Here is a 169,466-nt window from a genome sequence, read left to right as displayed (position 1 = left end):
GATGAATTTCGCCAGCTGTCCCGTCAGTTCTCACTCGGTGGCCCGTACCGGCATCTTATCGAAAAAATGATCAACCATATGCAGTACGGCAAGGGGAAAGCGTTCCGGGATATGTCACTGGACAGGGCACTGAAGGAGCAAATTCTGCAAGACAGCTCTGAGGAAAACAGTACGCGTTTACTTCTGAGAAAATCCCTGAGCATAAATATTGACTGGGAAAAGCAATGCCTTGCAGCCGATAAAAAAGATGTATTGAGAGCAGCTATTCTCAGAGGGAAACTCCCTAAATTCGACAGATATGGAGATACTTTTAACGGTATGGGTATCACCGTTCATGATACCTGGGCCACCCATATCACTATGAAATCACTACATATTGATAATAAACGTTACCGTGCAGTAGTGCATTACAAAGTACAGGATCATTTTGGTCTGGATGATGAAGATATTTTTAATAAGATATTCAGAAATTTTAACTTCTTTCGCATCTGGTTTGTACTGCAACGATATAATCAGTTCAATTTCAGGCCATTTATGACGAATATTGAAGCAACAGTAGAAATCACCGGAGGATGCGATGATGATTAAATACAGGGCTTCTCTTTTTTTTCTGTTCATTCTTGGAGGTGTGATTCTTTTTTTCTCTCTCTGGATGGCATTTCGCCCGGTAAAAATTGTGGCAGTTCATGTGGACCATCATTGCAGTGATATTCTGGTAAGGAACTTCCCTTTTATCGACCAGGGAAAAATAAAATGGTGGCTGGAAAATAAAAGTATTCTCAAAGAAAAATATAATATTCCCAGGCCAGATTCGAATGGTACATTTATGGTGGTTTTCTGGCTTTTTGGTGATGGGTATATAGAGTCTGATGGATACGATAGCTTATGTTTTAACGACATGAATGTGCCAAAAAATTGCATTGAAAAAAGGAGGGTTTTTTCTGTAGAAACAGGCAGGAACGGCAATATATTATTTACTTCAGGTGATGCGGTATATCGAATGGATAAAAAAAGAAATATAGTAAAAAGGAAAAATTAGCCTGGCAAATTCTTATTTATTTAAAAATCTCTCAGGATTTTTCTGTCATAGGGTGGCAGATAAATCCTGAGAGATTTTCCGAAGGAAAAGGGTAGTTCTTTGATAGTGGCCTCAACCTTTTATCAGAACGCAAGTGAACTGGAAGCATTTTTGGCACCTTCTTCCTGTAACACTAAAATTGCGGACATTTGATCGTGCTGAATTGTTATTTTCGGCGCTCAGCGAGTAATATTTTATGTGCTGATCACAACGAACGATAACACAAGGAGTGTATCACCATGAGCGCATTACCCTTTCCCTGTACCATTTTTAAAACGCAAAACCGGATGGACGATGACAATGCGAAAGATATGCGTTGCGGGGATTTATCTGCATCACAGTTAAAAACGCACTACGGACTGAATTATCTCTCTGATCGGGTTGATCCCTGGACGCTGACGCGCCGCTCGGCGCTGGACAGCCGCCGTAGCCGATACTGTTGTAATATGCGCCCGACCGGCGAGAAGGTAGCCCTGGAGCAATGTGCCGCAATACTGTTTGATGAATTTCGCCAGCTGTCCCGTCAGTTCTCACTCGGTGGCCGTACCGGCATCTTATCGAAAAAATGATCAACCATATGCAGTACGGCAAGGGTAAAGCGTTCCGGGATATGTCACTGGACAGGGCACTGAAGGAGCAAATTCTGAATGATCGTTCTAAAAAAAATAGCACCCGTCTTTTACTGGAAAAAACATTCAAAGACAAAATAGATTGGGAAAATAAGTTTTACCCTCTGAATAAAAAAGATGAGCTACTTAAAGCCATTTTTGAAGGGAAATTGCCTGAATTTGACCGGTTTCAGGATAAATTTAACGGTATGGGTATCACCGTTCACGATACCTGGGCGACCCATATTACTATAAAATCGCTCCAGATTGATAATGACCGTTACCGTGCAGTAGTCCATTACAAAGTACAGGATCATTTTGGTCTGGATGATGAAGATATTTTTAATAATGTATTCAGAAATTTTAACTTTTTCCGTATCTGGTTTGTGCTTCAACGATACAATAAATTCGGCTTTAAGCCATTTATGACCAATATGGAGGCCAGTGTGGAAATTACCGGAAGCCGCAATGAAATTTAAAAAGAAAAAAGTCACGACGATGTTTTTAAGTCTAATGTGTCTACTGGTTGCTATTGCTGCTTGGTTATCGTTACGAACGGTAGATATTATAGCTATTCACAAAGATGGTAGTCACAGTTATGTTCTGGTAAAAAAATTTCCTTTTACCGAGAAAGGGAGAATAAAGTGGTGGTTGAAAAATAAGGATATTTTGGAAGATAAGTATAAAATACCCTCTCGCGATTTTGATGGCTCCTTTGTCGTTACTTTTTGGAATTTCGGTGAAGGTTATAAGGAAACCGATGGTTATGACAGGCTCTGTTTTGTGGATATGCCGCCGCCACTTAATTGTATCGATAAAGACGCTGTTCTTATGGTGCGAAACAGTAAAAATACCGGGCTTTATTTTATTCTGGATGAGGGAATCTATCGGGTAAAAGAAGGGAAAATAGTGGAAATTAAATCTGATTAACTCTGCCTGCTTCGATCTGAAAATCTTTCTCCTGCCGCCTTTTGGTGATGCGGCAATTGCCCCGGTAATTAAACTTCATTGAGAGATGAAGTTAACCAGCAATCTGCTGTCAGTGATGACTATGGTCTGGCGCGACACCAAAGTTAATACTCTCGTGATGCAGACAATGATACCGACCGTCACGTCAGATGCTGCCAGTATCAGCTGTGGGTTGATCGCAGTCCAGGTTGATAGCCTGGCCCATCAGGGCTGGTTTACTTGTCATTCTGAACCTGAGTAGTGCCCGAAATCCTCACGTACTCGGTGTACGCGCCGGTTTCTGCGCGCTGTTGGTGTGCAGACTGGCTGCGACAATAACGCCTGGTAGGCCAGGCTGTGAGTGGCTGATATCGCCATGCCCGCCAGCGGCTACGCGGAGCTGGTATATCCGCCTCTCCATTTTTTTGGCATAATGCGCGCTGGTTCACATTCCCCTGTCAAAAAAGTAAGGCAATCCTGTGCTAGTTTCCAGCAACGTCACCATGCAGTTTGGCAGTAAGCCGCTGTTTGAAAACATCTCTGTCAAGTTTGGCGGAGGCAACCGCTATGGCCTGATCGGTGCCAACGGCAGCGGCAAGTCTACCTTTATGAAAATTCTGGGTGGCGATCTGATGCCCAGCGCCGGAAATGTCTCAACAGACCCGAATGAGCGTATCGGTAAACTGCGCCAGGATCAGTTCGCTTTTGAGCAGTTCAGCGTGCTGGATACGGTGGTTATGGGCCATGCTGAGCTGTGGCAGGTGAAGGAAGAGCGCGATCGCATCTACGCGCTGCCGGAAATGAGTGAAGAAGACGGTTACCGGGTGGCCGATCTGGAAGTGACATACGGTGAAATGGATGGCTACACCGCCGAAGCCCGCGCCGGAGAACTGTTGCTGGGCGTGGGTATCCCGCAGGAACAGCATTATGGCCCGATGAGCGAAGTGGCTCCGGGCTGGAAGTTGCGTGTGTTGCTGGCGCAGGCGCTGTTCTCTAATCCGGAAATCCTGCTGCTGGATGAACCGACCAACAACCTCGACATCGACACGATTCGCTGGCTGGAGCAGGTGCTGAATGAACGTAACAGCACCATGATCATTATTTCCCACGACCGTCACTTCCTGAACATGGTCTGTACTCATATGGCCGATCTGGATTATGGCGAACTGCGCGTTTATCCCGGCAACTATGATGAATATATGACCGCCGCGACCCAGGCGCGTGAACGTCTGCTGGCCGATAACGCGAAGAAAAAGGCGCAAATCAACGAGTTGCAATCCTTTGTCAGCCGCTTCAGCGCTAACGCCTCCAAATCGCGTCAGGCTACGTCCCGTGCGAAGCAAATCGATAAAATCAAACTGGAGGAGGTGAAAGCCTCCAGCCGCCAGAATCCGTTTATCCGCTTTGAACAGGATAAAAAACTGTTCCGCAACGCGCTGGAACTGGAAGCCCTGACCAAAGGCTTCGATCAGGGGCCGCTGTTCAAAAACCTCAACCTGCTGCTGGAAGTTGGTGAAAAGCTGGCGATCCTCGGGCCAAATGGTATCGGTAAAACCACGCTGTTGAAAACGCTGGTGGCTGACCTGCAACCTGATAACGGCGCGGTAAAATGGTCGGAGAATGCGCGAATTGGCTACTATGCGCAGGATCACGCCCACGACTTTGCCAACGACCTGACGGTTTTTGACTGGATGAGTCAGTGGAAGCAGGAAGGCGATGACGAGCAGGCGGTGCGCAGTATTCTCGGGCGTCTGCTGTTCAGCCAGGATGACATTAAAAAACCGGCTAAGGTGCTGTCGGGTGGTGAGAAAGGGCGGATGCTGTTCGGTAAGCTGATGATGCAAAAGCCGAATGTACTGATTATGGATGAACCCACCAACCACCTGGATATGGAATCGATCGAGGCGCTGAATATGGCGCTGGAAATGTACGAAGGTACGTTGATTTTCGTCTCCCACGACCGCGAGTTTGTCAGCTCGCTGGCTACCCGGGTGATTGAAATGACCCCGACAAAACTGCATGACTTCACCGGTAATTACGAAGATTATCTGCGCAGTCAGGGTATTGTCTGACGACAGCGCTTTTCCGCCGATGGAGTAATAACAGGGGACCGCAGTGTCCCCTTTTTACTGCGCCAGAGACGGCCACCATGTCACTGCCCACAGACCTCGCAGGACGGATCTTTCGCGACTCGCATTTCGCGGAACTGTAAGGTCAGCGCATCGTACAGCAACAGTTTTCCTGTCACATCCTCACCGTAACCGGCCAGCAGACGTATCGCTTCCATCGCCTGAAGTGAGCCGATCACCCCCACCAGCGGAGCCATAACCCCTGCCTCCACGCAGCTTAGTGTGGTATCGCCAAACAGCCTGCTGATACAGCGGTAACAGGGGGCATCCTTTTGCCAGCGAAAAACGCTGATTTGGCCTTCCATGCGAATGGCTGCCCCGGATATCAGCGCCGTTTTACTGGCAAAGCACAGGCGATTAAGTTGCTCACGGGTGGCGACATTATCACAGCAGTCGACCACCACATCCTGAGTGCTTATCAGTTCTGCCAGCGCCATATCACTGAGCTGAGCATTCACCGTTTGCACGCTGATATGCGGATTGATGGCCTGTAACTGTTGGCAGGCAGAGACGACTTTCGGCTGACCAATCAGCGCATCGCGATGCAGGATCTGCCGTTGCAGGTTAGAGAGCGAAACGGTGTCAAAATCCAGCAGCGTCAGTTGGCCCACGCCGGCGGAGGCCAGATAAGCACTGGCTGCGCAGCCCAGCCCGCCAAGTCCGACAATCAACACCTTCGCCGCTTTGAGCTTTTCCTGCCCGTCAAAGTCAAAACCCCGCAGCACAATCTGGCGATTGTAGCGTAGCGCTTCGTCGTTACTCAGTTCGGGATGCATCTTATCCAACCAGCAGCGCATTAAACGGTTCAACATCCACCCACTCACCCGCGGCGACATGACCGCGATCCCGCTCCAGCACAATAAAACAGTTGGCCTGGGCGAATGAGCTGAACACATGGGATCCCTGTGGACCGGTGCTACGAACTTCCAGTTCCCCTGACGGATTACGCAGCAGCACACCGCGCTGGAAATCCACCCGTCCCGGCGTTTTTTTCAGGGCATCGGCGGCTCTGACCCGCTGGCGTGGGGGCAGGGCCGCCGCCTGCTGTCCGGACAGTTTCACCAGCAGCGGTTGCACCAGCTGATAGAAGGTCAGTGCCGCTGATACCGGATTACCGGGCAGGCCACAGAACCAGCTGCGATCTAAACGGCCAAAGGCAAAGGGTTTACCCGGTTTGATGGCCAGTTTCCAGAAGGCGATCTCACCCAGCTCCTCCAGCATCGCTTTGGTGTAGTCTGCTTCTCCCACCGAAACGCCGCCGCTGCTGATTACCACATCAGCCTGACTGTCTGCCCGGATAAAGGCGTTGCGCAGCGCCTGCTGATGGTCAGCAATGATGCCGAGATCGATAACCTCGCACCCCAGTTTATTCAGCATCAGCTGCACCGCAAAGCGATTGGTATCGTAAATCTGACCGGCGGCCAGCGGCTGACCGACCGGTTGCAACTCATCGCCGGTGGAGAAAATCGCCACCCGCACTTTGCGCATCACCTTAACCTCTGCAATGCCCAGAGAAGCCAGCAATGGCAGTTCAGCCGCGCCGAGACGTACGCCGGGTTGCAGCACGCTGGCACCCTGCACGATATCATCACCGGCCAGACGGATATTCTGACGCGGAAGGACCTCTGCGATAATTTCCACCGCATCACCGAGCTGGCGCGTTTCCTCCTGCATCACCACGGCCTCTGTGCCTTCGGGCACCGGGGCCCCGGTCATGATGCGGATACAACTGCCGGCGGGCCACTGGCCCTGCCAGGGGGCCCCGGCAAAGGCTTTCCCGGCAACAGGTAATGGCTGGCCGGTTTGCAGATCTGCCATGCGCACGGCATAGCCGTCCATTGCTGAGTTATCGAATGGCGGCACGCAGACAGGTGAGGTAACTGACTCCGCCGTAACGCGTCCGGCAGCGGCGGCGAGCGGCAGGGTTTCTGTTTCAGTGAGCGGGTGGATGCGTGTCAACATGGCAGACAGAGCATCATCAAGCGAGATAAGTCCCGCAGTAAAAGCTTCCATAAAATCTCCGGCGCGCCTGAATAATCGGGCGGTCATACTGTCAATAGCGGGCATTATGGCGTGATTTGCAGACAGGGTCACGAAAACCCGCAGGCTCTGGCTACGGGCAGGGTGACAGGGCTGTGCGCGTGTAAGGGATTTATCATCAGTCGTTCGTTTCGTTTATTGCGTTTTTTCGTTTATTTCGTATAAATTCGTTGATGGTATATCTTAATCGGGCTTGCGTTGTTGGCTTCAGAAAAGAGTACTACTGATCTACGAACATACGAACTTGATAAACCGGAAAACACTTATGACAAACTCAATTCTTGATAACGTGAGCCTGCCTGCTCCAGGAGAAATTGAGGCCGCTGTACGTGGTCAGAGAGAACTTGCAGCTTACCTGTCCACAAAACTGGAAACACAAAAGATATCGATTCAGGATGCTGACGACAATACGCATCAGATTGAATTACCTACCTCTTCACTCACTCTGTTGATGACAATTTTGGGTGAGCTGGCAATGGGTAATGCGGTTCAGGTTGTCCCTGTACATGCTGAATTAACCACGCAGGAAGCGGCCAATATTCTGAATGTTTCACGCCCTCATATGGTGAAACTTCTGGAAGAGGGTAAGCTTCCTTTTCATAAAACGGGTCGCCACCGCCGAGTGCTGTTTGCCGATTTGATGGCTTATAAAAATCATCGGGATAATGAAAGCAACAACGCGATGCAGGAACTGGCAGACCTCAGTCAGGATCTCCGGCTTTACTTATGATTCATTCACCTTATCCCGTGGTTCTGGATGCCTGTGTTATTTATCCGTCATTACTACGGGATGTATTAATTTACTCAGGATTAAAGGGCTTATATCAACCTAAATGGACGGCCATCATTCAGGATGAATGGCAACGTAATCTAAAACCTGGGGTATCCGTCGAAGAATATCTTGAGGCACTGAAAAAGCAGGGTTTAAACCTGACGGTGAAAGAACTGAAAATGTACCACTCGATAATATAATGCCTGATGGATGCGTTCTGGTTCTGCGGGTTGTTGCGCCAGCATTTGTGGGTCTCAGGCGCCTGTTGCATCAGGGCTGATCAAATAACCGATCATAAATCACAGGCCTTTGTGCTATTCGAAATCATAATTAGCCAGCTCATTTAATAACTCAGGGTCATTCCTGTATTTAACGCTCAGCTCCTGCTTTTTCTTTTTAGCCTCAGTGCAATATTTATCAGCCTGCCTTTCTGTTTCAGGCTGGCGCGCTTTGACGAGATTACTGTCCCACTCACCCGAGAAAAATTCACAGTTGTCAGCGCTCTCTTTGAATGATTTCATATCAAGCGCTTTTGTCTGGCTTGTTGCTGAAGATGCAGATCCGATAAAAGTAAGCAGTATCGAAACAGGTAATATTTTCATTTATCTTCCATTTGTTGACCAGAAAAGCGCATCCTGATAACTGCGGTAACAGTTAAAGACTAACTTTTTTCGCCACGTTTGTGGTTGAGCGTTTATCACTGAACGAGGAAATTTTGATTGCAAATGCTTCTTAAGCACTGATGATGTTCAACGTATTTCCCATGATCTATCCATACCAATCGCCTTACCGCCCGATAACAGCAAAATGCTGTTTCAGGCCACTCATTGGTGCAGGTTAATTTCAGCACTCTGAGGCAGAAATGATTCACTCTGGCGAACAAACCCCGCCAGCTATGAGATAGAACATTTTGTTATTACCGGCCACTGAACATTCTGCTTTACATCACTTTACAGCCTGCCTATAGTCGAAAACCAGTTCATTTCCAGAAAAATCATTCTAACCTGGTGTTTTTCATGCTGATTTACCACGCAGGGTAACCGGATTATGGTCAGAGCAGTGATTGCCATTCACGGTGGTGCGGGCGCGATTGCCCGCGCCAGCATGAGTGCAGAAAAAGAGCAGCACTATATTCAGGCGCTTTCAGCGATTGTTGCCAGCGGACAGGATATTCTGCAAGCTGGCGGTAGCGCGCTGGATGCGGTCACCGAAGCGGTTCGGCTGCTGGAGGAGTGCCCGCTGTTCAACGCCGGTAAAGGTGCCGTCTTCACCCATGAGGGTACGCACGAACTGGATGCCAGCATTATGGATGGACGCATGCTGGAAGCCGGTGCGGTGGCCGGGATAAAACGGGTACGTAATCCTGTACTGGCGGCGCGTGCCGTGCTGGAACACAGCCCGTATGTGCTGTTGATCGGTGAGGGTGCCGAAGCGTTTGCCTTCAGACAGGGACTGGAAGAGGTAGCAACCGATTTCTTTTCCACCCCTTTCCGTCATGAACAGTTACAGCGGGCGTTGTCTGCGGACACCCTGGCGCTCGATCACGATGTTGCGGTAGACAGTGATGGCGCACCGCTGGATGCCGACCGCAAATTTGGCACCGTCGGCGCGGTGGCACTGGACAGGCATGGCAATCTGGCGGCGGCGACCTCCACCGGGGGAATGACCAATAAGCAGGTGGGCCGGGTCGGGGATTCGCCGTTAATCGGTGCGGGCTGCTATGCCAGCAATGCCAACGTGGCCGTCTCCTGTACCGGCACTGGCGAGGTCTTTATGCGCACGCTGGCCGCCTATGACATTGCGGCGCTGATGGAATACGCGGGCCTGTCACTGAAAGAAGCCAGCGAGCGGGTGGTGATGGAAAAAATCAAGGTGCTGGGCGGCAGTGGCGGCATTATTGCCGTCGATCGCGAAGGCAATGTGGCGCTGCCCTTTAACAGTGAGGGGATGTACCGTGGCTATGGCTATGCCGGGGATGCGCCAAACGTCAGTATCTATCGTGAAGACCAGGGGGCGGGATGACAGGGAACCGCGAAGCCGCGTTGTCGGCCGGACAGGTATTAGCCATCAACAACCTGAGCGTCAGCTTCAGCCAGCAGGGCGAAGTGGTGCGGGCGGTGAACAATCTGTCGCTGGAGGTTAATCGTGGCGAAACGCTGGCGATTGTCGGTGAATCCGGCTCAGGAAAATCGGTCACCTCACTGGCGTTAATGCGGCTGGTAGAGCAGGGGGGAGGCAGTATTGACAGCGGCCAGATGCTGCTGCGACGGCGCAACAGTCAGGTGATTGACCTGGCTACCGCCCGGCAATCAGCGTTGCGCACCATTCGCGGTGCCGACATGGCGATGATCTTTCAGGAGCCGATGACCTCGCTGAACCCGGTATTCACCATTGGCGAGCAGATTGCGGAATCCATCCGCCTGCATCAGGGAAAAAGCCATCGGGACGCGTTGCAGGAGGCGTTACGTATGCTGGATCTGGTGCGCATTCCGGTGGCAAAAGATGTGCTGACTCGCTTTCCCCACCAGCTGTCGGGCGGTATGCGCCAGCGGGTGATGATTGCCATGGCGCTCTCCTGCCGACCAGCCCTGCTGATTGCCGATGAACCCACCACCGCGCTTGATGTCACCATTCAGGCGCAGATCCTGCAACTGATCCGCGTATTGCAAAAAGAGATGCAGATGGGGGTGATTTTCATTACCCATGACATGGGCGTGGTCGCCGAAATGGCTGACCGTGTGCAGGTGATGTACCGCGGTGATGTGGTGGAAACCGGTTCGACAGAAAGTATCTTCCGTCATCCACAGCGGGACTATACCAAAGCGCTGCTGGCCGCCGTGCCCCGACTGGGTGAAATGACCGACCGGGCCTTCCCGATGCATTTCCCGGTGTTTAACCCTGAGGGGAACCAACTGGACGGCTCTTTGCAGGACACGGTGATTACCGACAAGGGACCGGTTTTACAGGTGCGCGATCTGGTTGCGCGTTTTGATATCCGCAGCGGCATTTTCAACCGCGTGACCCGGCGGGTTCACGCGGTTGAAAAGGTCAGCTTCGATTTGTGGCCGGGTGAAACTCTGGCGCTGGTGGGGGAATCCGGCTGCGGCAAATCCACTACCGGACGGGCGCTGCTGCGGCTGGTGGAAAGCCAGGGCGGCACCATTACTTTCAACGGCCAGCGTATCGATCAACTGAGCGGCCCGGCGCTTTCTCATTTGCGACGGGATATTCAGTTTATCTTTCAGGACCCTTACGCCTCGCTCGATCCGCGACTGACCGTCGGGTTCTCGATCATGGAACCGTTGTTGGTTCATGGCATTGCTAAGGGCAAAGAGGCTGAAGAGCGCGTCGCCTGGCTGTTGGAAAAAGTGGGCCTGCTGCCGGAATACGCCAGACGCTATCCCCATGAGTTTTCTGGTGGTCAGCGCCAGCGCATCTGCATTGCCAGGGCGCTGGCCCTCAATCCCAAAGTGGTGATTGCCGATGAGTCGGTTTCCGCGCTGGACGTGTCAATCCGTGCGCAGATTGTCAATCTGATGCTGGATTTACAGCGCGAATTTGGCATCGCCTTTCTGTTTATCTCGCATGATATGGCAGTGGTGGAGCGGATCAGCCACCGGGTGGCGGTGATGTATCTCGGGCAAATCGTCGAAATTGGCCCGCGACAGTCGGTTTTTGAGCACCCGCAACACTCTTACACCCGCAAACTGTTGTCTGCCGTCCCGGTGGCCGATCCCGATCATCCCCGGCGGGAGAGAGCGCTACTGGCGGATGAGATCCCAAGCCCCATTCGCGCCCTGGATGATTACCCGGAAGTCGCACCGCTGGTGGAAGTCAGCGCAGGACATTACGTTGCCCGCCATACTATTGGCGGCGTCTGAATTGGCTGTAAAACAACAAGGAACGACAGGAGAAACACGCAACATGATAATTTCTAAACGCACACTGTTAGCGGCGGGCTTACTGAGCAGTTTTGCTGCGCTGCCTGCTTACGCAACAAAAGATGTGGTGATTGCTGTTGGTTCTAATTTCACCACCCTCGATCCTTACGATGCCAACGATACGCTGTCACAGGCGGTGGCTAAATCCTTCTATCAGGGGCTGTTCGGCTTTGATAAGGATATGAAAGTCACTAACGTGCTGGCCGAAGGCTACGACGTCAGTAAAGATGGCCTGACCTGGACCATCAAACTGAAAAGCGGCGTGAAATTCCAGGATGGCAGCGACTTCAATGCTGAAGCGGTGAAAGTGAACCTGGATCGTGCCAGCAACCCTGACAATCATCTCAAGCGTTACAACCTGTTTAAATCAATCGCCACCACTGAGGTGGTCGATCCTTCCACGGTGAAAATCACCCTGAAGCAGCCCTTCTCCGCCTTTATCAACACCCTTGCCAGCCCGGCGGCGGTGATGATTTCTCCTACCGCGCTGAAGAAATACGGTAAGGAAATCGGCTTCCATCCGGTGGGCACCGGCCCGTATGTGCTGGACACCTGGAATCAGACCGATTTTGTTAAAGTAAAAAAATTCGACGGCTACTGGAAGAAGGGCTACCCAAAACTGGATACCCTTACCTGGCGTCCGGTGGTTGATAACAACACCCGTGCGGCGATGTTGCAGACGGGCGAAGCCAACCTGGCTTTCCCGGTTCCTTATGAGCAGGCTGGCCTGCTGGCAAAAAACAGTAAGCTGGCGCTGGATGTTTCGCCATCCATTATGCAGCGCTATCTCAGCATTAACGTCACGCAGAAGCCGTTTGATAATGTCAAAGTTCGTGAGGCGCTCAACTATGCCATCAACCGCCAGGCGCTGGTGAAAGTGGCCTTTGCCGGTTACGCCACGCCAGCAACGGGGGTGGTGCCACAGGCCATTCAGTATTCACAAAGCTACCCGGCAGCCGAATACAATCCGGCGAAAGCGCGCCAGCTGTTGAAAGAGGCCGGTTTCCCGAATGGCTTCACCACTACCCTGTGGTCGTCTCACAACCACAGCACCGCGCAGAAAGTGTTGCAGTTCACTCAACAGCAGCTGGCGCAGGTGGGGATCAAAGCCACGGTCACCGCAATGGATGCCGGACAGCGCTCGGCTGAGGTGGAAGGAAAAGGGCAGAAGGAGAGCGGCGTGCGTCTGTTCTACACCGGCTGGTCTGCTTCTACCGGTGAAGCTAACTGGGCGTTGACGCCGCTGTTTGCCACTCAGTCCTGGCCGCCAACCATTTTCAATACGGCGTTTTACAGCAACCCTCAGGTGGATAACGATCTGGCCGACGCGCTGAAAACTACCGACAGCGCGAAAAAAGCGGCGCTCTACAAGGATGCTCAGGATAAAATCTGGCAGGACAAACCCTGGGTGCCTCTGGTGGTGGAAAAGCTGGTTTCCGCCAGAACCAAAAGCCTCAGTGGTTTCTATGTGATGCCTGACACCTCGTTCAATTTTGATGATGCCGATTTGCAGTAACCCCCGCTGAAAACCCGCCGCGCAGCATCAGGGCGCGGCTGTCTCCGGCGCAGGAAAACCTATGTTCAACTATTTTATTAAACGCTTACTGGGACTGATCCCCACGCTGCTGATTGTGGCGGTGCTGGTGTTCCTGTTTGTTCATATGCTGCCGGGCGATCCGGCCAGGCTGGTCGCCGGTCCGGAAGCGGACGCCACCGTGGTAGCGATGGTGCGTCAGCAGCTTGGGCTGGACCAACCCATCTGGGTGCAGTTCTGGCATTTTATCAGTCAGGCTGTGCAGGGTGACTTTGGTCAGTCGATGGTGTCAAAACGGCCCGTTTCATCCGAAATTGCACAACGCTTTTTTCCCACCCTGTGGCTGACGCTCAGCAGTATGGGATGGTCGGTGATATTTGGTATGGCGCTGGGCATTGTCTCGGCGGTATGGCGCAACCGCTGGCCGGACCGTATCGGCATGACGCTGGCGGTATCGGGCATCTCTTTTCCCGCCTTTGCGCTGGGAATGTTGTTGATGCAGGTATTCTCCGTCGAGCTGGGCTGGCTACCGACGGTTGGCGCTGACAGCTGGCAGCACTACATTTTGCCCTCCATCACCCTGGGCGCGGCCGTCGCCGCCGTGATGGCTCGCTTCACCCGCGCCTCTTTTGTGGAGGTGATGCAGGAAGATTACATGCGCACCGCGCGGGCGAAAGGCGTACGTGAGACGGTGGTGATCATCAAACATGGTCTGCGTAACGCGATGATCCCGGTAGTGACCATGATGGGCCTGCAATTTGGTTTCCTGCTGGGCGGCTCGATTGTGGTGGAGGTGGTTTTCAACTGGCCGGGGCTGGGTCGTCTGCTGGTGGACTCGGTGGCGATGCGCGATTACCCGGTGGTTCAGGCGGAAGTGCTGCTGTTCTCGCTGGAGTTTATCTTGATCAATTTGATTGTTGATATGTTGTATGCCGCGATCAATCCGGCGATACGCTACAAATAAGGATCGGTGATGAAAAACTGGCGACGTGATGCGGCCCTGTCCGCGATGCCAACCCTGACTCAGCATCGAGTGCGTACCCCGTGGCGGGAATTCTGGCGACGGTTTCAGCGCCAGCCGGTTGCGCTGGTATCAGCAGCCTTCGTGGTACTGCTGATTTTGCTGGCGGTGCTCGCGCCCTGGCTTGCGCCGTTTGATGCGGAAAATTACTTTGACTACGACAGGTTGACCGAAGGGCCGTCGATGATGCACTGGTTCGGCGTTGATTCGCTGGGGCGTGATATTTTCAGTCGCGTGCTGGTGGGTACCCGGCTGTCACTGGTTTCGGGCTTTTTTTCGGTGGCTCTTGGCGCGGCAATCGGCACCTTTCTGGGCCTGCTGGCTGGCTATTATGAAGGCTGGTGGGACCGGATTATTATGCGTATCAGCGACGTGCTGTTTGCTTTTCCCGGCATCCTGCTGGCGATAGCGGTGGTGGCGATCATGGGCAGCGGCATGTCAAATGTGGTTATTGCGGTGGCCATTTTCAGCATCCCGGCGTTCGCCAGGCTGGTTCGCGGCAACACGCTGGTGCTGAAGCATCTGACCTATATCGAGTCAGCCCGCAGTATTGGTGCATCTGACCTGACCATTATTCTGCGTCATATCCTGCCGGGAACCCTCTCGTCCATCGTGGTCTATTTCACCATGCGAATTGGCACCTCGATTATCAGCGCAGCCAGTCTGTCGTTTCTCGGATTAGGCGCGCAGCCACCCACGCCGGAATGGGGGGCGATGCTGAATGAGGCGCGCGCAGATATGGTGATGGCTCCGCATGTTGCTGTTTTCCCCAGCCTGGCGATTTTTCTTACCGTGCTGGCATTTAACCTGCTGGGCGACGGCCTGCGTGATGCGCTCGATCCACGCCTGAAGACCTGATGTGATGAAACCCTTCGATTATCAGCAGGATTTCGAAAATACCGACTTCCGCCAGCATCCTGAACGTTATCAGGTGGGGCGGGGTGAGCAGGGCGTGCTGAAGGTGGAGCCCTATAAAAGTGAGATCCTGCCGCACTGGCGCTTTAAAACGCCGGCGCTGGCGCAGGCATCCGCAGACAAAATCATGCAGCTTTTCGAAGCGTATCGCGCAGCCGATGATTTTGTTGGTATGGACATGGCGAGAAAATTTATTCAGATGGGTTATACCCGCGCGCGGCGTTACGCTAATCATCAGGGCGGTAAAAAATATGCTGCTGACGGTGAGCTGTTGCCGCGGACGCTTAATGCTGAAAAAGCCGCAGCCGCGGCGATTTTTAAAGCCTGCTGGGACGGCATCCGCGCTGATGACGATTATCTGCAACGACGCAAACAGCATCAGGCACGCTATGGCTGACCGGCCAAAGCGGATATTTAAAACGGGCAGGGCGTGTCCGGGCCAGTAAAATGAAACCAGCGTCAGAGGAGCAACGGCAGTGAGGCATGGCCCGCTGGCAGAGCGCAAGCGGGCTGGTCAGGGCGTTAAAGCCGGGTGGCCCAGAGATCGTATTCGTCGGCGTTATCGACACGTACACGGATCACATCGCCGGGCTTGACGTTTTTCTCACCGTTGAGATAAACCGCGCCGTCAATTTCCGGCGCATCAGCCATACTGCGACCAATAGCCCCTTCCTCATCCACTTCATCAACGATCACCAGAATCTCGCTGCCCACTTTTTCCTGAAGACGGCTGGCAGAAATAGCCTGTTGCAGTTGCATAAAGCGGTCATAGCGCTCTTCTTTCACCTCTTCCGCCACCGGATCTGGCAGCTGGTTGGCGGTCGCCCCTTCCACCGGGCTGTATTTAAAGCAGCCCACTCTGTCCAGTCTGGCTTCTTTAATAAAGTCGAGCAGCATCTGGAAATCTTCTTCCGTCTCGCCGGGGAAGCCAACAATGAAAGTGGAGCGCAGCGTCAGCTGTGGACAGATTTCACGCCAGCGTTTGATCCGCTCCAGCGTGCGCTCAACCGCGCCAGGACGTTTCATCAGCTTGAGGATGCGTGGGCTGGCGTGTTGCAGCGGAATATCCAGGTACGGCAGGATCTTCCCTTCAGCCATCAGTGGGATCACCTCATCCACATGCGGATAAGGGTAAACGTAGTGCAGGCGCACCCACACGCCGAGTTTAGCCAGCTGTTCGCACAGGCTGACCATGCTGGTCTTAACCGGGGAGCCGTTCCAGAAACCGGTGCGGTGTTTAACATCCACCCCGTAGGCGGAAGTATCCTGGGAGATAACCAGCAGTTCTTTCACCCCGGATTCCACCAGACGTTTCGCCTCATCCAGCACGGAGCCAATCGCCCGGCTGTCCAGGTCGCCGCGCATCGACGGAATAATGCAGAAGGTACAACGGTGGTTACAGCCTTCGGAAATTTTCAGGTATGCATAGTGGCGTGGCGTCAGTTTTACGCCCTGCTCAGGCACCAGGCTGAGAAACGGATTGTGCTGTGGCTTCGGCACATACTGATGGACATGTGAAAGCACCTGTTCATAGCTGTGCGGCCCGGTGATTTCCAGCACGCGGGGATGGACCTCGCGGATCTGGTTCTCTTTTGCGCCCAGGCAGCCGGTGACAATCACTTTGCCATTTTCATTCAGTGCTTCGCCAATCGCTTCCAGCGACTCCTGCACCGCGCTGTCGATAAAGCCGCAGGTGTTGACGATGACAATCTCGGCGTCATCGTAACGCGGGACCACTTCGTAGCCCTCAGTACGCAGTTCGGTGAGGATCCGTTCAGAATCGACAAGATTTTTTGGGCAGCCTAAAGAGATAAATCCCACTTTAGGAGACGCGTTTTTAGGTTGTATCACGATATTGTCAGGTGTTTCGTTGCAGGACATTGCTTGTTTCCGGTTCTGAGCAGGAATGGCGCGAGATTCTACAGAGGGAGCAGGCAAAATCCTACTTCTTTGTACCCGGAACAGCAGGAAAAAGCTGCTCTGAGCGTGGGTAAGAACTGGATAACCTGCTGAAACAGCAGCCAACGGGTGGCTAAAAAAAAAGCACCCGTCAGGGTGCCGCAAACTGGCAGTAAAACAGCCCGGCAGGCTGCTTAACGCTGCCACTGGCAGACCTGCCAGCCGCGCTCATCAGCTAACTGCTTTAAAGGCTCAGCCGGATTGATGACATGCGGATGATCGGCATGTTCCAGCATGGGCAGATCGTTCATTGAGTCGCTGTACGCCCAGATATTATCGAACGCCAGGCCCTGCTGTGCTAACCACTCATTCAGCCGCGTCACTTTGCCTGCTTTATAGGTCATGGTGCCGTATATCTGACCGCTGTAACGTTCATCGACAATCTCCACCCCAATCGCCAGTGCGCCATTGGCATCCAGCTGTTCAGCAATGGGTGCCACCAGATGTTCACCGCTGGCGGAGATCACCAGAATCTGGTCGCCGCGCTGCTTATGCCAGGCCAGTTTTTCCCGCGCAGCAGGATAAACCCTTGGCATGATATCGCGATGAATAAAGCGCCTGATCCAGCCTGCCACGGTGAGTGTGCTCATGCCCGTCAGCGGCGAAAGGATGGTATGCATATACTCTTCAATAGCCAGCGTTCCCTGATAATACTGGGTCATTAACGCGCGTTCATGTTCAAGAAGCGCAGCCGGGGCATAGCCCTGAGAGACCAGCCAGCGTAACCACAGGCCGGTACTGTCTTCACAGATCAGTGTTTCATCAAGATCGAACAGGGCTAAATCCATTGTCATTACTCCTCTGAAAACTTTACACAGGGTAGCGGAATTTTGTGACCAACTTAACTGTTCTGCGAAAAATCGGAATTACACCTGGAGCCTGTCGCCATAAATCGTCAGAAGCTGCCATATAGTGCGTTATCTCCAGGATTTATCTAATAAAGTCTAAGAAACTTTACGGTAATGCTGTTCATTTTGCCTGGCAGACAGGATAGCGTAACTCACCGCTCGGTCTGAAGGCTGAAAATATTTATCTTTCAAATGGATATCCGGATTTTGTCATGAAGAGAACAGGTTTGCCCTTCCCCAAAGTGTCGCTAACTTTTTCCTGGTCGCTGCTGTTGGTTCTGAGTTTTGCTACCCGTGCTGAACAGGCTCCGGCTCCCCCGCAGATTGATGCCAGAGCCTGGATACTGATGGATTACCACAGTGGAAAAGTGCTGACAGAGTCACATGCCGATGACCGCCTCGATCCCGCCAGCCTGACTAAAATTATGGCCAGCTATGTTATTGGCCAGGCCATTAAAGCCGGAAAAATCACCAGTGACGACATGGTCACCGTCGGGAAAGACGCCTGGGCGACCGGCAATCCGCTGTTGCAGGGATCGTCACTGATGTTCCTTAAGCCCGGCGACCGCATTCCGGTGTCGGAGTTAAACAAAGGTATCGTTATTCAGTCAGGCAATGATGCCAGCATTGCGCTGGCAGATTATGTCGCCGGCAGTCAGGATTCCTTTGTCAGCCTGATGAACAACTATGCCCGTGCGCTTGAACTGAAAAATACCCATTTTAAAACGGTACACGGGCTGGATTCAGAGGGGCAGTACAGCACCGCTCGCGATATGGCGTTGTTAAGTCAGGCGCTGATCCGCGATGTACCGGAGGAATATGCGCTGCACAAGGAAAAGGAATTTACCTTTAACAACATCAAACAATACAACCGCAATCGCCTGCTGTGGAGCAGTAATCTGCATGTTGATGGTATCAAAACCGGCTACACCAGCGGGGCAGGCAACAGCCTGGTGGCATCGGCCACTGAGGGCAATCAACGGCTTATTTCTGTGGTGCTCGGTGCTGCCACCGATGCGGTACGTTTTCGTGAAAGCGAAAAACTGCTCACCTGGGGATTTCGTTTTTATGAAACGGTGACCCCGGTTAAAGCAGACAAACCCTTTACCACCCATCGCGTCTGGTATGGCGACAGGAAAGCGATCCTGCTTGGTGTCGCCGGTGATGCTTCAGTGACGCTGCCCAGAGGGCAGATGAAAAATCTCAGGGCCAGCTTCACGTTGTCACAGCCGGAACTGCTGGCACCGCTGAAAAAAAATCAGGTAGTGGGAACCATTGATTTTCAACTGGATGGCAAAATCATTGAGCAACGGCCACTGGTGGTCATGGAAGAGGTAAAAGAGGGGGGATGGTTCAGCAGAGTGATGGATTTTGTCATGCTGAAGCTTAACGGCTGGTTTGGTAAGTGGTTCCATTAAAGGTACTGGCCGTTTGCGCCAGCGCACCTCGTCAATTAAACAATGCGTTCACCCGGTAAAGTTAACGGCATCCGCCACTGGCCTCGCAGTGACGGATAAGCCGTGGCCGTTCAGTTGCGTACCCAGCCTTTACGAATAGGAATGGCAAACAGCAGCCGGTAAAGCGATGACGTGTTCTGTAACAGACGTCTGCCGCAAAAGTGCCAGGCGACCTGAGCAAACAGGCAGGAGAGCATGCCGACCAGCAATCCACCGAGCATATCCATCGGCCAGTGGACACCCAGATAGATCCGTGACCAGGCAATGGCTGAGGCCACCACCATCAGCACGGCACCCGACCAGATACGGTGCCAGCAGAGAAACGCGATAGCAAAAGTAAAGATGGCGGTGCCGTGATCGCTGGGATAAGAGTCATCCGCCGCATGCGGTAAAAACTGGTGGCCCAGACCGATAACAAAGGGGCGCGGGTGTGGCAGTAAATTGCCGGTGCACCAGGAGATGGTCAGTGCGTAGACCAGCGCAATAGCGGTCTTCAGCACCAGTTGCCGTTGCGACGCGACCTGGCTTCTGGGCCCCCATAACCACAGTGCAACAATCAGCAGCGGTACGATGGCAATCAGGTCCCTGGCGATAAAGGTTGCCGTGGTAATCATCCAGTGGGGCGATTCCGGCGTGGCGTTGATCCAGAGAAATAAAATCCGGTTCAACTCTTCCATCATACTTATCTCCTCGTCTTGTTCAGCAGAAACAAAAGGTGTCCGCAGGTAAAATCCGACTCAGCCATGGCTGCTCCGGTAATGTGGGGGCAAAGCATAGAAGCAACAACAGAGAAGATAAACAGGTATGTTCCTGATTACATGCGTGGTTGTACTTTCGTTAAGAATTGCCGGGGTTTTAATCTTTTATGAAATAAATAAGAATAATCGCCGACAGAATATCGCCGCAGAAGTTGGGGGGATACGGAAAATAAAAAACCCGCTAAGTATATTCTTAGCGGGCTCCACAATTTGAGGATTTCAAAGAAAAGCAGTGGCACTTATTATGACCAGCGGCAGATACAAAAGTTCTCAACTCTTTTGAAATTAATTTCAATTACCAAACATTGGCCAGACTATCACGATTAACGTTCCTGCCAGGGTCAGCAGAACGTTAGCAATCGCATAGGTTCCGGCATAACCCAGCGCGGGGATATTACTGCGTGCAGTATCGCTGATGATCTCCATCGCCGGAGCACAGGTGCGTGCGCCCATAATGGCCCCAAACAATAAGGCGCGATTCATTTTCAGCACATAAGCGCCAAACAGAAAGCAGAGTACGACCGGCAGCAGACTGACGGCCAGTCCGGCCGCCAGCATCAGGATGCCGGTATCCCCCAGCCCGTGCGACAGACCCGTTCCGGCGCTCAGACCAACCCCGACCATAAAAATCATCAGACCGAACTCTTTTAACATGGTCAGAGCCCCCTGCGGAATGTAGCCGAAAGTTGGGTGATTGGCGCGCAGAAAGCCGAGCATAATGCCGGAAAACAATAAGCCTGCCGCATTGCCGATGCTGAAATTAAAGTTGCTGAATTGCAGGGTGATCATCCCGGTCATCAGTCCGATAATAAAGAAGGCACAAAAAGCGAGAAGGTCGGTAAGCTGACTGTGAATTGAGATAAATCCGATGCGATCGGCAACCGATTTAACGCGACGCGCCTCGCCACTGATTTGCAGAACATCACCTTTATTAAGAATGATGCTGTCGTCTATGGGCATTTCAATCTGACTGCGGATAACCCGGTTGAGAAAACAGCCGTGGTCGGTCAGTTTAAGATGACTGAGACGTTTATTTACCGCATTGTTATTTTTAACCACGATCTCTTCATTAATGATCCGCATATCCAGTAAATCGCGATCGAACACTTCTTTTCCGTTACGAAAGCTGGGATCGAGACGTGAATGGGCATCCGGATAGCCGACCAGCGAAATCTCATCACCCTGTTGCAGCACCGCATCGCCATCCGGACTGGCGAGAATGCCGTTGCGCCGAATGCGCTCAATGTAACAGCCGGTCTGACGATAGATCCCCAGCTCGCGCAGGTTTTTGCCATCGGTCCAGGCAACCAGCTCCGGACCCACGCGATAGGCACGGATAACCGGCAGATAAACCTTACGCTGGCTGTCGGGATCCAGCCCCCGTTCCCGGGCGATGGTCAGCGCGCTGGTGGAGAGGTCCTGGCGCTGCAATTTTGGCAGATACCGCGCACCAAAAATCAGGCTGACCAGGCCGATCAGATAGGTCAACGCATAGCCCAGGCTGAGATTAGACTGGGCGGTGCTCAGTGCATTTCCTGTCGGCCAGGTTTGTCGCAGGGTGTCTCCGGCACCCACCAGAACGGGGGTTGAGGTCATCGAACCTGCCAACATGCCCGCGGTCAGGCCAATATCCCAGTTGAACAGCTTGCCCAGAATCAATGCAATGACCATGGCGCTGACCACCATTACCGCAGCGAGCATCAGATAATTCTTGCCATCACGAAAGAAAATAGAAAAAAAGTTAGGTCCGGCTTCAACACCAACGCAAAAAATAAATAACATAAAGCCCAGATTCAGCGCGTCGGGATTAATACCAAAATGCTGCTGACCAAGTAACAGCGAGACGACTAAAACACCAATAGAATTACCCAGTTGTACCGAGCCAAGGCGTAATTTACCCAGACATAATCCCAGCGCGAGCACGACAAATAATAACAGAATGTCATTTCTACTTAACAAATCTGCGACGTTTATATTCACGGTTTAACTTCTTGTTTACGAGTAACGCATTGAAATAATGGGTGTTTTGCGCTAAATTTTTCGCACAGCCAACAGAGCAGTGGCAATATTTAACCTCTGTCTCACCCGACATAACAGTTGCAGGCCGTCTTAATACGGACAACAGATGCAGCCCGGGGAATGTCAAATAGTGTCGGTGACAGAGTGAAAAATAAAACAGCCTGATGGAGCAGGCTCAGAGGGTTTTAGCAAATACAGCCCAGGCCAGTTAAAAACGGCGGCCATTTTAAACGTTTCATTCTTTTTCAGCCAGTAAAAGCCGTGTGCATTTGTAACGGTTTTTTGCTTTTCGCCAGCAGGAAAAAGGGTACGGAGTGTCTCTGGCCCGGTGACTGGATCAATTACCGAGAGAAAAGCTTATGATGTTAAGGGGTGTGTCGTGGACCGCTGGAATAATCAGTTTTGTCCTGTACTGCATCGTTTTTCTGGTGGTGCGCTATGACATGTTCATCGAAGGTGCGGCGGTCATGCAGGCGCGTCCTGGCTTGTTGATGTTGGTTGTACCCGGCGCGGTAGCGGCGATGACATCAAAAGAGGCACCGCTCACGGTGTCACTCCTGTCTGCATTATTCGGAACCTTTCTGTCGGTCGTCATTCTGAATTTTTACGCTGTCCTCTGTTACGACCCCATGCAGGAACTGGCCTTTGATGCCAGCGCCATATTCTGGTGTGGCTCGGGGGCGCTGTTAGTCATGCTGATCAGAACCGTATTCTGGCCTTCACACGGTTAATCAGGATACCAGGGCGCTACCTTAGCGCAGTGAAATGCAATCAGGGTTAAACAGATAGCAAAGAGAGGAGACGGGTGATTGTCGCGGGTTAACCAGTGCGCCATCAGCAGGCGGAAAAAAATTGGTGAATCTGTGAATTGTCGGCACAGTATTGCGCCGCTCAGCCCTGTTATTCGCGGCTAAAGGGGCTGAGCCGGTTATCAGTTGTAATGCAGGTCGCTCAGAAACTTCTGTGCTCTGGCGTGTTGCGGGCGGGCAAAGAAGTTCTCCGGTGTGGATTGCTCCAGAATCTTCCCCTGGTCCATAAACCAGATGGTATCCGCCACTTCCCGGGCAAAATTCATCTCATGGGTGACGCACATCATGGTCATACCTTCGCGGGCCAGGCCGCGCATCACGTTTAAGACTTCGCCTACCATTTCCGGATCCAGCGCCGACGTCGGTTCATCGAACAGCATGACCGGCGGTTTCATCGCTAACGCCCGGGCAATAGCCACCCGCTGCTGCTGACCACCGGAAAGCTGTGCCGGATAGGCGTTGGCTTTGTGCGATAACCCGACGCGCTCCAGCAGTTCACCCGCCTGCTGGCGGGCCTCATGACGCTTCACCCCGAGGACTTTCACTGGCGACATCATGATGTTCTCCAGCACCGAAACGTGTGGGAACAGGTTAAAGTTCTGGAACACAAAACCTATCCGGGTGCGCAACTGATTCAGGCGCGTGCTGGTGCCGTGAATGTCGATACCATCAAACAGAATCTGACCTTCTTCAATTGGCTCCAGCCGGTTAACGGTGCGGATTAACGTTGATTTCCCTGAGCCGGACGGGCCGCAGACCACCACCACTTCGCCAGGTTTGATTTCAGCACTCAGATCGGTCAGCGCCTGGTATTCGCCATACCACTTATTGACCTGATTAAATAAGATCATTGGTCGCATCGTCGCTCCTTATTGTGATTGAGTCCGGGAGAGCAGCAGGGCTTGCGCCATGCTGTCGGCTTCCGGCATCCGGTTTTGCCTTTTACGCGTGATACGCGCTTCCAGCCTGTTGGCCAGCCAGGTCAGGCTGAAACAGATGAGGTAATAGCCCGCCGCAACAATCGCGAAGACCTGAAAAGGTTTAGTCAACAGCTGGTTATTGACCTGGTTGGCGGCGAAGGTCAGCTCCGGCACGTTGATCACGTAGCCCAGCGTGCTGTCTTTGATAATGGAAACCAGCTGGCTGACCAGACTGGGCAGCGAGTTATATAACGCCTGCGGCAGAATAATCAGGCGCAGCGTCTTGCAATAACTCATCCCCAGCGCTCTGGCCGCTTCATACTGGCCGCCCGGCAGCGCCTGAATGCCGCCGCGCACGATCTCAGCAATGTAGGCACTTTCATAAATCACCAGCGTGCACAGCATGGTACTGAATCCGCTGATGTTGTGACCAATCAGCAGCGGGACGCAAAAGTAAGTCCAGAACACCACCATCAGCAGCGGAATGCCCCGCAAACAGTAAACCCAGCAGGCGGCGGGCCAGCTCAGCCAGCGAAAAGGCGACAATCGCGCCAGTCCGAGCAGCGTGCCCACCGGTAATGCCAACAGGATCGCCAGCACCGAAATCAGCAGCGTGCAGAGTATGCCGCCAAGGGGCCCCTGCGGGTATTGTCCCATCAGGAACAGCATCCCGTTGTCATGCAAAATCGTAAATATGTCGGGCATGGGATTACCTCGCATAAACCCGCTGGAAACGGCGGGCCAGCAGCGCACCAGCCCCCATCAGCAGCAGAGAGAAGAACAGATAACCGGCAGAAGCCACCAGATACGATTCGAAAGTACGGAATGTCTGGTTCTCAATATCACGGGTGACATAAGTCAGTTCGGTCACCCCAATCACCATCGCCAGGCTGGTGTTTTTAAACAGTAAAACGGTGTGATTGAGCAGCGACGGCAGCGCGTTACGGATACCCTGCGGCAAAATGACCGAACGCAGCGAGCGGGTATAGCTCATGCCCAGGGCGCGGGACGCCTCAGTTTGTCCTTCCGGGATGGCACGCAATCCGCTGCGGATATCTTCAGAAAAATACGCCGCCTGACACAATCCCAGCGCCAGCATCGAAAACAGAAACTCGGCGTTTAAATCGTTAATCCACATCTGCACAGATTCCGGCAGCAGGGTCGGAATAGCGAAATACCACATCATTAACTGAATAAGCGTCGGCACGTTGCGATGATACGAGACGTAAATGCGGACAAAATATTCAGCGAAGCGCTGGTGCGTTAAGCGAATCACCACCAGCAGCAGGGCAATCAACATTGCCAGCAGCCAGGCCCCCAGCGCCAGCTCGAGGGTGACAGCCATACCATCGACGATCATCTGGCCAAACTGACCGGTCAGGATCCTGCTGAAATCGAGCGTCATCGTCTTTTCACCCTCCTGTTTTTAACGCTTTGTGGATCACACGCCTTCACCGGGACGCATGGTGGAAAGTCCCCCCGGCACCTGCAACGTCGGGGTGATTTCGATATTGCCGATATTGACGGCAATCGGCGCTGAAACGGCGAAGGCCACGCAGTCGGCGATATCTCTGGCGGTGGGCAGCTCAAAACCATCAATGAAACGGCGGCGGGCCTCTTCATGGTCGCCGGACACATTGCCGAAAATATCGGTCGCCACCCGACCCGGACAGATCTCGGTAACCCGCACGCGTTTGCCGTAGCAGTCAACGCGCAGCTGGCGCGAAAGGGCATGAACGCCCGCTTTGGTGGCGTGATAAATCGAGTTGCCGCCGAAGTTATAAATCGCCGCAATCGAGGTGATGTTGATGATGTGCCCACGATCGCGCGCCATCATTCCCGGCACCAGCAGGCGGCAGAGATGCAAAACGGCGCGCAGATTGACATCCACCTGGGTATCAATTGATTCTTCATCGGCGCTGAGGATCGAGCCGGGGCGGGAAACACCGGCATTGTTGACCAGGATGTCCACGCTGATTTCGCTGCACAGGCGCGTTACCGCCGCAAGATCGCTGACATCCAGCGCATGAGGAATACAGCCGGTGCGGGCGGCGAGGGCTTCCAGCTCACTGGCGCGGCGTGCCACGGCATGAACCGTCAGCCCTTCCTGGCAAAGGCGTTCGACAATGGCTTCACCCATTCCGGCGGATGCGCCGGTGACCAGCGCAGTTTTGTAATCTGAAAATGGCATCTGACTCTCCTGTTAAACCCCCGGTGACATCGTCTTCTGCCGGTGGCGTGTTTTCTGACTCTATCCAGTAATGCTCTGAGGGGATAAGACATAAACCCTGTGAGGCGATAAGCGCGACTTATAACCGCGCTTTTTCCTCTGTCAGCTGGCGCTGTTGCTGGCCTGGCGGCATCAGCACGATGCCCATTTCGGCAATAATTTCCCGCAGGGTATGCACCATGCCGAGAGATTCCGGCGTATCACCGTGGACCAGGATCGAGGTGGCATTGACCGGCAGGGTGATGCCGTCGATGCTTTCTACCGTGCCTTCCCGCAGCAACTGGCGCACGCGCGTGCGCACCTGCTCTTTATCATGAATTACCGCACCCGGTTTCGACCGGCTGACCAGCAGGCCGTTGCTCTCATAAGCCCGGTCGGCGAGAAAGGTGCAGACCACCGGCAGGTTCAGCGCCCGCGCCGCAGACTCGACGGCGTTACCGGGCAGGGTGCTGACGATCATTTTTGCATCGAAGTTGCTGACGGCCTGCAACAGCACCTGTGCCAGTGCGGCGTCTTCCGAAACCATATTGCCCAGCGCGCCGTGAAAACTCATATGCGTCAGCGGATAATCGGCCGCTCTGGCAAACGCAGAAAGAGCACCCAGCTGATAGGTGACGTAATGGGCCATCACCTCCGGTTCGATATGCATCCGGCGACGGCCAAATCCGGCCAGATCGGGAAAACCAACGTGCGCGCCGAGATCCACCTGGTACTTTTTCGCCAGCGCGACGGTATTCGCCATAATGACCGCGTCTCCGGCGTGGAAACCGCAGGCAACATTGGCAGAGGTAATCAGCGGCATCAGTGCGGCGTCATCAGCTATGGTGTAATCGCCAAAGCCTTCACCAATATCGGCGTTGAGATCGATAAATTTCATGCGGCCAGCGCCTCCTGACGTAAGGTAAAAATTTCTGCGCCATACTCCACGCCGTCACCGTTTTGCACCGTCATAGATTCAACCGTACCCCGCACCGGACTGCGCAGCGGCAGATAAATCCCCCCCACTTTCAACAATCCGAGCAGGGTATTTTTTTCGACTTTTGCACCTGGCTGAGTAAATGGCAGGTTGTTCAGGGGATGCTGTAGCAGCACGATGCCGGGAAACGGCGCACAAAGCTTTTCCGCTGCGGGAAGGTCAGGCACCGTTTCCGGCAGCGAGGGTAAGGAGACGACGGGGCAACCGGGTGCACATTTCATGCTGATGCGAAAGCCGCTGCCGGTGAGTGCAATCTCGCTCAGACCGGACTGACGCATCTTGCGGGCAATATCGCGTAGTGCTCTGAATTCTGGTGCTTTTTTTTCCATGTCTCTCCCGTCAGACAGCGAGTGTTCCCGAGGCTGGCGACGAAAAAACGGCCCGCCGTACGGGCAGAAAACGCACTCTAACGTGGCACGCCGACCGTCAGGAAAGAGGATTTCGCTTTACGGCAATAAGACAGGCTTATTACCCGACCAGCGTCAGGGGGCGGTTATCCACCGTGCGGTTAGCCATCAGGGAGAGCAGAATTGCCTTCACCGCTTCTGCGGGCTGGGAAAGAGGCAGATGGTCGGACATACAAAATGAGAGCGCGACCTGAATATCAGGATTATCAATTTTCGCCATCCACGAACCGGCGGCGCTGAGCATGGCACGGGCAGCGGACTCCGGCATGATGGTACAGCCGGAACCTGCCGCCAGCGCGGCATTGAGGGTGGTTTGCGATTCGATTTCGCATTTCACCCGGTAAGTCAGTCCCTGATGAACAAAGGCATCATCAATGGCTTTGCGCATGATGTTGTAGATGCGTGGCAGGAACAGATCGTAGTTTGCCACCTGCGCCAGACTGACTGATTTCAGCGGCTTGCTCAGGGTGTGCGGGCAGACAAAGTACAACTCTTCTTTCATCAGCGGCATAAAACGCAAACCATGAATTTCGCGGTTACCGTAAATCACCGCCATATCCATCCGGCCATTCATAATCAGTTCGCTGAGGGTGGTGCCGAAATTTTCATTAAAATACAAAACGATGCCGGGATACTGCCGGTGAACTTCCTCCATCAGCGGCAACGCCAGCTGCTGGGCTGCGGTGCCGGGCGCCAGACCAACGGAGACGCTGCCGGACAGGGCCAGCGCCGAGCGGTCGATGGCGCTCTGCGCCTGATCGCACTGGCGTAAAATGGTCTGGGCGTGGATATACAAAATCTTGCCTGCCTCGGTTGGCGTAACGCCACGTTTGGTGCGGATCAGCAACTGCTGATTCACTTCGCCTTCCAGCGTTGCCAGCTGCTGGCTGAGCGCAGGCTGTGCAATGTGCAGGATATCTGCGGCCTGAGTGAGGCTCCCGACATCGACAATCTTGATAAAATATTTCAGGCGGCGGAGATTCACGATGGCGTCCTCATGGCAGAAACAGGCGTTGATAGCAGTTATCAGGACACAGCAAGATGAGTGCCAACACGTCCTCAGCAGCCAATTTATTCCCCGCCTGCTGCTGGTTCTGCTGATTTCACCTCCATGCCTCTCCGGCACTGCCGTGCATTATCAGCGGCTGGCGGAAAAGAAATCAGCTCTCCCTGCACTGCGCTGGTGCAAAATCCTATTTTCCTGCGTTCAGCCATTGCTTTGTGTTATGTCACCACACTAAAGCGCTATTGGTCCGGGGGGACGCTTCCTTATTACTCTTTTTCGGGTAATGCCTTATCACTGTCCGTCTTTCACCTTCGATAAAAAATTGGAACCCCAGCCCCATGCCTGATATCGCCGATCGCTTAAAAAATGTCTCTGTTTCTGCCTCTGTCGCCATGACGCAAAAGGCCCGCGATCTCGCGGCGGCAGGCGTGAACGTTATCGCACTTTCCACCGGAGAACCCGATTTTCCGACGCCGTCCCATGCCACCGAAGCGGCCCACGCCGCAGCGTTGGCTGGCGACACCCGTTATCCTCCTGTCGATGGCACCCCGGCGCTGCGTGCGGCCATCGCCGCTAAATTTCAGCGTGATAACCACCTGAATTTTAAGCCGAGCCAGATCCTGACCGCTGGCGGGGCGAAGCAGATTATCTTCAATGCGATGCTCGCCACCATCAATCCGGGTGACGAAGTGGTGATCCCGACGCCGTCGTGGATCAGCTACGCAGACATCGTTAAATTCGCGGGCGGCATTCCGGTGCCGGTGGCCTGTCCGGAAGAGAATAATTTCAAGCCGTATCCGCAGGATATTGCCGCAGCGATAACCCCCGCAACCAAATGGCTGCTGCTGAACTACCCGAGCAACCCGACCGGCTCTGTGGCAACGCAGCAGGAGTTGCAGGCGATTGGCGAGGTGATGCTGCGCTATCCGCAGATATGGATCCTGAGCGATGATATTTATGAACATCTGATTTATGACGGCGTGACTTTTCACACGCTGGCATAAGTTGAGCCACCTTTGCAGGACCGCGTGCTGACGGTCAACGGCGTGTCGAAAGCCTGGGCCATGACCGGCTGGCGCTTAGGTTTTTGCGGCGGCCCGCAGGATTTGATCAACGCCATGAGCAACGTCAATACGCAAAACAGCGGCGGCGTCACCACGCTGACCCAGGCGGCGGCCGTTGCCGTGCTGAATGGCCCGCAGGGGTTGTTGAAAGAACGCGCCGCCATCTATTGTCAGCGGCGGGATTACGTGCTGGAGCGTCTGTCTGCCGTCCCGACGCTACGCTGCCACAAACCGCAGGGGGCATTTTATTTGTTCGTCAATATCGCCGGCTGCATCGGTAAAACCACCGCAGGCGGGCGTTATATCAGTAACGATGCGGATTTTGTCATGGCGCTGATCGAAGAACAACACGTGGTCACCGTGCAGGGCGCAGCCTATGGCATGAGTCCGTACTTCCGCCTTTCCTACGCCACCAGCATGGCAATGCTGGAAGAGGGCTGTGACAGGATTACGGAATTTTGTGCGGCCCTGAAATAACCCCCCCCGGCCCGACGAGGAAAACTGCCCGCCAGCATGATTAATGTTGGCGGGCAGTGCTTTTTTTGGCGGTTAAGCGCGGATATCAATATCCCATCACTTTTTTCACCGGCATAAAGCTGTCGCGCAGGCGGGTCAGCCAGTGGTTGGTCTGCTCAGCAACATGGACAGCTTCGCGGGCATCGCTTTTAATCAGCTGGATGCGCTGACCGGGCTGCACCTGTGCCAGACGCCACAAATCCTCTTCAATGATACCGGCAATTTTCGGATAGCCGCCGGCGGTATTGGCATCGGCCAGCTGAATAATCGGCTCACCCGCCGGGGGCACCTGAACGATGCCGGGTATCAGTCCGTAGGAGCGCATTTCGACAACTTTCGAGGGGATGAGCGGCGTCCCCGACAGACGATAACCGGTACGATTGCTGTGCATGGAGACCGTCCACGGCTGCGACCAGAAGCGGGGCAGACAGGCTTCAAACAGGGCATACTCCCCGGCGGGGATCGCCCGCAGTTGCACCACACCTTCAGGGCTGGTGGGCAACAGCGTTGCCAGCGCGATATCTGGGGGTTCGATACCCATCCCTTCCGCGGGCAGCGGCGAGGTTGATGTTTTACCGGCGCTGAGGCGATCGTTTTGCGCCAGCGGTCGCCCGTCGAAACCACCAAAGCCGCCGCGCAGTGCGGTACTGCGTGACCCCATCACCAGTGGAACATCAATGCCGCCGGCGAGGCACAGATAGCTGCGCGCCCCGCTGCGCGGAAACTGCATTTCCAGCACCTGTCCGGCGTGGACAGAACATGCCCACCACGGGGGCAGCGGCGTGCCGTCCAGCATTGTGCGGCAGTCCGCGCCGGTGACCGCAATGTTGGCGTCTTTGAGAAAGCGCACCTTAAACGGAAACATCTGTACCTCGATACAGGCGGCGTTTTCGTCATTGCCCAGCATGATATTGCCTGCCCGGAACGCCAGCGGATCCATCACACCGCTGACGGACACGCCGATATCGCGGAAACCTGTGCGTCCGGCGTCCTGCACGGTATTCAATGGGCCGGTTTTTATAATTTCAATCACCGCTTCACTCACCATTCAGTCCTCTCTGGCAGAAACCGTACGCGGTCACCCGGTGCCATCAGCGCCGGAGGATCGGCGTAAGGATCAAACAGTGTCAATCCGGCATAGCCAATGGCGTTCCAGCCGTTTGGCCCGGTCAGCGCGGAAACCCCGGTCTGTGCGCCGCCGATAGTCACGGTGCCTTTAGGCATACTCAACGAGGGGACTTTTTTGCGCGGCGTGGCGAGAGTGGGGTCCAGCCCGTGCAGATAGCCAAAACCGGGCGCGCTACCCAGTGAAAATACCGTGTAGCAGCCCTGGGAATGGCGCTGAATAACCTGACGCGGCGACAGTCCGGTATGGCGGCAAACCGCATCCAGATCGCTGGCCTGTTCGCCACCGTAAATCACCGGAATTTCGATCACTTTTCCCTGTGGATGGATGGCCTGCGCTCGTTCCCACGCGGTGCTCAGCAGGGTGAAAGCCGCATCGTAATCCTCCGGCGTCTGGCGAAACAGCACCAGCAAATTGGTGACGCCTGGGATCAGGGATTCGACCTCTTCGTGCCTGCGCAGCGTGGCCGCCAGCGACCAGATACGGCGCTGGGCGGGGAGATCGAAATCTCCCGGTGCTTCAATCAGCCATGCGCGGCTGCCAATGGTGGAGATTTTGATTTTTTCGCCCTGTCCCGCCAGCATAAAACCGCCGGGGGAGGGCGCATGGTGTGACACCGTGCTCATTGGCTATTCCAGAGGTTCAAATTTCAGGCTGGAGAGCGGTTGAACTTTGTCTTCGCGCACCATTTTGTATTCGGTATTGGGGCCAAGCCAGCTGTCCCAGATTTTGCCGAGGGTGCCATCGTCCTCCATGGCTTTCAGGCTGCCGTTCACTTTTGCCAGCAGCGCCGGTTCATCCTTTTTCATGCCAACGCCAATCGGTTCCAGCGCCATGGGATCTTTGATCATGCCCAGTTCGATGCCATCTTTACCGGCCTGCGAAATCATCTTCACCGCCGTCATGGTGTTGGTCACAAAACCGACCACTTTGTTCTGCTCCAGTGCCAGAAAGGCCGATGCGGCATCCTGGAAGGTCACGGCTTTTGCCCCGGCCAGATGAATGGACTGTTCAGAGGTGGTGCCTTTGGTGGCGCTGATGCGCTTGCCTTTAAAATCCGCGCGGGTTTTATCAACGTTCGGTTTTTTCACCACCAGCATCTCTTTCGCCACGTAGTAAGGGTCGCTGAACTGAATCTGCCGGGCGCGGGTTTTGGTGTAGGCCAGATTGGCAATCAGCACGTCAGCGCGCCCGGTGGCGATCACCGCGATACGTGCTTCAATCGACGTGGGCACCAGATTGAGTTTTACCCCCATCTGTCTGGCTAACGCCGAGCATAAATCCACGTCCATCCCCGCCAGCTGGCGCGTTTTCGCATCCGGCGACGAGAACGGCGGCACATCGGAATAGACCGCACAGTTGAGTGCGCCACGAGCCTGAATATCGGCCAGTCCGTCGGCTCTGGCAGGGGAAAGGGCCGCCATCAGCGGGAGTGCCAGCAGGGAACAGGACAGGAATTTCAGCTTCATCATTCATTCTCCGGGGTCTTTTAATGCGCTTTCTGTGACGACAATGTTGCCAGAACCGGCGGCAGTTTTTCGTTACGACAGCCCGACTATATAAGCGCCGTCTGGCGTTGTATAAGAAGTAAACCCTGTATGGCAATACGCTTTTTATATGACCGATGAAAAGGCGGCTCTGACAGAATAGTGTTCACTTTCAGAGCACTACTTACCGATAACGAAGGTCAATGATGAACGCCAGAATGGGTGTTTCGCTGAAAATATTGTCAGCCCTGTGTGCCACTTTAATGCTGGCCTGCGTGAAAGGGTTGGGCGGAAATATTCCTACCGGAGAAGTGATATTTTTTCGCTCTTTTGTTGCTCTGTTGCCCTTGCTGATCTGGTTAAAAATGCAGGGCAGGATATATCCCCAGATCAAAACCAGGAATATCTTTGGCCACTTAATTCGCGGATTTTCCGGGACGGGCGGCATGTATTTCAACTATCTGGCGCTGGTCTATATCTCGCTGGCGGACGCCACTGCAATCAGTTATGCCGCGCCGCTTTTTACGGTGATCATGGCCGCTGTTCTGTTGCGTGAACATGTGCATGCTGCCCGCTGGCTGGGGGTGGTAGTGGGGTTCAGCGGGATTATTGTGATGCTGTGGGCGCATCTGAGCGACAGCGGTTCACTGCTTTCAGGCGGTGTTGCTCAGGCCTCGGCGGGAGCGGGTGTCCTGCTGGCGCTGCTGGCGGCTCTTTGTACGGCGGTATCATCGGTGCAGATCCGCTTTCTTAACGGTATCGAAAGACCGGGGGCAATTGTTTTTTACTTCTCACTGATGACCATGCTGATTGGCCTGGCAACCCTCTTGCTGGGCTGGAAAATTCCCGATACCCGGCAGCTTTTACTGCTGACGGGCTGTGGTTTTTTTGGCGGCATGGCGCAAATCCTGATTACCATGAGCCTGCGTTATGCCGATGCCTCGCTGCTGGCCCCGTTCGACTACACCTCGCTGGTGTGGTCGATGATCATTGGGTTTGTTTTTCTTAACAGTCTGCCGACGGCCTCAACGCTAACTGGCGCATCAATTATTGCCGCAGCCGGGATACTGGTGGTGTTAACGGAAAGGCATCGCGGAAAGGTGCGGCTGGCAGAGGCTGTAAAGGTAAAACAGTCATAAGCAAAGGATGATGCGGGCCGGGGCTGACTGAAAAGGAGATTAGCCACTGGCGCTGACACGGAATGGCGCAGGCCGGACGGCATTGGTTGCTGCGTGGTTGTTGAGTCAGGACGGATTGCTTGCTTGAACCGGATGCCTGGCGGCTGCTTAACCGGCGGCCCATAAGAGATAGCTGACAGAGACTAAAAAGCGTGCTGTTTAATAACCAACAGCACGCTTAATCACTGGACCAGACTCAGCCAGCAACACAGGACTCCCGACTGTTACTGGCCCGTAAAGCCCCGGTGTTCGGCCATTGACTACTGAAACAGCCCCAGGTTTTCTTTGGCGTAGGCTTCAAAATCGGTGCAGCCGCCAATATGGTTTTGATCAAGGAAAATCTGTGGCACGGTTTCAACCGGTTTACCAACGGTTTTCTCCAGATCGGCCTTGGTGATGCCTTCTGCGTGAATATCAACATAACGGAAGTTGAAATCGTCACGATCTTCGGCCAGCTTTTCAGCCAGCTCTTTGGCGCGAACACAGTAAGGACAACCCGGGCGTCCGAAAATGACTGCAAACATACGTTTCCCCTTAATGGTCAAAATATGTGATTCGAATCACAAAAAAGTGCTACTGGCGCTCATCATGCCCGCTTCACCGGGTGATGGGAAGAAGGATTTACCTGTTGATACGATTTGTTCATGCTATACCTTATCGCCGCAGCCGAATTATTGTGCCACATGCCACATGCCACATGCCACATGCCACATGGCACGGGCCACGGGCTGGGCTTCAGAGAACAGGTGAGAGAGCGGTATTAAGCAGCATGCCCTGCACAGGCCGCCCCCGGCGCTATTGTGAAACTTTCTTACCGCCTGCTGCACCAGATGCTACCCTTGCCAACGACATTTCCGGCACAGCGCTGATGACCCTGATGCTTTTTACTGCGGCCCTGATGCTGCCCGCAGTAAGTGGCAGATAGCGTCACTGATGCCGCCGGATTTTTTTGCCTGCGGCGACAAATTTTTTTCGGGAGATAAGCATGACCCCAACCATCGATTTACTTTGCTCACACCGTTCGATTCGCGCCTTTACCGACCAGCCGATCAGCGATGCCCAACGACAGGCGATCCTTGCCGCCGCGCAGTCCGCCTCCAGTTCCAGCTTTTTGCAATGCTCTTCGGTGATCCGTATTACTGACCGGGCGCTGCGCGATAAGCTGGCTGAACTGAGCGGTGGCCAGCACTATGTTGCTCAGGCGGCGGAATTCTGGGTGTTCTGTGCCGACTTTAATCGTCATCTGCACATTTGCCCACAGGCTCAGCTGGGGCTGGCAGAACAACTGCTGCTGGGCTGTGTTGATACCGCACTGATGGGCCAGAACGCCATGATCGCCGCCGAGTCCCTGGGGCTTGGCGGCGTATTTATTGGTGGTATCCGCAACGGTATCGCCGGGGTGACAGAACTGCTGGCATTGCCAAAATTTGTCCTGCCGCTGTTTGGCCTTTGTCTGGGCTGGCCCGCGCAGTCACCGCAACAAAAACCCCGTATGCCTGCGGCCATGATGATGCATGAAAATCGCTATCAGCCAGTTAATCAGCAGGTGCTGGACGATTACGACCGCCAGCAGGAAGAGTATTATCTGACGCGTGACAGCAACCCGCGTCGCGAAAGCTGGAGTGAGCACATCCGGAAAACCATTATCAAAGAGAGTCGGCCCTTCATGCTCGACTATCTGCATAAGCAGGGATGGGCAACGCGCTAAAGCCTCTTACCTGAGCGGCGATTCACCATCGGGCAACGCGGTCGTCTGACTGATATTGACGCCAGACGACCCGCTCTGACGAGGTTCAGACCCGCTCTCAGGCTGAAGCGGGTCGATACCGCCCTCAGTGCTGAATCAGCCGTTGTTGCCGGGACTCTGTCTGAAAAGGTCTGGTTGATGTCATATTTATGTCGCAGTCATGGTGTTTCGCAGCGTTTTTCCGTAAGCTAAGGCGCAATTTTAAGGCAGTATGAGAACATCACATGGATTCACTCGTCATCCCGGACATCGACCTGATTCGACGCTGGCTGGATCTGCAAAGTGTCACCTGGTTTGAGTGTGACACCTGTCAGGCACTCCACCTGCCACACATGCAAAACTTCGATGGCGTATTCGATGCCAAACTCGATCTGGTAGACAACGTTATTCTGTTCTCCGCACTGGCAGAAGTTAAACCTACCGCACTGATCCCTCTGGTGGGTGACCTGTCGCAAATCAACGCCAGCTCTCTGACGGTTAAAGCCTTTGTCGATATTCAGGATGATAATCTGCCGAAACTGATCGTCATGCAGTCACTGAGTGTGGCGGCAGGCGTGACTTATGGGCAGTTCGTTCATTTTCTTAAGCAGAGCGAAGAGCAGGTTTCGATGGTGGTGATGGAAGCCTTCGCCAACCACCTGTTGATGATGGGTGAAGATGACGAACGTAATGACTACGCTTTCCCTCATTCCATGCTGCACTAATTTTTTCTGCTGAAGCCTCCGGGTTGGCCTGCTGCCGACCTGGTTTATCCCGCAACGCGCGACACTCCCTTGCTGTTACCCTGAAGATTGTCTTTTTCCCCGCATTTTATGGTGTCATCACCCGTTTTTCTGCTGCTGTTAAGCGCTTTTTGCCGGATTTTCAGCGGCATTTACCTTATCTGAGGCGTATCACCCAGAGGCAAAGTGCATTAAAAATCGATAAAAGGCGTTTTTTACGGTCAAGGCTGGCCTGAGGTTAAGAGTGCGGCTATGCTTGCGTGGCTGCATTTTGCGTGCAACGTCGCCGTGGGTATAGGTTTTTTCTATTAACAGCATGATGAATAATCATTCATTGTTATAGCCATAACAGGGCCAGTGTGGAAAAAACCGGAGCCTGTGGATGCTGTGTATATCTCTTTTCGCGAGGATGGAAAACATGTTCAACCAACGTAAAAAATGGTTGTCAGCTGTGGTGGCTGGGGTGCTGATGGCGGTTTCCGCTGGTTCAACGGCTGCTGATAAGACGCTGCACGTTTATAACTGGTCTGATTATATTTCGCCGGACACGGTGCCGAATTTCGAAAAACAGTCGGGTATCAAGGTCGTTTATGACGTCTTTGATTCGAACGAAGTGCTGGAAGGCAAGCTGATGGCAGGGAGCACCGGTTATGATGTGGTGGTGCCGTCCTCCAGCTTTCTTGCCCGTCAGTTGCAGTCCGGTGTCTTCCAGCCGCTGGATAAAAGCAAGCTGCCTAACTACAAAAACCTCGATCCTGACCTGCTGAAAAAGCTGGAACAGCACGATCCGGGCAACAAATATGCCATCCCTTACCTGTGGGCGACCACCGGCATTGGCTACAACGTCGATAAAGTCAAAGCGGCACTGGGTAAAGATGCGCCGGTTAACAGCTGGGATCTGGTGCTGAAACCAGAAAACCTCGAAAAACTGAAAAGCTGCGGTGTTTCCTTCCTTGATGCGCCAGAAGAGATTTTTGCCACCGTGCTCAATTATCTCGGCAAAGATCCTAACAGCAGTGACGCAAAAGATTACTCTGGCGCGGCCACCGACCTGCTGTTGAAACTGCGTCCTTCTATTCGTTACTTCCATTCATCGCAGTACATTAACGATCTGGCTAACGGTAACACCTGCGTGGCGATTGGCTGGGCGGGAGATGTATTGCAGGCGAAGAACCGTGCATTACAGGCTAAAAATGGCGTGAACATTGCCTACAGCATCCCGAAAGAGGGGGCCCTGGCGTTCTTTGATATGCTGGCGATCCCGAAAGATGCCAAAAATGTCGATGAAGCCTATCAGTTCCTCAACTATCTGATGGAGCCGAAGGTGATTGCTGACGTTTCCAACAAAATGTTCTATGCCAACGGTAACAAGGCTTCCGTGCCTTTGATTAACGCTGACATTCGCAACAATCCGGCTATTTTCCCGACGCCAGATACCATGGCAAAACTGTTTGTGCTGAAAGTCCAGGATCCAAAACTGGATCGTGTGCGTACCCGTGCATGGACTAAAGTTAAAAGTGGCAAATAGCTGAACGGATCTTCTCCTGAGCGCAAGAAAACAGAGGCCGCCAGGCCTCTGTTTTCTTGCCTGCTGAACACCCTGTCCGGTGGCGACGGTTTCGGGAGAGGGCCGGCCTGATATGTGACAGAGTGGGCAATGATTCATTCTGCCAGCCTCTCACCGGGCGGCGAAGAGAGTCAGCGCCGCGTTCTGTGAAGCTGGATTTTTACTTTTTACGGCAAAGCCTGCTGTTACGTGCCGGAGAATTATGGACGTGAAAGATGCAATCCCCCGCCCTCAGACAAAAGTGGGCAAGGCATTAACGCCGCTGTTGGAAATCCGTAATCTGACCCGATCGTTTGACGGGCAGCACGCGGTTGATGACGTCAATCTGACTATCTATAAAGGTGAAATTTTTGCGCTGCTGGGGGCTTCGGGCTGCGGCAAATCGACACTGCTGCGGATGCTGGCCGGCTTTGAAACGCCAACCTCAGGACAGATTATGCTGGATGGTCAGGATCTTTCCAACGTGCCACCCTATCAGCGCCCCATCAATATGATGTTCCAGTCCTATGCCCTGTTCCCACACATGACGGTGGAGCAGAATATCGCCTTTGGACTGAAGCAGGACCGACTGCCAAAAGACGAAATCGCCAGTCGCGTGGCAGAAATGTTGACGCTGGTCTATATGCAGGAATACGCCAGACGCAAGCCGCACCAGCTTTCCGGCGGTCAGCGTCAGCGGGTAGCGCTGGCCCGCAGCCTGGCCAAGCGGCCCAAGCTGCTGTTGCTGGATGAGCCGATGGGCGCGCTGGATAAAAAGTTGCGCGACCGGATGCAGCTTGAAGTGGTCGATATTCTGGAGCGCGTTGGCGCGACCTGTGTGATGGTCACCCATGACCAGGAGGAAGCGATGACCATGGCAGGACGCATCGCCATTATGAATCGCGGCAAGTTTGTGCAGATTGGCGAGCCGGAAGAGATTTACGAACATCCGACCACGCGCTACAGCGCAGAATTTATCGGCTCGGTGAATCTTTTCGAAGGGTTACTGCGCGAACGTCAGTCGGATGGCCTGATTGTGGACAGTCCGGGACTTGTTCACCCGCTGAAAGTGGATTCCGATGCCTCGGTGACGGAGGGCGTTCCGGTTCACGTGGCGCTGCGCCCGGAAAAAGTGATGCTGTGTGAAGAGATCCCGGCTGACGGGTGTAATTTTGCCGTCGGGGAAGTCGCGCACATTGCCTACCTCGGCGATCTGTCGATTTATCATGTGCGGCTGCACAGCGGGCAGATGATCAGCGCGCAGTTACAAAATGGTCATCGCTTTCGCAATGGGACGCCCACCTGGGGAGACGAAGTGCGTCTCTGCTGGGATGCGGACAGCTGTGTGGTATTGACGGTGTAGTGGGGGAGTTATGAGCCAGCATTCTTTAAAGACCCGCAAACCACCCGGCGCGACGGCCGGTGTGTTGCAGGCCTGCATCCGGCGACTGCAAATGAAGTCGGGCCGCAAAATGGTGATTGCCTTACCTTATCTGTGGCTGGTACTGCTGTTCCTGCTGCCCTTTTTGATCGTGCTGAAAATCAGCCTGGCGGATATTGCCCGCGCGATCCCACCGTACACCGATTTGCTCAGCTGGGCCGATGGGCAACTGACGATGGTGGTTAATCTCGGCAACTATCTGACGCTCACCGACGATCCGTTGTATATCGATGCCTATCTGCACTCATTGCAGGTGGCGGCCATTTCCACGGTGATTTGCCTGCTGATTGGTTATCCGCTGGCGTGGGCGGTGGCGCACAGTTCCCCCTCTACCCGCAACATTCTGCTTTTGCTGGTAATACTTCCTTCCTGGACCTCCTTTCTGGTGCGGGTTTACGCCTGGATGGGGATCCTGAACGATAACGGTATCCTAAACCGTTTTCTGTTATGGACCGGCGTTGTCGATCATCCGTTGACCATCCTCTATACCAACGTGGCGGTCTATATCGGCATTGTGTACTGCTATCTGCCTTTTATGGTGCTGCCAATCTACACCGCGCTGACCCGCATTGACTATTCGCTGGTGGAAGCCTCGCTGGACCTGGGCGCGCGGCCATTAAAAACCTTCTTCAGCGTGATCGTGCCGCTGACCAAAGGCGGCATTATTGCCGGTTCCATGCTGGTGTTTATCCCGGCGGTTGGCGAGTATGTTATCCCGGAGCTGCTCGGTGGCCCCGACAGCATCATGATTGGCCGCGTGCTGTGGCAGGAATTCTTTAACAACCGTGACTGGCCGGTGGCCTCGGCGCTGGCGGTGATTATTTTGTTGATCCTGATCCTGCCGATCATCTGGTTTCATAAACATCAGAATAAAGAAATGGGGGAGAAGGAATGACCTCGTTACCCGTTGTGCGTTCGCCGTGGCGCATCGCCATCCTGGTGGTCTGCTTTTTCTTTCTGTACGCGCCGATGGCGTTGCTGGTGGTGTACTCCTTTAACTCATCACAGCTGGCCGCGTGGGAGAGTTTCTCCCTGCACTGGTACAGGGTGTTGTTCCATGATGGGGCGATGATCGGGGCGGTCACCCTCAGCCTGAGTATTGCCGCGCTGGCGGCAACGGCGGCCGTGGTGCTGGGCACCATTGCGGCGGTGGTAATCGTGCGATTTGGTCGTTTTAAAGGCTCGACCGGCTTCGCTTTTATGCTCACCGCGCCGCTGGTCATGCCGGATGTGATCACCGGCCTGTCGCTGCTGTTGCTGTTTGTGGCGATGGGCAATGCCTTTGGCTGGCCTGCCGATCGTGGCATGTTAACCATCTGGCTGGCCCATGTGACCTTTTGTACCGCTTATGTGGCGGTGGTGATCAATGCAAGACTGAGGGAGCTGGACCGCTCAATTGAAGAAGCGGCGATGGACCTGGGGGCGACCCCGCTGAAAGTGTTCTTTGTTATTACCGTGCCGATGATTGCCCCGGCGATTGTCACCGGTTGGCTGCTGGCCTTTACCCTGTCGCTGGATGACCTGGTGATTGCCAGCTTTGTCACCGGACCGGGCGCCACCACGCTGCCGATGCAGATTTTTGCTACCGTGCGGCGTGGCGTCAATCCGGAGATTAACGCGCTGGCGTCACTGATTCTGTTCGTGGTCGGTATCGTCGGGTTTATCGCCTGGCGGTTGATGGCGCATGAAGAGAAGCAGCGTCTGAAAGATATACAGAAGGCGCGGGGCGGACACTGAGGGATGAGCGGGGATATCCCGGGCGGTCAACTATCTGAAGCGGGGGCTGATTTGCTCGGGTGATAAAACAAATCAGACCCGCCCGCCAGGGCGGCTGCAACCACGCATGGCGTTGCCAGCCTCCCGGTTTACCCAGGCTGAGGCTTCAGCCCAGTACTTTCATCACGCAGCTTTTAAAAATACGCACCGCGACCGGCAGCGAGTTGAGATCAAAATGCATATCAGGGTGATGCAGGCCCGGTAGCAGGCCGGTACCCAAGCCCCAGAAACCGGCTTTGATTGTCGGACGTTGCACCACGTAGTGAAAAAAATCTTCACTACCCGGCGTGGTTCGCACTGGCATCACCGCATCTTCTCCCTGTACCTCTTTGATCGCCTCGCTAATCAGTGTGGTCATCTCATCACTGATTTCGGCGGCGGGCATCGCTTTCAGCTGGCTGATATCCGCCGTTGCGCCATAAGCCGCCACGCTATTGAGGATGGCGCGCTCGACTTTTTGCTGTAACACCAGCATATCTTCGTTTTCCGCCGCGCGAAGATCGAAGACCACCCGTGCTTCATCCGGCACCGAATTAGTTACTCCGGCATCACACAGAAAGCGGGTGGCTTTCGCACTCCAGCTTTTTCCGGGGGCCATGTGTATCGCATTGACCGCCTGGACGGCGCTGGCGGCGGCATCCAGCGCATTGATCCCAAGATGGGGACGGGCAGCGTGCGCGGTCTGTCCCCGTACCGTTGCTTCAAGGGTGACGCAGGCTGAATAGTAAACGGCAGGAATGGCGGTGCCGACCGCGCACTCTTCTGCCGGGCGCAGGTGGAAGCCAAGCAGCATATCAACGTCGTCAATTGCCCCACCGGCAGTCATTGCCAGCGCGCCAGTACCTAACTCTTCAGCGGGCTGAAAAATCAGCTTCAGGCATCCTTTCTTTACCGCACCTTCAGCAATCAACTCTTCGGCTGCCGTCAGCACTACCGAAGAGTGCGCATCGTGGCCGCACGTGTGACGTGCGCAGGCTTCACCATTAATCACATGGCCCAGCGCATCCATATCTGCACGCAATGCCAGCGTCGGTCCCGGAACGCCACTGTCCAGTATGGCAACCATTCCGGTGGTGTCATTTACCCCCTCCTGCACCTGATAACCGGCGGCGAGAAGCTGCTGGCTGATGTATGCCGAGGTCTTGAATTCCTGAAAACCCAGTTCCGGTATCTGATGCAGATAAGCGTAATGTTGCAAAACTTTTGACACGTTAAATTCTCCCTTCCACTCTTATCAGGCAATAAAGCGCATCACCAGCATGGCGATGATCGCGTTAAAAATGCTGGTCAGCATCAGCAGCGGCCAGTATTTTTTGGGCACGTCTGCCACGCCTAGCAGTCGCCCCATGTACTGTAACTGGGAACCCATCAGAAAGATCGCCGGGGCGAGTATGGTAATGTATTCACCGTTCAGAACACCTTTTGCCAGTAGACTGACCGCGACGCCAGTACCCGCCGAGGCTGACAGCCATGAGGTGAGTAGCACGGTGATGGCCTCGCCCGGCAGACCGAACAGACCCATAACCGGGGCGAAAATTTTGCCGATAAAAGCCATCACGCCAAGCAAATTCAACATCTCTGCAATGACATAAGCCATCAGCACATTAGGCATCAGGTTATAAATCGCAATGTGGAAACCTTTACGGGCACCAGTAACAAAAATATCGAAAGGATTGCGGGACAGCACCGCCTGCGATTTATTCTGCATCACGGAAATCTCCTTTATAAACGGTATTCAGTATCAGGCGGACCAGCGCTGCGCCGACAAATTTAAGTACAAACATCAGCAGTAATGGCACCAGCACCGGCAGCGAAAGGGAAACAAACAGCGCAGAGCCGATGGAAAAATAGTTATTGATTAGCCCTGCGCCGGAATATTGCCAGGCGGCCATAATAATCACATCTTTTTTGCTGACCTGTTTTTCATCGTACAGCTCTTTAGTTAATGCCGCGCCTGCGTCAGTACTTTGCAAATCGGTTATTAATGCCAGACCGGTACGCCCCGGAATGCCTAATAAAGGTCTGAGTAATGGCGTCAGTAATTTATGTGCTGCACGAATGGCACCGTAATGGGTGAAAATTTCCAGTACGCCCAGTGCCAGCATCACCGTTGGTACCAGCGACAGGGCAAATAAAAATCCGGCTTTTGCCCCGACGCCACCCGCACCGACAAAGGTACTGCTGGCGGCATCTTTCATGCTGCCAAATTTTCCGGCAAGAGTGGTAAAGTCAAAAGCCCCCAGCCATGAAAGACCGCCAGGGTTATAAAACAGGCCGGAAAAAAACAGGACAGCCATTATCAGTGCAATATAAGCTCCCGGTCCGGTGGCGTGATGTCCGGCATCCGCCGCGCGCTCTTTTTCAATCATATAAAACTCCCTGAATAATGCCGAAAGGTAATATTGTTGAGGAAAGGTTTCCATAAAGTGGAAATATTTCCCGAATTGCGCTAAAAATAGCATGCTGCTATTCCGTGGTGAGATTAGCAGATATCATGCCAGGGAAGAAAAATTAAGCGAACGTGCTGTGGAAAAAAGCAAAAAACCACCATCTGCTGTTTCAGTAATGAAATAAAAAATATCATTTCAACTCAGTGATAATTAACTATCCTGTTTTTTTTCCGCTGTGGCGGAAAATGGACAAGACAACCACAGGCTGGCGCAGTTGCACCATGCCGGAGCAAAAGCAGGTCAGGCAGGAGTAAACCATGTCAGAGGTGTTGAGAGAAGGTAAAGCGGTTCTGTCATCAACCTTATCTGTTCCGGTGCCGGTGCTGGTGGCAGGCGTCAGCATCATTGCTATCCGCTGCGTGGGCGTTGCGCTTCAGGTGCACGAGCTGGGCATCAATGAGCTGTTGCGCTTTGTGCATCGCAGCGCTCAGGCCTGGGATTCCACGCTGATTTTTATCGCCAGCCAGCTGCTGTTTTTCATTCAGTTACGCTGTGCGCTGGCGGTAATGCATGGCCGCAACTGGGCGCGCTGGGGTTATGCGCTGGCACAGCTGGTGGTGATGTTTTACCTCTCTGTCGCTTCAATGGGTTGGATCTATCCGGAACTGTTCAATATCAGCGGTAGCGGTCAGGGGATGCTTCTTCCCCGGCTGATTTCCGCTATGCTGCCCGATTTACTGGTGCTGTGTCTGCTGTTTATTCCTGCCAGCAGTCGGGAATTTTTTCGCCATCGCTGAAGACACAATGGTACAATCCTGGCCCGCTGTACCAACCACGGACCTCCACATGCATTGCTCCCTTTACGAAACTGACCGCTGTCGCTCCTGCCAGTGGCTGGCTGTGCCTTATCCCCGGCAGCTTGATGAGAAGCAGCATACGTTGCGCCAGCTGCTGGCCGGGCATCCGGCTGCGCAGTGGCTGCCACCGGTGACCTCTGCACAACAGCAGTTCCGCTATAAAGCAAAGATGGTGGTCAGCGGTAGCGTTGAACGGCCTGTTCTCGGCCTGATGCACCGTGACGGGCAACCGGTCGATCTCTGTGACTGCCCACTCTATCCGGAAAGTTTTGCCCACGTGTTTGCCCAACTTAAGCCGTTTATCGCCAGGGCCGGACTGACGCCGTATAACGTGGCGCGCAGACGCGGCGAGCTGAAGTTTATTCTGCTGACTGAAAGCAGCCACAGCGGTGAGCTGATGCTGCGTTTCGTTTTGCGCTCAAAAGAAAAACTGGCGCAGTTGACCCGTGCGCTGCCGGGTCTGCAACAGCAGCTGCCCCGTATCACTGTGGTTTCCGCCAATATCCAGCCGGTCCATATGGCCATTCTTGAAGGCGAAGAGGAGATTCCGCTGACGGAGAATCAGGCACTGGCCGAACAGTTGAACGATGTGCCGCTGTGGATACGTCCACGAAGTTTTTTTCAAACCAATCCACAGGTTGCGGCCTCACTTTATGCCACTGCCCGCCAGTGGGTGAGGGCGCTGGATGTCAGCAGTATGTGGGATCTCTTCTGCGGTGTCGGGGGTTTTGGCCTGCATTGCGCCAGTCAGGAAGTGCGCCTGACCGGTATTGAAATCAGCGCTGAAGCCATTGCCTGTGCGCAGCGTTCAGCGGCGGCGATGGGCAGGGAGCAGATGCGTTTTGCCGCGCTGGATTCCACCGCGTTTGCCACCTCTGAACAGGCCGCTCCCGAGCTGGTGCTGGTGAATCCGCCGCGTCGTGGAATTGGCGCGGAGCTTTGCCGCTGGCTGAGCACGATGTCGCCACAGTGGATCCTCTATTCCAGCTGCAACGCGCAAAGTCTGGCCTGTGATATTGCCTTGCTGAATGATTACCGGCTGGAAAAAGTGCAGCTGTTTGATATGTTTCCGCACACGGCGCACAGCGAAGTGCTGACCCTGTTGGTACGTCGCTGAGGGTCAGTTCGCCACACCCAGCCAGTGCTGGGTGAGCTGGCGCAGCGTGCCGTCATCTTTCAGGCTCTGCAATGCGCTGTTCAGCTGTTCCAGTAGCTGAGCGTCGCCTTTGCGGACCGCAATGCCCAGCCCCGAGCCAAAATAACGTTCGTCGGTAACTGGCTTACCCACCGAGGCAAGCTGCGAATTGGCTTTCAGCATTTGCTGTACCGCAGGGGTGTCACCAAAAATGGCATCCAGTCTGTTACTGCGCATATCCAGTAGCGCATTCTGGTAGTCGTCATACACCACCGGAATAATTTCCGGCCACGCCGATTGCAGATAGGCCTGCTGCGTGGTGTCCCCTCCCACACCCACACGTTTACCTTTTAGTTGGGTAAGATCGCTGTAGCGGTTTTTCATCGCGATAATGGTGCCGGAGTTAGCCAGGTAGGGGCGGGTAAAGTCCACCTGTTTCAGGCGTTCATCGGTAATATCCATACCGGCAATCACCGCATCGTAGCGACGAAATCTGAGGGATGGCAGCAGCAGATCAAAAGCGGTGTTGGTGAAAATACATTCGACCTGCATACGCTTACACAATCCTTTTGCCACATCTATATCAAATCCCACCATCTGGTTATCGTTGTTGAGGTATTCGAAGGGGGGATTGGCGGCGGTGGTGGCAAAGCGTAATGAACCGTTCGCCAGCGCGCTCATACTGAGAATGGCGAGTAACAGGGCCAGGAAAAGCTTGTGCATTACTTACCGTCCTTGCGGTTAACAGACAGGCTATTATGCCGGTCGGCAGCAGTGAGCTATCCGTTGATTAACCGCCAAAGAAGGGCTGTTTCCGAAAGATACCGGTAATGACAGGCACTACCGGTGTCGATCAGTGACGACGTTCGAACGCCAGAGCGCGGTGCTCAATCAGACGCATCAACAGCGTCAGCAGGCCGTTAACACAGAGATATATCAGCCCTGCGGCGGCAAACACCGTGACATCATAGGTTCTGCCATACAGCAGCTGACTGTTGCCCATCACCTCCATCAGGGTAATGGTGTAGGCCAGCGAGGTGCCTTTGAACACCAACACTACCTCATTGGACCAGGAGGAGAGCGCGCGTCTCAGGGCGTAGGGAAGCAGGATGCGCAGCGTGTCTTTGCGGTTCATCCCCAGTGCTGCGCAGGATTGCCACTGCCCGGACGGAATTGCCCGTACCGCACCATGAAAAAGCAGGGTGGTATAGGCCGCGCTGTTCAGTGACAGCGCCAGCAGTGCGCACAGCCAGGGCTGGGAAAGCAGATTCCACAGCCACGGCACTGACTGAATGGCGGGAAACTGCCCGGGGCCATAATAAATTAAAAAGATCTGCACCAGCAGCGGTGTGCCGGTGAACAGCGTGATATAACCGCGCACCAGCAGGCTGAGCACCGGCAGCTTCAGGGAGAGGATCACCGTGAGCAGCAGTGATAACAGCAAGGCCAGAACCAGCGCGGCGGCGGTCAGCGTCAGGCTGGTGTGAAGCCCTTTTAACAGATCGGGTAAATAAGCCAGCATCAGTCGCTTCCCCGCTCAAATCGTGTGGCTCTGGCATCAATCCGTTGCAGAATTTGCTGGCTCAGCAGCGTAATCAGCAAATAGATGGCGGCGGCAATCATGTACCAGGTGAAGGGTTCCTGAGTGCGCGTGGCAATGCTTTTAGTCTGAAGCATAATGTCATTGACGCTAATCAGAGAGACCAGTGCCGTATCTTTCAGCAGCACCAGCCACTGGTTGCCCAGTCCCGGTAAGGCATGACGCCACATTTGCGGCATGATCAGGCGAAAGAAAATCGTGCTCTTCTTCATGCCCAGCGCCTGGCCTGACTCCCACTGACCACCAGGCACCGCTTTCAGTGCGCCACGCAGCGTCTGTGAGGCGTAGGAAGCGTAGAGAATTGACAGGGCAATCACGCCGCAGAGAAACGGACTGACGTCAAAGTTCTGAATAGCCAGCTGTACCGGAATTTTCACCACGGCCAGATTGATAGTGAAACCATCTGAGAGCGTCAGCAGCAGCTGCGAGGCACCAAAATAGACAAACAGCACCACCAGAATTTCCGGCAGACCACGAAACAGAGTTACCAGGCCGGTGGCTATCCAGGCCAGCGGTCGCCAGCGCGCCGATTCCCAGGCAGCAAAAATCATCGCCAGCACCAGTCCGACCGTAAGGGCAGAAATGGCAAGGCCGACGGTCATCCCGGCGGCGCTTGCAAGAGGATAAAGTTCGTTCATTCAGAGATTACTGCTGGAACCATTTGTCATAGATTTTCTTCCAGGTGCCATCGGCTTTGACTTTATCCAGCGCGGTGTTGAACTGGTTTTGCAGCTCGCTGTTGCCCTGGCGAACGGCAATGCCCAGGCCGGTGCCGAAATAGGCTTTATCTGTCACTTTTTCGCCTACCGCTGCCAGATTTGCGTTCTGTTTCAGCCACTCATTCACCACGGCGGTGTCACCAAATACCGCATCAATACGGCCATTTTTCAGATCGAGGATGGCATTCTGATAGCTGTCGTAGGGCACGGTTTTAATGCCGGTCATTTTCTCGGTCAGGTATTTCTGGTGAGTGGTGCCGTTTTGCACGCCCACGCTTTTGCCTTTCAGCGCGTCTGTTGAGGTAATTTTACCTTTCTGCGCGATAAACAGGGCGGAGTTGTCGTAATAGGCTTTGCTGAACAGCACCTGCTTTTCCCGCTCAGGGGTGATGTCCATACCGGCCATTACCGCATCAAAGCGACGAAATTTCAGGCTGGGGATCAGGCTGTCAAAGGCCTGGTTGGTGAAAGTGCAGGTTGCATTCATTTCACGGCACAGCGCGTTAGCCAGATCCACATCAAAGCCCTGAATCTTGTTGTTTGCGTCAACAAATTCAAACGGAGGGTAGGAGGCTTCGGTGGCAAAACGAAGGGTCTGTGCAGCAGTTGCGCTCAGGCTTAAACCGGCCAGCAGTACGGCTAATACAACTTTTTTCATCATGATGTCCTGCATCAATGTGACAGATAATGGGCAAACGCATCGGTTTGCGGCTGTGTAAAGCAGCTGGCATCACCCTGTTCGACGATATACCCGTTTTCCATATACACCACGCGACTGGCGGTTTTACGCGCGACTTCGACCTCGTGGGTGACAATAACCTGGGTAATGCGCGTGTGGGCAAGCTCCTGAATAATTGCAACGATTTGAGCGGTGATCTCGGGGTCCAGCGCGGCGGTCGGTTCATCAAACAGCAGGACCGCCGGTTCCATCATCAGCGCCCTGGCGATGGCGACGCGCTGTTGCTGACCACCAGAAAGGTGAAGCGGGAAGCGATCGGCAAATTTGCTCAGGCGCAGGCGATCGAGCAGTTTGTCAGCCCTTGCATGGGCCTGTTCTTTGTCTAATCCAAGCACGCGACAGGGTGCTTCGATCAGGTTTTGCTTCACGGTCAGATGTGGCCAGAGATGATATTGCTGAAAGACCATGCCAACATTCTGCCGCAGCTCACGGATGGTGGCGTCAGAGGGGGGCTTACTAAAATCAAAATGGTGACCGGCAATCGCCAGCGTGCCGGAACGCGGCATCTCCAGCAGGTTAAGCACGCGCAGCAGTGAACTTTTTCCGGCACCGCTTGGGCCAAGCAGAACCAGCGTCTCCCCTTCGGGACACGCCAGCTGGATATCGAACAGCGCCTGATGGGCACCATAAAAGCAGTTGACAGCGTTAAGTTGAATACTCATGCGCAAAAGGTGAATAGCAATTGATGCTGCGAATCTTATCGTTGACGGCATGGTTATGCAATCATCGTCTCAAAAATTAGCAATTGCATGGCTGAAAAGCAAAATATCAGCACAAAATCGTAAGGATTGACGCTGGAAACAGCAGGGAGAAGCGGCTGAGGCCCGTGTGGCAGGCATCAGCCGGTGAATTATTTCAGCAGACGCTGGCTGAGCGAGCCGCCATCAAGATGGGGATTCGGGCTGAGGTAGCGCACATCGTCTACTGCCCAGCAGGTGCCTTCACGAACCATCAGCACTTCATCCTGCCATTCCTGCTTATTGTTGCCGTCACGGCTCAGAGTGACGCGCAGCGGGATATTGCGCGCATCGTGGTTGGGAATACTGGAAGCATCCGCGACGCTGGCCGAGGTTGGGCCTGCTGCCACGCTGGAAAACAGGTCACCCTGAGACAGGGCGGCTTCTTTTTTCGGTTCGCTTCCGGCTTTAAGCAGCGTTTGATACAGCCTGTCACTCAGATAAGGGCGGTATTTCGCCAGTTGTTGTGCGTCTGGCAGACCGGCCGTGGGTTGCTCTGTGCGCAAATCATAGAACTGCTGCGCGACAGAATCCGGACCGCCATCAGCGCAGGGACCCATTCGGGTACCGATATCCTTATAAGCGGGTTGAACCGTGGTACAGGCGCTCAGCAGCAGCGCCAGCGGAGTCAGGGCGACGATGGCCTGGAATTTCATCTTGATTTCCTTATTGTTTCTGGAAGGCATTTTTTAGCATAGAGTATAGCCGTTCTGCTTGACCGTAAGGGCGGGTTTCATCTGCACGATATTGAGGAGAAAGCGTAATGCAATTTTCAACCACTCCGGGCCTCGAAGGCCAGCCGATTATTGAATATTGTGGCGTGGTCACTGGCGAGGCGATTCTGGGAGCCAATATTTTTCGCGATTTTTTTGCCGGTATACGCGACATCGTTGGCGGGCGTTCTGGCGCATACGAGAAAGAGCTGCGCAAGGCGCGGCTGATTGCCTTTGCCGAACTGGAAGCGCAGGCCAGCGCGCTGGGGGCTGATGCGGTCGTGGGCATTGATATTGATTATGAAACGGTCGGCAAGGACAGCAGCATGCTGATGGTCAGCGTCAGCGGCACCGCCGTGAAAACCCGTCGCTGATGCGCCTGCTGCTTGCCGTGCTGTCAGTGCTTCTGCTAAGTGCCTGCGCCACTTCCGGCGTTGAGAAACATGATGGCTATCTGGTTGATACCCGCCATCCGGCATATGGTGCTAGGCCCCGGATTAGCATGCTGGTTTTGCACTATACCGCCGAAGATTTTCCCTCTGCGCTGGCGACACTGACTGACCGCGAGGTCAGCGCTCATTATCTTATCCCGGCGCGACCGGCGGAGAAGGCACGTCAGCCGGTGGTGTTCGGTCTGGTGCCGGAATCGCAGCTGGCGTGGCATGCTGGCAGCAGCTTCTGGCGTGGGGCAACCCGACTGAATGATACGTCTGTTGGCATTGAGCTGGAAAATCAGGGATATCAGCGTACCCGGCATGGGGTTGTCTGGTTTCCGTTCCCCGCCGGTCAGATGGCTGCGCTGCTGCCGCTGGCTCGTGATATCGTCAACCGCTATCACATCCCGCCGCAGAATGTGGTGGCACACAGTGACATTGCGCCGCAACGCAAGCAGGATCCCGGCCCGTTGTTTCCCTGGCAGTGGCTGGCAGAGCAGGGGATTGGGGCCTGGCCTGATGCGCCGCGCGTTCACTTTTTTCTCGCAGGCAGAGCGCCGCAACAGCTGACCGACAGCAATCTGTTAGTGGATTTGCTGGCCCGTTATGGTTACCAGGTGTCGTCAGAGATGGCCCCTGCACAGCAACAAAAAGTGATTGCCGCATTCCAGATGCATTTCCGACCGGCAGATTACCGGGGGCTGGCGGATGCAGAAACCGAGGCCATCGCCAGGGCGCTGCTGGAGAAATACGGCGGCGTAACACCTGCTGTCTGACGATCAAAAACCCGGCAACGGCCGGGTAATCTGGCAGCCCGGAATTGTTATGGCTGTGTGGCGAGGAAAGCCTGCCATTCGGCTACTAAGGTTTCCAGAGCCGGGCGAGGGACATCCAGATGGGTGACCAGCCGCGTCACCGCCCCGGTGCTGAGCCGAATCCCCTTCGCCTGCATCCAGTTTTTCAGCGGTGTCACCTGGTTTTCGGGCAGGCGAACGAACACCATATTGGTGTCCTGACGTGAAACATCCACCCCGCTGGCCTTTAGCTGCTGTGCCAGCCAGGCAGCGTTATCGTGATCCTCCTGCAAGCGGGCCACATTATTCTCCAGAGCATAAAGCCCGGCAGCGGCCAGGATGCCGGACTGACGCATTGCGCCACCGGTCATTTTGCGCCAGCGGCGGGCGCGCTGAATATAGTCGTGGCTGCCGCACAACAGTGAACCTACCGGCGTACCGAGGCCTTTTGACAGACAGATGGTCAGGGTATCGCAGTAGCGCGCCAGCGCCTCCAGACTGACACCCAGCGCCACGGCGGCATTGAAAATACGCGCACCGTCGACATGCAGCGCCAGTTTGTGCTCACGGGTGAACGCCCACGCCTGTTGCAGATAGTTCAGCGGCAACACTTTGCCGTTATGTGTATTTTCCAGGCTCAGCAGCCGGGTGATGGCAAAGTGAAAATCATCAGGCTTGATAAACTGCGCCACCACATCCAGCGGCAGCGTGCCGTCAGCGGCAGCCAGAATCGGCTGCGGCTGAATACTTCCCAGTACCGCCGCGCCACCCGCTTCATATTTATAGTTATGCGCCAGCTGGCCAACGATATATTCTTCGCCCCGTTGGCAGTGACAGAGCAGAGCAACCAGGTTAGCCTGGGTGCCGGTAGGTAAAAACAGGGCGGCTTCTTTACCACTGAGGCTGGCGGCTTTCGCCTCCAGTGCGTTTACCGTGGGATCATCACCGTAGACATCATCGCCGGTTTCTGCCGCCATCATTGCAGAGCGCATAGCCGCTCCGGGTTGGGTCACTGTGTCACTACGTAAATCGATCACTGCGGCGCTCCTGTGATGAAAACGGACGCCGAAGCGCCCTGAAGTAAGACCTCTGACCGTTTTACCGTAGCCAGTTTGTTTTTGCCAGCTCGACCACCTCGTCGCCTCGTCCATTGATAATGGCGCGCAGCATATAGAGGCTGAACCCTTTGGCCTGTTCCATTTTAATCTGTGGCGGCATCACCAGTTCTTCACTGGCGGTGACCACATCAATCAGCGCCGGGCCGTCATAATCCAGCGCCTGGCGGATGACATCGTCAAGCTCTGACGCTTTCTCCACGCGGAATCCTCTGACGCCACAGGCGGTGGCTATTTCAGCAAAGTTCGGATTTTCCAGCGCGGTGCCGTCGGTAAGATAGCCCCCTGCTTTCATCTCCATCGCCACAAAGCCCAGCACGCTGTTGTTGAATACCACCAGTTTTACCGGCAGTTTCAGCTGCGCGACAGAGAGGAAGTCGCCCATCAGCATAGTGAAGCCGCCGTCACCACACATCGCAATCACCTGACGCGCGCGGTCAGTTGACTGAGCGCCTAACGCCTGTGGCATGGCATTTGCCATCGACCCGTGGTTAAACGAACCCAGCAGGCGTCGTTTGCCGTTCATTTTCAGATAACGCGCGGCCCACACCGTTGGCGTACCAACATCGCAGGTGAAAATCGCGTCGGCGTCAGCGTGGTGACTGAGTTGCTGAGCCAGATATTGCGGATGAATCGCCTGCCTGTCGTTAGCGGTAGCCAGTTCATCCAGACCTTTGCGCGCATCAACATAATTTTCCAGCGCTTTATCGAGAAAATCCCGGTCTTGTTTGACCTCCAGCAGAGGCAACAGCGCCGTCAGCGTGGCCCGGATGTCACCCGTCAGCGCCATATCCACATGGCAATGTGCACCGAAGCTGCCGGGATCGAGATCGATCTGAATAATTCTGGCGTCGGCCGGATAAAACGCCCGGTAAGGAAAGCGCGTACCCAGCAGCACCAACGTGCTGGCATTCATCATGGCGTGGTAACCCGATGAGAAGCCAATCAGCCCGGTCATGCCCACGTCGTAAGGGTTGTCGTATTCGATATGCTCTTTGCCGCGCAGGGCATGAACCACAGGGGCTTTCAACGTTTGCGCCAGTTGCACCACTTCATCATGGGCACCGGCACAGCCGCTGCCGCACATCAGGGTGATCTTCTGCGATTCATTCAACAGCGAGGCCAGTTTTGCCAGCTCTCCGGAAGAGGGTTGGACCACCGGCAATTGCGGTGTATACCACGCAGCGGAAGCACCTTCCGGCGCGGCTTGCAGTGCCACATCACCGGGGAGTACCACTACCGATACCCCGCGATTGAGAATCGCTTTGCGCATGGCAATGCCGAGAACCTGAGGTAACTGTTCCGGATTGGACACCATTTCACAATAGTGGCTGCACTCCCTGAACAGCTCCTGCGGATGCGTCTCCTGGAAATAACCGCTGCCGATCTCGGCTGAGGGAATATGGGCGGCAATCGCCAGCACCGGCACATTGTTGCGGTGACAGTCAAACAGGCCGTTGATCAGGTGAAGGTTGCCCGGCCCGCAGGAACCGGCACATACCGCCAGTTTACCGCTGATTTGTGCCTCTGCTCCGGCGGCAAATGCGGCGACTTCCTCATGGCGGGTTGGCATCCATTCAATGGTGCCCATGCGGTTCAGGCTGTCGCTGAGACCATTAAGTGAGTCTCCGGTGACTCCCCAGATGCGCTCAACCCCGGCATTTTCTAACGTTTTTGCCACCAGCGCGGCTACGGTTTGTTTCATGTCTGCTCCTGATCTGCTTCAGTCCCGTTTTAAAACGGCAGGAAAAAGCATAGTCGAGGCAAACGGAATGTGAGAGCAAAGCAGCTGATGGCGGGTTTCATTGCCCGAGAAACGCCTTCAGGTCCTCCCCGGGGGTGGCGATCGATTGCAGGCCAAATTTGTTGTGCAGCAATGCCAGCAGGTTGTCACTGAGAAAGGCCGGGGGCGTCGGGCCGGTGCGGATATTTTTCACCCCCAGCGCCAGCAGGGTCAGCAACACCGCAATGGCTTTTTGCTCAAACCACGACAGCACCAGGGTAAGCGGCAGATCGTTGACCTGACAGTCCAGTTTTTCCGCCAGCGAGACAGCCAGCACGATGGCGGCGTAGCTGTCGTTACACTGGCCAATATCCAGCAGGCGAGGCAGGCTGCACAGTGTGCCAAAATCGAACTGATTAAAACGATATTTACCGCAGCCCAGCGTCAGGATCAGGCAATCCTGCGGAATGCTTATTGCCAGCTCGGTAAAATAGCTGCGCTGGCTGCGGCTGCCATCACAACCGCCAATCAGAAACAGATGGCGCAGTTTATTTTGCGCCAGCAGTTCAGTCAGGGTATCGACGGTACGTAATAATTGCTGACGGCCAAAGCCCACCGTAATTTCTTCAGGCGGTTGGCTGTCGGGAAAACCGGGCAGGGAGAGTGCCTGCTCGATGACGGCGGAAAAATCGTCCCCGGTAAGATGGCTGACACCCGGCCAGCCAACCACATTTCGGGTCCAGAGTCGCTGTTGATAGTGCCGGGCGAAAGGATCAATAAGGCAGTTGGAGGTCATAATTATTGGTCCCGGAAAGTGGGCAAATTCCTGCTGTTGATCCTGCCAGCCACCGCCGTAGTTTCCTGCCAGATGCGGATACTTTTTCAGACCGGGATAACCATGTGCGGGCAGCATTTCACCGTGGGTGTAAATATGAATACCCCTGCCAGCCGTCTGATCCAGCAGCCGTTGCAGATCTTTTAAATCGTGGCCGGAAATTAAAATGGCTTTTCCGCTCAGGGGACGGGTATTGACCCTGACCGGCTGGGGATGGCCCCACGCGCTGGTTTGCGCTTCATCCAGCATTGCCATAATCGCGTAGTTCATTTTACCCACTTCCAGTGCGGCCTGGAGAAGTTCATCCATGCTGTCAGGTAAGGTTCCCAGCCACGGCAGCATCTGATGAAATTGCTGGTAAATTTTTTCCTGGTAGTAACCGTGCGTGTGGGCGTGTTCCATATACGCGGCCGCGCCTTTCAGGCCATACAAACACAGCAGGCGAAGTCCGTGAATATCTTCGCTGGCATCCCGCCGGGTTAATGCCCGGTCTGCTGCCTGCTGTTGCAGCTGCAATGGGTCTTCGCTGTTGAGTATGATCTCTGCCGCCGGATGGTGAGGATGAGAGGTTACACAGGCCAGCTGCGTTTTTAGCTGCTGGCGGTAGTGAACCGCCTGATGGGCGTAACTGATAATTCGTGCAGAATCAAAATTGACATTGGTCAGGGTGGCGAAAAATGCCCGTGGCACAAAGCTGTCAATGGCGTGGTCAGTAATGCCTTGTTGCCGGGCCGCCACTGCCCAGGCAGAGAGTCCCTGTAATACGGCGATCAGTAAATCCTGTAAATCTGAAGTTTCTGCCGTTTTGCCACATACTCCTCTGGCGTAAGCGCAGCCGGCACCGGCCCGGGAACGCAAAGTTTGCTCACACTGAATGCAGAACATCGCTGACTCCTTAGTTGCATTTAAAATGCAACTTTAAGTCGCGATTCAGGCCGGTGTCTTTGCTAAGCGCAGATGGATTGATTTGGCGCAATAAGATCAATCAGGAAGAGAACAGGGCAATAAGAACCGGTGCCGCCAGGCTGAGGATAAAGCCATGCACGATGGCTGCGGGAACCAGCTCTGTCCCGCCGCTGCGTTGTAATACCGGCAGGGTAAAATCCATCGACGTGGCACCGCACAGACCCAAAGCGGTCGAGCGATGGCGGGCGATTAGCGCCGGAATCAACGTTATTGCCAGCAGTTCACGCAACAGATCGTTAAAAAAGGCTGCGCTGCCAATTACCGGGCCGAAAGATTCCGTCATAAGAATGCCGGAAAGTGAGTACCAGCCGAATCCTGATGCCAGAGCAAGGCCGGTGCGCAGGGAAAGCCCAAGCAGTATCGCGGCTATCATCCCACCCGCTAATGCACTGATAAACACCACTGATGCCACCAGCAGCCCACGGCGGTTCAGCATGATTTGCCTGAGCGTCATCCCGCTGCCGCGAAGTTGCAGGCCGACGAGTAACAGGAGAAACAGCAGGGCATACTCACTGGCTGCGGAGGCATTTTTTAACACCGCCCAGTGAGTGAGTCCGACAAGAAATCCTCCTGCCACCACGCCGCAGAGAGAAAGAGAGTCAAGCATCATGTGCAGCCGTGAGGCCAGGGGGCCTCTGTGATGGCGGTGCTGCCACGGATGATGCCACTCCAGCAGGCGCAATGCCAGCAGATTGCAAAGCAGGATACAAACCGCGCTCACCAGGGAGTAGTGAAACACCGTCAGCAGGTTATTACTCAGATTATCGAGAAAGGCCAGGCTGACGCCCATCATAAACAGGATGATATACACCATCCAGCCCAGCAGCTTATTGACCAGTTTTTGCAGGGAAATACTTTTGAATGGCAACAGGTAGCCGATAACCAGCGGCAACAGAATGATCAACAAACCGGAATACATGAAAAAATTCATCCCTGACAGAATTAAAACACTATCCTGACGAAGTTTTCATGCTGAGTAAAGCTGAGCGACTGGCGTCACCCGCAGGCCCTTTATCTGATTACCCGCACCGGATAAAGGGCATTTACCGCACAGCGTTCGACTTGCAGGCGGTTATTATCAGATTTACCAGCGGATGGGGTATTTCAACGACAGCGGGCTTGAAAATCAGTGGGACGGCCTGATATTGAAATACAGCGGTAAAAAATGCCAGCTGGGGTGGCTGGCATTTTACACAAGGGTTGGTCAGAATGAGTAAGGACAGGGTCATGCACTGACTGCCATCACTGATTCCACTGGAACGATGAGGCTGGCATGATTGCCCTTTGGTCCCTGATGCACATCAAACTGGACCTGCTGCCCGGCCTTCAGCGTTCTGTAGCCATCCATCTGGATAGTGGAGTAGTGGGCGAAGATGTCATCGCCACCGCCGACCGGACAGATAAAGCCAAAACCCTTGGCATTATTGAACCATTTAACAGTACCCGTCTCCATACTTCTGGATCCCTCGCAAGAAGTTCAATTGTATGAGGTGAAGAGGCTGCCGCCTCTGGGCTGGTTAAAACACACTCAGCTTAAGGCTGTACTGTAGAGAAATAGAACAAAGCGTCAAGCAATTGGAACTTCAGGACTGGGAAAAAATCATCAAAATTTGAAGCAGTTAACGCTATTGCAAATTTTGTGATGAAGGTCGCGAAGTGAAAGCGCGTGGCAGAAAAATCATCGGCGCTGACCCGCTTGCAGTGTGTGTTAAACTTACCACTGAACGAAATGAGTCTGGCGTAACCAGATAACGATCTTATTGTGGATACGTATGGGGAATACTAACGACTGGCTTAACTTTGAACATCTTGCAGATGACAAACTTCGCGAGGGACTCAAGCCGCCTTCGATGTATAAAGTTATTCTCAATAATGACGATTATACACCTATGGAATTTGTTATTGACGTACTGCAAAAGTTCTTTTCTTATGATGTTGAACGTGCAACGCAACTGATGCTTGCGGTCCACTACCAGGGAAAGGCGATTTGTGGTGTTTTCACTGCCGAAGTGGCAGAAACCAAAGTCGCTCATGTAAATAAGTACGCCAGGGAGAATGAGCATCCGTTGCTGTGTACGCTGGAAAAAGCCTGAATAAGGCGATCTATTGGGGGAGGTGCCTATGCTCAATCAAGAACTGGAACTCAGTTTAAACATGGCTTTCGCCAGAGCGCGCGAGCACCGTCATGAGTTTATGACCGTCGAGCATCTGTTACTGGCTCTGCTTAGTAACCCGTCGGCCAGAGAGGCACTGGAAGCCTGTACCGTTGATATCGTGGCTCTGCGACAGGAGCTTGAAGCCTTCATCGAACAAACCACCCCGGTCTTGCCGGTCAGTACAGAAGAGCGTGACACTCAGCCAACGCTCAGTTTCCAACGTGTACTACAACGCGCTGTCTTCCACGTGCAATCATCCGGACGCAGTGAAGTGGCCGGGGCCAACGTGCTGGTCGCTATTTTTAGTGAGCAGGAATCCCAGGCCGCTTATCTGCTGCGCAAACATGAAATCAGCCGCCTTGATGTGGTGAATTTTATTTCTCATGGCACGCGGAAGGACGACGCTGGTCCCTCTTCCGGTGCGGAAAATCCAGTTAACGAAGAGCAGGCAGGCGGGGAGGAACGTATGGAAAACTTCACCACCAATTTGAACCAGCTTGCTCGTGTAGGCGGCATTGACCCGCTGATTGGCCGTGATAAAGAGCTTGAGCGGGCAATTCAGGTCCTCTGCCGTCGTCGTAAAAATAATCCCCTGTTGGTGGGTGAGTCCGGCGTGGGTAAAACCGCTATTGCTGAAGGCCTGGCCTGGCGTATCGTGCAGGGTGATGTGCCGGAAGTGATGAAAGATGCCACCATCTATTCACTGGATATCGGCTCTTTACTCGCCGGAACCAAGTACCGTGGTGATTTTGAAAAACGTTTCAAAGCGTTGTTAAAACAGCTTGAACAGGATAGCAGCAGTATTCTGTTTATCGATGAAATTCATACGATTATTGGTGCGGGTGCAGCTTCTGGTGGCCAGGTTGACGCAGCCAATCTGATTAAGCCACTTCTCTCTGGCGGAAAAATCCGCGTAATGGGCTCCACCACTTATCAGGAGTTCAGTAACATTTTTGAGAAAGATCGTGCGCTGGCCCGTCGTTTCCAGAAAATCGATATCACCGAACCTTCCGTTGAGGAAACGGTGCAGATCCTCAATGGTCTGAAACCCAAGTACGAGGCGCATCACGACGTACGTTATACCGCGAAAGCGGTCCGGGCAGCGGTAGAGCTGGCGGTGAAATATATCAACGACCGTCATCTGCCTGACAAAGCGATTGATGTGATTGACGAAGCAGGCGCTCGCGCCCGCCTGATGCCGGCAAGCAAGCGTAAAAAAACGGTTAACGTATCGGATATTGAATCTGTCGTAGCCCGTATCGCCCGCATTCCAGAAAAAAGCGTTTCTGCAACCGACCGCGATACGCTCAAAACGCTGGGCGATCGCCTCAAAATGCTGGTATTTGGACAGGACAACGCAATTGAGGCGTTGACCGAGGCGATTAAGATGAGCCGTGCGGGCCTCGGACAGGATCGCAAACCTGTCGGTTCATTCCTGTTTGCTGGTCCTACCGGCGTCGGAAAAACGGAGGTCACTGTCCAGCTGGCGAAAGCATTGGGCATTGAACTGCTGCGTTTCGACATGTCTGAATACATGGAACGACACACCGTCAGCCGTTTGATCGGTGCGCCTCCGGGCTATGTCGGCTTTGATCAGGGGGGACTGCTGACAGATGCAGTGATTAAACATCCCCACGCCGTGGTGCTGCTTGATGAGATTGAGAAAGCCCATCCCGACGTATTCAATCTGCTGTTGCAGGTGATGGATAACGGTATGTTAACGGATAATAACGGCCGTAAAGCCGACTTCCGAAACGTGGTCGTGGTGATGACCACCAATGCCGGTGTGCGGGAAACTGAGCGCAAATCTATTGGCCTGATTCAGCAGGACAACAGTACCGACGCTATGGAAGAGATCAAAAAAATCTTTACGCCAGAGTTCCGCAACCGCCTCGATAACATTATCTGGTTTAAACACCTGGATACTGAAGTTATTCATCAGGTGGTGGATAAGTTTATCGTTGAGTTGCAGGCGCAGCTGGATGCGAAAGGGGTGTCGCTGGAGGTCAGCGATGAAGCCCGGGACTGGCTTGCCGAGAAAGGGTATGACAAGGCGATGGGTGCCCGTCCAATGGCGCGTACCGTGCAGGAAAGCCTGAAAAAACCGCTGGCAAATGAACTGCTGTTTGGTTCGCTGGTGGACGGCGGCTCAGTGTCAGTTGCGCTGGATAAAGCAAAAAATGAGCTGACTTACCATTTCCTCAGTTCAGAGAAGCGTAAAGCTGAAGGAACCGTTCACTAATCCTGATGAATAACGCCTGAGATCAAGGCCGCACAATGTGCGGCCTTTTTACTTTTCAGCGCGGGTTAGCGGCAGAGAGAGCGGTTAGCGACTACGGAAGACAATGCGGCCTTTGCTCAGGTCGTACGGGGTCAGCTCAACAGTGACTTTGTCGCCCGTCAGGATGCGGATATAGTTTTTGCGCATTTTACCGGAGATATGAGCGGTAACCACGTGTCCGTTTTCTAATTCAACGCGGAACATGGTGTTAGGTAACGTATCCAGTACGGTACCCTGCATTTCAATATTGTCTTCTTTGGCCATCGAATCCTCTGAGGGTTACAACCTTCGTTTTTTAACCGGCAAGATAATGCCGAATTTCAGGTATTATGTAAAGAATTGTTGGTGATTTCACCAGCATCAGCCCCTCTGCAAAGGGTCAGGCAGAGAAGCGTACAAATAAAAAACTGAGAGAGTGATGACGTCAGCGCGGAGAATTGCGGGCTAAGAGTGGGTCTGCATTCGCTTCTGCGCGTAATGAAAACCGTAAGACGAGATGCGTTAATATTCCCAGCCAGGCCAGACCCGGCTCGCTACATACAGGAAGCGAAGGGCGGACGACATATCAAACGCGCGCAGTATATCATTGTTATCCAGTCTTGCGTGGAAAACATCGCGGCTTCACATCAAAAAAGAGTTTGCTGCTGCCAGCAGTTTTCCGCCAGCGGCTGGTGAGCCAGGGTATGCACCTGTTGCAGATAGTCTGCTCTGGCAATCTCCTGTGCGCCCAGTGAAGCGGTATGAGGATTCAGCACCTGACAATCAATCAGTTTTCCTCCCTGCTGTATAAAATACTGACTGAATACCAGCAGGGCTGTTTTTGAGGCATTTTCTCTGTAACTGAACATGGATTCACCACAGAAAATTTTTCCAAGCGAGAGCCCGTACATACCGCCAACCAGCTCATTATCAAGCCATACTTCAACCGATTGTGCATGACCGGCTTCCGACAGTTTCAACCAGGCACGTTTAACTTCGTTAGTAATCCAGGTGCCTTCTGCACGATCGCTGGCGCATCCTTCGAGCACACCATAAAAGTTTTGATTAATGGTTACGCGATAGGGGGAGCGCTGGTGAAACCGCTTCATGCTTCTGCTGAGATGAAATTTTTCAGGATAGAGCACGGCGCGGGGATCGGGTGACCACCACAGAATGGGGTCACCAACGGAGAACCAGGGGAAGATTCCACGGTGATAAGCATGAAGCAGACGCGCTGGGCTGAGATCACCTCCCATTGCCAGCAAACCGTTAGGCTCCCGCAGCGCCATCTCTGGCGGAGGAAAATTGATTGATTCCCTGGAAAGTTGGATCAGACGCATGGTGATAATCTCTGTCGAACGAGAGCCTGTGACTATAGCGTATATCGCTGATGAAAATACCAGTAACGGCCGCGTTTTGCGATTAATTCGCGATGCTCACCCTGCTCAATCAGACTGCCATTTTCCATAACGCAAATTCTGTCGAAATGCATCAGGCCCTGCAATCTGTGAGTCACCATCACCATCGTCCTGTTACGTGCTACCTGGCGTAGCAGCATAAGAATCTGCTGCTCGGTTTCAGCATCCAATCCTTCAGTTGGCTCATCCAGCAGCAGCAACGTACCGCCATGCAAAAGTGCGCGGGCCAGCCCCAGCCTGCGCAGCTCACCACCGGAAAGCTGGCGTCCGCCTTCTCCCAGCCAGCCGTTCAGCCCCTGACTGTCGTGTAATAATCCTTGCAGTCCAACCTGATGCAGCACCGCAGTTAACTGTTGATCATTGCTGTCGGGTGAAGCCACCAGCAGGTTTTCCCGCAATGTCCCGTTAAACAGATGAACGCGCTGCGTAACCACGCTGGTCATCCCACGCAGTGTGGCCTCGTCCCAATTCTTCAGCGGCAATCCGTTTAACAGAATTTCACCGCTGTCCGCGTCCCACGCGCGGGTGAGGAGTTGTAACAGTGTCGATTTACCACACCCGCTTCCTCCCAGCAGGGCAATATGCTCACCGGCGGCGATATCCAGCGAAAACCCATCCAGCGCTTTTCTGCCGCCGGGCCAGGTAAAGCTTACTTTTGCGAGTTGCAGTTGCGCACGATCGCTGATGCTCTGTTGGCCGCCGGTAAAAATGACCGCAGGCTGCTGATTGATTATCTCTGTCACTCGTCTGGCTGAGGCGATAACCTGGCCCAGATGCAGGAATGCACTACCAACGGGAGCCAGCGCTTCAAAAGCGGCAAGCGTACAAAACACAAACAGAGCAATCAGAGCGCCGGGTTGAGTTTCGCTACCCACGCCGCCAGCACTCAGCCACAGGATAAGTACCACGGTGAATCCCATTATGGTCAGCAACAAAGCCTGGGAAAGTCCGCCCAGCGAGGCCTGGGATCGTTGGGCATCCTGCCACTGTGCCTCTGTTGTCTTAAGTTCCTCTCGAAAACGCGTCGCAGCACCATACAGTTTCAGCTCATTCTGGCTCAGCAACCAGTCGGTAAGTTGAGCGCGATACTGTGCCCGCAAGCGGGTTAAAGCGTGGCCAGCAGGGCTTCCCAGTTGGTAAAAAAGCGGCGGCAGGATCAACAGGGTCAGCAGCAGTATCACGCCTGTCATCAGCGCCAGCTGCCAGTCCAGCCAGCTCAAACCTACAGATACCACCAGAATGACGACCAGTGCACCCAACAACGGTGAGATAATGCGCAGATAAAGGTGATCAAGCGTATCAACGTCGGCAACCAGCCGGTTCAACAAATCGGCACGACGAAAACCTGCCAGACCGCCAGGAGAAAGAGGCAGTATTTTGCTGTAAGTAAAAACCCGCAGATGTTCAAGCACTCTGAAGGTGCCATCATGGCTTACCAGTCGCTCAAAATAGCGTGCAGCAGTGCGACTGATAGCGGCACACCGCACACCGGCGGCGGGTAACATGTAGTTGAAACTGTACAAACCAGCCCACCCGGCAAGGGAAGAGGCCGCGAGAAACCAACCGGACAGGGTAAGCAAACCAATGCTCGCCAGCAAAGTGACAACGGCCAGTATTACTCCGAGGGACAAACGCCAGAAATGACGGCGGTAAAGCGCTAAGAATGGGCGTAACGTTTTCATTATTCCGCTTCCTGACGTCGTGAAATAAGTTCGGCAAATGCGCTGCCTTGCTGCGATAACTGCCGGAAGCTACCCTGCTGAATAAGCTTTCCTTCACGCATCAGCCAGATTTCATCCCACAGGTGCAACTGATGTAACTGATGGGTGACTAACAACGTACTTTGCTGTCGGGAGGCTGCCAGCAAAGCCTGACTGACATGGTTTTCGCTGTGACTGTCCAGACTGGCAGCGGGTTCGTCCAGCAGCAGAAGTTTGCAGGGCTTATACAGCGCCCGCGCCACGGCGATACGCTGGGCCTGCCCGACAGAGAGGTTTGCTGCCTGCTCGCCGGTTTCACTTGACAGGCCATCTGCCATCAAAGGGAGAAATTCTGTGACGCCAGCGGCGTCGCAAACCTGCCGGAGTGTTGCCGGATGATTGCTTCCATCCAGCGCGATATTCCCCGCCAGCGTACTGGCTGGCAGAAGAGGATTCTGTCCAACCCAGGCCAGTTGTCGATGCCAGTGTTCTTGCAGGATGTCACGCAATTCCACCTCATTAACTCGCAGCGACCCCTGATAGGGAAGGTTACCCAACAGCACATTCAGCAGGGAGGTTTTTCCGGCTCCACTTTGACCAATAATGACAATGCGTTGTCCGGGAGTGACGGTGAAATCCAGCGGGCCTGCCAGCAGCGTATTTTGTGGTGAAAGTATCATCAGTCCCTCAGCCACAAGGGTCAGTCCGGCACTGAAATCGGGCTGCTGGTTACCTTGCCTGCGCGGATATTCTGCTGTTGTCGTCAGGAAAGCTTCAAGCGAGTCTGCTGCGCCGGTTGCCTGGGCCTTAGCATGGTAAAAAGTGCCTAAATCTCTCAGCGGCAGGAAAAATTCCGGTGCGAGGATCAACGAAAGAAAGCCGGCAAACAGCGTGACACCCGCATTGTAATGACCGAAGTTAAGTTCGCCCAGGTAGGAGAAGCCAAAATAAACCGCCACCACGGCAATAGAAATGGAGGCGAAAAACTCCAGTACTGCTGAGGAAAGAAAAGCAATACGCAAAACGTCCATTGTCCGCTGACGAAAATCCGTTGAGGCCTGGCGAATATGATGTGTTTCCGCTTCACCACGGTAGAACAGTCGCAGCGTGTCCAGCCCGCGCAGCCGGTCAAGAAAATGACCGCTGAGTCGGGACAGTGCCTGAAAATTTCGACGGTTGGCATCGGCCGCGCCCATGCCAACCAGGATCATAAAAAGGGGGATTAAGGGTGCTGTTACCAGCAGGATTAGCGCTGCGGCCCAGTTGACCGGGAGTAGTGTCAGCAGAATAAAGCAGGGGACAAGCGTTGCCAGCAACATTTGCGGTCGGTAGCGGGAATAGTAATCCTGCATATCCTCAATCTGTTCCAACAATAAAGTCGCCCAACTCCCTGCGGGTTTACCCTGGATCCAGGCTGGCCCAAGCGACTCCAGCCGTTCCAGAACGGTCTGGCGCAAACGTTGTCGGATAACTCTGCCATATTCAAATCCGGCTTTTTCACGTAGCCAAAGCAGCACAGCTCGCAGAGCAAAGCAGCCACCCAGCAGAATAAACTGCGACAGGAGAGCTGAGCGGGGGAGATGGCTGACTATCAACGAGTGTAATAGTCCTGCCAGCAGCCAGGCCTGCACGAGAATTAATAACGCACTGAAAAGGCCCAGAAGTTGTGAAAGGCGCAACCAGCGTGTGTTGTGGGCGCTCTGGCTTTTTAGCCAGCGTAATAACTGTTGCTGTCGTGATTTATTCATGACCAGGTGAGCCAGATGCTAAGTGTCAGGGTCACTGCAACGACCCGTAATTTATCGGGAAAGAGGATGGACGATGTTACAACGCAGAAGGGAAAAAGGCGAACGCTGGCGGTCGCCTTTAGAAAAATTGATGCAGGATTTTAACAACTTACTGAGAATTTTTAACTAATCCATCCAGATAGCGTTCAGCATCGAGTGCGGCCATACAGCCCGTGCCGGCAGAGGTGATCGCCTGCCGATAGGTGTGATCCATCACATCGCCGGCTGCAAATACGCCGGGGATACTGGTCTGTGTGGCATTGCCCTGCAAACCAGACTGTACTCTGATATAGCCATTTTCCAGTTCAAGCTGATCTTTAAAGATGGCGGTGTTCGGGCTGTGTCCAATGGCAACAAACAGCCCGGCGACGTCCAGTTCTTCGGTCTGGGTATCATCAAGCACTGAACGCAGGCGCAGTCCACTGACGCCCATCTGGTCGCCGGTGACTTCGTCCAGCGTGCGATGAGTATGCAGCACAATATTGCCGTTGCTGACTTTTTCCATCAGACGATCAATGAGGATTTTTTCTGCCCGAAAACTGTCTCGCCGGTGAATAAGATGGACTTCAGCGGCGATATTTGCCAGATAAAGTGCTTCTTCAACGGCGGTATTACCGCCGCCAATGACCGCCACTTTCTGATTACGGTAAAAGAATCCGTCACAGGTAGCACAGGCCGATACGCCTCTTCCTTTGAACGCTTCTTCCGAAGGCAGCCCAAGGTAACGTGCGGAAGCGCCTGTAGCGATAATTAAGGCGTCAGCGGTGTATTCGCCGCTGTCGCCCGTCAGTCGGAACGGACGATGTTGCAAATCGACGCTGTGAATATGGTCAAAAATTATCTCAGTATTAAATTTCTCGGCGTGCTCCTGCATACGCTCCATTAACAGGGGCCCGGTAAGATCGTGCGGGTCGCCCGGCCAGTTTTCCACTTCAGTGGTGGTGGTCAGCTGTCCCCCTTTTTCCAGACCAGTGATCAGGACCGGCTCCAGATTGGCGCGTGCAGCATAAACGGCAGCGGTATAACCAGCTGGACCAGAGCCCAGAATCAGTAACTTGCTATGTTTGGCGGTGCTCATCAGACCCTCAACTGTGTTTACTCTCTACCCTGCTGCTGATTGTAGGGAATTTGAGAAGGCAAAAAAAGCATTCAGCAATTTTGTTAACAATGGCTGCAAAAGGTTTAACCAATGTTACATTGAACCAGAATGGGGAATGATGGGCAAAAACAGCGCGGGAAATGAGTTCAGATGGTGCAGGGTAGCTCAAATATCCATTAAAAAACAGTCATCCAGCGACACGTCTGGCATGTTGTACTGATTTTAGTTGTTTTACTTTGACAATCAGCTGTGCTTTTGCGAAAACAGTGTAGGAAGCAAAGGGTTTTTCGACTGGCAGATCGGTTTAACCGACTGATTTTGTGCTTCCGGTCGGATACACCCGGTCTGTCATTGGTCATGAAGCATGGTGTGGACAGACAACATGCTTCATACGGATGTGCGTGAAATATCGCAGCAGGCTCCAGACTTCACTTAGAACATCCCTGTGATAATGAATGTGATCAGGGCATGGCAGGTAAAGGGAAGGTATTAAGAGAGACAATAATAATGGTAGACAATAAAAAACGGCCCGGTAAAGATCTTGACAGAATTGATCGCAATATCCTCAACGAACTGCAAAAGGATGGGCGTATCTCCAATGTCGAGTTATCCAAGCGAGTAGGTTTATCACCGACACCTTGTCTTGAACGCGTCCGCCGTCTTGAAAGACAGGGATTTATTCTCGGCTATACTGCGCAGTTAAATCCGCACTATCTGGATGCTTCGCTGCTGGTGTTTGTTGAGATTACTCTGAATCGTGGCGCGCCGGATGTGTTTGAACAATTCAATGCTGCGGTACAAAAACTTGAGGAAACTCAGGAGTGTCATCTTGTTTCAGGCGATTTTGACTATTTGCTGAAAACGCGTGTGCCAGATATGTCAGCTTATCGTAAGTTGCTGGGTGAAACCTTGCTGCGACTGCCGGGTGTGAACGATACGCGCACCTATGTGGTGATGGAAGAGGTGAAACAAAGCAACCGTCTGGTCATTAAAACCCGGTAACACAGAGCAGGTGCAAAACCTGGAAGATTTCGGTACACTCCTGTGAATTCATACAGGTCCAGCGTCGGTTAATCCCGGCGCTGTTGCCTTCATTGTTTACAGGCACCTGGAGATGCGCTTGAGCCAGGAATACACAGAAGATAAAGAAGTTTCGTTACAACCGCTGAGCAGCGGACGACGTCTGCTGGAAGCATTACTGATTATTGTTGCTCTGTTCGCCATTTATCTGATGGCGGCGTTGGTAAGCTTCAATCCATCCGATCCCAGTTGGTCTCAAACCGCCTGGCACGAACCTATCCATAACCTGGGTGGCAGACCCGGTGCCTGGTTAGCCGATACCCTGTTTTTTATTTTTGGTGTGATGGCGTATGCCATTCCTCCCGTCATTGGTGGTCTTTGCTGGATTGCTTTCCGGCAGCGTAATGCGCAGGATTACATCGATTATTTTGCTGTGGCACTGCGCCTCATCGGCGTACTGGCTCTGGTGGTGACGACCTGCGGTCTGGCTGCGCTGAATGCAGATGATATCTGGTATTTTGCCTCGGGTGGCGTAATTGGCAGCCTGCTGAGCAATGCCATGTCACCGTGGTTCAGTGGCGCAGTTGGAACCCTGACACTGCTCTGTATCTGGGCGGCAGGCCTCACGCTCTACACGGGATGGTCCTGGCTGACGATTGCTGAAAAAATCGGTGCTGTGGTCATGGGCGTACTCACTTTTGCCAGCAATCGTTCGCGTAAGGATGAACGCTGGCAGGATGATGAGGACGAATATGATGACGAACCGCATGAAAAGCCTGCCGGTTCATCAGCTGCAACGGCTCAACGTTCTGATGAAGATGACGTGTTACTTTCTGCACCTGAAAAACCCCAGCGGGCAGAGTATGACGATGAGAACGATCCACTGCTGAACAGCCCGGTGGCAGCTGCAAAAGCTGGAGCTGTAGCTTCTGCACCTCTCTCACCGCCTGCGCTTGCTTCTGCCAGCCAATTTACAACGGTTCCTCCTGCCGCCCAGACCGGATTCTCTTCTGCTGAAGATTCTTCTCAGTCTCCGGGCGGAGCCCAACAGGTTCAGAGAAACACAACTGCTCAGACGCCTTCAGAAGAAGTCCCGCCAACGCTTTATCGTTTTTCCGTGCCGGATGAGATGCCTGCGGCTGTCGTGGCGTCAGAAGAAGACGACGACGGTCCAAAGATGGGCAACTGGCGCGACGTTGCTTCTTCACCGTTTGATTTTTCATCGCCATCGGTTTCTCAACCTGAAAATGTTCAGCCTGGCGTTGTTGATGCAGCTAAAACAGCCGCCGCGGCACCATTTATGCCAGGTTTTACTGCAACCAGCGATCCGGCTAATTCTCAGGTTAAGCAGGGGATTGGGCCAGAGTTACCGCGTCCTAATCCGGTTAAATTGCCCACCCGGCGGGAGCTGGCATCCTGGGGGATTAAATTACCTTCACAACGAATGGCAGAAGAGAAAGCCAGGGAGCAGGAGCTGTTGCAGCAAAGTGCTGAGCCTCAGCCAACCCCCTCTTCTGGTGATGAGAGTGATGCGCAAGAGCAGGCGCAACTGCGCGAGGCATTTTTTGCACAGCAGCAGGTGCGTTATGGCGAAGACTTCAGTGACGAGGATGAAGAAGCTCTGCAACAGGCTGCGCTTGCCCGTCAGTTCGCCACGCAGCAGAACCAACGATATGCTCACGCGTCTGATCAGGATAACAGCGCGGTCATTCATCCTGATACGGCAGGGGCCTTCGATTTTTTACCGGTCAACGATCTGATCGACGAGGGGCCTGCGGAGCCGTTGTTTACGCTGCCTGTGGCTGGTGAAAAAGGGCAGGAGGATGACCTTCACTGGCAGCAGCAAACTGCGGCACCTGTCTCGCAATCCATGGCTGCTCCGCAACAACCGACCGCCCCTGCATGGCAGCAACCACCGGTTCAACAATCCACGCCTGTTGTTGTGGAGAAGGAAGAGCCTGCTTCGCCGGTTGCGGACAGCCTGTTCCATCCTTTCCTGGTTCGCCATGAGCAGCCTCTGGAAAAACCGACAACGCCGTTGCCGACGCTGGATTTGCTTACTGCCCCGCCTGCTGAAGCGGAACCCGTCGATATGTTTTCGCTGGAGCAGACGGCCCGCCTGGTAGAAGCGCGGCTGGCTGATTACCGGGTGAAAGCCGAGGTTGTTGGTATCTCTCCTGGCCCGGTCATCACGCGTTTCGAACTGGATCTGGCACCCGGTGTGAAGGCTGCGCGTATTTCTAATTTATCGCGTGACCTTGCCCGTTCACTTTCCGCTGTGGCTGTGCGTGTGGTTGAAGTGATACCTGGTAAACCCTATGTCGGCCTGGAATTGCCTAACAAACACCGCCAGACAGTCTATATGCGGGAAGTCCTGGAGTGTGACAAATTCCGCGATAATCCTTCGCCACTTTCTGTCGTGTTGGGCAAGGATATTGCCGGTCAGCCTGTCGTTGCTGATTTGGCCAAAATGCCGCATTTACTGGTGGCGGGTACTACCGGCTCTGGTAAGTCAGTCGGCGTCAATGCGATGATCATCAGCATGTTATATAAAGCCACGCCGGAAGATGTGCGCTTTATTATGATCGATCCTAAAATGCTTGAACTTTCGGTGTATGAGGGTATTCCGCATCTGCTGACAGAAGTAGTTACCGATATGAAAGATGCGGCCAATGCGCTGCGCTGGAGTGTGGGTGAAATGGAGCGTCGTTATAAGCTGATGTCAGCTCTTGGCGTGCGCAATCTCGCTGGCTATAACGAAAAAGTCGCCCAGGCAGATGCGATGGGACGCCCCATCCCGGATCCATTCTGGAAACCGGGCGACAGTATGGATACCACGCCGCCGGTGCTGGAAAAACTGCCCTATATTGTTGTGCTGGTCGATGAATTTGCCGATCTGATGATGGCGGTGGGTAAAAAAGTTGAAGAGCTGATTGCCCGCCTGGCACAGAAAGCACGTGCAGCAGGTATTCACCTTGTTCTGGCTACTCAGCGGCCATCGGTTGACGTGATAACCGGCCTGATTAAAGCCAATATTCCAACCCGTATTGCCTTTACCGTATCAAGTAAAATCGACTCCCGGACCATTCTGGATCAGGGGGGAGCTGAGTCGCTGTTGGGTATGGGGGATATGCTTTATATGCCGCCAAACTCTTCTATGCCGGTGCGCGTTCATGGTGCTTTTGTGCGCGATCAGGAAGTTCATGCAGTGGTGCAGGACTGGAAGGCGCGTGGACGTCCGCAATACATAGACAGCATTACTGCTGGTGAAGAGAGTGAAGGTGGCGCAGCAGGACTGGATGGTGATGAAGAACTGGACCCGCTGTTCGACCAGGCGGTAGCCTTTGTGGTTGAAAAACGTCGGGCATCTATATCGGGCGTACAGCGTCAGTTCCGTATTGGTTATAACCGTGCGGCACGTATTATTGAGCAGATGGAAGCACAGGGCATCGTTTCTTCACCTGGTCATAATGGCAACCGTGAAGTCTTGTCACCGCCACCGCACGAAATTTAACAAACAGATGATTTTTCCGTTCAGACGGGCCGGGATGATCCGGCCCGTTGAGTTTTCGGGCTTAACCCCCATATCACATCTCATGTGACGGTTGTATTCAGGTTAATCTGCTGTTGATGATTTCTCTGGCTGGCTACAGTTATTCACTCAAACTTCCCTGTCGGCAGGGGGGATAAACAGTTTCAATAAGGATGTCGTGATGAAAAAAGTATTGCTTACCTGCTGTCTGATGGCGCTTTTCAGTTCGGCCACTGTGCTCGCCGATGCCTCTTCCGATCTGCAACAGCGTCTGAATAAAGTGAGCAGCTTCCACGCCAGTTTTACTCAGAAAGTGACTGACGGCAGTGGTCAGTCTGTCCAGGAGGGTGAAGGTGAACTGTGGGTTAAGCGTCCTGACCTGTTTAACTGGCACATGACAGCACCAGATGAAAGCATTCTTATCTCAGACGGCAAAACGCTATGGTTTTACAATCCCTTTGTCGAGCAGGCCAGTGCCACCTGGCTGAAAGATGCCACCAGCAATACGCCCTTTATGCTGATTGCCCGCAATCAAAGCAGTGACTGGAAGCAGTACAACATCCGCCAGCAGGGTGACAGCTTTGAACTGACGCCAAAATCGGCTGATGGTAATCTCAAGCAGTTCACCATTAACGTCTCAACGAACGGCACTATTCATCAGTTCAGTGCGGTAGAGCAGGATGGTCAGCGCAGTAGCTATGCGCTGAAAAGCCAGCAAAATGGCGCAGTCAGCAGCGACAGGTTTACGTTTACGCCACCGAAAGGGGTAACGGTTGACGATCAACGTCAGTGAGGTCAGCACGTGAGTAATCTGTCACTGGATTTCTCCCACAATAATTTTCAGCCGCTGGCCGCCCGGATGCGGCCTCGCACTCTGGCAGAATATATCGGGCAGCAGCATCTTCTGGCGGCCGGTAAACCATTGCCGCGAGCGATTGAAGCCGGACAGTTGCACTCTATGATCCTGTGGGGCCCACCGGGAACAGGCAAAACCACTCTTGCCGAAATCATTGCCCATTATGGTCAGGCCGATGTGGAAAGGATCTCTGCTGTGACTTCCGGTGTGAAGGAGATCCGTGAAGCCATTGAACGTGCGCGACAAAACCGTAATGCCGGGCACCGGACTATCCTGTTTGTTGATGAGGTGCATCGCTTTAACAAAAGTCAGCAGGACGCTTTCCTGCCCCATATCGAAGATGGCACCATTACGTTTATTGGTGCCACCACCGAAAATCCCTCATTCGAACTTAATTCCGCCCTGTTATCACGAGCGCGCGTTTATTTGCTGAAATCCCTCACCGATGACGATATCGAAACGGTTCTGCTTCAGGCAATGAGAGACAGCGATCGCGGCTATGGTAATGAAAATATCGTGCTGCCAGATCAAACCCGGAAAATGGTGGCTGGCCTTGTCAACGGCGATGCCCGAAGGGCTCTGAATACGCTGGAAATGATGGCCGATATGGCGGAAGTGAACGCTGAAGGGCAGCGTGAACTCAGTCTCCAACTGTTAAACGAAGTATCAGGAGAACGCAGCGCCAGGTTCGATAACAAGGGCGACCGCTATTATGACTTGATTTCCGCATTGCATAAATCGGTTCGCGGCTCTGCGCCGGACGCAGCCTTGTACTGGTACGCCCGGATTATTACTGCGGGCGGCGATCCTCTCTATGTGGCGCGTCGATTGCTGGCGATTGCTTCTGAGGATGTTGGCAACGCCGATCCTCGTGGTATGCAGGTAGCCATTGCGGCATGGGACTGTTTCACCAGAGTGGGGCCAGCAGAAGGGGAGAGAGCCATTGCTCAGGCGATTGTTTATCTTGCCTGTGCGCCGAAAAGTAATGCTGTGTATACCGCTTTTAAGGCTGCGATGCGCGATGCACGTGAAAGCCCTGACTATGATGTGCCGGAGCATCTGCGCAATGCACCAACCCGCTTGATGAAGGAAATGGGGCTGGGTGCTGAGTATCGTTATGCACATGACGAAGTCAATGCCTATGCAGCCGGAGAAAATTACTTTCCGCCACAGATGGCGCAGACGCGTTACTATCAGCCTACCTCTCGCGGGCTGGAAGGAAAGATTGGTGAAAAGCTGGCCTGGCTTAATGAACAGGATAAAAATAGCCCGACAAAACGCTATCGTTGACACGGTCGTTGCGGTAAGGTTAGCAATAAATTCAACGCATTCGCACACCGTATGCATCCCTCTCTTTACTTCAATATATTAATCACAGGATAAGCATGCTCGATCCCAATCTGCTGCGTAATGAGCCAGACGCAGTCGCTGAAAAACTGGCACGCCGGGGCTTTAAACTGGATGTTGAAACACTGCGTTCACAAGAAGAACGCCGTAAAGTTTTGCAGGTCGAAACGGAAACGCTTCAGGCGGAACGTAATTCCCGATCCAAAACTATCGGGCAGGCCAAAGCGCGTGGGGAAGATATCGAGCCGTTACGTGAGGAAGTGAACGCACTCGGCGAGCGGCTTGAGGCGGCCAAAACGGAACTGGACAAGTTGCAGAATGAAATTCGTGATGCAGCGTTGGCCATTCCTAATATTCCCGCTGACGAAGTGCCGTCAGGTAAAGATGACAGCGAAAACCTGGAAATTTCACGCTGGGGAGAACCACAAAAATTTGATTTTGCGGTCCGTGACCATGTTGAACTGGGTGAAATGGCGGGTGGACTGGATTTCGCTATGGGGGCCAAACTTACAGGTTCTCGCTTCGTGGTTATGCAGGGACAGATTGCCCTGATGCACCGTGCTTTGAGTCAGTTTATGCTGGATCTGCACAGCGAGCAGCATGGCTATCTGGAAACGTACGTGCCTTACCTGGTAAATCACGCATCATTATATGGTACAGGGCAGCTACCGAAATTTGGCGAAGATTTGTTCCATACCCGCCCCCTGGAAGAGGAAGCGTCAGCCAGTGATTACGCGTTAATACCAACGTCTGAAGTCCCTCTGACCAATATGGTCCGCGATGAAATTCTTGAAGAAGAGTCGCTGCCACTCAAATTTACTGCACACACACCCTGTTTCCGTTCTGAAGCAGGTGCTTACGGGCGCGATACCCGTGGCCTGATCCGTATGCACCAGTTTGATAAAGTTGAAATGGTGCATATCACCCGGCCTGAAGACTCAATGCAGGCTCTGGAAGAGCTGGTCGGACATGCGGAAAAAGTGCTGCAATTGCTGCAATTACCGTACCGTAAAGTACTGCTGTGTACCGGAGATATGGGTTTTGGCTCAACTAAAACCTATGATCTCGAAGTGTGGCTTCCTGCACAGGATACTTATCGTGAAATCTCTTCCTGTTCAAATATGGGCGATTTCCAGGCACGTCGGATGCAGGCTCGTTGCCGTAGCAAAACCGAAAAGAAACCACGCCTTGTGCATACATTAAATGGTTCAGGACTTGCAGTAGGCCGTACCCTGGTTGCGGTACTGGAAAACTACCAGCAGGCTGACGGTCGCATCGCCGTACCGGATGTATTGCGGCCATACATGAAAAATTTGGAATTTATTGGCTGATTTTGTCTGAATCTGCCGGCTGTAGCCGGCAGGTTTGTTTTCAGGGAAATTAAAAACCGCTCTCTTCCTTCAGAAATTCTGCTTAAACAAAGAAACCTTTCCAGTAATATACTTTATCGAAAATTGCCACGCTGAAATTTTTAATTTTCTGTTTTATATATGATTAAACTAATAATTAAGTGAAACGGGCACAGATTTAATCGCTTTCGGATAAGCAAATTAAATTGCTGGCTGGCAAATTGTGCGTTGGTGAATCTGTCTCCGTTGACAATAGTTTGTTAACTGGCATTATGCGTTCACTCTCCCCGCCGTTTTGGTGTTTATTGACAATGTCAACCTGGTCCCGCCCTGTTATTGTGCTGCTGAGCGGCCTTTTACTGCTGACAATTTCTATTGCTGTTCTTAATACGTTGGTGCCGTTATGGCTCACCCATGAATTATTGCCAACCTGGCAGGTTGGGGTGGTCAGTTCTGCCTGGTACAGCGGCAATCTGGTGGGTACCTTACTGGCTGGTTGGGTCATTAAACGTTTTGGTTTTAACCGCAGCTATTACATTGCTTCGGTTATTTTTGCACTTGGCACTATAGCGCTTGGCTTGCAGAACGGTATGTGGGCGTGGTCAGCCTCACGTTTTTTTGCCGGCATCGGTTGTGCATTAATCTGGGTTATTGTGGAAAGTGCCTTGCTTTGTAGCGGTACAATACGTAACCGTGGCCAGTTGCTTGCTGCTTATATGATTGTTTACTATCTTGCGACCGTAACCGGACAATTGCTGGTCAGCAAAGTGTCAACCGAGTTACTCCATGTGCTACCGTGGGTTACAGGTTTGGTCATAGCAGCAATCCTTCCCCTGGTTTTCACCAAAGTGACATCCAAAGACAATAATGAAGAGACGACGCCGGGCAGACTATTGCCAATGCTCCGTCTGCGTAGCGCCAGACCGGGCATCAGTGGCTGCATCATTTCCGGTATTTTGTTGGGGTCACTGTATGGACTGATGCCGTTGTATCTGTCACATCAGGGGATGAGTGATGCCACGGTTGGTTACTGGATGGCTCTTCTGGTCAGTTCGGGAATTGTCGGCCAGTGGCCGGTCGGACGTCTGGCCGATCGCTATGGCCGTCTGCTGGTATTGCGTGTGCAGGTCTTTGGGATCATTCTTGGCGCGCTGGCCATGTTGAGTAACGCTGCAATGGCACCTGCACTGTTTGTTCTTGGGGCTGCGGGATTCACACTTTATCCGGTAGCCATGTCCTGGGCCTGTGAAAAAGTTAATCACCATGAGTTGGTGGCAATGAATCAGGCGCTGTTACTCAGCTATACCATCGGCAGCCTTGCGGGTCCGGCCATGACATCCATGCTGATGCAGAATTATTCCGACCGGGTTTTGTTTGTGATGATAGCGGCAGTGGCGGTCGTTTATCTGATGATGTTGCTACGTAAAGTGGACCAGCATGCAACGCCAATTGCACATGCATGAACAAGAGCCAGACAGCTCGCTCTTTTTCATTAATACATGACTTTGTGACCATAACTGGCAAGAATATTTTTTACCCGTTCCATTGTCTCAGCCCTGGGGGGATGCACGTCTCCAAGCTTATACTCCTCTCCCATTGCCAGCCATTTGTGTTTACCCAGCTCGTGATAGGGAAGCAGTTCGATTTTTTCAACGTTGCCCATGTCTCTGGTGAATTCACCGAGACGGTGCGCTGATTCATCATCGTCGGAATAGCCGGGAACAACTACATAACGGATCCACGTTCTTACATTTTTTTTGGCAAGGTATCTGGCAAAATCAAGTGTGCGATGATTGGAAACACCTACCAGAATCTGATGAACGTCGTCATTTATTTGTTTCAGATCCAGCATCACTAAATCAGTCACCTCAAGTAACTCATCAATAACCGGATCGTAACGGCGAACAAAACCATTGGTGTCGAGGCAGGTATTAATTCCTTCCGCGTGGCAGGCGCGAAACCAGTCACGAACAAACTCAGCCTGCAAAATAGCCTCGCCACCCGATGCGGTAACACCGCCGCCGGAAGCATTCATAAAATGGCGGTAAGAAACCACATCTTTCATCAATTCTTCAACGGTAATCTCTTTACCGCCGTGTGTATCCCAGGTATCACGGTTGTGGCAATAGAGACAGCGCATCAGGCAGCCCTGAAAGAAGGTAATGAAACGGATACCGGGGCCGTCTACGGTCCCGCAGGATTCAAATGAATGGATGCGGCCTTTTACTGACATTGCGATGAATTCTCCACGGTGATAATCCGCCGGGTGGCAGATACGCAGTCTTAAGCTGCGTTAAGTCTGTTTTGTCAGCAACCTGGAGGTGATTCAGAGTGCTGACAAACGAGACTGGAAAAAAGGCTCCTGTAAGGAGCCTTTTGAACTCAGATCAAACAGCGTTTACATAGTCTTAGTGAAGGTGCGGGTAATGACATCCTTCTGCTGCTCTTTGGTTAACGAGTTAAAACGAACAGCATAACCAGAAACGCGAATAGTCAACTGAGGATATTTCTCAGGATTATCCATGGCATCCAACAGCATTTCACGGTTCATCACGTTTACGTTCAGATGCTGACCGCCTTCAATGCTGGCTTCATGATGGAAATAGCCATCCATAAGACCTGCAAGGTTAGTTTTGCGCACGTCATCATCTTTACCTAACGCATTTGGCACGATAGAGAAGGTATAGGAGATACCATCTTTCGCATAGGCAAATGGCAGTTTAGCGACGGAAGTTAATGAGGCAACAGCACCTTTTTGATCGCGACCATGCATTGGATTAGCTCCAGGCCCGAACGGTGCACCCGCCCGACGTCCATCCGGCGTGTTACCTGTTTTCTTACCATACACCACGTTAGATGTAATGGTCAGGACAGACTGGGTTGGTACCGCGTTACGATAAGTTTGCAGTTTCTGAATTTTCTTCATGAAACGTTCAACCAAATCGCAGGCAATATCATCTACGCGGGCATCGTTATTACCAAACTGTGGATATTCCCCTTCGATTTTAAAGTCGATGGCCAGACCATCTTCATCGCGGATGGTGGAAACTTTTGCATACTTAATCGCTGAAAGAGAATCTGCCGCAACTGACAGTCCGGCTATACCGCAGGCCATGGTGCGATAGACATCTCGATCGTGAAGTGCCATCAGCGAAGCTTCATAGCTGTACTTGTCGTGCATATAGTGGATGATGTTCAGAGCGGTGACGTACTGTTTCGCCAGCCAGTCCATAAAGTGATCCATGCGATCCATTACTTTGTCATAGTCCAGCACTTCATCCATCATCGGTGCTTCTTTCGGACCCACCTGCATTTTCAGTTTTTCATCCACGCCGCCATTGATAGCATACAGCATGGTTTTGGCGAGGTTGGCACGGGCACCGAAGAACTGCATCTGCTTACCGACAATCATTGGACTGACGCAGCATGCAATTGCATAGTCATCGTTATTGAAGTCAGGGCGCATCAAATCATCGTTTTCATACTGAACAGATGAGGTGTCAATTGAGACTTTTGCGGCATATTTTTTGAAGTTCTGTGGCAGTTTTTCAGACCACAGAATAGTCATATTGGGTTCAGGGGACGGGCCCATGGTGTAAAGCGTGTTAAGGAAGCGGAAGCTGTTTTTAGTTACCAGAGTGCGGCCATCAACACCCATTCCGGCGAGGGACTCCGTTGCCCAGATGGGGTCACCAGAGAACAGCTCGTCATATTCCGGAGTACGCAGAAAACGCACCATACGCAGTTTCATCACCAGATGGTCAATTAATTCCTGCGCCTGCTGCTCTGTGATTTTACCTGCTTTGAGGTCTCGCTCTATATAAACGTCAAGGAAGGTGGAGACGCGTCCAAAGGACATCGCTGCGCCATTCTGTGACTTAACCGCCGCGAGATAACCAAAATAGGTCCATTGCACTGCTTCCTGAGCGGTTGCTGCTGGCGCAGAGATATCACAACCGTATTTTGCTGCCATCTCTTTAATCTGCTGTAAAGCATGATGCTGGTCAGCAATTTCTTCACGCAGGCGAATGGTCGATTCCAGATTCACACCATTTTCCATGTCGCCTTGTAATGAAGTGAATTGAGCAAATTTGTCTTTCATCAGGAAGTCGATACCGTAAAGTGCGACACGACGGTAATCCCCGATGATACGGCCACGGCCATAGGCATCTGGCAGACCGGTCAACACGCCTGATTTACGGCAGCGCAGAATATCAGGCGTGTAAACATCAAACACACCCTGATTATGAGTTTTACGGTATTCAGTGAAGATTTTTTTCAGGCCAGGATCCAGCTCACGACCATAGACTTTACAAGAACCTTCAACCATTTTGATGCCGCCAAACGGTATCAATGCGCGTTTCAGAGGGGCTTCAGTCTGCAACCCGACGATAGTTTCCAGCTTTTTGTTAATATAGCCCGCATCATGAGAGGTGATAGTGGCTGCAAGGTCGGTATCGAAATCAACAGGTGCATGGGTGCGGTTCTCCAGCTTAATGCCTTCCATTACCTGATCCCACAGCGCAGTCGTTGCTTCAGTAGCGCCACTCAGAAAGGCTTCATCGCCTTCATAGGGAGTGTAGTTCTTCTGAATAAAGTCACGAACGTTTACGCTGTTCTGCCATTCACCTTGTGCAAAGCCTGCCCAGGCAGCAGCCTGTTTTTCATTTTGCTCGCTCATTTGAACCTACCTTAATTACATTGAGTTCCTGCGTTTCCGCCACCGTTAACAGGCAGGCGACGGATGCCAAATCTGTCTTTTTCAGTGGTGATCGCCGTCACGCAGATAAATGACCCAGTACGTCAGACCTACCAGCAATCCACCACCAATAATATTGCCAATAGTGACCGGGATGAGATTGTCCATCACAAAGTTACGGACTGTCAGGCTGGAAAAATGAGCCGCAGTGGTGCCGGTAGCCTGCCAGAACTCAGGTGAGGCGAAATCTTTGATTACGATAGCCATTGGGATAAGAAACATGTTTGCGATGCTGTGCTCAAATCCACTGGCGACAAACATGGCTACTGGCAGGACCATTGCTAACATCTTGTCAGTCAGACTTCGACCGGAATAGCTCATCCATACGGCCATACAAACCATCAGATTCGCCAGAGTGCCAAGACAGATTGCTTCGATAAAAGTATGGTGCATTTTATGGTCAGCCGTTTGCAGAACATTTAACCCCCATGCACCATTTGCCGCCATATACTGGCCAGCAAACCAGATCAGCCCGACAAAAAAGATCGCGCCGAAGAAATTACCAATATAAACGTTGAGCCAGTTGCGGCTGAGTTGACCCCATGAGATGCGACCACTGGCTTTTGCTACCATAGTCAACACGGTCGAGGTGAACAGATCGGCCCCGCAAACCACCACTAACATTAATCCAAGTGAGAAGCATATTCCGCCGACTAACTTAGCCAGTCCATAGGGAACACCTTCAGTACCGGTAGTGGCGGTGATGTAAAAAACAAAAGCGATGGAAATAAAAACCCCGGCAGTAATAGCCAGGAAAAAAGTCGTGAAGGGTCGTTTTGTCGCTTTATATACACCGGCTTCTTCAGCGACCTTAGCCATTTCAGACGGTAAAAGTAAATCGAACGGGTTGCCAGCTTTCACACTAACTACTCCCTGAATTAATCAACGCTAAAATACTAGCAAAGGAGTATAGGTTAGAAATTGATTCAGATCATATAACGCAAATCCGGAAATATTTAACACCCTGTTTTTGTTGTGGTTTTTCGTGTTAACTTTATGATAAATATGAATAAAAAATTTTTTAATCCACTTAAAAAAAGTTGAGGTGCTCTGAATTTGACAAAAAATAATGTAAAAAATTAGAGGTGAATATAAATGAATTGTTATTTTTTCATATTAGTGGATCTTATTTCAGAAGAACTCAATTAATATGTTTGGAAAAATAAATTATCAAGTGGCGCTGAAATAGCAGGTGGACTGTTTAATTTATTACAGGCCACCTGAATACTTATTATTGCCAGTTTTGGCGCTTAGCTTGCTGAAGTTTTTCGTAAGCGGCCAATAAAGACTGATGTGCCGGGAGTGCTAAAAGCTGCTCATCAATCGCCTGCAAGCCATAAAATGGTGCTTCACCGCTGAGCGCTGCTGAGGCGGCTTCAACCGCTTCATCGCCATACATACGTACAAAGGCGTGATGATACTTTAAGGGCTCTCTTTCGTCTTCCTGACTTAACTGGAGTAACGTCTGGAGACAACGGTAGTAGTTAGCCCGGGCTGGAGTGAAAACAGAAGCGTTAAACTCTATGGTCCACTCGGTCCAGATCAATGCCTGATCAATATCCCCACCGGCCAGTGCCAGCATAGCTTTAAGTTCACCAATGCGCAGAGTGTACCAGCCGTTATCTTTACCCGTAGCCAGGCCGAGGAGTTCACGCACGCGGGTAAAATCATCGTGACCATCTTCATCCAGACGCTCAATCAGCGCCAGATAATCTTCTTTTTCCCAGCAACTCTCGGGCAGAGAAAGCAAGGTTTCACGCAGATATGCCCCCATATTGTTATTTGCCAGCAGCAAATCATCGACCGGATAAATATCTGACATGCCCGGCACGATAATGCGGCAGGCATAAACGTCCAGATGTTGATAATCCGCAATATAAACCTCATGCTCTTCTGTACGGAAAATTGCCATTAAAGTTGCGAATTCTTCTTCCGTACTTCCTTTAAAGCTCCAGTCTACAAATGGATAGTCAGCATCATCCTTAAACAAGTCCCACGAGATCAGCCCGCTCGAATCGATAAAGTGGGTTTCCAGATTGGCATGCTCCGCCACTTCTTCATCATCAAAAGTTGGTGGGGTAAATACATCCAGATCTTTCAGACTGCGCCCCTGCAATAATTCTGTCACGGTGCGCTCGAGAGCGACGCCAAAATCCGGGTGAGCGCCGAAAGAAGCAAAGCAGGTTCCATTAGCCGGGTTGAACAACACCACGCAAATAACCGGGTATTTACCGCCGAGTGAGGCATCGTAAGAAAGGATTGGGAAACCTTCTTTTTCCAGTCTGGTAATGGCTTCGATAACGGCAGGATAACGGTTCAGCACTTCATCGGGAATTGACGGCAGGCTGATGGACTCAGCAATAATACGGTTTTTGATATAGCGCTCAAAAACTTCAGATAATCCCTGAACGCGTGCTTCATTGCGCGTGTTGCCGGCAGACATGCCGTTAGATACATACAGGTTACCGATGATATTCATCGGAATATAGACGACTTGTTGATCGGACTGACGGGTGAACGGCAGGGCACAGATGCCACGCTCTGTATTGCCCGATTGCAAGTCAATCAGATCGCTGGCCCTAAGTTCCTGCTCGGGATCGTAAAATGCTCTGAGGGCTGTATCAAGAATACCTTGCGGCACGGTGTTATCGTCTGGCAAAGGGAACCATTTTTCATTCGGGTAGTGAACAAAGTCACTACTGGCAACGGATTTACCCAGCCAGAAATCAGCGAAAAAGTAGTTGGTTGACAGGCGTTCGAAATATTCTCCCAGTGCTGAGGCAAGCGCAGCTTTTTTACTGGCTCCTTTACCGTTGGTGAAACACAGCGGGCAGTCGCGATCGCGAATATGAACCGACCAGACATTAGGAACCGGGTTTAGCCAGGACGCTTCTTCTATATGAAAGCCCAAATCCTGTAGTTTTTGCTGAAAGCGTGCGATGGAGTCTTCCAACGCGGCATCTTTGCCTGGGATATACGTTTGCGTCATAGTGCCCACTCGTTTGATATGTATCGAAAGCGCGCAATAATACGGGGTTTAAGCCTGATGCGCTATGCGGCTGAGAAGTTGATTACCGTTATTCTGGCAGTTTTCCTGTCATTGAGTATGGGACTGATTTGTCTTACTGGAGCAGCCTCACAAAATATCGCTAAGGTCATGCATAGCTTTACAACGTGTTGCGTAACAGCACGAAGAACTGGTCGGCTTACCGGATTAAACATTGCAGCTCCTTGTTGGCAGTGATAAAACCGATAGCAGAATCAAAAACGATTGATATGAAGGTGGTGAGGGGAAATGAGTCAGGTTTTCAATTTTAGCTCCGGACCGGCCATGCTGCCGGTGGAAGTATTAAGACGCGCTGAACATGAACTCTGCAACTGGCAGGGGCTTGGAACGTCGGTAATGGAGATTAGCCACCGTAGTAAAGAGTTCATTCATGTTGCGGAAGAAGCAGAGAAAGATTTTCGCGATTTACTCAAAATTCCGGAAAACTACAAAGTATTGTTCTGTCATGGCGGGGCCCGTGCGCAATTTGCAGCTGTTCCCATGAATCTTTTAGGTGGCCGCTCATCAGCGGACTATGTTGATGGTGGTTACTGGGCGCACAGCGCAATTAAAGAAGCATCCAAATACTGCAAACCAAATGTTATTGATGCTAAAACCACAGTGGATGGTCTGCGTGCCATTACCCCAATGAGTCAGTGGGCACTGTCAGATGATGCCGCATATGTTCATTATTGTCCCAACGAGACAATCGATGGTATTGCTATTCACGAAGAGCCTGATTTTGGTGACAAAGTGGTAGTGGCTGATTTGTCATCAACCATACTTTCTCAACCTATTGATATCAATCGCTATGGTGTAATTTATGCTGGCGCACAGAAGAACATTGGTCCTGCCGGTCTGACTCTGGTGGTGGTGCGTGAAGACTTACTCGGACAGGCCACTAAATCATTACCCTCGATCCTTGATTATCAGGTGCTGAGCGATAACGATTCGATGTTTAATACACCTCCGACTTTTGCCTGGTATCTCTCTGGTCTGGTATTCAAGTGGCTGAAACAGCAAGGTGGTGTGGCTGAGCTGGATAAACGTAATCAGGCGAAAGCAGATCTGCTTTACGGCGTTATCGACCAGAGTGATTTTTACCGCAATGATGTGGCAAGCCCGAACCGATCGCGGATGAATGTGCCTTTCCAACTTGCAGATTCAGCTTTGGATAAGGTTTTTTTGGAAGAGTCTCTTGCAGCAGGATTGCATGCGCTTAAAGGTCACCGTGTTGTGGGTGGTATGCGCGCTTCTGTCTATAACGCTATGCCGCTGGAAGGTGTGCAGGCGCTGACCGATTTTATGGTCGATTTTGAGCGTCGTCATGGTTAAATGTAAGCTGTAACCTGAAAAAACGTAAACCTCACAGCCTTGCGGGGTTTAAGTGCATTTTATTTGGAGAATAAGTAATACATGCAGGAATCCCTGACGTTACAACCTGTTGCTCTGGTTGAGGGCACTGTCAATTTGCCTGGTTCCAAAAGCGTTTCTAACCGTGCTCTGTTACTGGCAGCACTGGCAAAAGGCACCACCCGCCTTACCAATCTCCTGGACAGTGATGATGTGCGTTACATGCTTAACGCATTGCAGGCGTTAGGTGTCAGCTTTACGCTATCTGCTAATCGCACGGTATGTGAAGTAATTGGTCAGGGCGGTTCGCTGCATGCGGACAAACCACTTGAACTTTTTTTAGGCAATGCCGGTACGGCAATGCGTCCGCTCACTGCTGCCTTGTGCCTTGGCGATAATGATCTTGTTCTGACCGGCGAGCCGAGAATGAAAGAGCGGCCGATTGGACATCTTGTTGATGCATTGCGTCAGGGCGGAGCAAAAGTAGATTACCTGGAAATGCAGGATTACCCGCCGCTGCGTATTCATGGAGGTTTTACTGGCGGTGAGGTTTCGGTCGATGGCAGCGTATCCAGTCAGTTTCTGACAGCTTTATTGATGGCAGCGCCATTGGCCCCGAACGATACAAATATTGTGATTAAGGGCGATTTAGTTTCAAAACCTTACATCGACATTACCCTTAACCTGATGAAGAGCTTCGGAGTAACGGTCAGCAACCAAAATTACCAGGAGTTCCATGTTGCAGGAAATCAGCAATATCTTTCTCCGGACGAATATCTGGTTGAAGGGGATGCGTCATCTGCATCTTATTTCCTTGCGGCGGCGGCAATCAAAGGCGGTACGGTAAAAGTCACGGGCATTGGGCGCAACAGCATGCAAGGGGACATTCGCTTTGCAGACGTGCTGGAGAAAATGGGGGCCAGCATAGAATGGGGTGATGATTATATCGCCTGCACGCGGGGAGAACTTCACGGCATCGATCTGGATATGAACCATATTCCTGATGCCGCCATGACCATTGCCACCACCGCGTTGTTCGCTGAAGGCACCACCATAATGCGCAATATTTATAACTGGCGGGTTAAGGAAACCGATCGTCTCGCTGCGATGGCAACCGAACTGCGAAAAGTGGGTGCAGAAGTTGAAGAGGGACACGATTATATTCGTATAACGCCACCCCAAACGCTTCATAGTGCAGAGATTGGCACGTACAACGATCACCGCATGGCAATGTGTTTTTCACTGGTTGCGCTTTCTTCCACGCCGGTCACGATCTTAGATCCAAAATGCACCGCAAAAACCTTTCCTGATTACTTTGAGCGACTGGCTGGCTTAAGCAAAATGGCCTGAATGTCCTGAACTACGCCACTGCACAATCGCGCGGTGGCGTGCTGAATGACTTTCTCTTCTCAATTAAATGTGTCCCTCCAACTGCTCTGAAAAACCGATTAATTTAACTGTGTCTATGCTTAAAGGGTAACGATTGTGGCTGTTGCAGCGTATAATGCGCCTCGATATTTGTCTGAGCAGGCTAATCAGACATCCTCAGCGACAGGAGAATGACATGACGGCTTTAGCCCCGGTGATCACCATTGATGGCCCCAGCGGTGCTGGTAAAGGGACCTTATGCAGAGCAATAGCTGAGGCATTACAATGGCACCTGCTTGACTCAGGCGCAATTTACCGCGTTCTGGCGCTGGCGGCTTTACACCATCAGGTTGATATCACTTCAGAAGAGGCATTGGTACCTATTGCTGCTCACCTGGACGTTCGCTTTGTCTCGACGGATGGTGAGATGGAAGTGATCCTGGAGGGCGAAAATGTATCAGGTGAAATTCGCACACAGGATGTCAGTAATACTGCCTCAAAAGTTGCTGCATTTCCTCGCGTCCGGGAGGCACTACTGCGTCGTCAAAGAGCGTTTCGCGATTTGCCGGGTCTGATTGCTGATGGTCGGGATATGGGTACGGTGGTTTTTCCTGACGCGCCGGTAAAAGTTTTTCTTGATGCCAGCTCTGAGGAACGCGCCCATCGTCGTATGCGGCAGTTGCAGGAGAAGGGCTTTAGTGTTAACTTTGAACGCCTTTTATCCGAGATAAAAGAGCGCGATGAGCGTGACCGTAACCGCGCCGTCGCACCACTGCGCCCGGCAAGTGATGCGCTGATATTGGATTCAACCAGTATGTCCGTTGAGCAGGTTATTGAAACCACGCTCAATTACGCCCGTAACAAGCTTGGTCTGGCGCAGTAAGAATTTTTAACCCTGTGACATGGACGTCATGGGGCATGTGAAACAACCCCACCCGGCAGGATGTCAGGTGGACGTTAAATTGAAGAATCATAAGATTATCAATATGACTGAATCTTTTGCTCAACTCTTTGAAGAGTCCCTGAAAGAAATCGAAACCCGTCCGGGTTCCATTGTTCGTGGTGTTGTTGTCGCTATCGACAAAGACGTCGTTCTGGTTGATGCGGGTCTGAAGTCTGAATCTGCCATCCCGGCAGAGCAGTTCAAAAACGCGGCTGGCGAACTGGAAATCCAGGTTGGCGACGAAGTTGACGTAGCGCTGGATGCAGTTGAAGACGGCTTCGGTGAAACTCTGCTGTCCCGTGAGAAAGCTAAACGTCATGAAGCTTGGATCACGCTGGAAAAAGCGTACGAAGATGCTGAAACTGTTACTGGCGTTATCAACGGCAAAGTCAAGGGCGGCTTCACTGTTGAGCTGAACGGTATTCGTGCGTTCCTGCCAGGTTCACTGGTTGATGTGCGTCCGGTGCGTGACACTCTGCACCTTGAAGGCAAAGAGCTTGAATTCAAAGTAATCAAGCTGGATCAGAAACGTAACAACGTGGTGGTTTCACGTCGTGCGGTTATCGAATCCGAAAACAGCGCAGAGCGCGATCAGCTGCTGGAAAACCTCCAGGAAGGCATGGAAGTTAAAGGTATCGTTAAAAACCTTACTGACTACGGTGCATTCGTTGATCTGGGTGGCGTTGATGGCTTGCTGCACATCACTGACATGGCGTGGAAACGCGTTAAACACCCAAGCGAAATCGTGAACGTTGGCGACGAAATCACTGTAAAAGTGCTGAAATTCGACCGCGAACGTACCCGTGTTTCTCTGGGCCTGAAACAGCTGGGCGAAGATCCATGGGTGGCTATTGCTAAGCGTTACCCTGAGGGTACCAGACTGACTGGTCGTGTGACGAATCTGACTGATTACGGCTGCTTCGTTGAAATTGAAGAAGGCGTTGAAGGTCTGGTACACGTATCTGAAATGGACTGGACTAACAAAAACATTCATCCGTCTAAAGTTGTTAACGTTGGCGATGTTGTTGAAGTTATGGTTCTGGATATCGACGAAGAACGTCGTCGTATCTCCCTGGGTCTGAAGCAGTGCAAATCCAACCCATGGCAGCAGTTTGCTGAAACCCACAACAAGGGCGACCGTGTTGAAGGTAAAATCAAGTCAATCACTGACTTCGGTATCTTCATCGGCCTGGACGGTGGCATCGATGGTCTGGTTCACCTGTCTGATATCTCCTGGAACGCTACCGGAGAAGAAGCGGTTCGTGAATACAAGAAAGGCGACGAAATTGCAGCCGTTGTCTTGCAGGTAGACGCAGAACGTGAGCGTATTTCACTGGGCGTTAAGCAGCTGGCAGAAGATCCGTTTAACAACTACATCTCTCTGAATAAGAAAGGTGCTATCGTTAACGGTAAAGTAACCGCAGTTGATGCTAAAGGTGCTACAGTTGAACTGGCTGACGGCGTTGAAGGTTATCTGCGTGCTTCTGAAGCTTCACGTGACCGCGTTGAAGATGCAACTCTGGTTCTGAATGTGGGTGACGACGTTGAAGCTAAATTCACCGGCGTTGACCGTAAAAACCGCGTTGTGAGCCTGTCCGTCCGTGCAAAAGACGAAGCTGACGAGAAAGAAGCTATCAATACTGTTAACACTAAACAGGAAGACGGTAATTTCTCTAACGCTATGGCTGAAGCATTTAAAGCAGCGAAAGGCGAGTAATTGCGCTTGCATCAGGGCAGTGTTAGCTGCCCTGAAACAGTCGTTACTGTCAGAGCTTTTTCCATCAGGAATTAACCGGAGGATTCATGACCAAGTCAGAACTGATTGAAAGACTTGCTGGACAGCACTCTCATATTCCGGCGAAAGTCGTTGAGGATGCGGTTAAAGAGATGCTGGAGCACATGGCGACCACTTTGGCGCAGGGCGAACGCATCGAAATCCGGGGTTTCGGCAGCTTTTCTTTGCACTACCGTGCGCCCCGCACCGGTCGTAACCCTAAAACGGGTGACAAAGTGGAACTGGAAGGAAAGTATGTTCCCCACTTTAAACCAGGTAAAGAGCTGCGTGATCGCGCAAATATTTACGGCTAAAGCTTTCGCATTACGAGCAAAAAACGACACTCCGGTGTCGTTTTTTTTTTGCCTGCTATCGAGTTCTGAAGTATTTCAACAGTGATAACGCTGGTGAGAGGCAAATCTGGACCCGATACGCATAAATAAGTTTTTTTCTGTTTCATGGATCAATCTTTTTGCGAGCGCTCTCTGGAGAGCAATATCATCCGGCTGTCTCTGAAGGATAAATATCGCACACTCTGTTTAATGAAAAACAGGAGTGTTTGTGATGCCCTACAGTCTCAGCCGACTGGCGATGTGGACAATCATCGCTACGCTGCCTCTCTGCTTTCTTCCCAACCTGCCGGTGGAGAGATATGACCCGTTTATTACGGCGAGCGCTTTACTTCTTAGCAGTAGCCGAATTAAGGCATGTCAGGAAACAGCCATAGTGCTGCTGCTGTTTCTCTGGGCAATCTCGCCAGCAAGGACATTGCTACAACAAACAAAAAACCTGACTGTCAGTCCGCAGCAGGCCCTTATACAAATCGAACAGCTGCAATCTGAGCGGATAAAAATCCGTATTCTTCGTGTGGCAGACAGACTGGTTTTTCCACCAGTTTATGCCAGCGTTAAAATGCCAGAGAAAAGCCCCTCATTTTGTATCGGTCAGCGCTGGAATATGAAGCTGAGGCTTAAAGCTGTGCATGCCAACCTGAATGAAGGCGGTTTTGATTCTCAGAAATATGTTTCAGCCAACAGTGCACCTCTGACAGGAAAGGTGCTTGCTTTGCAACCTGTTAAAAAAGAATGCAGTTGGCGTCAGCAGATTATCGAACGCAGCCAGCAAAATTATGCCAGCCTGCCCTGGCGGGCAATAATTTCTGCACTGGCTTTTGGCGACCGACATGACGTCAGTGTTGAAGTAAATCAATTATTGCGAGAGACGGGTACGGCGCATTTGATGGCGATTTCAGGAATGCACATCAGTCTGGCCGCCAGTTTCGGCTGGTTGCTGGCCCGTCTCAGCCAGTTCTTATTGCCTGCTCAATGGATTGGCTACCGCTTTCCATTGATCTCTGGCCTGGCAGTGGCTGTGGCGTATAGCTGGCTTTCAGGAGGCAGTTTACCCGCTGTGCGTGCCATGCTGGCGTTGGGCATATGGAGTATTTTGCGGTTATGGGGCATGTGTTGTAGTAACTGGCAGGTATGGCGAGTTTGTCTTGGCACAATTTTGTTCGTTGATCCGCTAAGTGTCCTTTCTGACAGTTTGTGGTTGTCAGCGACAGCGGTTGCCGGGCTGCTGTTCTGGTATCAATGGTTTCCACTTGCCAGACGTTTCATGAAGAAAAAACGCTGGTTGCCATTACAGCTCTTCCATTTACAGCTGGGTATGTTTCTTTTATTAATGCCATTACAAATAGTGATTTTTCACGGAATCAGTCTCAGTGCGCTTGTTGCTAATATCTGGGCGGTGCCGCTGGTCACTTTTATTACCGTGCCGTTAATCCTTTGTGCCGTGATAAGTAATGCATTCACTCCCGTCAGCCAATTGTTATGGTGGCTGGTCGACAGAAGCCTTGAATGGGTTTTTGTTCCTCTGGCCGCCTTGCCTGGTGGCTGGTTAAAGGTAAGTCATCCGGTGCTCTGGTTCAGTACACTGGCCTGGTTACTGGTCTTGATTGTGCGTCTGGGATGGTGGAAAAGTTCTCCGGTAACAATATGGAGCCTGTGTCTGGCTATTTTTCTCTGGCGCTCTGCTCTTCGCGTACCTGAATGGCGGCTTGATATGCTGGATATCGGCCATGGTCTGTCAGTGGTGATCTCCCGTGATGGCAAAGCGGTTGTTTATGATACCGGAAATCGTTGGGAAGGGGGCGATGCTGCCACACGACAGATTCTGCCGTGGCTCAGCTGGCAGGGGCTTGAGGTTGAGCAGATTATCCACAGCCATAACCATCTTGATCACACCGGTGGTCTGGAAAGTTTGCAGGTGGTTTTTCCACACGCTTTGTTACGTAGTGAAACGGGCAGGGAAGGGCATTTGCCCTGCCATCGTGGCGTAACGTGGCAATGGCAGTCGTTGACATTCGATGTAATCTGGCCAGAACGAGGCACCACAGAGTCTGGTAACAATCAATCCTGTGTTATCGCTGTGAGCGATGGAAAGTGGCGCGTGTTGTTGACTGGCGATATTGAATCACCGGCAGAACTGAAAATGGTCAGTCGCTATCGCAGCAGTCTGAAAGCCGAAGTGTTGCAGGTCCCTCACCATGGAAGTGGAACCTCATCTTCGCCGCCATTTTTGAGATCGGTGGCAGGCGAGGTGGCGCTGGCTTCAGCGGCTCGTTACAGTGCGTGGAAATTACCATCTGAACGAATTATTAAACGCTATTACGATAATCACTATCGCTGGTTTGATACCGCGAGGGATGGACAGATTAGCGTACAATTTTTCTCCAATTACTGGCGGGTGTCTGGTTTAAGAGAGCAAATATTGCCCCGTTGGTATCATCAGTGGTTTGGCGTACCACGTTATTCCAGGTAGAATGAGCGGCTATTTCAATTGAACTGGTTAAATAATGCATCAGGATAAAGACCTCTCCACCTGGCAGACATTCCGCCGTCTCTGGCCGATGATTAAGCCATTTAAGACAGGGATAATCGTATCTTCCGTGGCTCTGGTGATAAACGCAGCGGGTGATGTATTAATGATGTCATTGCTTAAGCCGCTGCTGGATGATGGTTTTGGTAAGGCAAACTCGTCTGTGCTGCTGTGGATGCCACTTGCAGTGATCGGGCTGATGCTGGTACGTGGTGTAACAAGCTATATTTCAAGCTATTGTATCTCGTGGGTTTCCGGAAACGTGGTGATGGCTATGCGCCGCCGTCTTTTCAGCCACATGATGGGCATGCCGGTAGCCTTTTTCGATCAGCAGTCCACCGGAACACTGCTTTCGCGCATCACCTATGATTCTGAGCAGGTTGCTTCGTCTTCTTCCAGTGCACTGGTGACGGTGGTTCGTGAAGGGGCATCGATCGCCGGCCTGTTTATCATGATGTTTTACTACAGCTGGCAGTTATCACTCATTCTGATTGTGCTGGCACCGGTTGTCTCTTTCGCCATACGGTATGTCTCGAAGCGCTTTCGTAATATCAGCAAAAATATGCAAAATACGATGGGGCAGGTAACCACCAGCGCTGAGCAGATGCTGAAAGGTCACAAAGAGGTGCTGATCTTCGGTGGTCAGAAAATTGAAAGCGAGCGTTTTAATCGGGTCAGCAACCGCATGCGCCAGCAAGGCATGAAACTGGTTTCTGCATCCTCCATTTCTGACCCTATCATCCAGCTTATTGCTTCACTGGCTCTGGCATTTGTGTTGTATGCGGCCAGTTTCCCCAGCGTGATGCAGACATTAACCGCCGGTACTATTACCGTAGTTTTCTCATCAATGATTGCTCTGATGCGTCCACTTAAATCCCTGACCAACGTAAATGCTCAATTCCAGCGCGGTATGGCAGCCTGTCAGACGTTGTTTTCTATTCTGGACAGTGAGCAGGAAACAGACACAGGCAGCCGGGTGATTGAGCGAGCAAAAGGTGATGTGGAATTTCGCAATGTCACCTTTACCTATCCTGGCCGTGATGTGCCAGCGTTGCATAATATCAGCCTGTCTATTCCTGAAGGCAAAACGGTGGCGCTGGTGGGGCGTTCGGGTTCAGGAAAATCGACTATTGCCAGCCTGATGACCCGTTTTTACGATATTCAGCAGGGTGAAATTTTGATGGACGGGCACGACCTGCGCGAATACACCCTCAGTTCACTGCGAAATCAGGTGGCGCTGGTTTCGCAGAATGTCCATCTGTTTAATGACACCGTTGCCAATAACATTGCTTACGCCCGTGCGGAGCACTACAGCCGCGAAGACATTGAGAAAGCAGCGGTGATGGCTCATGCCATGGACTTTATCCAAAAAATGGATAATGGGCTGGACACCGTTATTGGTGAAAATGGCGTGTTACTGTCAGGTGGTCAACGTCAACGTATTGCTATTGCGCGCGCATTGCTGCGTGACTGCCCAATCCTGATTCTGGATGAAGCGACATCGGCGCTGGATACTGAATCAGAGCGGGCAATCCAGGCCGCGCTGGATGAACTGCAAAAGAACCGAACCTCTCTGGTCATTGCCCATCGTCTTTCTACTATTGAGAATGCAGACGAGATTGTTGTGGTTGAGGACGGCCATATCGTTGAACGCGGCAGCCATGCTGAGCTACTGGCGCAGAGAGGCGCTTATGCCCAGCTGCACAAAATGCAATTTGGCAATGATTGAGAAATTGTGGAGTGGTCGCTCAGGTCTCTGGCGGTTATTGCTGCCATTTAGCTGGTTGTACGGGCTGATTGCTAATCTGATCCGTCTCAGTTATTCGTCGGGATGGCGCAGCTCATGGCGGGCACCGGTCCCGGTGGTGGTGGTGGGTAACCTGACCGCAGGCGGCAATGGTAAGACGCCTGTGGTTATCTGGCTGGTACAGGCGCTGCAACAGCGGGGTTTGCGTCCCGGTGTGGTGTCCAGGGGTTACGGCGGTAAGGCTGCACGCTATCCCCTGTTACTGGACGCGCAGACTTCCACCCGCGAGGCCGGTGATGAGCCTGTACTGATTTATCAGCGCACCGGTGCTGCCGTCGCTGTTTCACCACGGAGAAAGGATGCGGTGCAGGCATTGTTGGAGAGTGGTGAAATTGATGTGATCATCACTGACGATGGCTTACAGCACTATGCGCTGGCACGGGATTTCGAAATTGTGGTGGTGGATGGCCAGCGGCGATTTGGCAATGGCTGGTGGTTGCCGGCAGGACCGATGCGTGAACGTGCCTCACGTCTGCAAAGCGTGGATGCCATTATTACTAATGGCGGAACACCTCAGCCAGGTGAACTGCCAATGCAGTTGGTGCCGGGCAACGCTGTGAATCTGCAAAGCGGTGAGATTTGTCCATTACACGCGCTGAAAAATGTCGTAGCGATGGCGGGCATTGGTCATCCTCCGCGTTTTTTTGCCACACTGCGACAGCAGGGGCTGATACCTGTTAAGGAGCTGCCGTTTGCCGACCATCATGACTATTCTCAGGCGCAGTTGGCTTCGCTGGTGACGGAGGACCAGGTGCTGCTGATGACAGAAAAAGATGCGGTGAAACTTCGTTCCTGTGCTGCGACTAACTGGTGGTATCTGCCGGTTGACGCACAGTTGCCGGTATCTGAAAGCCGTGCCCTGCTGGAGAGGATTATGGCGCTGCGGAGCAGATAGTTTTTACGCCTCAAATAAACCCGTTAAACTTAATGCATCTTTTTTCTGAAGGTGCACTATGCCTGTTGTTTCCCTCTCACTCCGTCATGCTCGTCATCTTCAGCTAGCAGCTCAGGGGCTACTGCGTCCTGCCCGGAAAAAAGCGCAGTTTGATGATCTCCTCAATGCTATTGACCGAATGTCTTTATTGCAGATTGATACCATCCATGTGGTCGCTCGTAGTCCTTATATTGTGCTGTTCAGCAGACTGGGTGATTACCCTCAGCGCTGGCTGGAAGACGCTCTGGCGGCAGGTCAGCTGTTTGAGTACTGGGCGCATGAAGCCTGTTTTATTCCCATCATGGACTATGCGCTGTTTCGCCACCGTATGCTGAATCCACAATATCCTGACTGGAAATATGACCACGAATGGATGGCAACCTGGCAGCATGAAATCAGCGAGTTACTGGGGTATATCGCAAAAAATGGACCGGTAAGATCGGCAGATTTTGCTGCGCCCGGTGGAAATAAGCCAGGCTGGTGGGCATGGAAACCGCACAAGCGGCATCTGGAAAATTTGTTCAGTGCAGGTGAGTTAATGGTAAGGGAGCGCAGGAATTTCCATCGCGTCTACGATCTGCGCCAGAACGTCATGCCGGACTGGGATGATGCGCGTGATGCCGTTAATGAAACGGAGGCCGTGCGGCAGATGCTGCGTAACAGTGCAAGGAGCCTCGGGGTTTTTCGTCCCGCCTGGCTGGCTGATTATTACCGGTTAAAGCAGGCACCTGTAAAGGAACTGCTGGCTGAGTGGGTGATATCAGGGGAGGTTGTTCCGGTTAATGTTGAAACGCTGGGGCAATGTTATCTGCATCAATCTCTGATATCGGAACTGGAGGTGATGCCCGTTGCTACTCACAGCACGCTACTTTCTCCCTTCGACCCACTGGTCTGGGATCGCAGACGTCTGCGGGAACTGTTTGCTTTTGATTACCGGCTGGAATGTTACACGCCGGAGCAGAGACGCCAGTACGGCTACTTTGTCCTGCCTGTGCTGCACAGGGGCGAGCTGAAAGGACGACTGGATGCAAAAATGTTACGTAAAGAAAAAACGCTGCTGGTTAAACAGTTCTGGCTGGAGAAAGGCGTGAAGATTACGCAGAGACTGCTGGATGACCTTCGTCTGGCTGTTTTGCGTTTTGCCCGCTGGCAGGGTGCTGAATCCGTGCGCCTGGAAAAGTTACCGCACGAAATGCTGGAAGCATGGAAAAAAAACTGGCCGCTGTAACACTTGATGGTGCAGAGTAACTCCCCACTGCCGAGCTATGTTATTCTGCTGGCCTGTCGGATCGGTTCCACAAGGGAGACACTATGGATCACCGCTTACTTGAAATCGTTGCCTGCCCGGTTTGTCACGGCAAACTGAACTACATTAAAGATCAGCAGGAGCTTATCTGTAAGTCAGACGCGCTGGCTTACCCGGTACGTGAAGGCATTCCCGTGCTGCTTGAAACTGAAGCCCGCTCACTCCGTATTGAAGAGATTCATCCATGAGTTTTGTTGCCATCATTCCTGCTCGTTTTGCATCCACGCGACTTCCTGGAAAACCCCTGGTTGATATTCATGGCAAGCCGATGGTAGTGCATGTGATGGAACGTGCGCGTGAATCGGGTGCTGAGCGGGTGATTGTTGCTACGGACAACCAGGACGTGGCGCGCGCGGTGGAAAATGCCGGAGGCGAAGTGTGTATGACCCGTGCCGATCATCAGTCCGGCACTGAACGCCTGGCTGAAGTGATTGGGCACTATCAGTTTGCTGATGATAGGGTAATCGTCAACGTACAGGGTGACGAACCGATGATCCCTCCGGTTATCATCAGGCAGGTCGCTGACAATCTGGCAAACAGCACCGCAGGTATGGCGACGCTGGCCGTGCCGATTTCTTCGGCAGAAGAGGCATTCAACCCTAATGCGGTGAAAGTCGTCCGGGATGCACAGGGCTATGCGCTTTATTTCTCCCGGGCAACCATCCCCTGGGACCGTGAGCGCTTCGCCGTCTCGCGCGATGCAATTGGCGATCATTTTCTGCGCCACATTGGCATCTATGCTTATCGTGCCGGTTTTATTCGCCGTTATGTCACCTGGCAGCCCAGCCCGCTGGAACAGACAGAGTTGCTGGAGCAGCTGCGTGTGCTGTGGTACGGCGAGAAAATACATGTGGACGTCGCCAAAACCATTCCTGGTGTTGGTGTCGATACGCCAGAAGACCTGATCAGGGTCCGTGCTGCCATGCTGTAGCCGTTTGGGGCCGGAAAGGCCCTGTTTTGCTCTGCACTTTTTGCTCCAGGAATAACAATGCAACCCGTAGTCGGGGTGGTCAGGAGTCGCAGATGAAACAACTTCGTTCAGAACTGTCGCTGGTATTGGGCGAGACGCTAAGCCGTCTTGAATGCATCAGTGAACAATCCCCCTGGAGTCTCTGGTCGCTTTACGATGGTCAGGGGCATCCACTGCCTCTGGTAGCAAAATACTTTAACATTAAAGGGATAGCGACCCAGGAAGCTTATAAATTGTCGATGCTGGCGCGTGGCAGCACGGTCCGTATCCCAACGGTGTTTGGCCTGGTCGTCAGCCAGCAGCAGCCTCAGCATGAAATATTGTTAATTCAGCGTATGCCAGGGGTGCCGGTAGAAGCGCCCACCCGCACGCCAGCACGCTGGCTACAGTTACAGCAACAGATTGTCGACGCTCTGCTGGCCTGGCACCGTACCGACAGTCACGGTCTGGCGGGGAACGTTGACAGCACCCAGGAAAACCGCTGGCCTGCCTGGTATGCTCAGCGGGTAGAAACGCTGTGGGCGACGCTGAGCTTTATGCGTCCGCAGGGGTTGACCATGGAAGAATGGCGGATGCTGTTTCGCAGTCGACAAAATCTGGCCTCGTTGTTTGAGGATTTCGACGATCGCTGCGTGCTGATCCACGGAAATCTTTCACTGAGTAATATGCTGAAAGACGCTGGCAGCGATGAGCTTCTGACATTTATCAACCCCGGAACCCTGCTTTGGGCACCGCGGGAATATGAACTCTTCCGTCTGGGGGAAGAAGGGCTGTCGGAAACGGTGTTATTCCACTATCTCCGGCAGGCACCGGTCAATGACGGTTTTATCGCCCGTCGCTGGTTTTACACGCTGTGGCATGAGATGGAGCAATTAATTCAAACCGGTCGCTTTAACCGGCCTCGTTTTGACCGCGCTGCCCATTCACTCCTGCCCTGGCTTAGCTGACCCTTGAGATGAGATTTTTTGCCAGCTACGGCCAAGCATTTCATACAACGCCCGCTCGCTGTGACTCAGCCACAAAGAAGAGGGAATGGCTTTTTCCCACACATTTAGTGGAGAAGCGACGGCCAACTGGTTAGCGGGTGCAGGAAGAGGATTCAGCCCCTGCTGGTGGAAAAAGACCATCGCTCTCGGCAGATGTGAGGCTGAGGTTACCAGCAGGAAAGGTTTTTCGCCCACCACCTTTGCCACTTCCTCTGCTTCCTGGCGGGTATCCCGGGGCCTGTCCAGCGTAATGATTGCGCCCGCAGGCACCCCCAGAGACTGTGCCACGCGTGAGGTGACTTCTGCTGAACTGAGCGGATTATTTTGTGCTTTCGCCCCGGTAAAGATCATCTTCGCACCAGGATTGTCGCGCCATAACCGGATGCCTTCTGTCAGGCGCGGCAGGCTGTTATTCAGCATATTCGAGCTGGGAGCCCAGTTTGCATCCCAGGTATAACCGCCGCCCAGCACTACCACATAATCCACTTTCTGCTGCTGATGCCAGGTGGCATAGCGGGTTTCTGTCGGCCTCAGCAGGCTGTCGGCAACCGGTTGCAGGCTGAGCAGCACCAGCAGCAGCCATGCGCAGCAGAGGATAATTTTGCCTGTTTTCTGCCAGCGACCAGACCAGAGCAATAAAAGGCCAGCTGCCATGATCAGCAGCAGCAGCGGCAGGGGTAACAGCAGGCTGCCGATCACTTTTTTAAGTGCAAAAAGCATGAAAACAGACTCCTTTTGTCCGAAAAAACACCACCCGAAAGCGAAGCAGTGACTGAAAGGTTCATTATCTGCCAGTGTATGCCAGAATAGGCCGCAGATTCATCCATCGCACAGCCGGAGCCTGACCATGCAGGATCGCAACTTTGATGATATCGCGGAGAAATTTTCGCAAAACATCTACGGTACCACCAAAGGCCGTATCCGCCAGGCTATCGTCTGGCAGGCGCTGGAAGAGATCCTCACCACCTTGCCTGACCGGCCTTTACAGGTGCTGGATGCCGGTGGCGGCGAAGGACAAAACAGTTGTCAGCTTGCGGCCAGAGGGCATCAGGTTCTGCTCTGCGATTTATCTGAAGAGATGTTGCAGCGTGCCCGGGTTCATGCCGCAGAGAAAGGTGTGAGCGATAACATGCAATTTAAACAAATTAGCGCTCAACAGGTTGGTCAACATTTGGATAAACCCGCCGATCTGGTATTGTTTCACGCTGTGCTTGAATGGGTGGCTGAACCTGAAGCGGTGCTGGCAGCCTTACATGACACGCTGGCTCCCGGAGGTGTCTTATCGTTGATGTTTTACAACATCAACGGGTTGATGATGCAGACGCTGGTATTGGGCAATTTTGGCTATATGCAGGCCGGTTTGCGTAAAAGAAAGCGAAAAACCTTATCGCCAGACTATCCGCGCGACCCGCAGCAGGTTTATCACTGGCTGGAAGAGGCGGGATTCCACCTTGAAAGCAAAACCGGTATTCGCGTTTTCCACGACTACATGCGCGACAGGCACAAGCAGACCGAACGTTTTGACGAAATTCTGGCGCTGGAAAAGCGCTTTTGCCGTCAGGAGCCATTCCTGAGCCTGGGCCGTTATATCCACGTTACAGCACGGAAACCATTATTACAGGAACAACCATGAGCGAATTTTCCCAGACGGTACCGGAACTGGTTGCCTGGGCGCGAAAAAATGATTTTTCCGTCACTTTGCCCACCGAACGTCTGGCGTTTTTACTGGCAATAGCCACCCTCAACGGGGAGCGCATGGATGGTGAAATGAGCGAAGGTGAACTGACCGACGCGTTTCGTCATGTCAGTGAAGGCTTTGAACAAACCAGTGAAACCATTGCCGTGCGGGCCAATAATGCTATCAACGATATGGTGCGGCAGCGGTTGCTCAACCGATTTACCAGTGAGCAGGCAGAAGGCAACGCCATCTATCGCCTGACGCCGCTGGCGATTGGTATCACTGACTACTACATCCGTCAGCGTGAATTTTCCACGCTGCGGCTCTCTATGCAGCTGTCCATAGTCGCGGGTGAACTCAAGCGTGCTGCCGATGCGGCAGATGAGGATGGCGATGAGTTTCACTGGCACCGTAACGTCTTTGCGCCGCTCAAATATTCCGTGGCTGAAATCTTCGACAGTATCGATATTTCCCAGCGCATCATGGATGAGCAGCAGCAGTCGGTGAAAGACGATATTGCTCAACTGCTGAACAAAGACTGGCGGGCGGCCATCTCCAGTTGTGAACTGTTGCTGAGTGAAACATCGGGCACGCTGCGCGAATTACAGGACACGCTGGAAGCGGCGGGAGATAAATTACAGGCTAATCTGCTGCGTATCCAGGATGCCACCCTGAGCAGCCCGGACCTCGGATTTATCGACAAACTGGTCTTTGACCTGCAAAACAAACTTGACCGTATTATCAGCTGGGGCCAGCAGGCGATTGATCTGTGGATTGGCTATGACCGCCACGTACATAAGTTTATCCGTACCGCCATTGATATGGATAAAAACCGCGTGTTTGCTCAGCGTCTGCGTCAGTCGGTACAAAGCTATTTCGATGCGCCCTGGGCGTTAACGTTTGCCAATGCTGACCGCCTGTTCGATGTGCGCGATGAAGAACTGACGTTGCGTAACGAAGAAGTGACCGGAGAGCTTCCCTCCGAGCTTGAATACGAAGAATTCAATGAAATTCGTGAACAGCTGGCAGCGATGATTGAAGAAGCGCTGGCATTTTATAAAGCGCAGCAGAAGCCACTCAATCTGGGGGTGGTGATGCGCGAATACCTGACGCAGTATCCCCGCGCCCGTCATTTTGATGTGGCAAGAATTGTGGTCGACCAGGCTGTACGTTTAGGTGTGGCTGAAGCTGATTTCTCCGGCCTGCCCGCAGAGTGGCAGACCATTAATGATTACGGAGCCAAGGTACAGGCGCATGTCATCGATAAATATTGAACAAGTGATGCCGGTTAAACTGGCCCAGGCGTTGGCAAATTCGCTTTTTCCTGCGCTGGACAGCCAGCTACGCGCTGGCCGTCATATTGGTATTGAAGAGCTGGATAATCACGCTTTTCTGATGGATTACCAGGAGTATCTGGAAGAGTTCTACGCGCGCTACAACGTTGAACTGATCCGTGCGCCAGAGGGATTCTTCTACCTGCGCCCCCGATCCACCACGCTGATCCCACGTTCAGTCCTCTCTGAACTGGATATGATGGTTGGAAAAATCCTCTGCTATCTCTATCTCAGTCCGGAAAGGCTGGCCAATGAGGGGATTTTCACTCAGCAGGAGCTCTATGACGAACTGTTGTCGCTGGCGGATGAAAGTAAGCTGCTGAAGCTGGTTAATCAGCGCTCTACCGGTTCGGATCTCGATCGCCAGAAATTGCAGGAGAAAATGCGCGCGTCATTAAATCGCCTGCGTCGTCTGGGGATGGTGTGGTTTATGGGTAATGACAGCAGCAAATTTCGCATTACGGAGTCGGTGTTCCGCTTTGGTGCGGATGTGCGCAGCGGTGATGATGCCCGCGAAGCCCAGTTGAGAATGATCAGAGATGGCGAAGCCATGCCGATAGACGGTGGTCTGGCCCTGAATGATGAAAGCGATGAGGACGGTGCAACGTCCGACAACGCGGAGAATGACAATGATTGAACGTGGTAAATTTCGCTCTCTGACGCTGATTAACTGGAACGGCTTCTTTGCCCGCACCTTTGACCTTGATGAGCTGGTCACCACGCTGTCAGGGGGGAATGGAGCCGGTAAGTCCACCACCATGGCGGCGTTTATCACGGCATTAATTCCCGACCTCACATTGCTGCATTTTCGTAACACAACGGAAGCCGGTGCCACATCGGGCTCGCGTGACAAGGGCCTGCACGGTAAATTGCGTCCCGGCGTCTGCTATGCGGCGCTGGATGTCATCAACTCTGTGCACCAGCGCGTTATCGTTGGCGTGCGTCTGCAACAGGTTGCGGGCCGCGATCGCAAAGTCGATATCAAACCCTTTAGTATTCATGGTCTGCCCACTTCGCTCAATCCGACAGAAGTGCTGACTGAAACCGTCAACGCCCGCCAGGCTCGCGTGCTGCCGCTCAGTGAACTGAAAGAAAAGTTTGAAGCGATGGAAAGCGTGCAGTTCAGACAGTTTAACTCGATCACCGATTACCATTCGCTGATGTTTGATCTGGGCATCGTGGCCCGTCGGCTGCGTTCTGCGGCTGACCGTAGCAAATATTACCGGCTGATCGAGGCCTCACTGTATGGTGGTATTTCCAGCGCCATTACCCGTTCGCTGCGTGATTATCTGCTGCCGGAAAATAGCGGCGTGCGCAAAGCCTTTCAGGATATGGAAGCCGCGCTGCGTGAAAACCGCATGACGCTGGAAGCTATTCGCGTCACCCAGTCCGACCGCGATCTGTTTAAACATTTAATTTCTGAAGCCACCAGCTACGTTGCCGCTGACTACATGCGCCATGCCAATGAGCGACGCATTCATCTTGATGGCGCGTTGCAACAGCGGGGCGAGCTGTTTGGCAGCCGACGTCAGCTGGCTACCGAGCAGTACCGACATGTGGAAATGGCGCGTGAGCTGGGTGAACATAACGGTGCCGAAAGCGATCTGGAAACGGATTATCAAAGCGCCAGTGACCACCTGAATCTGGTGCAGACAGCGATGCGGCAGCAGGAAAAAATCGAACGTTATGAAGGCGACATCGATGAGCTGACTTATCGACTGGAAGAGCAGAATGAGGTGGTGGCCGAAGCGCGGGAAGTGCAGGAGGAGAACGAGGCCCGTGCTGAAGCAGCCGAACTGGAAGTTGATGAATTAAAAAGCCAGCTGGCAGATTACCAGCAGGCGCTGGACGTGCAGCAAACCCGTGCTATCCAGTATCAGCAGGCGCTTGCTGCCTTACAGCGCGCGCAACAGGTATGTCAGATCCCCGATTTGAACGTGGATAATGCGGAAAGCTGGCAGGAAACTTTCCGCGCGAAAGAGCAGGAGGCAACGGACAAACTGCTGATGCTGGAGCAGAAAATGAGCGTGGCGGATGCCGCACACGGTCAGTTCGCTCAGGCTTTCGATCTGGTTACCCGCATAGCCGGGCCGGTCAGCCGTAGCGACGCCTGGCAGACAGGCCGTGACCTGCTGCGTGATGCCAGTAATCAACGCTACCATGCGGAGCAATTGCAATCGTTGCGGGCACGATTGTCCGAGCTGGAACAGCGTCTGCGTGAGCAACAGGACGCTGAACGTCTGCTGAATGAGTTCAGTAAACGTCATGGTCAGCAGTACCATCCTCAGGAACTGGAAGCGCTGCAACACGAACTGGAAGCGCAAATCGAACTGCTCTCTGAGAGTGTCTCTGAAGCCGGTGAGAAACGCATGAACCTGCGTCAGGAGCTGGATCAGGTTCGCGAGCAGATTGCCCGTCTGACCAGGCTGGCACCACAATGGCTGGCCGCGCAGGATATTCTTACCCAGCTCAGTGAGCAAACCGGGCAGTCGCTGGAAAGCAGCCAGCAGGTTACCGAATTTATGCAGCAACTGTTGGAGCGCGAGCGTGAAACTACCGTCGAGCGCGATGAAGTCTCCAGCCGTAAGCGGGACGTTGAAAAACAGATTGAACGCCTCAGCCAGCCCGGCGGGGCGGAAGATGGCCGACTGAATAATCTGGCTGAGCGTTTTGGCGGCGTGCTGCTGTCTGAAATCTATGATGATGTCACCATTGACGATGCGCCCTATTTCTCAGCCCTCTATGGCCCAGCCCGCTATGCTATTGTGGTGCCGGATTTGTCGTTGGTGCGTGACCTGCTGGACGGTCTGGAAGACTGTCCGGAAGATCTCTATCTGATTGAGGGCGATCCTCAGTCATTCGATGACAGTGTGTTTAGCGTTGAAGAACTGCAAAAAGCGGTGGTGGTAAAAGCAGGCGATCGCCAGTGGCGCTATTCCCGTTTTCCCAAAGTACCGCTGTTTGGTCGCGCCGCCCGTGAAAACCAGCTTGAACGGCTGCATGCTGAACGGGAAACCCTGGCAGAACGTTTTGCCACGCTGTCATTCGACGTACAGAAAACGCAGCGCCTTCATCAGTCGTTCAGCCGCTTTATTGGCAGCCATCTGGCTGTGGCTTTTGAGCCGGATCCGGAAGCACAAATTCGCATCCTTAACAGCCGTCGTGGAGAGCTGGAGCGGGCGCTCAGCGCGCACGAAAGTGAAAATCAGCAGCAGCGTCAGCAATTTGACCAGGCAAAAGAGGGTGTCGCACAACTTAACCGGCTGATGCCGCGCGTCAGTCTGTTGCTGGATGAAACGTTACAGGATCGCTACGAAGAGATCCTGGAGCGGTTGGATGAAGCGCAGGAAGCCGCACGTTTTCTGCAACAGCATGGTCAGCATCTGGCGAAGCTGGAACCGATAGTCGCGGTTTTGCAGAACGATCCGGAGCAGCACGACCAGTTGAAACAGGATTATCAGCAGGCACAGCTTATTCAGCGTGATGCACGTCAGCAGGCTTTTGCCGTCACCGAAGTGGTGCAGCGTCGTGCGCATTTCAGTTACGTCGATTCAGCCGGCATGCTGGATGGCAACAGCGATCTGAATGAGAAACTGCGCCACCGTCTTGAGCAGGTGGAGTCTGAGCGCGCCCGGGCGCGGGAACAGCTGCGAACTCATCAGGCACAGCTAACGCAGTATTCACAGGTGCTGGCATCGCTGAAAAGCTCTTTCGATGCGAAGCAGGACATGCTGAAAGAGTTACAGCAGGAGATGCAGGACATTGGCGTACAGGCCGATGCCAGTGCGGAAGAACGCGCCCGTCTGCGTCGCGACGAGCTGTACAGCGCATTGAGTAACAACCGCGCCCGCCGTAATCAGCTGGAGAAACAGCTGACCTTCTGTGAAGCTGAAATGGATGCGTTGCAGAAAAAACTGAAACGTGTGGAGCGGGATTATCATCAGAACCGTGAGCAGGTAGTCAGTGCTAAAGCGGGCTGGGTCGCTGTATTACGGATGGTGAAAGATAATGGCGTCGAGCGGCGATTGCATCGTCGTGAACTCGCCTATCTGGGGGGCGACGAACTGCGTTCGATGTCGGATAAAGCGCTTGGCGCATTGCGTCTGGCGGTGGCGGATAACGAGCATCTGCGTGATGTGCTGCGCCTGTCAGAAGATCCAAAGCGCCCGGAACGCAAGATCCAGTTCTTTATTGCGGTTTATCAGCACCTGCGTGAGCGTATCCGCCAGGATATTATTCGCACTGACGATCCGGTCGAAGCCATTGAGCAGATGGAAATTGAACTGGGGCGTCTCACCGAGGAGCTGACCGCCCGCGAACAGATGCTCGCTATCAGTTCACGCAGCGTTTCAAATATTATTCGCAAAACTATCCAGCGTGAGCAGAATCGTATCCGGCAGTTGAATCAGGGTCTGCAAAGCGTCAGCTTTGGTCAGGTGCACAGTGTGCGTCTCAATGTTAACGTGCGCGAATCTCATGCCATGCTGCTGGATGTCTTATCTGAACAGCATGAGCAGCATCAGGATCTGTTCAACAGTAACCGGCTGACCTTCTCGGAAGCGCTGGCGAAACTCTATCAGCGCCTTAATCCGCAGATCGATATGGGCCAGCGGATGCCGCAAACCATCGGTGAGGAACTGCTGGATTATCGCAACTATCTCGATATGGAAGTAGAGGTCAACCGTGGTTCTGATGGCTGGCTGCGGGCGGAGAGCGGCGCGCTGTCGACCGGTGAAGCGATAGGTACCGGAATGTCGATTCTGGTGATGGTGGTGCAAAGCTGGGAAGAAGAGTCACGCCGTCTGCGGGGCAAGGATATTTCTCCCTGTCGTTTGTTGTTTCTTGATGAAGCTGCCCGTCTGGATGCGAAATCTATCGCCACGTTGTTTGAGCTTTGCGACAGGCTGGAGATGCAGCTGATTATTGCTGCGCCAGAAAATATCAGTCCGGAAAAAGGTACTACCTATAAGCTGGTACGTAAGGTCATTAATAATACCGAGCATGTGCATGTTGTTGGCCTGCGTGGTTTTGCGGCTGAACCTTCAACCATCAGTTCTGATGACATAGCAGACGGCCAGAGTGTTGCGGGTTGAATGTTATGATTGAAATAATACGCTGGCAGATATAGTAAAAAAGATGTCAGCGCATTAATCTTAGCAACGGCATTTGCGCTTTTTATAACAAATGCCGTTTTCTTTTTTCTATACTTATAACTATGGCTAATGACCAGATGGTTATCGTCTCTTAAGACATTTCACAGGAGGCAAGGGATGTTGCTGACAAAATCACGACTTGTAAGATTAATACTGACAGGCAGTTGCCTGGCGCTGATCCCAGGACAGATATTACCCGCAGTTGCCGGTATTCCTCCGGTATCTGCCCCCGCTAACCCGACGTATACGGTTTCGCAGGCGCAAAACCAGCTGCTTTCTGCTTTTCATAACGGCTACCGGCCTTTTTTTCTTAATGGACTGGCATCGCTGTATGCTTCGCATGATATGCAACCCATGTGGCAGGATCGTCAGGCTGTGCAGCAGTTTCAGCAGCAACTGGCCGAAGTGGCGATGTCCGGTGTACAGCCGCAATTCAGACAATGGATAAAAATGCTGACCGATCCTGCGGTTACCGGTCTGGCCCGTGATGTGGTGCTTTCCGATGCGATGCTCGGCTATCTGCAATTTGTTTCTTCAGTCCCGGCGAAAGGTGAAACCTGGCTGTACAGCAATGTGCCCTACAAACTGGAGCTGCCCTCAGTGGCGGTAGTTAATCAATGGCAGCGTGCCGTTGAACAGGGTAGCAGTGGTGCTTTTATTAATTCACTGGCACCACAACATCCGCAATATGCGTTGATGCATCAGGCTTTAAAAGCCCTGCTGGCTGATAATCGTCCCTGGCCGCAACTGAAAGCAGGCAAAACGCTGCGTCCGGGCCAGTTGAGTGATGATGTTCCCGCATTGAGGGAGATCCTCCAGCGTACCGGGATGATGACCCCAGGCAGCGATGCGCCACGTCCCATTGATGATGCTGTACCCACTACCAGCGTGCCGGCTGCTGTAGTTGATGAAGACGCGGTGGTCAGTCCGTCTGCGGCGGCGGTTGCTGAAAATGACAGTGCCAACACACCACAACCTGCTGGCCTGGTAGAGGGTACTTCTGTGCCTGCCGACCCCACCCATATCTATTCCAGCGATCTGGTTGACGCAGTAAAACGCTTTCAGCGCTGGCAGGGACTGGAAGCAGATGCGGCGATTGGCGCTCGCACCCGCGAATGGCTGAATGCTTCGCCGCAGGTCCGCGCCTCCTTGTTAGCGCTGAATATTCAGCGTCTGCGTTTACTGCCGGACGACATGCACAACGGCATTATGGTTAACATTCCGAACTATTCGTTGATTTACTACCTCAATGGCAATCAAATCCTCGCTTCGCGAGTAATTGTTGGCCGACCGGATCGTAAAACACCGTTGATGCGTAGTGCGCTTAATAACGTGGTGCTGAATCCACCATGGAATGTGCCAACCACGCTGGTTCGCCAGGATATTATTCCAAAAGTGAAACAGGACCCTGCCTACCTCTACAAGCACAACTACACTCTGCTGTCTGGCTGGAGCAGTGACGCAGAGGTGATCGATCCCACGATGATAGACTGGCAAATGGTGTCTGCGGCGTCTTTTCCTTATCGTGTTCGTCAGGCTCCTGGCGCAACGAACTCGCTGGGCCGGTATAAATTCAATATGCCCAGTTCGGATGCCATTTATCTGCACGACACCCCGAACCATAATCTGTTTCAAAAAGACATACGTGCGCTGAGTTCGGGTTGCGTCAGAGTGAATAAGGCTTCCGATCTGGCTAATCTGCTGTTGCAGGATGCAGGTTGGAACGACACCCGCATTTCCAGCACGTTGAAAGAGGGCAATACCCGTTATATTCCGATCAGGCACCGTATTCCGGTTAATCTCTATTATCTTACTGCCTGGGTTGCTGATGACGGTAAGCCGCAATATCGTACAGATATTTACAATTATGATATGACGGCACGTTCGGGTGTGCAGGTGCTGGCGGCAGCGGGGCAATTAATGCTGTGACCCTGATTACTCAGGGTTTAATTTTCTCCGGCACTGGCGATCTGACGACCGGGTGCGACACTGATTGTGTAAATTGTCGCACCCTTCAGGCGTCAGAGGTTGACTCAGCAATTTCCCCCGGTTATGGTTCGGAATTGTGACTGTTTTTCATCCTTTCTGAACATTAATACCGGGCAATACTGACTGATGGATAATTTCAACCCTCAACGCCGTAAAATACTGGCTCTGGGCGGTGCTGCGTTAGGTTTGACGTTGCTTCCAGCTCAGGCATTCGCTTCACTTTCTACCTCCCGTCCCCGTGTTTTAACGCTGAATAACCTCAATACGGGTGAGAGCCTTAAGACCGAATTTTTTAACGGAAAAAGTTACGATAAAAAAGAGCTGTCGCGGCTTAACCATTTTTTTCGTGATTATCGGGCAAATCAGACCCGCAATATCGATCCTCATCTCTTCGATCAGCTTTATCGTCTACAGGCATTGCTTGACACCCGTAAACCGGTTCAGCTGATTTCGGGCTATCGTTCGGTGGCAACCAATAATCTAATGCGTGAACGTACCAGAGGCGTGGCAAAACACAGCTATCATACGCTGGGTCAGGCAATGGATTTTCACATTGAAGGGATCTCACTGAGCAATGTCCGCAAGGCGGCGTTGTCAATGAAGGCCGGAGGGGTGGGGTATTACCCGAGCAGCAATTTTGTACATATTGATACCGGGCCGGTGCGGCACTGGTAACGGAAAACCCGGCCTGGCGCTATGGAAAATTATGGACTATCAAATTATCCCTGTTACAGCTTTTTCGCAGAACTGCTCTTTGATCTGGTGCACTACAACCTTACAGGCTGCGGTGGTTGATCCTGGCGGTGATATGGACAAAATCCAGGCTGCGGTTGCAAAACAGGGGGTTTCCGTGGTGCAGATTTTGCTGACACATGGCCATCTGGACCACGTTGGTGCTGCCACTGATGTGGCAACGTTTTATCAGGTTCCGGTGGTGGGGCCACATCGTGCTGATGCTTTCTGGCTTGACGCCTTGCCTGTACAAAGCCAGATGTTTGGCTTACCGCAGTGCACGCCGGTTAAGCCCGATCGCTGGCTGGAAGAGGGGGATATTGTGCAGATTGGCCATACCTGTCTGGAAACTTTTCTCTGCCCTGGCCATACCCCGGGTCACATAGTTTTTTTTGATCGGGCTGATCGCCTGCTGATTTCTGGCGATGTGATTTTCAACGGCGGTGTGGGCCGAACCGATTTTCTTCAGGGAAGCCACAGCGATCTTATTGCTGCGATTAAAGAAAAATTATTGCCGCTAGGTGATGATGTTACTTTTGTGCCGGGGCATGGTCCCGTTTCCACTCTCGGGCGTGAAAGGATCTCTAATCCATTTTTGCAGTAAGCGGTGGCAATAAAAAAGCCTGCTAATCAGCAGGCTTTTTTATTGCTGGTTACCCACTCTGTTAATCAGAGGGGTAACGTTTGAAGAACACCGTCAGGCTTTATTCAACCGGGCGCTTCCTTTCAGCGATGACTGAAAAGGATATTACAGAACGGCGACAATCGCCTCACAAAGCGGGGCCATATTATCCGGCGTCATACCTGCTACGTTAACACGACCTGAATTCACCGCGTACACACCGTAATCTTCCCGCAGTCGCACCACCTGGTCTTTGGTTAATCCGCTGAATGAAAACATGCCGTTCTGATTAATAATAAAACTGAAGTCGCCTTTTGCGCCCTTCTCCTGGAGCGTGTTTACAAACAGCTGGCGCATACGATGAATACGCTGGCGCATGTCAGTGAGTTCCTGTTCCCAGATAGCACGCAGAGCAGGATTGCTGAGAATGGTCGCTACCACTGCTGCACCATGAGCCGGAGGATTAGAGTAGTTGGCGCGAATAGTCGCTTTTACCTGACTGAAGGCGGTATCAGCAATGCTTGATTCGCTGGCGACAAGCGTGAATGCCCCGACACGCTCGTTGTACAGACCGAAATTTTTTGAGTAAGAGCTGGCAACAAGCAGCTCCTGATGGCTGGCAGCGAAAATGCGCAGGCCTTCTGCATCCTCTTCCAGACCGCGGGCAAAGCCCTGGTAAGCAAAATCAAATAAAGGCAACCAGCCTTTGTTCAAAGACATCTCGGCCAGCTGTGACCACTGCTCTGCATCAGGATCAATGCCGGTGGGGTTATGGCAGCAGCCATGAAACACCACAATATCACCGGCGTCGGCGGCTGAGAGGGCATTCAACATGCCAGTGAAATCCAGCGAGTGGCTGGCTGCATCGTAATACTGGTATTCGCAAACTTCCAGACCGGCAGATTCGAAGACATTTTTGTGGTTTGGCCAGCTGGGGTTACTGACCCAGATGCGTCTGGCACTGGTCTGTGTGGCAATAAAATCAGCGGCGACGCGCAAAGCTCCTGTACCACCTGGCGTTTGTGCCGTGCGAGCGCGTTCAGATTTAATAAGCGGGCTTTCTGCACCAAACAATAAGGCCTGCGTGCAGCGGGCAAAATCGGCCAGACCGTCAATGCTCAGATAGTTTTTTGTGTTCTCGTTTTCCAGCAGATACTGTTCAGCTTTTTTCACGCTGGTCAGCACCGGGGTTTTGCCAGTTTCATCTTTATAGACGCCAATACCAAGGTTAATTTTATTTGGGCGGTCATCGGCGCGGAAGAGATCGGCTAAACCAAGAATAGGATCTGCGGGGGCAGCTGCAATGCGTTCAAACATAGTCGAAGTCCGTTAACTTAAACTGAAGCGAAATGAGCACTCAGGTTACCGCCACGGCGCACAAATTGCCAACCGTTTGCGCTAAATAAAGGGATGCAAAAGCGGGGAGTAAATCAAAGAAAATAAAAACGGGACCAGAGGCCCCGTTTGAAATCAGCTCAGGAGAGTGCTCCCGTCTGAAAAACTTAGAACTGGTATACCAGACCTACAGCAACAGTGTCGTCAGTGTTCAGACCCAGTGCATTGTTGTCATTAAGCAGGTTGATCTGATAGTCAACGTAGGTGGACATGTTTTTGTTGAAGTAGTAGGTTGCGCCCACTTCAGCATATTTCTTCAGGTCAACATCGCCATAGTTCTCAATGTCCTTGCCTTTAATCTGCACGTAGCCGAGTGAAGGACGCAGGCCGAAGTCGAACTGGTACTGGGCAACAAATTCGATATCCTGAGTTTTGTTAGCAAAACCAGAAACGATGTTACCGTTGATGTCGGTCGTCTGAGCAATACGGGTTGCGTTGCGGCCTTCTGCATAAGTTGCTGCCAGGTAAACGCTGTTGGCATCATATTTCAGGCCTGTGCCCCAGAATTCAGCACGGTCACCGTTACCCAGCGCCAGCTGGTTCTGACCGGTAGTACGGTCGTAGGTGCTGTATGCAGCAACGATACCTACACCAACAGGTGAAGTGTAAGTCGTTGAAACACCGTAGCCATCACCATTCTGACGCAGAGCATCAGAACGACCGTTAGCAGAGTTGGAGTCATTTTTGCCCTGATATTGCAGAGCGAAGTCCCAGCCATCAACCAGGCCGAAGAAGTTGCTGTTACGGTAAGTTGCAACACCGGTGGTGCGGCTGGTCAGCGTATCTGACTGACCGAAGTCGCCACCAAATTCTGGCAGCATATCTGTCCATGACAGGGCATCATAAGCTACGCCGTAGTTACGACCGTAATCAATTGAACCAAAGTCTTTAAATTTCAGACCTGCAAAACCCAGGCGGGTTTTGTTGTCATTTTGAGCATCGCCGCCTTCAGAGTTAGCGGTATTAAAGTTGTATTCCCACTGACCATAACCAGTTAACTGATCGTTAATTTGGGTTTCACCTTTAAAACCGAAACGCACATAAGACTGATCGCCATTGTTGCCATCATTGTCTGAAAAATAGTGCAGACCTACAGCCTTGCCATAGAGATCCAGTTTGTTGCCATTTTTATTGTAAACTTCGGCGGCATTTGCTGCGCCTGCTGCTAACAGGGCAGGGATCACCAGTGCCAGAATGTTGCGCTTCATCATTTTTTATTACCCTCATTGGAGTTATTCGGACACCTGCCACTGCCGTCAATAATTCTTTACAGAACTCTGAAGCGAGTTTGGTGTCATTCTGTGTCTGCACGCATCTTTCCATTCGCTGAGCGGTTAATCTAGCCCGAAAATGCTACCAATACCCTATTCTGGTTTCTGGATGAAAAAATGTATTGCAAAGTGTAATTTTTACGGAACTTTGTGAACCAACTCATAATTTACAAAAATAAAAAAAGGCCAGCGAAGCTGACCTTTAATATGTATATGAATTTCTTATATATAATGCAGATTATCAGAAACTGGCATTGCGCGGCGTACGAGGGAAGGCGATAACATCTCTTACATTTTGTACACCAGTGACATAGGCAATTAACCTTTCGAAACCTAAGCCGAAACCAGAATGAGGAACGGTTCCGTAACGACGTAAGTCCCGATACCACCAGTAATCTTCTTTATTCAGCCCCATCTCATTCAGGCGCATATCCAGTACGTCGAGACGCTCTTCGCGCTGTGATCCACCGATGATTTCCCCAATGCCTGGAGCCAGAACATCCATTGCGGCGACGGTTTTTCCATCATCATTAAGGCGCATATAGAACGCTTTGATATCTTTTGGATAATTTTTTACCACAACCGGTGCTTTGAAGTGCTTCTCTGCCAGATAACGTTCGTGCTCGGAAGAGAGATCGATACCCCATGAAACGGCATTTTCGAATTTCTCGCCGCAGTTGATCAGAATATCGACAGCATCGGTGTAATCCACCTGGGCAAAATCTGTCGTTACAAAACGTTCAAGGCGGGAAATCGCATCTTTGTCTACGCGCTCAGCAAAGAACGCCATGTCATCAGCTCGTTCAGCAAGAACCGCTTTGAAAACATATTTCAGCATTGCCTCAGCCAGTGCAGCATTGTCTTCCAAATCGGCAAAAGCAATTTCCGGTTCAAGCATCCAGAATTCGGCGAGGTGGCGGCTGGTATTGGAATTCTCAGCACGGAAGGTAGGGCCGAAAGTATAAATTTTCGAAATAGCGCTGGCGTAGGTTTCGCCGTTCAGCTGTCCTGAAACGGTGAGGAAAGCTTCTTTACCAAAGAAATCTTCTTCGAAATTCACCTTGCCTTCCGGTGTACGGGGCAGGTTGGCCAAATCCAGCGTGGAGACACGGAACATTTCACCAGCACCTTCAGTATCAGATGCGGTAATCAGCGGGGTGGAAACCCAGAAGAAACCCTGCTCATCAAAAAAGCGGTGCAGCGCCTGTGCCAGGGTATGACGGACGCGCGCCACTGCACCAATCAGATTGGTGCGCGGCCGCAGATGAGCCACTTCCCGCAGATACTCAATGCTGTGACGCTTGGCGGCCATCGGATAGGTGTCCGGATCGTCCACCCAACCCACGACTTCAACAGCACTGGCCTGGATTTCAAAACTCTGACCTTCACCCGGTGACTCCACGACTTTCCCGGTGACGATCACCGAGCAACCGGTGGTCAGGCGCAGTACTTCATTCTGATAATTATTCAGTGAATTATTAACGACGGCCTGGACGGGATTAAAGCAGGAACCGTCATAGACGGCGATAAAGGAAATACCGGCTTTTGAATCTCTTCGTGTACGTACCCAGCCGCGTACGGTGACTTCGCTGTCAACCGCGACCCGGCCATGCAGTACATCCGCTACAGGCACAACGCTCATAAAAGTCTCTCTTTTCATCAGAAATTAAAATGTGTAGCCCATCTGGGCCAGCTGCTATGTTACTTGCCAGCAGGCGAGACACAAGAAGAATTCGTCCACTGGCCGGAGATTTATTCAGGCAAGCCACGAGAAGATAAAAGAAAAGAGGGCGTTTGCCCTCTTTTGAGAATCAGCTGGCTTTTTTTACCAGCGGGAGTGAAAACGCTTTTCTTAATGCCCGGACAAAAGCTTTGTCCTGACAAATGGTTTTGCCCGGACTGTCGGAGAGTTTTGCCACAGGTTTCCCGTTACATTCCACCAGCTTGATCACAATATTCAGCGGCCTGACATGAGGAATATCGCAGGTCAGCCGTGTTCCGATGCCAAAAATGACGTCGGCGCGCTGACCGAAGTGACGATATAACGCCAGCGCTTTATCCAGATCCAGATTATCGGAAAAAACCAGCGTCTTGCTGCGTGGATCGATATCCAGCTTTTGATAGTGGGCGATGGCTTTTTCACCCCACTCAACCGGATCGCCAGAGTCATGACGCAATCCCTGATAGCGATGGGCAAAATGCTGACCGAAATCACGCAGAAAGGCATCCATGGTAATGCAATCGGTGAGGGCGATACCCAGACTGGCAGGGTATTCATCCAGCCAGGCTTGCAGTGCTGCCCGCTGGCTGTTTGCCAGTACCGGACTGATCTGCTGGTGAGCCTGAAACCATTCGTGTGCCTGTGTACCTACCGGAGCGATATTCAACCGACGGGCGATATCATAATTACTGGAGCCGATCAGCCACGGAAATTCCTGTTGGAGTGTGCTGACAATCGCTGTCTGCACGTCGCGGGAGAAACGGCGGCGGGTGCCAAAGTCCATCAACCTGAAGCGCGACATATCCAGTTCTGCCGTCATATTGCGGAATGCTGTTAGCTTATCCTGTAAATGCTCAACGGCCTGTTCTGGCTGAATCAAAGGGGTGCGATGACGATGTACCACTTCGCTGATAAGTGCGAGAAGTGGCACTTCCCACATGATGACATCCAGCCAGGGGCCGGAGATGCGAATATCCAGCCGGCCCTGCACATTGCGGACACAAACCTGGTTCGGGTCATAGCGGAACTGGCTGAGCCAGGTGAGATAATCCTTGCTGAAGAAGGGCAAGCCAGAGAGATAGCTGGCCTCTTCACTGGTCAGCGCCAGTGATGGCATATGTTTGATTTGCTGGAGAATATCATCAGCATAAATGCCCAGCTGCTCGTCACCTCTGCAACGAAATTCCGCGACGACAGAAACGGTCTGATAACGATGAAACACGGCCTGTTGCATATGCAGCTTATAGGCATCCGTATCCAGCAAAGTGGTCAGTATCGGGGAGGCATGTCGTGTCATGGTGCGTTTCAGCATCCTCTGGCGAAGAGCGTTATCCCTGGATTAAAAAATGGAAAAGTTGCAGGAGTATAACTTGAATAGTCATTTATTGAACCCGATCACAGCATAATTCCGGTGCCCGGGTCGAGGACAATCTGTGCGCTTGTTAATGAAATGTTTATTTCCAGCTAAAGTGCGCCGGTAATCATTCTACGTGGCAACATCCTGCCAACAGGAATAGACTGGAAAAGGTTAACTAATTATCGACGTAAGAGTGACTTATGACACCATTGCCGCAAGCTAAAAATCGCCACGATTATCGTGCTCCGGATTACACCATTACCGACATCGATCTGACATTTAATCTCGATGCCAGTACGACCAGAGTTACTGCTGTCAGCCAGGTCAGTCGTCTCGGGGCGGCAGGGGCCGAACTGCATCTTGATGGTGAAGATTTAACTCTGATCTCTCTTGAGATTGATGGCAAGCCCTGGTCGCAGTACCAGTTGGATGGACAGTTGCTCATTCTCAGAGAGCTGCCGCAGACATTTACTTTAAAAATCGTCAATGACATTCATCCGGATAAAAATACTGCGCTGGAGGGGCTGTATAAATCGGGTGAGGCCTTGTGCACACAGTGCGAGGCGGAAGGTTTTCGACATATTACCTGGTATCTGGATCGTCCGGATATTCTGGCGCGTTTTACCACGACTATTATTGCTGAGCAGACGCTTTATCCCTACCTGCTGTCGAACGGTAACCGTGTTGATAGTGGGCAAATGGAGGATGGTCGCCACTGGATGAAGTGGCATGATCCCTTTCCCAAACCCTGCTATTTATTTGCACTGGTGGCCGGTGATTTTGATGTACTGCGTGACAGTTTCAGAACGCGCTCCGGGCGCGATGTGGCGCTGGAGATTTTTGTCGATCGTGGCAATCTGGACCGCGCCGACTGGGCCATGACCTCACTAAAAAACAGTATGAAATGGGATGAGGAGCGTTTCGGACTGGAGTACGACCTGGACATCTTTATGATCGTTGCCGTCGATTTCTTCAACATGGGCGCAATGGAAAATAAAGGTCTGAACATCTTTAATTCGAAATATGTTCTGGCTAAAGCAGAAACGGCCACCGATAAAGATTATCTGGGTATTGAGGCGGTTATTGGTCATGAATACTTCCATAACTGGACAGGTAATCGTGTTACATGCCGCGACTGGTTTCAGCTCAGTCTGAAAGAAGGACTGACGGTGTTCCGCGATCAGGAATTCAGCTCCGATTTGGGTTCCAGAGCCGTAAATCGTATTGATAACGTGCGTAAAATGCGTGGTTTACAGTTCGCTGAGGACGCCAGCCCGATGGCTCACCCTATCCGGCCTGAGCAGGTTATTGAAATGAATAACTTCTACACATTAACGGTGTATGAAAAAGGGTCGGAAGTTATTCGCATGATGCATACGCTGCTGGGGGAGGAAAGTTTTCAGAAGGGAATGCAACTGTACTTCGAGCGGCACGATGGCAGCGCAGCGACCTGTGACGATTTTGTGCAGGCTATGGAAGATGCTTCAGATGTCGATCTGACACAATTTCGTCGCTGGTACAGCCAGTCCGGTACGCCAGTTATTACGGTCAGAGATGATTACAACCCTGAACTGAAACAGTACAGCCTGCACGTTACTCAGAGCACGCCACCCACGGCCGACCAGAAAGATAAACAGCCGCTTCATATTCCACTGGATATTGAACTGTATGACAACGAAGGGGAGGTCATCGCACTTGAGCGCAACGGACATCCTGTTCACCACGTGCTGAATGTGACCGATGAATTCCAGAGTTTCATCTTTGATAACGTTCCCTGCCACCCGGTGCCATCACTACTGCGTGAGTTCTCTGCTCCGGTCAGACTTAATTATAACTGGAGTGATGCACAGTTAACGTTCCTGATGCGTCATGCTCGTAATGATTTCTCCCGTTGGGATGCCGCGCAAAGCCTGCTGGCCACGCACATTAAATTAAATGTCGCCCGCAGCCAGCAGGGACAACCGCTTTCTGTGCCACTTCATGTCGTGGATGCCTTCCGTGCGGTACTGCTGGAAGAAAAGGGTGATCCGGCATTGATGGCACAGATCCTCTCCCTGCCCGGAGAAAATGAAATTGCCGAACTTTTTGACACCATTGATCCACAGGCAATTGCAGAGGTGCGCGAAGCGTTGATGCGTATGCTTGCCGTTGAACTCGCTGATGAGTGGCTGGCCGTCTGGCGCGCCATTCACACTTCTGCTTATCGGGTTGAGCATGATGACATTGGTAAAAGGACGCTGAAAAATGTCTGTCTCGGCTACCTGGCCTTTGGTGATGGCGCGCTGGCAGAAAAACTGGTCACTGACCAGTTTCAACAGGCGGATAACATGACCGATTCGCTGGCGGCAATGACGGCGGCGGTTGCAGCTCAATTGCCCTGTCGGGTGGCTCTGCTGGAGGCGTTCGACCAACGCTGGTATCAGGATGGTCTGGTGATGGATAAATGGTTTACCCTACAGGCAACCAGCCCTGCTGCGGAGGCACTGGAACGTGTTCGTTCGTTGCTTCACCATCGCTCATTTAATCTGGGTAATCCAAACCGTATTCGTTCGCTTATCGGCGCATTTGCGTCGTTAAACCCTTCCGCGTTCCATGCTGCGGATGGTAGCGGCTATCGTTTCCTGGTGGAGATTCTGACCGATCTGAATACGCGCAATCCTCAGGTTGCTTCACGGCTGATTGAGCCGCTTATTCGTTTCAGACGCTACAACAGCGACCGCCAGAAACTGATGCGTGCGGCGCTGGAGCAGTTAAAGGGACTGGACAATCTGTCTGGCGATCTCTACGAAAAAATCAGCAAAGCGCTGAGTCACTAAAGCTGCTATCCGGAGCCATCTGCATGCTGATGGCTCCGGACATCGTACGGAATATCAGAAATATTCGTTCTGACCTCGTACATCCGTTATTTGATATCATCCTGCAATATGCTTTTTGCACTATCACCTTTAATAAATACCTGCGCGTGATTTCATTTTTTCCTGAATCTGCACTTAAACATTTTATGGGAAATTATCAGATCGGGTACGGCTATGGCACATGCTTATTTTTCGATTATGAAAAATTATTAACCTTATTTTTGAAATTAAACTTCACTGTGCAACCCGGTCGATACTTTTACGTGATTTTAATCGTTAAGTTGTACACAGAGCGAACTGAATTCTTCTTGTAAAGAACTGAACCTTTTTTTTTGATTTTAAAATTTTAATTGTCATATTATTCAGAGTGATAAAAATAATTATTAATCTTTCTCCTAATGCTGTTAATGGTGTGTGATTTAGTTTTTTAATTTTTTGATTAATTTATTTTTGAATGACCATGTTATTTAACAGTTTCATTTGTGCAAAACTCGGATTTTGCTTAATTAATTTTCAAATTATTGTTTTTATCTTTTCATTACTATAATTTTAATCATCCTTAAATAGTATTTTTGACGTAACTATAACTATTAAAAGCCAGGGCTGGTCTGGAAAAAAGAGACGGACTCAATGTTTATTACTTTGAATAAAAATTGCTTTTCATGGGGCGCTTTACTCCTTTTATTTTCCCTAAGGAGTGTTCAGAGTGCGCCGACAGAACAGATGCCTCAATTAACAACCAGCGTTGATCCTTCAATAACACAACAACAAAGACAGCAGGTTCTGGAAAGTCAGCTAAATCCATCAGCAAAAGATGTGCGCTTTTCTCTTCCTCCAGCTTTGGTTGATGGAAAAATTAAATTTCCAGCAGAGGAAAGTTGTTATTTGATAAAGGCGGTGTTGCTGGAAGGCGCAGAGGAATTACCAGGCAGTTTACGATTAAAATCTTATGCTCACCAGGCTATCGGGCACTGTCTGGGAGGACAGGGCATTAATCTGCTAATGAAAGGCCTGCAAAACAGCATAGTGGCAAAAGGATATATCACCACACGCGTGGTTGCGCCTCAGCAAAATTTAAAAAGTGGCCTGCTGAAGCTTAAATTACTCCCTGGCAATATTAATAAGGTCAGGCTCAGTGAAAACAGTGACAGCTATATTCAGCTTTATACTCTTTTTCCGCCGCGTTCAGGCGATCTTCTTTTTGTCCGGGACATAGAGCAGGGACTGGAAAATTTACAACGTCTGCCGGGTACACAGGCCAGTATGAAGATTATTCCGGCTGAACAGCTGGGGGAAAGTGATATCGAAGTCAGCTGGAAGCAAAAAAAGATCTGGCGGCTGGGATTGTCTGTTGATGATGCTGGTAGCAAAAGCACCGGTCGTTATCAGGGAGGGATGACGGTTTCGCTGGATAATCCTTTTTCTTTAGGTGATTTAATCTACATATCTGGCTCGCATGATCTTCACGATACCGGGAAAAAGCAAAGCAAAAATATAACCGGACACTATTCTGTCCCCTTTGGTTACTGGATGTTTGGCGTAACTGCTTATGATTATCGCTATCTTCAGACTATTTCTGGTCGCTATCAGGATTTCAGTTACAGCGGGGAAATTAAAAACCTCAATGCGCAGATCAGCCGGTTTATTCATCGTGGGCGTAGTCATAAAACCAGCTTTAGTTATGAACTGATTGCACGCGAATCACATAATTACCTTGAAGATACCGAATTAAGCTGGCAACGACGCCGGACGACGGCCTGGCGATTAGGGCTGAATCACCGGCAATTTATTGATCGCGCCGTGCTGGATACTTCGCTCAGTTATCAGCAGGGAACACGATGGTTTGGTGCTTTACCGGCGCCTGAGGAAAGTGCGGGAACGGCTACCGCATTGAGTAAAACGGGCATCGTGAATGTTCAGCTAAACGTACCCTTTGCGTTAAGCACCCAGCAATTTCGTTATAACGCGCGATATTTCCAACAAATCAGCAAGACGCCTCTGACCTCTCCAGAGCAATTATCAATTGGTAACCGCTGGACGGTGAGGGGATTTGATGGTGAACGGACCTTAATTGCCAGCCGGGGCTGGTTTTTACGTAATGACATCGCCTGGCGCACGCCGGTTCCGGGTCAGGAGCTGTATCTGGGCCTTGATTACGGCAAAGTCAGTGGCTATGGCAGCCAGTATTTAACGGGAACCCATCTGGCGGGTAGTCAGCTGGGTATACGCGGCAATGCCTTCAACGTCAGTTACGACATGTTTGCTGCTGCACCTCTCTCCAAACCAGACGCTTTTGAAACCAGCAAATTAACGCTGGGGTTCAGTGTGTCCTGGAGTTATTAAAAAACGTAATTTATAAGGAAATAGCAATGAACAGTAAATTCTTCCGGCTTGTTTTCAGTAAAACCCGCGGCATGCTGGTGGCGGTTGCCGAATTTGCCCATTCGCATCGCGCGGATTCTTCTTCTGGCAGCGTAAAAAAAGTGACAGTGAAAAAGATTGGGCAGCTCAGCGCGGTTAGCTTTGGCCTTCTGCTGGCGATGGGCGCGGTTCAAACAGCCCAGGCTAATGTGGTGGCGGATGCTTCAGCATCGGCGGGGCTGCAACCGGGCATCAGTAATACGCCTTATGGCGCAACCCAGGTAGATATTCAGGCACCGAGTGCGGCAGGCGTTTCTCGTAACGTATACAGCCAATTTGATGTGGGTCAGCAAGGGGTCATTCTGAATAATTCACAAAATGGAGCCTGGACTCAGTTGGGCGGTGAGATTCAGGGGAATGCTGCTCTGGCCCAGGGGGCAGCAAAAATCATTCTGAATGAAGTTAATTCAGCTAATGCCAGCCAGTTAAATGGCTATGTTGAAGTTGCCGGACAAAATGCGCAGGTCATCATCGCCAACCCTTCAGGTATAACCTGTGATGGCTGTGGATTTATCAATGCTAATCGGGCCACGCTGACAACCGGGCAGGCCCAGTTGGAAAATGGGGCACTGACCGGCTACAAAGTGCAGGGAGGTGAGATTGTCGTACAGGGTAAGGGTATGGACAGCTCATCTCAGGATTTCACCGATATTATTGCCCGCACGGTTAAGGTGAATGGTTATATCCAGGCTAATGATTTAAGGATTACTACCGGGCTTAATCAGGTGGATGCGGCGAATCAACAGATAACCAAACTGGATAGTAGTAGTGCCGATAGTGATACGCTGGCTCTGGATGTTTCAAGCCTGGGCGGCATGTATGCCGGAAAAATTACCCTGATTGGCACTGAGAAAGGCGTAGGTGTTAACAACGCGGGTTCAGTTTACAGTTCAGCGGGCGATGTGGTGATTAATACTGACGGTAATATCAGCAACAGTGGCGATATTGTTGCCACCAGCAACGCTGTCTTTACCACCAATCAAACACTCACGAATACAGGTAATTTGAGTGCAGATGGCAACATCCAACTTACTGCGGCCACTCTTCACAGTCAGAGTAACAGCGCAATCAGTGCGGGTGGTGATGTGACTCTCAAAGGTTCTGAACTGGCAATTAACGGTAGTGAGATAAATGGCAGAAACGTCACGCTGAATGCCAGTAAGGGAGCAATTGACAGCAGCGGTGCAACCATCAATGCAGTTGAGAAACTGACGCTCACCAGTAACAGTGTCAATAATCAGCAAGGTTTTATGCGTGCTGAAAATATCACCATTGATACAGGTGATCTTGATAATTCAGAAGGCGTAATGGACAGTTCTGGTAGTATTAATCTGACTGCCAGTAAAATAAAAAATACCAGCGGTAATATTGCCAGTAATGGTGATATCAACATCACAGCCAGTAAAGCGGTGGTTAACACAGCGGGTTATATCTACGGTACAGGAAATATAACCATCAATAGTGACAGTGATGTTATTAATGATGAAATGGGTAACATTTATTCATCAGCTAAGGCGGAAATAAACGCCGCAGGCATGGTTAACAATAGCGGGTTGCTCCAGGGAAATCAGGTGACTGTCAACGCGGCGTCTGTTACCAACGAAGGGGATATTAATGCTAATGAAAATCTTGCTCTCAACAGTACAGGCCACATCAGCCATAGCGGCAACCTTTTCGCAGGAAAAGATCTCAGCGTAAATGCTGCGAGTTTGAACAGCAGCGCGGAGAGTACCATGCTTGCCGGCATGTTTGACTACAGTGGCAACAACCACCTTTCTCTTAATACAACCGGCAAACTGATCGCTAATGGTTCGGCTAATCTTTATGGATACGGTACGCTGACCCTGCAAGGGGAAGAGCTCGATCTCAGTGGCAGCCAACTGACGGCTATGGATATTAACCTTGGCGCAGGGAACGGAAATCTTGACACCAGCGCTGCCGTTATTGCAGCTGAGCAAAATATCAACATAGTCAGTACTGGCATGAATAACCAGCAGGGCAGCATCTCTGGCCGTGATATCACGATTAAAACGGCTGAGCTGAACAATCAGCAGGGAAGCATCATTGGCTATGAAAGTTTGGTGTCAGACTCTCAGTCATTGAACAACGAATCAGGCCAGCTTGAATCTGCAAATATGTTATCCATTAATACTAATGGTAAAGCTTTTAATAATCAGAATGGTCGGGTGTCTGGCCAGACTATTGATGTTAAAAGTGGCGATATCAACAACCAGAATGGCATGATTTATGCCTGGGATAAAGCCTCATTGTCAGGCGCTGAAATAAACAATGAAAATGGAAGTATTCGGGGAGAAAGCTCAACGGATATTAATGCCGACACGTTCAGTAATAAATATGGCACAGTGGCGGGGCAGGATGTCAGTATTACAGCCAGCACCATTGACAACACTATGGGAGTAGTCGCAGCGGGAAGTTCACTGACCCTGAAAGCGGATGAAATTAATAACCAAAGTGGCGACCTCAATGGTGATGTTATTACGCTAACCAGCGATGTGCTGAAAAATGAATCGGGTACTGTTGCGGCAAATACCAAACTGGATATGTCGGTCAAGGATTCGCAGAACGATAATGGTCTGATTTCGGTTGGTGGCGTGGATATCAACTACGATGGGACTTCTGCACCTGTCATTGACGTGAGTGATGATTCAGCCTTCTGGGCATGGAATGCCTCCGTGAATAATGTCTACATGCAGATTTTGAGTTCTTTTCCAAAGATATCGGCTCTGCCAGAAGTCATGACTTATATGTATAAAATTCTCGCAAGCGGTAATGAAATCAGTAGTGAGATGATTAAGCAACTGGCTCTGTTGAGCTGGGGCTATGGTTACACTGAGGAAAATATCAGCAATATCAGTAAGATTGCAGATATTATGACCACCACCTGGAACAATCCACCGGAAGCTCAGGGTGGCGCTTCGCAGCCAGATAATGGTGACACCCTTGTACCTGACAGTGACGATCAGTCAGCGAGTGATATTGCTGATGCATCACTTCCCTCGGTTGACCTCACCGATAGCAACGATTTCTGGACATGGAATGCCTCGGTGGGTGGCAGTGGATTTTACCAGCAGCTGGTTAATGCCGGCATTCCCGGCATAACCTCAGGCGTAATGCATGATGTCCTGAATTATATGTACCAGGTACTGGTGAGTGGGGGTGAAATTTCCGATGCTACGGTCAAACAACTGGCCGCTAACATATGGGGATTGGCATCTAATCAGAACCGTCTTGATGAGCTCAGCACCATAGCAGCAACCATGGCGGCAAGCCTGAATCAAAATTAAGTGGAAAAACCTAGCCAGGACAGAACAGTTTTCCCGTAGTGAGAAAACGTTACGCTCCTGATAAGTTGATACCCGGCCGGAACAGTGTCTTAAGGGTGTTCCGGCCTGATTGATTACCGTCGTGCCACGTGCTTATGGTCTTCAGGCGGCGAACGCTTCATCACTCTCTCCAGTACTTCTGCTTCCAGTTCAGCCAGGCGCGCCGAACCTTTACGTCGTGGTCGTGGCAGATTCACCATCAAATCCAGTCCGATATGACCTTCTTCTATCAGTAAAACCCGGTCGGCCAACGCCACCGCTTCACTGACATCATGAGTTACCAGCAGCACGGTAAAGTGGTGTTGCTGCCATAGCGTCTCAATAAGATCCTGCATTTCAATGCGGGTCAGGGCATCCAGTGCACCCAGGGGTTCATCCAGCAGCAGCAGGCCGGGACGATGGATCAATGCCCGGGCCAGCGCAACGCGCTGCTTCTGTCCTCCGGAAAGGGCGGCGGGCCACTCTTTGGCTCTCTCTGCCAGCCCAACAGCGGACAGTGCGTCCAGAGCAGATTGTTTCCAGGCGCGTCCTTTTAATCCCAGCCCGACGTTATCAATCACACTTTTCCACGGTAGCAGCCGGGCGTCCTGAAACATCAACCGGGTATCATCACGCGACTCGCTCAGAGGTGTGTTGCCGGCGAGGAGTTCACCCGTGGTGGTTTTCTCCAGTCCGGCCAGCAGGCGTAGCAACGTGCTCTTGCCGCAGCCGCTTCGTCCGACCACGGCAACGAACTGGCCGGAGGGGATGTGCAGGTCGATATCATTCAGCACAGTTCGGTGTTGGTACTGTTTGCTGACACCACTGATCACCAGTGGCGTACCGACATTGAGGCGCGCCGGTGATGACATTAATTCGCTCATAGGTGTTCCTCTTTCAGTTGATATGCCGGATGCCAGCGCAGCCAGACGCGCTCCAGAAGCTGCGCACTGACGTCAGCCAGTTTACCGAGCAGGGCATAGAGAATGATCGCTACCACGACCACATCCGTCTGCAAAAATTCACGGGCATTCATTGCCAGGTAACCTATACCGGCATTCGCTGAAATGGTTTCTGCGACGATAAGCGTCAGCCACATCAGGCCCAGTGCAAAGCGCACCCCGACCATTATCGAAGGCAGCGCGCCTGGCAGAACCACCTGCAAAAACAGACTCCAGCCGGAAAGACCGTAGCTGCGCGCCATCTCAACCAGGCCGCGATCAACGTTGCGGATACCATGATAAGTATTGAGATAGATGGGAAACAGCGTACCCAGAGCGACCAGAAAAATTTTGGCTGACTCATCAGTACCAAACCATAAAATAACCAGTGGAATCAGTGCCAGATGGGGGATATTGCGCAACATCTGCACTGAGGTATCAAGCAGACGCTCACCGGTGCGGGACATTCCGGTGATCAACCCCAGCAGCAGGCCAGCCGAACCACCAATGGTGAACCCCACCACGGCACGCCAGCTGCTGATGGCGAGATGCTGCCATAGCTCCCCACTGGCAGAGAGCTTCCAGAAGGTGACCACGACCGCCTCGGGTGAGGGCAGGATACGGGTGGAGAGCCAGCCGGTGCTGGATGCCGTTTGCCAGAAGGCGACCAACACCACGGGTAATATCCACGGCAAAAACGGTTGCGCGAAACGGTTGAGATTATTCGTCATCGTGACCTCTAACTCTGTGACACTTTTTGTGGCGCGAAGTCATGGGCCACGGCTTCACCATGAGCACTGATTTTGCCTGGTTGCGGAATTTCAGGGACCTTCAAATCGAGATGGGGAAAAAGCAGTTCCCCGACGCGGTACGCTTCTTCCAGATGTGGATAGCCGGAAAGAATAAAGGTTTCGATCCCCAGGTCCGCATACTCCTGCATTCTTGCCGCGACCGTTTCACCGTCACCCACCAGCGCCGTACCGGCACCGCCACGTACCAGACCCACGCCAGCCCACAGATTCGGGCTGACTTCCAGCTTGTCACGGCGTCCCCCATGCAGGGCGGCCATGCGGTGCTGACCGACGGAATCCGTTCGCGCCAGCGCTGACTGCGCTTTAGCAATGGTGGCATCGTCCAGATGAGAGATCAGGCGGTCAGCCGCGCGCCAGGCTTCTTCCGTGGTTTCGCGGACAATAACATGCAGGCGAATGCCAAATTTTACCTGGCGGCCCTGTGCTGCTGCCTTAGCCCGTACCTGCTCAATCTTTTCTTTTACCAGCGCAGGAGGTTCACCCCAGGTCAGATAGACATCCACCTGCTCTGCGGCCAGGTCCTGAGCGGGTTCAGATGAACCGCCAAACCATAACGGTGGGCGGGGCTTCTGAACGGGTTTGAACATCAGGCGCGCACCGCGAACATGGACATACTTGCCCTCGTAATCGACGGTTTCACCTTCCAGTACCCGACGCCAGACGCGGGTGAATTCCGCTGATTCAACGTAGCGTTCGCGATGATCGAGAAACACGCCATCTCCCGCCAGTTCTTCTGCGTCGCCGCCCGTCACCAGGTTAAACAGCGTGCGACCGTTGGAAAGGCGGTCCAGGGTTGCGGCCTGTCGGGCTGCCTGGGTGGGAGAAATAACACCGGGACGCAGGGCGACCAGAAAACGCAGGCGCTGAGTGACCGGAATCAGTGACGCGGCCACCAGCCAGGCATCTTCGCAGGAACGACCTGTTGGTATCAGCACACCGCCAAATCCCATCCTGTCCACGGCCTGGGCAACCTGTTGTAAATAGCCGTAATCAACCGGACGAGCGCCCTCGGCGGTACCAAGATAGTGACCATCACCGTGGGTGGGCAGAAACCAGAAAACGGAAAGGCTCATTATTTCACTCCTTGTTCTGTGGACGGCGTGGGATGCCAGATACGGCTGGCAATATCGACCTTGACCGGCATCAGATGGTTGGCATAAAACAGGTCAGCAGTTTGTTGCTGAAGTTTCAGCGTTTTGTCACTCACCGGGGCAATACTGGTGGGAGGACGATGATCGAGGTAGCTGGCAATAACCGGTTTCGGCAGCCCCATAGCCTGAGCCAGCAGGTCGATGCTGTTGTTGCGATCGCTGATGGTCAGCGCATCTGCTTCGCTGAAGGTTTGCAGTACCTGGCGGATAAAGGCGCCATTTGCTTCAGTGAAGGGGCGGGTGGCGAGATAAAACGAGCCGGTCTGGTTCAACTGGCTGCCATCGGTCAGAACCCTTACATCACCCTGCAACAGCGCCGCTGAATAATAGGGATCCCAGATTGCCCAGGCATCGACATTACCCTGCTGAAAGGCCGCGCGGGCATCCGCCGGGGTGAGGTAAGTGGGCTGAATGTCGCTGAACTTCAGACCGGCTTTTTCCAGTGCGCGCAGCAGCAGATTGTGCGAGCTGGATCCTTTCTGGAAGGCCACTTTATGACCTTTCAGGTCAGCGACGGTTTTAATCGGGCTGTTTTTAGCCACCAGAATCACTTCAGCTTTCGGCTTCGGTGGTTCAGCACCCACGTAAAGCAGATCGGCCCCGGCGGCCTGCGCAAAAATGGGGGGAATATCGCCGGTGCTGCCCAGATCAATACTGTTAACATTGAGCGCCTCAAGCATCTGTGGACCTGCCGGAAATTCCACCCATTTAATCTGAGTTGCCGGAAAACGCTTTTCCAGCAAATGATGGGCACGGGCCAGCACCATACTTACCGAGCCTTTCTGATAGCCAATACGAAAAGTTTTGGGTGCGCTGGTATCCGCAGCAAATGAGCTGGTCACCATCAGGCCGCCAATAAGCAGTGCTGAAGCAAAACGTGAAAATAGGGTCATGGTGCTTTCCTTAAACCGCTGCGGCGAGCGGGTGATGACGGCGAGCCAGAGCATGGCGGAAGGTTTCAACCGACTCAGCAATGCGTGAAGCCAGAAGAGATGAGAACTGTGGCTGGCGATCGTAATGGGTAATTTGCGAATCATCAGCAAACACGCCATGCAGCACCTCTTGTGCCTTTAACGCATTCAGCACGGGTTTGAGGGCATAATCGACGGCCAGCATATGAGCAAGGGTGCCGCCAGTTGCCAGCGGCAGCACCACTTTGTGTTCCAGCGCGCGTTCAGGCAGCAGGTCCAGCAGGGTTTTTAACGCGCCGGAAAAAGAGGCTTTATATACCGGCGTGGCAACGATCAGTCCATCAGCGCTGGCAAGATCTTCTGTCAGTGCCAGCACCGCCGGGGAATCAAAACGGGCACAGATAAGATCCTCAGGATGAAAATTGTGCAGATTCCATGGAATAACCTCAATGTCATGGTGTTCCAGCGTTTGCTGGCAGAGGGTCAGTAGCGCAGTGGAGCGTGAAGGATAACGGGGGCTTCCCGCCAGTGTAATAACGCGCATAACCACTCCTTATAGCTAAAAGTTATTGATTAAACTTATTTGCGAAAATTTGAGACTATCCTGACAGAGGGAAAGGTGAGGCTTAAATGATTTATCTGGCAGAACTAAGTCAGTTTCTGAATAAAGAAGCGGGGCAGGAGAGAAACGGCGTTGTCCGGGTGACGGATGCTTAAACGTTTTACTTTGCGGTAAAAGGACTTTACCATTTCCCTCCGCGCCTGCACCGTCACTGCGTTTCCTGTCTGCCAGTCCGGCCTGACCGGCTGCTTTCTCACACCACTTATCAACATGAAAAGTGGGAAGGAACCTTTGCTGACGGATAACGTCATTTTCAGGGGTACTGTCTGCGAACAGTGACCATTACTCTTTTCCCGCCCGGATAGCCGGGTATTCAGGAGCGATTCATGTACAACCTGGTTCGTAACGCGCTGTTTCAGCTTGATGCCGAGCGTGCGCATGAACTTACCCTTCAGCAATTACACCGCTTAAGTGGCACACCGCTGATTAATCTGCTGCGTCAGAGACTTCCTGATAAACCGGTTACCTGTATGGGACTGAATTTTAAAAATGCGCTGGGTCTGGCCGCGGGTCTTGATAAGAACGGTGAATGTATAGATGCTTTTGGCGCGATGGGCTTTGGCTTTATCGAAATTGGCACCGTCACGCCGCGCCCACAGCCGGGAAATGATAAACCGAGAATGTTTCGCGTACGGGAAGCCGAAGGCATTATCAACCGGATGGGATTTAATAATCTGGGCGTCGATAATCTGATTGAGAATGTCAAAAAATCACATTTCGATGGTGTGTTAGGGATCAATATCGGCAAAAATAAAGATACCTCTGTCGAGCTGGGTAAGAATGATTATTTAACCTGCATGGATAAAATTTATCCTTATGCAGGTTATATTGCGATCAATATTTCCTCACCCAATACCCCTGGTTTACGCACGCTGCAATATGGTGAAGCGCTGGATGATCTTTTACTGGCGGTAAAACAAAAACAGAAAGATCTTGAAATACTTCATCATAAATATGTTCCGCTGGCAGTGAAGATCGCACCGGATCTCTGTGAAGAGGAATTGATCCAGATTGCTGACAGCTTAGTTCGTCATAATATAGACGGCGTCATTGCCACAAACACCACGCTCGATCGTGCGCTCATTTCAGGTTTAAAACACAGTAATGAAGCGGGTGGCCTGAGTGGTCGTCCTGTGCAGTTGCGCAGTACGGAAGTTATCCGCCGTCTGTCACTGGAGCTGAAACAGCGTCTGCCCATTATCGGTGTCGGTGGAATAGATTCACTGATCTCTGCGCGGGAAAAAGTCGCCGCCGGCGCGTCACTGCTACAAATATATTCAGGTTTTATTTATAAAGGTCCGCCGCTGATAAAAGAGATTGTGACTCACCTCTGACTCATTTCTTAAGATAACCGTGCCGGGGGCTTTATTTCCGTCTCTGGCTCGTTTATATTTTGTCCTGTTTAAACATTATTCATCCTGATTTGGCTACAGACATTCTTATTCAGCCAATTATGTTTTGAATAGCAGTTCTCCTTTTTTATCTTACAGGACAGATCATGAGGATTAAACCTGACGACAGCTGGCGCTGGTTTTTTGATGCTGAACACGATCGCATGATGCTGGATCTGGCTGACGGGATGCTGTTTCGGTCGCGCTTTCCCCGTAAGATGTTAACCCCTGATGCCTTTGAAAATTCAGGGTTTTGTGTTGATGATGCCGCGATGTTTTTCACCTTTGAAGAACGCTGCCGCGACTGTGAGTTGAGTACCGATCAGCGTGCTGAGTTGGTGCTAAATGCGCTGGTCGCCTGTCGTTTTCTGAAGCCGCTGATGCCGAAAAGCTGGTATTTTGAGGCGGGCAACCCGCGAGGCTGGCAGCCCTCAGAAGGGGAGTTGGTGGTGGTGCGGCTTTGCGATAAGAGTGAAGAAGCGGTTCTGCTGGTGGTGGAAGCGGGAGATAATGCGGCGTTATGTTTGCTGGCACAACCTGGTCTGACGCTTGCCGGAAAAAGTATGGTGCTGGGTGATGCGATTAAAATAATGCACGATCGTCTCAAGCCTTACGCTCAGTCACAGAACCTCTCTCTTGCCCGTGCGGTTTAATGTCAAGCCGTATCGCTGAAATCTTTGATTTCTACGGTGCGGTAAGACTGGCCGGAAATAACAACATCCTGCTATTTACTCATCTCTTCGTTGTTCGCCGGGATGTTAATACCGAATCTGAGCGGCCAGGTTAAAAACATTTTAACTGCTGGTCAGTTGCAGATCCCCCGCCGGAATACAGCAGCAGCTGAGGATGGTGCCATCCTCACGTTGCCCCACCTTTTTCAGTGCATGTACCTGACCAGAAAGCAGTCTTATCCTACAGCTACCACAAATCCCGGCGCGGCAGGAGTAAGGGATACGGTAGCCCTGTAACTCCAGCTGTTCTAACAACACCTGCTGATTATTTCCCCGGAACGTTTCACCCTGCCAGCTAATATTAAGCTCTCCGGACGTCTGGTCGTGGGATCCCGGTGACTCTGCTGACTGACCGACACCGTAGCGGCGTGGAGAGTGATGGCTTATCACCTCAACGTCATCACCTGCCCGGATAATTCCTGTGGTGCGGGCTGTCAGGTTCAGTCCGAAATCGACATCAGTCTGTTTATCGCTGGCGGTACGGAAGGTTTGTAACGTGCTTAATGGTTCACCTGTGGGATGTCTGCGTCCTTTATCCGGACTGACCGTGCTCAATACACAGCGGTTGCAGGGTTTGGCCACATCGAACAGCTGATTACCCACACGCACAACTGACCAGCTGTCCTCCTCCCAGGCGCGACCACCGGCTACCACCAGATTAGGGCGAAACTGTTCCAGCCGGATCCCGGCCGGGCAACGCTGGCGTAAATCGTGTAACGAGGCTTCGTTAATTAACAGAAAGGGAAAGCCATCGGCAAACCCTAATGGAACCTGTTGAAAGCGTTTGACCCGGCGACTCATGTTGTTGCCAACCCAGCGTAACTGGACCGGATGTGGGAAAAACTGACTCAGCCATGCATTGACTGAATCAGGGGCAATCAACGCGGTGAACTGGTTTCCCCAAACTTCGGTTGCTGCGGCCTCCGGACTGAAGTCAGCATAGCGAACGCTGGCGCAACTGTTATCCGGCGCGCTCAGCAGCAGGCCATCAGGAAGCAGTGCTGGGGTGAACATCACCATTTCCGGATACTGACGGGCGGTAATAAAGGTGCCATTGACATCGGTGAGCATAAATATCCGGTCAAAGGCCAGACCACTTGCCAGCGTTTGTGCATGGGAAATCTGCATCCCTCGCATCGATTTTACCGGATGGATGAACAGGCGTGACAGGGTGAGCATGCGAACTCCGGACTGAAGCGTGACGGTGGCAATGACAAACAGTCAGATTGCTGACGAAAAGAAGCTAACTTTATGACATGCGTCTGTGATTAGCTATAATGCGCAGCAATTTTCTGAAGACGATAAGTGACGTTATGAATTCTCTGTTTGCCAGTACGGCACGTGGGCTTGAAGAGCTGTTAAAAAGTGAACTGGAAGCGTTGGGGGCTACGGCCTGCAAGGTGGTTCAGGGCGGCGTGCATTATGAAGGTGACGATCGTCTGATGTATCAGAGCCTGCTGTGGAGTCGGCTGGCATCGCGCATTCTGCTGCCGCTGACAGAATGTGGCGTTTACAGCGATGTTGATCTCTACCTCGGTGTTCAGGCCGTTGACTGGCCCGCGATATTTGGCAGCGATAAAACTTTTGCTGTGCATTTCAGTGGACTGAATGAGGTGATCCGCAACAGCCAGTACGGTGCGCTGAAGGTTAAAGATGCCATTGTTGACAGCTTTACCCGCAAAAACTTACCCCGCCCGGATGTCGACCGTGAGCAGCCAGATATTCGTATTAACGTCTGGTTAAATCATGATAAAGCCAGTATTGCCCTCGATCTGAGTGGCGACGGATTGCATCAGCGTGGCTACCGCCAGCAGACCGGAGCGGCACCGCTAAAAGAAAACCTGGCGGCGGCTATCGTGCTGCGATCCGGCTGGAAGCCCGGCATCGCTATGGTTGATCCGATGTGTGGTTCGGGCACCTTGCTGATTGAAGCGGCAATGATTGCCAGCGATCGTGCGCCTGGTTTGCACCGCAATCACTGGGGCTTCAACGCCTGGAGCCAGTTTGATGCCACCTTATGGCGTGAACTGAAAAGTGAAGCACAGGCCCGCGCCAGTCGCGGGCTGCGAGCGACGACGTCGCGTTTTTATGGTTACGATAACGATCAGCGCGTTATTGAGCGCGCCCGCGTCAATGCGCGTAAGGCCGGGCTGGCCGATCTTATCGGCTTTAACGTTCAGGATGTGTTGAAACTGACCAATCCGCTGACGGACGGCACGGCTGGAACGGTACTGAGTAACCCGCCGTATGGCGAGCGTCTGGAGAGTGAACCGGCATTGATCGCCTTGTACAGCCAGACGGGGCGTATCATGAAACAGCATTTTGCCGGCTGGAATCTGTCATTGTTCAGTGCCTCTCCTGAACTGCTCAGTTGCCTGCAACTGCGTGCTGAACGGCAGTTTAAGGCTAAAAATGGTCCGCTGGACTGTGTGCAGAAAAATTATCAGCTGGCCGCCACCGGTGCAGCGCCACAGGGGAATGCGCAGATAGCTGAAGACTATGCCAATCGTCTGCGCAAGAATCTTAAAAAGCTGGAGAAATGGGCGAAGCAGGAAGGGATTGAGTGCTATCGCATCTACGATGCCGATCTGCCTGAATATAACGTTGCGGTGGATCGCTATGCCGAGTGGGTGGTGGTACAGGAATACGCCCCACCAAAAACCATCGATGCGACTAAGGCCCGTCAGCGTCTGTTTGATGTGCTGGCGGCTACGCTCAGTGTGCTTGAGTTGCCCGCTAATCGCCTGGTGTTGAAAACGCGTGAGCGTCAGAAGGGCAAAAATCAGTATCAGAAAATGGGCGAGAAAGGCGATTTCTTTGAAGTCAGCGAATTTAACGCAAAACTGTGGGTCAACCTGACCGATTATCTGGATACCGGCCTGTTTCTGGACCACCGTATCGCCCGAAAAATGCTGGGGCAGATGAGTCAGGGCAAAGACTTTCTCAACCTGTTTGCCTATACCGGCAGCGCCAGCGTTCACGCCGGACTGGGCGGAGCGCGTAGTACCACCACGGTAGATATGTCACGCACTTATCTGGAGTGGGCCGAACGCAATCTGAGGCTTAACGGTTTGACGGGGCGGCAGCATCGGCTGATCCAGGCAGATTGTCTTAGCTGGCTGAGCGAATCTGACGAGCAGTACGATCTGATCTTTATCGATCCACCTACCTTTTCCAATTCGAAAAGAATGGAAGAGAGTTTCGACGTACAGCGTGACCATTTGCTGCTGCTTAAAAATCTGAAAAGGCTGCTGCGTAAAGGCGGCACCATTATGTTCTCCAATAACAAACGCGGTTTCAAAATGGACCACGACGGATTAAGCGGCCTGCATCTTACTGCGCAGGAAATCACCGCCAGCACTCAGTCGCAGGATTTTGCCCGTAATCGTCAAATTCACAACTGCTGGCTGATTACTCACGCTGGTAAGGAATAAGTAGCATGTCACTGATCAGTATTCATGGGGCCTGGCTGTCATTCAGCGATGCACCGCTGTTGGATAACACTGAGCTGCATATTGAAGAAAACGAGCGTGTCTGTCTGGTGGGCCGTAATGGTGCCGGTAAGTCCACACTGATGAAAATCATCAACCGCGAACAGCCGCTGGACGATGGCCGCATTATTTATGAGCAGGATCTGGTGGTGTCCCGTCTGCAACAGGATCCGCCACGGAATATCGCGGGTTCAGTGTATGATTTTGTGGCAGAAGGGGTCGAAGAACAGGCCGAATACCTCAAAGCTTATCATGCGATCTCTCACCAGGTTATGGAGGATCCCAGCGATAAAAATCTCAATGAAATGGCGCGGTTGCAATCCATTCTTGACCACCAGAACCTCTGGCAGCTGGAGAGCCGCATTCAGGATGTGCTGAAGCAAATCGGTCTTGATGGCGATGTGTCGCTTTCATCGCTTTCCGGTGGCTGGCTGCGCAAAGCCGCGTTGGGCAGGGCGCTGGTCAGCAACCCACGTGTGCTGATGCTGGATGAGCCAACCAACCATCTTGATATTGAAACCATTGACTGGCTGGAAAGCTTTTTAAAAACCTTCCAGGGCAGCATCATCTTTATTTCCCATGACCGCTCATTTATTCGCAACATGGCGACACGCATTGTCGATCTCGATCGCGGCAAGCTGGTTTCCTGGCCTGGTGATTACGATCAGTATCTGCTGGGTAAGGAAGAAGCGTTGCGGGTGGAAGAGATGCAGAATGCCGAATTTGACCGCAAGCTGGCCCAGGAAGAAGTGTGGATCCGTCAGGGGATCAAAGCCCGTCGCACCCGCAATGAAGGGCGCGTCCGTGCCCTGAAAGCCCTGCGTCGCGAGCGGTCAGAGCGTCGGGAAGTGATGGGCAAGGCAAATATGCAGGTCGAGGAAGCCAGTCGCTCCGGCAAGATTGTTTTTGAACTGGAAAATGTCAGCTACGCTGTCGGCGACAGGCAACTGGTGCGTGATTTTACCGTGCAGGTGCAGCGGGGTGACAAGATAGCCCTGATTGGCCCTAACGGCTGTGGTAAAACGACATTGCTGAAGCTGATGCTTGATCAGCTCAAGCCTGACAGTGGGCGGGTGCATATCGGGACAAAGCTGGAAGTGGCCTATTTTGACCAGCATCGCGCAGAACTTGACCCGGATCGCACGGTCATGGATAACCTCGCTGAAGGCAAACAGGAGGTGATGGTCAATGGTAAACCCCGCCATGTGTTGGGCTATTTGCAGGAGTTTCTGTTCCACCCCAAACGTGCAATGACGCCTGTCCGCGCGCTGTCGGGCGGTGAGCGTAACCGGCTGCTGCTGGCTCGTTTGTTCCTCAAGCCCAGCAATCTGCTGATCCTTGATGAACCCACCAACGATCTGGATGTTGAAACGCTGGAGCTGCTGGAAGAGTTGATTGATGGCTACCAGGGCACGGTGCTGCTGGTCAGCCATGACCGCCAGTTTGTTGATAACACCGTTACCGAATGCTGGATATTTGAAGGAACGGGCGAGATCGGTGCTTTTGTCGGGGGCTATCACGATGCGCAACGCCAGCGTGCGGCATACAAGCAGAGCCGGACGGTGGTAAAAGCGGAAAGTAAGACATCAGGTAAGGATAGCGAAAAAAGTGAGCCGGTCAGACGTTCAACTGGCAAGATGAGCTACAACCTGCAACGGGAGCTGGAACAGCTGCCGGAAAAGATGGAGGCGCTGGAGACTCAGCTGGCTTCCCTTCAGGCTAAAGTGGCAGAGAATACGTTTTTCAGCCAGCCGCATGAGGTGACACAACCTGTACTGGATGCACTGTCCGAGGCAGAACAGCAGCTGGAAGCGGCATTTGAGCGCTGGGAATATCTGGAATCGCTGAAAAACGGTTAAGGCAAAGGTCAGTTAGCAGAGGTTTTTTTATGTGCTCATCGCATCAGGCCGACAATTGGATACTTTGCCCACAGTGTGATCTGATGACGCAGCTGCCGCCATTGCCAACAGGCAGCAAGGCCAGTTGCCCGCGTTGTCATACCACGCTTTCCGCCAGCTGGCATGAGCCGCAAAAGCGTCCCAGCGCCTACGCGCTGGCGGCGTTGTTTATGCTGGTGCTGGCTAATCTGTTTCCATTTGTCAGTATGAAAGTGGCTGGTCTGAGTAGTGAAATCACATTGATGCGCATCCCACAGGTGATGGTCTCTGAGGACTACAGCAGCCTGGCGACACTCTTTATGTTGTTTGTACAGGCTGTCCCCGCTCTGTGCATGGTGATAATTCTGCTACTGGTTAACCCTGTCCGCCTGCCTTTGCCGCTTAAACGTATCATGGCGCGAATACTGTTCCATATTAAGAGCTGGGGAATGGCCGAAATCTTCCTCGCCGGCGTGCTGGTGAGCTTTGTAAAACTGATGGCCTATGGCGAAATCGGCATTGGCACCAGTTTTATTCCCTGGTGTCTGTTTTGTCTGTTACAGGTGCGCGCTTTTCAGTGTGTTGATCGTCGTGCTTTGTGGGCGCGGATTGCACCAGTACCGGCATTACCTGTGCAACCAGTTCCGGCGGTTGGCGGGCTGCAACAGGGACTGCGCTCATGTCGCTGCTGTACCGCTGTGTTGGCTGCTGAACAGTTCACCTGCCCTCGTTGTAAAACCGGCGGTCATGCCCGACGCATGCACAGTCTGCAATGGACGCTGGCGTTGCTGCTAACCTCTTTGTTGCTGTATATCCCGGCGAACCTGATGCCAATTATGGTCACTGAGGCGCTGGGCAGTAAAATTACTTCAACCATCATGGCCGGAGTAATTCTGTTATGGAGTGAGGGCTCTTATCCGGTCGCTCTGGTGATTTTTATTGCCAGTATCATGGTGCCTTCCCTCAAAATGCTGGCTATTGGCTGGTTGTGCTGGGACGCAAACGGCAACGGCAAAATGCATCAGGACAGTGATAAGATGCATAAAATTTATGAAGTCGTTGAATTTGTCGGGCGCTGGTCGATGATTGATGTTTTTGTTATTGCCGTCCTGTCTGCGCTGGTACGTATGGGAAGGTTAATGAGTATTTATCCTGCGATGGGTGCTTTACTGTTTGCCATCGTGGTCATTCTGACTATGTTTGCTGCGATGACATTTGACCCGCGTCTGAGCTGGGATCGTATACGAGAAAAAAGCCCTGAGGAGCCGAGCATTGAAGGAAAATAATCATGGCATGGCCACGGTTGATCAAATTAAACGCTGGTCACCTGTATGGATCATTCCCCTTGTTACGTTACTGATTGGCGCATGGATCCTGTTTTATCACTTCAGCCATCAGGGGCCTGAAGTCACCTTAATCACCACCAATGCTGAAGGAATCGAGGGCGGTAAAACAACCATCAAAAGCCGCAGTGTGGACGTCGGTGTGGTTGAAAGCGCGGTACTGACCGATGACCTGCATCATGTGGAAATTAAAGCCCGTTTGAATTCCGGAATGGAAAAATTGCTGAAGGGTGACAGCGCCTTCTGGGTGGTAAAGCCTGCTATTGGTCGGGAAGGGGTTACGGGTCTGGGTACTCTGCTTTCAGGCGCTTATATTGAGTTGCAACCCGGAAATAAAGGCGATCAGCCAGAGCATTATAAGCTGCTGGATGCGCCGCCGCTTGCTCCGCCGGATGCAAAGGGAATCCGTATTATCCTCGACAGCGCCAGAGCCGGACAACTCAATGCCGGTGATCCCGTGCTGTTTCGTGGTTATCGCGTTGGATCGGTTGAAACCAGTCATTTTGATCCGGATAAACGCCTGATGACTTACCAGCTGTTTATCGCTGCGCCATACGATCGTCTGGTGACCACCAATGTGCGTTTCTGGAAAGACAGCGGCATTGCTGTCGATATGTCAGCTTCGGGAATGCGGGTTGAAATGGGATCGCTTACCACGCTCTTTAGTGGTGGCGTCAGTTTTGATGTGCCGGAAGGGTGGGACCTCGGCCACGCAGCCGATAATCAGGCTGAATATAAGTTATTTGACGATCAACGTAGCATCCAGGATTCGTTATATACCGTCCACAAAGATTTCCTGATGTTCTTCAGCGATTCAATTCGTGGTTTGCAACCCGGTGCACCGGTAGAATTCCGCGGCATCCGTTTGGGTACGGTTGCTGAAGTCCCGTATCAGTCTAAAGAGGTGGCCCAGAACCTGAATAATGAATACCGCATTCCGGTTTTGATCCGTATTGAGCCCGATCGTTTCACCAGCATGCTCGGGAAAGACTTTGATATGGAGCAGCATCTGAAAGACGGTATCAAATCGGGTCTGCGCGCCTCACTGAAATCAGCAAACCTGTTGACCGGCTCGCTGTACATCGACCTGGACTTTTATGACAACGTCAAACCTTACAAAGGACCGGCTGCTTTTGCAGGTTACGAACTGATCCCAACCACCAGCGGTGGCCTGGCGCAGATTCAGCAGAAACTGATGGCCACCCTGGATAAGATCAACAATCTGCCGCTTAACCCAATGATTGGTGAGGCAACCGGTACGTTGAGAGAGAGTAAGGCAACGCTGCGTGAATTGCAGAAAACGTTGGACAATATCAATCAGATCACCAGTAGCCCGTCAATGAAACAACTGCCTGAAGACATGCAGAAAACCCTGCGTGAGCTGAACAGCAGTATGAAGGCTTTCCAGCCTGGCTCACCCGCTTACAGCAAAATGGTTGGCGACATGCAGCGGCTTGATCAGGTATTACGTGAATTGCAACCTGTGCTGAAAACGCTGAACAGTAAAAGTAATGCGCTGATATTTGAAGCGAAACCCGGACAAGATCCGCAGCCAAAGAGGGCGAAATAATGATGAGATGGCTTCCGGTCGCACTGGCTCTTAGCCTGACAGCCTGTTCCAGCACGCCAGAAACGACCTGGTATCAGCTGCCTGCAACAGGCAAAGGTAAGGTTATAGCTGCCAGCGGCAGTGATGTGCTTCGCCCGACCGTATTTGTTCAGCATGTTTCGGTTCCTGATTATCTTGCGGGTAACGGGTTGGTTTATCAGAGCAGTGATGTGAAATATGTCATTGCCAGCAACAATCTGTGGGCCAGTCCACTTGATCAGCAATTACAGCAAACACTGGTCGCTAATCTCAGTTATGCGTTACCAGGCTGGCTGGTCTCAGGTTCACCATCAGGTCAGCAGCAGGACATACTGAATGTCAACATCACCGGTTTTCATGGCCGCTATGATGGTCATGCCATCATCAGTGGCGACTGGTTACTGGAGCATCAGGGGCAGATTTTTAAACGTTCTTTTGCACTAAGCATACCGCAGACGGAAGATGGTTATGATGCTTTAGTCAGGGCCCTTGCCGGGGGATGGCAACAGGTTGCGCAGCAAATGGCAGATGCCATTCGCAAAGACGAAAAGCCTTTAATCAGCCATTAAAAACAACAGAAAGAGCTAGGCCCCTGGCTCTTTCTGTTTTACAACCAGAACTGCCCATCAAATACTCTCACCCACGTCAGTTTCTCATCTGCTACCGTTTTTGCGGATTCTGGCTCAATCAACAACGCTGCCCGCAATGCTACAGCGGTGAAAAATGTTATTTACTTAGCCAAAAAACAGGATTTTTCTCAGTCTGAGAATTTTTTTGTTTCTTAACCGGGAGTTATTACCTTTCTTAAAGTTATGGCGGGGCCGGTGCCTGAATTTTCCCATGAAAATGTGACATTGGCGTGAAATTTGCGCATTGATTTTTGCTCGTGATGGCGTTAGAAATTGAAAGGTGTCGGCAATTAATGCAGATACTGATTTCTTTCCACCAGATTCCACCTGACCTGAAGAGGGGATTACAGGCATGATGAAGAGACAGAAACGAGATCGACTCGAACGGGCACACTCCAGAGGCTACCAGGCCGGAATTACCGGGCGCTCCAAAGAAATGTGTCCCTATCAAATGATAGACGCGAGGTCTCACTGGTTGGGAGGTTGGCGACAAGCCATGGAGGACAGGACGGTTACCGCGTAACCGGAATGTTCATACGAAATGACCTGATTTGTACTGATGCTGACAGGCAGGTCATAAAGGAATAACCTCCGCTTATGCGGAGGTTAATATGTAATAAGCCGTTAAAATGCAGTCGTGTCTTTAAACAGACCTACTTTGAGATCGGTCGCGGTATAAATAACCTGACCATCTACCAGCACTTCACCGTCTGCCACACCCATCACCAGTTTGCGATTAATTACACGCTTGAAGTGAATACGGTAAGAGACTTTTTTAGCGGTTGGCAGCACCTGACCGGTAAACTTCACTTCACCAACCCCCAGTGCGCGTCCTTTACCTTCGGCACCCAACCAGCCCAGATAGAAACCGACCAGCTGCCACATAGCATCCAGACCCAGACAGCCCGGCATCACCGGGTCGCCTATAAAGTGGCATCCAAAGAACCACAGGTCGGGGTTGATATCCAGTTCTGCTTCCACAAAACCTTTGCCGTAATTACCACCGTCTTCGGTCATTTTAACCACACGGTCCATCATCAGCATGTTTCCGGCTGGCAATGGTGGGCCTTCAGCACCGAACAGTTCACCCCGTCCAGAGGCAATAAGATCTTCTTTTGTGTAGGATTCGCGTTTATCTACCATGTTCTCAGTAAGCCTTAATTAGTGAATCGCAAATTTTAACTTGCAGGTTTAAGCCGGACAAGCCTGGTTAATTCTGGTTAAACCAGTTCAGCCAGCGGAATGGCCAGCCGCCCTGGCGTCTGTCTTGTTGATTTAATTGAGCGATGCGTTCCTGAATCGATTTCAGCAGACAGGGGGCATCCTCTTTCTCCCACTCAACCCCAGTTAACAAAGGCAGCGCTTCATCAACACTACTTACCGCCCAGATATGGAATTTTTCCTCTCTGACCGCATCCACGACTTGCTGCTGTAACGAGAGATGACGGACATTAGCAAGGGGGATAATTACCCCCTGTTTACCGTTGAGGGTCCGCTGGTGACAAATGTGAAAAAAGCCTTCTATTTTTTCGTTAAGCCCGCCCACTGGTTGCACACGACCAAATTGATCGACAGACCCGGTAACGGCAATCTGCTGATTGATGGGCTGACAGGCAAGGGCGCTGATCAACGCGCACAAGCCGGCAAGTGAGGCACTGTCACCATCTAATTCGGAATAGGACTGTTCAAACACCAGTGATGCAGAAAAGGGTAATTGTTGCTCCAGCTCCAGCTCGGCGATTAGCCAGGCCTGCATGATCATCATCCCTTTTGCATGGATATTGCCACCCAACTCGGCTTTACGTTCCACATCGGTGAACTCGCCATCACCGGCATGTACGACACAACTGAGACGGGAAGGTTCTCCAAAGGCACGAGGATGACCGGGAAACTCAATCACCGAAAGTGCATTGATTTGACCAACCATTTCTCCTTCTGTTTCGATCAGGATCTGGTCATACAATATTTCATCACGCATCCGCTCGGCGAGAAAACCTTCCCGCCATTCACGAGTTTCCAGCGCACTCAGCATATGTTCGCTACAGAGAGCATTGTCGGGACTGTACATCAGTGCTTCCTGCAACTGGCGGGTTATCCACGCCGGAGACAGCGGCAAAGTCTCTTGGTCGCCGGTAAAGCGTGCGGCTTCCCGAATCAATACTGGCCAGAAGTCATCTGAAAGGGTGGTTATTTCTTCACCAGACGCCAGCATCCTTACCCACTTTATCCACTGGCTGAACGCTTCTTCATCAGTGATTTGAAGATTTTCCTCAAATTCAGCGTAGAGTGCCTGCATTGAGAGATCGGGCTCCATCTCCTGAAATTCGGCAAGCACATCACGTTCACCAGTCAACACCAGGCGGAATTGCATCGGCATCGACGGTATGACCACCGGCAGGGGGCGGCTTTCATCAGGGGAATACCAGTCAAACTGTTGAGTTGTCAGGATTTTCCTGAGCCTCAGCCACAATAACGGTTGAGCCAGCAAAGTTCGTAAGGACAGCAACAGAGTGCCGCCGTTGGCTTGATGAAGTAACCCTGGCTGTAAAGTCAGCGTCTGGTTATGCTGACGAACACAGCCGAAAAGCTGTTCAGCTTCGATCCAGTCGGCGTAGTGGATACCGCCCTGGCTGGCAAAATTGTCCTGTTCTGATTCCACAGGACGCCAGCTTACTGATACGCCATCAATCTGATAATGACCACCGTACAGTTCTGTGCCATCCTCAGCTGTAATATCAGCCATCACTTCCGTAAGCAGGGCGGTATATTCAGCGTTCTCCGCTGATTTGATCAGCATCAGTGGCAATCTTGCTGTCGTTTGCAGCAGCAAACTCAGCCCGTTAAAAAGACGGGGCTGAACCGAGGCAAAACAACTGGAATTGTCTTCAGGTATCTGCGAGAAAAAGGACTGAACATCATCAGTATCGGGCTGTAAGGCGCGCCATTCCAGTCGATTGTTGGTCAAAGTTATCGTATTTTCTCTGAATTGATTAAAACCACCATTATACTGGATTCCACTCTGTTAAGCATCGCAGAGATGCATTTACATTTATGGCAAGACACGGTCTGGTTTTCTGGGCGGCAGCGTTAAAAAAAGCTGTTATTCTAAGCAAATTAGTTAACCACATGAGATTGCGATGAAATATCAGCAACTGGAAAATCTTGAGAGCGGATGGAAGTGGAAATACCTGGTTAAAAAACACCGGGAGGGAGAAATGATTACCCGCTATCTGGAATTCAGTGCCGCACAGGTGGCGGTGGATGAACTTCTGGCCATGGAGAATCGTCCGGTCGATGTGTTGCAATGGATCGCTTGCCATATTAATCCGGCACTCGAGAACCGGATGAAACAAACCATTCGCGCCCGGCGTAAACGCCATTTTAATGCGGAGCATCAGCACACGCGAAAGAAGTCAATCGATCTGGAGTATCTGGTGTGGCAGCGCCTGGCTGGGCTGGCTCAACGTCGCAACAGCACCTTATCGGAAACCATAGTGCAGTTGATAGAAGATGCTGAATATAAAGAAAAATATGCCAGTCAGATGGACTCTCTTAAACAGGATTTGAAAGCCATTCTTGGCAAACCTGACCAGCCCGGCTGACAAAATCACTACTGATGCAAAAATTGCCTGGCAAACAAGCGACCAGAGAATTTATAACAGGAAACACAGGAAACAAGGCCGTGGTGAGAAATGGGTATAGATACTTCAGCTGAGAGTATGAGCAGTAAATTTTTCGGCAAGGTGTAACTGGGGAAAAAGTATATAACTGTTTCAGGTAAATCCGTAACAGATACAGGCACAGAGGATATGTTACTACTTAAGCAAATAACATTCTCTGTGCCTGTATTTTTTACCGCTCATTATCGGGCTATCCACAATATCTGAGCGGCACTATATCAAAGCGATCAACCCTGAGGCTGAGTTACCACGTCTTTGATACCTTTAACCTGGATTTCTACACGACGATCCGGTGCCAGGCAATCGATCAGGGCGTTACGGCCTTTCACGCTGTCACAGGTATTGCCGGTAACTGGGTTAGATTTACCCATGCCACGTGCAGAGATCTTGTTAGAAGGGATACCTTTAGAAACGAAATAGTCAACAACGGACTGAGCACGTTTTTCAGACAGCTTCTGGTTGTACTGCTCTGAACCGATACGGTCAGTGTAGCCCAGAACGACTACAGAACCATCTTTAGGATCCAGAGAGCTCAGCTGGGTGTACAGCTGATCCAGAGCCTGCTGGCCTTCTGGTTTCAGAGTCGCCTTGTTGAAGGTGAACAGAACGTCAGAACGCAGGGTGAAACGTTTGGTTTCAACAACAGGTGCTGGAGCCGGGGCTGGTGCTGGTGCCGGAGCAACAACATCATCCTGACCAAAGCGGTAAGATACGCCAAGGCTCAGCATACCGTTGTCAGGGCGAGTACCCACGGTGTTAGCATCACCGATGTTGTTAACCCACTGGTAATCCAGACGGGTTGCCCAGTTTTTGGTCAGAGCATATTCAACACCAACGGCTGCCAGTGGAGAAACACCGGTGTCGTGGTCGCTGATGCGAGTACCATTGTTATTCTGAGTAGAATCAGCACGCCATACCATGCCACCCAGACGGGTATACACGTCCAGATCGTCCATGATTGGGTAGCTCAGCTTAGCAGCCAGCTGAATACCTTGTGCCTTGAAAGCGCCGTTTACGTTGTTGCCTTTGTAAGGCATACGTCCCAGCCAGTCATAACCCAGTTCGAAGCCGAGATACTGGTTAGCCTGATAGCCACCGAATGCACCCGCGCCAAGCTGGCTTTCGTGAGTTGGACCGTCGTTGTTTACATAGCCATTACCATAGTAGCCAGTGTCGTGATACTGAGACCAGCCCAGTTTTGCACCAGTGTACCAGGTGTTATCTTTAGGGGCGGCCTGCGCTACGGTAGCGAAGCCAGCCAGTGCCACTGCAATTGCGATAGCTGTCTTTTTCATTTTTGCGCCTCGTTATCATCCAAATAGGCAATGAGCTTTCATTAGCTCTTTGATTAATCCTTCGCCGGGTTAAGACGCTCGATTATGTCTCATCCAAAAAAGGAAGATTATTGAGCACCCTGGCGACGTAAAGTCTACAACGTACTAGCAAACTTACAAGCATGATGTGACATACGTCTGTAAAAAAACAGAGAATCGTACACATTTTTACACATTTGCCAGAGAGGAATAACTGTAAAAGAAGCAGCAAAAAAACAGCTAACTCATTGTCACATCAAGTCATAACATAATCAGAGGCTTATCCCGGATGGATCGCGAATCTGGTCTAAGAATCTTCTTATTTTTACTTAATGATACAAACCAGACTGAATTTTAAGTCCATTCAGTGGTCCTTTGTGAGCAATTTTTCCTTGATCCGGACGCATGATCAGCCCAAGAGCCTGACCGCAGGTAGCTGCTTTCTGAAGTCTGGCCCGCTCATCTGCTGTGATTTCCTCTGGCAACCAGCCTAAAACCACACTGTAATTACCTGTCTGCAAGGCTTTGATCATGGCCTCAACGGTGGTAACAGGTAGCTGCATAACTTTGTTCAGTGGCAGACCAGATTGTGTGAGCCAGCTACGGCTCAGCTTTTGTCCGGGCGTCAGCCAAAGTTGCCACCGTGACTCAGTACCTAACTGCTGCAATAGTGGCACCAGAAGCAATTGGGCCATGCCCAACTCATTTTCACTGTAGACCAGTTCACTGATTAAACCCGTAGATTTACCTGATTGAGGGGTAGAACACGGGCGTGCTGCACGATAGCTGTTATTAGAATACTGATATTTCAGGAAATGTGTTTGCATAATGGCGTGGCTCGCATATCACTGTATGAATGTACAGTATAGGTATGATGAGCAAAGATCAATCTTATTTTTTCAAAACGCATCGCAAAATCGGAATGTAAGCGGATGGAACAGCAATTATTAATTGAACCTGTAACCGCTATTGCATACTTTTTCCCCGGAAAGTATCTGTACAGACACAAAGTAAGGAAAAAATATTATGGAAGACACTAAGAGTATGATTGCGATTACAAAAGACAAACTTGCACAGCTGGGAGACATTGCCTGCCGCAGCCAGTTTGGTGGTTTTAGTCTTTCTGTGGACCGTGTCGTTTTTGCCGTGGTTGCAGATGGGGAGCTGTATCTTCGTGCATGTGAGCAGGTCAGACCTTATATCACAGAGAGAAAGATGAAATCCCTGACGTTGAATAAAAGAGGAATTCCTGTCTCCCTGGAGTATTACCGGGTAGATGAGCCATTGTGGAAGGAACCACAGCAGCTATTAGCTTTATCAAAGCTTTGTTTACAAGGTGCAATGCAGCAACGGGCGTGGAACCAGCAGAACCGTCGGTTAAAAGATCTGCCCAATCTTACTATGCGTCTTGAGGTGCTGTTACGTCATGTTGGCATCAGCACAGTCAAAATGCTCAAAGAGCAGGGGTCCAGGCGGTGTTGGCTAAAATTGCATGCGCATAATCAAAATCTGGGGATCAACGTCCTCTTTGCCCTCGAGGGTGCCATCCTGGGGCGGCACCATCAGGCATTGCCCCAGGCGATTAAAGCTGAGCTTCGACACTGGTACTGTGAAACGCTGCGCCTGAAGCGCTACGCTGAAAAACTAAAATCTACCCGTTGATAATCTGCTTCTTTAACTGTGAAATTTCCGGAAGCAGTGCAACCAGTAAGCCTGTTTGTTGCAGAACCAGCGACTCTTTTGTTTCCGGCCTGGCTTCCATTGCCTTAATACGCAGCGACAGATTGCTCAGCAGTCGCTGCGCTTTTGCTTCATCCTGCGTTTCCATCTGTAATACATCATCAACATAGCAGACTGCATCATCCAATAGTTGCAGCATTAAAGAATCGGTGAGTTTTTCCCGGTGTGCGCCCAGTGCTGAAACATAACTCAGAAAAGAATGGTTCAGGCACAGGAATCGGAAGGCATTTTCACGAAGTGATGCACTGACATTTTTTTCAGCTGAAATATTTGAGACGACGGAAGCCAGTTCAGCATCGCTGTTGTGAGCATCACGTCGGGCAATCCGGTAATCCAGACGATTATCTTTACCCTGATGATATTGCACAAGAATCGCATCAAGATAGCGACAATGGGTATGCAAAGTCTGCCTGATAATCGAAGAGAGACGGCGAAAACGCCAGTCCGGCCAGATAAACGCTACGGCCAGCCACGCAATGCCACAGCCAATAAGCGTATCGATAATCCGGGGCAGTGCAACCTCAAAACCTTCACCCAGCAAATTAAAACAGCATAAAACCAGCAGCGTGATAAACAGGGTTGCGTTGGCATATCGTGACTGACGAAAGGCAAAAAACAGCACCCCACTAATAACAATCAGGATGAGTTGCCCCTCTACGGAAGGTATCAGCCACAGCAGGGGTAAACCGACGACAATACCGGCCAGAGTGCCGACAATACGCAAAGCCAGTCGACGTTTGGTCGCATTATAATTGGGCTGACAGACAAATAAGCTGGTCAGGAGGATCCAGTAGCCATGCTCCATTCCGGTCAGTTTAATAAAAGCATATCCACTACACAGCAGCAGCGACATGCGCACCGCATGGCGAAAAAGGGCTGAGTCAGGTGTAAGATGTCGGCTGATTCTCAACCTGATATCCTGCCAGCCGGTCAACCCCTCGCTTGAAAGTGCCTGATCGTGGTTATTGTAATCCTGAACTACATCCTGTTCTGATTCGACAGCCGCCAGCTGTGCGTCGATGGCTTTAAGGTTATGTAACAGAAATGTCATTGCCTGCACATCGCTGTTGGTCGGATGAGATGTGCTCAGACGCCGCAGCGCCGCATGCAGATGCATAAAACTGCGCTCAAAACGGACATCATGCTGATATCTTTCACGCATCAGGATGCAATTTGCCAATTGTTGACAGGCTTTACCCTGAAGTGAGAGGAGCCGTTGAAAGCGAAACAGAATATCGCTGTAACGATACTCACGGCGTAAAGCATGGTACTGAGCATGAGAAGAACTGGCGCGTTCGTGAATATCCTGAGCGACAAAATAGTAGTGCAGTGTACGCCGTGTTCCTCGTTGCCCCCGATCGCCGCGTAGGCGCGACTGAATGGAAATTTTTGTCTGATTAAGGACAGAGACTAACTGACTGTTAGTCATAGCAACATCAATCAAAGACTTATCATCATGTTCTTCGATATCAGGATCAAAAAGGCCTGCCTTTGCCTCCAGATAAACAGCTAAACCTTCAAAGCATCGGGCGATATTTTCCTGTAATGGACGAATGGGAAAAATCAGGTGTCCGGTCAGCGTCAGGAGATTATACCAGACGGCACCGCACAGCAGCAGTGACGGCTGAAGATACCACTGTGGAAACAGGCCGACGCCCAGCAGCGTATAGATGGCAATGAGCAAAGCGCCAAAAGCAATAGTGGCGTAGCGTTGTCCCAGCGCCCCAAGCAGGATGAAACTCCAGGTTGACAGCGCCAGTCCAATGGTGAACAGCCAGGGATACGGTGACAGCAGCTCAACAGAGAGGGATGCAGCACAAAAACAGATCAGTGTAATCAGTAAATTGCGCAGCCGACCACTCAGTCGGTCATCCAGGTCGGTCAGTGCAGCAGCAACCACACCTAATGTTAACGGAATGGTCCAGCTAATTTGTCCCAGCCACCACGGCAGGCCCACACTTCCTGATAAGGCAATGAGGATGCGCAGGTTATACAGCAGTGTGCTGTTACAGGCATAGCGTCTCAGGTGTGGCGTTAACATTAAGCGCATTGATGCCTCAGTTAAAACGACGGCGGGCGTTGGCCTCACGGGCGGCTCTGGCGACCTCAACGCTGACGACGCGACGACCCACAGGCCACAGGGCAATGACGGCAATTTTAAAGTTCGCGATGCCCGTCGGAATGCCGATCAGAGTGATGCACTGCGTTATACCCGCCATGATATGCATCAGGCACAACTACCAACCAAAAAAGATGAACCACAAAATATTTAACAAGGTTCCTCCGGAGTTCATCAGCACATTTCTTTTTTCGGGATTAAGCTCATCAACATGTACTGCTTCATTGCCGTAAGGCAAGAGGGACAGTTTGGTAATTTCCCAGCAGGAGCGGGTTAGTGGCAAAGTGAAGATGAAAATGATGCTGATTAGCGTCGCAATCAGCCAGCAAAAGGTGGTGAGAAAACCGCCCAGAATAAAATTCAAAATATTTAAAACTGCACGCATTGGTACTGTTCCTTATGTCTGCTACTTATAACGCGATTCAATTGCTTGATTGTACCGCGTTTTAAGGCTGGAGCGGTACAGTGCCAGCCGTTAAACTGTTGCCAACATACGATAACCACACCTGAGAAAGATTATGGAACTGAAAGCGACGTCGCTGGGTAAGCATCTGGCACAACATCCCTATAATCGGGTGAGGTTATTGTCAGCAGGTATCGAGGTCAGTGGTGAAAAACATGAGTATCTGATTCCTTTTAATCAACTTCTGGCTATCAGATGTAAACGTGGTCTGGTGTGGGGAGAGCTTGAATTTACGTTGCCTGATGAAAAAGTCGTGCGGCTGCATGGAACGGAATGGCAGGAAACTCAACGTTTTTTTCATTATCTGAATCAGTCGTGGCAGAGCTGGAGTACGGAGATGAGTAACATTTCAGCTCAGGTTCTCAATGACGCAGTGACCAGGATCAAACATCTTGAGCAACAGGATAAATGGTTAAAACGCAGCGATATCGCTGAATGGGATCAGGCCGTGTTGCAGGCCTTTGCTTCCCTTCCTCTGCCAGTAGCAAGGTTGCCGGAGTTCACTAACTGTCGTGATGCGTATCAGTTTCTTCAGCAATGGCTGGAAAACGGCGATGGACGTCGCAAAGAACGTAATACGCAGTGGTCGCAGAAAATGCTGCAACAGTATGCAGACTATTTTAATACCGTTGAAACATCCCCGCTCAATACGTCCCAGGCCAGGGCGGTAATCAACGGTGAAGAGGCCGTGCTGGTGTTGGCGGGGGCTGGAAGTGGAAAGACATCGGTGCTGGTCGCTCGTGTCGGCTGGTTATTGACGCGCAGGCAGGCAACACCGGACCAGATTCTGTTGCTGGCGTTTGGTCGTAAAGCAGCGGAAGAGATGAACGACCGCATCACTGCTCGTCTGGATACGGAAGGTATTCAGGCGCGAACCTTTCATTCACTTGCACTTCATATCATCCAGCAGGGCAGCACAAAGTCACCGAAGATTAGCAAACTGGAGACGGACAGTAAGTTGCGACAGCAACTGCTGATTGATATCTGGCGTCAGCAATGCAGTGAAAAAAAGGCGCATGCCAATGGCTGGCGGCAGTGGCTGGAAGGTGATCTTGACTGGCAGCCGGGCGAGGATTTCTGGAATGATGAGCGGTTGGCGAAACGACTGGTGAGTCGTCTGGAGCAATGGCTTGGGCTGATGCGAATGCACGGTGGTGCCCAGGCGGCAATGATTGAGTCAGCACCTGAAGACATGCGTGAGCAGTTTGCCAAACGGGTGAAGTTGATGGCACCGATTATGAAAGCCTGGAAACGTGAACTTAAAGAAGAGGGGGCTGTGGATTTTTCAGGGCTGATTCATCAGGCGATCAATATTCTCGATAAAGGCCGTTTTATTACCCCGTGGAAACATATTCTGGTGGATGAATTTCAGGATATTTCACCACAACGAGCTGCACTGCTGGCTGCGCTCAGAAGGCAGAATAAACAAACTTCACTGTTTGCCGTAGGAGATGACTGGCAGGCTATATACCGTTTTAGCGGTGCGGAAATGACGCTAACCACTGCTTTTCACCATCACTTTGGCGAGGGTGAAAGTTGTATTCTTGATACCACCTACCGCTTTAACGATCGCATTGGCGAGATTGCCAGTAATTTTATCCAGAGCAACCCGTATCAGTTAAAAAAACCGCTGAACAGCGTGAGTAAAGGAAATAAAAAGTCTGTCTTGCTGTTACCTGAGGCGCAGCTGGAAGCATTGCTGGATAAACTGAGCGGTTATGTCACGCCGGATGAACGGATATTAGTGCTCACCCGATACCATTATCTGCGTCCACATTTGCTGGAAAAAGCGGTCACCCGATGGCCAAAATTGAAAATTGACCATGCAACCATCCATGCCAGCAAAGGTCAGCAGGCAGATTACGTGTTACTGCTGGGGCTGAAGGCGGGAAGTGATGGGTTTCCGGCAGTTGCCCGCGAATCAGTAATGGAGAAAGCGTTGTTGCCTCAACCTGAAGATTTTATGGATGCTGAAGAGAGAAGACTGGCTTATGTCGCCATTACACGCGCCAGAAAACAAGTGTGGATGCTGTTTGATGCTGACGCGCCGTCAGTATTCGTTGAGGAGTTCAAACGACTCGGCGTTCCGGTACTACGTAAACCGTAAAGTTAAGCAGGATTATGACTTAAGACGTTCCTGTAAATAACGCTGATAATCCGGGATGACAATTGCGACCTCAGTGGAAAACAGCGGAGAGTGGATGATAAAATCGGCGGTTGAACGGTTAGTCGCAACCGGGATATTCCACACGGTGGCCAGACGTAAAAGTGCTTTTACATCGGGATCGTGCGGCACGGCATTCAACGGATCCCAGAAGAAGAACAATACGTCAATTTTTCCTTCCGATATCAACGCGCCCACCTGCTGATCGCCGCCCATTGGTCCGCTTAACATCGCGGTAACCGACAAACCGGTGGCCCGTTGAATCAGATTCCCCGTTGTACCGGTAGCATAAAGAGAGTGATGCTTTAAAACATCTTTGTGGGTATCGACCCAATCCATCAAAGATTTTTTACAATGGTCATGTGCGACCAGTGCAATATGTTTTTTTTGCTGAATCTGACGGGTGGTGTTCTCCATTACTGCATCCTTGTATTGGGTAAAAATATATAAAACTGAATACGCCTGGCGGGTAAGCACAAAGCATACAAAATCAGGTTGCGCGCAGCGCTCTTAACAGCATAGCCAGGCGCTGACGCGTCGCTGAATCCACCTGGTCGTACCACAATTGAAGTACCCGGCTGCCGGAAGTCACTGTACTGCCTGTATCCTGAGCAAAGTCCAGTGCACGATTACCCACTGATGAACTGCCCGCAGTGTGAGACCGTGCAAAGCGGGGGACAGAAGCCACATTGCCTTGCATATTATAAGCCACCATAGCCTGCTCAAAATTTTCATCTTTGGCGGTCATCAGATGATCCTGTTGGCTTTCTATCAGCTGATGATGTTCATCGTAGAGATGAAACTCGGGATGCGTATTAAAGGCCATCCCTTGCTGCACAGTAGTCAACGCGGGCAAAGTAATACTGATCGAGCGGACCTGCGCGTTAAAAGTAACAATCAGGGGATTTGAAATCCAGGGGATGAGCGTCTGCGAACTGTTTTTCAGGTTTTTTTCCATACGAAAAAGTACCTGATGCTGTCCACGCTCCAGCTCCAGTCCATCTGCACCTTTCAGCAATGAGCCAGAAATTTTGCGCCCGTCCAGCACCAGCAGATCAATATCGGGTGCCAGCTTCAGGGTTGTTGCCTGGGTGGCGACTGTAGCGAGCAGAGTGAAAAGTCCTGTTATCACCAGACGCAGCTTCATTATTTCTCCGGATGTGCAGATACGCGAAAAGGCCGAATGTATCAAAGTCTTTCAGTATGGCAGCATATTAACATTTTAACATATTTATTTGTGCTAATTTCCAGCGCATATCTGAGATAAGAGAAGGAATTATGGCTCTTTACAGGATGTTTAATCAAAATCCGGATTTATGGAGGAAGTGATTGTGAACGATGAAATACTGGCAGAGATTCTGACTGACACGCGCCATATTGCGCTGGTGGGGGCAAGTGAAAAACCTGGCCGTCCCAGCTATGGTGTAATGGCTTACCTGTTGGCACAGGGGTATAAAGTTTCACCGGTCAGCCCCAGACTGGCAGGGCAGACGCTTCTGGGACAAAGGGTTTATGCCCAACTTGCTGATATTCCTGAACCTGTCGATATGGTAGATGTTTTTCGTAATGCGGAGGCTACCCCAGGTATTGCACAGGAAGCCATTGCCATTAACGCGAAGTATCTCTGGTTGCAGCTGGGTGTGATTAATTCGCAGGCGGCGAAAATGGCTACGGATGCCGGGCTGAAGGTGGTCATGGATCGCTGCCCAAAACTTGAAATACCTCGTCTTGGGCTGCAAAAAAAGGGATAAATGCCGTGCTCAGTTCCTGAGATGAGGAGCCTTGAGCTGCTGGCGTATGGACACGGCCAGATCGTTTATTGAAGAGTGTTCGGAACTGTCGCCTGGCAACTCCCATGAAAGCTGGGCCTCAGCCAGGTAGGTATGTACAGTCTCACCTTGTTCATTTTCCATCACCACGTGATACCACGGCGCAGCGCGGAGCGATTCACTGCCCGTTGCCGTATCAATTTCCTGCTGGTCCAGCGAATACTCTGCATCAACATCGACCACTACGCCCGCAAAGCCGAGTAGTGTGTGACGTACTTGCTGGCCGGGTCCAAACTTGCTGGCAATCATAATCACCTCCTGAAAACTTGACTGATTTCAGAATGGGGACGGAGTGACGCCTTTTCAAGTCAGATTACGCGACAGGCAAATCCTTTCAGATATAATCCTTCCGGATAGCTGGCTGTGACCGGATGATCCGCAGCCTGACGGAACTGCTCGATAAACTGAACTTCCCGCTGCGCATCCAGTGCGGCATCGGCGATAATTTTTTGAAACAGCTCCGTTGGCATCAGCCCGGAACACGAGAAAGTCAGCAGAATGCCACCTGGGTTAAGCAACTGCATCGCCAGCATATTGATGTCTTTATACCCACGGCAGGCACCGGCCAGCTGATTTTTGTTTTCGACGAATTTAGGTGGGTCCATGACGATCAGATCAAATTTCTCTGCGCTGTCCCGGTAGCGTCGGAGTAATTTGAATACGTCGTCGCGCAGAAACTGAGCTCTGGAGAGATCCAGCTTGTTGAGCTCGATATTTTTTCTCGCCACATCCAGCGCAGCCTGCGACGTGTCCACACTGATAACCTCTGCGCAGTTGCCCATCAGGGCAGAGACAGCAAAGCCGCCGGTGTAAGAAAAGCAGTTCAGAACGCGGGCGTCTGCGGCATAGCGACGGGTGGCGAGGCGACTGTCACGTTGATCGAGATAGTAGCCGGTTTTGTGCCCGGTGCGGATATCTACCAGCAATTTCATGCCGTGTTCGGTAATCGGCAGCAGCTCTGGCGGCGTTTCGCCTGTTACCACGCCCTGCGTCAGCTCCAGACCTTCTTTCTTCCTTACTGCGACATCAGAACGATCGTAAACAGCACATTCCGGATAGCACTGTTGCAGGGCGGTAATCAGTGCTGCGCGCTGGTATTCAGCGCCTGCTGAGAGCAGTTGCAGCACCAGGAAATTACCAAAACGATCAATGGTTATCCCAGGTAAGCCGTCAGATTCACCGGCGATCAAACGGTAACTGTCCAGCTCGTCACGTACCGCCAGCCAGTCGCGCAACCGTTGGGCAGTTTGCAGGCGTTTAATAAAGAAGGTGATATCAATCGACTCATCCTGCTGCCAGCTCCAGATACGGGCACGAATTTGCGAGTCCGGGGACCAGGAGGCTCGGGCCAGCCAGTTACCCTGGCTGTCACAGACATCTACCGTTTCCCCGCGCTGGGCTTTGCCCTCAAGGCGGGAGACGGCTCCTGAAAAAACCCAGGGATGGCGGCGAAGCAGAGACTTCTCACGCCCTTTGGCAAGAATCAAACGAACAGTCATATTTGCTATGCTTACAGTCAGAAAATCAGGCGTCATTGTCCGGTGTCGAAGGGCAAAATGCAATCCAGGTGTAAAGGAGGGAGGCAGAATGGCTACGGTGGGTATGCGGGCGTGGGTTTATGGTGTGGTTCAGGGGGTAGGATTTCGTTACCATACCCAGTCTGAAGCCAGACATCTGGGGCTGACCGGCTATGCGCGAAATCTTTCCGATGGCAGCGTTGAGGTGCTGATTATCGGTGAGGCACAGAAGGTGGATGCGTTAATTTCGTGGTTAAAAGCCGGGGGACCACGCAGTGCTAAGGTGGAAAGGGTGCTGGTTGAGCCTTATCGGCCTGCGGAACCGCCAACAGGATTTACTATCAGCTGATTTGTTCCGGACATCACCCTTTGTCTGTGCAAAGACACGGCTACAGGCATTTCACCGGTTTTGGCAAACCGGCGATTTTAGTGGCCTGTTTGGCCGGTCCCTTAGGAAACAGGCGAAACAGATAGCGACTGTTTCCTTTTTCCTCGCCGTATTTTTTCGCCATAGCTTTGACCAGCATACGCACGGCAGGAGAGGTGTTAAATTCCAGATAAAACTCCCGAACAAAACAGACAACTTCCCAGTGCGCTTCGCTGAGAGTAATTCCTTCTTCTTCTGCCAGTAAAGGCGCGATGGCCTCACTCCAGTCAGTAACAGATTTCAGGTAGCCCTGAGCGTCACGTTCAATATTTTTACCCTCGAAATACACGGCGTTGCCTCTCAAATAATTATGCGGCAGGAAGTTTAACAAAAATTATCTTCGACGGGCACGGTGACATTTTTTGGGCACAAAAAAGCCCCGCATCGCGAGGCTTCCGAAACGACTTTATCAGTTATTACGCGACATCCCCAGGATGCTGAGCAGACTGACAAAAATGTTATAAACAGAGACATACAGACTCACCGTAGCACGAATGTAATTCGTTTCACCGCCGTGGATGATGTTGCTGGTCTCCCACAGAATTGCTGCTGAAGAGAAAAGAACAAACATCACGCTGATCGCCAGATGCAGTGCAGGGATATGCAGGAACATATTGGCTATCACCGCGACCAGCAGGACCACAAAACCCGCCATCATCATCCCGCCAAGGAAAGACATATCCTTACGGGTGGTCAGTACATAGGCTGAACAGCAGAAAAACACCAGCGCCGTTCCGCCAAGAGCCAGCCCAATTACGTCGCCCATTCCGGCAGAAAGCAGGCTGTTCAACATCGGACCGAGACAATAACCAAGAAAACCCGTGAAGGCGAAGGCAGCCAGGATGCCTGCCGGACTGTCAGCCAGTCGGTAAGTCAGAAACATCAGTCCATAAAATCCAACCAACATCAAAATAAAGCCGGGGGCGGGCAGGGCGAACACGGTACTCAGCGTGGCGGTCAATGCGGAGAAGGCCAGCGTCAGACCTAACAAAAAGTAGGTATTACGCAGAACTTTATGCGTGGAGATTAAGGCGCTTTGCCTGGTACTGGTTACGATGCGATCCATAAAAATGCCTCTCTGGGTCATCAAATTAGCATCGAGGATAAGGAGCAACGTGCCGCCGGGGAAGCCGTTTTACCCATCTTTACGCGATAACCTGCTGTTTATGCGCGCTGAATGTTCATAATAACGACAAAAAAACGTAGGCAGACGGTTTTTCAGGCAACTGAATCAAAACACACTTTACATTGCTGAGGAGGATGTTTATAGTGCGCCTCATTGCGGAGGGGTGGCCGAGTGGCTGAAGGCACCGGTCTTGAAAACCGGCGACGGGAAACCGTTCGAGAGTTCGAATCTCTCCTCCTCCGCCAGCAAATTCGACGGGTCAGCGTAAGCTGGCCCTTTTTATTTCTCCCATTCGCAAAGCCCGGTGCTGCTCATCGGTGGTCATTCCTTTTTCTCCGCACGGATCCCTTTCACTCTGCTGATGCGCCCGATTTGTAAAGGCGAGAGTCTGCTATATTCTCTGTACAAAATATTAATAATCTGTCCCACACGGTCTCGCTTACCTGTCATTTCCGGTTCTGGCAGTACTCGAAATCATAACGTACTTCGTGTACGCTCCCAGCTGTCCTTGTCCAGCCTGGTTGCACGAATCGCGCCTGATGGTACAGGTCTTAAAAGCCAGCGCCGGAGCCTGTTTCTCTGGCGGAGTGTTGCAGGCATTCTGCGCGCTGTAGTGAATTTATGACCACGGTTGCTTTTGAAGCTGGCCGGGTGATTTACCCCCTGAATCAATGGATAAAACACATGATTAGAAAGTTCAGTCTTTGCGCATTAGCGGTCTGTTCAGCAGTGAGCGGAACTTCAGCGTTTGCGGCCGACGATAATTTGCAGCTTGAACAAGTATTGATGATGAGTCGCCACAACCTCCGCGCACCTCTGGCCGACAACGGCAGCGTGCTGGCGCAATCGACGAAAAAAGCCTGGCCGCAATGGGACGTACCGGGTGGACAGCTGACCACCAGGGGCGGCGTGCTGGAAGTCTACATGGGGCGCTACACACGAGAGTGGCTGGTAAAGCAGGGGCTTCTGAAAGAGGGGCAGTGCCCTGCGGGTGATGAGGTTTATGCCTACGCCAACAGTCTGCAACGCACCGTCGCCACCGCGCAGTTCTTTATTACCGGTGCATTTCCGGGCTGTGACATCCCGGTTTCCCACCAGGACGAAATGGGAACCATGGACCCGGTCTTCAACCCGGTCATCACTGACGGCAGTGATGCCTTTAATAAACAGGCGCTGGCAGCGATGAACAGCACTGCGGATAAGCTGGCGTTAAAGCCTGCTTACCAGCGTCTGGAAAAAATTATTGATTATAAAAATGCTGAAATTTGTAACGGCAAGAAGCAGTGCGATCTTTCCGGTGATAATCAGAACAAGTTCTCTGCCGAGAAAGGCAAGGAGCCAGGGGTCAGCGGCCCGCTGAAAATTGGAAATTCTCTGGTGGATGCTTTCACCCTGCAATATTACGAAGGTATGCCACTTGAGCAGGTCGCCTGGGGGCAGATTAAAACACCAGAGCAGTGGAAAGAGTTGTCAGCGATTAAAAATGCCTATCAGGATACGCTGTTTACCTCACCAGAAGTGGCTCGTAATGTCGCTGCCCCGCTGGTGGATTATATTCGTAGCATGTTAGCCGACGAAGATAAGACCACAGCGCCTAAAGTTACGCTGATGGTAGGGCATGACTCTAATATCGCATCATTGTTGACCGCGCTGGACTTTAAGCCTTACACCCTGCCTGAGCAGAACGAGCGGACGCCAATAGGTGGGATGATCCAGTTCCAGCGCTGGCACGACAGAAAAAATAATCAGGAACTGGTTAAAGTTGAATATGTTTATCAGAGCAGCGATCAGCTACGCAACGTGACGCCATTGACTCTGGACACCCCACCAAAACGGGTCACGTTGGAGATGAACGGCTGTAAAACCGATGCGAATGGTTTCTGTCCATGGGACCAGTTCACTCAGGTGTTAAATAAAGCTCTCGGGGTGACGCCTGCCGCAGCCGCCCAGCCTGCGGCTGCAGCACCGGACGCAGACAAGCAAACTGCCGGTGTGGATGCGGAAAAGGCGGCGGCCGATAAGGCAGCCGCAGACAAAGCGGCACAGGCGAAATCTTCGGCAGATAAAGCGGCCGCAGATAAAGCCGCAGCTGAACAGGCGGCAAAAGAGAAGGATGTGGCAGATAAGGCGGCGGCGGACAAAGCGGCAAAAGATAAAGCTGGCAAAGCTAAATCCGGTGCTGATGACAAACCTGTCAAAGCTGACTCCGCTGCGCAACAGCCTGCGGCTGAAAAAGCGTCCTGATGACATCCTGAACAGAAAAAAAGCAGGCAAGGCCTGCTTTTTTTTACTGCTCAGTTAAACCACTACGGGTGAAGATGCTTATCCCTGTAAGGATGTCTGACAGGGCCGGTAAACCCTGAACAAATGCGGCATAAGCGTCACCCTCTGTAATGCGGCCATCAATCCTGCTTTACAGCGGGTGACTATGTCATCTGCGGCAATCAGTCGCTGCTGACCACCACCAGTTTCTGGTTCACAAATTCCTTAATACCCAGATCGGAGAGTTCACGGCCATAGCCGGAACGCTTGATGCCGCCGAAAGGCAGTTCTGCTGACGTATCTGTCGCAGAGTTGATAAACACCATGCCCGTTTCTATCCGTGAAGCCAGTTTCTTCCCGCGACCAGTATCGCCGGTAAAAACGGAACCTCCCAGGCCATAATGAGAATCGTTGGCCAGCTTCACCACCTCATCATCATTTTTAACGATGTAGACCTGTGCCACCGGGCCAAAGAACTCTTCAAAATAGGCCGGATTATCACGGGTGATAGCCGAGAGAATGGTGGGTTGATAGAAACAGCCCTCACCGTCTACTGCGCTACCACCCAGATGCAATTTCGCCCCTCTGGCGACGGCATCATCAACCTGTTTGATCAGGGTATCGCGGGCGGCAGAAGAAGAAAGAGGGCCCAGCGTGGTGGCTTCATCCAGTGGATCACCAATTTTTACCTCGCGAAAGGCCTGAATGAATTTTTCCATAAAGGCGTCGGCCACCTTTTCATGGACTATGAAACGTTTTGCTGCCGTACAAACCTGGCCGCAGTTACTCAGTCTCGCCCCTGCGCCAGCTTTAACCGCCTTATCCAGATCGCAGTCGTCCAGCACCACAAACACATCATTGCCGCCCAGTTCCAGCGTGGTTTTTTTCAGGTATTTACCTGCCTGCTGCGCCACCGCGCTGCCAGCACGTTCAGAACCGGTCAGTGCGGCACCTTTCACTCTGTCGTCAGCAATCAGCGCGGCAACCTGATCATTACTGATAAAAAGATTGGTCCAGGCTCCCGCTGGTGCGCCTGCTTCGCTGACCAGTTCGGCAAACAGTGTGGCGCAGTGGGGCACGTTGGCCGCATGTTTGGCCAGCACCGGATTACCCACAGCCAGAGCAGGGGCCAGCACACGCATCAACTGATAGTAAGGAAAATTCCACGGTTCCACGGCAACCAGAACGCCGACAGGATGATTTTCTACCCATGCTTCGCCCAGTTCACTGGGATAGCGAGTGGGTGCCAGGAAGCGCTCTGCATTTTCAGCATAATAGCGGGCAATCTGTGCACATATTTTCACTTCGCCACGGCTCTGGTTAATGAGCTTCCCCATCTCCACACTGGCGACTTTTGCCAGCTCATCAACCCGCTGATCGATAAGATCTGCCAGATTTTTCAGGATCTGTAACCGTGGCTGGATTGGGCCTTTTGCCCAGTCAGAATGATAGAGATCGTCCGCCACACTCAGAGCCTGTTCAACCTGCTGTTCACTGTGTGAAGGCCAGGATTTAAGCAGTTTATTGTTACTGGGATTGATTGTCTGATAAGACACAGGACTCTCCTTCTGGCGTCATCTGCCCGATAGTCAGGCAGTTTAATGTCGGTTAAGCGTAGTTAACACAGGGGCTGTTTTCCAACCGTTGAGCCGATCGGTCACTATTTTCCCGGCGTAACACCATAAAAAAGGGCGGAAAATTCCGCCCACCGATCCTGTCAGCGATCAGACATTCTTTCGCTCAACGGTTTTATTATCCCAGGTCAGGATGTCTTTATCGGTCTTATCAAAAGCACGCAGCAGCACTTCATCACTGCCCTGTTGCTGCCAGATCCCTTCAGCCAGTCTTTCGTCATAATTGGCGACTTCAAAAATGGCTTCCGCAATCTCGACAGAAGTGGCGCGCAGGCTGGCCCACTCTCCCACACGATGCGCTTTGGATTGTTGTGTAGTCATAATGCTCTCCTGAAGTGAGATTATCCGTTCAGTCTGACCGCCAGTCCGGCGACGTATTCCCCCTGATAGCGGGCAATGTTCAGCTCTTCTTCACTGGGCTGGCGTGAACCGTCCCCACCCGCGATAGTGGTGGCGCCGTAGGGCGTTCCGCCACGGACCTGGGAGATATCAAACAACTCTTTGGTGCCATACCCGATGGGCACAATAACCATGCCGTGATGCGCAAGGGTGGTCCAGGTGGACGTGATGGTCTGTTCCTGGCCTCCGCCCGTACCTGTGGAGGAAAAAACGCTGGCCAGCTTGCCGTAGAGCGCGCCTGATGCCCATAAACCTCCGGTACGGTCAAGAAAAGTGCGCATCTGGCCGGCCATATTACCGAAGCGGGTTGGCGTGCCGAGCAGGATTGCGTCGTACTCTTTCAGCTCTTCCGGCGTCGCTTCAGCTGCCTGCTGGTCAGTTTTTCCTCCCGCCTCTGCAAAACGGGCTGCATCCATGGTTTCAGGCACGCGCCTGATGGTTACGCTGGCACCGCTGACCCGACGAGCCCCTTCCGCAACCGCCTCAGCCATCGTTTCGATATGTCCATACATTGAATAATAAAGCACTAAAATTTTAGCCATTTTTCACTCCCTGATTGGGTGTTTACCTGTTAATGCGAGATGAATGGCTGCGGACAGAGGTTCACAGCCGGGGTTTTCAGTATAGTTGAGACCACCGCTGACTGCTGAACAGCAATCTGTTGTGGGGCTGCGGCATCTTTCTGCCAGGCTGAATACCGCAGCGGTTAATGATTCAGCCTTCGGCATTTCAGTGAGTTACAGGTTGGCCTTAAGCTGAGGCAGGCAGAAAATTTTTCCGTCTGGCTTCAGTAATCTATGCTTAGTAGCGTGACAGGCGTGCGGAAGGGCGCGTTCAGTATTCGGGCAGCTTTCGGCGCTTTCACATCCATGCAATATGATGGCTTAACTATCCGGAGGTATGAAATGGCAGAACATCGTGGTGGATCTGGCAATTTCGCTGAAGATCGTAACAGAGCATCAGAAGCAGGTCGCAAAGGCGGCAAAGTTAGCGGCGGTAATTTCAGAAATGATCCGCAACGCGCTTCGCTGGCTGGCGCGAAAGGGGGACGTAACAGTCGTGGCAACAAGGAAAAAACCTGACGCATTTGTCACTCCCTGCGTACCGCCGGGGCTCTCCCGGCGGTGATATCCCGGTTGACCCGGAGCCTGTCCCCCTGCACACTGGCGGCTAAATTTTTTCTGAGCCTGCTATGTCTGACTTCTTATCCCGATACAAACTCTCATTTACCCCGCAGGAACTGGTGCTGGTCCTGATCACCATCGTCTGGGGGGGGACATTTCTGACCGTTCATCATGCAATGACCGTCAGTGGCCCCTTTTTCTTTGTTGGTGCCCGATTTGCCACGGCGGCGGCCATACTGGCAGCCATTTCATGGCGATCCCTGCGCGGCCTGAACAGAGCAGAAATTAAAGCAGGCGTATTTATTGGCCTTGCTATCGGCTGTGGCTATGGGTTGCAGACTTACGGTATGCAGACCATTAACAGCAGCAAATCAGCGTTTATTACCGCAATGTATGTGCCGCTTGTTCCCCTTTTACAGTGGCTGTTTCTTGGACGTCTGCCCGGTCTGATGGCATGGATTGGTGTGGTGCTGGCCTTTGCCGGACTGATGATGCTGGCAGGTCCCGACGGAGATACGCTGGCTTTCAACGAAGGTGAAATGGCGACGCTGTTGAGCACACTGGCCATCGCGGCAGAGATCATTCTGATTAGCGCCAGTGCCGGAAAGGTTGATGTGAAAAGGGTGACGGTGGTTCAGCTCGCTGTGGCGTCGTTATTGTCATTTGGCATGATGGTGCCAAACGGTGAGTCCGTTCCGCCATTCTCGCCTTATCTGCTGTTCAGCGTCATCGGTCTGGCCGTCGCCAGCGCGGTGATTCAGGTGACAATGAACTGGGCGCAGCGCAGCGTGTCACCGACACGGGCCACGGTAATCTATGCCGGGGAGCCGGTATGGGCCGGAATTGCCGGTCGGATAGCGGGCGAACGTATGCCAGCCCTGGCGCTGGTCGGTGCAGGGCTGATTGTGGCGGGTGTGCTGGTCAGCGAGCTGAAGTTGAAAAGAAAAAAGGCGAAGGCAAACCCTTCGCCCGACGCAGAAATAAACTAACCGTCCTGACGGACAATGCTGCTGTCGCCCCGCGCTGTTGGCTGTCGGCGGCTGAGAATGGCATTGAGTATAATGGCACCAAAGGTCGCGGTACCAATGCCACCCAGCGTAAAGCTGCCAATCTGTAGGGCAAAGTCACCGGCACCCAGCACGAGGGTGACCGCGACCATGATCAGATTGCTGTTCTGCCCTAAATCGACCTTGTTCTGAACCCAGATACGTGCGCCGGCAACGGCGATTAGGCCGAAGACCACAATGGACGCCCCGCCAATCACCGGCCCCGGAATAGTATGGATCAGTGCGCCAAATTTCGGTGAAAAGCCCAACAGAATAGCAATAGCCGCTGCGGCAACAAATACCAGCGTTGAGTAGACGCGCGTTACCGCCATCACGCCAATATTTTCAGCATAGGTGGTGACACCGCTGCCCCCCAGGCTGCCGGAGAGCATGGTTGCCAGACCATCTCCGACAAAGGCTCGCCCGATATAAGGGTCGAGATTTTTGCCCGACATTCCCGCCACCGCCTTGATATGTCCCAGATTTTCTGCCACCAGAATCACCGCTACAGGGGCAATCAAAAACATGGCGTGGCTGTCAAAAACCGGATGGGTGATGCCTGGGAAGCCGAACCAGGGGGCGCTGGCAAGCAGGCTGAAATCAACGGGCTTACCCAGACCAAAACCATTAGTGAACAGGGCATATATTGCCCAGGCGGCAATCAGGCCAACCAGGATCAACAGACGTTGCACCATCCCCCGGGTAAACACCGCCACCAGCCCGATACAGACCACGGTCATGACCGCCATCCAGCTGTCAAACATCGAGCCTGACACACTGTGTACCGCAATGGGTGCCAGATTCAGACCAATTGCCATCACCACGGCGCCGGTTACCACGGGGGGCATCAGCTTTTCGATCCAGCGCGTCCCGGCCTTCATCACCACAAAACCAATCAGCGTATACAGCACGCCACAGGCAATAATGCCGCCCAGTGCGACACCGAGATGCGGATTCAGTCCCTGACCGTTAAAGCCGGTTACCGCAATAACCACGCCGACAAAGGCTGCGCTGGAGCCCAGATAGCTGGGAACCCGCCCCCGGTTACCAGGAAAAACAGCAGGGTCCCGACGCCGGACATCAGAATCGACAGGTTAGGGTCAAGCCCCATCAGAAGCGGCATCAGTACGGTCGCGCCAAACATGGCGACGGCATGTTGTAATCCCATAATCAGCGTCTGTCCTGGCGATAACATTTCGTCAGGCGCAACCACGCCCTGAGCCGTCGCAGACTGTTTACGCCACTTTGGAAACCAGGAATTTGCCATTGTCTTCTCCAGAAAGGTGATTAAAGCAGCGACCATTAGCGGTCTTATCTGGCTTCCTGCCGCATTAAATGATGATAACCGCGATCAAACCACATCAGCCCGTGGCCGGTATCATTACTGATTAGCGCCTGCACTTCGCAGAGCAGAATGTCATGACTGCCGACGCTCATGACCTGGGTCACCTTACAGTCGAAAGAGGCCACCGCACCGGAAAGCACCGGTGAGCCGGTTGACAGCGTTGACCACCCGGCAGCGATAAACCGTTCAGCCATCGGTGTTTTGCCGCCAAAAAGCGTTGAGAGTGACTCATGTCCTGCGGCCAGCGTATTGACACACAGCTGCCGATTGGCGTTGAACACCGGCCAGACGGATGCGGAACGGTTGAGGCAGACCAACAGCGTCGGAGGCGTATCGGTAACACTGCACACCGCTGAGGCGGTAAAACCAGCCCGGCCAGCCGGTCCGTCGGTGGTAATAATGTTGACGGCCGCGCCCAGCTGCGCCATCGCATTGCGAAAATCTTGTTTTTCCACGCTGTTGACAGCAGCGGGTTTCAGAGCTTGCAGCGACATGATTTTCCCCTTATTCAATCTTACAGGCGTCGGTAAATGCCAGTCTCGGCAAACGGTCATAAACTTTCGTGGCATCGCCATAGCCGATATTGATCAGCAAATTACTTTTCCATCCGCTGTCGGCAAAAAAAGCGGCATCCACGGCCGCACGATCGAAGCCTGACATCGGGCCGGTATCCAGTCCCAGCGCCCGACAGGCGGCGATCAGCATGGCCGCCTGCATGGAGCTGTTGCGAAATGCGGTTTCTTCAGCCAGTGCGGCGCTGCTGGTAAACCAGGATTTCGCATCGGCATGGGGGAACAGCTCAGGCAGGCGGTCATAAAATACCGGGTCCCAGGCAACGATAACGGTAACGGGGGCGGTCATCGTTTTCGCCAGATTTCCACTGGAAAGGGTGGGCTTCAGTTTCTCTTTGCCCGCCGCGCTGCGAACAAAACAGAAGCGTGCCGGGCTACAGTTGGCGGAGGTCGGTGCCATTTTCACTAAATCATACAGCGTTTTGATCTGTTCATCGGTAACCGGGCGGTCATGCCAGCCGTTATGCGTGCGGGCGGCGGTGAACAGGGTTTCTAAGGCGTGGGTGTTCAGGGCTTCAGCCATGATAACTCCGTTTATTCAACGTAAATGGGTGGCTCAGGATTTTCCAGCCAGTCAAGTAACAGTCGGTTGAAAGTGCTGCTGTCGGTGACGCTCATGGCATGGCCGCCCCAGGCCATTTTCAGCAATGTGGCGTTGGGCAGCGCCGCCGAAAGGGTTTCAGAGCAGGTCCAGGGGACCAGCAGGTCATCCTGCGAACAGATAACCAGCACCGGTTGGGTAACAGCATCGGCCTTTGCGGTGAAATCACAGGCCATCAGGGCATTAAGACGGCGCAGCAGATTCTCCATACCCTGAAAGTGCGCCACATGCAGTGCATCTTCTGCCTCGATCCGCGCCTGGTTTTCCGCCAGCCAGTCTGCCGGATAGAGAAACAGTGGCTGCGCCTGTACAAAGGCTTCGACCCCGACGTTCAGCAGCAACTGTTGACGCACGGAGAAGCAGCGGCGGGTGTGTGGATTAAGACGTAACCAGCCGTTAATAATGACCAGTCTGGTCACCTGTTGCGGGTAGTCCAGTGCCATCTGCATCGCGACCATCCCGCCCAGCGCATGGCCAATGACCTCATACTGTTCAATGCCGTATTGCGCAAGCGCGGTGGCCAGTTCAGCAGCCATATCGCTCATGCTGTACCCTTCCGGTAACGTGTCCGGGCTGCGACCCGTTCCTCGCTGGTCGTAAACCACCACGCGATATCTGCTGCGCAATTCATTGAGCTGCGGCAGCCAGAAGGTGGCAGAACCACCCAGCCCGGCAGACAAAACCAGGGTTCTGGCTGTGGGTGTCGGTAACGCTGACACTTCAATATGCATAGCGTTCTCCGTTACCGGCCAATATGAGCAACGCTGGCGATTTCAATCAGCGCGTCCGGCTTCACCAGGCCGCACTGGATACAAAATCGTGCAGGTTTATCGCCGGGAAAATAGTCAGCGTAAACCGCATTAACAGCGGCGTAGTTGCTCCAGTCGGTAATAAAAATCGAATTAAAGGTCACATCCTCCATCGTGCCGCCGGCGGTTTCGATGACGCTTTTGATCGTTTCCAGAACATGACGGGTTTGCGCAGCAGCGTCACCCACATGCACCACGTTGTTATCCTTATCGAAGGGCAGGGTGCCGGAGACATAAACCACACCGTCAGCCAGCGTGCCGGGCACAAAAGGTGCAATCGGAACGCCGGTTCCGGGTGGGGTAATAATCGTTTTAGGCATGGGTTATCTCCACGGTTCAGGCCGTCTGATGCTGCGGTGTGGTTTTGCTTTCCACTACAGAGCAGAAAGTACTGACATCCGACACCCAGCCAAAAAAGGTTTCAATGTTGAAAATCGCGGCCTGTTGCGCAAAAAGAGGACCGGCCTGGTAAGTGGCGTCTTCCAGCACAATGCCGAAATATTCAAGAAAGAAGCCATCGCGCAGGGTTGATTCCACGCAGACATTCGTCGCAATACCGGTGAAGATCAGATGACGAATACCCCGGCTGCGCAACATGCTGTCGAGTGAGGTGTTGAAGAAGCCGCTGTAGCGGGGCTTTGGCAGCACAATATCCCCTGGCTCAGGTTTCAGCTGATCGACAAGATCATAATCCCAGCCGCCTTTTGCCAGTAACTGTCCTGACAGCTCCGGCCTGGCGCGCATCGTTTTCAACGCATTAGATTTGTGCCAGTTAGGAGAGCCAGGACCTCCCGCTTCTACGTATTGTTCATCCCAGCCGTTCTGAAACCAGATTATCTGGATGCCCGCTTTACGCGCCGCCGTAACGGCAATATTAATCTTGTCGATGACCGGGCGGGTGGCTGACACATCGAATCCGGCCAGATCGAGATAGCCGCCGATGCTGGCATAGGCATTCTGCATATCCACCACAATCAACGCGGTCTGTTCCGGGGGAAAAGCGATGGCTTCCGGACGTGCTGGCAGTTGCAGCGTATTTTTAGTGGATGCAGTGGTACAGACCACGGTGTCTTTACTGTTCATCAGGCCACCTCCTTTGCGGCTTCCATGATATTGCTCCGGCATTTCATCAAGGGTTGAATACGTTCGCCAAAATTCTCAATCCCTTGCAGGAAGTCATCGAAAGTCAGCAGTACGCCGTGCGTACCTTCAACGGTGGCCACTTCATCCAGCATCCGGGCGACACTGGCATAAGAACCCACCAGCGTACCCATGTTGATATTCACCGCAGAGGTGGGATCCGCCATCTGCCGGACATTGGTATCGCTGCCGGAACGCGTATCCTGTTGGCTTTGCGTGGTCAGCCAGGCCAGTGCTTCCTCGTCAGCTCCCGCTTTGTAATGTTCCCACTTCGCACGGGCGGCTTCGTCGGTTTCATCGGCGATAATCATAAACAGCACGTAAGAACCGACGTCACGCCCGGCCTGTTCGGCGGCATTTTTCATCCGTGAGGCGGTGGGTGCAAAGGCGGTCGGGGTGTTAACACCCTTGCCAAAACAGAAGTTGTAATCAGCATGTTTTGCCGAGAAGGCCATACCGGCATCGCTCTGTCCGGCACAAATAACTTTCATTGGTTTTTGCGGTTGTGGGCTGAGGCGACAGTCGTTCATGGTGAAGAACTCGCCTTTGAGATCGGATTTGCCCGTGCCCCACAGATCGCGCAGCACGGTAACGTATTCGGTCAGGTAATCGTAACGGCGGGAGAAGTACTCATCACCGGGCCACATTCCCATCTGGTCATACTCCGGCTTCTGCCAGCCGGTCACCAGATTAACCCCAAAGCGGCCCCCTGAAATGGAGTCCACCGTCGAGGCCATGCGTGCCACGATGGCCGGGGGTAGGGTAAGGGTGGCAGCCGTAGCGTAGATCTCAATACGTGACGTGACGGCAGCCAGTCCCGCCATCAGGGTAAAGGATTCCAGGTTATGGTCCCAGAATTCAGTTTTGCCGCCAAAGCCCCGCAGCTTGATCATCGACAGGGCGAAATCGAAATGATAGTGCTCAGCTTTCAGCACAATCTCTTTATTCAGCTCAAAAGTAGGCTTGTATTGCGGGGCATGGGTTGAAATCAGCCAGCCATTGTTACCAATCGGGATAAATACGCCAATTTTCATAGGAGGACCTTTACTGAGTGTCAGGGTTATCTTTCCCGCGCTGCGATGCATCCTGCCATTCCTTTCAGGCGGCGCTCGGTGGTAATTTTGCAAAGGTTGTGCCAGATGTAAAAAAACCTTAACAATTCATATTGTTGAAAAAATTAATGTTAAATTGATGTAGAGCAGTTGGTGCAAAGTGGACCATTTGGTAAAAAAAGTGTGCACAATAAGCAGGCAGGTATGGTCAATTAAAGTGCACCGGGCAGCGTGAATGCATTTGATATACTGCCCGTTACCCTTATGAAGTGTGGAGCTATGGTGAATTCATCAGAAAAGACAACGTCGAAGATGCCTGGCCGCCGTTCCAGAGCGGTGGCTGCAAAGCGCTCGGCTATACTCAGCGCCGCGCTGGAGCTGTTTTCCCTCTATGGTATTCACGGCACCAGCCTGGACAGGGTGGCTGAAGGGGCTGACGTTTCAAAAACCAATCTGCTTTACTACTTTCCTTCAAAGGAAGCGCTCTATATTGCGGTGCTGAAAGATATTCTGGATGTCTGGCTGGCACCGTTGCGAGCGCTGCGTAACGACCAGCAGCCACTGGAAGCCATTCGTGACTATATTCGCCTCAAGCTGGAAGTCTCGCGCGACCATCCACAGGCCTCGAGATTGTTTTGCATGGAAATGCTGCAAGGCGCTCCGTTGCTGAAAGGGGAACTGGAAGGGGATCTCCGGGAGCTGGTCGATGAGAAATCGGCCGTGATTGAGGGCTGGATCGCGGAAGGCAAGCTGGCGGCGGTTGAACCTCACCACCTGATCTTTATGTTATGGGCGACCACTCAGCACTATGCTGATTTTGCCACGCAGATAGAGGCGGTAACCGGTCAGACGCTTAATGATCCGTGCTTTTTTCAACAAACAGTCGATAACGTCCAGCGAATGGTGATTGAGGGGATCCGCGTCCGGGCATAGTAAAACGGGCCCTGAGGGCCCGTTTCTGTATTTATCTTGCCGCTTTGCGCTGGCGCAACCACCAGCCAATACCCAGCATAATAAACCACAGTGGCGTCACCATCAGCGCCTGGCGGGTATCTTCCTGCAACGAAAGCAGAACCAGCACAAAGGCAAAGAAGGCGATACAAACCCAGCACATCAGTTTACCCAGCGGCATTTTATAGTTTGATGCGAGGTGTAACTGAGGGTGTTTTTTACGATAAGCCAGATAAGAACAGACAATGATGGTCCAGACGAACATAAACAGAATGGCGGAAACCGTGGTCACCAGGGTGAAGACTTTCATCACGTCGGGGATCAGATAAATCAGCGCCACGCCGCCCAGCAGACAAAAACAGGAGAAGAACAGTCCGGTGGTGGGGACCGCACGCCGGGACAATCTGCCAAAGCGGCGATGTGCCACGCCCTGCTGCGCCATGCCATACAACATGCGGCTGGTGGAGAAAATACCACTGTTGGCTGATGAAGCGGCTGACGTTAACACCACAAAATTGACAATACTGGCGGCGGCGGGCAGGCCAATCAGAACGAACATCTCCACAAACGGGCTGCGATCTGCCACCACGTGATCCCAGGGCGTCACCGCCATAATTACCAGCAGGGCAAACACATAAAACATAATGATACGCAGTGGAATGGCGTTAATTGCACGCGGCAGGACATTCCTCGGATCGTGCGTCTCCGCCGCTGCCGTACCTACCAGTTCTATACCGACAAAGGCAAATACCGCAATCTGGAATCCGGCAAAGAATCCACTCAGACCCTTCGGGAACATACCACCGTGGTCCCAGATATTACTGATGGCTGCCACACTGCCGCCTGTGGAAGGGTAGTGCATTGCCACCAGCACGATACCTGTCGCAATCAACGCCACGATAGCGACAATTTTAATGATGGCAAACCAGAACTCCATCTCACCAAACAGTTTCACCGTGGCAACATTCAGCGTCAGGAACACGATGATACACAGCAGCGCACTCATCCAGATGGAAAAGTCAGGGAACCAGAGCTGGAAATAGGAACTGATAGCAACCACGTCGGCAATGCCGGTAACCACCCAGCAAAACCAGTAAGTCCAGCCGGTGAAATAGCCGGCCCAGGGGCCAAGCAGGTCGGCTGCAAAATCACCGAATGATTTGTACTCCAGGTTGGAGAGTAACAGCTCGCCCATTGCCCGCATGACAAAAAACAGCATAAAACCAATGATCATATAGACGAAGATGATCGACGGACCGGCCATACTGATGGTTTTACCGGAGCCCATAAACAGCCCGGTGCCGATGGCGCCGCCGATGGCAATCAGCTGAATATGTCGGTTGTGCAGGTTACGACGCAGTTCTCCCGGCGCTTCATCAGCCGGCGGTATTTTACTGGATTGGTCAACCATAACGGAATTCATGTCCTTAAAAGTGATGTTGTATCAGCTCTGATGGCTGTTATTCAGAATGGGTAAAAACATAATATGCAGGGGCATAAGATAGTGTAATTGTGCGCCGCACAGCCACCCCTTTTTCGTCTCAATGGGCATCATCTGCATCGGTTGTACAAAAACAGTGCTAAATTTTTCTTGTCTGACCTGCATCCGGATTGCAGATGACCGGTGAGCCAGTCCGTTATGAGGAGCATGGGTGAAAGTAATTATCTTGCTGATGCTGGCAGCAGTGCTTGTTATCGCGGCATATCTGGCAAAACCACTCCCTTCTGCGTGGGACCCCTTCAGCCCGTTGCAGGTGACGGATGCTCCCACCTTTATTACCCGCTACAAGCTAAAAAAACTGGCAAGCGATCCTGCTGCCTGCCTCGCCGTACTTTCCTCGGCGCAACAGCAGGGCTATCTCCGTTTCCGCCAGTTGCACCAGGTAAATGGCACCTGTCCGCTGGTGTCGCCAGTGCAAGTGGAAAAAGTCGGCAGGGTGGAGCTGAGTGCCCGTTTCCTTGCCAGCTGCCCACTGGCAGTCAGCACCACGATGTTTGTCGTACAGGTGGCAGAACCGATGGCCGTTAAGAGGCTGGCCTCACCGTTGGCACGTATCGATCACCTGGGAAGTTATGCCTGTCGCAATGTGTACCACCGGGCCAGTGGGAGACTGAGCGAACATGCGACTGCTGATGCGCTTGATATTGCCGGATTCAGGTTAAAAAATGGTCAGAAAATCAGCGTGCTGACAGGGTGGTCGCAGACCTCACCGCAAGGCCAGTGGTTGCAAGAGGTTTTCCGGCGAAGTTGCGATTATTATGGTAATGCCCTGGGGCCGGAATACAATCGTGCCCATGCCAGTCACTTTCATCTGGGGATGCAGGGTTTTGGTATCTGCCGCTAAATAGCTGCGCGGAATAGTAGATCACTTTAAGGGAACTCAGCCCGGATTGTGCGATCTGATCAATCGCCAAATCAAAACAAATCACC

144 protein-coding genes, 1 tRNA gene and 7 pseudogenes are annotated in these 169,466 nt (G+C 52.1%); 77 read left to right on the top strand and 75 right to left on the bottom strand.

Going from position 1 to position 169,466, the window contains the following annotated elements; genetic code table 11:
- From BG55_RS20060 to BG55_RS20035, 5 genes and pseudogenes are all read left to right on the top strand, one after another.
- A partial coding sequence (locus BG55_RS20060; RefSeq protein WP_034941336.1) for a YPO3983 family protein occupies window positions 1-588 on the top strand: 588 nt, incomplete at its 5' end.
- Window positions 578-1,039, top strand: a complete 462-nt coding sequence (locus BG55_RS20055) for a DUF943 family protein (protein ID WP_034941333.1) — start codon at window positions 578-580, stop codon at window positions 1,037-1,039. The genes BG55_RS20060 and BG55_RS20055, both read left to right, overlap by 11 nt.
- A 278-nt stretch (window positions 1,040-1,317) precedes the next feature.
- Window positions 1,318-2,165, top strand: a pseudogene (locus BG55_RS20050) (YPO3983 family protein).
- Window positions 2,155-2,616 carry a DUF943 family protein gene (locus BG55_RS20045; protein WP_034941332.1) on the top strand — a complete coding sequence of 154 codons (462 nt, stop codon included), beginning with the start codon at window positions 2,155-2,157 and terminating at the stop codon, window positions 2,614-2,616. The pseudogene BG55_RS20050 and the gene BG55_RS20045 overlap by 11 nt, the downstream one beginning before the upstream one ends.
- 497 nt (window positions 2,617-3,113) lie before the next feature.
- On the top strand, window positions 3,114-4,706 hold the full coding sequence (locus BG55_RS20035; protein WP_034941329.1) for an ABC-F family ATPase: 1,593 nt from the start codon (window positions 3,114-3,116) through the stop codon (window positions 4,704-4,706).
- 80 nt (window positions 4,707-4,786) lie between these two features.
- On the opposite strand, the gene moeB is transcribed toward BG55_RS20035, so the two are convergent.
- Both moeB and moeA read right to left on the bottom strand, forming a co-directional pair.
- On the bottom strand, window positions 4,787-5,539 hold the full coding sequence (moeB, locus tag BG55_RS20030; RefSeq protein ID WP_034941327.1) for a molybdopterin-synthase adenylyltransferase MoeB: 753 nt from the start codon (window positions 5,537-5,539) through the stop codon (window positions 4,787-4,789).
- Window position 5,540: 1 nt separating this feature from the next.
- Window positions 5,541-6,776 (bottom strand): molybdopterin molybdotransferase MoeA, encoded by a 1,236-nt coding sequence (moeA, locus tag BG55_RS20025; RefSeq protein WP_034941325.1) that lies wholly within the window; start codon window positions 6,774-6,776, stop codon window positions 5,541-5,543.
- A gap of 292 nt (window positions 6,777-7,068) precedes the next feature.
- Between moeA and BG55_RS20020 the strand changes: the two genes are divergently transcribed.
- Window positions 7,069-7,533, top strand: a complete 465-nt coding sequence (locus BG55_RS20020; RefSeq protein WP_034941322.1) for a helix-turn-helix domain-containing protein — start codon at window positions 7,069-7,071, stop codon at window positions 7,531-7,533.
- Window positions 7,530-7,775 carry a PIN domain-containing protein gene (locus tag BG55_RS23360; RefSeq protein WP_235192805.1) on the top strand — a complete coding sequence of 82 codons (246 nt, stop codon included), beginning with the start codon at window positions 7,530-7,532 and terminating at the stop codon, window positions 7,773-7,775. The genes BG55_RS20020 and BG55_RS23360 overlap by 4 nt, the downstream gene beginning before the upstream one ends.
- A gap of 114 nt (window positions 7,776-7,889) precedes the next feature.
- On the opposite strand, the gene BG55_RS20010 is transcribed toward BG55_RS23360, so the two are convergent.
- Window positions 7,890-8,177: a hypothetical protein gene (locus tag BG55_RS20010; protein WP_034941320.1), complete on the bottom strand. Its 288-nt coding sequence runs from the start codon at window positions 8,175-8,177 to the stop codon at window positions 7,890-7,892.
- Window positions 8,178-8,622: 445 nt separating this feature from the next.
- Here BG55_RS20010 and BG55_RS20005 point away from each other — a divergent pair, with 445 nt between their 5' ends.
- The 6 genes from BG55_RS20005 (at window position 8,623) to BG55_RS19980 (ending at window position 15,383) form a co-directional block, all read left to right on the top strand.
- On the top strand, window positions 8,623-9,597 hold the full coding sequence (locus BG55_RS20005) for an isoaspartyl peptidase/L-asparaginase (RefSeq protein WP_034941317.1): 975 nt from the start codon (window positions 8,623-8,625) through the stop codon (window positions 9,595-9,597).
- Entirely contained in the window at window positions 9,594-11,456 is a 1,863-nt protein-coding gene (gene gsiA, locus BG55_RS20000) for a glutathione ABC transporter ATP-binding protein GsiA (RefSeq protein WP_034941313.1), read from the top strand. Before BG55_RS20005 ends, gsiA begins: the two co-directional genes overlap by 4 nt.
- 43 nt (window positions 11,457-11,499) lie before the next feature.
- Window positions 11,500-13,032 (top strand): glutathione ABC transporter substrate-binding protein GsiB, encoded by a 1,533-nt coding sequence (gsiB, locus tag BG55_RS19995; protein ID WP_034941310.1) that lies wholly within the window; start codon window positions 11,500-11,502, stop codon window positions 13,030-13,032.
- Window positions 13,033-13,093: 61 nt separating this feature from the next.
- Window positions 13,094-14,014 carry a glutathione ABC transporter permease GsiC gene (gsiC, locus tag BG55_RS19990; RefSeq protein WP_034941307.1) on the top strand — a complete coding sequence of 307 codons (921 nt, stop codon included), beginning with the start codon at window positions 13,094-13,096 and terminating at the stop codon, window positions 14,012-14,014.
- 9 nt (window positions 14,015-14,023) lie between these two features.
- Complete coding sequence (gene gsiD / locus BG55_RS19985) at window positions 14,024-14,929, top strand: glutathione ABC transporter permease GsiD (protein WP_034941306.1); 906 nt, start codon at window positions 14,024-14,026, stop codon at window positions 14,927-14,929.
- A 4-nt stretch (window positions 14,930-14,933) separates the two neighbouring features.
- The gene (locus BG55_RS19980; RefSeq protein WP_034941373.1) at window positions 14,934-15,383 is read left to right on the top strand and encodes a DUF4385 domain-containing protein; all 450 of its coding nucleotides are present in this window, start codon (window positions 14,934-14,936) and stop codon (window positions 15,381-15,383) included.
- A gap of 125 nt (window positions 15,384-15,508) precedes the next feature.
- Here the strand turns inward: BG55_RS19980 and rimO are convergent, their stop codons facing one another.
- Window positions 15,509-16,867 (bottom strand): 30S ribosomal protein S12 methylthiotransferase RimO, encoded by a 1,359-nt coding sequence (gene rimO / locus BG55_RS19975; RefSeq protein WP_052018967.1) that lies wholly within the window; start codon window positions 16,865-16,867, stop codon window positions 15,509-15,511.
- A 212-nt stretch (window positions 16,868-17,079) separates the two neighbouring features.
- The gene (locus BG55_RS19970; RefSeq protein ID WP_034941303.1) at window positions 17,080-17,733 is read right to left on the bottom strand and encodes an HAD family hydrolase; all 654 of its coding nucleotides are present in this window, start codon (window positions 17,731-17,733) and stop codon (window positions 17,080-17,082) included.
- Between the two features lie 272 nt (window positions 17,734-18,005).
- On the opposite strand from BG55_RS19970, the gene BG55_RS19965 reads away from it, so the two are divergent.
- On the top strand, window positions 18,006-19,211 hold the full coding sequence (locus tag BG55_RS19965) for a serine hydrolase (protein ID WP_034941300.1): 1,206 nt from the start codon (window positions 18,006-18,008) through the stop codon (window positions 19,209-19,211).
- Between the two features lie 110 nt (window positions 19,212-19,321).
- On the opposite strand, the gene ybjG is transcribed toward BG55_RS19965, so the two are convergent.
- Window positions 19,322-19,927 (bottom strand): undecaprenyl-diphosphate phosphatase, encoded by a 606-nt coding sequence (gene ybjG / locus BG55_RS19960; RefSeq protein WP_034941366.1) that lies wholly within the window; start codon window positions 19,925-19,927, stop codon window positions 19,322-19,324.
- A 372-nt stretch (window positions 19,928-20,299) separates the two neighbouring features.
- On the bottom strand, window positions 20,300-21,988 hold the full coding sequence (locus BG55_RS19955; protein WP_034941299.1) for an aspartate:alanine antiporter: 1,689 nt from the start codon (window positions 21,986-21,988) through the stop codon (window positions 20,300-20,302).
- A gap of 398 nt (window positions 21,989-22,386) precedes the next feature.
- Here BG55_RS19955 and ybjM point away from each other — a divergent pair, with 398 nt between their 5' ends.
- On the top strand, window positions 22,387-22,758 hold the full coding sequence (gene ybjM / locus BG55_RS19950; RefSeq protein WP_034941296.1) for an inner membrane protein YbjM: 372 nt from the start codon (window positions 22,387-22,389) through the stop codon (window positions 22,756-22,758).
- Between the two features lie 200 nt (window positions 22,759-22,958).
- Here ybjM and BG55_RS19945 read toward each other — a convergent pair whose 3' ends face one another.
- From BG55_RS19945 to nac, 7 genes are all read right to left on the bottom strand, one after another.
- A complete protein-coding gene (locus BG55_RS19945; RefSeq protein ID WP_034941294.1) occupies window positions 22,959-23,696 on the bottom strand; it encodes an amino acid ABC transporter ATP-binding protein in 738 nt (245 codons plus the stop codon).
- Between the two features lie 9 nt (window positions 23,697-23,705).
- Window positions 23,706-24,461 (bottom strand): amino acid ABC transporter permease, encoded by a 756-nt coding sequence (locus tag BG55_RS19940; protein WP_034941292.1) that lies wholly within the window; start codon window positions 24,459-24,461, stop codon window positions 23,706-23,708.
- Window positions 24,462-24,465: 4 nt separating this feature from the next.
- A complete protein-coding gene (locus tag BG55_RS19935; protein WP_034941290.1) occupies window positions 24,466-25,161 on the bottom strand; it encodes an amino acid ABC transporter permease in 696 nt (231 codons plus the stop codon).
- A gap of 36 nt (window positions 25,162-25,197) precedes the next feature.
- Window positions 25,198-25,947 carry an SDR family oxidoreductase gene (locus tag BG55_RS19930; protein ID WP_034941287.1) on the bottom strand — a complete coding sequence of 250 codons (750 nt, stop codon included), beginning with the start codon at window positions 25,945-25,947 and terminating at the stop codon, window positions 25,198-25,200.
- Window positions 25,948-26,065: 118 nt separating this feature from the next.
- A complete protein-coding gene (locus tag BG55_RS19925; RefSeq protein WP_034941286.1) occupies window positions 26,066-26,863 on the bottom strand; it encodes a LamB/YcsF family protein in 798 nt (265 codons plus the stop codon).
- Complete coding sequence (locus BG55_RS19920) at window positions 26,860-27,291, bottom strand: acetyl-CoA carboxylase biotin carboxyl carrier protein (protein ID WP_034941283.1); 432 nt, start codon at window positions 27,289-27,291, stop codon at window positions 26,860-26,862. Before BG55_RS19920 ends, BG55_RS19925 begins: the two co-directional genes overlap by 4 nt.
- A gap of 139 nt (window positions 27,292-27,430) precedes the next feature.
- The gene (gene nac / locus BG55_RS19915; RefSeq protein ID WP_034941280.1) at window positions 27,431-28,354 is read right to left on the bottom strand and encodes a nitrogen assimilation transcriptional regulator NAC; all 924 of its coding nucleotides are present in this window, start codon (window positions 28,352-28,354) and stop codon (window positions 27,431-27,433) included.
- A gap of 359 nt (window positions 28,355-28,713) precedes the next feature.
- On the opposite strand from nac, the pseudogene BG55_RS19905 reads away from it, so the two are divergent.
- Window positions 28,714-29,916 (top strand): annotated as a pseudogene (locus BG55_RS19905) (pyridoxal phosphate-dependent aminotransferase).
- 85 nt (window positions 29,917-30,001) lie between these two features.
- Here the strand turns inward: BG55_RS19905 and BG55_RS19900 are convergent.
- Genes BG55_RS19900 through BG55_RS19890 form a run of 3 tightly spaced genes read right to left on the bottom strand, consistent with a single transcriptional unit; the run spans window position 30,002 to window position 32,550 of the window.
- Window positions 30,002-30,988 carry a 5-oxoprolinase subunit C family protein gene (locus BG55_RS19900; protein ID WP_200871652.1) on the bottom strand — a complete coding sequence of 329 codons (987 nt, stop codon included), beginning with the start codon at window positions 30,986-30,988 and terminating at the stop codon, window positions 30,002-30,004.
- Window positions 30,989-30,996: 8 nt separating this feature from the next.
- Window positions 30,997-31,707, bottom strand: a complete 711-nt coding sequence (gene pxpB, locus BG55_RS19895; RefSeq protein ID WP_034941276.1) for a 5-oxoprolinase subunit PxpB — start codon at window positions 31,705-31,707, stop codon at window positions 30,997-30,999.
- Window positions 31,708-31,710: 3 nt separating this feature from the next.
- Window positions 31,711-32,550, bottom strand: coding sequence for a transporter substrate-binding domain-containing protein (locus BG55_RS19890; protein WP_034941363.1), 840 nt, complete (start codon window positions 32,548-32,550; stop codon window positions 31,711-31,713).
- Between the two features lie 224 nt (window positions 32,551-32,774).
- Between BG55_RS19890 and BG55_RS19885 the strand changes: the two genes are divergently transcribed.
- A complete protein-coding gene (locus BG55_RS19885; protein ID WP_034941275.1) occupies window positions 32,775-33,707 on the top strand; it encodes a DMT family transporter in 933 nt (310 codons plus the stop codon).
- 299 nt (window positions 33,708-34,006) lie between these two features.
- Here the strand turns inward: BG55_RS19885 and BG55_RS19880 are convergent, their stop codons facing one another.
- Window positions 34,007-34,270 carry a GrxA family glutaredoxin gene (locus BG55_RS19880; protein ID WP_034941273.1) on the bottom strand — a complete coding sequence of 88 codons (264 nt, stop codon included), beginning with the start codon at window positions 34,268-34,270 and terminating at the stop codon, window positions 34,007-34,009.
- Between the two features lie 461 nt (window positions 34,271-34,731).
- Here BG55_RS19880 and nfsA point away from each other — a divergent pair, with 461 nt between their 5' ends.
- The 6 genes from nfsA (at window position 34,732) to potI (ending at window position 40,939) form a co-directional block, all read left to right on the top strand.
- The gene (gene nfsA, locus BG55_RS19875; protein ID WP_034941271.1) at window positions 34,732-35,454 is read left to right on the top strand and encodes an oxygen-insensitive NADPH nitroreductase; all 723 of its coding nucleotides are present in this window, start codon (window positions 34,732-34,734) and stop codon (window positions 35,452-35,454) included.
- A 263-nt stretch (window positions 35,455-35,717) separates the two neighbouring features.
- Window positions 35,718-36,197 carry a YbjN domain-containing protein gene (locus tag BG55_RS19870; protein ID WP_034941268.1) on the top strand — a complete coding sequence of 160 codons (480 nt, stop codon included), beginning with the start codon at window positions 35,718-35,720 and terminating at the stop codon, window positions 36,195-36,197.
- A 436-nt stretch (window positions 36,198-36,633) separates the two neighbouring features.
- Window positions 36,634-37,743 (top strand): spermidine/putrescine ABC transporter substrate-binding protein PotF, encoded by a 1,110-nt coding sequence (potF, locus tag BG55_RS19865; protein ID WP_034941361.1) that lies wholly within the window; start codon window positions 36,634-36,636, stop codon window positions 37,741-37,743.
- Window positions 37,744-37,990: 247 nt separating this feature from the next.
- Window positions 37,991-39,124: a putrescine ABC transporter ATP-binding subunit PotG gene (gene potG / locus BG55_RS19860; protein ID WP_152542867.1), complete on the top strand. Its 1,134-nt coding sequence runs from the start codon at window positions 37,991-37,993 to the stop codon at window positions 39,122-39,124.
- Between the two features lie 10 nt (window positions 39,125-39,134).
- Window positions 39,135-40,097, top strand: a complete 963-nt coding sequence (gene potH / locus BG55_RS19855) for a putrescine ABC transporter permease PotH (protein ID WP_034941262.1) — start codon at window positions 39,135-39,137, stop codon at window positions 40,095-40,097.
- Window positions 40,094-40,939, top strand: coding sequence for a putrescine ABC transporter permease PotI (gene potI / locus BG55_RS19850; RefSeq protein ID WP_034941260.1), 846 nt, complete (start codon window positions 40,094-40,096; stop codon window positions 40,937-40,939). Before potH ends, potI begins: the two co-directional genes overlap by 4 nt.
- 145 nt (window positions 40,940-41,084) lie before the next feature.
- On the opposite strand, the gene BG55_RS19845 is transcribed toward potI, so the two are convergent.
- From BG55_RS19845 to BG55_RS19835, 3 genes are read right to left on the bottom strand one after another with little or no spacing between them, the layout of a single operon-like run.
- A complete protein-coding gene (locus tag BG55_RS19845) occupies window positions 41,085-42,188 on the bottom strand; it encodes an amidohydrolase (protein WP_034941256.1) in 1,104 nt (367 codons plus the stop codon).
- 24 nt (window positions 42,189-42,212) lie between these two features.
- A complete protein-coding gene (locus tag BG55_RS19840) occupies window positions 42,213-42,686 on the bottom strand; it encodes a YjiG family protein (protein ID WP_034941254.1) in 474 nt (157 codons plus the stop codon).
- Window positions 42,676-43,347, bottom strand: a complete 672-nt coding sequence (locus BG55_RS19835; protein WP_034941252.1) for a nucleoside recognition domain-containing protein — start codon at window positions 43,345-43,347, stop codon at window positions 42,676-42,678. Before BG55_RS19835 ends, BG55_RS19840 begins: the two co-directional genes overlap by 11 nt.
- Before the next feature lie 338 nt (window positions 43,348-43,685).
- Between BG55_RS19835 and BG55_RS19830 the strand changes: the two genes are divergently transcribed.
- A complete protein-coding gene (locus BG55_RS19830) occupies window positions 43,686-44,165 on the top strand; it encodes a YbjO family protein (protein ID WP_034941249.1) in 480 nt (159 codons plus the stop codon).
- Between the two features lie 49 nt (window positions 44,166-44,214).
- Window positions 44,215-45,342, top strand: a complete 1,128-nt coding sequence (gene rlmC / locus BG55_RS19825) for a 23S rRNA (uracil(747)-C(5))-methyltransferase RlmC (RefSeq protein WP_034941246.1) — start codon at window positions 44,215-44,217, stop codon at window positions 45,340-45,342.
- A gap of 3 nt (window positions 45,343-45,345) precedes the next feature.
- On the opposite strand, the gene BG55_RS19820 is transcribed toward rlmC, so the two are convergent.
- From BG55_RS19820 to BG55_RS19795, 6 genes are all read right to left on the bottom strand, one after another.
- Entirely contained in the window at window positions 45,346-46,083 is a 738-nt protein-coding gene (locus BG55_RS19820) for a transporter substrate-binding domain-containing protein (protein WP_034941243.1), read from the bottom strand.
- A gap of 130 nt (window positions 46,084-46,213) precedes the next feature.
- Window positions 46,214-46,882, bottom strand: coding sequence for an arginine ABC transporter permease ArtM (artM, locus tag BG55_RS19815; RefSeq protein WP_034941241.1), 669 nt, complete (start codon window positions 46,880-46,882; stop codon window positions 46,214-46,216).
- On the bottom strand, window positions 46,882-47,598 hold the full coding sequence (gene artQ, locus BG55_RS19810) for an arginine ABC transporter permease ArtQ (protein ID WP_034941238.1): 717 nt from the start codon (window positions 47,596-47,598) through the stop codon (window positions 46,882-46,884). Before artQ ends, artM begins: the two co-directional genes overlap by 1 nt.
- Before the next feature lie 7 nt (window positions 47,599-47,605).
- The gene (artJ, locus tag BG55_RS19805; protein WP_034941234.1) at window positions 47,606-48,337 is read right to left on the bottom strand and encodes an arginine ABC transporter substrate-binding protein; all 732 of its coding nucleotides are present in this window, start codon (window positions 48,335-48,337) and stop codon (window positions 47,606-47,608) included.
- Between the two features lie 14 nt (window positions 48,338-48,351).
- Window positions 48,352-49,080, bottom strand: a complete 729-nt coding sequence (gene artP / locus BG55_RS19800) for an arginine ABC transporter ATP-binding protein ArtP (protein ID WP_034941231.1) — start codon at window positions 49,078-49,080, stop codon at window positions 48,352-48,354.
- A gap of 188 nt (window positions 49,081-49,268) precedes the next feature.
- Window positions 49,269-49,811, bottom strand: coding sequence for a lipoprotein (locus tag BG55_RS19795; protein WP_034941228.1), 543 nt, complete (start codon window positions 49,809-49,811; stop codon window positions 49,269-49,271).
- A gap of 107 nt (window positions 49,812-49,918) precedes the next feature.
- Here BG55_RS19795 and BG55_RS19790 point away from each other — a divergent pair, with 107 nt between their 5' ends.
- Window positions 49,919-50,242: a heavy metal-binding domain-containing protein gene (locus BG55_RS19790; protein ID WP_034941224.1), complete on the top strand. Its 324-nt coding sequence runs from the start codon at window positions 49,919-49,921 to the stop codon at window positions 50,240-50,242.
- Window positions 50,242-51,078, top strand: coding sequence for an N-acetylmuramoyl-L-alanine amidase (locus tag BG55_RS19785; protein WP_034941220.1), 837 nt, complete (start codon window positions 50,242-50,244; stop codon window positions 51,076-51,078). Before BG55_RS19790 ends, BG55_RS19785 begins: the two co-directional genes overlap by 1 nt.
- Window positions 51,079-51,125: 47 nt before the next feature.
- Here BG55_RS19785 and ltaE read toward each other — a convergent pair whose 3' ends face one another.
- The 5 genes from ltaE to cspD all read right to left on the bottom strand — a co-directional run bounded on the left by ltaE (window position 51,126) and on the right by cspD (window position 57,188).
- The gene (ltaE, locus tag BG55_RS19780) at window positions 51,126-52,133 is read right to left on the bottom strand and encodes a low-specificity L-threonine aldolase (RefSeq protein ID WP_034941218.1); all 1,008 of its coding nucleotides are present in this window, start codon (window positions 52,131-52,133) and stop codon (window positions 51,126-51,128) included.
- 61 nt (window positions 52,134-52,194) lie between these two features.
- A complete protein-coding gene (gene poxB, locus BG55_RS19775; RefSeq protein WP_034941215.1) occupies window positions 52,195-53,916 on the bottom strand; it encodes a ubiquinone-dependent pyruvate dehydrogenase in 1,722 nt (573 codons plus the stop codon).
- Window positions 53,917-54,013: 97 nt separating this feature from the next.
- Window positions 54,014-55,654 (bottom strand): hydroxylamine reductase, encoded by a 1,641-nt coding sequence (hcp, locus tag BG55_RS19770; protein ID WP_034941212.1) that lies wholly within the window; start codon window positions 55,652-55,654, stop codon window positions 54,014-54,016.
- A gap of 100 nt (window positions 55,655-55,754) precedes the next feature.
- A complete protein-coding gene (locus BG55_RS19765) occupies window positions 55,755-56,654 on the bottom strand; it encodes a LysO family transporter (protein ID WP_034941358.1) in 900 nt (299 codons plus the stop codon).
- A gap of 306 nt (window positions 56,655-56,960) precedes the next feature.
- Window positions 56,961-57,188, bottom strand: a complete 228-nt coding sequence (cspD, locus tag BG55_RS19760; protein ID WP_034941210.1) for a cold shock-like protein CspD — start codon at window positions 57,186-57,188, stop codon at window positions 56,961-56,963.
- Between the two features lie 319 nt (window positions 57,189-57,507).
- On the opposite strand from cspD, the gene clpS reads away from it, so the two are divergent.
- On the top strand, window positions 57,508-57,828 hold the full coding sequence (gene clpS, locus BG55_RS19755; protein WP_034941207.1) for an ATP-dependent Clp protease adapter ClpS: 321 nt from the start codon (window positions 57,508-57,510) through the stop codon (window positions 57,826-57,828).
- Window positions 57,829-57,856: 28 nt separating this feature from the next.
- Window positions 57,857-60,133, top strand: coding sequence for an ATP-dependent Clp protease ATP-binding subunit ClpA (gene clpA, locus BG55_RS19750; RefSeq protein WP_034941204.1), 2,277 nt, complete (start codon window positions 57,857-57,859; stop codon window positions 60,131-60,133).
- Window positions 60,134-60,217: 84 nt separating this feature from the next.
- Here clpA and infA read toward each other — a convergent pair whose 3' ends face one another.
- From infA to trxB, 5 genes are all read right to left on the bottom strand, one after another.
- Window positions 60,218-60,436, bottom strand: coding sequence for a translation initiation factor IF-1 (gene infA, locus BG55_RS19745; protein ID WP_002211347.1), 219 nt, complete (start codon window positions 60,434-60,436; stop codon window positions 60,218-60,220).
- Window positions 60,437-60,798: 362 nt separating this feature from the next.
- Window positions 60,799-61,491, bottom strand: a complete 693-nt coding sequence (aat, locus tag BG55_RS19740) for a leucyl/phenylalanyl-tRNA--protein transferase (RefSeq protein ID WP_034941200.1) — start codon at window positions 61,489-61,491, stop codon at window positions 60,799-60,801.
- 32 nt (window positions 61,492-61,523) lie between these two features.
- Window positions 61,524-63,251: a heme ABC transporter ATP-binding protein/permease CydC gene (gene cydC / locus BG55_RS19735; RefSeq protein WP_034941197.1), complete on the bottom strand. Its 1,728-nt coding sequence runs from the start codon at window positions 63,249-63,251 to the stop codon at window positions 61,524-61,526.
- Window positions 63,251-65,017: a heme ABC transporter permease/ATP-binding protein CydD gene (gene cydD / locus BG55_RS19730; protein ID WP_034941194.1), complete on the bottom strand. Its 1,767-nt coding sequence runs from the start codon at window positions 65,015-65,017 to the stop codon at window positions 63,251-63,253. The genes cydC and cydD overlap by 1 nt, the downstream gene beginning before the upstream one ends.
- Window positions 65,018-65,165: 148 nt before the next feature.
- Window positions 65,166-66,134, bottom strand: a complete 969-nt coding sequence (gene trxB, locus BG55_RS19725; protein ID WP_034941192.1) for a thioredoxin-disulfide reductase — start codon at window positions 66,132-66,134, stop codon at window positions 65,166-65,168.
- A 528-nt stretch (window positions 66,135-66,662) separates the two neighbouring features.
- Between trxB and lrp the strand changes: the two genes are divergently transcribed.
- The 7 genes and pseudogenes from lrp (at window position 66,663) to BG55_RS19695 (ending at window position 75,722) form a co-directional block, all read left to right on the top strand.
- Window positions 66,663-67,157 (top strand): leucine-responsive transcriptional regulator Lrp, encoded by a 495-nt coding sequence (gene lrp, locus BG55_RS19720; RefSeq protein WP_006118610.1) that lies wholly within the window; start codon window positions 66,663-66,665, stop codon window positions 67,155-67,157.
- 118 nt (window positions 67,158-67,275) lie between these two features.
- A pseudogene (locus BG55_RS23560) lies at window positions 67,276-68,649 on the top strand (DNA translocase FtsK 4TM domain-containing protein); the annotation flags it as partial.
- 498 nt (window positions 68,650-69,147) lie between these two features.
- Window positions 69,148-70,689: pseudogene (ftsK, locus tag BG55_RS23555) on the top strand (DNA translocase FtsK); the annotation flags it as partial.
- A gap of 199 nt (window positions 70,690-70,888) precedes the next feature.
- Complete coding sequence (gene lolA, locus BG55_RS19710; protein WP_034941189.1) at window positions 70,889-71,500, top strand: outer membrane lipoprotein periplasmic chaperone LolA; 612 nt, start codon at window positions 70,889-70,891, stop codon at window positions 71,498-71,500.
- A 9-nt stretch (window positions 71,501-71,509) separates the two neighbouring features.
- On the top strand, window positions 71,510-72,853 hold the full coding sequence (locus BG55_RS19705; RefSeq protein WP_034941187.1) for a replication-associated recombination protein A: 1,344 nt from the start codon (window positions 71,510-71,512) through the stop codon (window positions 72,851-72,853).
- A 95-nt stretch (window positions 72,854-72,948) separates the two neighbouring features.
- Window positions 72,949-74,241 (top strand): serine--tRNA ligase, encoded by a 1,293-nt coding sequence (serS, locus tag BG55_RS19700; RefSeq protein ID WP_034941185.1) that lies wholly within the window; start codon window positions 72,949-72,951, stop codon window positions 74,239-74,241.
- Window positions 74,242-74,570: 329 nt separating this feature from the next.
- Window positions 74,571-75,722 (top strand): MFS transporter, encoded by a 1,152-nt coding sequence (locus BG55_RS19695; protein WP_034941183.1) that lies wholly within the window; start codon window positions 74,571-74,573, stop codon window positions 75,720-75,722.
- Window positions 75,723-75,751: 29 nt separating this feature from the next.
- Here the strand turns inward: BG55_RS19695 and pflA are convergent, their stop codons facing one another.
- The 4 genes from pflA to ycaO all read right to left on the bottom strand — a co-directional run bounded on the left by pflA (window position 75,752) and on the right by ycaO (window position 82,007).
- Entirely contained in the window at window positions 75,752-76,492 is a 741-nt protein-coding gene (gene pflA, locus BG55_RS19690; protein ID WP_034941181.1) for a pyruvate formate lyase 1-activating protein, read from the bottom strand.
- A gap of 165 nt (window positions 76,493-76,657) precedes the next feature.
- Window positions 76,658-78,940: a formate C-acetyltransferase gene (pflB, locus tag BG55_RS19685; protein WP_034941179.1), complete on the bottom strand. Its 2,283-nt coding sequence runs from the start codon at window positions 78,938-78,940 to the stop codon at window positions 76,658-76,660.
- 81 nt (window positions 78,941-79,021) lie between these two features.
- Window positions 79,022-79,879, bottom strand: coding sequence for a formate transporter FocA (focA, locus tag BG55_RS19680; RefSeq protein WP_034941178.1), 858 nt, complete (start codon window positions 79,877-79,879; stop codon window positions 79,022-79,024).
- Window positions 79,880-80,249: 370 nt separating this feature from the next.
- On the bottom strand, window positions 80,250-82,007 hold the full coding sequence (gene ycaO, locus BG55_RS19675; protein WP_034941176.1) for a 30S ribosomal protein S12 methylthiotransferase accessory factor YcaO: 1,758 nt from the start codon (window positions 82,005-82,007) through the stop codon (window positions 80,250-80,252).
- Window positions 82,008-82,313: 306 nt separating this feature from the next.
- Between ycaO and serC the strand changes: the two genes are divergently transcribed.
- The 12 genes and pseudogenes from serC to BG55_RS19615 all read left to right on the top strand — a co-directional run bounded on the left by serC (window position 82,314) and on the right by BG55_RS19615 (window position 96,346).
- Window positions 82,314-83,399 carry a 3-phosphoserine/phosphohydroxythreonine transaminase gene (serC, locus tag BG55_RS19670; protein WP_034941172.1) on the top strand — a complete coding sequence of 362 codons (1,086 nt, stop codon included), beginning with the start codon at window positions 82,314-82,316 and terminating at the stop codon, window positions 83,397-83,399.
- A gap of 81 nt (window positions 83,400-83,480) precedes the next feature.
- Window positions 83,481-84,767: a 3-phosphoshikimate 1-carboxyvinyltransferase gene (gene aroA, locus BG55_RS19665; RefSeq protein ID WP_034941170.1), complete on the top strand. Its 1,287-nt coding sequence runs from the start codon at window positions 83,481-83,483 to the stop codon at window positions 84,765-84,767.
- Window positions 84,768-84,981: 214 nt separating this feature from the next.
- On the top strand, window positions 84,982-85,668 hold the full coding sequence (cmk, locus tag BG55_RS19660; RefSeq protein ID WP_034941166.1) for a (d)CMP kinase: 687 nt from the start codon (window positions 84,982-84,984) through the stop codon (window positions 85,666-85,668).
- A 103-nt stretch (window positions 85,669-85,771) separates the two neighbouring features.
- Window positions 85,772-87,445 carry a 30S ribosomal protein S1 gene (rpsA, locus tag BG55_RS19655; protein WP_034941354.1) on the top strand — a complete coding sequence of 558 codons (1,674 nt, stop codon included), beginning with the start codon at window positions 85,772-85,774 and terminating at the stop codon, window positions 87,443-87,445.
- 83 nt (window positions 87,446-87,528) lie between these two features.
- Window positions 87,529-87,816 (top strand): annotated as a pseudogene (gene ihfB, locus BG55_RS19650) (integration host factor subunit beta); the annotation flags it as partial.
- A 250-nt stretch (window positions 87,817-88,066) separates the two neighbouring features.
- The gene (locus BG55_RS19645; protein WP_034941164.1) at window positions 88,067-90,325 is read left to right on the top strand and encodes a ComEC family protein; all 2,259 of its coding nucleotides are present in this window, start codon (window positions 88,067-88,069) and stop codon (window positions 90,323-90,325) included.
- 34 nt (window positions 90,326-90,359) lie between these two features.
- Window positions 90,360-92,111 (top strand): lipid A ABC transporter ATP-binding protein/permease MsbA, encoded by a 1,752-nt coding sequence (gene msbA / locus BG55_RS19640; RefSeq protein WP_034941162.1) that lies wholly within the window; start codon window positions 90,360-90,362, stop codon window positions 92,109-92,111.
- Window positions 92,104-93,084, top strand: a complete 981-nt coding sequence (lpxK, locus tag BG55_RS19635; RefSeq protein ID WP_034941159.1) for a tetraacyldisaccharide 4'-kinase — start codon at window positions 92,104-92,106, stop codon at window positions 93,082-93,084. The genes msbA and lpxK overlap by 8 nt, the downstream gene beginning before the upstream one ends.
- Window positions 93,085-93,142: 58 nt before the next feature.
- Window positions 93,143-94,351, top strand: a complete 1,209-nt coding sequence (locus BG55_RS19630) for a winged helix-turn-helix domain-containing protein (protein WP_034941157.1) — start codon at window positions 93,143-93,145, stop codon at window positions 94,349-94,351.
- Window positions 94,352-94,434: 83 nt separating this feature from the next.
- Window positions 94,435-94,617 carry a Trm112 family protein gene (locus BG55_RS19625; protein ID WP_034941154.1) on the top strand — a complete coding sequence of 61 codons (183 nt, stop codon included), beginning with the start codon at window positions 94,435-94,437 and terminating at the stop codon, window positions 94,615-94,617.
- Window positions 94,614-95,360 carry a 3-deoxy-manno-octulosonate cytidylyltransferase gene (gene kdsB, locus BG55_RS19620; RefSeq protein ID WP_034941152.1) on the top strand — a complete coding sequence of 249 codons (747 nt, stop codon included), beginning with the start codon at window positions 94,614-94,616 and terminating at the stop codon, window positions 95,358-95,360. Before BG55_RS19625 ends, kdsB begins: the two co-directional genes overlap by 4 nt.
- Before the next feature lie 92 nt (window positions 95,361-95,452).
- Complete coding sequence (locus BG55_RS19615) at window positions 95,453-96,346, top strand: YcbJ family phosphotransferase (RefSeq protein WP_034941150.1); 894 nt, start codon at window positions 95,453-95,455, stop codon at window positions 96,344-96,346.
- Here the strand turns inward: BG55_RS19615 and elyC are convergent.
- Complete coding sequence (gene elyC / locus BG55_RS19610; protein ID WP_034941148.1) at window positions 96,323-97,105, bottom strand: envelope biogenesis factor ElyC; 783 nt, start codon at window positions 97,103-97,105, stop codon at window positions 96,323-96,325. The genes BG55_RS19615 and elyC overlap by 24 nt on opposite strands.
- 127 nt (window positions 97,106-97,232) lie before the next feature.
- Between elyC and cmoM the strand changes: the two genes are divergently transcribed.
- From cmoM to BG55_RS19575, 7 genes are all read left to right on the top strand, one after another.
- Complete coding sequence (gene cmoM, locus BG55_RS19605; protein ID WP_034941145.1) at window positions 97,233-98,018, top strand: tRNA uridine 5-oxyacetic acid(34) methyltransferase CmoM; 786 nt, start codon at window positions 97,233-97,235, stop codon at window positions 98,016-98,018.
- Window positions 98,015-99,337, top strand: a complete 1,323-nt coding sequence (gene mukF / locus BG55_RS19600) for a chromosome partition protein MukF (protein ID WP_034941142.1) — start codon at window positions 98,015-98,017, stop codon at window positions 99,335-99,337. The genes cmoM and mukF overlap by 4 nt, the downstream gene beginning before the upstream one ends.
- Window positions 99,318-100,034: a chromosome partition protein MukE gene (mukE, locus tag BG55_RS19595; RefSeq protein ID WP_034941140.1), complete on the top strand. Its 717-nt coding sequence runs from the start codon at window positions 99,318-99,320 to the stop codon at window positions 100,032-100,034. The genes mukF and mukE overlap by 20 nt, the downstream gene beginning before the upstream one ends.
- Entirely contained in the window at window positions 100,027-104,490 is a 4,464-nt protein-coding gene (gene mukB, locus BG55_RS19590) for a chromosome partition protein MukB (protein WP_034941138.1), read from the top strand. The genes mukE and mukB overlap by 8 nt, the downstream gene beginning before the upstream one ends.
- A 177-nt stretch (window positions 104,491-104,667) precedes the next feature.
- Window positions 104,668-106,479, top strand: coding sequence for a L,D-transpeptidase (gene ldtD / locus BG55_RS19585; protein ID WP_034941136.1), 1,812 nt, complete (start codon window positions 104,668-104,670; stop codon window positions 106,477-106,479).
- Window positions 106,480-106,665: 186 nt separating this feature from the next.
- A complete protein-coding gene (gene mepK / locus BG55_RS19580; protein WP_034941133.1) occupies window positions 106,666-107,214 on the top strand; it encodes a peptidoglycan L,D-endopeptidase MepK in 549 nt (182 codons plus the stop codon).
- Between the two features lie 31 nt (window positions 107,215-107,245).
- A complete protein-coding gene (locus tag BG55_RS19575; RefSeq protein ID WP_034941131.1) occupies window positions 107,246-107,875 on the top strand; it encodes an MBL fold metallo-hydrolase in 630 nt (209 codons plus the stop codon).
- Between the two features lie 144 nt (window positions 107,876-108,019).
- On the opposite strand, the gene BG55_RS19570 is transcribed toward BG55_RS19575, so the two are convergent.
- From BG55_RS19570 to pncB, 4 genes are all read right to left on the bottom strand, one after another.
- A complete protein-coding gene (locus BG55_RS19570) occupies window positions 108,020-109,210 on the bottom strand; it encodes an amino acid aminotransferase (RefSeq protein WP_034941129.1) in 1,191 nt (396 codons plus the stop codon).
- 185 nt (window positions 109,211-109,395) lie between these two features.
- Entirely contained in the window at window positions 109,396-110,499 is a 1,104-nt protein-coding gene (ompC, locus tag BG55_RS19565; protein WP_034941126.1) for a porin OmpC, read from the bottom strand.
- 301 nt (window positions 110,500-110,800) lie between these two features.
- Window positions 110,801-112,201 (bottom strand): asparagine--tRNA ligase, encoded by a 1,401-nt coding sequence (gene asnS / locus BG55_RS19560; RefSeq protein ID WP_034941124.1) that lies wholly within the window; start codon window positions 112,199-112,201, stop codon window positions 110,801-110,803.
- A 169-nt stretch (window positions 112,202-112,370) separates the two neighbouring features.
- Window positions 112,371-113,591 carry a nicotinate phosphoribosyltransferase gene (gene pncB, locus BG55_RS19555; RefSeq protein WP_071995065.1) on the bottom strand — a complete coding sequence of 407 codons (1,221 nt, stop codon included), beginning with the start codon at window positions 113,589-113,591 and terminating at the stop codon, window positions 112,371-112,373.
- A gap of 245 nt (window positions 113,592-113,836) precedes the next feature.
- On the opposite strand from pncB, the gene pepN reads away from it, so the two are divergent.
- The 3 genes from pepN (at window position 113,837) to BG55_RS19535 (ending at window position 122,217) form a co-directional block, all read left to right on the top strand.
- A complete protein-coding gene (gene pepN, locus BG55_RS19550; RefSeq protein ID WP_034941122.1) occupies window positions 113,837-116,452 on the top strand; it encodes an aminopeptidase N in 2,616 nt (871 codons plus the stop codon).
- Between the two features lie 762 nt (window positions 116,453-117,214).
- Entirely contained in the window at window positions 117,215-118,834 is a 1,620-nt protein-coding gene (locus tag BG55_RS19540; protein ID WP_235192804.1) for a ShlB/FhaC/HecB family hemolysin secretion/activation protein, read from the top strand.
- A gap of 26 nt (window positions 118,835-118,860) precedes the next feature.
- Window positions 118,861-122,217 carry a two-partner secretion domain-containing protein gene (locus tag BG55_RS19535; protein ID WP_034941115.1) on the top strand — a complete coding sequence of 1,119 codons (3,357 nt, stop codon included), beginning with the start codon at window positions 118,861-118,863 and terminating at the stop codon, window positions 122,215-122,217.
- A 113-nt stretch (window positions 122,218-122,330) separates the two neighbouring features.
- On the opposite strand, the gene ssuB is transcribed toward BG55_RS19535, so the two are convergent.
- The 5 genes from ssuB to ssuE are packed head-to-tail and all read right to left on the bottom strand — an operon-like array spanning window position 122,331 to window position 126,594.
- Complete coding sequence (gene ssuB / locus BG55_RS19530; RefSeq protein WP_034941112.1) at window positions 122,331-123,119, bottom strand: aliphatic sulfonates ABC transporter ATP-binding protein; 789 nt, start codon at window positions 123,117-123,119, stop codon at window positions 122,331-122,333.
- A complete protein-coding gene (gene ssuC, locus BG55_RS19525; protein ID WP_034941110.1) occupies window positions 123,116-123,907 on the bottom strand; it encodes an aliphatic sulfonate ABC transporter permease SsuC in 792 nt (263 codons plus the stop codon). The genes ssuB and ssuC overlap by 4 nt, the downstream gene beginning before the upstream one ends.
- A gap of 8 nt (window positions 123,908-123,915) precedes the next feature.
- Window positions 123,916-125,061, bottom strand: a complete 1,146-nt coding sequence (ssuD, locus tag BG55_RS19520; protein ID WP_034941107.1) for an FMNH2-dependent alkanesulfonate monooxygenase — start codon at window positions 125,059-125,061, stop codon at window positions 123,916-123,918.
- Entirely contained in the window at window positions 125,061-126,032 is a 972-nt protein-coding gene (locus BG55_RS19515) for a sulfonate ABC transporter substrate-binding protein (protein WP_034941105.1), read from the bottom strand. Before BG55_RS19515 ends, ssuD begins: the two co-directional genes overlap by 1 nt.
- Window positions 126,033-126,042: 10 nt before the next feature.
- The gene (gene ssuE / locus BG55_RS19510) at window positions 126,043-126,594 is read right to left on the bottom strand and encodes an NADPH-dependent FMN reductase (RefSeq protein ID WP_034941103.1); all 552 of its coding nucleotides are present in this window, start codon (window positions 126,592-126,594) and stop codon (window positions 126,043-126,045) included.
- Window positions 126,595-126,998: 404 nt separating this feature from the next.
- On the opposite strand from ssuE, the gene pyrD reads away from it, so the two are divergent.
- Complete coding sequence (gene pyrD / locus BG55_RS19505; RefSeq protein ID WP_034941100.1) at window positions 126,999-128,006, top strand: quinone-dependent dihydroorotate dehydrogenase; 1,008 nt, start codon at window positions 126,999-127,001, stop codon at window positions 128,004-128,006.
- A 164-nt stretch (window positions 128,007-128,170) separates the two neighbouring features.
- Window positions 128,171-128,716, top strand: coding sequence for a cell division protein ZapC (locus tag BG55_RS19500; RefSeq protein WP_034941098.1), 546 nt, complete (start codon window positions 128,171-128,173; stop codon window positions 128,714-128,716).
- 141 nt (window positions 128,717-128,857) lie between these two features.
- Here the strand turns inward: BG55_RS19500 and BG55_RS19495 are convergent, their stop codons facing one another.
- A complete protein-coding gene (locus BG55_RS19495) occupies window positions 128,858-129,973 on the bottom strand; it encodes a YcbX family protein (RefSeq protein ID WP_034941095.1) in 1,116 nt (371 codons plus the stop codon).
- Window positions 129,974-130,107: 134 nt separating this feature from the next.
- Between BG55_RS19495 and rlmKL the strand changes: the two genes are divergently transcribed.
- The 6 genes from rlmKL to rmf all read left to right on the top strand — a co-directional run bounded on the left by rlmKL (window position 130,108) and on the right by rmf (window position 138,245).
- Window positions 130,108-132,228, top strand: a complete 2,121-nt coding sequence (gene rlmKL / locus BG55_RS19490; RefSeq protein WP_034941349.1) for a bifunctional 23S rRNA (guanine(2069)-N(7))-methyltransferase RlmK/23S rRNA (guanine(2445)-N(2))-methyltransferase RlmL — start codon at window positions 130,108-130,110, stop codon at window positions 132,226-132,228.
- A 5-nt stretch (window positions 132,229-132,233) separates the two neighbouring features.
- Window positions 132,234-134,144 carry an ABC transporter ATP-binding protein gene (locus BG55_RS19485; protein WP_034941094.1) on the top strand — a complete coding sequence of 637 codons (1,911 nt, stop codon included), beginning with the start codon at window positions 132,234-132,236 and terminating at the stop codon, window positions 134,142-134,144.
- A 29-nt stretch (window positions 134,145-134,173) separates the two neighbouring features.
- Complete coding sequence (gene pqiA / locus BG55_RS19480) at window positions 134,174-135,448, top strand: membrane integrity-associated transporter subunit PqiA (protein ID WP_034941092.1); 1,275 nt, start codon at window positions 134,174-134,176, stop codon at window positions 135,446-135,448.
- Window positions 135,435-137,075, top strand: coding sequence for an intermembrane transport protein PqiB (pqiB, locus tag BG55_RS19475; protein ID WP_034941090.1), 1,641 nt, complete (start codon window positions 135,435-135,437; stop codon window positions 137,073-137,075). The genes pqiA and pqiB overlap by 14 nt, the downstream gene beginning before the upstream one ends.
- On the top strand, window positions 137,075-137,662 hold the full coding sequence (gene pqiC / locus BG55_RS19470; RefSeq protein ID WP_034941087.1) for a membrane integrity-associated transporter subunit PqiC: 588 nt from the start codon (window positions 137,075-137,077) through the stop codon (window positions 137,660-137,662). The genes pqiB and pqiC overlap by 1 nt, the downstream gene beginning before the upstream one ends.
- Before the next feature lie 415 nt (window positions 137,663-138,077).
- A complete protein-coding gene (gene rmf, locus BG55_RS22150) occupies window positions 138,078-138,245 on the top strand; it encodes a ribosome modulation factor (protein ID WP_071995068.1) in 168 nt (55 codons plus the stop codon).
- Window positions 138,246-138,346: 101 nt separating this feature from the next.
- On the opposite strand, the gene fabA is transcribed toward rmf, so the two are convergent.
- Both fabA and BG55_RS19460 read right to left on the bottom strand, forming a co-directional pair.
- Window positions 138,347-138,865, bottom strand: a complete 519-nt coding sequence (gene fabA / locus BG55_RS19465) for a bifunctional 3-hydroxydecanoyl-ACP dehydratase/trans-2-decenoyl-ACP isomerase (protein WP_034941085.1) — start codon at window positions 138,863-138,865, stop codon at window positions 138,347-138,349.
- 67 nt (window positions 138,866-138,932) lie between these two features.
- Window positions 138,933-140,687 carry an AAA family ATPase gene (locus tag BG55_RS19460; protein ID WP_034941083.1) on the bottom strand — a complete coding sequence of 585 codons (1,755 nt, stop codon included), beginning with the start codon at window positions 140,685-140,687 and terminating at the stop codon, window positions 138,933-138,935.
- A gap of 172 nt (window positions 140,688-140,859) precedes the next feature.
- On the opposite strand from BG55_RS19460, the gene matP reads away from it, so the two are divergent.
- Window positions 140,860-141,324, top strand: a complete 465-nt coding sequence (gene matP / locus BG55_RS19455; protein ID WP_034941082.1) for a macrodomain Ter protein MatP — start codon at window positions 140,860-140,862, stop codon at window positions 141,322-141,324.
- Between the two features lie 305 nt (window positions 141,325-141,629).
- Here the strand turns inward: matP and ompA are convergent, their stop codons facing one another.
- Both ompA and sulA read right to left on the bottom strand, forming a co-directional pair.
- Window positions 141,630-142,697 (bottom strand): porin OmpA, encoded by a 1,068-nt coding sequence (ompA, locus tag BG55_RS19450; RefSeq protein ID WP_034941080.1) that lies wholly within the window; start codon window positions 142,695-142,697, stop codon window positions 141,630-141,632.
- Between the two features lie 347 nt (window positions 142,698-143,044).
- Window positions 143,045-143,542: an SOS-induced cell division inhibitor SulA gene (gene sulA / locus BG55_RS19445; protein ID WP_034941079.1), complete on the bottom strand. Its 498-nt coding sequence runs from the start codon at window positions 143,540-143,542 to the stop codon at window positions 143,045-143,047.
- Window positions 143,543-143,741: 199 nt separating this feature from the next.
- Between sulA and BG55_RS19440 the strand changes: the two genes are divergently transcribed.
- Window positions 143,742-144,377, top strand: coding sequence for a TfoX/Sxy family DNA transformation protein (locus BG55_RS19440; RefSeq protein WP_034941078.1), 636 nt, complete (start codon window positions 143,742-143,744; stop codon window positions 144,375-144,377).
- On the opposite strand, the gene yccS is transcribed toward BG55_RS19440, so the two are convergent.
- Together yccS and BG55_RS19430 are read right to left on the bottom strand one after the other, a co-directional pair.
- Window positions 144,367-146,505, bottom strand: a complete 2,139-nt coding sequence (yccS, locus tag BG55_RS19435) for a YccS family putative transporter (protein ID WP_235192803.1) — start codon at window positions 146,503-146,505, stop codon at window positions 144,367-144,369. The genes BG55_RS19440 and yccS overlap by 11 nt on opposite strands.
- 7 nt (window positions 146,506-146,512) lie before the next feature.
- A pseudogene (locus BG55_RS19430) lies at window positions 146,513-146,959 on the bottom strand (YccF domain-containing protein).
- 133 nt (window positions 146,960-147,092) lie between these two features.
- On the opposite strand from BG55_RS19430, the gene helD reads away from it, so the two are divergent.
- Window positions 147,093-149,144: a DNA helicase IV gene (gene helD / locus BG55_RS19425; RefSeq protein ID WP_034941074.1), complete on the top strand. Its 2,052-nt coding sequence runs from the start codon at window positions 147,093-147,095 to the stop codon at window positions 149,142-149,144.
- A 12-nt stretch (window positions 149,145-149,156) separates the two neighbouring features.
- On the opposite strand, the gene BG55_RS19420 is transcribed toward helD, so the two are convergent.
- A complete protein-coding gene (locus tag BG55_RS19420) occupies window positions 149,157-149,618 on the bottom strand; it encodes a methylglyoxal synthase (RefSeq protein WP_034941072.1) in 462 nt (153 codons plus the stop codon).
- A gap of 73 nt (window positions 149,619-149,691) precedes the next feature.
- Complete coding sequence (locus tag BG55_RS19415; RefSeq protein ID WP_034941071.1) at window positions 149,692-150,348, bottom strand: YccT family protein; 657 nt, start codon at window positions 150,346-150,348, stop codon at window positions 149,692-149,694.
- Between the two features lie 169 nt (window positions 150,349-150,517).
- Between BG55_RS19415 and BG55_RS19410 the strand changes: the two genes are divergently transcribed.
- Window positions 150,518-150,952: a CoA-binding protein gene (locus tag BG55_RS19410; RefSeq protein WP_420889625.1), complete on the top strand. Its 435-nt coding sequence runs from the start codon at window positions 150,518-150,520 to the stop codon at window positions 150,950-150,952.
- A gap of 9 nt (window positions 150,953-150,961) precedes the next feature.
- Here BG55_RS19410 and hspQ read toward each other — a convergent pair whose 3' ends face one another.
- Both hspQ and rlmI read right to left on the bottom strand, forming a co-directional pair.
- Window positions 150,962-151,279: a heat shock protein HspQ gene (gene hspQ, locus BG55_RS19405; protein WP_034941069.1), complete on the bottom strand. Its 318-nt coding sequence runs from the start codon at window positions 151,277-151,279 to the stop codon at window positions 150,962-150,964.
- A gap of 59 nt (window positions 151,280-151,338) precedes the next feature.
- Window positions 151,339-152,529: a 23S rRNA (cytosine(1962)-C(5))-methyltransferase RlmI gene (gene rlmI, locus BG55_RS19400; RefSeq protein ID WP_034941068.1), complete on the bottom strand. Its 1,191-nt coding sequence runs from the start codon at window positions 152,527-152,529 to the stop codon at window positions 151,339-151,341.
- An 88-nt stretch (window positions 152,530-152,617) separates the two neighbouring features.
- On the opposite strand from rlmI, the gene yccX reads away from it, so the two are divergent.
- Complete coding sequence (gene yccX / locus BG55_RS19395; RefSeq protein ID WP_034941067.1) at window positions 152,618-152,896, top strand: acylphosphatase; 279 nt, start codon at window positions 152,618-152,620, stop codon at window positions 152,894-152,896.
- Window positions 152,897-152,936: 40 nt separating this feature from the next.
- On the opposite strand, the gene tusE is transcribed toward yccX, so the two are convergent.
- Entirely contained in the window at window positions 152,937-153,263 is a 327-nt protein-coding gene (gene tusE, locus BG55_RS19390) for a sulfurtransferase TusE (protein ID WP_034941065.1), read from the bottom strand.
- 120 nt (window positions 153,264-153,383) lie between these two features.
- Window positions 153,384-154,040 (bottom strand): FtsH protease modulator YccA, encoded by a 657-nt coding sequence (gene yccA, locus BG55_RS19385; RefSeq protein ID WP_034941064.1) that lies wholly within the window; start codon window positions 154,038-154,040, stop codon window positions 153,384-153,386.
- Between the two features lie 217 nt (window positions 154,041-154,257).
- On the opposite strand from yccA, the gene BG55_RS19380 reads away from it, so the two are divergent.
- Together BG55_RS19380 and agp are read left to right on the top strand one after the other, a co-directional pair.
- A tRNA-Ser gene (locus tag BG55_RS19380) sits at window positions 154,258-154,345 on the top strand.
- Window positions 154,346-154,784: 439 nt separating this feature from the next.
- Complete coding sequence (agp, locus tag BG55_RS19375) at window positions 154,785-156,344, top strand: bifunctional glucose-1-phosphatase/inositol phosphatase (protein WP_034941344.1); 1,560 nt, start codon at window positions 154,785-154,787, stop codon at window positions 156,342-156,344.
- A 200-nt stretch (window positions 156,345-156,544) separates the two neighbouring features.
- Here agp and BG55_RS19370 read toward each other — a convergent pair whose 3' ends face one another.
- The 3 genes from BG55_RS19370 to wrbA all read right to left on the bottom strand — a co-directional run bounded on the left by BG55_RS19370 (window position 156,545) and on the right by wrbA (window position 158,937).
- On the bottom strand, window positions 156,545-157,918 hold the full coding sequence (locus BG55_RS19370; RefSeq protein WP_034941061.1) for an NAD-dependent succinate-semialdehyde dehydrogenase: 1,374 nt from the start codon (window positions 157,916-157,918) through the stop codon (window positions 156,545-156,547).
- Between the two features lie 168 nt (window positions 157,919-158,086).
- On the bottom strand, window positions 158,087-158,317 hold the full coding sequence (locus tag BG55_RS19365) for a YccJ family protein (protein ID WP_034941058.1): 231 nt from the start codon (window positions 158,315-158,317) through the stop codon (window positions 158,087-158,089).
- 20 nt (window positions 158,318-158,337) lie between these two features.
- Window positions 158,338-158,937 carry an NAD(P)H:quinone oxidoreductase gene (gene wrbA, locus BG55_RS19360; RefSeq protein ID WP_034941056.1) on the bottom strand — a complete coding sequence of 200 codons (600 nt, stop codon included), beginning with the start codon at window positions 158,935-158,937 and terminating at the stop codon, window positions 158,338-158,340.
- Window positions 158,938-159,300: 363 nt separating this feature from the next.
- Between wrbA and BG55_RS19355 the strand changes: the two genes are divergently transcribed.
- Window positions 159,301-159,477: a con-10 family general stress protein gene (locus BG55_RS19355; protein WP_034941053.1), complete on the top strand. Its 177-nt coding sequence runs from the start codon at window positions 159,301-159,303 to the stop codon at window positions 159,475-159,477.
- Window positions 159,478-159,587: 110 nt separating this feature from the next.
- Complete coding sequence (locus tag BG55_RS19350; RefSeq protein ID WP_034941050.1) at window positions 159,588-160,508, top strand: DMT family transporter; 921 nt, start codon at window positions 159,588-159,590, stop codon at window positions 160,506-160,508.
- Here BG55_RS19350 and rutG read toward each other — a convergent pair.
- From rutG to rutA, 7 genes and pseudogenes are all read right to left on the bottom strand, one after another.
- Window positions 160,505-161,832, bottom strand: a pseudogene (gene rutG / locus BG55_RS19345) (pyrimidine utilization transport protein G). The gene BG55_RS19350 and the pseudogene rutG overlap by 4 nt on opposite strands.
- Before the next feature lie 44 nt (window positions 161,833-161,876).
- A complete protein-coding gene (gene rutF, locus BG55_RS19340; RefSeq protein ID WP_034941049.1) occupies window positions 161,877-162,404 on the bottom strand; it encodes an NADH-dependent FMN reductase RutF in 528 nt (175 codons plus the stop codon).
- Window positions 162,405-162,414: 10 nt separating this feature from the next.
- A complete protein-coding gene (locus BG55_RS19335) occupies window positions 162,415-163,005 on the bottom strand; it encodes a malonic semialdehyde reductase (protein WP_034941046.1) in 591 nt (196 codons plus the stop codon).
- Between the two features lie 11 nt (window positions 163,006-163,016).
- Window positions 163,017-163,814 carry a pyrimidine utilization protein D gene (rutD, locus tag BG55_RS19330; RefSeq protein WP_034941044.1) on the bottom strand — a complete coding sequence of 266 codons (798 nt, stop codon included), beginning with the start codon at window positions 163,812-163,814 and terminating at the stop codon, window positions 163,017-163,019.
- Window positions 163,815-163,825: 11 nt separating this feature from the next.
- Window positions 163,826-164,212, bottom strand: a complete 387-nt coding sequence (gene rutC, locus BG55_RS19325) for a pyrimidine utilization protein C (protein ID WP_034941041.1) — start codon at window positions 164,210-164,212, stop codon at window positions 163,826-163,828.
- Between the two features lie 16 nt (window positions 164,213-164,228).
- Window positions 164,229-164,975 (bottom strand): pyrimidine utilization protein B, encoded by a 747-nt coding sequence (gene rutB, locus BG55_RS19320; protein WP_052018966.1) that lies wholly within the window; start codon window positions 164,973-164,975, stop codon window positions 164,229-164,231.
- Window positions 164,975-166,066: a pyrimidine utilization protein A gene (rutA, locus tag BG55_RS19315; protein ID WP_034941340.1), complete on the bottom strand. Its 1,092-nt coding sequence runs from the start codon at window positions 166,064-166,066 to the stop codon at window positions 164,975-164,977. The genes rutB and rutA overlap by 1 nt, the downstream gene beginning before the upstream one ends.
- A 297-nt stretch (window positions 166,067-166,363) precedes the next feature.
- Here rutA and rutR point away from each other — a divergent pair, with 297 nt between their 5' ends.
- Entirely contained in the window at window positions 166,364-167,017 is a 654-nt protein-coding gene (gene rutR, locus BG55_RS19310) for an HTH-type transcriptional regulator RutR (RefSeq protein WP_034941039.1), read from the top strand.
- Between the two features lie 31 nt (window positions 167,018-167,048).
- Here rutR and cycA read toward each other — a convergent pair whose 3' ends face one another.
- Window positions 167,049-168,446, bottom strand: a complete 1,398-nt coding sequence (gene cycA / locus BG55_RS19305) for a D-serine/D-alanine/glycine transporter (protein WP_034941036.1) — start codon at window positions 168,444-168,446, stop codon at window positions 167,049-167,051.
- A 262-nt stretch (window positions 168,447-168,708) separates the two neighbouring features.
- Between cycA and BG55_RS19300 the strand changes: the two genes are divergently transcribed.
- Window positions 168,709-169,380, top strand: coding sequence for an extensin-like domain-containing protein (locus BG55_RS19300; RefSeq protein WP_034941338.1), 672 nt, complete (start codon window positions 168,709-168,711; stop codon window positions 169,378-169,380).
- Window positions 169,381-169,466: the final 86 nt, after the last annotated feature.

Origin of the sequence: Erwinia mallotivora (genome assembly GCF_000590885.1) — a bacterium.
Taxonomy (GTDB): domain Bacteria; phylum Pseudomonadota; class Gammaproteobacteria; order Enterobacterales; family Enterobacteriaceae; genus Erwinia; species Erwinia mallotivora.
The sequence above is the reverse complement of the archived record's forward strand: the minus strand, read 5'-3'. Positions and strand labels throughout refer to the sequence as shown.

Bases quoted from the DNA above. Each gene is read 5' to 3' on its own strand.
- BG55_RS20055 (WP_034941333.1), top strand. From the start codon at position 578: ATGATGATTAAATACAGGGCTTCTCTTTTTTTTCTGTTCATTCTTGGA.
- BG55_RS20045 (WP_034941332.1), top strand. From the start codon at position 2,155: ATGAAATTTAAAAAGAAAAAAGTCACGACGATGTTTTTAAGTCTAATG.
- moeB (WP_034941327.1), bottom strand. From the start codon at position 5,539: ATGCATCCCGAACTGAGTAACGACGAAGCGCTACGCTACAATCGCCAG.
- moeA (WP_034941325.1), bottom strand. From the start codon at position 6,776: ATGGAAGCTTTTACTGCGGGACTTATCTCGCTTGATGATGCTCTGTCT.
- BG55_RS20020 (WP_034941322.1), top strand. From the start codon at position 7,069: ATGACAAACTCAATTCTTGATAACGTGAGCCTGCCTGCTCCAGGAGAA.
- BG55_RS23360 (WP_235192805.1), top strand. From the start codon at position 7,530: ATGATTCATTCACCTTATCCCGTGGTTCTGGATGCCTGTGTTATTTAT.
- BG55_RS20010 (WP_034941320.1), bottom strand. From the start codon at position 8,177: ATGAAAATATTACCTGTTTCGATACTGCTTACTTTTATCGGATCTGCA.
- BG55_RS20005 (WP_034941317.1), top strand. From the start codon at position 8,623: ATGGTCAGAGCAGTGATTGCCATTCACGGTGGTGCGGGCGCGATTGCC.
- gsiA (WP_034941313.1), top strand. From the start codon at position 9,594: ATGACAGGGAACCGCGAAGCCGCGTTGTCGGCCGGACAGGTATTAGCC.
- gsiB (WP_034941310.1), top strand. From the start codon at position 11,500: ATGATAATTTCTAAACGCACACTGTTAGCGGCGGGCTTACTGAGCAGT.
- gsiC (WP_034941307.1), top strand. From the start codon at position 13,094: ATGTTCAACTATTTTATTAAACGCTTACTGGGACTGATCCCCACGCTG.
- gsiD (WP_034941306.1), top strand. From the start codon at position 14,024: ATGAAAAACTGGCGACGTGATGCGGCCCTGTCCGCGATGCCAACCCTG.
- BG55_RS19980 (WP_034941373.1), top strand. From the start codon at position 14,934: ATGAAACCCTTCGATTATCAGCAGGATTTCGAAAATACCGACTTCCGC.
- rimO (WP_052018967.1), bottom strand. From the start codon at position 16,867: ATGTCCTGCAACGAAACACCTGACAATATCGTGATACAACCTAAAAAC.
- BG55_RS19970 (WP_034941303.1), bottom strand. From the start codon at position 17,733: ATGGATTTAGCCCTGTTCGATCTTGATGAAACACTGATCTGTGAAGAC.
- BG55_RS19965 (WP_034941300.1), top strand. From the start codon at position 18,006: ATGAAGAGAACAGGTTTGCCCTTCCCCAAAGTGTCGCTAACTTTTTCC.
- ybjG (WP_034941366.1), bottom strand. From the start codon at position 19,927: ATGGAAGAGTTGAACCGGATTTTATTTCTCTGGATCAACGCCACGCCG.
- ybjM (WP_034941296.1), top strand. From the start codon at position 22,387: ATGATGTTAAGGGGTGTGTCGTGGACCGCTGGAATAATCAGTTTTGTC.
- BG55_RS19945 (WP_034941294.1), bottom strand. From the start codon at position 23,696: ATGCGACCAATGATCTTATTTAATCAGGTCAATAAGTGGTATGGCGAA.
- BG55_RS19940 (WP_034941292.1), bottom strand. From the start codon at position 24,461: ATGCCCGACATATTTACGATTTTGCATGACAACGGGATGCTGTTCCTG.
- BG55_RS19935 (WP_034941290.1), bottom strand. From the start codon at position 25,161: ATGACGCTCGATTTCAGCAGGATCCTGACCGGTCAGTTTGGCCAGATG.
- BG55_RS19930 (WP_034941287.1), bottom strand. From the start codon at position 25,947: ATGCCATTTTCAGATTACAAAACTGCGCTGGTCACCGGCGCATCCGCC.
- BG55_RS19925 (WP_034941286.1), bottom strand. From the start codon at position 26,863: ATGAAATTTATCGATCTCAACGCCGATATTGGTGAAGGCTTTGGCGAT.
- BG55_RS19920 (WP_034941283.1), bottom strand. From the start codon at position 27,291: ATGGAAAAAAAAGCACCAGAATTCAGAGCACTACGCGATATTGCCCGC.
- pxpB (WP_034941276.1), bottom strand. From the start codon at position 31,707: ATGAGCACGGTGTCACACCATGCGCCCTCCCCCGGCGGTTTTATGCTG.
- BG55_RS19890 (WP_034941363.1), bottom strand. From the start codon at position 32,550: ATGAAGCTGAAATTCCTGTCCTGTTCCCTGCTGGCACTCCCGCTGATG.
- BG55_RS19885 (WP_034941275.1), top strand. From the start codon at position 32,775: ATGAACGCCAGAATGGGTGTTTCGCTGAAAATATTGTCAGCCCTGTGT.
- BG55_RS19880 (WP_034941273.1), bottom strand. From the start codon at position 34,270: ATGTTTGCAGTCATTTTCGGACGCCCGGGTTGTCCTTACTGTGTTCGC.
- nfsA (WP_034941271.1), top strand. From the start codon at position 34,732: ATGACCCCAACCATCGATTTACTTTGCTCACACCGTTCGATTCGCGCC.
- BG55_RS19870 (WP_034941268.1), top strand. From the start codon at position 35,718: ATGGATTCACTCGTCATCCCGGACATCGACCTGATTCGACGCTGGCTG.
- potF (WP_034941361.1), top strand. From the start codon at position 36,634: ATGTTCAACCAACGTAAAAAATGGTTGTCAGCTGTGGTGGCTGGGGTG.
- potH (WP_034941262.1), top strand. From the start codon at position 39,135: ATGAGCCAGCATTCTTTAAAGACCCGCAAACCACCCGGCGCGACGGCC.
- potI (WP_034941260.1), top strand. From the start codon at position 40,094: ATGACCTCGTTACCCGTTGTGCGTTCGCCGTGGCGCATCGCCATCCTG.
- BG55_RS19840 (WP_034941254.1), bottom strand. From the start codon at position 42,686: ATGCAGAATAAATCGCAGGCGGTGCTGTCCCGCAATCCTTTCGATATT.
- BG55_RS19835 (WP_034941252.1), bottom strand. From the start codon at position 43,347: ATGATTGAAAAAGAGCGCGCGGCGGATGCCGGACATCACGCCACCGGA.
- BG55_RS19830 (WP_034941249.1), top strand. From the start codon at position 43,686: ATGTCAGAGGTGTTGAGAGAAGGTAAAGCGGTTCTGTCATCAACCTTA.
- rlmC (WP_034941246.1), top strand. From the start codon at position 44,215: ATGCATTGCTCCCTTTACGAAACTGACCGCTGTCGCTCCTGCCAGTGG.
- BG55_RS19820 (WP_034941243.1), bottom strand. From the start codon at position 46,083: ATGCACAAGCTTTTCCTGGCCCTGTTACTCGCCATTCTCAGTATGAGC.
- artM (WP_034941241.1), bottom strand. From the start codon at position 46,882: ATGCTGGCTTATTTACCCGATCTGTTAAAAGGGCTTCACACCAGCCTG.
- artQ (WP_034941238.1), bottom strand. From the start codon at position 47,598: ATGAACGAACTTTATCCTCTTGCAAGCGCCGCCGGGATGACCGTCGGC.
- artJ (WP_034941234.1), bottom strand. From the start codon at position 48,337: ATGAAAAAAGTTGTATTAGCCGTACTGCTGGCCGGTTTAAGCCTGAGC.
- artP (WP_034941231.1), bottom strand. From the start codon at position 49,080: ATGAGTATTCAACTTAACGCTGTCAACTGCTTTTATGGTGCCCATCAG.
- BG55_RS19795 (WP_034941228.1), bottom strand. From the start codon at position 49,811: ATGAAATTCCAGGCCATCGTCGCCCTGACTCCGCTGGCGCTGCTGCTG.
- BG55_RS19790 (WP_034941224.1), top strand. From the start codon at position 49,919: ATGCAATTTTCAACCACTCCGGGCCTCGAAGGCCAGCCGATTATTGAA.
- BG55_RS19785 (WP_034941220.1), top strand. From the start codon at position 50,242: ATGCGCCTGCTGCTTGCCGTGCTGTCAGTGCTTCTGCTAAGTGCCTGC.
- poxB (WP_034941215.1), bottom strand. From the start codon at position 53,916: ATGAAACAAACCGTAGCCGCGCTGGTGGCAAAAACGTTAGAAAATGCC.
- hcp (WP_034941212.1), bottom strand. From the start codon at position 55,654: ATGTTCTGCATTCAGTGTGAGCAAACTTTGCGTTCCCGGGCCGGTGCC.
- BG55_RS19765 (WP_034941358.1), bottom strand. From the start codon at position 56,654: ATGTATTCCGGTTTGTTGATCATTCTGTTGCCGCTGGTTATCGGCTAC.
- cspD (WP_034941210.1), bottom strand. From the start codon at position 57,188: ATGGAGACGGGTACTGTTAAATGGTTCAATAATGCCAAGGGTTTTGGC.
- clpS (WP_034941207.1), top strand. From the start codon at position 57,508: ATGGGGAATACTAACGACTGGCTTAACTTTGAACATCTTGCAGATGAC.
- clpA (WP_034941204.1), top strand. From the start codon at position 57,857: ATGCTCAATCAAGAACTGGAACTCAGTTTAAACATGGCTTTCGCCAGA.
- infA (WP_002211347.1), bottom strand. From the start codon at position 60,436: ATGGCCAAAGAAGACAATATTGAAATGCAGGGTACCGTACTGGATACG.
- aat (WP_034941200.1), bottom strand. From the start codon at position 61,491: ATGCGTCTGATCCAACTTTCCAGGGAATCAATCAATTTTCCTCCGCCA.
- cydC (WP_034941197.1), bottom strand. From the start codon at position 63,251: ATGAAAACGTTACGCCCATTCTTAGCGCTTTACCGCCGTCATTTCTGG.
- cydD (WP_034941194.1), bottom strand. From the start codon at position 65,017: ATGAATAAATCACGACAGCAACAGTTATTACGCTGGCTAAAAAGCCAG.
- trxB (WP_034941192.1), bottom strand. From the start codon at position 66,134: ATGAGCACCGCCAAACATAGCAAGTTACTGATTCTGGGCTCTGGTCCA.
- lrp (WP_006118610.1), top strand. From the start codon at position 66,663: ATGGTAGACAATAAAAAACGGCCCGGTAAAGATCTTGACAGAATTGAT.
- lolA (WP_034941189.1), top strand. From the start codon at position 70,889: ATGAAAAAAGTATTGCTTACCTGCTGTCTGATGGCGCTTTTCAGTTCG.
- serS (WP_034941185.1), top strand. From the start codon at position 72,949: ATGCTCGATCCCAATCTGCTGCGTAATGAGCCAGACGCAGTCGCTGAA.
- BG55_RS19695 (WP_034941183.1), top strand. From the start codon at position 74,571: ATGTCAACCTGGTCCCGCCCTGTTATTGTGCTGCTGAGCGGCCTTTTA.
- pflA (WP_034941181.1), bottom strand. From the start codon at position 76,492: ATGTCAGTAAAAGGCCGCATCCATTCATTTGAATCCTGCGGGACCGTA.
- pflB (WP_034941179.1), bottom strand. From the start codon at position 78,940: ATGAGCGAGCAAAATGAAAAACAGGCTGCTGCCTGGGCAGGCTTTGCA.
- ycaO (WP_034941176.1), bottom strand. From the start codon at position 82,007: ATGACGCAAACGTATATCCCAGGCAAAGATGCCGCGTTGGAAGACTCC.
- serC (WP_034941172.1), top strand. From the start codon at position 82,314: ATGAGTCAGGTTTTCAATTTTAGCTCCGGACCGGCCATGCTGCCGGTG.
- aroA (WP_034941170.1), top strand. From the start codon at position 83,481: ATGCAGGAATCCCTGACGTTACAACCTGTTGCTCTGGTTGAGGGCACT.
- cmk (WP_034941166.1), top strand. From the start codon at position 84,982: ATGACGGCTTTAGCCCCGGTGATCACCATTGATGGCCCCAGCGGTGCT.
- rpsA (WP_034941354.1), top strand. From the start codon at position 85,772: ATGACTGAATCTTTTGCTCAACTCTTTGAAGAGTCCCTGAAAGAAATC.
- BG55_RS19645 (WP_034941164.1), top strand. From the start codon at position 88,067: ATGCCCTACAGTCTCAGCCGACTGGCGATGTGGACAATCATCGCTACG.
- msbA (WP_034941162.1), top strand. From the start codon at position 90,360: ATGCATCAGGATAAAGACCTCTCCACCTGGCAGACATTCCGCCGTCTC.
- lpxK (WP_034941159.1), top strand. From the start codon at position 92,104: ATGATTGAGAAATTGTGGAGTGGTCGCTCAGGTCTCTGGCGGTTATTG.
- BG55_RS19630 (WP_034941157.1), top strand. From the start codon at position 93,143: ATGCCTGTTGTTTCCCTCTCACTCCGTCATGCTCGTCATCTTCAGCTA.
- BG55_RS19625 (WP_034941154.1), top strand. From the start codon at position 94,435: ATGGATCACCGCTTACTTGAAATCGTTGCCTGCCCGGTTTGTCACGGC.
- kdsB (WP_034941152.1), top strand. From the start codon at position 94,614: ATGAGTTTTGTTGCCATCATTCCTGCTCGTTTTGCATCCACGCGACTT.
- BG55_RS19615 (WP_034941150.1), top strand. From the start codon at position 95,453: ATGAAACAACTTCGTTCAGAACTGTCGCTGGTATTGGGCGAGACGCTA.
- elyC (WP_034941148.1), bottom strand. From the start codon at position 97,105: ATGCTTTTTGCACTTAAAAAAGTGATCGGCAGCCTGCTGTTACCCCTG.
- cmoM (WP_034941145.1), top strand. From the start codon at position 97,233: ATGCAGGATCGCAACTTTGATGATATCGCGGAGAAATTTTCGCAAAAC.
- mukF (WP_034941142.1), top strand. From the start codon at position 98,015: ATGAGCGAATTTTCCCAGACGGTACCGGAACTGGTTGCCTGGGCGCGA.
- mukE (WP_034941140.1), top strand. From the start codon at position 99,318: ATGTCATCGATAAATATTGAACAAGTGATGCCGGTTAAACTGGCCCAG.
- mukB (WP_034941138.1), top strand. From the start codon at position 100,027: ATGATTGAACGTGGTAAATTTCGCTCTCTGACGCTGATTAACTGGAAC.
- ldtD (WP_034941136.1), top strand. From the start codon at position 104,668: ATGTTGCTGACAAAATCACGACTTGTAAGATTAATACTGACAGGCAGT.
- mepK (WP_034941133.1), top strand. From the start codon at position 106,666: ATGGATAATTTCAACCCTCAACGCCGTAAAATACTGGCTCTGGGCGGT.
- BG55_RS19575 (WP_034941131.1), top strand. From the start codon at position 107,246: ATGGACTATCAAATTATCCCTGTTACAGCTTTTTCGCAGAACTGCTCT.
- BG55_RS19570 (WP_034941129.1), bottom strand. From the start codon at position 109,210: ATGTTTGAACGCATTGCAGCTGCCCCCGCAGATCCTATTCTTGGTTTA.
- ompC (WP_034941126.1), bottom strand. From the start codon at position 110,499: ATGATGAAGCGCAACATTCTGGCACTGGTGATCCCTGCCCTGTTAGCA.
- asnS (WP_034941124.1), bottom strand. From the start codon at position 112,201: ATGAGCGTTGTGCCTGTAGCGGATGTACTGCATGGCCGGGTCGCGGTT.
- pncB (WP_071995065.1), bottom strand. From the start codon at position 113,591: ATGCTGAAACGCACCATGACACGACATGCCTCCCCGATACTGACCACT.
- pepN (WP_034941122.1), top strand. From the start codon at position 113,837: ATGACACCATTGCCGCAAGCTAAAAATCGCCACGATTATCGTGCTCCG.
- BG55_RS19540 (WP_235192804.1), top strand. From the start codon at position 117,215: ATGCCTCAATTAACAACCAGCGTTGATCCTTCAATAACACAACAACAA.
- BG55_RS19535 (WP_034941115.1), top strand. From the start codon at position 118,861: ATGAACAGTAAATTCTTCCGGCTTGTTTTCAGTAAAACCCGCGGCATG.
- ssuB (WP_034941112.1), bottom strand. From the start codon at position 123,119: ATGAGCGAATTAATGTCATCACCGGCGCGCCTCAATGTCGGTACGCCA.
- ssuC (WP_034941110.1), bottom strand. From the start codon at position 123,907: ATGACGAATAATCTCAACCGTTTCGCGCAACCGTTTTTGCCGTGGATA.
- ssuD (WP_034941107.1), bottom strand. From the start codon at position 125,061: ATGAGCCTTTCCGTTTTCTGGTTTCTGCCCACCCACGGTGATGGTCAC.
- BG55_RS19515 (WP_034941105.1), bottom strand. From the start codon at position 126,032: ATGACCCTATTTTCACGTTTTGCTTCAGCACTGCTTATTGGCGGCCTG.
- ssuE (WP_034941103.1), bottom strand. From the start codon at position 126,594: ATGCGCGTTATTACACTGGCGGGAAGCCCCCGTTATCCTTCACGCTCC.
- pyrD (WP_034941100.1), top strand. From the start codon at position 126,999: ATGTACAACCTGGTTCGTAACGCGCTGTTTCAGCTTGATGCCGAGCGT.
- BG55_RS19500 (WP_034941098.1), top strand. From the start codon at position 128,171: ATGAGGATTAAACCTGACGACAGCTGGCGCTGGTTTTTTGATGCTGAA.
- BG55_RS19495 (WP_034941095.1), bottom strand. From the start codon at position 129,973: ATGCTCACCCTGTCACGCCTGTTCATCCATCCGGTAAAATCGATGCGA.
- rlmKL (WP_034941349.1), top strand. From the start codon at position 130,108: ATGAATTCTCTGTTTGCCAGTACGGCACGTGGGCTTGAAGAGCTGTTA.
- BG55_RS19485 (WP_034941094.1), top strand. From the start codon at position 132,234: ATGTCACTGATCAGTATTCATGGGGCCTGGCTGTCATTCAGCGATGCA.
- pqiA (WP_034941092.1), top strand. From the start codon at position 134,174: ATGTGCTCATCGCATCAGGCCGACAATTGGATACTTTGCCCACAGTGT.
- pqiC (WP_034941087.1), top strand. From the start codon at position 137,075: ATGATGAGATGGCTTCCGGTCGCACTGGCTCTTAGCCTGACAGCCTGT.
- rmf (WP_071995068.1), top strand. From the start codon at position 138,078: ATGAAGAGACAGAAACGAGATCGACTCGAACGGGCACACTCCAGAGGC.
- fabA (WP_034941085.1), bottom strand. From the start codon at position 138,865: ATGGTAGATAAACGCGAATCCTACACAAAAGAAGATCTTATTGCCTCT.
- matP (WP_034941082.1), top strand. From the start codon at position 140,860: ATGAAATATCAGCAACTGGAAAATCTTGAGAGCGGATGGAAGTGGAAA.
- ompA (WP_034941080.1), bottom strand. From the start codon at position 142,697: ATGAAAAAGACAGCTATCGCAATTGCAGTGGCACTGGCTGGCTTCGCT.
- sulA (WP_034941079.1), bottom strand. From the start codon at position 143,542: ATGCAAACACATTTCCTGAAATATCAGTATTCTAATAACAGCTATCGT.
- BG55_RS19440 (WP_034941078.1), top strand. From the start codon at position 143,742: ATGGAAGACACTAAGAGTATGATTGCGATTACAAAAGACAAACTTGCA.
- yccS (WP_235192803.1), bottom strand. From the start codon at position 146,505: ATGCGCTTAATGTTAACGCCACACCTGAGACGCTATGCCTGTAACAGC.
- helD (WP_034941074.1), top strand. From the start codon at position 147,093: ATGGAACTGAAAGCGACGTCGCTGGGTAAGCATCTGGCACAACATCCC.
- BG55_RS19420 (WP_034941072.1), bottom strand. From the start codon at position 149,618: ATGGAGAACACCACCCGTCAGATTCAGCAAAAAAAACATATTGCACTG.
- BG55_RS19415 (WP_034941071.1), bottom strand. From the start codon at position 150,348: ATGAAGCTGCGTCTGGTGATAACAGGACTTTTCACTCTGCTCGCTACA.
- BG55_RS19410 (WP_420889625.1), top strand. From the start codon at position 150,518: ATGGAGGAAGTGATTGTGAACGATGAAATACTGGCAGAGATTCTGACT.
- hspQ (WP_034941069.1), bottom strand. From the start codon at position 151,279: ATGATTGCCAGCAAGTTTGGACCCGGCCAGCAAGTACGTCACACACTA.
- rlmI (WP_034941068.1), bottom strand. From the start codon at position 152,529: ATGACTGTTCGTTTGATTCTTGCCAAAGGGCGTGAGAAGTCTCTGCTT.
- yccX (WP_034941067.1), top strand. From the start codon at position 152,618: ATGGCTACGGTGGGTATGCGGGCGTGGGTTTATGGTGTGGTTCAGGGG.
- yccA (WP_034941064.1), bottom strand. From the start codon at position 154,040: ATGGATCGCATCGTAACCAGTACCAGGCAAAGCGCCTTAATCTCCACG.
- agp (WP_034941344.1), top strand. From the start codon at position 154,785: ATGATTAGAAAGTTCAGTCTTTGCGCATTAGCGGTCTGTTCAGCAGTG.
- BG55_RS19365 (WP_034941058.1), bottom strand. From the start codon at position 158,317: ATGACTACACAACAATCCAAAGCGCATCGTGTGGGAGAGTGGGCCAGC.
- wrbA (WP_034941056.1), bottom strand. From the start codon at position 158,937: ATGGCTAAAATTTTAGTGCTTTATTATTCAATGTATGGACATATCGAA.
- BG55_RS19355 (WP_034941053.1), top strand. From the start codon at position 159,301: ATGGCAGAACATCGTGGTGGATCTGGCAATTTCGCTGAAGATCGTAAC.
- BG55_RS19350 (WP_034941050.1), top strand. From the start codon at position 159,588: ATGTCTGACTTCTTATCCCGATACAAACTCTCATTTACCCCGCAGGAA.
- rutF (WP_034941049.1), bottom strand. From the start codon at position 162,404: ATGTCGCTGCAAGCTCTGAAACCCGCTGCTGTCAACAGCGTGGAAAAA.
- BG55_RS19335 (WP_034941046.1), bottom strand. From the start codon at position 163,005: ATGGCTGAAGCCCTGAACACCCACGCCTTAGAAACCCTGTTCACCGCC.
- rutD (WP_034941044.1), bottom strand. From the start codon at position 163,814: ATGCATATTGAAGTGTCAGCGTTACCGACACCCACAGCCAGAACCCTG.
- rutC (WP_034941041.1), bottom strand. From the start codon at position 164,212: ATGCCTAAAACGATTATTACCCCACCCGGAACCGGCGTTCCGATTGCA.
- rutB (WP_052018966.1), bottom strand. From the start codon at position 164,975: ATGAACAGTAAAGACACCGTGGTCTGTACCACTGCATCCACTAAAAAT.
- rutA (WP_034941340.1), bottom strand. From the start codon at position 166,066: ATGAAAATTGGCGTATTTATCCCGATTGGTAACAATGGCTGGCTGATT.
- rutR (WP_034941039.1), top strand. From the start codon at position 166,364: ATGGTGAATTCATCAGAAAAGACAACGTCGAAGATGCCTGGCCGCCGT.
- cycA (WP_034941036.1), bottom strand. From the start codon at position 168,446: ATGGTTGACCAATCCAGTAAAATACCGCCGGCTGATGAAGCGCCGGGA.
- BG55_RS19300 (WP_034941338.1), top strand. From the start codon at position 168,709: ATGCTGGCAGCAGTGCTTGTTATCGCGGCATATCTGGCAAAACCACTC.